This is a genomic window from Actinocorallia sp. A-T 12471, assembly GCF_033875155.1.
Classification (GTDB): Bacteria; Actinomycetota; Actinomycetes; order Streptosporangiales; family Streptosporangiaceae; genus Actinocorallia.
In genome coordinates, this window is the sequence record NZ_JAWZTE010000001.1 from 339,611 (window position 1) to 570,296 (window position 230,686).

Here is a 230,686-nt window from a genome sequence, read left to right on the forward strand (position 1 = left end):
CAATCGAGGAACCGGCGAGAATGGGATTCCATGAAGGGTGAGCGTGATTAGGTAGGAGAAGGCACCGTCCGGCTCGATACACGGCGGCCAGGAGACAAGTTCGGCTCCGTGGCTACCGGTCTGAGTCTCCAGGAACGACCATGATCGGCCGCTGCCTCCGACGAACGGTTCCTGGCAAGTGCCGATCAGACGGCCGCAGAGATCCGGCAACAACCTGTACAGACGGCGTTCCGGCAGGGCTGTACCGCCTCCACCGAGCTCCCGTCGGGTCAGATCCACGGGCTCGTGTATCCAATGCAGCGGGGACGATTTCAGCTCAGCGAGCGCGCATTTCTTGAGTGCTTCATCGCCGGAAAATCCCCGCAGCCAAACACCGATGAGGTCTCGGATCAGTGTGACGTCGACTGGGTGCTGACTGTAGAGCCAGGGCACGTCGTCGGCTACTGCGACTCGACTACCAGCGGTCAGCACGTCTGGCGCGGCCAGCGGGAGAAGCGCATTGAGTGAGCGGATCGGGAAGCTGTAAAACTCACCACGACGGTGCTCGGGAACGCCCGACCGATAGAAATCAGTCAGCACCTTCCGGAGCTGCGGCGGAAGGCGCAAGACATAGAAGTACGCCTTGGCCTCGGGGCGGACGGTGAAAGCGCCGAGTTCGATTGCGTTATAGGCCAATCAGAAGACCTCCCCACGATGATCTGGAACGGGCGTTGGTTCGGAATCAAGCAGAGCTTTCAGACCGTCGTAGAGCGGTCGGTAAAGCGCCTCAGCGAGATACTTGGAACCTGCGTCAACCGCCAGCCGATGCGCCGGAATCTTTCCTCGCCGCGCAGGTTCTCCGAAGTAGGGAGCGAGTACTTCCCTCATGCTGACGAGCAGACTCGTGGACGCTTGGTCACGCCCCGATCCCTCGGCGCGCTTGGGCGCGAAGGCAGCGTCTACGAAGTGAACTCGAGCGTCGACTCCGCCTCTCGTCAACCTTCCTATCACCTGCCAGAGCGTCACCATCAGGTCCCAAGTGAGGTACTCACGGTCGGCGGTGCTCAGCCCTCGCCAACTCATCGTCCGATTGGCCAACCTGTGCAACTCACCACGAGCGGTTTTGCGCCAGTCCAGGCCCGCCTGGTCGAGAGTCGGAGCCTTCACGACGCGAGTATCGAACTCACCACCCGACCGGATTTGGCGGGTCGTGTAGTCATTGAGGGCATGCACGAGGACGTCGATGCTTCCGGGTTGGGGGAAAGGCCGTGACAAAAAGTAGACAGCCCCGAATCCAGCCTTGTCTTGATCGTTTAGAATGTTGTGTCCGCGTTCGACGGAGAGCAGCGGAGCGACGAGAATCTTATAACCTGTGCTGGCAAACGACGAGACCTCGCCTCTGCGAAGCGTCGGTACCGCTTTCTCAGGATCGAGATCGAACAATGCTCCGTCTACCATAGGGTCGTAGTCGTCCGAGATGAGCAGGCACACCTCGCCCTTCCAGCTCTTGGACTCGTTGATCGTCACCGCAGCGACCGCCGCATCTCGATAGCTGCCGCTCAGCACAAGCAGCCTTCCCCGACCGATGGGGAGATCGTTGATCTCCGCTTGAAACTTGGAGAGCCCCCGATTGTGACCGGGATCTGGCTCGGACAGGCCCCTGGCCATTTTTCGAAGTATGTCGGTTCTGATATCGTCTCCGGCTCCCGAGAAATAGAGAGGTTTCTTCGGTGTATCACTGTCGGCACCGTCTACGCGGTCATAGATGAACGTTGTGTCCATGGAGATTTTCGGAAGCACTGAAGCCCGGCCCGCCTGCCCGGGGGCGGCGTGCAGAACGGCGGTGACCGGTTCTTCCAGGTGATAGCGGGTGGACGCACCTGCCCAGCTAGTGCCCGACATCAGCAGGACGTTGGGTCCGTGGCTGTCATCCACCGCATGTAGAGCAGGGAGCGCCCTGAGGAGCCGTCGGCCGAGCCCGGTATAGCGGATGAACCGGAGCTCCCCGGTCTTGTTGAATCCACGGTGCCCGTCGGGGACAAACTGGAACGCGAGGATGTCACCCATCGGTGATTCTGGGATCACTGCGGCGAAGTCGGCCGGAGAGCTGTGGTAGAGAGCATTGGCGGATGGGTCCAGGCTGAGCGCTGTCTCAATTCGCGGCCATAGGCTGGTGATAAGATTCAGTCGATCGTGCATGATGGCAAGAAGAATCGTGAACTCGAATCTGTGCCGTTCCAGTTCGACTTCTTGGCGGACGTTTTCTAGGGTTACCTCGTCGAGCCCGTTCTCCGGGTCCACGACCAGGGCGTCCGGGTCGCGGAAGCCCGCCAATGAGGCCAGCAGGTCTGCGACCTCACGACGGACCCGAGGGTTTCCCGGGCTATTGGTGACCAGCCGGCGGGCGAGTTCCGAAAGCCGCAGGGTCTCGGCCGCAGGGATGGGGTTCGTCAGCTCGGCTTCGTCAGTGTCACCGACTGGGTCGTCCCGGAAATCGTCGAGGATCTTCAACACGACATCCCTGCGCTTATCCCGGATCTTCTGCTCCTGCTTCGGATCCTGGTCGAGCCACTCAAGCAGTCGTGGCTGGGCGGGAATGTCGCGTTGCAGCCGTGTCGCCGGCCAGCGGCTGACCAGGCGTAGCTGCAACGACCACACGCTGAACAGGTCCGACCCGACCCACTCACGAAGGGATTCGTCCTCGACCAGCATCGCGTAGATCCTGTTCGCCGTCGTCGCGACCATGTCCAAGGCGCCCATCCACAGGCGAACGTAGGTGTTCTCCAGCTGGATCCGTCCTTGTCGCGCGAGTACAGCCAAGCTGTGCCGTGCGATGCCGTCGAGCCATGAGTCGTCCCCCCTCTTGTAGAGGGACGCCGCGGGCGCGAACACCCGATCTAGGCGGATCTGCACCTGGTCCGCTTCATCGACGATGATCAAATCGCTGTTGAGGCAGGCGGCCTCCAGATATCGGACTCGCTCCAGGTTCTGCTGCGCCGGTAGAGACGAGACCGCGAGGGCCTCGGGAGTGGCAATCCAAACAGTGGCGTCGGGCAACGATCGGGCGGCGTGATGGCGTGCGCAACTCCCCCACAGTGGGCAGGATCGTCGCCTTTGCTCCTCTCCGAGGAAAAGGTCTTCGCCCTCACCTTCGCCCGTTGGCTTGAGCGGTATCAACGAAGAGCAGGGTGCCTCCCGGAAGCGCAGAGCTAGATCGGCTTCCGCGCCTCTCAACGCACTGAGTGCACAGGCTGTGCTGAAGTACTCGAATCCAGCGTCATCATGTAGTAGCGGATTCGGCCAGCGGCTGCTCAACCGTCGATGGAGCCTGGTGATGTGCTTGTCCCGCTGCGATGCGCCGACGATGGGCACGGCCCGCAGCCTCGACCAGGACATGTACTCCGGATTCTCCTCCAGGTCAACCCGAGCGGCCTTTTCGCGAAGTCGGTTGAATCGTTCGGCGACCTTGAGAGCGTCTGCGACATCCCCGACTACGAGCACGGCGCGCTGATCGAGCATGGTCACGGCGTGTACCGCGATGATGTCCCGCAGTGTGCTCTTGCCCACGCCCGGTATACCGATGAGATTGAGCATCCGGTCGATAACGAGCCGATCCGCATCATGGAATTGCTCACCAGGCCCATCTGCCATCGAGAGTTGCATTCTGATGAAGCGTGTCTCCCAGTCGTCGAGGATCTTTGGGGAACCGGCATTGCTTCCTTCAGAGTCCAGCCAAGCCATCTGCCGGGCTGTGGAGCGAAGTGCCTCTACCGGCTCGTCGAAGGCGGATCTACGAGGGGAAGCTTTCAGACGCATTCGGGGCGGTGCGACGACCTGAAGGTCGTCTGGAATGACCACGTCCTCCCAGCCGAAACTCTGCCCTTTGAATCGGTGGGGACCGGCTTGCGCGGGTCGCAGTGAGCTCATGGTGAATGGCGGCATCGAGCTGATCAGATGGGTGTACAGGGTAGTTCTACCGGGCGCTTTGGCTGGGTTCAAGCGCACCGCCGGCTGCGTTAGATCGGGTGCATAGGAGAACTCACGGAACCGTGCGGGCAGTTTCAGATAGGCCTCAAGCGCGGATCTCCAGACCTCCCTGCGGTGCATCGAGGCAAGGTGATGGCGCGCGGCCCGGAGCAAACGATGCCTTGGCCCGTCGACCAGCCCCTTAGCCCTACCGAACGGATAGCCCCCGAAAAGTGTCCAGCCGTCGATCGGTCGAAGGCCGGGATCCACCAGACCCATGACATACATGCCGAGTTCGACCCGGTAGTCGAGCCCTTGCGCACAGAGCTCCCTGAACTCCTTGCTGCTCGACGCGGAGAGCGTCTCCAGGCCTTCTTCCAGATGTGCTCGCGTGTCACGCATTGGCTCTCCTCCACGACGCGATGCGCCGTGGCGCGACGAGCAGGTGGCGAATCGGACGTGTGACGTGGTGGAGGCCCTCGTCACGGTTCAGGATCCCGCCCGCCGCGATCCTGCCTTCCCCGGGACAGACCTCGACTTCGCATCGCCATCGGCCCTCGTCCGCGACCATCAGCAGTCCGCATACGCCGCATGTAGCGGCTCGGCCAGAGGAGTCGAAGTATCGGGATTGGACGTTGATGTAGACTATCCGCAGTAGTTCGTCTTGCAGCAGGAGCCCACCGACGGGCTGCAACTTCAACCTGGCTCTCCTGCTGGTCGTCAGGACAGGTTGCTCGATCATGGCGCCGAGAAACTCCCAGTACCCGTCCGCGACTTCGGCATCCCGATAGAAGTTCCGGATCTCCCTCATGATCAATCGCTCGACATCTTCACCACCCGCAGCCTCCCGCCCGGTCATGCCGGCTGCCAGCCGTACACAGACCTCGGACGGCGTGTCAGATCCCGGCGTCACCAGCCGGCCGGAGATCCATTCATCTCGGGGCAACCTCATGAAGGCCCAGTCCTTGAGATCCACATCTCGGCAGTAGGCCATGAGTTCTGGCAGGGATCGCGGAAACTGCTGCGCGGTACCACCACCCGGGTGCCGGATGGCACCGATCAGGGCGATCCGGTCCACCACCCGCTGCGCCAGTGTCGGGTAGGGCACCTCGAACGGCTTGTCCGACGGCCAGTCCGCGAGGGTTTGGACCGTGAGAGCGACCATGCGGAGGATGCGTAGCGATTCCTCCTCGTCGAACGCTCCACCGACCAGCTTGTCGAGGATGTTCGGTGAGCGGAAGAGGTCCTCGTCTTCTTGTTCGTTCATACCCGGGGAGCCTCTGTCTCCGCCACCGAGCACCAGCGCTGGTAACCGCATGACCGGCACACCTTCTCCGATGGTGTTGGCGTGTACTCGGTGTCGCTATGCCAAGGCCCGACAAGTCCGGCTATCACCTCCCGGGCCGCTGCGCGGATTCGTGCCGACCTCGGATCCAGAAGTCTGATGTCCGGCTCATCACTCCGGAGTACTTCCAACTCGATGAGCGATGAGGGCCCCAGCGGGATCTCTCCGAACTCGAAAAGCAGTACCGCAAGAGCTAGCTGTGGATACCGGGTCAGCAGCTGCTCTCCGCCGGAGCGGCCCACTTTGGTCGTCGTCTTGACCTCCCGATAGCACCAAGAGCCATTCCTGCGATAGAGCAGGTCCGCATCCGCGACGATGAGGACGTTGGCTCTGCGGTCTTCGATGACAAGTCTTTGCTCCGGCCTCGCCTTGTCGTCCGCGCCGAGGCCCGTGAGCGGGCAGACTTCCAGGTGCATGCGCAGCATGTCCCATGCGTTGCGGGAGTCAATCGCTGCCAGGTCCCACCTTTCCGAGGCCCAGGTGTTCGGATCGTCGGGCAGGTCGTCCTCCGTGCAGGGCCGAACGGGTGTGCGTTCGTGCATCCTCCGAAGCCAGTCGTGGACGGCCTTGCCTTGCCTGACAGCCTTGGGATTTTCCTGTGCGTCGTGGGAAGGGAGGCCTACCTGCCTAAAATGCGCTTTCGCTGGGCAGTCTGCGTGGTAGCGCCCAACGGTCACTGACCAACTCCGCCAGGCGAGCGGCTGCTCGACCCCCAGCACACCGGGCCGTCGGTGCAAGGCCCGGCAGCTAGGACGGATCTTGCACTCGTAGCAATCACGACCTGGTCGGCGCGAATCATCGGAGAGTATGTTGCGCAACGCGGGTGAACCGAGCTCTACGAAAAGCCTCTCCGCGACTGAGCGAGGCTCGTCGAAGACGGTCTCGGTGCGTCCATCGGCTGAGCCGACCTTGACAATTCGGACGCGATCGGGAGGCAATGTCGAGGGATACCGTGAGTCGGGCGGCAGCAAGGGGAAGATCTCTCCGGCCAGGTAGGATCCCCTCGACGCCGTGAATCTCAACCGATCGATCTCGGCGCCCGTTGCGAGTACGTACGCCATCACCGCGATCTCTTCGTCGGAAAGACGCTTGTCTTCGGCCCTCTTGACGACGGGCACTCTGAGCTCTCGAAAGATCCGTCCGCCACGCGAGTAGGCGTAGGGTCTGCCCCATACGCACAGTTCGAAGGGCCTAGCTGTGCCGTCGGCTGCCGGGTACTGGCGAACCCACGACGCGGTGGCGGAGAGCCCGGTGGCACCCACCAACCCCGGGTCGTTACTCAGGGCAGCCAGATAATTTTCCGCCGCCGTCCTGGTCCAGGCCATCAAGCCGGGGTGGACGGGAGAGATCCGGTTACCGCCGACTTCCCGCGGAGACTCGCCGAGTCCCGGCAGCAACGCACAGGCCTCATCGAGCGTCATCGTCGCTGGTTCGTCTTCCACCACATTAAGGACGGCCATCAAAGGAGCGACGATCACAGCCTCCAGCGAAGACGGTGCCTGCTTGTACTGCCGCGGCACCAGACGATCCGACTTCACGCGACGGTTGGTGGGGCAATGGTCTTCGCCCGGCCGCGCCGACGAACTGTACAGCCGCATCGACGCGCTATTCGCAAAATTGTTCGAAATGACGTCACCTTCCGTTCCCGCTCGCGGTGATTATGCAACTTCGGCTATAGACTTGTGAAGGGTAAGCCAAGGATCGCTATGGGAAGGTGGGATAAAATGGACGAATTGGGCATAGGGGACATGGTTGCAGGGCGCTACCGGATCGTCCGCTCCCTCAACTCGAGCGGCGGAATGGGCGTGGTCTGGCTGGCTGAGGAGAGGGCTCTCGCCCGGCGCGTCGCGATCAAGACCATGGCATCGGAGCAGGTGCTCACGAGCCGGGGTTGGAACTACGGGGCGTTGAAGGAGCGCTTCGAGCTTGAGTATCGTGCGACGGCGACCCTGGACCATCCAGCCCTGCCCGCCATCTACCATGCGGGTACACTGCCCGGCGGGCTCCCTTACTACGTCATGCAGCTCCTCGCTGGCAAGACTATCCATGAGCTACTCGAAAGGCGTGGCCCGACGTTCTTGATTAGCGAGGCAGCCTGTTTTGGTCTCCAGCTCTGCTCGGTACTCGCTGCCGCTCACGAGAGAGGTATTGTCCATCGGGATCTCAAGCCGGAGAACCTGATAGTCCTGAAGTCGGGGCTGCTGAAGATCATAGATTTCGGGATCGCCTACGTCGTCGACACCAATCGCAGGATAACGACGAGCCATAGTCCCGGGAGCACAGGCTTCATGGCACCAGAAGTTTATTCCGGGCGGAGCCCAGGTAGTCCTGCAGCAGATATCTACGCACTCGGAGCTCTCATATACATGCTCCTCGGGGGGCCGGTGTTCCGCGGTGACACCGCGACCATTGACCGCGCCCTGCTCACGGCTATTCCTGATCCGCTCTCGTCCAGAAACCCCCGCGTGCCTGCCGAGCTCGCGGAGCTGGTGGATCAAATGCTATTGCAGAACCCCGATGAGCGGCCGGCTGATGTCAGGGAGGTCGCGGCACGTCTGGCACCATGGATCCCTGCGGTCGACCGGCTTGAGTCGACGCCGACCGAGCATGATCTGACTCGCCCGTTCCGCACACCTTGCGCCCTGCCCATCGTAGAGGCTGGAAACCTGAAGCTGCCCCAGGTGCGGATTGAAACGCCCGAACTGACACCACGGCGCGTCTTCGCCGAGTTGACTGCTCTGGAACAGGAGTGGGAACAGGGCGATCGGTTGAAGGTCGTCGAGAAAATGGGCGACCTGTTGCGGCGGGTGAGGCGGCAGAATAATGATCTGGCCAACGAGCTATTGGACATTGGGCCGACTCACTGCCGATATCTGAAAGAGGTCGGACGCTACTCCGAGGCGCGTGCCGAGCTCGAATGGTTGCGGGATGCCTTCGGGCCAAAGCTTGGCTCGAGACATCCCGCGATACAGGAAATTATTCAGCAGATCGAAGCGCTACCTCCGGATCGCGATACCAACTCGACCTGAACTTTCTCGAGGCGGCCTCTTGGGATCGGTCGGACCAATCAACATCGTTCGTCTCCTCCGGGCGGGATCCCATCATCTGGCATCAACTCTATCATTTCTATGCGTCATTTTAGGAAGTATTATCGATCCTTCTGGCTATCTCGGCGGCTTCCCGGCGGGCTTCTGTCGCTCGGGCTGGTTCGCCTACGGCGATGAGGACCTCAGCCATGCTCAGAAGAGCCCGAGACGTGTTCACTTCGTGCCCTATTGACCGATAGAGAGTCAATGAGCGCTCGAAGTATTCGAGTGCTAGTGCATTATCTCCCATGTCGCGATAGATACAGGCGATGCTGTCGAGGTCGGCGGCATGGCTTGTATCCTCCTTCAACTCAGCATGGATCTGGGCAGCGGTCATGCAGTGCTCGAGGCCGTCCCGAAGCCGACCCAGGGAAGCCTCACTCCAGCCTAGTCCGTTCAAGGCGTCTGCCTTTTCGCCTTGTACTCCGCTCGAAGCGAATACTTCGACTGCGCTCCGGTAGTGTGCGATCGCCTGCTCGTGGTTTCCCGAGGTCGAGAGGATGACGGCGAGGACGTATTCACAGCGGGCTCGTTCCAGTTCTCGCGTCGGCTCCAAGTGGCGCAGCACTCGTTGTACAGCCTCGGCGCCCTCGCGATGGCGCCCGAGGCGGCGGAGGGTGACCGCACGGAGCCTCTCGAAATAGGGTCGGTTCTCCGCTCCTTCCAGCGCCGTCAGGAGCTGGTCCAGCATGTCGAGACATTTCTGGGAGCTACCTGTATGCCAGAGCCTCTCGATCAGGGCGTCAGCGATCGTGATTGCCTCGCTCAGAAGTCCGTTTTCCAAACCGTACTCGAATGCCGCCAGATATCTGGCGATATCGGCTGCCGTCCAGGATCTGGCCCTTTCCAGCTCGGGTGCACGGACCGCATAGTGGCGTAGCAGCCGGAGGTTCGCTTCGTTCATCAACGAGACGGTCCCGACGCTCGCGCTACCACGTTCAAGTGCGTATTCCCGCAGCAGGTCATGCATGGTGAAGCCATCGGCTCCCTCGGCCAGTAGTTGTCTCCGGGTGAGTTGCCGAAGGACTCGCTCCGCGCGTGGACGCTGTAGCAGAGCGCGGGCCCCGTCGATGCCGAGCGTAGGTCCAAGGGCCCCTCCACACAGGAGAAAAGCGTCCCGAAGATCTTCCGGTAGCGGGTCCACCGACCAGGAGAACACCTCAACCAGGCTGACCGAGAACTCTCCCAGCTCGAAGATGTCCAGCATGGCTGTACGGTCGTCGAGTTGTTCGGCGAAGAAGGACAGGGGTAGGCCCGGGGCTTCTCGCACACGGCCGCCGACCATGGCCACGGCAAGGGGAAGACCACCGCAAGTGCGCAAGATTTTCCTGAACGCCTCTCCTTCATGTGTGATCCGGCTGTCGTCGACGTAGGCGCGGAGCAGCTGCTCCGCTTGCGTTGAAGACAGATCCCCGAGGCGTAGGAACGCTATGTCCGCACGTGTGAGAAGCCCGCCGAAGTTGGATCTTCCCGTGATGATCACGACCGATTCGCCTCGGCGCGGGAGTAGGCCCTCGACGACCGCGTCATCAGCGTTGTCCAGGACGATAAGGAGCCGGCGGCTTTCGATCAACCGATGGTAACGGCTGATTCCGTCCGGACCGTTGTCGGGAGCCTTCAGCCGTTCAAGCAAGATTCCTGCGGCCTCATCGAGGGTCAGCGGTCGTCCAGGTCCGTACCCACCCAAGTTGATCAGTACCTGTCCGTCGGGAAAACGACTGGCCCAACGGTAGGCGAGTTCGGTTCCGAGTACTGTCTTGCCAGAGCCTGGGCCCCCGCTAATGATCAGATGCCGCGGGTTTTCCATATGTGGATCGGCTTCAAACCTTTCGAGGAATGGCTGCTTTCGGGCGGGAAGATCGAAGATGCCGTGAGCGGTGCACACCTTCCGTGTGTGTACCTTCAAGTAGTCCGTTGAAACCCAGCCTCGGCGCGCACTCAGCTCCACTCCCATTTTGAAGAGGGCCCCAAAGACCTTTCGGCCGCTCTGCACGTCGTCGTCCGGTGCCAGCAGTCCGTGGCAGCGTCGTAGATGAAGCCCGGCTGGGTCACTGAAGTCGAGCCTGGTGATCTGTAGAGAACGGAGTATCGCTCTGAACTCGGGCTCACGAATCTCCGTCCCGGTCGATCGACGCCATCGGGATGCGAGGGAATCCCGCAGGATGGTGAGTGCTCTGCGTTCGCGGTGATTGCCTGCAACTTGGTCCAAAGGATAGCCCTGCGGGTGGTCTCGGAGCCGTGCGAACATCGAGGAGAGCTGAAATGAAGCGCTTCCGCGCTCGTCGGTGAGGATCAGCAACCGGTCGCTTTTCTCACGCAGCTGACGAAATCCATCCGCCGTCGGGATTCCATGGATATAGGCCTCGACGACTTGGTCCAAGGCTTTGCCGAGATGCTGTGACGCTCTATCGAGCCGAGACAGCCCAGCCTTCGCCTGGATGAAGATGAATCCGCCATTTGAAAGCGAGATCCCAAGATCGTCCACCGCATATCCTACCTCGCTACCGACCGCCTCGATCTGGGCCTGTGGGTCAAGACCCAACGCTGGCACGAGGCCTGCTGTAGCGTGAGCAGCCCAGTAAGCGAACACTTGTGCCTGAAAGGCAATGCCCGCAGCCGCCCGGGAGCCCCCGCTGGAAGAGGCATTCCATGATTCTGGATGAGCCATAGCTCCTTTGTACCGGGGTGCTACGACATCTGAGCGGAAATCAGTGGTTCGACTACGGCAGGTGTTTCGTCCTCGAGGTCGATACGCTCCAGGGGGTGCGCGGGTGTGGGTCCTGGAACGGCGGCGCTGCCGATGTTGATCTCTCCGGCCTCTCCCGTTCATTCCGGGCGGGAGCTAAGGAAGGTTGGTCCTAGAGGTGGTGGGGGTTGCGGATGGCGAGGCCTAGGACGGCCTCGAAGCCGTGGGTTTGGGAGCCGAGGACTGGGCGGAGGTGTGGTGGTCAATCGCGAGTGAGGGAGGGAGCCGTGCTGGCTCGGACGTCGGACGGGTCGTCGGGAATTCGTTGGGGTCACAGAGTGCTCGGACGAGAGATGGGACGAGGTATGAGCGGGATGCTCGGATTTGGGGTGGGGTGTTGATGCGGCGGAAAGGGCGTGGTGCTCGATGGTCGCTGATGGTAGTCGGGGTGGTTTTGTCGGTGGTGGGGTGTTGGGTGGTGCCTGTTGATAGGACGCCGATGGCGGAGGATTACTTTCTGGTGCGGAACGGGTTGGATCGGGAAGTGATGGTCGTTGTGGAGTTGGGGGGGAAGGGCGGTCACGCGCGTTCCGGTCCAGGCGGGGCAGGGGGGTGGTTGTTCGGGATTTGTGAGGGGAAGTGGTCGTCGGTGGTGGATTCGGAGGGTGGGCGGGTGCTTGCGGTGATTGAAGGGCCGGTGTGTCCGGGGGACATGTGGGTTATCGGGGCGGATGGGTCCACTCGTCTGGAGAAGGCTCCGTAAGGGTGGGCGGAGGGTGGGGGACGGTGGCCGGGTTGGGTCAGGGGGTGGGGGTGGGGGGCTGGTGAGGGGGTGGGGTGGTGGGGGTGTACAGAAAAGGGGGGTTTGTTTGGGGGATTGGATGAGGAAGGGGTGGGGTGGGGGGTGCTTGGGTCTGGGGCATGAAGCGGAGAATTCTGGCAGGGGTCGTGGGGCTTGGGCTTGTGGGCGGGATGGGGGCGCCGGTTCTGGCGGATCCTGATCCTTTGCAGCAGGCGATTGATGTGGTTTCGGATGTTGAGTTGACGCCCGGTGATGCCGTCGCGCATCACGTGGGGGTGGTGGCCGGGGCGTGGCGGGCGGGAGGGGGTGAGGTGAGGGTTATGTCGGGGGATGGGGATGCGACTGTGGGGGACAGGTATACGCCTGTGCGGGATCCGGGGGATCACTTCCGGATCGGGAGTGTGAGCAAGATGTTGGTGGCGGCTGTGGTGTTGCAGTTGGCGGAGGAGGGGGTGATCAGTCCGTCGAGGCCCGCGGGGGTGGGGCAGCTTGACGCGCCGCTCAGTGAGACGGCGTTGCCGGACGGGATTCTGGAGAATCTCAAGAATTGGCTAGGGGTGCCCGCGGGTTATGACGAGGATCTGATCACCGTCGGGCAGCTGCTCCAGCACCGGAGCGGGGTGATGAACTGGGTGAACGACGTGTGGGTGCAGACGACGCGGATCGGGGGGCCCGCGGCGCTCACGTCGGGGAACCGGTACGGGACATGGACGATGGCGGACTTCCTCAAGGCGATCGAGGACGATCCGGCGGTCCCCCCGGGCGGCACGGTGTCGTACTCCAACACGAACTACCTGCTGCTCGGCCTGCTCATCGACAACACGGTCGGGCCCTACCAGCAGGAGATACAGGACCGGATTCTCACGCCGCTGGGAATGACCGAGACCTCGATCCCGACGGCCGCGCCGGTGACGAACACGCTGCCCGCACCGCACTCGAAGCACTTCGCGAACCTGTTCATCGGGAGCTCGACGGCGTCGACGTTCGGCATCCACGAGTACACGGACCTGAACCCGACGGTGATGGGCGCGGCGGGCGACGTCGTGTCGACCACGTCCGATCTGAACCGGTTCCTGACGGGCCTGCTTTCCGGCCAGCTGCTCGCCCCGGCGACGTTGGCGAAGATGAAGACGACGTCGCCGATTCCGACCCCGCCCGGAACTCCGGCACAGGGTGACATGGGCTTCGGCGTCCAGCGCCTGACCGTGGACTGCCCGAGCGGTCCCGACGTGCCGGTCTGGGGCCACCCGGGCGGCTGGCACGGTTCCCTGACCTGGGCCTACGCCTCCGAAGACGGCTCACACTCACTCGCCTACAACTTCAACATGGACTTCGCCGAGCAACTCACGAACCGCGACACGATCCTCAAGGCCGAGTTCTGCTGAGCGCCCGTTGCGGAGCAGACGCCGGCCCCGCGCCCACAACGACAAGTGGTCCGCGTGCGATGCGGCGTCTGAAGTGTTCAGTGGGTCAGGGTTGGGGGGGTGGTGTTGTTGGGGGCCGGGGGGGTGGGGAGGGACCAGGGGGAGGGGCGGTGGCGGAGTGGGCTGCGGAAGCGGAGGGCGGGGTGGGGGAGGGAGGTGCGGATGGTGGGGGTGAGGGTGAAGGCGGCCGAGGACGGCCAGTCCGCTGAGGCCGCCGCGATCCGGCGTTCCAGGAGGACGCTAGACGGGCGTACCCGCTTGTCGAGCCGGGGACGCGGCTGCCGCGTCACGGGGTCGGGGTCTACGAAGGTGAAGCCGATGCGGGTGTAGTAGGCGTGCAGGGCGGCGTTGTCGTTCCAGACGTCGATGCGGACGCACTCCGCGCCGTACTCGAGGCGGGCCCACTCGGTGGTCCAGTCGAGGAGGCGGACGCCGAGGGCGGAGCCGGCCTCGGAGCGGTCGACGGCGAGGCGGTGCAGGTAGAGGGCGGGGCGCAGGAGTTCGTGCGGCCGCCACAGTGACGGGTCGCCCCGGCTGGTCATCGACACGGTGCCGACGAGTTCGCCGCCCCGCTCGACGAGGAGGGTCCGGCCGTGGACGAGTCCGGCGCGGATGCGCGCGGCCCGCGCGGCGGCGTCCGGCCAGGGACGGGCCCATTGGTCGGTGCCTTTGGTGCGCAGCCAGCGGCCGGTGCGGTCGATGAGCCCGGTGATGGCCGCGACGTCGTGTTCGGTGGCCAGGCGGAGGGTCTTTGCGCTGCTCATGTCTCCGGGGGGACGGGCCCGTGCCCGGTCTCCGGCGTCTGCCGAACCTGCCGAAGGGGCGGGGCGAGGCGGATGGGGCGGAATGTCCGGTCACCGGGGAACTGTGACCCTGGGGAGCAGTGACGGCCCGCGCTGGAGGGAGGGGGCGCGTGCCCTGGCCGGACGCCTTCGGCCGCCGGGGACGATCACCGTTGTACGGGCTTGTCCTATTTTACCTCGCGATCACCGGGATGCCTGGGGTGCGCGGGGCGGAAAGCGGTCCGCGGCCCCTCCCGGCTCGACGGAACGGGGCCGCGGACGCGGTCGCGCGCATGCGGTTCAGTTGTTGAAGCCGGCCAGCTGGTAGAAGAGGCCGTCGTTGCCGTTGCCGATCTCGCGTGGCGCGAAGGGCGCCTCGGTCCTGCCGGTGGCGACGAGTTCGGCGAGGTGGTCGGGGTCGAGCAGGACCCCGCCGCCGAGGGCGACGCCGTCGGTGTACTCGGTGCGCAGGCCCTGCTCGCCGGAGACGTAGGTGCCGCGGGTCCAGCCGGTGTCCTCCGACCAGACGAGGGCGGTGCCGTCCGACAGGACGATGGTCGCGTCGACCGGGTTGAACGGGTCGAGCCAGGCCCGGTCGAGGGCGATGCCGCGCCGGTCGAGCGCGGTGACGCTGTGTGCGATGTACCCCCGGGTCGCGTGCACTTGCGGGTGCGGGTGGCGCAGCTCGGCGGCGATGCTGTTGTGCATGGAAATCCCTTCTCAAAGGTGCGTCGGATTATGGCAGAGCAGCGCCGCGCGGCTCAGGAGAATCGCGTGTCCGGGTCGGAGTCTTGTCCGGTTCGAGATGCTCGCAAGAAGTGGGTCAGTGGGCCGCGGCGCGGGGCCGTCCGATCATTCCTGGGGACGTTGGACGGGCTCCGGCCGCTTTTCGTCCGGCACGAAGGGATTCTGTAGCCGAGCGGGGGGAACATTTCCCACGTTATTGACGAGTACATGACTGTCGGCGCGATAGGTCGTCACCGTGACGCGGATCGGGACCGCGTTCTGCGTGTACCCCACCCGGTAGGTCTCCAGCACCCCGACCCTGCCGTCTTTGGGCAGTCCGAACAGGGCGATCTCGTCCCGGTCAGCGGCCCGCATGATGACGGTGTCCTGGTATCCGACCTCGTCGTATCCGACGGTGTCGCGCAGATACTGAATGACGCCGTCGGCCATGTCGACCGGCAGGCTGATCTCGTGCGCACCGGCCTCGATGAGCGAATAGGGATAATAGGAGATGCGCACGGCCCGGGTCTTGTTGTGCACCTGGAGTTCCTGCCGCCGGGCGATGATGAAACTTTCCGCCGCGATTCCGAGTGCGCTGGCGATTTTCGGCTCGGCCTGCAGCATCTGCACTTCGAGCCGGGAAAGTTGCACATCCTCCTCGGGGGAGAACTGGGCGTCGAGAATCTGGATGTAGGGGGCCTCTTCGCCGCCCGCGCGTCCGGTGGTCGGGTCCTTGGAAAGTGTCGTCACGCTGAGTGACATCTGTTGGGCGACGGTGGTGCTGCGGCCCTGGCTCGTCTCGACGAGGCCGCGGTTCAGCAGGGTGCGCAGCGCGTTCCTTACGGTGTTGCGCGAGACGTTGTACTCCTCGGACAGCTCGCTCTCGCTTTTGAGCTCGTCGCCCGGGCGCAGCGCCCCCGATCTGATCTGGTGCTCGAGGTCTCCTGCGATCTCCTCGTACTTCGCCATAGCTCTCCTGATGACCGGGAGGAATCCGAGTGAATCCGAGTGAACCAGAGTGGGCCGTGGGGGGCGATTTTCCAGCTCATTCCCAGGGAAACGCGTTTTGATGCCCCTTGGCGCGGTAATACCACTTATAGGTACAAGTCATAGTAGAGGGATCGGCCATCTTGGCGGGGCGATTCCGTCAAGGAAGGGGCAGCACATGATGATCATCGGAGGAGTGGTACTCGGCGTCGTCATCGTCACCGCACTGGTCACCGGGGTGCTCGTCGCGCCGCGCTCGCGGACCGCCGACCTGCGCAAGCCGCACCCGGGCCTGCGCACCCGCGTCGAGCGCGCCCTGTTCGCCCCCTACGTCAAGTAGGGCCCCACGATCCCCGCCGAGAAACGACAGGGGCTTTTTCGGCCGGGCGATAAGTGGCGACGTGTTGGTAATGCGCAACACCACCCGCTATCTGTGCGCGGCGGCCTATCTCGACGACGGTTTCCGTGACCGCGTCATCGCCGAGTACGTCGAGGACGAGCACAGGGCGGTCGCCCCCGGCGGCGGCTATGACCTGAGCGCGGTGGTCCGCCACTGCCTGCACGCCCGCAGGCTCGTCCTGTACCGCGACCTCGTCCTCATGGCGCTCATCGTGCTCGCGCTCGTCATCGCGCCGGCCGGGGCGCGGCCGGCGCTCGGGGTGCTGCTGTGGACGGGCGGTCTGCTGTGGGCGCGCGGGTGGACGTCGGCGGCGCGCGTCCTCACCTTCCTCTTCGTGCTCTGGCTGCTCTACATCATGCTGTCCGCGCTCGCCGCGCTGGTCTTCGGCTCGTTCACCATGTCGGCCGGGTGGGGGGTGCGCCTCGCGCTGGGGGTCGGGTTCCAGTTCTTCGGCTTCCTCGTCGTCGTCGTCGAGTGCGGGCACGTCGTGCTGGTCTACCGGCTGATGCGGCACACGCTGCACCCGCTGAGCGCGGTGCCGGCGCCGGCGTCGCCGAACCCGCGGCTCGACGGCGCGCTCGCGCGGCTGTCGGCGGCGCAGCGCGGGAACGTCAGCCTGTACAGCAGCCACCCGTTCCTCGGGTCGGGGACGCTCCGCAAGGAGTGGGCGATCGTGCTCGAACTCGACCGCAAGGCGCCCGACGCGCCGGACGGCGCGCCGAAGGTCGACGCCGCGCGGCTGCACGCGCGCGTGTGGCAGCGGATCGGCGAGATGAAGCACCCCGACGCCGACGATCCCGCCTCGCTCGCGCCGCACGAGAGCGTCGTCGGGCTGGAAGGCCCGCAGATGCACGTCGTGGCGAACGGGCGGCTCGCCCAGTACACGCGTCCGCTCGGGATCGACGGCCAGGTCGTCAGCGGGCATCCGCTCGTGGACTCCGCGGGGCTGCCCTACTCGCGCGCCACGCACGAGGCGGTCGAGGCGATCCTGACGCACCCGCAGGGCGCGTTGCGCTGTTACCAGCGGATCTCGGTCGACTCCCGGGGCCAGCTCGTGTGCGCGCGGGACGGCGCGGTGGTGAGCCCGCCGGAGGACCAGGACGTCGCCACGACCGCGTTCCTGCACGTCGCGGTCGAGGGCAGGATGCTGTACGCCCAGTTCGTCGCGACGGCGCACACCCCGGTCGCGCGCGAGTTCAAGATCGTCGACGCGCTCCCGTCGGTGGCCGACCGGTCGCTGGCCTGGCTCGCGCTGCGCACCCGCTGGCAGGAGATCCCGAAGACCGCCGCGCTGTGCTGGTCGCGGGCGTTCCGGACGCTGCTGCACATGGGCGTCGCCGCGCTGCGCGCCGACATGGCGCGGCCGCAGCACCTGACGACGTACGACTACGGCTACCGGATCTGCCCCCGGGAGCTCGCGGGTTCGGCGGGCTACGACACGTACATCCAGCTGCTGGACACCGACAAGTACATCCGGCTGATCGAGCGGCGGGTGAACGAGGCGATCCTCGACTACCTCTCGGACGAGTGCGGCATCGATGTGTCGGCCTACCGCGAGCAGATGACGGCGATCACCAACAACAGCGTCCGGATCACGGGGAGCACCATCACCGGGAGCCAGATCAACACCGGCGCGGGGGCCGTGCAGAACCAGACGAAGGTTTCTTGAGGGGAGATCCCATGCGTGATGACCACAGTGTGCATATTTCCGGTAGTTCGCTTTCCGGCGGGCAGATCAACACCGGCGACCACGTCACGATGAACCAGGCGGCGCAGGGCGCGTCGGCGGAGCTCGCGGGTGCGTTCGACCGGGTGGTCGAGCTGCTCGAGCGGTATGCGGCCGAGGTGCCGGAGGCGGCGCGGGCCCGTCGCGATCTGGGGGAGGTGCGCGAGGAGGCCGAGTCCGCCGACCCCGATGTGCCGCGTAGGGACGGCGCGTTGGCCAGGCTGACGCACCGGGTGGCGGCGGTGTCTCCGCTGCTCGCGGCGGTCGAGACGGTGCGCAACCTCCTGCCCTGACGCCCTCGGTAACGAAGGAATTGCATTGTGTGACCGATCTCGATTGGGGTATGGGGTGGTTCGGGGTGATTTCACGTGAAGGCTGTGACCTGGCAGGGGCGGCGTGACGTCAGGGTGGCGGAGGTCTCCGACCCGACGATCAAGGAACCGAACGACGTGGTCATCAAGGTGACCTCGACCGCGATCTGCGGCTCCGACCTGCATCTGTACGAGCTGTTCGGACCCTTCCTGGACGAGGGCGACATCCTCGGCCACGAGGCGATGGGGATCGTGGAGGAGGTCGGCGCGGACATCCGGCATCTGAAACCCGGCGACCGGGTGGTGATCCCGTTCAACATCTCCTGCGGCGCGTGCTTCATGTGCGACCGCGAGCTGTTCGCCCAGTGCGAGACGACCCAGGTGCGCGAGTACGGCTCGGGCGCGGCGCTGTTCGGCTACACCAAGCTGTACGGGCAGGTCCCCGGCGGGCAGGCGGAGTACCTGCGGGTGCCGCAGGCCCAGTTCGGCCCGGTCAAGGTGCCGCACGGCGGCCCGGACGAGCGGTTCCTGTACCTGTCCGACGTGCTGCCGACGGCCTGGCAGGCCGTCGAGTTCGCCGAGATCCCCGAGGGCGGCAGCGTCGCGATCCTCGGGCTCGGGCCGATCGGGCAGATGTGCGCGCGGATCGCCAAGCACCGGGGGTTCCGGCCGATCGGGATCGACCTGGTCGAGGACCGGCTTGAGGCGGCACGGCGGCACGGCGTCGAGGTCGTCGACGGCGCGGGCGACGTGCTCGAGGCGGTCCGCGACATGACCGACGGGCGCGGCCCCGACTCCGTCATCGACGCGGTCGGCATGGAGGCGCACGGCTCGTTCATCGGCTCGATGGCCCAGACCGTCACCGCGCACATGCCGGACAAACTGGCCGCCGCCGTCATGACGCGGGCGGGCCTGGACAGCCTCGCCGCCCTCCACCAGGCGGTCGACCTGGTCCAGCGCGGCGGCACGATCTCGGTCTCCGGTGTCTACGGCGGCATGGCCGACCCGATGCCCATGCTGCGCATGTTCGACAAGGCGGTCACCCTGCGCATGGGCCAGGCCAACGTCAAACGCTGGATCCCCGACCTGCTCCCACTCTGCCTTGACGACTCCGACCCGCTCGGCGTCCTGGACCTGGAAACCCACAGATTCCCACTGTCCCAGGCCCCCCTCGCCTACGACATCTTCCAAAAAAAGGACGACGGCGCAATCAAAATAGTCCTAGACCCTTCCACCTAACCCAAACCCACCAACCCAACCCCGCAGTCCCTCCGGGACTGCGGGGTTCTCCTCCACGCAACCACACCCAACGCACCCAGTCCCCACCGGGCCCTTCCCCGCGCCCCCGCCGGGCCCTTCCCCGGGCCCCCGCCGGGCCCTTCCCCGGGCCCCCGCTGGGCCCTTCCCCGGGCCCCCGCTGGGCCCTTCCCCGGGCCCCCGCTGGGCCCTTCCCCGGGCCCCCGCCGGGCCCTTCCCCGGGCCCCCGCTGGGCCCGTTCCTCGGGTCCCGTCGGGCCCTTCCGCGCAGGCCCTCTGGGCCTCTTCCCCGCAGTCCCGAAGGGACTGCGGGTGGTTGTGTCGGGTGGGGCGGGCGATGCCGCCGCAGAAGCCCCTTCCCCGCGGTCCCGCTGGGCCCCTTCCTCGGAGTCCCGTCGGGCTCGTTCCTCGCGGTCCCGTTCGGCCCCGTTCCTCGGGGTCCTGTCGGGCTCGTTCCTCGCGGTCCCGTTGGGCCCCCTTCCTTGGGGTCCTGTGGGGCTCGTTCCTCGGGGTCCCGTTGGGCCCCGTTCCTCGGGTCCCGTTGGGCTCGTTCCTTGGGGTGCCGGTGGGGCTCTAACCCCCGCAGTCCCTTCGGGACTGCGGGGGTTGGGGTTAGGGGGTTGGGGTTGTTAGGACTGTGGCGGCGGTTAGGGCGCAGAGGCCGGCCAGGGCGTAGGTGAAGCCGTAGGAGGTTGCGGTGATGAGGGCGCCGGCGATGCCGGGGGTGAGGGCTGCGATGAGGTTTTGGCCGGTGTTCTGGATGCCCATGACGCGGCCTGCCCAGGAGGGGCCGGCTAGTTCGGAGACCGCGGTGAAGGCCAGGCCGTTGCCGCTCATGGAGACGGCGGTGGCCAGGATGACCAGGGGGGCGCCCAGGGGGGTGGTGACGGCGGCGGCCAGGAGGAGCATCAGCGCGCCGTTGGCGACGGCGAGTTGGCGCATGGGGCCCAGGCGGCTGCCCGCCAGGTCTGACCAGCGGCCGCAGGCGAGGCGGCCGGCCGCGCCCATGATCTGGGCGGCCGCCACCAGGTATCCGGCGGTCGCCGGGTTCCAGTCGCGGGCCGCGATCAGGTAGGTCAGCGCGAACGCCGCGGTGGCGAACTGCGGGACGACCAGCAGCATGCTCGCGGCGTGCACCCGCCACAGCGCCCACGTCCGGTAGGGCGACCTGTCCCTAACCCCCGCGACGGGCTCGGGACGCGGCGGGTCGACCACCAGCAGCCCGACCACAAGCCCGACGCCCAGGCACAGCGCCGCCATCGCCAGCAGCGCCGCCCTGACCCCGGGGAAGACCGAGACCAGCACCCCGGCGAACGCCACGCCGAGCGGCAGCGCGGTCTGCCGCAGGCCCATCGCGACGCCGCGCTGTTCCTTGGGGAACCAGCCGAGCACCACGCGTCCGCTCGACGCGTTCACCGACGCCCCCGCCGCGCCCGCCGCCACCGCCAGGGCCCCCAGGACGACGGTGTCGTCGGCGAAGGCCGCGGCCAGCAGCAGGGTCCCGGTCAGGGCGAGCCCGGACGTCATGGCGAGCCGTTCGCCGAACCTGTCGGCGATCCACCCCCACAGGACGAGCGTGAACAGCATCCCGAGGCTCGGCGCGCCGACGAGGAGGCCGGCCTGGGCCAGGGAGAGGTCGAACTCGTCCTGGAAGGCGGGCAGCAGGAAGGGGAGGCCGTAGATGAAGACGCAGGCCGAGCCGTTGGCGGCCATGCCCAGGCTGAGCATGGCCCACCTGTGGGGACGCCGAGTGGGAGTGCGCATGACCGGCACGATAGCGCGTGTCTCATAAAACAAGACAGATCATCTTGAATAGTGAGATTAATCAAGGAGTCCGCTCGTCGGGACGCGGGTCCCCATAACGGCCACGGGCCCACGGCGCGAAGCCGTGGGCCCGTGGGCGTCTTCGGGTCAGAGGCGGTGCCCGGCCAGGGCCGGGTCACCCGCTCCGACTAGCGGCGCCACTTGCAGGTGTAGTACCACTTGTAGCCGTGGCGGTTGCGGTCGCGGTCGCGCCGGTCCCAGCGGTCGTTGTCGTCCCAGCGGTCACGGCGGTCGTCGTCGTTCCACCAGTTGTGGTGGTTGCGCCGCGGCTTCCACTCGCCCCAGCAGTGCTTGTAGCCGCCCCGGTTGTGGTGCTTCCAGTGGTGCCGCTTGGGTCGCCAGCCGGTGTACCCGGTGGCGACGGTCGCGGCCTCGGTGATGCTGGTGACACTGCTGACCGGCGCCGCCACCGGGGCCGCCGAGGCGACGCCCGTCAGGGTGGACAGGCCGACCGCCGCGGCACCCGCGGTGACCGCGAAGCTCTGCACGATACGGTTGATCTTCATCTTCCGTTCCCCCTCTGTCGCGTGTGTTTGGATCACGCGACCCGTCACTCAAAGTCGGTATTCCTGTGCGATCGGTGACCAAAACCCGATCAGGGGGATTTGACTGATCTTGGGGAAAACGAAGGGCCGGGTCCGTCGGAGACGGAACCCGGCCCGGGGCCTAGGGAACAGGCGCGTTGGGGATCAGAGGGTGCCCTTTTCGTAGAACTGCACCTTGACCCGCTTCTTCGCCTTCTTGTGCTTGGACTTGTGCGCCTTGTAGTAGTGCCTGTGGTGGTGCTTGCGGCAGGGCTTCTTGCTCTTGCCGTGGTAGTGCCAGACCTCGTCGTTGGCGAACGGGCTGGGCAGCCCGGGGAACTTCTTCCACCAGTTCTTGTGGTGGTCGCGGTCCCGGTCCCAGTCGCGGTCCCGGTCCCGGTCCCAGTCGTCCCGGTCCCAGTCGTCCCGGTCGCGGTCGCCCTCGCGGCTCAGGTCGAGGGCATTGCCGCCGGGGCAGTCCTCGGCGCGCAGGATTGTGCGGTTCGTCTCGAGCCCGTCGATGTAGTCGCGTTCCCCGCTGTCCAGCGGCTGCTGCCTGTGCAGCAGGTGGCTCGCGTACTCGACGGAGTCGTTGGCGACCCGGTAGAAGGTGTACGGCCGTGCAGGGTCGTCGCTGCGGTGGCAGATGCCGACCAGATCACCAGGGGCCTTGGCCGCCTGGACCGCACCCGGAGTCGCCGTCAGCGTGAGGGCCACCACACCGGTGGTCACCCCCAGGCCGCGCCACCATCGGCTCAGCTGCATATCTGCTTCCTCCCCCCGGCCGCAAGCTCATGATCTTGCGGCATTTCCTGGAACTCTAAGCAGCGGCCTGGGCGTGTTGACGGCGTGACACGCAGCGGCTCTATATCGAATGAAGCCTGAGAAGGCAAGAGATTCTTTCGGTTTGAGACCGGGTTTTTTGGGCCGCTGGGGGCGCACGGCCTTTCCGCGGGCTGTTGACCATGAGGGTCGGCTCTATTAGGTTAGCCTTACCTAAATAGAGGGGTCCGTGTGCTGAGCGAGCGTGTGCTGACCGAACCGGCCGCCGAGCCGTCGTGCGCCGGTGCGTCGGCGACGGACGGGCAGCTGCGGACGCGGCACGCGCTGAACGCGAGGCCCGCGTGCCCCGAACGCACACTCCACGACGTGTTCTTCGCGCACGCCCTGCGCGTCCCCTACGCGGCGGCGGTGCGCTGGGGCGACGCGGGAATCCTCAACTACGGCGAACTCGCCGTGCGCGCGCTTGCGCTCGCCGCCTCCCTCGCCGAACGCGGGGTGCGCGCGGGAGACCGCGTGTCGGTCGAACTGCCCAAGGGCCCCGACCAGGCCGTCGCGGTCCTCGGCGTCCTCGCCCTCGGCGCGGCGTACGTCCCGATCGGCGTACACCTGCCCGCGACGCGCCGACGAGCGCTGCGCGCCTCCCTCGGCGTCGTCTTCGCGGTCCAGCCCGGAACGCTGACCCCCGGAGGCCCCAGGAGGGGCGGTGCCGGGCTCTCAGAAACACAGCCGGACAGCCTGATGCGTCCGGTCCCGGTAACCCCCGGCGACGTGGCCTACGTGGCCTTCACCGCAGGACGCGGCGGCGCGCCGAAGCCCGTCGAGGTCGCGCACCGGGCCGCCGCGAACACGCTCGACGCCCTCGTGGAGCGCTACGCCCTCGACGACACCGACGTGACGTTCGGCGCGTCCCCCCTGGAATCCGATCTTTCGGTCTTCGACATGTTCGCCGCCTGGACCGTCGGCGGCTCGGTCGTGCTCCCCGAGGAGTCGGCCTCGGCGGCCGGGCACGCCGCGCTGGCCGAACGCTGGGCGGTGACCGTGCTGAACGGCGCGCCGCGCGTGCTCGACGGCCTGCTCGCGCAGCGCCGCCCCCTGCACCTGCTGCGGGTCGCGCTGCTCGCCAGGGCAGAGCCGTCCCGCCGCCTTCTCGCGACGGCCACCGCCCGCCTGCCGCACTGCCGTCTCGCACGGCTCGGCGGCGCGACCGAGACCGCCCTGTACGCGACGGTCAGCGAGCACCTCGGCGGCCCGGACGCCGTCCCGTACGGGGTGCCGTTGCGCGGCGCGGCGTGCCGGGTGGTCGACCGCTTCGACCGCGACGTCCCCGACGGCGTCGCGGGCGAGCTGTGGATCGGCGGCGCGTGCGTCGCCGAGGGCTACGCGGGCGATCCCGTCAGGACGGCGGCCGCCTTCACCGTCCGGGACGGCGTCCGCTGGCACCGCACAGGCGACCTCGCCCGCTACCGCCCCGGCGGCGCGCTGGAGTTCCTCGGCAGGGCCGACGCGGCGGCCCTGCGCACGGCCTGACGGCCCCACGATCACGGGGGAGGGTGTCCGACACGGAGGGACATCCTCCCCCGTTCTCCTCTATACGGACAGCAGCCGCCGCAGCCACGCGACCCGCGCCTCGCGGGCCTGCCGGGAGAGCACGGCCTTGGGGGCGACGAGGTCGAACCCGTGGAAGCCGCCGGGCCACACGTGCAGCTCGGCGCGGCCCCCGGCCTGCCAGATCCGCGACGCGTACGCGACGTCCTCGTCCCGGAACGTCTCGGCCGACCCCACGTCGATGAACGCCGGAGGCAGCCCGGAAAGGTCGGCAGCGCGGGCGGGCGCGGCATACGGCGAGACGTCGGGGCCGCCGCGCGCGTCGCCGAGCAGTGCGGTCCAGCCCGTCTCGTTCGAGGTGCGGTCCCAGACGCCGATCCCGTCCATCTGCGCGCCCGACACCGAGTCGTTGCGGTCGTCAAGCATCGGGCACATCAGCAGCTGCCCGAGGAGGGCCGGGCCGCCCCGGTCGCGGGCCAGCAGCGCGACGGCCGCGGCGAGCCCGCCGCCCGCGCTGGTCCCCGCGACGAGGACGCGCTCGGGGTCGACGCCAAGCTTCGCCGCGTTCTCGACGGCCCAGACCAGCCCCGCATAACAGTCCTCGACGGGCACGGGATGCGGGTTCTCCGGCGCGAGCCGGTAGTCGACGGAGACGACGACGAGGCCGAGGTCACGCCCCCACCGCAGCGGGTCGAGCACCCCGCCGCGCGCGTCCCCGGCGATCATGCCGCCGCCGTGGATGTAGTAGACGGCGGGCAGCGGCCCGCGCTCGGCGGCGTCGGCCGGCCTGCCGACGATCAGCGGGATCTCCCCGTGCGGCCCGGGGACGGTGATCTCCTCGACGGCCATCGTGCCGCGCAGCGTCAGGTCGAGGCCGGGCAGGGTCATCGTCCTGGCCGCGCGCAGGGTGGGGATGTCGGCGGGGGTGATCGTGGGGGAGACGACGGACGCGAGCTCTTCGAGCGCGGCACCGAGTTCGGGGTCGAAGGGGGGCGGTGTCTTCGTCATGGGGGTCATGCTCGCACGGCCCATCTCGGACCGATACCACGGAACGCTGCGTTCCTGATAACTCCGACACTTACCTCGGTGCGTAATCAGTCGGGCATTTTCCTTCGGTTCCGACAATCCCAGCGGCGGCGGACTGCCGTAGTCTCAACCAGCACTATCGGAGCAATTCCCCCCATTACTCCCGCTCATCGCGAGGTGACCGTTGGTGACCACCGCCGGCCCGTTCCTGGGCCGCACCCGGCAGTTGGTCCTGGACCTGTGGGAGATCTCCCGCCCCGGACTCTTCCTTGTCTCCCTCGTCCCCTACTACCTCGGCTACCTGCTGGCGGGGGAGAAGCTGATCGGGCCCGCGACGGGCCTCATCGGCCTCGTGGTGTGGGGGCCGCTGGTGTGGCTCGCGGTCCTGGCCATCAACGACGCCTACGACCTGCCCGGCGACCTGCTGAACCCGCGCAAGAACACCCCGCTCACCGCGGGACGGATCAGCGAGCGCGGCGCGAAGGTCGCCGCCTACTGCGCGGCCGCCCTCGCGCTCGCCCTGTCCTTCGCGGTGCGGCCGGAGATGGCGCTCGCGACGTTCGGGTTCCTCGCGTGCGGCTGGGTGTACAGCGTGCCGCCGCTGAAGTGGAAGAACCGCCCCGGCCTCGACGTGGTCTCCAACTGCATCCCGCTCGGCGTGTTCACCGTCCTGGGCGGCTGGGCGACGGTGAAGTCGTTCGAGGGCTTCCCGTGGATCGTCGCGGGCGTCGTCCTGCTCGTCGAGATCGCCCTGTACACGCCGACGATGATCCCGGACATCGACAGCGACCGGGCCAGCGGCTACACCACGATGGCCGTCAAGATCGGGGCGCGCAGGACCTACCTGCTCGGCTTCGTCTGCTGGACGGGGTTCTGGATCCTCACGACGGCCCTCGCCGCGGCGGGCGAGGTGTTCCCGTCGTGGATGGTGTGGTTCTGGGCGCCGTGCGCGCCGGTCTTCATCTGGCTGTACCACCACGGCCTCGCGCACGCCCGCGAGCCGAAGGACATCGGCAAGGGCATGCTGCGCGTCGGCAAGCTGTTCCTGATCCCCTGCGTGGTCTTCGTCCTCGGGTACGCAGGAATCGTCGGTTAGTGGGGGGTCCCGGCTAGCCCGGGACCTTCTTCGCGCCGATCGACTTCATCAGCTGCGGCCACAGGTCCTTGAGAATCCGTTTCCACGCGGGCCAGTTGTGGCGGCCGTCGCCGTACAGGTAGGCGGTGTGCGGGATCTTCAGCTCGCGCAGCCGCTTGCGGAACGCCTTGTTGGTGTCGCCGACGATCTTCTCGCCGCTCAGGCCCACGTCGAGCGGAGAGACCGGGGGGTCGCCGGGGCCGGGGCGTCCGGTGGTGCCGGAGGAGAAGTAGATCTTGGTGCCGCGCAGCCCGGGCGCGAGCTCGTACGGGTCGTTCCTCAGCCAGTTCTTGCGGTCGAGGACCGGGTCGCCGTACACGTCCCAGATGCTCTGGCCGTGCGAGCCGACGGCGAGCGCGGTCGAGACCGGGATGCCGGGGCCGGTCAGCCACAGCGGCGAGCTGAGCGCGGCGACGAACTTGTACATCTTCGGGTTCCGCGCCGCGTAACGCATCGCGCCCATGCCGCCCGCCGACACGCCGAGCGCCGACCTGCGGCCGTTCGTCCGGTAGTTGCGCTCGATCAGCTGGATGACGTCCTTCGTGTGGAACGTCTCCCAGCGCGGATTGCCCTTCTTGCCCCCGTTGAACCAGTTCGTATAGCTGCTCGACGCCGCCTCGGGCATGACGACGATCGCGTCATAGCCGGCCGACCACTGCTCGATCCTGGTCTGCCGCGACCACGACCGGTAGTCCTCGTCACCGCCCGAGTAGACGTAGAGCACGGGCCACTTGCGTGACGAGTTCTTGCGCCAGGACTTCGGCAGCAGCACCCGCACCTTGACGCGCCGGTCCAGATTCGGCGTGCTGACGGTCAGGTCGCGGCCGTACTTCCCGGCCTTGGCCACCTTGACGATCTTCGCGCCGCTGTCGGCGGGCCGCAGCGACGCGGGCGCGGCCACGGCCGGGACGGCCTCCGCGGACGAGCACAGCAGCGGCGCCGCGCACAGCACCGCGACCGCCGGGACGGCATGGGGGAGATGAGCCCTTCTCATGCCCCGCAGTGTGCTGCGTCCGAAACATCCGCGATACACAGTCCACTGAGTGAGACGCGGCCCCCATGCGCACCTGGCCGCACACCCGCACGTCAGGGCCCCGGCGATCGACGGCCGGAAAGTAACTGTTCAACAAATATTTCAGTACATGACGGGACGGAATCCGAGCTCCGCGGGCGCGAGGGAGTCGAGGATGCGGTCGAGGTGGACCAGGAGCTCGCCGTGCAGCGGCCAGTGGCCGGGGTCGTCGCGCAGCAGGCGGCCGAGGCGTTCGCGGTGCTGGCGTGCCTCCACGAGCAGCTCGTGGGTGGTCTGTCCGAGGCGGCGGCCCGACTCGGGGGAGGCGGCGGTGGCCGTCGCGGCGTACAGCGGGACGGCACGGGAAAGCGTGCGCAGGGTGAGGCCGAGCTCCTGGCGGACGTCGGTGGCCCACATGTCGGTGCCCAGGCCCCCCTCACCGTCGCGCAGGTAGAGGTAGGTGCGGTCGGCCATGCAGCGGGCGAGGCCGCGCGCCTTGATCGTCGCGGCCTCCAGCGTGCTCATCGCGGTGCGCAGGGCCGCCGACGGGCCGCCGATCCGGTAGGCGCGCGGGTTCAGCCGGGTGCTGTCGTCGGCCTCGCCGAGCCGCGCCCCGACCGTCCGCGCCTCCTCCGACAGCCGCGCGGCCTGCCCCTGCCAGCGTGTGGTGTGCGCGTGGTCGGGTTCCAGGTGCAGGTCGTCGGCGAGGTCCTCGAGGAACTGGCCCATGTCCATGGCGAGCTTGCGCAACGCGTCCTCGGCGGTCTTGACCTTCACCGGCGCGGTGAGCAGCGTGCTGATCAGCCCGACGCCCGCGCCGATCAGCGTCTCCACGACCCGGCCGAGCGCCGCGCTCTCGGTGCCGAGCTGGAGGATCAGCATCGCGCTGATCGGCACCTCGAGGATGTGGTCGCCGAGCTTGAACAGCCGCCCGACCAGCAGCGCGAGCGCGATCACCAGGCCGAGCGTCCACCAGTGGAACCCGAGCGGCCCGGCGATGACGACGGCGAGGATGACGCCCGTGGTGACGCTGGCGATCCGCTGGATCGAGCTGGTGAGCGTCTGGTAGAGCGTCACCTGGACGATCAGCAGCGCGGTCAGCGGCGCGAGCAGCGGCGGCGGGCCGCCGCGCAGCAGGTCCGCGACGAGGTAGGCCACCACGGCGGTGATCACCAGCCGGAAGGCCGTTGCGAGCGTCACCCTCTCTTGATAAGCGACACGGGGTCAACACCGGGTGCGGCCGCCGCAAACTCCGGCAAACTCCCCGCGCGCCGACGGGCGGGTCAGATCCAGCTGCCGAGCCACATCCGCAGGTGCCAGGCGTCGTACGGGATGTTCTGCGCGGTGAAGACCGGGTACATGAACCAGAAGTTCAGCAGGACGACCAGCAGGTACGCGCCCGCGACCACCGAACCGGCGATCCTGCGCGACCTGGGCGGCCCGTTCTCCGGCCCGATGATCAGCCCGAGCGTCATCACGATCGCCAGGATCAGGAACGGCAGGCCGGGCAGCGCGTAGAAGAAGAACATGGTCCGGTCGCCGAACGCCGACGGGAACCACGACAGCCAGCCCGCGCCGTACGCGAGCAGGATCGCCCCGGCCCGCCAGTCGCGCTGGGTCAGCCACAGCACGACCATGACGGCCAAGGCCGCGATGCCGATCCACCAGATCGCCGGGGTGCCGATGCCGAGGATCTCCCGGGAGCACTTCTCGGCCCCGCACCCTGGCATCTTGTCGTCGTAGAAGAAGGCGACGGGTTTGCGCAGGATCGGCCAGTCCCACGGCCACGACTGGTACGGGTGCGACGACGACAGGTTGTTGTGGAAGTTCAGGACCTCCTTGTGGTACCTGACCAGGTTCGGCAGGCCCTCGAACGGCCTGAGCCAGACGCTCGAGGCGACGTCGTCGCCCCGGCCCCACCCGCCCTTGGTCAGCAGCCAGCCCGACCACGTCGACACATACGCCACGACCGGCAGCACCATGAGCCCGGCGACCGTCGCGACGCCGTCGCGCAGGGCCGCGCCCGCGTACGGGAACTGGACGCCGGCCGCGCGGCGCGCGGTCATGTCCCAGATGAACACCAGCACGATGAACGCCACGAGGAACGGCGCGGCCGACCACTTGACGCCCGCGGCGAGCCCGAAGCAGAGCCCCGCCGCGTAACGCCAGGGGTGGCCGAGGAACGGGCCGGTGGAGAAGGACGCGTCGAAGTCGCGGTCTATCCGGTCGGCGAGGCGGCGGCGGGCGTGGTCGCGGTCGTTGACCAGGCAGGCGAACCCGGCGAGCACCCAGAACATGAGGAAGATGTCGAGCAGCGCGGTCCGGCTCGTCACCAGGTGCAGGCCGTCGAGGGCGAGCAGGAACCCCGCCGCGCAGCCGAGCAGGGTGTTGCCGGTCATCCGTCGCGCGACCCGGCACAGGATCAGCACCGACAGGGTGCCGATGAGCGCCGCGCTGAACCGCCAGCCGAACGGATCGGCCCCGAAGATCGCCTCGCCGACCGCGATCATCCACTTGCCGAGCGGCGGGTGCGCGATGAACGCGCCGCCGTCGGTGAGCATCGCGTGCGGGCTGCCCTCGAGGAACAGCTTGTCCGCGAGGTCCTCGGGCTCGCCGACGACCGAGTGCTCGTACCCGAACTGCCACAGCGACCAGGCGTCCTTGGCGTAGTACTTCTCGTCGAAGATGATCTCGTGCGGGACGCCGAGCCTGTTGAACCGGAGGAACCCCGCGAACGCCGTGACCAGCAGCGGGAGCAGCCACCCCCAGAGCCGGCTCCCGGGCAGCCCCGGCGCCAGCCGCTCGCGCAGCGTCGGCAGCTCGTCAACCGGCCGGGTCTGGGTGACAACCATTGCGCCATCGTAGGGCTCACCGCGTGCGGCGGGCATATGTTCCCCGGCCACTAGGATCGATGGCCCGGGGGGCCGCCCGGCGGGGGAAGCATCGGAGGACGGCACGTGACGGGCACGCTCATTCTCGCCGCAGCGCCCATCGGGCGGGCCGGCGACGCCTCACCGAGGTTCAGGGACGCGCTCGCCGCGGCCCCGATCGTCGCGGCCGAGGACACGAGGCGGCTGCGCAGGCTCGCCGCCGACCTCGACGTCACCGTCGCGGGCCGGATCGTCTCCTACTACGACCAGAACGAGCGGTCGCGCGCCGCCGAACTCCTCACCGACCTCCTCGACGGCTCCGACGTCCTCGTCGTCACCGACGCGGGGATGCCGGGCGTCTCCGACCCCGGCTACCGGCTCGTGGTCGAGGCGGTGGCCGCCGACGTCCCCGTGACGGTGCTGCCGGGCCCGTCGGCGGTCACGACCGCGCTCGTGCTGTCCGGTCTGCCGACCGACAGGTTCTGCTTCGAGGGGTTCCTCCCCCGCAAGCCGGGCGAGCGCGCGGCACGCCTCGCGGAGCTGGCGGACGAGCCGCGCACGATGGTGTTCTTCGAGGCTCCGCACCGGCTCGCCGCCGCCCTCGCCGCGCTGGCCGAGGCGTTCGGCGCGGACCGGCGCGCGGCGGTCTGCCGCGAGCTGACCAAGACCTACGAGGAGACCCGCAGAGGCGGCCTCGGCGAACTCGCCGGGTGGGCCGCCGACGGCGTCAAGGGCGAGATCACCGTCGTGGTCGCGGGCGCGCCGCCGCGCACGGTGCTCACCGACCCGGCCGAGCTCGCCGCGGCGGTCTTCGAGCGGGAGCGCGCGGGGGTGTCGCGCAGGGACGCGATCGGGGAGATCGCCAAGGAGAACGGCGTCCCCAAGAAGGTCGTCTACAACGCGGTGCTCGCGGCCAAGTGAGCGTCCCGCTCGATCGGCGCGGCTGAGCGCCTGCGGGCGAGCGCGTACCCGGCGGCGAGCGCGGCGACGGGCGTCGCGGTGACGACATAGCGGTGGTCGAAGTCGACGGTCAGCGGCGGAAACGCCAGCAGCAGCACCGCGACCGCCCACACCGGGCCCGGCGAACGCCGCCGCCGCACCGCGACGGCCAGGGGCACGAGGACGATGATCGCCAGCAGCGGCCCCCGGACGCTCACCGCCTTCTGGTAGCCCCGCGCGATCCCCGCCCACGGCTCCACGACCCGTGTCCCCTGCGCCGAACCCGGGTCATAGGCGGCGACGACGTCGCGCGGCGTCCCGCCCCCGAGCACGGGCCACGACGGGAACGCCTCGGCCTTCTCCGGAAAGTCGTACTTGCGAGCCGTGACGGGCGTCGGATGGTCGCCGTGATGCCACGCGAAGGTCCGGACGAACAGGTCATAAGAGATGGTCGTCACATAATCCCAGGGCTGGGCGGCGATCGTCTGGAGGGCGAACCGCTGCGCGTCGGCGTTGACCTCGGGGTCGAACGCCTCCCCGTAACGCCACCCGATCGGCGACTCGGGGGCCCACACCTGCGACGACGACGCCTTCCGCTCGCCCGGCTCACCCGCAGGGCACAGATACCTCAGCTCCGGCGAGATCCCCTCACACCTGGCGAAAGCGGCGGTGCGCCCCCACAGGAACACCCCGTCGGTCGCGGTCAGGGAGTACCTGCCGTTCTCGGCGTGGAACCAGACCGCGTACAGCCCGAGCGGCAACGCAGCGGTGACGGCCGCCGCCGCGACGACGCGCAGGCCGGGCCCGTCACGTCCGGTCCGCAGCCAGCGCACGGCGAGCCAGGCGAGCACGATCGCCAGGACGGGCAGCCCGATCGTCCGGGTCAGCGTCGCCGCCGCCAGCGCCAGCACGCCGACGACCGGCAGATACGGCCGCGCGTCCGGCCACAGCACGAGCACAAGCCCCGCGATGAGCAGGAACAGGAACAGCGTGTCGGAAAGGACGAGCGTCTCGAGCTCGATGACGTCGCCGTCGAGCAGCAGCGGCGCCGCCGCCGGCGCCGCGCCCCACCCGGGCAGCCCGCGCCGCACCAGCAGCGCGTACACCAGCGCGCCCGAGGCAAGCCCGAGCAGATGCTGGACGGCCACCGCCGCCGCGACCCCGCCGAACGGCTGCACGAGCCACAGGAACACCCCGTACCCCGCCGGACGGATCGGGTGCGCGAACGGGCCGAGCGCGAGCTGGACGTAGTCGAACGAGTCGTTGAACCACAGCCCCGGCCGGTACCCCGCCTGGGCGACCGCGCGGGCCAGCGCCCCGAGCGCGAACACCGCGAGGAACAGGCGATGACGCGGCACGCACCCCCTGACCAGCACAGACGCGTCGGCCACCGGCACCCCTCTGACAGCGGGCCTGAACACCCGTATTGTTGGCTACTTCTGTTCGCGCATTCGGTCACGGGGGCGACCGGCGCGCCGGACGTCGCGGTTCGGTCAAAGTCCCCGCCCCGGGACCGGACAACCGGCACCATAACTGACCTGGCCGCCTTCTACATCAGGAGCCGACATGGAGTTGTCCGTGGTCATGCCGTGCCTCAACGAGGCCGAGACCGTGGAGACATGCGTCCGCAAGGCAGTGGCCTTCCTCGAAGCGCACGGCATCGACGGCGAGGTCGTCGTCGCCGACAACGGGTCGACCGACGGCTCACAGGCGCTCGCCGAGGGCGCGGGGGCGCGGGTCGTGCCGGTCGCGCTCAAGGGCTACGGCAACGCGCTCATGGGTGGCATCCGCGCGGCCAAGGGCACCTACGTGATCATGGGCGACGCCGACGACTCCTACGACTTCACGGACCTGATGCCGTTCGTCACCGAGCTGCGCGACGGCGCTGACCTGGTGATGGGCAACAGGTTCGAGGGCGGGATCGCGCCGGGCGCGATGCCGCCGCTGCACCGCTACCTCGGCAACCCCGTCCTGTCGTTCGTCGGACGGCTGTTCTTCGGCTCCAAGATCGGCGACTTCCACTGCGGCCTGCGCGGTTTCCGCCGCGACACCGCGCTCGCGCTCGGCCTGCAGTCGTCGGGGATGGAGTTCGCCTCCGAGCTCGTCGTCAAGATGACGCTGAGCGAGGCCAAGATCACCGAGGTGCCGACCACGCTCGCCAAGGACGGCAGGTCGCGGCCCCCGCACCTCAACACCTGGCGCGACGGCTGGCGGCACCTGCGGTTCCTGCTGCTGTACAGCCCGCGCTGGCTGTTCCTCATCCCCGGCGTCGTGCTCATGGCGCTCGGCCTCGTCGCGGGCGTCGCGCTCGCGGTCACCCCGATCGACATCCGCGGCGTCGTGTTCGACGTCGACACCCTCGTCGGCGCGTCGGCGGCGGTCGTCATCGGGTTCCAGGCCGTGGTGTTCTCGCTGCTCACCAAGGCTTACGGCGTCACCGAAGGGTTCCTGCGGCCGGACAAGCGGGCGGCCTGGCTGCTGGAGAAGTGGAGCTTCGAGAAGGGGCTCATCAGCGGCGGCCTGCTCGCGCTCGCCGGGCTCGTCGGCGTCGGGTTCTCGGTGGTGCACTGGCACGGCGCGCAGTTCGGCGAGCTGAACGCGCGCGAGACGCTGCGCATGGTCGTGCCGTCGGCGACCGCGCTGATGATGAGCTGCCAGCTCATCCTCGGCACCGCGTTCCTGTCGATCCTCGGCATCCGCCGCTCCAGCCACCCGGGCACCGCCTCGCAGGCGCACGAACAGCTCACCCTCGCCGACGCCGTCGGCGGCGCGCAGGGCACCGCCGACGAGAAGGCCGAAGACGAGAACCTTCTGGACGCCGGGACCGTCGATGAGAACGTCGGCGAAGAGCGGTCGGTGCCGGAACAGACCCGCTAGCGGTCGGCGTACGACGGAACGACAGTGAAGGAGGGTGGGGCCGTGAGCCTACGCTCCGCGCTGTGGAGACGACACGCGCTGTCCGGACTAGCCGAACAATCCGGGCGATACGGGCGTTCCGTGCTGGCCCGGCTGCCCAGGCCGTCGCGCGCCGCGCTGCTGGCGTTCGCGGGCAGGCACCGGGTCCTGCTGGTCGCGCTGGCCGTCGCGGCGCTGCTGCGGCTTGTGACGATCCTCGGCTACCGCTGGGCCATCTGGTTCCCCGACTCCTACCCGTACGTCGAACTCGCCCTGAACCCGCGCCCCGACGTGGTGCGCACGTTCGGGTACCCGTTCCTGCTGTTCCTGCTGCGGCCGCTGCACAGCTTCGCCGTCGTCGTCACGGTCCAGCACCTGATGGGGCTGGCCACCGCCGTCATCCTCTACGGGCTGCTGCGCCGCCCGCACCTGTTCCGCTTCGGCAAGGCGCTGCCCGGCTGGGCGGCGACGCTCGCGGTCGCACCCGTGCTGTTCGACGGCAACCAGATCGAGCTCGAACACCTGCTGCTGTCCGACACCTATTTCCTGCTGCTGGTGTCCGGCGCGTTCGCGCTCGTGCTGTGGACGCCCAAACCGTCGCCGCGCAGGGTCGCCGCCGCCGGGCTGCTGCTCAGCATGGCCGCCATCACCCGCACGATCGGGCTGCCGCTGCTGATCATCGTGCTGGTGTTCCTGGCGATCCGCAGGGCGGGCTGGCGGACGGTCGTCGCCGGGGCCGTCACCGCGATCGTCCCCATCGCCGCCTACTGCACCTGGTACGCCTCGGCGAACGGCCAGTTCGCGCTCAGCGGCACCGACGGGGTCTTCCTGTACAGCAGGACGATGACGTTCGCCGACTGCGACAACTTCGGCGACCGGCTCCCGGTGAACGCCTACCCGCTGTGCGACAGCACGCCGCCCGAGCAGCGCAAAGCCTCGCACTTCTACGTGTGGGAGGAGAGCCAGATCTTCCGGTACCCCGGAGGCATCTTCGACCCCTACAAGAGCGAGCTCGCGCGCACCTTCGCCAAGGAGGCGATCCTCGCCCAGCCGGGCGACTACGTCGCGACGGTCCTCGAGGACTTCGGGCGGACGTTCCGGTGGGACCGTCCCGTCTATCCCGACCCGAAGACCTACAGCTACTACGTCTTCCCCACCGAGTCACAGGAGTACTGGCCCGGCCGGGACGCCTCGGTCTCCAGGTACGACGCGCAGGCCCAGGCCACCCACGTGGTCGAGCCCTTCGCGGGCTTCATGCGCGGCTACCAGAAGGTCGTGTACCTCCCGGGGACCCTGCTCGGGGTCATGCTGCTTGCCGGGCTCGCCGGGGTCGTCGCGTCATGGCGGCGCTTCGGCGGGTACGCGCTGCTGCCGTTCGGGTTCGCGATGGCGCTGCTGGTCATCCCGCCCGCGACAGTCCTGTTCGACTACCGGTACGTGCTGCCCGCCGTCCCGTTCGCGGCGATCGCCGCCGCGATGGCGCTGCGCGAGGCGCACACCCTCTACCGGTCGCGGCACCGGCCCGACAACCCGCCGCGCACCCCGGCCGGGACCGCGGCCGACGCCGAGGCGGCCCCCGCGCGGTCCTGACCGCCGACGCGCTTGCCAGGCTGTGGATAACCGATTCGGTGCCTGACGCCGGGGACCGTAGGCTTGGGGCATGTCCCGTCACATCCTCACCGCGCCGGCTTGGCCCTATGCCAACGGGCCTCGCCACATTGGGCACGTCTCCGGGTTCGCGCTGCCGTGCGACATGTTCAGCCGCTACCAGCGGATGATCGGGAACCAGGTGCTCATGGTGTCCGGCACGGACGAGCACGGGACCCCGATCCAGGTCCAGGCCGACAAGGAGGGCCTGAGCGCCCGCGAGCTCGCCGACCGCTACAACCGCGTGATCGTCGACGACCTCTACGGCCTCGGCATCGCCTACGACCTGTTCACCCGCACCTCGACGGAGAACCACTACGCCGTCGTCCAGGAGATCTTCAAGGGCCTGCACGACAACGGCTACATCTTCACCGAGACCACCATGGGCGCGATCTCCCCGTCCACCGGGCGCACCCTGCCCGACCGCTACATCGAGGGCACCTGCCCGATCTGCGGCTACGACGGCGCGCGCGGCGACCAGTGCGACAACTGCGGCAACCAGCTCGACCCGATCGACCTGATCGACCCCGTCAGCCGGATCAACGGCGAGACCCCGAAGTTCGTGGAGACCGAGCACTTCATGCTCGACCTGCCCGCCTTCACCGAGGTCCTGGGCCGCTGGCTGCGCGGCAAGGAGGGCCAGTGGCGGCCCAACGTGCTGCGCTTCTCCCTCAACCTGCTCGACGACCTCAAGCCGCGCGCGATCTCCCGCGACCTCGACTGGGGCGTCCCGATCCCGCTGGACGGCTGGCGCGACCAGCCGACCAAGCGCCTGTACGTCTGGTTCGACGCGGTCATCGGCTACTTCAGCGCGTCCGTCGAATGGGCCAGGCGGCTCGGCGAGCCCGAGCGCTGGCGCGAGTGGTGGCAGAACCCCGAAGCCCTGGGCTACTACTTCATGGGCAAGGACAACATCGTCTTCCACTCCGAGATCTGGCCCGCGATGCTGCTCGGCTACAGCGGCAAGGGCGACAAGGGCGGCGAGCCGGGCTCGCTCGGCGCGCTGAACCTGCCGTCCGAGGTCGTCTCCAGCGAGTACCTGACGATGGAGGGCAAGAAGTTCTCCTCCTCCCGCCAGGTCGTGATCTACGTCAGCGACTTCCTCGAGCGCTACGACGTCGACGCCCTGCGCTACTACATCGCCGTCGCCGGTCCCGAGACCCAGGACACCGACTTCACCTGGCAGCAGTTCGTCGACCGCAACAACGGCGAGCTGGTGGCCCAGTGGGGCAACCTGGTGAACCGGTCGGTGTCGATGGCGGCCAAGGAGTTCGGCCAGATCCCCGAGCCCAAGGACCTCACCGAGGCCGACGAGGCGGTGCTGAAGACCGCGCGGGACGCCTACGCGCGGGTCGGGGCCGAGCTCGGCCGCTCCCGCTTCAAGAACGCGATCACCGCCGCGTTCGACGTGGTGCGCGAGGCCAACAAGTACCTCGCCGACCAGGAGCCCTGGAAGATCAAGGACGACCCCGTCCGCAAGGGCACGATCCTGTACGTCGCGCTCCAGGTGGTCGCCGACGCCAAGACCCTGCTCACCCCGTTCCTGCCGAACAGCTCGCAGAAGGTGTTCGAGATGCTGGGCGGCGAGGGCGTCTGGTCGGGCATGCCGGAGATCCGCGAGGTGTCGGAGGAGACCCCGGCCGGGGAGCGCACCTACCCGGTGATCACCGGCGACTACTCCGTCGCGCGGGCCCGCTGGGCGCACCAGCCGATCGCGCCGGGCACCCCGCTCCAGCGGCCGGTCCCGCTGTTCCCCAAGCTCGACCAGAGCGTGGTGGCCGAGGAGCTGGCCCGTCTTGGCGAGTAGTAAACCCGCAGGGAGTAAACCCAGTAAGCCCGTTCCGCCGACGCCCCGGCTGCCCGTCGCGGTGTTCGACGACCACTGCCATCTGGACATGCTCGACATGTCCGTGGCCGAGGCCGTCGAGCGCGCGCGGGCGGTCGGGGTGACCCGGATCGTGACGATCGGCTGCGACCTGCCGTCGTCGGAGTGGGCGGCCAAGACCGCCGCCGAGCACCCCGACGTGTACGCGGGGGTCGCGATCCACCCCAACGACACCAAGGGCCTCACCGACGACGTGCTGGCCCGCATCGCGGAGCTGGCGGCCGAGCCGAAGGTCGTCGCGGTGGGGGAGACCGGCCTCGACTACTACCGCGACCACGCGACGCCCGACGAGCAGCTGCGCTCGTTCCGCGCGCACATCGCGATCGCCAAGGCGTCCGGCAAGGCCCTGATGATCCACGACCGCGACGCCCACGACGACGTCCTGCGCGTCCTCGACGAGGAGGGCGCGCCGGACAAGGTGGTCTTCCACTGTTTCTCCGGCGACGCGGAGATGGCCCGGGTCTGCTCGGACAAGGGCTATGTGATGAGCTTCGCCGGGAACGTCACGTTCAAGAACGCGCAGCCGCTGCGTGACGCCCTTGCCGTCGCGCCGCTCGACCTCGTCCTCGTCGAGACCGACGCGCCCTTCATGACGCCGGTCCCGCACCGGGGCAAGCCGAACGCCTCGCATCTGATCCCGCACACCGTCGAGGTCATGGCGGAGGTCAAGGGAGTGTCCGTCGCGGACCTGTGCGCGGCGATCGCGGCAACGGGCGGGCGAACCTACGGGTTCTGAGGAGTAAACCCCGCGCCCGTGGGGAACGTCCTTACTTACGAGTCACCGGTACGGGGGCGTTCATCCCCCGAGTCGCCCCCGTACCGGTTGACACGCCGCACACCGGGACGTTGCGTCGTCGCGGTGTGACTCTGCGTGTTCATCCTTGTAGGCTCCGGTTCTTGTGACCCGTAGTGCGAGGCACGCGGCCGGAAGACCTCCGTCCTTCGTCGTGCCACTCATAGCAACCGCGCTCCTGGTCGGCATCGCCGCCGGGGGCTGGAACCTGTTCTCCGAGGAACCGCAGCCCGCTCCGATCGCCCTCGCCGGCGACCGCGCCAAACTGCCTTCACAGAAGGACGTACGCTCACCTGACCTGCCGTCCGGCACCGGCGGGGGCGTCCCCGCGCTTCCGCGGTTCGACGCCCCGGTGCTGCCCCCGTCGATGGGGCTGCCGCCCGACGAGGCCGCCGCGAGCAGCGGCGTCGCCGACCCCGACCGGCTCGCCGAGGAGGCGCCCCGGCCGCAGCAGCCGGAGAAGCAGGACAACGCGGGCGGCGGACCGCTCGCCCTGCTGAACCTCCCCAAGCTGCTGCCCAAGGAGGCCACCCAGCTGAACCTACTGAACCTGCCCGTCGCCGACCTGAACTGGGGCGCGGTGGCCAGGTGCGAGTCGAACAACGACCCCGAGCTGATCACCACGAGCGGGCTGTACGGGCTGTACCAGTTCTCCCGCGAGGCGTGGGAGTCGGTCGGCGGCACAGGTCTGCCCGTCCACGCCTCCCCCGAGGAGCAGACGCGCCGCGCCCAGCTGCTCTACGAGAAGCAGAACGGCTGGAGCACGACCTGCGGCGACCTGCTGTTCGCCGCCAACTGACCCCCCGGGCCGCTCCGCCTTCCGGAGCGGCCCGGCCCCGCCGTCGTCAGCGGACGGCCGCGAGGTCGAGGAACAGATAGCCGTCACCGGTCGGCAGCACGACATACCGGTTGGCCCGGCCGCCCTCCCGCCCGTGGACGAGCTCGCCGGGCTTCGCCGCGAGATACCCGGTCTTCCCGGTCTCCAGATCCCGGATGGTCACCCGGCCGGAGGCATCGCTCCCCTGGAACAGGAACCTGTCGAGCGGCGGCTGCCACTCCGTATAGCGGTTGTAGTTCGGCCCGCCCAGCACCGTCGGCGTCGGCTGCGGCTCCGGCGACCCGTCCGGGTCGGGCGCCGGCACATCACCCTCCGACGCGCCCGACGGCGCGGGCTCGTCGCGCCCGGCCGGAGGCTCGTCACGGGGCTCGGGCGCGGGACCGTCCCCGGCAGGGGGCTCAGCTGCGGGGCCACCGCCCGGGTTCCCGGCGGCGGGCTCGGGGCTCCCGGACTCGGCGGGCCGGGCCGGAGAGTCAGCGGGTTCGGGGTTCCCGCGCTGGGAGTCGGCGGGCAGGGTCGGCGGGTCGGAAGGGTCGGGGTTCCCGGCCTGGGGCCTGGCCCGGTCGGCGGGGCCGGAGTTCCCGGCCTCGGCCTCCGCGGGGTCGTCGGGCCGCGCGGGCGGGTCGACGGGATCGGCGGGATCGTCGGGCCGGGTCGGCGGGGCCGAGGGGTCGTCGGGTTGGGTGGGCGCGGCCGAGGGGTCGGCCGGGCGGGTGGGCGGGGCAGAGGGGTTGCCGGGGTCGGGGGCGTCCTTGGGGGGACGGGGGCCGAGGAACATCGGGTTGGGGATGGTGACCGAGCCGTCGCGGCGGGCCAGGGAGTCCCTGCCGCTGCACCAGACGACGCCGCAGAACCAGGGGCCGTCCCCGGACGGGATCTTCGCCGCGCGGGTCTCGCCGGTCTCCACGTTGCGGATGTCCTCGAAGAACACGCCGGGCTTGCCGTCGTCGAACTCGGCGATCCAGGGCCACTCCACGATGCGGAAACCCTTGGGGGCGACCCTTGCCCTGTCGTCCTTGGCGTTGAGGGGCGCGGTGAAGACGCCCTCGGAGGAGTCCCAGTAGAGGCGGTCGCCGGTGATGCCCGCGCGGTAGCCGCCGCCGTCGTGGCCGCCGTCGGTGAGGACGAGACGCGAGCTGTCCTCACCGGTCGGGTCGGCGACGACGATCTCGACGCCCTTCTCGGTCATCGCATGCCAGACCAGGCGTTCCCCGGAGGATTCGGACCCCACGGCGAACTCCGGCTGTGCGGGACCCCAGCCCGCGCCGACGATCTCGACCGTCCGGCCCGTCTGCGGCTCGTAGACCGCGTACTTGGCCGGGCCTGACGGCCGTGCGTTCCAGAAGATCAGCAGCCGGGAGCCGTCGAGCACGCTGACGATCTGCCAGTCGGCGTCCGCGAGGCCCTGCGGCGGCACGGCCTTGACGTGCCGGGCCGCCTCCGGCCACAGCTTCTCGACCGGGAGGGGCTGGCCGTCGCCCGCCGAGACGGTCGGGCCGGTCTTGTCGAGGTCGGTCGGGTTGAGGACGCCCCAGCCGACGCCGCCCGCGAGCAGGACCGTCACGGCGGCGGCCGCGCCGACGCGGTTGCGCAGCCGGGCGCGGGCCTTGCGCGCGGCGGTGGCGGCGAGGCCGTGGACGGGCGGGGGCGCGTCGTCCGCCTTGGCCGAGAGCGTCCTGGCGAGTGCCCGCTCAAGGGGAGTGCTCATCGGGGGCTCCCTTCCAGGTGGTGATCGTAGCTTTCGCGCAGTTTGTCGAGCGCGCGGCTGGCCTGGCTGCGGACCGTGCCGCGCGAGATGCCGAGCCGCACGGCGATCTCCTCGTCCGACAGGGCCTCGTAGTACCGCAGGACGACCACGGTCCGCTGCCGGCGCGGCAGGGCCGTCAGGGCCTGCCAGAGGGCGTCGTCGGGCGGCAGGGGGTCGTGGTGCGCGGCGTCGGGGACGGCCGCGGTCAGCGTCTCGCGCCGGGTCCGCCGCCACGCCGACACATGCTGCCGCGCCATCGTCGTCCGGACATAGCCCTCGGGGTCGTCCTTGCGCACCACCCGCGGCCAAGCCGACCGCAGCCGCACCAGCGCCTCCTGCACAAGGTCGGCCGCATCATGCGGACTCCCCGTCAGCACATACCCGTACCGCAACAAAGCCGGCGCCCGAGACGCCACCCACCGCTCAAAGTCAACGGCCTCGCCCAACGCCTCGGCCTCCCGCCGAACACCACCGGATGGGGGATGATCCACCACACCTCTCCTTCCTCCAGATAGCCACACAACCCAGACGCCCCCACCCCCCCGCCCGTTGCACGCCCACCCCAACCCCCTCCCCGCAGTCCCGACGGGACTGCGGGAAGTACTTGAACGCAACCGGGCCTGCGGGCAGCGTCCCCCCTCACACTCCCGAAGCAACCGCGAGGCACGCCGAGCGCGAGGCTCACGCGAGCCTCCTTCCCCGCAGTCCCGAGCACCTGCTTCCCCGCAGCCCCGAGGGGACTGCGAGACGCGCCTGGCCGCGAGGGCGGGCAAGCCTCCTTCCTCGCAGTCCCGAGGGGGCTGCGGGGCGCGCCTGGCCGCGAGGGGCGGGTAAGCCTCCTTCCTCGTAGTCCCGAAGGGACTGCGAGGCGCGCTTGGGTGCGAGGGGCGGGTAAGCCTGCTTCCTCGTAGTCCCGAGGGGACTGCGAGGCGCGCTTGGGTGCGAGGGGCGGGCAAGGCTGCTTCCTCGCAGTCCCGAGGGGACTGCGAGATGTCCCTGGGCGCGAGGGGCGGGCAAGCCCTCCTTCCCGCAGTCCCGAAGGGACTGCGGGACGGGGTTGGGGGAGCGGGGGTGGGGTTGTTGCGTGGGACAATCGGGGGGTGGGGGTAGACGAGAGAGCGGGACAGGGTGCGGCGGCGGGCGACGCCGGGGACGCGGTGTTGCTGGGGGCGGCCGATGTTCGGGAGATCGCTGCGGCGCTTGATGTGCGGCCCACCAAGCAGCTCGGGCAGAACTTTGTGATCGACCCGGGGACAGTGCGGCGGATCGTGCGGGCGGCGGAGGTCGGGCCCGAGGACGTCGTTGTGGAGGTGGGCCCGGGGCTCGGCTCGCTCACCCTTGCGCTGCTGCCCGAGGTCGCCAGGGTCGTCGCGGTCGAGCTCGACCCGGTGCTCGCCGGGGCTCTGCCGGAGACCGTCAGGGCGCGCGCGCCGAAGCTCGCCGACCGCTTCGAGGTCGTGCACGGCGACGCGATGCGGATCACCGAGCTGCCCGGCCCGCCGCCCACCGCGCTGGTCGCGAACCTGCCCTACAACGTCGCCGTCCCCGTCGTGCTGCACCTGCTCGAACTGCTGCCGTCGCTGCGCAGGGGCCTGGTCATGGTCCAGGCCGAGGTGGGCGACCGCCTCTCGGCCGCGCCCGGCAGCCGCATCTACGGCGTGCCGTCGGTGAAGGCCGCCTGGTACGCCGAGGCGAGGCGGGCCGGGTCCGTCGGCAGGAACGTCTTCTGGCCCGCGCCCAACGTCGACTCCGCGCTCGTCTCATTCACCCGGCGCGAGCCGCCGCGCACCACGGCCACCCGCGAGCAGGTCTTCGCCGTCGTTGACGCCGCCTTCGCGCAGCGCCGCAAGACCCTGCGGGCCGCCCTCGCCGGTTGGGCGGGCTCGCCCGCGATGGCCGAGGCCGCCCTGCGCGCGGCGGGCGTCGATCCGACCGCGCGCGGCGAGATGCTCGACGTCGCCGCGTTCGCGCGCATCGCCGAGCACCGCATGGCCTGATCAGCCAGGGCCGCCCGCCCGATTCCCGACAAGTCCCCGTTCCACCGTCTGAACCGAGGCAGCCATGTCCGTCACCGTCCGGGTCCCCGCGAAAGTCAACCTGCAGCTCGGCGTCGGGCCGCTGCGCGACGACGGCTACCACGACCTGGTGAACGTCTTCCACGCCGTGTCGCTGTTCGACGAGGTCACCGTGACGCCGGGGCCGCTGGCCGTCACCGTCGAGGGGGCGTCGATCGAGGGGGTGCCCGCGGGTCCCGACAACCTCGCCGCCCGCGCCGCGCTGCTGCTCGCCGAGCATCTGGGTGTCCCGGCCGAGGCGTCGATCCACATCCGCAAGGAGATCCCGGTCGCGGGCGGCATGGCCGGCGGCAGCGCCGACGCGGCCGCCGCGCTGCTCGGCTGCGCGGAGCTGTGGAACCCGGGCCTGCCGCTGAAGACCCTGATGGACCTAGGCGGCCAGCTGGGCAGCGACGTGCCCTTCGCGCTGCTCGGCGGCACGGCGGTCGGCGTCGGACGGGGTGAGGTGCTGACCCCGCTGCCGACGTCCGGCGAGTTCCACTGGGTCTTCGCCCTCGCCGACGGCGGCCTGTCCACCCCGGCCGTCTACGCCGAGTGCGACAGGCTGCGCGCCGCCTACGAGCAGCACGCCGAGTGGCCGCACGAGTCGCCCGCGCTGCTCGCCGCGCTCGCCGAGGGCGACGCCAAGGCGCTCGGCGCGGCGCTCACCAACGACCTCCAGCCCGCCGCGCTGAGCCTGATGCCCGCGCTCCAGCGCACGATCTCGGCGGGCCGCGACTTCGGCGCGCTCGGCGCGCTCGTCTCGGGCTCAGGCCCGACCTGCGCGTTCCTGGCCTCCGACGCCGAGCACGCCGCCGACCTGGCCGCCGCCCTGCGCGGCGCGGGCGTCGCGCGCGCGGCGGTCCACGCGGCGGGCCCGGTCCCCGGCGCGACCGTTCTGTAGCCCGGACGCGCAAGGCCCCGAATCCGCCTAACCTGGGCGGACCGAAAGACGAACAGCCCGGCTGACGGGCCCACATGGAGACGGGCGGGCCGAAGGGTCCGCCGAGGGACGACGGTCTGAGTGAACCTGATCAATCTGGAGAACGTGAGCAAGTCCTACGGGCCCACGCCGCTGCTCGACGCGGTGTCCCTCGGGATCGAGTCGGGCTGGCGGATCGGGATCGTCGGCCGCAACGGCTACGGCAAGTCGACGCTCATGAACATCATGGCGCGGCGGGTCGAGGCCGACTCCGGGCGCGTCACGCACACCGGCGGCCTGCGCCTGGCGATGCTCGTCCAGCGTGACGAGTTCGGCAGGGACGCCACGGTCAGGTCGGTCGTGCTCGGCGAGCGTCCCGAGCACGAGTGGGCGGGCGACGCCGCGGTGCGCGACATCCTGTCCGGCCTGCTCACCGGCCTCGACCTCGACGCCCCCCTCGCGGGCATGTCCGGCGGGGAGAAGCGCAGGGTGTCCCTTGCGGCCCTGCTCGTCCCCGAGTCCGACGTGATCATGCTGGACGAGCCCACGAACCACCTCGACATCGAGGCGATCACCTGGCTGGCCCGGCATCTCAAGGGACGCCGTGAGGCCCTGGCCGTCGTCACGCACGACAGGTGGTTCCTTGACGAGGTCACCGACCGGACGTGGGAGGTCGTGGACGGCCGCGTCGAACGCTACGAAGGCGGATATTCCGCATATGTCCTGGCGAAGGCCGAGCGGGCGAGGGTCGCCGACGCCACCGAGGCCAAGCGCCAGAACCTCATGCGCAAGGAGCTCGCCTGGCTCCGCCGCGGCCCGCAGGCCCGCACGTCGAAGCCCAAGTTCCGGGTCGACGCCGCCCAGGCGCTGATCGCCGACGTGCCCCCGCTGCGCGACAAGGTCGAGCTGACCAAGTTCGCGACCGCGCGGCTCGGCAAGACCGTCTACGACGTCGAGGACGTGACCCTCGCGCTCGGCGGAAACCCCGTCTTCCAGCACATCACGTGGCGGCTCGGGCCTGGCGACCGGATCGGGCTCGTCGGCGTCAACGGCAGCGGCAAGACGAGCATGCTCAGGCTGCTCGCGGGCACCGTCCGGCCGGATTCGGGACGCGTCGTGCGCGGCAAGACCGTCGCGCTGGCGCACCTCTCGCAGGAGCTGGCCGAACTCGACCCGCAGCGCCGCGTTCTCGAGTCGGTCGAGGAGGTCGCGCGGCGGATCACCGTAGGCAAGCGCGAGTGGACCGCCTCGCAGCTGCTGGAAAGGCTCGGCTTCAAAGCCGACGCCCAGTGGAAGCCCGTCGGCGACCTGTCGGGAGGCGAGCGGCGCAGGCTGCAGATCCTGCGGCTGCTCATGGCCGAGCCCAACGTCATGCTCCTCGACGAGCCCACCAACGACCTCGACATCGAGACCCTCACCGAGGTCGAGGACATCCTCGACGGCTGGCCCGGCACCCTCGTGGTCGTCAGCCACGACAGGTACTTTCTCGAGCGCGTCACCGACACCGTCTACGCGCTGCTGGGCGACGGGACGGTCCGGATGCTGACCGGCGGCGTCGAGGAGTACCTGGCGAAGGTCGAGGCGGGCGGCGCGTCGGCGGTCCGGACGGCTTCCGCGGCCGAGGCCACGGCCGCCGCGCCCGCCAAGCCCGTCCAGCAGGCGAAGCTCGACTGGAAGACCCAGAAGGAGCTCGACCGGCTGGAGCGCCAGCTCGACAAGCTCACCAAGCGTGAAGCCGAGCTGCACGCCCAGATGGCCGACGCCGCCACCGACCACGCGCGGCTGCTCGACCTCGACGCCAAGCTCAAGGCGGTCCTCGGCGAGAAGGACGAGGTCGAGATGGCCTGGCTCGAACTCGCCGAGGGCTAGTCAGAGGTCGAAGGGGACGAGGAGGGTCCGCAGCAGGTCCGCGAGCTGCTTCTGTTCGGTGTCGCTGAGCGTGACGAGCAGCTCGCGTTCCCGGTCGATGAGGTCGGAGAAGGCCGCGTCGACCCGGGCCCTGCCCACGTCGGTGAGCCGCACCTGGACGCCGCGCTTGTCGGCCGGGTCCGGGTGCCGCTCGACGAGTCCGGCCGCGGTGAGCCTGTCGATCCGGTTCGTCATCGTGCCCGAGGTGACGAGGGTGGCGCGCAGCAGCTGGCCGGGGTTGAGCTGGTAGGGCGGCCCGGCGCGGCGCAGCGCGGTGAGCACGTCGAACTCCCACGACTCCATCTCGTGCGCGGCGAAGACCGCCCTGCGGGCACGGTCCAGATGCCGGGACAGGCGCGAGACCCTGCTCAGCACGTGCAATGGCTGGACGTCCAGTTCCGGGCGCTCGGTCCGCCAGGCGGAGACCAGCCGGTCCACCTCGTCCTCCATGGGTGAACCCTACCTGTGTCTCGACATCAAGACACAGGTCGGTCCTCGGTTACTCCGGGCGGCGGCCGTCACTCGACGGCGTCGAGGTCCTCGAGGAGCCGTTCCAGCCGCGCGGACGCGTCACGGGTGATCGAGTCGGCCGAGCCCCTGAGGTATCCGGCGGCGGCCATCGCCTCACGCATCGCCTCCTCCATCAGCCCGACCGCGAGCCCGAACGGGATCATCCGCTCGCCGTCCATCGACCCTCCTTCGGCCTGACACGGGGTCCTCATCCTCCCGTCGCGCAACCCCGCGTGTCAGCCATGTCGGAAAAAAGTCAAGGGGCTGTGTTTATTTGGGCCTGGCGGCCGTGCGCCTTGAAGCCCAGCGCTGTCCCTCCGGCCCTGGGGGCCTACGGGACAGCGCTGGGCGCGCACGGCCGCCAGGCCCGGTGTCTTCACTATCGGGATAGAAGACCGGCCCAGTGTTCCTTGTAACCCTCACGGGTGCCCTGGGCGCGGGCCCATAGCCCTCAAGGGTGCTCTGGGCGTGGGCCGGTAATCCTGGCGGGTGCTCTGGGCGTGGGCGCGTAGCCTTCACGGGTGCTCTGGGCGTGGGCCGGTAATCCTGGCGGGTGCTCTGGGCACGGGTCCGTAACCCTCACGGTTCTCGAGCGCGGGTCTGCGACCCGGCGGGTTCTCGAGCGCGGGTCCGTCGTGTGCCTCAGCCTCTTGACGTCGAGACAAACGTGTTGCCATTATGTATCTCGATGTCAAGACATGCGGTGCGAGCTGCGGCCGCGTCGTCCTGGCACATGACGACTTTTTTCCAACTGAAGACGAGGTGCCGCCCGCAGTGGGAGGAAAGCGGCTAAACGTTCCCCTGCGGTGCTGCCGACTCCCGTAGCGGGCGGCACCTGGCCCAAGAGGCGGCCCACCTCGCCGCCACCCACCCCGGCTCCGTACCAAGAACCGGGACCAAAGACCGGCGACCGCGCGAACACCCTCCCGCGGTCGCTGGTTTTTTGATGGGGGCCTGCCCCGCTCCTGATGGGGGCCTGCCCCGCGCCTAGGGAAGCCGCGCGGGGTTCACGAATGCTGGCCACGCCTTAAACCCCGATAGTGAAGACACCGGGCATGACGGCCGTGCGCGCCCGGTGCTGTCCCGTAGGCCCCCGGGGCCGGAGGGGCAGTGCCGGGCTTTATGACGCACGGCCGTCAGGCCCCAGAAAACTGGTGAATGCACGTTCACCCTGGGTGGCGGGTATTTTGCTGTCTGGAGTCTTTCGGGCTTACGGGACCGTAGGTTACGGTGGCGTAGATACGACTCGACCGCGACGAGAGAGACTACGTGACCGCTTCCCCGATCGCCGGTGCTGTGCCGCTGGGCGACCTGTCCGACAGCCGCAACGGCCGCAAGCACAAGATCCTCGTCGCGCTGTTCACCGGCGTGCCGTTCCTCGCCCTGCTGGCGGCGGTGCCGCTGGCGTGGGGCAGCTTCCTCGGCTGGACCGACGTCGTGATCGCCGCGGTCTTCTACTTCCTGTCGGCGGGCGGGATCACCGTGGGTTACCACAGGTACTTCACGCACGGCTCGTTCAAGGTCGGGCGGCCGATGCGGATCGCGCTGGCGATCTGCGGGGGACTGGCGATCGAGGGCCCGGTGCTCAACTGGGTCGCCGACCACCGCAGGCACCACAAGTTCTCCGACAAGGAGGGCGACCCGCACTCGCCGTGGAAGTACGGCGACAGCGCTGGCGCGCTCTTCAAGGGCCTCGTGTGGTCGCACTACGGCTGGCTGTACGCGAACAAGGCGACGAACGTCGACAAGTACGCCAAGGACCTCAAGGCCGACCGCGACCTGAACGCCATCCACAACGGGTTCGGCCTCATCGTCGCCGGGACCTTCCTCGTGCCCGCCATGATCGGCGGCCTGGTCACCTGGTCGTGGGCCGGGTTCTTCACCGCGCTGTTCTGGGCGGGGCTCGTCCGGGTCTGCCTTGTCCAGCACGTCACCTGGTCGATCAACTCGATCTGCCACACCTTCGGCGACACCCCCTTCGCCTCACGTGACCAGTCGCGCAATGTGTGGTGGCTGGCGATCCCGTCGCTGGGCGAGTCCTGGCACAACCTGCACCACGCGGACCCGACGGCGGCCCGCCACGGGGTCGGCAAGGGCCAGGTCGACATCAGCGCGCGGACCATCTGGATCTTCGAGAAGCTCGGTCTGGCCTGGGATGTGCGTTGGCCGACTTCCGAGCGGCTGGCGGCCAAGCGCGCCTAAGGTCTAAGGCCATGAGCGACTCCCGAAGACGACGCATGTCCGGCAGTGAGCGAAGGGAGCAGCTCCTCGGCATCGGGCGCGACCTCTTCGCCGTGCGCGGCTTCGACGGCACTTCGGTGGAGGAGATCGCGGCCAAGGCAGGCGTGTCCAAACCCGTCGTCTACGAGCATTTCGGCGGGAAGGAAGGGCTGTACGCCGTCGTCGTGGACCGCGAGATGGAACGTCTCGCGGTCCTGGTCACGGCGGCCCTGACGACCGAGGCCGGGTACCGCCGCAAGCTTGAGCTCGCCGCGCTCGCCCTGCTGGAGTACATCGAGGAGAGCACTGCCGGGTTCCGCATCCTCGTCCGCGACTCCCACGCCGCCTCGGGGACGGGCAGCTACGCGAGCCTGCTGTCGGAGATCGCGGGCGAGGTCGAGTACCTGCTCGGCCGTGAGTTCGACCACCACGGCCTCGACGAGAAGTCCGCGCCCATGTACGCGCAGATGCTCGTCGGGATGATCGCGCTCACCGGCCAGTGGTGGCTCGACAGCCGGCGGCCCCGTCGCGAGGACGTCGCCGCGCACGTGGTGAACCTCGCCTGGAACGGCCTTTCGCATCTCGAGGCCAAGCCGACGCTCGACCCGCGCCGCAGGGCCAAGGAGCGCGAGAAGGCCGAGCGCAGGCAGGAGAAGGACAGGGCGCGGGCCGAGAAGGCCATGGAACGCGCGCGCCGCAAGGCCGGGGCACTGGACGTCTACGTGGAGTCCACCCTGGAGGGCTGATCGAGGGCTGATCGCCGGGTTGATCGTCGGGCGCGGGATGATGGTCCGATGGCGGAGCGGCGCAAGCGGATGACCGGCAAGGAACGCCGGGAACAGCTCATCGAGATCGGCAGGGCCCTGTTCGCCGAACGCGGGTTCGACGGCACGGCCGTCGAGGAGATCGCCGCGAAGGCCGGGGTGTCGAAACCCGTCGTCTACGAGCATTTCGGCGGCAAAGAGGGCCTTTACGCGGTCGTCGTGGACCGGGAGATGACGCGGCTGCTCGGCCTGGTCACCCAGGGCATGTCCGACGGCGTCCACTACCGGGGCAAGCTCGAGGGCGCGGCCCTGGCCCTCCTTGAGTACATCGAGGAGAGCACCGACGGGTTCCGCATCCTCGTCCGCGACTCCCACGCCGCCTCGGGGACCGGCACCTTCGCCAGCCTGATCAGCGACATCGCCACCCACGTGGAGTACCTGCTCGCCGACGAGTTCGAGAAGCACGACAGGGACGGCCGCCTCGCCCCGATGTACGCCCAGATGCTCGTCGGCATGGTCGCGATGACCGGCCAGTGGTGGCTCGAGGTGCGCAAACCCCGCCGCGAGGAGGTCGCCGCGCACCTGGTGAACCTCGCGTGGAACGGCCTTTCCCATCTCGAGGACAAGCCGCGACTCCACCCCCGCTCCCGCCGCCGCTAAGGGGAGCGAAGCCAAGCCGCGGAAGGGAACACCCATAACGGAGATGAGGCGGCCGGGCGGGGACGGTATCGTGTGCGTCAGCCGCCTGTGCGGCGATCCGGCGTGGTGTAATCGGCAGCACTAGGGTTTTTGGTGCCCTCTGTTCAGGTTCGAGTCCTGGCGCCGGAGCCGGGTTCGGTGTGCCCTTGTGGGGCTGCCGGTGCGGGTGCTCCTCCGCCCGGGCGGTACTCTTTGTTCATGTCAGGTGGGTTACGCCCTGGCGACGCTTTCCCAACCGAGAAACGATCGGCCTGGGCGGCGTTCCGCCGCGACGACGTCCCGCTCAGTCCCGTCCGCGAAGCCCAGGAGCCACTCAGTGAGCCCGGCCGCAGTCATCGTCCTCGCCGCGGGCGAGGGCACCCGGATGAAGTCCCGTACCTCAAAGGTCCTCCACGAGATCGGCGGCAGGAGCATGCTCGGGCATGTCCTGGCCGCCTCCCAGACACTCCTTCCCGACCGGCTCGTCGTCGTGGTCGGGCACCGGCGCGAGCAGGTCATCGAGCACCTCGCGGTGATCGCGCCGGACGCCGTCCCGGTCGTCCAGGAGACCCAGGGCGGGACGGGTCACGCCGTCCGCACCGCGCTCGAGGCGAGCGGCCCGCTGGACGGCACGGTCGTGGTCACCAACGGGGACCATCCGCTGATCACCGGCGCGACCCTGCGGGGCCTGGTCGACGCGCACGAACGCGACGCCAACGCCGTCACCGTCATGACCACCGACGTCCCCGACCCCACCGGATACGGCCGCATCCTGCGCGGCCCCGACGGCGCGGTCACCGAGATCGTCGAGCACAAGGACGCCACCGACGCCCAGCGGGCCATCGCCGAGATCAACGTCGGCATGTACGCCTTCGACGGCGCGCTGCTCGCCGAGGCGCTGAAGCGGCTCACCACCGACAACGCCGGCGGCGAGGAGTACCTGACCGACGTCCTCGGCATCCTGCGCGGCGACGGGCACCGCGTCGGCGCCGCCAAGGTCGCCGACTGGGTCGAGACCCAGGGCGTCAACGACAGGGTCCAGCTCGCCGCCGCGCGCAGGCAGCTCAACGACCGCGTCCTCGACGGGCTCATGCGCGCCGGCGTCACCGTCGTCGACCCGCAGACCGTCTGGGTCGACGTGCAGGTACGTGTCGAAGCCGACGTCACCCTCCTTCCCAATGTCCAACTCCACGGCGGTACGGTGGTCCGCGCCGGAGCCCGCGTGGGCCCGGACACCACGCTGACCGACACCGTCGTCGGCGAGGACGCCCAGGTCAGCCGCACTGTCGCCGAGGGAGCCGAGATCGGCCCCGAGACGACGGTCGGACCGTACGCGTATCTCCGCCCCGGCACCCGGCTGGGCCGCAAGGCCAAGGCCGGGAGCTACGTGGAGATCAAGAACTCCGAGATCGGCGAGGGATCGAAGGTGCCGCACCTGACATACGTCGGGGACGCCACCATCGGCGAAGGGTCGAACATCGGGGCCGGCAGCGTCTTCGTCAACTACGACGGCGTCGCCAAACACCGCACCGTCGTGGGCGACCACGTCCGCGTCGGCAGCGACAACATGCTCGTGGCCCCCGTCACCATCGGGGACGGGAGCTACACAGCGGCCGGATCAGTGATCACCAAGGATGTACCGCCCGGGGCTATGGCCGTGGCCCGCGGGCAGCAGCGCAACGTTGAGGGCTGGGTCGAGCGCAGGCGCGCCGGGACTGCCGCCGCGGAAGCGGCGAAACGGGCGCGTGAGAACAACACCCAGGAGGGGGACAAGTGAGCGGGATCAAAACACAGTCCGAGAGGAAGCTGATGCTCTTCTCGGGCCGCGCCTATCCGGAGCTCGCCAAGGAGGTCGCCGACAACCTCGACTGCGAGCTCGTGCCGACGGCCGCCTACGACTTCGCCAACGGCGAGACGTTCGTGCGGTTCCTCGAGTCCGTGCGAGGCAGCGACGCGTTCGTGATCCAGAGCCACACGGCTCCGATCAACCAGTGGATCATGGAACAGCTGATCATGGTCGACGCGCTCAAGCGCGCGAGCGCCCGCCGCATCACCGTCGTCGCGCCGTTCTTCGGCTACGCGCGGCAGGACAAGAAGCACCGCGGCCGCGAACCGATCTCGGCGCGCCTCATGGCCGACCTGTTCAAGACCGCGGGCGCGGACCGGCTCATCACCGTCGACCTGCACACCGCGCAGATCCAGGGCTTCTTCGACGGGCCCGTCGACCACCTGTTCGCCCTTGAACTGCTGGCCGACCACGTCGCGAGCACCCTGGACACCTCGCAGGTGACTGTCGTCGCGCCCGACGCGGGCCGTGTCCGCGTCGCCGAGCGCTGGACCGACCGCCTCGGCTGCCCGCTGGCGATCATCCACAAGCGCCGCGACCCGCTCGTCGCCAACGAGGTCAAGGTCTTCGAGGTCGTCGGCCAGGTCGAGGGCCGCACCTGCGTCATCGTCGACGACATGATCGACACCGGCGGCACCATCGTCAAGGCCGCCGAGGCCCTGTTCGAGCAGGGCGCCGCCCGCGTCGTCGTCACCGCCACCCACGGCGTCCTGTCGGGCCCGGCCGTCGACCGCCTCAAGAACTCCCGCATCTCCGAGGTGGTCCTCACCAACACCCTCCCCATCACCCCCGAAAAGCAGTTCGACAAGCTGACGGTCCTGTCGATCGCCCCCCTCCTCGCCAGCGCCATCAACGAGGTCTTCCACGACGGCTCAGTGACTTCCTTGTTCGACGGAGAAGCGTGACTTTCGGGCCTGACGGCCGGGCGCTCTAGAGCCTCGGCACAGGAGAGGTCCGCGCCCAGGGCACCCGTGAGGGTTACAAGGAATGCTGGGCCGGGCTTCTCTCCCGATAGTGAAGACACCGGGCCTGGCGGCCGTGCGCGCCCAGCGCTGTCCCGTAGGCCCCCAGGGCCGGAGGGGCAGTGCTGGGCTTTAAGGCGCACGGCCGCCAGGCCCCAATAAACACAGCCCGGCAACGATGACCCGAACGAATCCCTCGGGGCCGTCGGGGCCCTGAGTACTGCTAGAATTTTTAGACCGTGTGCGCCTTCTGTTGCGCGGCATGCCCTGGATGGGGTGCTTGTGCCGGAGATGCGCCGAACGCCCTACGGAGGGCCGAGGTCTTACAAGCGTCAGTTCTTTCGAGTTCCTTCAAGGAGTTTCGCCGTGTCCGAGGTACGCATCGCCGCCGAGCCGCGCTCCGAGTTCGGTAAGGGTGCCGCCCGGCGCACCCGTCGCGCCGGGAAGGTGCCGGCTGTTCTTTACGGGCACGGCACTGACCCGCAGCACATCACGCTTCCGGGCCACGAGCTGATGCTCGCCCTGAAGACCCCGAACGTGCTGCTGCGCGTGTCGGGCCTGTCGGGCGACGACGAGCTCGCGCTGCCGAAGGACGTGCAGCGCGACCCGCTGAAGGGCTTCCTGGAGCACGTCGACCTGCTGCTGGTCAAGCGCGGCGAGAAGGTCACCGTCGACGTGCCGATCCTGCTCGTCGGCGAGGTCGTCGCGGGCGGGCAGCTCGCCCAGGAGCTCACCACGGTCTCCCTCGAGGCCGAGGCCACGCACATCCCGTCCGAGATCACCGTCGACCTGGCCACCCTGGCCGAGGGCACCTCGGTCCTGGTCAAGGACCTGTCCCTGCCGCGCGGCGCGACCGTCGCGGGCGACGAGGACGCCCTGGTCCTCCAGATCACCGGTGTCCAGGAGGTCCGGACCGAGACCGACGCGGAAGCCGCCGAGGCCGAGGCCGCCGCCGAAGCCGCCGCCGCCGAGGCCCCGGCCGCCGAGTAACACCCGGCCCCAAACTCACGAAGGCCCCGGACGCCCCCGCGTTCCGGGGCCTTCGCAAATGCAGGCCACAGACCCCACACGGCCACGCCTCACCTCCTGCACGGTCACCGGGAGAGGCCCACGCAAAGGGCACCCGAGAGGGTTGCAAGGAACACTGGGCCGGTCTTCTATCCCGATAGTGAAGACACCGGGCCTGGCGGCGGTGCGCGCCCAGCGCTGTCCCGTAGGCCCCCAGGGCCGGAGGGACAGTGCTGGGCTTCAAGGCGCACGGCCGCCAGGCCCAAATAAACACAGCGCGCGGCCGCCAGGCCCCAATAAACAGGAGGCACGGTGAGTGAGGAGACCTGGCTGATTGTCGGGCTTGGGAATCCTGGGCCGAAGTATGCGGCTACGCGGCACAATGCCGGGTTCATGGTGGTTGATCTGCTCGCTGAGCGGGTGGGTGGGAAGTTCAAGGCGCACAAATCGCGCTGTGACGTCGTTGAGGGCAGGCTTGCCGGGGTTCGGGCGGTGCTGGCGAAGCCCAGGTCGTACATGAACGAGTCAGGCGGGCCCGTGAAGGCGTTGCGGGACTTCTACAAGGTCCCTGACGCGCGGCTCCTCGTCGTCCATGACGAGCTCGACATCGACTTCGGCGCGGTCAGGTTGAAGCAGGGCGGCGGTGACAATGGTCACAACGGCCTGCGGTCGATCACCAGGTCGCTCGGGTCGAAGGAGTATCTGCGGCTGCGGTTCGGGGTGGGCCGTCCGCCGGGCCGGATGGACGCCGCCGCGTTCGTCCTGAAGGACTTCGCCGTGCCGGAGCGCAAGGAGCTCCCGTACTTCCTCGACCGGGCCGCCGACGCGGCCGAAGCCGTCCTCACTTCGGGTCTCGGCGCGGCGCAGAACACCTTCCACGCCCCCTGACCGGCCGGACACTCCCGGACAGACCCCCGTCAACCACCACATAGTCGGATTAACATCCGATTCTCATGTGCGGGTTGCCCTTTCCCGGCAACAAGATCAATTTAAGCGGGATACCCTGTTCCGATGACGGTAGATGACCACGACGTTGCCGAAGATCTCGCGACGCGGGCCGGTGAGGTGCTGCTCGCCCTGCGCGCGGAGAAGGGGTTCGCCGACGGTCCGGCCCTGAAGAAGGCCGGCGACCTCGGATCGCACGAGTTCCTGATGGCCGAACTCGCCGCCCTCCGCCCCGCCGACGCGGTGCTGAGCGAGGAGGGCAAGGACGACCACGCGCGGCTCGAGGCCGAGCGCGTCTGGATCGTCGACCCCCTCGACGGCACCCGCGAGTACAGCGAGGAGGGCCGTGCCGACTGGGCCGTCCACGTCGCGCTCTACGCCAAGGGCGCCCTCGCCGCCGGGGCCGTCGCGCTGCCCGCGCAGGGCCGCACCCTCAGCACCGTCCCCGGCTCACCCCTGCTGACGGAGATGTCCGCCCGTTTCGCCGCCCCGCCCGCCGACCTTTTGGAAAAGCGCGCGCCCATCCGGATCGTGGTGAGCCGGACGCGTCCGCCGCAGGTCGTCGCCCAGCTCCGCGAGCACCTGCACGCCGAGGGCTACGCCACCGAACTCGTGCCGATGGGCTCGGCCGGGGCGAAGATCGCCGCGGTCCTGCTCGGCGACGCCGACGTCTACGTGCACGCCGGCGGACAGTATGAGTGGGACAACGCCGCGCCGGCGGCCGTGGCGCTCGCCGCGGGCGCGCACGCCAGCCGGATCGACGGCGGTGAGCTGCGTTACAACGCGGAGGACCCCTACTTGCCGGATATCCTTGTGTGCCACCCCGCCCTCGCTGACTTGATCTTGGCTGGAGTCCGTTGACATGCAATACATGATGTCCCAGCTGGACGTCCTCGAAGCCGAGTCGATCCACATCATCCGGGAGGTGGCCGCGGAGTTCGAGCGCCCGGTCCTGCTGTTCTCGGGTGGTAAGGACAGCATCGTGATGCTGCGGCTCGCCGAGAAGGCGTTCGCGCCCGCTCCCATCCCGTTCCCCGTCATGCATGTGGACACCGGCCACAACTTCGACGAGGTCATCGCCTACCGCGACAAGCGCGTCGAGGAACTCGGGCTGCGCCTGATCGTCGCCTCCGTCCAGGATGCGATCGACAAGGGCCTCGTGGTCGAGCAGAAGGGCCGCCGCGCCTCGCGCAACCAGCTGCAGACCGTGCCGCTGCTCGCCGCGATCGAGGAGCACGAGTTCACCGCCGCGTTCGGCGGCGCGCGCCGCGACGAGGAGAAGGCCCGCGCCAAGGAGCGCGTCGTGTCCTTCCGCGACGAGTTCGGCCAGTGGGACCCCAAGAACCAGCGGCCCGAGCTGTGGAACCTGTACAACACCAAGATCCACAGGGGTGAGCACGTCCGCGTCTTCCCGCTGTCCAACTGGACAGAGCTGGACATCTGGGACTACATCCGGCGCGAGGGCATCGAGCTCCCGTCCATCTACTTCGCGCACACCCGCATGGTGTTCGAGCGCGACGGCATGCTGCTGGCCGACCTCCCGCCCGCCAACCGCGCCGAGGACGAGCCCGCGTTCGAGGCGATGGTCCGCTACCGCACGGTCGGCGACATCTCCTGCACCGGCGCGGTGAAGTCCGCCGCCGTGGAGCTCGACGAGGTGATCGAGGAGATCGCCGCCACCCGGGTGACCGAACGGGGCCAGACCCGCGCCGACGACCGCGCCTCCGAGGCCGCGATGGAAGACCGCAAGAAGGAAGGCTACTTCTAATGGGCGCCGCTCCCACCCAGCCCCGGATGGACATCCTGCGCTTCGCCACCGCGGGCTCCGTAGACGACGGCAAGTCCACGCTCATCGGCCGGCTGCTGTACGACTCGAAGTCGATCTTCGAGGACCAGCTCGAGGCCGTGGAGAAGACCAGCGCCGACCGCGGCGAGGAGTACACCAACCTCGCGCTGCTCACCGACGGCCTGCGCGCCGAGCGCGAGCAGGGCATCACCATCGACGTGGCCTACCGCTACTTCGCGACGCCGCGCCGCAAGTTCATCATCGCCGACACCCCCGGGCACATCCAGTACACCCGGAACATGGTGACGGGCGCGTCAACGGCCGACCTCGCGATCATCCTTGTCGACGCGCGCAAGGGCATCCTCGAGCAGTCCCGCCGCCACGCCTTCCTCACGACGCTGCTGCGGGTGCCGCACCTCGTCGTCGCGGTGAACAAGATGGACCTCGTGGACTACTCCCAGGAGGTCTTCAACTCCATCAAGGACGAGTTCACCGAGTTCGCCTCCAAGCTGCAGATCGGCGACCTGACCTTCATCCCGATCTCGGCGCTGAACGGCGACAACGTCGTCGAGCGGTCGGTGAACACCCCGTGGTACGACGGTTCGAGCCTGCTGCACCACCTCGAGCACGTGCACATCGCCTCCGACCGCAACCTCGTTGACGTGCGGTTCCCCGTCCAGTACGTCATCCGGCCGTACAAGTCGACCGACCCGGCGCTGCACGACTACCGCGGCTACGCGGGCCAGGTCGCGGGCGGCGTCCTCAAGCCGGGCGACGAGGTCATGCACCTCCCGTCGGGCCTGAGCACCCGCATCACGCACATCGAGGGCCCCAACGGACCCGTCAACGAGGCATACCCGCCCATGGCGGTCACCCTGCGCCTCGCCGACGAGATCGACATCTCGCGCGGCGACATGATCTGCCGCCCCAACAACCAGCCGAAGGTCGCCCAGGACCTCGACGCCCTGGTCTGCTGGATGAGCGAGGCCCGCAGCCTCACCCCGCGCAGCAAGCTCGTCCTCAAGCACACCACCCGCACCGCCCGCGCCATGGTGAAGGACCTCCACTACCAGCTGGACGTCAACACCCTGCACCGCAACGAGGACGCCACCGAACTCAAGCTCAACGAGATCGGCCGCATCACCCTCCGCGTCACCCAGCCCCTCTTCATCGACGACTACGGCCGCAACCGCCTCACCGGCGGCTTCATCCTCATAGACGAAGCCACCAACAGCACGGTCGCCGCAGGCATGATCACCGCCTGACCCCTCCCCCCAAGGCCCCGGGTTTTCGCATGTCACGCGAGATCCCGGGGCCTGGCCGTTTCTCCCGATTGATTGCCTTTGCGGCCTGGGATGCCCAGACTTGTCCCTGACGTCCGGGGGCCGCGTCGGCACAACGGGGACGGGCGCTACGAAACGGGCTGGTGCAGTGAGAAGCGGTCGTGTACGCGCGCTGCTGTGCGCATTTGCGGTGGTGGTCGCGGGACTGCCGGGACTGACGGGCGGCCCGACGCCGTCCGCCTCGGCCGACACCAGCCCCCCGCAGGGGGTCCCGGCGACGGTCAGCGCCGACCCGCTGCCGACCTGGCAGGTCAACGGGGTCGTGTGGGACCAGGTGCTGGTCGGGAACACCGTGTACGCGACCGGCGCGTTCTCCTCCGCGCGGCCGCCCGGGGTCGCCGTCGGTGGCGCGGGCCAGGTGACGCGGTCGAACATCCTCGCTTACGACATCACGACGGGCGTCGTCAGCTCGTCGTTCGTGCACAGCCTGAACGGCCAGGGCCTGCGCATGGCCAAGTCACCCGACGGCTCGCGCGTGTACGTCGCGGGCGACTTCACGAGCGTCGACGGGCAGCCGCGCCAGCACGTCGCGGCGTTCAACACCGCGACCGGCGCGCTCGACCCGGACTTCAAGCCGAACGTCAGCGCGCGGGTGCGCGGCCTGGCGGTCTCCCCGACGACCGTGTACGTCGGCGGGAACTTCTTCTCGGTGAACGGGCAGTCCAGGACCCGTCTCGCCGCGGTCTCGGCGACGACCGGGGCCAACCTTCCGTGGGCCCCGACCGTCAACGACGAGGTCTGGGCGATGGCGATCTCGCCGAGCTACAACCGGGTCATCGTCGGCGGCAGGTTCACCGAGCTCAACGGGGCCACCAGGATCGGCCAGGGCGCGGTGGACGCGTCGACCGGCGGGACCGCGCCGTGGAGCAGCACGCCGACCCCCGCGCCGTCCGGCGGAAACCGGTCCTACCCGACCGACCTGAAGGTCGCGGGCAACGTCGTCTACGGCGCGAACAACGGCGACGGCACCCACTGGTTCGACGGGACCTGGGCCGCCGACGTCGACACCGGCGACCTGATCTGGTTGAACAACTGCTACGGCGCGACCTACAGCGTCGCGCCGATCGGCCAGGTGCTGTACAGCGTCTCGCACGCGCACGAATGCCAGTCGGTAGGCGGGTTCCCCGAGGTGACCGCGCGCCGCGCGACAGCGACGACCACCTACGCGACCGGCATTGACACCAACCCGCCGAGCAACAACAGCCTCTACAGCGGACAGCCCGTCCCACGGCTGCTGCACTGGTTCCCGGCCCTCGGCATCGGCAACGTCACCGGGCAGTACCAGGCGGCGTGGAGCGTCGTTGGCAACTCCCAGTACATCGCCATGGCCGGGGAGTTCCCGACCGTCGACGGCCGCGCCCAGCAGGGGCTGATCCGGATGGGCGTCAGGTCGGTCGCCGACCTCAAGGTCGGGCCGCTCGCCGCGCCGCCCGCGTCCGCGCGGCCGGTCCCCGCCGGCGGCGTGCGCGTCACCTGGCCGGCGACGTGGGACATGGACAACGAACGGCTCACCTACGAGATCCTGCGCAACGGGACCGTCGTCGGGAGCTGGACTGGCCCGTCGAACTTCTGGACCACGCCCAACTACGGCTGGTTCGACGCCTCGGCCCCGGCGGGCACGCACACCTACCAGGTGCGGGTCGGCGATCCGGACGGCAACAAGAAGACGGGCACGGCCTCCGATCCCGTCGTCTCCCCGGGTCCGGCCGCGCCGAGCCCCTACCTCAACGTCGTCGTCGCCGACGGCGCACAGCACTTCTGGCGGATGGGCGAGACCGGGGGCACCACCGGCCACGACAAGTCGGGCGCGTACGGGCTCATCTACGAGAGCGGCGTGACGACCGGCGCGGCGGGAGCCGTCGCGGGGGACACCGCGGCGACCTTCAGCGGCACCGCCACCGGGCGTGCCGCCACCGGCCAGGTCGCGCCGCCGCGCGACTTCACCGTCGAGGCGTGGTTCAAGACGACGTCCACGACCGGCGGCAAGATCGTCGGATACGGCAACAGCGGGACCGGCAACAGCACGAGCTACGACCGGCACATCTACCTGACGAACGACGGGCGCGCGGTCTTCGGCGTCTTCCAGGGGACGCCGCGCACCCTCACCAGCGCGGCGGGGCTGAACAACGGCCAGTGGCACCACGTCGTCGGCACGCTCGACTACAACTCGGGGATGCGGTTCTACGTCGACGGGCAGCTCGTCGGCACCGACACCAACGCCCGCAGCGGGCAGCGCTTCAACGGGTACTGGCGGGTCGGCGGCGACACCGTCACCGGGTGGCCGTCCGCGCCGACCAGCGCCTACCTGAACGGCGTCATCGACGAGGTCGCCGTCTACCCGACCGCGCTGTCGGCCGCGCAGATCACCCAGCACCGGCAGGTCGCGCTGGGCGCGGCCCCCAACCAGCCGCCGACCGCGAACTTCACCTCCTCGTGCACGCTGCTGGTGTGCGCGTTCAACGGGACGGGCTCCACCGATCCCGACGGCACGGTGACCGCCTACGCCTGGGACTTCGGCGACGGCACGACGGCGTCCGGCGCGACCCCGTCGAAGACGTTCGCGGCGGCGGGGACCTACCAGGTGAAGCTCACCGTCACCGACAACGGCGGCGCGACCGGGACCCGCACCCAGCCGGTGACCGTCCAGTCGAGCACGGGCCCCGTCGCCCTCGCCCATGACCCGTTCACCAGGACCGTCTCCGGCGGCTGGGGCACCGCCCCCACCGGCGGCGCGTGGACCACCGTCGGCACCGCCGCCAACCTCTCGGTCGACGGCAGCACCGCCAAGATCACCTTCCCGGCGGGCAGCGCCGCCGCAGGCGCCTACCTCTCCTCCCTCTCCGCCCCCGCCACGAACTCCACAGTCCGCCTCTCCGTAGACAAGGTGACCACCGGCAACGGCGCCTACGCCTGGCTAATCGGCCGCCGCACCACGACCTCCCTCGACTACCGAGCCCGAGTCCGCTTCCTCCCCAACAACACAGTCGTCCTGGCCCTAAGCCGCACCGACGCCTCAAACGCCGAAACCCTCCTCGGCACCGAAATCACAGTCCCCTCCCTCACCTACACCCCAGGCAGCGTCATCCGCCTCCGCCTCCAAATAACCGGCACAAACCCCACAACACTCTCAGCCAAAGCCTGGCCCGACACCGCCACCGAACCCACAACCTGGCACCTCTCCACAACCGACTCCACAGCCGGCCTCCAAACAACGGGCGCGATCGGCCTACGCGGCATGCTCTCCGGCAGCGCCACCAACCCCCCCATAACCCTCACCTTGGACGACCTCACCACCACCCAGCCCTGACGCTCTCGGAGGGCCCACCCCGTCCCCGGACGGGGCGGGCCCTCCGGACGCCCCGGCCCCCGGAACGCGTCGTCGCTATACTTACGGCATGGCAGCTGCGTTTCCGGATCGGGCCCGGGAGGTCTCGGACCAGGTTCCCGACAGGAGCCCGCGGGCGATCCGTGCCGTCCTGCTGCCGGAGGAACGCGGCGACTTCGACCGCGAGTATCGCCAGGTCATGGCCGACGCGACGGAAGATCTCGACCTAGCCCCCGTGCTCGAGTTCATCGAACGCTGGTGGCGGGTCGCCGTCCTGTCCAGGGACCCCCAACGGCACCGGGCGGCCCTGGACGTCGTCGCCCGCCTCGACCGCGGCGACCCCGTCCCCACCCACTCGGCCCTCGACCTGATCAAAGCCCGCCTGACCACCGAGCGGTGACGTACACCGTCGAGGAGACCGACGCGGTCCTCGAAGCGCTCGCACACCTACCGATCAAGGCGCTTGAAGGCTACCTGGAACTGCGCACGACGCTGGAGCTCGCTCCCTGGGGCGGCAGCCCGTACAACCGGAGCAACGCGGCGGCCGCCAACTCCAGGACCATGGAGTTCGCCGACGGCAAGGGCTTCGTCTGGTACATCATCCTTGAGCATGCCGAAGATGCTCAGAGGCGCGTCGTCATCGTTGACCTCAACTGGCTCGACTGAACCGTCGCGACGCCTTGATGAGGGAGGGCGGGGAAGAGGTGAGCCCGCCTCCGGTGGGGGCGGGCTCGGCGGTGGAGCGGTTGGGCCGGGGTTAGGAGAGGGGGCCTACGGGTTTGGGGGTGGGGGGGATGCCTAGGGAGGTGGCGACTGTGGGGGGGAGGGGGATTGCGGTGTCGCGGGTGAGGGTGGGGGAGGGGGTTTTGGGGAGGGGGTTGGAGGGGGCGGAGCTGGTGAGTTCTTGGGCGGTGGTGGTGCGGAAGGGGGGGAGGGCGGTGAAGGTCGCGGGGTCGCCGGGGCCCCGGGACCAGACGATCAGCCAGGCGGGGGTGGCCGAGGTGCGGTAGTAGAGGTTGCCGTTGGAGGTGATGTTCATCTGGGCGGCGGAGCGGGTGTGGGTGTAGTCCTCGACGCAGAGGATGCAGTTGGCGGGGGCGGTGGGCGCGCCGAGGATGTTGTTGCCGATGCGGAGGTTGCCGGTCAGCCAGGTCATCGTGGGGTCGGGGAAGGGCTGGCGGGGGTCGTGGCCGGGGTCGGCCTTGTTGGCGCCGCTGCGCTTGTCCTGGACGATGTTGAGGGCGCGGCCGTTGCCGGTGATCGTGTTGTGCCAGACGTCGCCGCCCGACGAGTTGTTGATCTTGATCCCGTCGCCGCCGTTGCCGGTGATGCGGTTGTCGGCGAACAGGCCCTTGGCGGAGATCTCCCAGGAGATGCCGTGGTGCGCGTTGTTCTGGACGTCGGTGCCGGTCACGGAGGTGTCGTAGACGGACTCGTCAAGCCAGATGCCCTTGGACCGGTTGTTCGACGCGACGCTGTCGATGATCGCGACGCCCCGGCTGCGGGTCACCTTGATGCCGCCGGAGACCGGCGAGAAGTTGAACCGTTCGCTGTTGTTGTCCTCGGCGCGCACGGACAGCAGCTGGAGGTCGTCGGCGTAGTTGGCGTGGAAGCCGAGCATGCCCGCGCGCCGGACGGTCACCTTGCGGATCGTGACGTGCGGGGCGAGCGCGCTGACGCCGGTCGTGGCCGAGTCGTCCACCACGACGTTCTCGACGGTCGAGTCGCGCCCGGTCACCTTGACCGTGCCCATGTCGGGGACGGAGGTCGCGAACCGCCGCAGTCCGACGCCGCGCAGCACGGTCCCGGGCGCGGCGAGCACCGCGCCCTCGCCGAGCGCGGTCGCCCGCACCTGCTTGCCGTTCGGGTCGGTCCCGACGTGCAGGCGGCCCGCCGCGTAGTCGACGTAGAAGGTCCCGGCCTTGACCTCGGCGGCGGAGCCGACCTGGCGCAGCGCGGTCCCGTCGACGTACACCTGGTCGGGGTGGGCGGCGAGCGGGTGGTCCTTGCTGAGGAACTGCCAGGCGGCGGCGGTCCCGTCGGCCGCGCCCTTGGTGTAGCTGGGGCTGTGGTCGAACTTGGCGGTCCACCCGTCCTTGACCCAGGTCCCGCCGCTGGCCCGCCACCCGCTGACGGGCACCGACCCGTCGAGCCACACCGCCTCGCCCGGGTACGACTGGACGGTGAGCGTCTTGTTCGCCGGGACCCGCAGCGTCTCGGTGTAGACCCCGCCGCGCAGCACGACCGTCCCGCCGGTCGGCGCGAGCGCGACGGCCCGCGCCAGCGTCCGGACCGGCGCGTCGAGCTTCCCGGCCGCCGCGTCATCCCCGTTCGACGCCACCACGACGGCGTTCGCGGGCACCGCGTAAGACGTCGAGCCGACAGCCGCCGACCCCGCCTTGAGCGCCGGCCGCCCGGTCGAAGTCCCCGTCCCCGTCCCCGGACTCGGCGCGGTGGTCGTGGACGTGGCGGTAGGCGACGGCTTCACCGACGTGGTCGTCGGCGTAGGCGTAGGCGTCGCCTTGGGCTCCGTCGCGGTCGGCTTCGGGCTCGCGCTGACCACGATCGGCGGCTCGGGCACGACCGTGGTGTCCTCGGCCGTCCAGCCGTTCACCAGCACGGCCGATTTGTCGGTGCTGCGCGAAAGGTACGTCCACAGCCCGAGGTGGCCTTCTCCGCTGATCCGCTGCGCGCTCGCGTCGGTCGCGGTGTGCTGCCAGTTGCCGGGCGCGGTGACGCCGTCGAGCCATGCCTTCGCGCCGAGCGTGACCTTGTCGGTGCCGCTGACGCTCGCCGCGAACACGAGCCGCTTGTCCGGCGCGAGCCGCAGCGGGAGTTCGGTCTCCCCGCCGAGGAAGGTCTCGCCGCCGCCGTCGGCGCGCGAGAACGACAGCCGGACGGCCCCGCCCGGCATCACCCGGACCTTCGCCCGATATGCGCCCTTCGCCCCGGCCCGCAGCAGCGCCCCGACGTACACCGAGCCCGTCGCCGGGTTTGCCGGAATCCCGAAGGTGAGCCGCGTCTCGACGTCGGCGGCCGCCACCCCCGTCAGCCGCGAGGTCGTGGACGCCCCGGGCGACGGCAGCGCCAGCTTGCCCGTCCCGTTCGCGACGGACGCCCGCGCCGGGTCGCTCAGCGTGTACTTCCCGCCCTCTTCGGCCCCGCCCCACCCGTTCGCGACGGTCCGCTGGAAGGTGTCCGCGACGACCCTCGTCCCGCCGCCCGCCATGACGAAGTCGCCGACCGGCGTCTTCACCAGGACCGCCGCCCCGCCGACGGCGATCACCGCGAGGATCACGCTGGTCGTCATGCCGCGGCGGACCCGCCGCAGCCCGCGCCGTGCGGTGCGGCTGAGGCCCTTGCGCCCGCGTCGGCCGCCCGTGCCGTTCGGGTCGTCCTCCCACCACAGGGGGCCTTCGTACGGGGAACGGGAACTTCCGGGCTCGCGCGTCACCGGCATGAGGGTCACCTCGGGTCGGGGGCGAGGGAGAACACGGACATGTGCTCGTCCCATCCAGAACATCTGGCGTATACCGTATCGTTACGCCACACGCTCGCAAGCCCTCATGCCAAGGGAATCTCGTTTTTTATCGGGAAATCGGGTATTCGGCGCATTCACGGCTACTTTTTGAGTGAGCCGGACCACTCGGCCGTCTTCTGGTCGACGCCGAAATCAACGCGCAGCTTGACCTTTTCATAATGATCAACCGGGATCACAAAGGCATACGCCGCGGTCTTGTTCCCCTTGGGCGCGACTTCGCCGAAGAAGTCGTTCAGATCGGCGTAGTAGGTCGGGTCCGCTTCTTGATCTTTTCCGTAGAGCGCCTTCACGCGGGTGCCGTCGAGGTTGAGCGCCTTGTCAGATCCATTGTCAAAGCGGACCGTGAAGATCGTCAGCACCTGGCCCTTGATGCTGCCGGGGCCGTCGTCCTCGTTGGTCACCCGGCGCACTTCGGTGATCCGCACGCTGACGCCGTCGGCGAACTCCACCTTCTTGGTCAGCGCCGGCGCGGGCTTCAGCGGCGCGGCCGACGGCACCTCCACGACGGAGACGTCGGACGGCACCCCGGTGGGCGCGGGCGGGGGAGGGGCGGCAGGGGCCGCCGCCTTGTCCGACCCGCCCGAGCACCCCGCGAGCACCGCGACGGCGAGGGCAGCGCCCGCCAACGCGCGCGTCCCCCGGTATCGGAAGGTCATCCGTCTCTCCTGCCGGCTATGAGCGCCTGAAGCGCGGTGCTGGAAGTGTGCGCGGTGTACGGGAAGTACACGACGCGCACGCCCACCGCGCCGAGGTCGCGCTCCAACCTGTCCCCCTTGGGCGTGCCGCGCCAGTCGTCGCCCTTGAACAGGACGTCGAAGCCGAGCCGCCGCCACATCACGAACTTGTCGCTGGAGACGTCGACGACGACCTCGTCCACGCACGCGATGCTGCCGACGAGTTCCATCCGCTCGGACAACGGCATGGTAGGCCGCTTGCCCTTGGCCTCCAAAAGGACCTCGTCGGTGACGACCCCGGCGATCAGGTAGTCGCACCCCTCGGCGGCCCTGCGCAGGATGTTGAGGTGCCCGATGTGGAACAGGTCGAACGCGCCGGGCACGTACCCGACGACCCTGCCGGTCACGCCGCGACCCGCTCGACGGCCGCCCGGTCGAGCGCGGCGATCTCCCGGTACCACTTGACGAGCGCGGCGGCGAGGAACAGCGCGTTCCCCGCGAACAGCGCCCCGTAGACGGCCTCGAAGACGACGGGTGCGCCGAGCAGCAGGAACGCCACGCAGAGCAGCCCGTAGTCGGTCGGGATGACCAGCAGCGCCCGCAGCGGCGAGGCCGCGGCCGACGCGGTGGGCGCGGTGCCCGCCGCGCGTCTGAGCTGGTCGTTGAGGATCATCGCGAAGAACATGACGGCCGCGACGATGCCCCAGCCGAGCGGCACGAGCAGCCGCCAGTCCTGTTCTGGCTGCACGAACCTGAAGTAGCAGACGAGCACGGCGGCGTGCAGGCTGGAGATCTTGGCGGCGTCGATCATGTGGTCGAGCCACTCGCCGGACTTGGAGCCGCCGCCGCGCAGACGGGCGAGCTGGCCGTCGGCGGCGTCGAGCGCGTAGCCGAGCACGAGGCACAGGCTCACCGCGACGGCGCTCGGCCACGACGGCTCCACCAGCGCGATGATCGCGATTCCGGCGAAGGAGAACAGCCCGCTCACCGCCGTCACCTGGTTGGGCGTGCGGCCCAGGGTGAAGGCGGCGGCGGCGAACACCCTGCCGAGCGGCCGGTTGACGAAACGCGAGTAGGCGGGCGCGCCCTTTGCCGTCTTCTGTGCTCCGGCGAGGTCGCGCAACGCGGTGCGGAAGACGCTCATGCGGCGGGAGTCCTCCCCCGGTCCGCCGCGGGGGCGTCGTGGCGCAGGACGGTGCGCAGCTCGGCGCTCTCGGTCTCGCGCAGGCCCGACAGCCGCACGACGCGCACGGGGAGGTCGGGTTCCTCCTGGCCGTCGGCGAGCACCATCAGGTCGAAGCCGACGCTCGCGTGCGCCGGCTCAAGGTCCCAGCTGTCGAGCTCGCGCACCTCGTCGACGTATCTGACGTTGCGCAGGATCTCGGCCCGTTCCTCAAGCGGGACGAGGCAGTCGGCGAGCCCATCGCCGACGACGCCCACGACCAGCCGGTCGCAGTGCCTCCGGGCACCGCGCAGCAGGTCTAGATCACGAATAGAGAAGATGTCGAAAAGACCGGTCACGTAGCCGACCACCTCGGACAACGCTCACCCCTAGGGTCAGAACGGTGGCTTTGCCCCCGCCACCGTGTGAGCGGGATGGTAGCAGGCGGATGATGTCAAGATGAACATTGGGGATTGCGCCGGCATTAAGGACCTCTCAGGGCCCTTCCGGCCACACCCAGCACAGACCTCCAGCATGCCAGATCCCCAGCTTGTTCCGCCGATCTCCCAACATTGTTACGTTATGGTGACAGTGTGACGAATTCGACGTGAGTGACGCTTAATATCGCCCTCGCTTGTGTGGTTACGTGACTACGAGCGAGGGATGTGTAATGTGAAACGTTCTTTGGGACCGGGCACAACGTGGCGACGGGGCCAGGCCGCCGCGCTGGGGGTGGCCATGGCCCTCTACGGCCTCGTCGCGGTGGGCTCCGCGGCGTCGGCCGACACCGACCCGCCGTCCGGCACCCCCGCCACGATGGCGGCGGACCACCTGCCCACCTGGCAGGTCGACGGCGTCGTCTGGAGCGCCGTCACGGTCGGCAACACCGTTTACGCGACGGGCAACTTCGGCAAGGCGCGGCCGCCGGGCACGGCCGCGGGCGACCCCGCCGAGGTGACGCGGTCGAACCTCGTCGCGATCGACATCACCACCGGCGCGCTCGTCACGTCGTTCAACCACTCCCTCAACGCGCAGGGCCTGCGGATCACCGCGACGCCCGACGGCTCCCACGTGATCGTCGGCGGCAACTTCACGACGGTCGACGGCCAGCCGCGCAAGCACATCGCCGCGTTCGAGACGGCCACGGGGGCGCTCGACCCGACGTTCGCGCCGGAGGTGAGCGGCCCGGTCAAGGCGATCGCCGCCACCAACGACACGGTCTACTTCGGCGGCAACTTCTTCGCGATCATCGACCCGGTCGGCCCGGACGCGCGCGTCAGGCTCGCCGCCGCCGACCTCGCCACCGGCGCGCCCCTGGCCTGGGCCCCGACCGCCGACGACGGCGAGGTCACCGCGATGGCGGTCACCGAGGACGGCACGCGGGTGATCGTCGGAGGCAAGTTCCAGTCCCTGAACGGCGCGACCAAGGTCGGCGTCGGCGCGGTCAGCGCGGCCACCGGCGGTTCCGTCACGTGGACCAGCACGCCGACCCCGGCCCGCACCTCGACGTCGTGGTCGTACCCGACGGACTTCAAGATCCAGGACGGCGTCGTCTACGCGTCCAACGAGGGCAACGGCTGGCACTGGTTCGACGGCCGCTGGGCGGCCAACGCCGCGAACGGCGACCTGATCTGGCTGGACAACTGCTACGGCGCGACCTACGGCATCCACCCCAAGGGTGAGGTGATCTACAGCGTCGGCCACGCGCACGACTGCTCGATGCTCGGCGGCTTCCCCGAGACCGACCCGCAGACCTGGCAGCGCGCGCTCGCCGAGACGGCCTATCCGACCGGCACCGACCAGGGCGCGCCCAGCAACAACAGCACCTACAGCGGCCAGCCCACGCCGAGCCTGCTGCACTGGTACCCGCTGATCTCCCTCGGCACCTTCACCGGCCAGTACCAGGGCGCTTGGACGGTCACCGGCAACGACGACTACCTCGTCCTCGGCGGTGAGTTCCCGCGCGTCAACGGGGCAAACCAGCAGGGCCTGGTCCGCTTCACCACGCGCGCCAAGGCCAACAACAACCAGGGCCCGACCGCCGCGCCCGCCGCGCCGACCACCGTCGCGCTGCCCGGCGGACGCGTCTCGGTGCGCTGGCCGGCCACGTGGGACAGGGACAACGCGCGCCTGCGCTACGAGATCCTGCGCGACGGCGGCACCACGCCGATCGGCGTCGTCAACGCCGAGTCCAACTTCTGGACGCTGCCGACGCTGAACTTCATGGACCAGGGCCTCACCCCGAGCGCGAGCCACACCTACCGGATTCGGGTGGTCGACCCGCTCGGCAACACCGTCACCAGCGCGGCCTCCGCTGCGGTGACCGTCCAGGGCGGCACGATCTCCGGCTACGCCTCCGAGGTGCTGTCGGACGCGCCGTCGAACTACTGGCGGCTGGGCGAGGCGAGCGGCACCGCGGCCTACGACTGGACCGGCGGCAACGACCTCACCACGCAGGGCGGCGTCACCCGCAACGTCGCGGGCGCGCTGAGCGGCGACACCGACAAGGCGTCCTCGTTCAACGGCTCGTCCACCGGCTCGGCCTCCAGCGGCGCGGCCCCCAGGCCGGGCGACTTCACGGTCGAGGCGTGGGTGAAGACCAACTCGCTGCTCGGCGGCAAGATCGTCGGCTACGGCAACGCCGCCACCGGCACCAGCTCGAGCTACGACCGCCACCTGTACGTGGCCAACAACGGACGGATCGTGTTCGGCGTCTACCCGGGCGCGGTCAAGACGATCACCACGGCCGGCACCTACCGGGACAACCAGTGGCACCACGTGGTCGGCACGCTCAGCGCCACCGACGGCATGAAGCTCTACGTGGACGGCGTCCTGCGCGGCAGTGACCCGAACACCAAGTCCGCCGAGGCGTACAACGGCCGCTGGCGGGTCGGCGGCGACAACCTGAGCGGCTGGACCAACCAGCCGACGAGCAACTACCTGAACGGCTCGATCGACGACGTCGCGGTCTACCCGACGGCGCTGTCGGCGGCGCGGATCGCGCACCACTACGGGGTCGGCAGCGGCTCGGTGGCGGCGAACGTCCCGCCGACCGCCGACTTCTCCCGCACGTGCGCCTACCTCGAGTGCTCCTTCGACGCCTCGGCCTCGACGGACTCCGACGGCGCGATCGCGTCCCACGCGTGGGACTTCGGCGACGGACAGACGGGCACGGGCGTCACCCCGACCCACACCTACGCCGCCGCGGGCACCTACACGGTCCAGCTCACCGTCACCGACGATCTCGGCGCGACCGCGACCAAGATCTACTCGGTGAGCCCGATCTCGCCGACGCTCGGCACCGACACCTTCACCAGGACCGTCGGCAGCGGCTTCGGCACCGCCGACCTCGGCGGGGCGTGGACGGCGACGGGCACGGCCGCGCAGCTGTCGGTCAACGGCACGACCGGCCAGATCGCGCTGCCGACGCTGAGCGCGGGCCCCGGGGCCTACCTCAACGGGGTCTCCACCGACGACGCCGAGGTGTCGGCGACGATCGCGTCCGACAAGGTCGGCACCGGCAACGGCGTCTACTTCTGGCTCGCGGGCCGGCGGGTCGCCGGGGTCGGCGAGTACCGGGCGCGTGTCCGGCTCCGGCCGTCGGGCGTGGTGTCGCTGCAACTCAGCAAGACCGACGCGGCGAACGCCGAAACCGCGATCGGCAGTGAGGTGACGGTCTCCGGCCTGACCTACGCGCCGGGCACGGTGCTCAGGTTCAAGGTCCAGGTGACCGGGACCGCGCCGACGACCCTCCAGACGAAGGTCTGGGCGGACGGCTCGGCCGAGCCCGGATGGCTGCTGACCACGACGGACTCCAGCGCGGGGCTCCAGGTGGCCGGTTCCGTCGGGTTGCGCACGTTCCTGTCGGGTTCGACGACGAACGCGCCGATCACTCTGACCGTGGACGATTTCTCGGCGGTCCGCACCCAGTAGTGATCACAAGGCGGGGGGCGTTTCCGGAGTTCCGGAATGCCCCCCGCCGAAATGTCGGATTAACACCAAGTGCTTATTGAACAAAATCATTTAATCACCGGGAAAGGTAACTTTCCCACGTGATTGTGATACTTAATGTTCACGGGTGCTTCGCCGGGGGTTCAAGTTCTGGGGGTGTTTGTGTTGACCGCCGTTGGCCGTGTCGGCAGAACGGAAGGCGTGGGGGCGCTCACCGCGCGCGCCGACAGCTGGGTGATCCGCTATCTCGTCGCCGTCGCCGCAGTCGACTTCTTCTCCGTCACGACGGGCGCGGGGCTCGCCTTTCTGTGGCGATTCGCCGGGGAGACCGCGCCGTCCGTCAGCAAGTACGCGGTGTTCACCGCGCTGCTGCCGCTCGCGTGGCTCGCCGTGCTGAAGTTCTGCGGCGCTTACGAGCGCAGCCTCATCGGGGTGGGGCCCGAGGAGTTCCGCAGGGTGTTCCACGCCGGGTTCATCCTGATCTCGGCGATCGCGATCGTCTCCTACGGGCTGAAGGCCGACCTGGCCCGCAGCTACGTCGTCGTCTTCCTGCCGCTGGTCACGCTGCTCAACCTCGCCGCGCGCTACGGGCTGCGCAAGCGGCTGCACGCGCTGCGCGGCCAGGGCAGGTGCATGCGCAAGCTCATCGCGGTCGGGCACCGCGCGGGCGTGAGCGACCTGGTCGGCGAGCTCCAGCGCGCGCCCTACCACGGGCTCGAGGTCGTCGGCGCGTGCGTCCCGCAGGGCGCGGAGCCCGTCGGGGACATCCCGGTCTACGGGGGGTTCGGCGACGCCGCCATGGCGCTCGAACTCGCCGGGGCCGACGCCGTCGCGGTGCTGTCGTGCCCCGAGATGGACGGGGCGACCCTGCGCCGCCTGTCCTGGCAGCTTGAGGCCGCCGGGGCCGATCTCGTCGTCGCGCCAGCGCTGATGGACGTGGCCGGGCCGCGCATCAGCGTCCGGCCCGTCGCCGGGCTTCCCCTGCTGTACGTCGACCATCCCCGGCTCTCGGGCGGGCCCCGGATGATCAAGGCGGCGTTCGACTTCGGCTTCGCCGCGGTCGCGCTGCTGCTCGCGCTGCCCGTCATGCTCGTGATCGCCCTGCTCGTCGCCACGACGAGCAAGGGCGGCGCGCTGTTCCGGCAGAAGCGCGTCGGCAAGGACGGCAGGACCTTCACCGTCCTGAAGTTCCGGACCATGGTCGCCGACGCCGAGGCGCGCAAGGCCGAGCTGACGCCGCTGCACGAGGGCGGCCTGTTCAAGGTCAAGCGCGACCCCCGCATCACCCGCGTCGGCGGGTTCCTGCGCCGCTACTCCCTCGATGAGCTGCCGCAGCTGCTCAACGTGCTGCGCGGCGAGATGTCGCTGGTCGGGCCGCGCCCGCCGCTTCTGGAGGAGGTCGCCGGGTACGGTGACGGCGACGTGCGGCGCAGACTCGTGGTCAAGCCGGGCATGACCGGGCTCTGGCAGGTCAGCGGCAGGTCCGACCTCACCTGGGAGGAGTCGGTCCGCCTCGACCTCCGCTACGTCGACAACTGGTCCCTGGCGCTCGACCTGCAGATCATGTGGAAGACATGGTCGGCGGTCTTCAAGGGCGCAGGAGCCTACTGACGACCCGCGCCCGACGATGCGAAACGAGGACAAGATGTCCGAACCACGGCCGCTCAAGGCCCTCGTCCTGGCGGGCGGGGCGGGCTCGCGGCTGCGGCCGATCACCCACACGTCGGCCAAACAGCTCGTCCCCGTGGCCAACAAGCCAGTCCTGTTCTACGGGCTCGAGGCGATCGCCGCGTCGGGCATCCGCGAGGTCGGCATCGTCGTGGGCGACACCGCCGCCGAGATCCAGGCGGCCGTGGGCGACGGCTCGGGCTTCGGCCTCGACGTCACCTACCTGCGCCAGGACGCGCCGCGCGGCCTCGCCCACGCCGTCAAGATCGCCCGCGACTACCTGGGCGACGCCGACTTCGTCATGTACCTCGGCGACAACTTCATCGTCGGCGGCATCGACCCGATCGTGCGGCGGTTCAGGGCCCAGTCCCCGGCCGCGCAGATCATGCTGACCAGGGTGAGCGACCCGCGCGCGTTCGGCGTCGCGGTCCTCGACGGCGACGGCCGCGTCGTCAACCTCGAGGAGAAGCCCGCCGCGCCGAAAAGCGACCTCGCGCTCGTCGGCGTCTACCTGTTCGGCCCGCAGATCCACGACGCGGTCGCCGACCTGAAGCCGTCGTGGCGCGGCGAGCTAGAGATCACCGACGCGATCCAGTGGCTGATCGACCGCGGTCTGCCGGTGGAGTCCACGGTGATCAGCGGCTACTGGAAGGACACCGGCAACGTCACCGACATGCTTGAGGTCAACCGCCTCGTCCTGGAGACGGTCGAGCCGCGCCGCGACGGCACCGTCGAGGACTCCGAGCTCATCGGCCGCGTCGTCATCGAGGACGGCGCGGTCGTCCGCCGCTCCCGCATCGTGGGCCCGGCCGTGATCGGCGCGGACTCCGTGGTCGAGGACTCCTACGTGGGCCCCTTCACCTCGATAGACGCCCGCTGCACGATCCGCGACAGCGAGGTCGAGTACTCCATCATCCTCGCGGGGGCGTCCCTGTCCGGGGTGGGCCGCGTCGAATGCTCACTCATCGGCCGCGAGGCCGAGGTCACCCCCGCCCCCCGCGTCCCCCGAGCCCACCGCCTCATCCTGGGCGACCACAGTAAGGTGCAGATTTCTTCATGACACGGATTCTTGTGACCGGGGGGGCCGGGTTCATCGGGTCCCAGTACGTTCGGGCGCTCTGCTCCGGTGAGTACGGGTATGCGGCGGATGTCACCGTCCTTGACGCCCTCACCTATGCGGGGAATCTGGCGAATCTCGCGCCGGTCGAGGGGAAGTTCTCCTTCGTCAAGGGGGACATCCTGGATGAGGAGCTGCTGGGGGAGGTCGTGCCGGGACACGATCTCGTGGTGAACTTCGCCGCCGAGTCGCACGTGGACAGGTCGATCGCGGCGGCCGCGGAGTTCGTCAGGACGAACGTGCAGGGCGTGCAGACGCTGCTGCAGGCGTGCCTTGAGGCCGGGACGCCGAGGGTCGTGCAGGTGTCGACGGACGAGGTGTACGGGAGCGTCGCGGAGGGCTCGTGGGACGAGTCCGCGCCGCTCGAGCCGAACTCGCCGTATTCGGCGTCCAAGGCGGGCGGCGACCTCATCGCCCGTGCCTACGCCCGCACCCACGGGCTGCCGGTGAGCATCACCCGCTGCGGCAACAACTACGGGCCCTACCAGTTCCCGGAGAAGGTCATCCCGCTGTTCACCACGCGGCTCATGGACGGCAAGACCGTCCCGCTGTACGGGGACGGCGGCAACGTCCGCGACTGGGTCCACGTCGCCGACCACTGCCGTGGCATCGAGCTCGTCTCACGCGTCGGCGAGCCGGGCGAGGTCTACCACATCGCCGGAACCGCCGAGCTGACCAACCTTGAGCTGACCGAACACCTGCTGACGGCGTTCGACGCGGGCTGGGACCGGGTCGAGCGGGTGCCCGACCGCAAGGGCCACGACCGCCGCTACTCGCTGTCGGACGCGAAGCTGCGCGCCCTCGGCTACCGTCCCGAGGTCTCCTTCGCCGACGGCATCGCCGAGACCGTTGCGTTCTACCGCGACCGCCGCGACTGGTGGGAACCGCTGCTCACGCAGCCGTGACTGCCCCGTCGGCCTTGGCCGGGGCGGGCGCGGGGTCGGCCCGGCGCAGCAGGAACCACAGGACGACGGCCGAGGCGACGCCGCCCGCGCTCAGGCAGTAGGGCGCGGCGGCGGCCGCGCCGGGGTCGGCGAGCAGCAGCGCCCCAAGGACCGCGAGGCCAAGCGCCATCTCCACCCCCCGGATGACGAACACGAGCCGCGACTCCTTGCGCGCGGTCGCCAGGCTCGACAGCGGCAGCGTCCCGGCGAACACCACCGCGTACAGCGCCCAGCCCGCCAGCGCGGCGGTCTCCAGCGCGAACGCACCGCCGGTCAGCACCGGCCCGAGCGGCCCGGCCAGCGCCACACAGACCAGCGCGATCGCCCCGGTGATCCCGCCGAGGGTCAGGCTCGCCTTGACGGCCGCGCTCGCGGGCAGCGGCCTGCCCGAGCGCTGCGCCCTGGCGAAGTCCCCGAGGAAGAACCACCCCGCCCCGTTGGCGACGGTCTGCGCGGGCGCGAGCAGCAGCCGCGCGGCCTCGACCGCGCCGAGCGCCGCCCGCCCGGCCGTCACCGCGATCAGCGAGCGGGCCGCCAGCAGCGCCAGCGGCCGGATGCCCGCCTGCGCCGCCCGCCACCCGGAGAACCCGAGCACCTCACGGACTGCCGAGCCGCGCAGCGGCGCGAGCGCGTACTCCTCGCGCGGCTGCCGCAGCCTGGCCAGCACGACGGCGAACGCGGCCCCCGCGCACATGGCCCCGAACACAAGCCCCAGCGACGCCTCCACGCCCGCCAGCAGACACCCGCCGAGCACCCCGAGCGTGACGGCATACCCCGCCGCGTCATTGGCCGCGAGCCGCCAGAACTCCATCCGCGCGGTGAACACCCGCCGGCCCGTCTCGTTCAGCACCCACAGCACGGTGAGCAGCGTGAACACCGCGACGGCCCCGGCCGGCAGCAGCCACACCGCCACAAGCGCGGCCGCCAGCGCCCCGCCGCCGCAGGTGAGCAGCAGGCTCAGCAGCAGCGCGCCGCGCACCCTCGGCTCGAACCTGTCGAAGACGGTCAGCGCGTCGCCGACCCAGCTGGTCTGGACGCCGATCACCAGCACCAGGACCCCGTACAGCAGCGCGTAGGTGCCGTAGCCGTCCGCGCCGAGCAGCCGTGCCGCGACGGCCTGGACCACGAGGCTGCCCCCGGCCAGCGTGAACTGGACCGCGACCGCGCCCCCGGCGGTGACCCCCTTGCGCCAGAGCCGCCGGACGTTCACCGTTCTGGCTCGTCGAACTGGTACGGCCCCGAGCGCTCGGCGGCGATGTCGGCGTGCAGATCATGGGTGGTGCTGAGCGGCCCGCCGTGCCGGTAGTCCCCGGCGACCGGGTGTGACGGCCCCGACTGGTGCGGCAGCGGCGGCGCGGTCGCGGCCGCCGCCAGCGGGGAGCGCGGGTTCGGCGCGCGCCACGGCCGATCCTGCGGCTTGGCCCTGCGGAACTGGACGGGGTCGGTGGCCCGCAGGAACGACACGACGCACGCGAGCAGCAGCCCGAGGGCGAGGCCGATCAGCCCGTTGCGCGGCAGCTCGCTCGGGGCCCGCGCGTCGAGGTCTGCCTCGTCCACGAACTGGACGCCGTCGTCGGCCCGCGCCATCTCGGTGACCAGGGTCGACTCCTGGGTGCGCTGCTGCTGGAGCGTCACGTTCAGCGACTCGGCCTGCCGCCCCGACTGGCCCGGCAGCGCCGCGATCTGGTCGACGAGGTCGTCGATCGACGTGCGCAGCGCCTTGAGCTGCTTCTCCCGCTGCTTCTTGATCCCGTCGGCGGTCAGCTCGCGGTACGCCTGGATGACCCCGTTGACGATCTCGCCGCCCTCCCGCATCGAGGACGCCGTCACGCTCACCACGACCACGCCGCTGTCGGCCTTGGTCGACGCCGACACCGCCCCGCGCAGCATGGCGAGGGAGTGGTCGGGCCCGCCCTCGGCCGCGATGATCTCCGCGGCCCGCTGCAGCACCGGGCCGGACTTGGCGAACTCGGCGCGCTGCGCGGTGTAGGTGGCGTAGCTCGGCCCGGACACCACGCCCATCTGGAGCGAGTCCTTGTTGGTCGGGTCGGTGACCGCGAACCTGCCGGTGGCGGTCGCCCCGCCCAGCAGGAACTGGGTCGCGATCAGGGTGAGCGCCGCGGTCACCGCGATGATCACCAGCGACATGACCCGGTAGCGCCAGAGCGCCTCGACCAGGCTTGTCTCGGCGTGCGGGACCTGGGACAGGGGGGTCGGCTGGGGGCTTGCGCTCATCGGTGGGTCGTCCTTGCGGTCAGATGGTCCACGGCGGCCTTGATCTCTTCTCCGTAGCGTGCTCGGGTGAAGCGCAGTGCCGCGTCGGACCTGGCGTCAGCCGCAAGGGTAAGCGCCCTTTCCCAATCCATGAAGAGGCTTTCGACGCCGTCGGCGAGCGCGGCCGGGTCGTCGGGCCGGACCAGGACGCCGGTGACCCCATTGTCGATGATCTCGGTGAGGCCCTGGGTCGCCGCGGCCACCACCGGCCGTCCGGCGAGCATCGCCTCGACCGCGACGTTCCCGAAAGGCTCGGCCCGCGAGGGGACGAGCGCGATGTCGGCGTCGGCGAGCGCGTCCCAGACGTCGGCGCGGAACCCGGCGAACTCGGTCTCCGGACCGGCCTGCTCGCGCAGCTCACGCTCGTACCACTCGTATCCGGCGAAGACGTCGCCGACGAGGGTCAATCTCACATCGTGACCGCGCTCACGCAGCAGCCGCGCGGCCGCGACGGCCACGTCGGTGCCCTTGCGCGGCGACCACCGCCCGACGAGGACGAGCCGGACTGTCCCCTCAAGGACGCGGCGGGCGGGCGTCGGTTCTGGCGGCCCGGCGACCCCGTTGTAGACGACCTGGGCCCTGGGAAGCCCGAGCACCTCGGCGCTCGCCCGGCTGTTGACGAGGGTCAGCGCGGCGAGCCGCAGCGGCAGCGCGAGCGCGAACCTGATCGGCCGCGGGGCCTCCTCGGCCTCGTGCACATGGCACAGCGCGGGCACCCTCGCGAGTTTGGCCGCGACCAGCCAGAGCGGAATGGTGACGGTGCTCACATAAACTGCTTCGGCTTTGCTGTCGCGCAGCAGCCGCATGGCCGGACGCAACCCCCGCAATGCCGCCAAAGCAAGGCGGATCATACCTATTGGTGACAGAAAAGCTTTGCGCAGAACGGGCGTCGGCATGATCACGACTTCCGCGCCCGCGTCGGCGAGAACTGCGCGCAGTGGCCCGTCGGACGGAAGGGTGACCAGCACGCGACGGGTGGGCGACACGGCGCGGACCGACTCAAGCAACATCCTGTCCGACCCGTACAAATCGGGCGACGGATGCGCCACGACTACGGTCTTCTCCATCCTCGGTCACCCAATTTTCTGCTATACATTCCGATATATCTCACCGCCATCAAGATTATCGTCACCTTCAAGGGGGCCGGGTGCGTATCGCCATGATCGGCACACGGGGAGTTCCCGCGCGATACGGCGGATTCGAGACCGCGGTGGAGGAGATCGGCCGCAGGCTCGCCGCCGACGGCCACGGCGTCACCGTCTACACGCGGGGCGAGCCGCACCCCGAGCCGACCTACCTCGGCATGGACCTCGTGCACCTCCCGGCGATCCAGAAGAAGGTCGCCGAGACCCTGAGCCACACCGCCCTGTCGGTGCTGCACGCCGCGCGCCGCCGCCCGGACGTCGCCCTGGTCTTCAACGCGGCCAACGCGCCCCTGCTGCCGGTCCTGCGCGCCCTGCGCGTCCCGGTGGCCACCCACGTGGACGGCCTTGAGTGGCGGCGAGCCAAGTGGGAGGGCATGGGCCGCAGGTACTACAAGACCGTCGAGAAGCTCGCCGTCCGCTGGTCGGACGCGCTGATCGCCGACGCCACGGGCATCCAGGACTACTACCGGGAGACCTTCAACGCCTCCTCGGTCTTCATCCCCTACGGCGCGCCGATCCTGACCGGCCCCGACGCGGCCAAACTCGCCGAGGCCGGATACGAGGTCGGCGGCTACCACCTCGTCGTAGCGCGCTTCGAGCCGGAGAACCACCTCCACGTCAAGATCGAGGGCTACCGCGCGAGCCGGGCCGTCAAGCCCCTCGTCGTCGTCGGCTCCGCGCCCTACTCCGACGCCTACACCCAGCGCCTGCACGAGATCGCGGGCGACGACCCCCGCATCCGCTTCCTGGGCGGCGTCTGGGACCAGGACCTCCTCGACTCCCTGTACGCCGGGGCCCTCACCTACCTGCACGGCCACTCCGTCGGCGGCACCAACCCGTCCCTGCTGCGCGCGATGGGCGCGGCCGCGCCGGTCCTGGCCTGGGACGTGAACTTCAACCGCGAGGTCCTCGCCGACACCGGCCGCTTCTTCGACGGCCCCGCCGCGCTCGCCGCCCTGATCGAGGAGGCCGAGGCAGCGCCCGGCGAGGCCGCCGCCCGGGGCGTCGCCGCCCGCAAGCGCGCGTCCGAGCACTACGTGTGGGACGCCGTAGCCGCCGACTACGCCAGGCTGTGCGAGGATCTGGCGGCCCGCCGCCTCACCCGCCGCACCGTGCGCTCCTGACCGGCGCGACGCAGCCGTGAAGATCTTTCCGCGTCCCCTCGTCGTCACCGCGGCCGCGTGGTGGCCCGTGGTGCTCCCGCTGGCGCTCATGCTCGCCAGCGACTACAAGCTGCGCAGCCGCGCCCACGACCAGGCCATCGGCGGCAGCGCCGACCTGACCGTGCTCGTGGAGATCGGGATCTACGGCGCGGCGGCGCTGTTCATCTACTTCAGGTTCGGGATGCGCCCGCCCACCCGCTGGCGCGGCATCCAGCTGAGCGTCGCCTGGCTCTGGGTGCTCTACTCGGCGATGACCGCCCTGTGGTCGCCGTATCCGACGATGAGCGTCGTGCGCGCCACCCAGATGATCATCACCATGGCGGTGGTGCACGTCCTTGCCACCCGGGCGTCCACGATCGACTTCCACAGGTTCGCGCACGCCTTCGTGATCGTCGTGCTGCTGTCCGTCGGCATCGGGATCGTCCACCCGTTCCCGCGCACCAGCCTCACCCTCGACAGGTTCAACTGGCTGTACGTCCACCCGGTGATCGCCGGGGTCTACCTCGGCCTCGCCGTCCTGATCGTCACCGGCTTCATCGTCCGGCACGGGATGCGCGCCACCCGGCTGCCCGGCGGCCGGATGTGGCCCGGCTGGGCCTACGGCGGCCTGCTGATCGTCCTGGCGGGCGCGCTGGTCGCCACCGGGACGCGCGGCGCGGCGCTGGGCTGCGCGGTCGGCCTCGCGGTGCTGCTCGGCACGGTCAACGGACCGCGCGGCCGGGCCGACCTCGTCGTCGTCGGCTTCGCCGCGGTGGTCCTGGCGGCCCTGGCGTTCTCCGAGCCGATCCGCTCCTTCGCCGCGCGCGGCGAGAGCGCCGAGAAGCTCGCCACCCTCAACTCCCGCACCGACCTGTGGGAGCTCGCCTTCGCGGCCTTCGCCAAGGAACCGCTGTTCGGCCACGGCATGGGCGCGTCCCGCGGCCTGTTCCTGCGCGAGACCGGCCTCGGCGGCGGGCACAACGCGTTCGTCAACGCGATGGTCGACCTCGGGGCCGTCGGCCTCCTGCTGCTGTGCGGCCTGCTGCTCACCCTCGCGGTGTCCCTCGCCGGGATGATCCGCCACCAGTGGGTGCGCGCCGACGCCGGCCTCCTGCTGGCCATCGTCGTGTTCTTCGTCGTGGACGGGATGACCACCGAGGGGCTGGCGATGCCCGCCAACGTCTCGGGCGTCTGGCTCCTCGTCCTCGTCGCCTGGACCGCGGCGCTGCGCCGCCGCCTACTCGACAACGGAGCACCATGGAACCCCTCGGCATCGAAGGCGCCTACCTTCACACCCCCCGAATCCACGGCGACGACCGGGGCAGCTTCCTCGAGTGGTTCCGCGCCGACGGCCTGGTCACGGCCGCCGGACACCCGCTGAAGCTCGCCCAGGCCAACTGCTCGGTGTCGGCGCGCGGCGTCCTGCGCGGCGTCCACTTCGCCGACGTCCCGCCGGGCCAGGCCAAGTACGTCACCTGTGTGTCAGGGGCGATCCTCGACGTCGTCGTGGACCTGCGCGTCGGGTCGCCGACGTTCGGGGAGTGGGAGGCGGTCCGCCTTGACGACGCCGAGCGCCGCGCGCTGTACGTCGCCGAAGGGCTCGGCCACGCGTTCATGGCGCTGACCGAGGGCGCGACGGTCGTCTACCTGTGCTCGGAGTCCTACAACCCGGCGGCCGAGCACGAGATCCACCCGCTCGACCCCGACCTCGCGATCGCGTGGCCCGAGGGGATCACCCCGTCGCTGTCCCCGAAGGACGCCGCGGCCCCGAGCCTCAAGGAGGCCCGGGAGGCGGGCCGTCTGCCTTCGTATGCCGACTGCGTCGCGTACTACGAGGGGCTGCGGCTCAGCGCGTCGGAATGACGTCCTTGGCGAGGTGCTCGGCCAGCGCCTCGCGCCAGTCCCGCAGGGGTGCGAGCCCGGCCGCCGTCCAGGCGTCGTGCCCGAGGACGCTGTAGGCGGGCCGCCGCGCCGGACGCGGGAACGCCTCCGACGTCGTCGGCCGCACCCGCCCGGGGTCGAGGCCCAGCCCCTCGAACACCGCGCTGGCCAGCCCGTGCCAGGTCGTGCTCCCGGCGTTGGTGCCGTGGTAGACGCCCGAGGGGGCGGCGGACTCGCCGAGCCTGACCAGCAGTTCGGCGAGATCGGCGGTCCAGGTGGGCTGGCCGTGCTGGTCGGCGACCACGTCGACGGTGTCGCGCTCGGCCGCCAGCCGGGCCATGGTCGCCACGAAGTTCGGCCCGTGCGCCCCGTACAGCCACGCGGTCCTGACCACCCGCCCCCCGACGGCAAGGGCGGCCCGCTCCCCGGCGAGCTTCGTGCGCCCGTAGGCGTTGACGGGCCCGGTGGGCGCGTCCTCGCGGGCGGGGGAGGGGTCGTCGCCGGGCAGCACGTAGTCGGTGGAGATCTGGATCAGCGCCGCCCCCGCCTCGGCACAGGCCCTGGCCAGGCCCTCGACGGCGGTCCCGTTGATCGCGAGGGCCGCGTCCTCCGCGGTCTCGGCGGCGTCGACGGCGGTCCAGGCCGCGCAGTTCACCACGACGCCGTGCCCGCGCACCGCCTCGGCGACGGCCCCGGCGTCGGCGAGGTCGAGATCGGCGCGGGCGGCGGCGGTGACGGGCCTGCCGGTCTCGCGCAGCAGCGCGGTCAGATCCGTGCCGAGCATCCCCCCGGCCCCGGTCACCAGCCAACGCGTCATCGCCGTGCGCCCCCTTCAGCTCGCGGGGGAGTCCCCCCGGCTCTCATCCTGGGCCATCTCAAGCCCCGGCGCACACTGATCACAGACATACAGGACAGTCCCGTCGTCGAGCCTGCCGAGCGGCCTGCGCGGGCGCGGCCAGCGTTTGGCGCACGAGGCGCACGCGTCGCCGCGCCGTTGGGCGCGGCCCAGCCCGTCGGGGCTGAGGCGCTGCTCGGGTACCTGCTCGTCGGTCATGGGCTTCACGAGGGAGAGGCGGACGTCGTCCCCTCCATCGTCGCCGACGGACAAGATCCAGCAGGCTAACGGACGGTGATTTTCCCGTTGCGTGACCGCCGGATCGGCGAGCGGTCGGCTCCTAGCGTTCGGCGGCGGGCACCGGCGTCCGCTCGACGTCCGGAGCGGCGGTCTCGGCGGTGCGGCGGCGCACGGCGACGAAGATCCACGCGGCGACGGCGGCGACGACGAAGCCCGCGATGATCCAGGCGAGCGCCGTCACCGGGACCCCGAACATCTTCAGCGCGCTGGCCACCAGCACGACGACGAGCGCGCGCCGGATGAGGTCGCCCGGCGCGTGCGCGGAGATCCGCGCGCCCAGGTAGACCCCGGGGATCGACCCGACGAGCAGCGGCGCGGTGACCGCGAGCTGGAAGTCGCCGAACATGATGTGCCCGAGCGCCGCGGCGGCGACCAGCGGCACGGCCTGCACGAGGTCGGTCCCGACCAGCTGGTTGGCCTTCAGCATCGGGTACAGCGCGAGCAGCGCCACGATGATCAGCGAGCCGGACCCGACCGACGTGATCCCGACGACGACACCGCCGAGCGCCCCGACCAGAACCGTCGGCACGGGCCGCATCCGCAGCGGCGCGGCGGCCTGCGTCTCGACGGGCGCGCCCGCCTTCTTGTCGCGCATACCCTGGTAGAGCCGGTACACGATCCCGGAAGCCGCGATCAGCAGCGCGACGCCCATGGCGATCTCGATGAAGTGCTGGGTGGCCTCCCCGCTGCCCAGCGCGCGGGCGATGAGCACGCCGCAGAACGCGGCGGGCACCGACCCGAGGCACAGCCAGCCGACCAGCTTCAGATGGACGGTCCCGCGCCGCAGGTGCACCACGCTGCCGACCGGCTTCATCACCGCCGAGGCGACGAGGTCGCTGGAGACCGCGGTGAGCGGCGGGACACCGAAGAACGTGACGAGCATCGGCGTCATGAGCGCGCCGCCGCCCATGCCGGTCAGCCCCACGACGATCGCCACGAGGAACGATCCGACGGCCATCGTGACGTCAAAGTGCATCGGTATATCCCACGGAAATAATAGGAAATATTTCGTCATAAAGACTAGGGGCCGCCCTCGGGCGCGAGCAAGTCGCGAACCGTGGACGGCCCCTTACAGTACGTGCCTTTGACGTGCGGAAACGCGGTTGGGACGGCGGCGCGCCGGACCCGTCGGACGGCCGGTCAGGCGGGCTGTGGGCGCAGCCAGCCGCCCGCGACGAGATGCTTCAGCACCTCGTCGACACATTCGGAAACATGACGTCCCGTGGTGTCGATCACAAGTTCGGCGTCGCCGGGCGTCTCGTAGGGGTCGGAGATGCCGGTGAACTCGGGGATGAGGCCCGCCCGCGCCTTGGCGTACAGGCCCTTGCGGTCGCGCCGCTCGCACTCCTCAAGGGGGGTCGCGACGTGTACGAGCACGAAGTCGCCGACCGCCTCGACCATCCGGCGCACCTCGGCCCGCGTCGCCGCGTAGGGCGCGATCGGCGCGCAGATCGCCAGGCCGCCGTGCCGGGTGATCTCGGCCGCGACATAGCCGATCCGCCGGATGTTGAGGTCGCGGTCGGCCTTGGAGAACGTCAGCCCGGACGAGAGCATCTGCCGCACGACGTCGCCGTCGAGCAGCGAGACCGTCCGGTCGCCGCGCTCGATCAGCGCGTCGCCCAGCGCGCGCGCGACCGTCGACTTGCCCGACCCGGAAAGCCCGGTGAAGAACACCGTGACGCCGCGCTCATGCCTGGGCGGCCGCGCCTTGCGCAGCTCGGCCGCGACCGCACGCGGCGTGAACCACTCTGGGACCTCTTCCCCCCGGTCGAGCAGCGCACCGAGCTCCTCGGCGGTCAACTCAGCCCTGACGTGCTCCTCGGCCACCCGCGCGCGCGGCCGCCACACCTCAAGATCGGTGTCATACGCCCACGGCTCAGGCGCGACGAGCGTCAGCGGCACGTCCTCAAGCGGCAGATCCGTCAGCAGATGGGTGGCCCCGTACGCGGCGGCGACATGCGCGGCGAGCGCCTGGTCCCGCACCGCGTCGGCCCGCGGCGCGAGATTCACCGTGACGATCTCCGCCCCCTCCGGCAGCTCCCGCCGCACCGCAAGCAACGCCCTGACCAACTCCTGCTCATGCACCCCGGAAAGCAGCGCCAGCACGAGCACGGGCAGTCCGAGCTTCTCGGCGGCCTGCCTGATCTGCCCGAGCCGCGCCCGATGCAACGGCTCCCGCGTCGCCACCGCAAGCACAGCGGCCGCGTCCTCCCCCGCCGCAGGCGGCCGCCGCCGCAACCTGCGAAACGCCCCATAAGCCGACTCCCGCAACGCGGTAAGCGTCCCCGCAACCCTGAAGTGCCCATCCGGCACCGACGGATCACTCCAAGCCTCACTGACCTCGAGCACGGCAAGCGGCACAGTCTCCGGATCCTGCAACACGATCCGCTTCTCCCCGGCGACCCCCTCAGGCACCGTAAGCACCACCGCCGACGGCCAAGGCGTCCCATCCCGCAACCGCCCCCCCGCCTCGACCGCCGCCACATCCAACGCCCCAAGAAACCCCCTCAACGGCCGAAACGCCCCCGCCAACAGCTGCTCAAGATCAGCAAGCTCCGCGGCCGAGGGCGTAACCGAGACAACCCCGTGAAGTTCCTCAAACAGTCCATCGCTCACCCCCGCAAACTACCCCCCCACCCCACCCCCTTTCCTCGCAGTCCCTTCGGGACCGCGAGGAAAGCCCACAGCCCCCCGCGCGGCGGCCCCTCGCCCCCTCCCCAGCCAAGGGAACCGCCCGCCGCACCGCCTTAGCGGCCCCCACCCCACCGCCCACAGGGGCGGCTCCTCCCCGCGCGTCAGCGGGCCCCCGGCCGGCCGGCCGTTTTCGTGAGGGCGGGGTGGCTTCTCTTCGCGCAGTCCCGAAGGGACTGCGCGAAGAGAAGGGGTCAGATTATTCGGGCGAAGCGGTTTTCGGGTTTGCGGATGACGAGGGAGAGTTCGGCGTGGCCTGAGGTGAAGCGGCCGTGGGTGGCGATCGCGATGAGGCGGGCCAGGACGCGGGCCGGGGTGCTGGCCGGGACGCGGTGGACGTGGGCCTCGGCGATCACCAGGCCGCGCATCAGGCACCAGCTGCGGAACCCCGCCAACGAGCTGACCGGCTCGAAGACCGCGGCCGGGCTCTCCCGAGGCGTCTCGCCGCGTGACCCGGCGACGCCCAGCAGGCCAAGGGCCCGGCGCGGCAGCGCGCGCCTGAGCAGGCCCTGGGCGCTGTCGCGGTCGATGAAGCGGACCAGCAGCAGCCCGCCCGGCTTGAGCGCGGCGACCATCCGGTCCATGACGAGTTCGGCGTGCGCGATCCGCTCGATCAGCGCGTCGGCGTGCACCACGTCGAACGAGCGCGGCGGCAGCGGCGCGCGGCGCAGGTCGCCCAGGTGGTAGACGTCGAGGTCGGCGCGCGCCATCGTGCCGGTCCGCAGCGCGGGCGCGTCGACGTCGATGCCGGTGACGTGCCTGGCGATCCCATCGGGCAGCGCGAGCCCGGGGCCCCTGCCGCATCCGGCCTCCAGCACGTGGATCTTCGTCAGGCCCTTGTCGAGCGCGTGCAGTCTGACCCGCTCGGCGAACAGGTCGGCTTCGGGGGCCGGCCCGGGGCGATCGCCGCCCTGGAGTGCCTGTGTTCCTGACCCCTGGGAGGTCGGGCCCGAGCCCGACGTGTTCGCCACGCTGGCCTTCACAGATAGCTCGGTCATGCTTCCGCAGCGTAGCCATGGTCACGGGCGGCGTCCGGTATTCGGGCTTTCTCGCGGGAAACGTGTCCTCGCCTCCGGTTGGGGGGCGCTCGGCGCGTACCCTGGAACCTGCCCGGAGTCAACCGCCGACTTCGGGATCTTCGGGCTGCCCGCCTACCCCAAGGTCGATGATGTCTCTCTCGCCTCTGCTTGATCTTCTGCTCACCGATCCGCGGCTGCGCGCCGGGCTCGAGTCCGCGCGCCGCCCCCTGGTGGGCCCGCCCTCGCTGCGGCCGGTGCTGGCCGCCGCGCTGTCGCGCACCGCGGTCGACGGGGCCGCGGTCCTCGCCGTCACCGCGACGGGCCGGGAGGCCGAGGACCTCGCGTCGGCGCTGACGAGCCTGCTCGACCCGCTGTCCGTCGCGCACTTCCCGTCGTGGGAGACGCTGCCGCACGAGAAGCTGTCGCCGCGCAGCGACACCGTCGGCCAGCGCCTGGCGGTCCTGCGCCGCCTGGCCCACCCCGATCCCACCGACCCCGCGTCGGGCAAGCTGCGCGTCGTCGTCGCGCCGGTCCGCGCGGTCCTCCAGCCGATCGTCGCGGGCCTGGGCGACCTCGAGCCGGTCCGCCTGCGCCAGGGCGACGAGATCGACATGGACGACGTCGTCACCCGCCTCGTCACCGCCGGCTACGACCGCGTCGACCTCGTGGAGAAGCGCGGCGAGATCGCCGTGCGCGGCGGCATCCTCGACGTGTTCCCCGCCTCCGAGCAGCACCCGCTGCGCGTCGAGTTCTGGGGCGACCAGGTCGAGGAGATCCGCTACTTCAAGGCCGCCGACCAGCGCTCCCTGGAGATCGCCCAGGACGGCCTGTGGGCCCCGCCCTGCCGCGAGCTCCAGCTGACGCCCGAGGTACGCGAACGCGCCGCCGCCCTCGCGGTCGAGCACCCCGCGCTCGCCGACACCCTCACCCGGATGGCCGAGGGCGAGGCCGTCGAGGGCATGGAGGCGTTCTCGCCGGTCCTCGCGGGCGACATGGAGCTCCTCGTGGACCTGCTGCCCAAGGGCAGCCGGGTCCTGGTCTGCGACCCCGAGCGCATCCGTGGCCGCGCCGCCGACCTCGTCTCCACGAGCCAGGAGTTCCTTGAGGCGTCCTGGGTGAACGCGGCCGCGGGCGGCGAAGCTCCGATCGACCTCGGCGGAGCCGCCTACCGCACCCTCGAGGAGGTCCAGGACCGCGCCGCCGAACTCGACGTCCCGTGGTGGAGCACGAGCCCCCTCGCGGCGGGCGAGGACGACGTCGTCCTCGGCGCGCAGGCCGCCGACTCCTACCGGGGCGACCGCGAGAAGGTCGTCGCCGACGTGCGCGGCTGGCACGAGGCGGGCTGGCAGGTCGTCCTGACCAGCGAGGGCGCGGGCCCCGCCGAGCGTTACACCGAGGTCCTGAAGGACGCGGGCATCCCCGCCCAGCGCACCCGCGTGGAGGGCACGGTCTGGGTGACGACCGGCCGCCTCGAACACGGCTTCATCTGGGACGGCGAGGGCGTCAAACTCGTCGTCCTCACCGAGACCGACCTTTCCGGGCAGAAGTCCTCGACCAAGGACATGCGGCGGATGCCGTCGCGGCGGCGCGGCGGGATCGACCCGCTCCAGCTGTCGGCGGGCGACTACGTCGTGCACGAGCAGCACGGCGTCGGCAGGTACGTCGAGATGGTCTCCCGGACCGTCCAGGGCGCGACCCGCGAGTACCTGATCCTCGAGTACGCCAAGGGCGACCGCCTGTTCGTCCCGACCGACCAGCTCGAGGAGCTGACCCGCTACGTCGGCGGCGAGGCCCCGTCGCTGCACCGGCTGGGCGGCGCGGACTGGCAGAAGGCCAAGTCCAAGGCCAAGAAGGCGGTCAAGCAGATCGCGGGCGAGCTGATCCGCCTGTACTCCGCGCGCATGGCGAGCCCCGGGCACGCGTTCGGCCCCGACACCGTCTGGCAGCGCGAACTCGAGGACGCCTTCCCCTACGCCGAGACCCCCGACCAGCTAGCCGCGATAGACGAGGTCAAGGGCGACATGGAGAAGTCGGTCCCGATGGACCGGCTCATCTGCGGCGACGTCGGCTACGGCAAGACCGAGATCGCGGTCCGCGCGGCGTTCAAGGCGGTCCAGGACGGCAAGCAGGTCGCGGTCCTTGTCCCGACCACCCTGCTCGTCCAGCAGCACCTGTCGACGTTCTCGGAGCGTTTCAGCACCTTCCCCGTCGTGGTGAAGCCGATCTCGCGCTTCCAGTCCGACGCCGAGGTCGCCGAGACCCTGCGCGGCGTCGCCGACGGCACCGTCGACCTCGTGGTCGGCACGCACCGGCTGCTCAGCCCGTCGACAAGGTTCAAGAACCTCGGCCTGGTGATCATTGACGAGGAGCAGCGGTTCGGCGTCGAGCACAAGGAGGAGCTGAAGCGCCTGCGCACCCAGGTCGACGTGCTCGCCATGTCGGCCACCCCGATCCCGCGCACGCTGGAGATGGGCCTCACCGGCATCCGCGAGATGTCCACCATCCTCACCCCGCCCGAGGAGCGCCACCCGGTCCTGACGTTCGTCGGGCCCTATGACACCAAGCAGATCGGCGCGGCGATCCGGCGCGAGCTGCTGCGCGAGGGCCAGGTCTTCTTCGTGCACAACCGGGTGAAGTCGATCAACAAGGTCGCCGCGACGCTGAAGGAGCTCGTCCCCGAGGCGCGGGTCGCGACCGCGCACGGCCAGATGAACGAGCAGCAGCTGGAGAAGGTGATGGTCGACTTCTGGGAGAAGAACTACGACGTCCTGGTCGCCACCACCATTGTCGAGTCGGGCCTGGACATCCCCAACGCCAACACCCTCATCGTAGACAGGGCCGACACCTACGGCCTGTCCCAGCTGCACCAGCTGCGCGGCCGCGTAGGACGAGGCCGTGAGCGCGCTTACGCCTACTTCCTGTACCCGCCGGAGACCCCGCTCAGCGAGACCGCGCACGAGCGGCTGGCGACCATCGCCCAGCACACCGAGATCGGCGCGGGCATGTTCGTCGCGATGAAGGACCTGGAGATCCGGGGCGCGGGCAACATCCTCGGCGCGGAGCAGTCGGGCCATGTCGCGGGCGTCGGGTTCGACCTCTATGTCCGGATGGTCGGGGAGGCGGTCCGGGAGCTCAAGGACACCGGCGTCGAGGCCGCGCCGCAGCAGGAGACCAAGGTCGAGCTCCCCGTCGACGCGCACATCCCGCACGAGTACGTCCCCGGCGAACGGCTGCGTCTTGAGGCGTACCGCCGCATCGCGGGCATCACGTCGCCCGAGGAGATCCCCGAGGTCCTCGCCGAGCTGAAGGACCGCTTCGGCTCACCCCCGCTCGCCGTGCTCAACCTGCTCGAAGTCGCCAGGTTCCGGGCGAAGGCCCGCGACGCCGGCCTTACCGAAATCGTCCTGCAGGGCAACCATGTGCGGTTCGCGCGCGCGGGCCACGAGGGCGACATGCTGCCCGAGTCGCGGCTCCTGCGGATGCAGCGCCTGTACCCCAAGAGCCTCATGAAGCCGGGCCACCTGCTCATCCCCACCCCGAAGACAAGCCCGATCGGCGGACGCCCCCTGCGCGACGGCGACATGCTGCGCTGGGCGACCGACGTCGTGGACGCGCTCTTCCTGGAACAGATCACCCGTCAGTAAGGTAACCGGGTGATCAGAATGACGCTCGCCGTCGTGGCCCTCGTCCTGTCCGCCACGGCCTGCGGCGGCCAGGTGCGGATGGGCGCGGCGGCGACCTTCGCCGACGCCCCGCGTATCAGCCAGGACGACCTGGGTTCGGCCACCGAGGAATGGCAGAGCTTCTACGCGAGACACCCCCTCGACCGCAGCATCCTCCTGCTGCCGAAGGCCGACTCCCTCCAGGGCAGCATCCTCGCCGGCCTCATCGGCATGCGCGTCGCCGACCGCACCGCGCGCGAGCGCGGCATCGACGTCAGCGACGCCCAGGTCGACCAGTTCATCGCGGCGCTGACCGGCGGCGAGACCGCGCGGTTCGACCAGGTCGCGATGCGTTTCGGGGTGGCCCCGTCGCACAGCCGCCAGTTCGCCAGGACCCTGCTCATCACCGACCGCCTGTCGCAGGGCGCGCCCGACGAGGACGCCGCGGTCCGCCAGGTCGGCGACGCGTTCGCCGACACCGCGCGCGGCATGGGCATCAAGGTGAACCCGCGCTTCGGCGACGCCTACGCCTCCGGCGTCCGGCTCGGCATGCTCTACCCCTCGGTCCAGCACCTGTCGGAACCCGCGACGGACACGGGCCGATGAGCCTCGTCCTGCTCGCCACGACGCACCGGGTCGCGCCCGGCCTGCTGGCGTGGCGGGCGTGGGCGGTGGCCCGCGAGGGCCGCGTCCTGACGGGCACGGCCGACCACCCCCAGATCCCGTACCTGGGGTCGGCGGGGGTCGAGGTCGAGGCAGTCGAGCCCGACGCGCGTGCCGTGGTGGCGCTCGCCCGGCGCGAGGACGTCGTCTGGCTCGCCGCCCCCGACGGCGACGCGGACTTCGCGACGCGCGTCGGCGAACTCGTCGTGGCCGATCCGCTGGACGTCGAGGTCGTGCACGGCTCCTACGACCTGCCGGGCGCGCGGCTCCTCGACGTCGTGGAGGTGATGCGGCGGCTGCGCCGGGACTGCCCGTGGGACCGTCAGCAGACGCACGAGTCCCTTGTCCCGTACCTCATCGAGGAGACCTACGAGCTCGTTGACGCGATCGGCTCCGGCGACCCCGACGAGCTGCGCGAAGAACTCGGCGACGTCCTGTTCCAGGTGGCCTTCCACTCCGCCGTCGCCGCCGAACGCGAAGAAGGCTTCACGATCGACGACGTGGCCGCGGGGATCGTCGACAAGCTCGTCCGCCGCCACCCGCATGTCTTCGCCGACGTGCGCGTCGAGGGGGCCGAGGAGGTCGTCGCGAACTGGGACGAGATCAAGAAGGCCGAGAAGGCGGGCCGTCCGCTGCTCGGCGGCGTCCCCAGGTCGATGCCCGCGCTCGGCGAGGCCGACGACCTCGTCCGCAAGGCCCGCAAGGCAGGGGTTCCCGAGGCGTTGTTCGCGGGCTTCCAGGAGCGCGCGGAGGCCGCGCGGCGGGCCGAGGCGGAGCTGAAGGCGTGGTCTGGCGAGTTCCGGTCGCTCGTGGAGGCATGGGAAGCGCGCTCGCGGGGATGACCGGTACATGGTCTGGCCTCGGGGGGCTGCTGGTTTTGTGACGTACGTCCGGTCTATGGTGTCCGCCATGGACGCGGACGCCCGTGGGCGCGGGAAGGCCGGTGCCGCAAGGCGTCTGGCGGGTTACAGCGCGCTCGCGGGGCTGCTGAGCGCGCTGCTCGTGCTGCCGCTCGCCTGTGTGGCGGGCGTCGGCGCGCGCGACTCGGCCGAGTGGCTGCTCACCGAGCCCGTCGACCTCGGCGACCTGACGACCCCGCAGCGCTCCACCATCCTCGCCGCCGACGGCTCCCTCATCGCCACGTTCTTCCGGCAGAACCGGGTGGACGTGCCGCTGGCGAAGGTCGCCCCGGTCGTCGCCAAGGCGGTTGTGGCGATCGAGGACGCCCGCTTCTACGAGCACGGCGCGCTCGACCTCAAGGGCACCCTGCGCGCCCTGGCCGCCAACCTCGACGGCGCGGGCGGCTCGGCCCCGCAGGGCGGCTCCGGCATCACCCAGCAGTACGTGAAGAACCTGCTGTACGTGAACGCCGAGAACGACGAGCAGCGCAAGGAGGCCGTCGAGACCACCCCGGGCCGCAAGATCCGCGAGCTGCGGTACGCGATCGCCGTCGAGGAGCGGTTCTCCAAGGACGAGATCCTGGAGAAATACCTCAACGTCGCCTATTTCGGCGATGGCGCGCACGGCATCGAGGCCGCCGCCCGGCGGTACTTCTCGGTGCCCGCGTCCAAGCTGACGCTCGGGCAGGCCGCCACGCTCGCCGGGGCGCTCAAGAACGGCAACCAGTACAACCTGCGGCTCAACCCCGAGGGCGCGGTCAACCGCCGCGACACCGTCCTCGACCGGATGGCCGAGCTCGGCGTGATCGACGCCGCGACGGCGGCGTCGGAGAAGAACAAGCCGCTCAAGCTGAAGCTCACCGAGACCAAGAACGGCTGCACCGAGAGCAAGGCCGCGTTCTTCTGCGACTACGTCCAGCGCGAGATCCTCACCAACAAGATCTTCGGCAAGACCCCCGAGCAGCGCGAGCGGCTGCTGTGGATGGGCGGCCTGACGATCCGCACCACGCTCGACTGGAAGACCCAGAACGCCGCCCACAAGGCCCTGCTGCGCCACGTCCCGGCCAAGAACGACGCGGGCAAGGCCGCCGCCCAGGTGCTGATCCAGCCCGGCACCGGCGAGATCAAGGGCATGGACGTCGGCCGCGAGCTCGGCCCGAACGAGGAGCGCGGCAAGACCTGGATCAACTTCGCCGCCGACGCCGACCACGGCACAAGCATCGGCATGGCCGCCGGGTCGACGTTCAAGGCGTTCACCCTCGCCGCCGCGTTCGACGAGGGCATGGCGATCGGCGAGCGGATCACCGCGCCGCGCGGCTACGCCCCCACCGGCTTCAAGGACTGCAAGGGCAAGGACGTCAGCGACACCAAGGTCCTCACCAACTCCTCCGACGGCGAGGGCGGCAAGAGCTTCAGCCTGCTCACCGGCTCCTGGCACTCGGTGAACACCTTCTTCCTGCTGCTGGAAAAACGCGTCGGCCTGTGCGACACGGTGAAGATGGCCAAGAAGCTCGGCATCCGCCGCGCCGACGGCAAGCCCCTCCAGGAGTACGCGTCCTTCACCCTCGGCTTCAACGACGTCTCCCCGCTCCGCGTCGCCGCCGCCTACGCCGCCTTCGGCGCGCGCGGCAAGTACTGCGAGCCGATCGCCATCAAGCGCATCACCCGCTCGGACGGCAAGAGCATCCCCGTCCCCAAGGCGAACTGCGAGCAGGTCATCGACAAGGGCGTCGCCGACGCCGTCAACCACGTCCTGTCCGGCGTCCTCACCAAGGGCACGGCCCGCGGCCTCGCGATCGGCCGCCCGGCCGCAGGAAAAACCGGCACGGTCGACAACTACTCGGCGGCCTGGTTCGCGGGTTACACCCCCCAGCTGGCTTCCGCGGTCTGGGTGGGCGACCCGCGCGGCGGCTACAAGTACCCGATGACCAACATCTGCCTCCCCACCCACTGCGGCGGCCCCGTCTACGGCGCCTCGATCCCCGGCCCCATCTGGCGCGACACCATGTCCGAAGCCCTACGCGGCGTCGAGGCGGGCCGCTTCACCCGTCCCCCCTCCATGTTCTTCCGCAAGGGCTCCGGCGAAGACACCGTCAAAATGCCCGACCTCCGCGGCATCTCCCTCAACGCCGCCATCAGCCGCCTCTCCGCCATAGGCATCGACTTCAAAGTCGGCTCCCACGAATACAGCGACAAGTACAAAGAGGGCCAGATCATGGCCACCACCCCACCCCCCGGCACCCCCATCGACCCCGGCTCCACCTCCCTCACCGTCATCCTCACCATCTCCAAGGGCAAAGACCCCCACGCCCTCCCCACCTTCCCCGACCCCCCCACCGACCCCAACAACGACCCCTGGTCCGACACCCTCCCTTGGCAAACCCCCAACTAACCCCCCCGCCCCCACTCGCCTAACGGCAAACAGGACCTCCGAGCACCCCGCCTCCGGATTAGTCGCGGGTGGAATGAGAGGTTTGGGTTAACCGATGGCGGATGGGTGGTGAGTTGCCGGGCTGTAGTGGGTGATCTGCTGACGGCTGGGGGCCGGGGTGGGGATACTGGAACTTCTCGGGGATTCGCGGTGGTCTGTCGGAAAGGGGCGGCAGGTGGGTCCGGTGGCGCAGAGAGCTGCGGGTGCGGTCGGGACGGTCGCTGTCGCAGCCCTGGTGAATCTCGCGACGGGGATGATCACCGATCATCGTGCGGTCGTGTGGTGGGTGTCGGGGTTCGCGTTGATCGTTGTCGGGGTCATCGTGCAGTGGTGGTTGCCGGTCACCGCCGCAGCGGGTACGGGGACTCGGCAGACGGCCAAGGGGAATGTGGTGGGCGGGTCCCTCACGCAGACCGCTCGTGGGAATGCTGTGCAGGATGCTTCTGACAATCAGGTGACCGGCGACCTCAACCAGAATGGCTGATTCTTGGTTCAAGGGCCTCCGGCCTTTCGGCAGGAGATCCGACGGGGTGCCTGCGATCCGGCAGGAGGCCACTGACGTCAGGGTCGAGGGCGACCTGATCATGAACGCCCATGCCGGTGCCGATCCGGGGTTCCGGCTTGAGGAATTGGACTCCCGGCCCGAGCGGATTCCGCGGAATTTGGCGTCGCCGAGTCATCTGCTGAACACCCGCTTCGAAACCGTCGGTTTTGTCGGACGGGATGCTGACCTCGAAGCGTTGGGCACGTGGTTGGGCGGCGATGATCGTCTGTCGGTCCTGCTGTTGCATGGTCCGGGGGGCCAGGGCAAGACCCGCCTGACCACGAAGCTGGCCCGCGAGGCGCAGGCGGCCGGGTGGGGTGTGTGGCAGGCCCACACCATGGTGGACGCTCCGCCGCGACCGGTCTCCGCCGCCCAGCCGCTCACCACCCGTGGTGCTCGGGAAGGTCGGCTCGTGGTGGTCGACTATGCCGAGCGCTGGCCACGTGTCCTGCTGGACGACCTGCTGCGCGACGGGTTCCTGCATCAGTCGGCTCGGACCCGTGTCCTGCTGGTGGCCAGGCCGGCGGGTGAGTGGTGGTCGTCCCTGGCGGGTTCGCTCGGCAACGCTCGCGTCCCGACCGGTGCCCGGAGGCTTCAGCCGTTGGGCCTGGAGATCGACCGACGTGACCTGTTCCGGGACGCGCACGCGGCGTTCCATCAGATCCTCGCGCCCGACCTGCCCGTTCCCGAGGCCGAACCCCCGGCCGGGTTGGACAGCGACGCCCGGTTCGAGCAGGTCCTGGCCGTGCACATGGCGGCGCTCGCCGCGGCTCATGCCCACCTGTCCGGTCAACGACCGCCGACCACTCCGACGGCGATCTCCAGCTACCTCCTCGACCGTGAACAGGACCACTGGCGCAAACTCCTCACCACCGCCGATCCCCGCGAGCACACCGCCCCACGCACCACGCCGACGGTGATGAAACGCCTGGTGTTCACCGCGACGCTCACCGGTCCCCTCCCCTTGAGCCACTGCGGCGACGCACTGAGCCGTGCCGGTCTCAGCACCGGCCCGGCCCACACCACGCTCCTGCTCGACGACCACCACCTGTGCTACCCCCGCACCGACCTCCAGCGGTTCGAACCCCTCTACCCCGACCGGCTCGGCGAAGACCTCATCGCCCTCACCCTCCCCTCCGGCAAGGACCCGACCAACGACCACGACAGCGTCGTCGGCGACCCTTGGGCCCTCCAGGCCCTGATCACCGACCCCGACGGCCCCCCGGACGAGGCTTCTCGCCCCCACCTCCTCACCCCCACCAAGTCCGGCGATTCCGCCCAGCCGCCACCGTGGACAAACCGCACCCTCACCACCCTCATCAACGCCGCCGAACGCTGGCCCCACCTCCAACACCTCCTCAACCAAGCCCTCACCACCCACCCCCACCTCGCCCTCACCCTCAACGGCGCGGCACTCACCACCCTGGCCCACCTCCCCGACATCAACCCCGACCTCCTCACCACGATCCAACAACTCCTACCCCGCCGACACATCGACCTCGACCCCGGCCACGCCGCCATCACCACCCGCCTCACCCACCACCACCTCACCACCACCACCGACCCCGCCACCCACGCCTACTGGCACAACACCCACGCCATCCGCCTCTCCAACATCGGCAACCACCAACAAGCCCTCCACCACAGCCACCAAGCCCACACCACCTACCGTCACCTGGCCACGCTCAACCGGGACGCCCACCTGCCCAACCTGGCGACCTCGTTGAACAACTACGCCGCCCGGTTGGCGGAGACGGGACGTCGTGTGGAGGCTGTCCGGGTGTCTGAAGAAGCGGTCAGCCTGCGTCGTGAGTTGGTTGCTCTTAACCAGGACGCTTACCTACCCGACCTTGCAGGCTCGTTGAACAACCACGCCGCCCTGTTGGCGGAGACGGGACGTCGTGTGGAGGCTGTCCCGGTGTCTGAAGAAGCCGTCAGCCTCTACCGTAAGTTGGTTGCTCTTAACCGGGACGCTTACCTGCCCAACCTTGCAGGCTCGTTGAACAACCACGCCGCCCTGTTGGCGGCGACGGGACGTCGTGTGGAGGCTGTCCGGGTGTGTGAAGAAGCGGTCAGTCTGCGTCGTGAGTTGGTCGATCTCAACCGGGACGCTTACCTACCCGACTACGGGAAGAGCCTTGCCGTTAAGGTCTATGTGCTCATGCAGGATGCTCGGTTCGGTGAAGCGACCACGCCATTGGTGGAAGCGTTCGTGGCTGCGCAGGAGCTACCTGAATACGCTCAAGGCATCCTTGGTGTGGTCGTTGACCTTCTGCGTCGCTGCCATCATGAGGACCCTGCCGAAGTCAGTCGTGTGTTTCGTTCTCTGACCGGCCAGAGTGTTCCGGACTGGGTGAGAGTACCCCCGTCGGACGGCTGAGGCTTGATCGGGAAAGGCGATCGGGTACGCGCGCGGCGACCTGCGGTCCGGGATGTGTTTCCCGGCCGGCCCCAGCACGTCCCCCAGGCCCGCCGCCCCGTGCGGCAGCCTCGGGCGGACCCGCAGGGCCCTTCCGCGCCTAGCGGGCCACCCCGGAGGGCGCTTTCGCGCCCGGGGCCCCGGAGGGGGACTCTCGCGCCCGGAGGGCACGTCCGCGCCCAGCGGGGCACCCCCAGAGGGCACTTCCGCGTCCGGGGACTCCCGCGCCCAGCGGGGCACGTCCCCGGAGGGGCACCTTCGGGCCAGCGGGGCACCCCCGGAGGGGGAGTTTCGCGCCCGGGCCCCGGAGGGGTATCCGCCCGGAGGCCCTGCGAGCCGTTAGGCGAGTAGGGCCGGAGGTTGGGGTTTGGGGGTTGGGGGTTGGGGTTAGGTGGGGAGGTGGCCGTCTCGGAGGTCGGCGAGGGTTACTGAGTCGATGACGCTTAGGAGGGCTGTGTCGGCGGCTTCCCAGAGGAGGTCGAGGGTGCGGACCACGTCTTGGGCGGGGCCCGAGGTGGGGGGGTCGGCGCGGCGGCCGGCCGGTTTGCCGTCTATGGCGCGCAGGACCTGGCCGACGGTGATGGTCGCGGCGGGCCGGGACAGGCGGTAGCCGGGGTCCGGGAGGCGCTGGTTCAGGACGAGGTCGGCGCGCCTGAGGTCGCCGAGGATCGCCTGCAGGAACGTCAGCGGCAGGGCGTGCGACTCGGACAGGGCTGCCGCGGTGAGGGGGGCGGGCTCGGCGGAGGCAAGGGCCAGCAGGGCGCGGAGCGCGTACTCGACTCGGGCGGTGATCTGCACAGCTCCCCGATTATTTCGACTCTTTTAGTTGGGTAAAGGTGCCGAAAAGGGCCGCACCATGACGATGCGGCACCTTTACGGCTTATCTGTTCTTGTCGTCCATGCCCCAGCGGGTGCGGAGGGAGCGGTCCGCCAGCCCGAAGAGCTGGTCGACCACGATGCCGATGATCAGGATCAGGAACATGATCGAGATCATCGTCGCCGTCTGGTTCAGGTCACGGCTGAAGGTCAGCAGCGTGCCCACGGACTGCTTGCCGATGATCACCAGCAGCTCGCCCGCCATCAGGCTGCGCCAGGCGAACGCCCAGCCCTGCTTGAGGCCCGCGACGAACGACGGCAGCGACGCCGGGATGATCAGGTGCCGGTACCGGGCGAACCCCTTGAGGCCCATGACCTTGCCCGCGCGCAGCAGGATCGGCGGCGTGTAGTCGACGCCGGCGATCAGCCCGTTCGCGATCGACGGGGCCGCGCCCAGGATGACCACGAACAGGATCGCGCCCTCGCTGAGCTTGAACAGCAGGATCGCGAGCGGGAACCACGCGATCGACGGCATCGTCTGCAGCCCGGTGATCAGCGAGCCGAACGCCCGCCGCAGCACCCACGACTGCGAGACCAGCGCGCCGATCACGCCGCCGATGAGGACGGCGAGGGCGAACCCGATGAGCGCGCGCCGCATGGTCAGCGCGATCGCGTCCCAGGTCTTCGGCTCGTTCAGCGTCTCCCAGAACACCGGGAGCACGTCGCCGGGGCCGGGCAGCACCCACGGCGGACGCCAGCCGGACCACACGACGACCTGCCAGGCGACGAGCGAGATCAGGACGGCGCTGGCGATCGGCCACAGCGCCGACCAGAGCCGGGACAGGAAGCTCTGCTTGGCGCCCGTCGTCAGTTCGAGCGCGTCGAGGCCGGCGAGTTCGCGGTTGACGCCGGCGTCGGGCACGCCTTCGCTCTTCTGCTCAAGAACCATGGCGGCTGACCTCCTCCTTGAGCCGGTCGGTGATCTCGGCGGCGAGGGCGGAGACCTCGGGGGAGTCGATGCGGCGCGGCCGTTCGAACTCGACGGGGAACTCCTGGATGACCCGCCCGGGACGGCTGGACAGCAGGACGACGCGGTCGCCGAGCCGCACCGCCTCGCGGACGTTGTGCGTGACGAACAGCACGGTGAGGTTCCGCTCGCGCCAGATCCGCTCGAGCTCGTCGTGGAGCAGGTCGCGGGTCATCGCGTCGAGCGCGCCGAAGGGCTCGTCCATGAGCAGCAGCGTGGAGCGGCGGCCCTGGTAGGACTCGGTGAGGGCGAGCGCGCGGGCCAGCGCGACGCGCTGGCGCATGCCGCCGGAGAGCTGGTGCGGCCGCTTCTTCTCGAAGCCCTTGAGGTGCACCGACGCCAGCAGCTCCGACGCGCGCGGCCCGCGTTCCTTGCGGGGCAGTCCGCGCTGGCGCAGCGCGAGCTCGAGGTTGCCCGCGACGGTGAGCCACGGGAACAGGGCGGGCTCCTGGAACATCAGCGCGACGCGGGCGTTGCCGACGTCGATCGTCCCTGAGCTGACCTTGTCGAGGTCGGAGATGAGGTTGAGCAGGGTCGACTTGCCGCAGCCGGACGCGCCGAGCAGGCAGACGAACTCGCCGGGCGCGACGTCGAGGGAGACGTTGTCGAGCGCGAGCAGCGCGCTGCTCCCGGAACCGAATGCTTTGGACACACCGGCGAGCCGGACCGCGGCGGCGGTCCGGCTCTCGGCGGCCTCGGGGGCCTGGGTCATTGCGCGGAAACCTCCGGCTTACCGGCGGCCTTCAGGATCTCGTTGAGGTAGCCCAGGTCGTAGATCCCGTTCAGGTCGACGGGGTCGAGCAGGCCGATCGCCTCGGCGTTCTTCGCGCCGGTGAGCAGCGAGCTGGCGATGGGGTCGTTCGTGAAGTCGATCTCCTTGAAGGAGGCGTCCACGATCTCCTGCGCCAGCGGCTTGCCGGTCAGCTTCTCCAGCTGGGCGTTGGCCGCGGTCTTGGCCTCGTCGGTGTTCGACGCGATGAAGTCGCCCGACGCGACGGTCGCCTCGACCAGCTTCTTGACGAGGTCCGGGTGCTCCTTCGCGAACTCCTGGCGGACGATCAGGTGGGTGATGACGAACTTGCCGTCGGGCCACAGGTCCTTCTCGTCAAGGAGCTTCTTCGCGCCGCTCTCGAGGATCAGGCGGGAGGCGAAGGGCTCGGGCACCCAGGCGCCGTCGATCGTGCCCTGCTTGAAGGTGTCGATCGTCTGGGCGTTGGGCTGCGGGACGACCGACAGGTCGCCGGTGCCGTCCTGGTTGGCGGTCCAGCCGCGCTCCTTGGCCCAGGAGCGGATCGCCACGTCCTGGGTGTTGCCCAGCTGCGGGGTGGCGATCTTCTTGCCCTTGAGGTCGTCGAGGCTCTTGACCTTGTCGGGGTTCACGACGAGCGAGACGCCGCCCGACGCCGCACCCGCGACGATCTTGATGGCCTGGCCCTTGGACTGCGCCCAGGCGTTGATCGCCGGGTTCGGGCCGATGAAGGTGGCGTCGAGGCCCTCGGCGAACAGCGCCTCGATGGCCTCGGGGCCGGCGTTGAACGCCTTGGGGGACAGCGTGACGTCGGAGCCGAGCTTCTCGGCGAAGATGCCCTTCTCCAGGCCCACGAGCGCGGTGGCGTGCGTGATGTTGGGGAAGAAGCCCAGGTTGACGGTGACCTTGTCGCCGCCGTCACCGGAGCCGGAGTCGTCGCCGCATGCCGCGAGCACCGGAAGGCCGATCACCAGTGCCGCGGTCGCCGCGAGGGCTTTTCTCCTGCTGAGCTTCATCGCGCTCCACTCCATCTTTCCGACTGTCTAAGGGGGGATGAGTCGTGCTGTCGGCTTTGATATTTCCGACTGGTTTGATGCGAAAAGTAGACCAGGGCGAGCCCATCAAGTCAACCTGGTCGGTAGGAATAGTGGGCACGGATGGGTAACGGCCGCCGACGCCCCGGCGGCGAGCCTCGCGCGGACGGCGCGGGCGGCTTCGATAGGCTCTGGGGGCAACCCCCGTGAGCTGAACAAGGAGTGCCACGTGTCCGCGATCGAGGCCGTACACGCCCGGGAGATCCTCGACTCCCGCGGCAACCCCACCGTCGAGGTCGAGATCCTGCTCGAAGACGGCACCCAGGCGCAGGCGGCGGTCCCGTCCGGCGCGTCGACCGGCCAGTTCGAGGCGGTGGAGCTGCGCGACGGCGGCGACCGGTACCTCGGCAAGGGCGTCCGGCAGGCCGTCGCCGCCGTGAACGACACGATCGGCAAGGAGATCGTCGGATACGACGCCGACGACCAGCGCATCATCGACCAGGTCATGATCGACCTGGACGGCACCCCCAACAAGGCCAAGCTCGGCGCGAACGCCATCCTCGGCGTCAGCCTCGCGGTCGCCAAGGCCGCCGCGGACTCCGCCGAGCTGCCGCTGTTCCGCTACGTCGGCGGCCCGAACGCGCACGTGCTTCCGGTGCCGATGATGAACATCCTGAACGGCGGCGCGCACGCCGACACCAACGTCGACATCCAGGAGTTCATGATCGCCCCGCTGGGCGCTGGCACGTTCTCCGAGGGGCTGCGCTGGGGCGTCGAGGTCTACCACGCGCTCAAGGCGGTGCTGAAGGGCAAGGGCCTGAACACCGGCCTCGGCGACGAGGGCGGCTTCGCCCCCGACCTGCCCTCCAACCGCGAGGCGCTCGACCTCATCCTCGTCGCGATCGACAAGGCGGGCCTGACCCCCGGCCGTGACATCGCCCTCGCGCTCGACGTCGCCGCCACCGAGTTCCACTCCGACGGCGCCTACACCTTCGAGTCCGCGGCCAAGTCGGCCGACGAGATGGCCGCCTACTACGCCTCCCTCGTCGCGGACTACCCCCTGGTCTCCATCGAGGACCCGCTGGATGAGAACGACTGGGACGGCTGGAAGTCCCTCACCGACGCGATCGGGGCCAAGGTCCAGCTCGTCGGCGACGACCTCTTCGTCACCAACCCCGAGCGGCTGGCCCGCGGCGTCAACACCGGCACCGCCAACGCGCTGCTGGTGAAGGTCAACCAGATCGGCTCCCTCACCGAGACCCTCGACGCGGTCACCCTCGCCCAGACCAACGGCTTCAAGTGCATGATGAGCCACCGGTCCGGCGAGACCGAGGACACCACGATCGCCGATCTCGCCGTCGCCACGAACTGCGGCCAGATCAAGACCGGCGCGCCCGCCCGCAGCGACCGCGTCGCCAAGTACAACCAGCTTCTGCGCATCGAGGAGATCCTCGACGACGCCGCCCGCTACGCCGGCGCGGCGGCCTTCCCCCGGTTCGCCTGGGAGGGCTAGATCAGCCCGAGGAGCGGTGCGCGAGCCCCCCGCGAGAGCGCGGGGGGCCGCTCGCACCTGACCTCGCGCGCGGCGATCCTCGCTGTCGTGCTCTGCGCGATCGCGCTCAGCCTCGCCTACCCCGTCCGCGAGTACATCGCGCAGCGCAGCCAGATCTCGCAGCTCCAGCGCCGTGAGGCGGCCGCGCGGCAGGAGGTCGAGGACCTCACCTCCAAGAAGTCGCGTCTCGGCGACCCGGATTACATCAAGGGCGAGGCGCGCAGGCGGCTGCACTACTGCGACCCCGGCGAGCAGTGCTTCGTCGTCCTGGACGGGCAGGGCGGCGCGTCGCAGTACGGTGGGACGAAGCAGGAGCAGCGCAGGAAGCCGCCCTGGTACGAGACGCTGTGGGGGTCGGTGGAGGCCGCCGACGAGCGCCCCTGAACCCCCGACCGCAGGAAGGCCCGTAACAAGTGGAAGAGCGTGACGTCGCCGCAGTCCAGGCGCAGCTCGGCCGGGAGATCCGCGGCGCGGCCGAGGTCGCGCACCGGTGCCCGTGCGGCCTGCCGGACGTGATCGAGACCGCGCCCTACCTCGAGGACGGGTCCCCGTTCCCGACGCTGTACTACCTGACCTGTCCCAAGGCCGCCTCGGCCATCGGCAGGCTGGAGGAGCGCGGGGACATGCGCCGGATGCAGGAACGGCTCGCCGAGGACCCGGAACTGGCCGCCAGGTACGCCGCCGCGCACGAGGACTACAAGGCGCGCCGCGACAAGGCCGCTGAATCCGCGGGGATGCCGAAGCTGCCCGAGGGGATGCAGACCGCGGGCGGCATGCCCGAGCGCGTCAAGTGCCTGCACGCCCTGGTCGGGCACGAGCTCGCCGCCCCCGGAACGAACCCGTTCGGCCGGGAGGCACTGGACGAACTCCCCCAATGGTGGCGCTCGGGTCCGTGCGTCGATGTCATGATGGACGGCGAACGGCCCTAAAAGGGCGGTCAGGGCCGTGGGAGGGCGGGACATGACGCGGGTTGCCGCGATCGACTGCGGGACGAACTCGGTCCGGCTCCTCATCGCCGACGTCGGCGCTGAGTTGAAGGACGTCGAACGCGAGATGCGCATCGTGCGTCTCGGCCAGGGCGTCGACCGGACGGGCGAGCTCGCGCCCGAGGCGTTGGCGCGCACCTTCAAGGAGATGCGGGGTTACGCCGAGCTGATCGAGCGGCACGGGGCCGAGCGCGTCCGGGTCGTGGCGACCAGCGCCACCCGTGACGCGCGCAATCGCGCGGAGTTCGTCGCCGGGGTGAAGGAGATCTTCGGCGTCGAGCCCGAGGTCGTTTCCGGCGAGGAGGAGGCCCAGCTGTCCTTCACCGGCGCGACCCGCGATCTCGCGGTGCTGCGCCCGCTGCGCCCCTACCTCGTGGTGGACATCGGCGGCGGTTCCACCGAGTTCGTCGTCGGCTCAGGCGACGTCCGGGCCGCGATGTCGGTGGACATCGGCTGCGTCCGGATGACCGAGCGGCACTTCAAGGGCGCGAACCCGCCCTCGCCCGAGCAGATCGTCGGCGCGGTCGCCGACATCGACGCCCAGCTCGCGGCCGTGCGCGAGCGCGTCCCGGTGGCCGAGGCGCGCACGCTGGTCGGCCTCGCCGGCTCGGTGACCACGGTCTCGGCGATCAACCTGGGCCTCGAGGCTTACGACTCCGAGCGCATCCACCTGTCGCGGATCACCGCCGCGCAGGTCCACGACATCACCCGCCGCCTGCTGAAGATGACCCACGACGAGCGCGCCGCGATCGGCGTCATGCACCCCGGAAGGGTCGACGTGATCGGCGCGGGCGCGCTGATCCTCGACCGGATCATGCGGGAGTACAACTTCGGCGCGGCGGTCGTCAGCGAGCACGACATCCTCGACGGCATCGCCTGGAGCCTCGCCTGACCGGCGTGAACCCCCCGTTCGTCCCGCCCGGCACAGGCTGGCCGGAAGACCCCGCGACCCCCGCGACGCCCGTGGCCGCGACCGCCGCCGACGTCGTCACGCTGGCCGCCGAAGCCGACGACCACGCGGCGCTCGCCGCCCGGCAGTCGGTGTGCCGTGCCTGCCCCCGCCTCGTCGAGTGGCGTGAGCGGGTGGCCGTCGAGCGCCGTAAGTCCTTCCGCGACCAGACGTACTGGGGCCGCCCGGTCCCGTCGTGGGGCGCGGCCGACGCGCCGATCCTGCTGGTCGGCCTCGCGCCGGCCGCGCACGGCGGCAACCGGACCGGCCGGATCTTCACCGGCGACCGCTCGGGAGACTGGCTCTTCGCGTCCCTGCACCGCTGCGGCCTCGCCAACCAGGAGACCAGCGTCCACGCGGGCGACGGCCTGCGCCTCATCCACACCCGCGTCGTCGCGACGGTCCTGTGCGCGCCCCCGGACAACAAGCCGCTTCCGGTCGAACGCGACACATGCCGTCCGTGGGTGGTGCGCGAGCTCGAGCTGACGCGCCCGAAGGTGATCGTGGTGCTCGGCGGGTTCGCCTGGCAGGGCCTGTGGCCGTCGCTCGCCGCGGCAGGGCTGCCCGTCCCGAGGCCGAGGCCGCGTTTCGGACACGGCGTCGCGGCGAACGTGGGCGAAGTCACAGTGCTCGGCTGCTACCACCCCTCGCAGCAGAACACCTTCACCGGCCGGGTCACCGAGGAGATGCTCGACTCGGTGTTCACGCGGGCCAGGGCCCTCGCCGGGCTGTAGGCGTGACCAGGGGTTCGGGGAGTGGGACAGGACCGGGCTCAGCGGTGTCCGCTGAACGCCCCCGTCGGGCCCTGTCCCTTCCCCATGAGGTGAGATGCCCCGCAGGCACCATTGGTTTGCCGTTTCTGCGGATTTTTTCCCGTCCCGATCCGGCCGGGCGACGCGTGGCGCGTGGCACACCCGCGCGCGGGGGAGTGGGATAGGCCCGGCCCGTCGCGCCTAAGATCGGCGGTGCGGACGGCCCGAACACCGCAAGAGGGGACTGACGCATGGCGGACGGGATCGTGGGACGGCTCGAACCCCTGCTGCTGCGGCTGCTCGGCCCCGAACCCCCGGTCCGGGTCAGGGCGTGGGACGGCAGCGAGACCGGGCCGCCCGGCGCGCCCGCGTTCGTCATCCGGGACCGCAGGGCGCTGCGGCGGCTGCTGTGGAAGCCGGGCGAGGTCGGCCTCGTGCGCGCGTTCGTCGCCGGGGAGCTCGACATCGAGGGCGACGTCTACGCCGCGCTCGGCGCGCTGCAACGGGTCCTGCGCAGGGGTGACGAGCCCATCGCGCTCAGCGCCGACGACAAGCGCGAGATCGTCAGGACCGCGGTGATGCTCGGCGCGGTCGGCCCCGAGCCGAAGGCCCCGCCCGAGGAGGCGGGCGACGGCCTCATGGCCGAGACCCCCGCCGCCCTCTACGCCATGATGACCGGTGACGGCCACGGCACCGGCGTCGGCCGATGGGCCGAGGCCGAAAGCCTCAAGGCAGCCCAGGAGGCCGACGCCCGCGACATGCTCGCCCGACTCGCCCCCAAGCCGGGCGAATCGGTCCTTGAGCTGAACGCAGGTTTCGCCGCGTTCTCCCGGCTCCTCGCCGCCGAATGCCCGGGTGTTTCGGTCACCGCCGTCAGCCCTTTCCTCGCCGAGGCCCCGCCCGGCGTGACCCTGGAGACCGATCTTCCCGGCGGCGCGTTCGACGACCGCCGCTTCGACGCCGTCGTCTCGACCGCCGGGACCACCCAGATCCACCGGCTCGCCGAGCGCCTGGTCGGGGTGCTGCGGCCGGGCGGCAGGCTGCTGGCCCGCCAGACCGTCCACCGGCCCGACGCGCTGCCCAGGCCCTTCACCAGCGACTACGTCTACGGCAAGGAGGGCGACACGCCGACACTCGGCGAGTTCCTCACCCTCCTCGACGCCGTCGGCCTCGAGGTGCGCGGCCTGACGGCCCTGCGCGAGGACTACGCCCGCACCCTGCGCGGCTGGGCACGCGAACTCGCCTCGCCGGACACCGGTGCGGGCGGCCCCTTCGGGGAAGGGATCGCGGGCGAGGGCGTCGCCAGGGTCTGGTCGCTGCACCTGGCCACTACCGCGCTCGCGTGTGAGAACGGCAGAATCGGGGTGTACGAGGTGGAGGCGGTGCTCCGTTGATCCCCGTGCGCCTACCCCGCCTCAGGCGGAACCATATTCGGACACCATCCGTCTATGAGATGAAGAAGTACGACTGGAGGCAGTAATGGAGAGCAGGAACCCCGTGTTCCGCAAGGTAGGGGAGCAGGCACGGATGGGGTACACCCCCTCTCCCGCCGAACTCCAGGGCATGTACGACCAGCCGGCTTACGCGCCGCCCGCTGAGCGGACCATGACGATCGACGACGTCGTCGTCAAGGGCTTCGCCAGCCTTGGCGTCCTGGCCGCCGCCGGCACCGTCGCCTGGGTGCTGAACCTCGGCATGGGCATCGCGCTCATCTCGGTGCTCGTCGCGCTGGGCATCGGCCTGTACCTGAGCTTCAGCGGCAAGTCCAGCGGCCCGCTGACGCTGACGTACTCGGCGTTCTACGGCATCGCCGTCGGCACGATCAGCCACCTGTACAACTCGCTTTACAACGGCATCGTCTTCCAGGCGATCCTCGGCACCGCGCTGGCCTTCGCGGCGATGCTCGCGGTGTACTCGCTGCGCATCATCCGGGTGACGCCCAAGTTCACCCGCTACGTCGTGGCCGCCGGTTTCGCGCTGCTCGCGCTGATGGTGGTCAACCTCGTCGTCGGCATGTTCAACGACACCGGCATCGGCATCCGGGAGAACGGCCCGCTCGGCATCGCCTTCTCGGTGATCGCCATCCTGGTCGGCTGCTTCTTCCTGATGCTCGACTTCGACATGATCGAGCGCGGCGTCCAGGCGGGCGTCCCGGCGAAGTTCGCGTGGGCCTGCGCCTTCGCGCTGACCAGCACCCTGGTCTGGATCTACCTGGAGATCCTGCGCCTGCTGGCGATCCTGCAAGGCAACGACTGACCCTCAGTCCCCGCGCCCGTGTGAAGTCAGGGCGCGTCCGGCAGAGGAAGGGCCCCGGCGCACGTCGCGCCGGGGCCCTTCGCCGTTCCTATGCCAGGTTCAGGACCGGCCAGTGCGCGGCCTCCCGGCGCAGCCACCTGTCGTGCGTGGCGAGGACGACGGCCGCCGACGCCGTCTCAAGGGCGTGCAGCAGGTCGTCCACGAGCCGCGCTGACAGGTGGTTGGTCGGCTCATCGAGCAGCAGCGCGTGCGGCCGCGCGGCGAGCGCCAGGGCGAGGTCGAGCCGGCGGCGCTGCCCGGTCGACAGGTCGCGCACCGGACGGTCGAGGTCGCGGCGCTCGAGCAGCCCGAGCGACCCGGCCGCCACCGCGTCCCCCGCCGCGAGCCTCCCCGCCGAGACGAGCCCGGCAACATGCGCCTCGTACACCTCGGCCGCCCTACGCCGGTCGGCGCGCGGCGTCTCCTGCGCGAGCAGCCACACCCGCGCCCTACGCGCCACCCGCACCGACCCGGACGACGGTTCAACGACCCCCGCCAACGCCGCGAGAAGCGTCGACTTCCCCGACCCGTTCGGCCCGGTCAGCAGCAGCCGCGACCCGGACTCAAGGGTCAGCGAGACGGGCTCGGCGAGCCGCCCGTCCACCCTGACGCCCTCGGCCCGCACGAGCGCCACCCCGGGAAGCGCGGGAAGCGTGGGCACCCTGAGCCGCATCGGTGGTGCCGGGACGGGCACCGGATGCCGCTCAAGCTCCTCCTGCCGCCGATGCACGTTCCTCACCAGGCCGGGCGCGCGGGTGGCGCGCTGGTGCTTGCCGGTGCCCTTGTCCGGCCGCCACCCGGTCACCAGACGCGCCTGGGCGGCGGCGAGGTCGGCGGTGAGCCTCGCCCGTTCGGCCTTCTGCCGCTCGTGCTCGTCGGCCCACCTCGCCAGCGCCGCCTCACGGCCGGACAGGTAGCCCGCGTAACCGTCCCCGTAGACGGCGGGCTTTCCGTCCTGCGTGGGGTCGAGATCGAGGACATGCGTGACGACGTCGGCCAGCAGGGTCCGGTCATGCGAGACGATCACGACGCCGCCTTCGCGCTGCCGTAGCGCGGCCGTCAGGTGGTCGAGGGCTGCGGCGTCCAAGTGGTTCGTGGGCTCGTCAAGGAGCAGGAAGTCGTAGGGCGCGCCGAGCAAGCAGGCCAGACGAACCCGGTGTCTTCCGCCCACAGACAGCTCCGCAAGGGGCCGCGCCCGGTCGGTCTCCGCGCCGAGCGCGGCCAAGGCCACATCGACGCGCCGGTCGGCATCCCAGGCGTCGAGCGCTTCTGCGGCCTCAAGCGCGCGCTGGTAGGACTCGTCAGCCCCCGGCTTGCCTTCGGCCAGGGCCTCGGCCGCCTCATCGAGCGCGGTGAGCGCCGCGCGGGCGTCGGCGAGATGGACCGCGACGACGTCGCCGACGGTCACCGCGTCGATCTCCTGCTCGGCCGTCCCCAGCGTGCCGATCCTGCGGACCTCGCCCGCGTCGGGCGCGAGCGCCCCCGCGAGCACCTGCAAGAGGGTGGACTTGCCGCGACCGTTCTCGCCGACGACCCCCCAGCGGGAGCCGGGCGAGACAGTCAGGTCGACGCCGGTGAGGACGGGTCTGCCGCCCCGCGCGAGCCGTACCCCGGACGCGGTCAGCTGGGCGCGCGAGCGCGCGGGAAGGGTGATGACGTGCTGCATTGCTCTTCTTCCGAAAGAAAGCCGGTGAGGGACACGACGGCGTCCCCGCGGGCCCGTGACGGGCGGCGGGACGCGGACGGTCAGCTCACAGGAAGAAGAGGTACTGCATGCCTCGAACGTAGCAAACGCGGCGAGGCGGCCCCAACGGGTTTTCCCGCAGGGACCGCCTCGCCGAAGCGGAAACGCCTAGCTCAGCCGCTCGATGACCATCGCCATGCCCTGGCCGCCGCCGACGCACATGGTCTCCAGACCGAACTGCTTGTCGTGGAACTTCAGGCTGTTGATCAGCGTGCTGGTGATCCGCGCGCCCGTCATGCCGAACGGGTGGCCGACGGCGATCGCGCCGCCGTTGACGTTCAGCTTGTCGTAGTCCACGCCGAGCTCGTCGGCCGACGGCAGGACCTGCGCGGCGAACGCCTCGTTGATCTCCACGAGGTCGATGTCGTCGATGGTGAGGCCGGCGAGCGCGAGCGCCTTCTTGCTCGCCTCGATCGGGCCGAGGCCCATGATCTCCGGCGACAGCCCGCTGACGCCGGTGCTGACGATCCGCGCGAGCGGCGTGAGGCCGAGCTCGGCGGCCCTGGTGTCGCTCATGACGACGAGCGCGGCGGCCCCGTCGTTCAGCGGGCAGCAGTTGCCGGCGTTGACCGTGCCGTCGGGCCGGAACACCGGCTTGAGCTGCGAGACGGCCTCGTAGGTGGTGCCCGCGCGCGGCCCGTCGTCGGCCGACACGACGGTGCCGTCCGGCAGGGTGACCGGGGTGATGTCGGTCGCCCAGAAGCCGTTCGCGATGGCCTTCTCGGTGAGGTTCTGCGAGCGGACGCCGAACTCGTCCTGCCGCTGCCGGGACACGCCCTTCAGCCGCGCGACGTTCTCGGCGGTCTGGCCCATCGCGATGTAGATGTCGGGCAGCGTGCCCTCGGTGCGCGGGTCGGTCCAGTCCTTGCCGCCCTGCGCCAGGACCTCGGTGCGGGCCTCGGCGTCGGCGAACAGCGGGTTCGTGGTGCCGGTGGGCCCGTCGGACGAGCCGTACGCGAAACCGGAGACGTGCTCGACGCCCGCCGAGATGATCACGTCGGCCTCGCCCGCCTTGATCGCGTGCAGCGCCATCCGGGTGGTCTGCAGCGAGGACGAGCAGTAGCGGGTGATGGTCGCGCCGGGCACGGCGTCGAGGCCGAGCAGGACGGACACGACACGGCCCATGTTGTAGCCCTGACGGCCGCCGGGGAGGCCGCAGCCGAGCAGCAGGTCGTCGATGGTGTTGGGGTCGAGCTGCGGGACCTTGTCCAGCGCCGCCTTGACCATGGTGGCGGCGAGGTCGTCGGCGCGCAGGTCCTTCAGGGAGCCTTTGAACGCGCGTCCGATGGGGGATCGGGCGGTGGCGACGATGACAGCCTCGGGCATGATGCCTCTTCTCCTCAAGGACCGGGACGGGCGGGTTCCGCTTCGGGTGCGGAGTCCCACACCGTCCTAAGTTACCTACCCGTCAGTTCTATAGCCGTCTCCAGGCGCCGATCCAGAGAACGGTGTGCGGGTCAGAGCCCGTACATACCCGGAATTGTGCCCTCGCCGTCCTTGACGCCGTGCAGCGCCCCCTTCTCATCGCGCCAGACGCGCCATCCGTCCGTCGCGCCCGTGTACCAGGACGGGGGCGGCGTGCTCTGGTCGTCGGCCCGACGGCCTTCCGACAGCTCGTACGGGCACAGTGACGCCGTCGGGTAGAAGCCCTTGAGGCCGCCCTTCAGCTTCAGCTCGGCGGGGGTGACCGTGCAGAACGCCCACGTGCGCATCCCGTCGGCGGTGACCGCGCCGCCGCGCGTGAGCGAGTACGCGGTCCCCTGACGGCGTCCGGCGAGGAAGCCGACCGCGCCCAGGTCGTCGGAGAACGACAGCCACCACGGCGTGTCCTTAGGCAGCGCCGACGCAGGGACCACCGGCCCCTTCGCACCCGTCGCAGGATCGAGCCGCATGAAGCCCCCGTACGCCCCGCGCGGCCCCAGCTCACGCGCGACGAGCGCGACCCCAGGGTTCGCGCTCGGATGCACCCGCAGCAGCCCGGGACGCGACCACACCTTGCGCCCGTCCGCCAGCCGCACCGCGAAGAACCCGAAGGCGGTCAGCCGCCCACCCTTCTGGTCGGGCCCGACATACCCCAGCAGCGTTTCTTCCGTCGTGCCGGAGGCCCAGCCGCCGTCGAGGTCGGCGTCGGAGCCGACGGCGGCGGCCAGCGGGAACGTCCACTGCCGCGCGCCGGTCTCGGGCGCGTAAGAGGCGAGCGCGGGCTTCGGCGTCCTGCGCAGCAGCACGAGCCGCTCGTCGTCCGCGTGCTGCACCTCCGCGACCCCGCGCACCCCCCACACCCGTTCCCCGCTCGCCGCGTCGAGCACGCTGAAGACGGCGTCGCCGCGCCCCGCCCGCTCGGTGAGGCACACGCGCCCCCCACAGGCGACGGGCCCGTACGTGGTCGTGACGGCCCGCGTCCACCGCTCGACGCCGTCACGCGCCCCCCGCGCCACGAGTGCGCGCTTGCCCTCCCGCCGAGGCTCGACGGCCACGACAAGCCCGCCCACGACCGCAGGAGGCTGCACCCCCAGCGCGCTGGGCCGCCCCGCCATCGTCGCCCGCTCATCCCACAGCCGCGCCCCGCTCGCCACATCATGCACAACAGTCCGCAACATCCCCTTTTCCCCGACCGCGGTCGCCGCCGTGACGCCCCCACCCGTCATCGGCCGACTCACCACATTCACGGTGGTGTCCGACCACCGCGTCACCCGCGGAATATCCCCCCCGCCCCCCTTCTCCGCCGAACACCCCACCACAACCCCAGAAACCACAAGAAGCCCGCCCACCCCACCCCAAACCACCCGCCCAGAAACCCCACAAACCCTCCCAAACCCCCACCCACCCCGCCCAAGAGGCGCGCCCGGCCCCCGTTCGCGCTGCGACACCCCCGCCACGTGCTCAGCGTGCGCGGGAGGCGCGCCGGGGCGGCCGCGGTGCGGCACCTCCGCTGCCCGCTCGGCGGGCGCGGTGGGTGCGTCGGAGGCGCGGTCCTGGCGCGGGGCCTCCGGCGTTTCCTCGGGTCGGGCCGGGGGTTCTGTTGCGGTGGGTGTGGTGTTGGGTGCGGAGGGTGGTCGGGTGTGGGTGTGGGAGGCCATGGCCGGGTGCTCCGATAAGTGCGGGGCCCGAGCCGTGGCTCAGGCGATGCCGGGCGCTACCTCCGGCAGGCTCTGGCCGGAGGGGCGGGAACGATCGGGAGCCGTCCCCCTGCGGCGCAGCAGGGTCGCCCAGCGGGGCGCTCCCGTGCCGCGCGCGGCGACCTCGGTGCCCGGCCGCTCGGCGGCCGAGGCGGCGGCGAGGTAGATGGGCAGGACTCCCTCGGCGAAGCGGTCCTCGGGTTCGAGGTCCAGCGCCGCCATCACCGACGGTAGCAGGGCGGCGGCCGCCGCACCGTAACCTCGCGCGGACGGATGGTAGCGGTCGGCCGAGAAGAACTCGCCGGGCTCGATCGCGAAGTCGCGGCCGAGCAGCCCTCCGAGCGACACCGTCCGACCCCCCGCGCGCACCACGACCACGGTCTGCGCGGCCGCGAGCTGCCGACTCGTCCGCTGCGCTATCCAGCGCAGCGGCTGCATCAGCGGCTCCACCGACCCCAGGTCCGGGCACGTCCCCACGACGACCTGGGCCCCCGCCTCCACAAGCCGCGAAACGGCACGTTCCAGATACCTGACGGACTCCGCGGCCGGCACCCGCGCCGTCACATCGTTCGCCCCGATCATGATGACCGCTATATCCGGCTTCTCCGCGAGCGCCTGCGTCACCTGCTCCGCGAGCGCCTCCGACCGCGACCCCGACACCGCGACGTTGGTCAGCCGCACCGGCCGTCCCGCGCTCGCCGAGAGCCCCGACGCGATCAGCCCCGCCGCCGTCTCGTCCGGCGCGCCGACCCCGATCCCCGCGGCCGTCGAGTCGCCGAGCATCGTGAACGACAGCGCCTCTGCGGGCAGTCCCGCCCCGTAGACCCCGTCCGTGACCGGCGGCGGAGACCCCGCCGACCCCTGGATGATCTTCCTGGCCGCCTTGGCCTCGACCACGAGCAGCCCGAAGGTCAGCCCGCCGAGGACGGTGAGTCCACCGCCCCCGAATGCCGCCGCCGCGACGATGCGGCGGGCCGTCAGCGCCCTCAGCATGTGCTCGCTCACCCCTGACGAACTGCGTTAGTGTCGTTTTGGAATCTATCCGAGGCGTCCGGGGGCCGGAGGCGTTCTGGTGGCTCCACTGCCGGACGAAACAGTGTCGAACCGGTGAAAAACACTGAAGGTATTCCCACAAAACGGTCATTTCAGACATAGGGCGCGGGGTGGGCAAGGCCCCGGGGCACAGACAAGGACGTCACGTGCGGGTACACGACTCACTCGTAGAACTCATCGGCGACACCCCGCTCGTCCGGCTGCGCAACGTGACCGAGGGCGTTCCCGGGCTCGTCGCGGCGAAGGTCGAATACCTGAATCCCGGCGGCTCGGTGAAGGACAGGATCGCCGTCAAGATGATCGACGCGGCCGAGGCGTCGGGGGAGCTGCGGCCCGGCGGCGTCATCGTCGAGCCGACCTCGGGGAACACCGGCGTCGGCCTCGCGATCGTCGCGCAGGAGCGCGGCTACCGGTGCGTGTTCGTCGTGCCCGACAAGGTCGCCTCCGACAAGGTGAACGTGCTGCGCGCCTACGGCGCCGAGGTCGTCGTCTGCCCGACGGCGGTCTCGCCCGACCACCCCGACTCCTACTACTCCGTCTCCGACCGCCTCGCCGCCGAGATCCCCGGCGCGTGGAAGCCCGACCAGTACGCCAACCCCGGCAACCCCGCCTCCCACTACGCGTCCACCGGCCCCGAGATCTGGGCGCAGACCGACGGCCGCGTCACCCACTTCGTCGCCGGGATCGGCACCGGCGGCACGATCTCCGGCGCGGGCCGCTACCTCAAGGACGTGTCCGACGGCCGCGTCAGGGTCATCGGCGCGGACCCGGAGGGTTCGGTCTACTCGGGTGGCACCGGCCGTCCGTACCTCGTTGAGGGCGTCGGCGAGGACATCTGGCCCGAGACCTACGACCGCACGGTCTGCGACGAGATCATCGCCGTCTCCGACAAGGACAGCTTCGCCATGACCCGCCGCCTCGCCCGCGAGGAGGGCCTCCTTGTGGGCGGCTCCTGCGGCATGGCGGTCGTCGCCGCCCTGCGCGTCGCGGAGAAGGCCGGCCCCGACGCCGTCGTGGTCGTCCTGCTCCCGGACGGCGGCCGCGGCTACATGTCCAAGATCTTCAGCGACGAGTGGATGCGCGACTACGGCTTCCTCACCCCCGCGACGGGTGAGGCGACCGTCGGCGACGTCCTCGCCGAGAAGCCCGGCGAACTCCCCGAGTTCGTCCACGCGCACCCCCACGAGACAGTCCATTCCGTCATCGAGCTGATGCGCGAGTACGAGGTGTCGCACATTCCGGTCATGAAGGAGGAACCGCCCGTCATGGCCGCCGAGGTCGTCGGCTCCATCGGCGAGCGGGAACTCCTGTCGCTGCTCGTCGCGGGCAAGGCGCGCCCCGAGGACCCGCTGTCCCGCCACATGTCCGCGCCCCTGCCGACCCTCGGCTCCGGCGACTCGGTCTCCCGGGCCGTGGAGGTCCTGGAGCGCCACGGCGCGGCGGTCGTCCTTGTCGACGGCAAGCCCAAGGGCATGCTCACCCGCCAGGACCTCCTGACGCACCTGGCGTCCTGACCCGGCGCGCTCACCGGACCGTCGCGTACGTCCACTTGCCTGTGGGCGCGGGCCGCGTCCCGTACCTGCTCGACAGCGCCGCGACGATGTGCAGCCCGCGCCCGCACTCGTCCTCGAACGTGAGCGGCCGCGCGGCCGGGAGCGTCGCGGCCGCGTCCCACACCTCGACGGTGACCGGCCCGCTCCCGTCCCGCAGGAGCCGCAGGTGGAAGTGCGCCCCCGGGATGCCCGCGCTCGCCGTGACCGCGTTCGTCACCAGCTCCGACACCACGAGCGCGTGCCCGTCGCTCAGCTCGCCCGAGAGCCCGTGCCGCCCGAGCGCCGCCACCGCGGCCCTCCGCGCGACGGCCACGGCCGCAGGGGACGCCAGGAACTCGCCCTGGAAGAGGACGGACGGCGCGACCCTGGGCGGCACGGGCTTGGGCGGCACGGGCCTGGGCCGTCCCGGGGGTGGAACCTGCGGGGGGCCGGAAAGAGATCCCCCGGCATTGTCGAACGACATGACACACTCCGTTGCGAGTCGTTTCGGATTTCTGCCAACAAAGCCTGGGCCCTCGCAATACGCTCAGGGAGTCAGACGCACGGTTACTGCCCGAACACCCGTAGGGGGGTAGTGATATGTCCGAACTTTCCGAAATCTCCGAACTTTCGGAGGCCCCGCAGAGCCTGAACTCCCATTTCGCGGAGACTCTGCGCGTTCTCCGGGGTCTGAAGGGCGTCACCCAACTCGACACGGCCCGCGCCATCTTCGTGGCCCGCGAGACCTACACGGGCTGGGAAAACGAACGCGCCCTGCCCGATCCAGAGAACTGCACGGCTCTCGACGAGTTCTTCCGCACGAGCCCGATCATCAAGAACCTCCGGAACCAGTGCACCCGCGAACACCTCGCGAGCTGGTTCGACGCGTTCACCCTGGAAGAGTCCACGGCCCGGGAAATCCGCACCTACGAGCCCGCCTACATTCCCGGCGTGCTCCAGACCGAGGCATACATGCGCCTCATCGCGGGTCCCGGTTCGCTGGACGAGGAGAACATCCGCAAAAGGCTCGCCAGACCCGACATCCTCACCCGCTCGGAGAACCCGACCCACCTCTTCGCGGTCATCGACGAAGGAGCACTGATCCGCACGCGTCGCTACCCCGACGTCATGCGCGAACAACTCGCCCATCTCCTCGAAATGGGCGCTCTCCCCAACGTCCACATCCAGGTGACCCCCCTGGACGCCCCCTGGCACCGCGGACTCGACGGCGCGATGGTCATCCTCACCGCACCCGACCTGAAGCAGGTCGGCTGGGTGGAGGCACAGTTCGGCGGCCGCCTAATCCAAGATCGAAACGAGGTCTGGAACCTGGCGCTAGCATTTGATGAGATCAGGGGTGCAGCCCTAACCGAGGACGCCTCCCTGCTCCTCATACAACAGATCATGGAGACGATGCACGATGATCGACTGGCGTAAGAGCACCCACAGCCAGGGCAACAACAACACCAACTGCGTCGAACTCTCCACCAACACCCCCGACGCAACCCTCATCCAGGACTCCAAGAACCCCGGCTCCCACCTCTCCCTCAGCGCCCCTTCCCTCTCCTCCTTCCTCACCCGCATCAAGTCCGGCCACCTCGACTCCTAACCCCCCGGCCCCGCCCCGCGGGGCCCCACCGCTCCCCCCGGCCCCGCCCCGGCGGGGCCTCCGCGTTGGCTCACGGGAAGATGTTGCGGTGATGCTGTGGAAGCGGGTCGTGGGGCTGGTCGCGGTGGTGTGGGTGGCGGCGGGGGCCTGTTCGGCGCTGACCGGGGACGGCTCCGACAACGTCTTCGCGCGGGCGGCGGTTCCGGCGTCCGAAGCGCGCCTGGACGACGCGGTCCTCGCCTTCCACGTCGGTCCCGCGAACGACGAGATGTTCACCCCGCTGGGCCGAGTGCATAAACCAGGGTTCCTCGTACTGGTCGCCCAAGACGGCTCAATCCGCACAATCCGCACCGCCGCAATGGACCAGGCGACCCTCGCCTGGTCCTCCCACGGCCTCTACTTCTCCGACGAGAACACCGACTACGTTCTCGATCAGGACGGGTTGACCGGCTTCCGCAACCCGAAAGCGCCGGGGCAGAACCTCAATTTCGCCCTGCGCGACGGCGGCGCGATCGGCGTCTACAACAAGGGCGGCACCGAGGGCGGCTACCTCAACCAGGTCACCGTCACCACCGACACAGGCAGCCGCCTCTACGACGTCCAAGGCAACTACTTCAACGGCGCCGACTGCGACGGCCAGATCTTCGGCCTTTCCGGCGACCCCGGCTCCCATTTGAGTGCATCCGCGTCAATCCCGGGCATGTCCTCCAAAGCCGACCCCGGCGCTTCCCCCCAGATGCTCGCCCGCCTCTACCCGCCTTCCCCGACCGGCGCCGAAGAGCTCGTGGCCTGGCGACCATCCTTCGACGCCGTCGTAGTGCCAGGCCAACTCCCCTGTCACCGCGACAAAATAATCTTCCTCTCCTGGGACCGCGACGCCGACGGCAGCCAACACCCCCGGGTCGTCACCTGGAACACCCGCACCGGCCACTACCGCCACCGCCCCCTGACCTTCCCCGACAACACAAAGCTCAGCTTCGAGCCCTTCGGCCTCAGCTCCTACGGCCCCCACTCCCTACGCGACGACCACCTCGACTGGATCTACGCCGACGGCCGAGTCTTCTCCACCAACATCGCCACCGGCCGAACCACCGAACTCTTCACCACAAACCTCCCCCGCCAAATAGGCGGCACAACAAAGCCCTACTTCGCCTTCACCCCCACCAAGATCCACGCCCTGAACCAGCTCTACGAATCCCCAGGCGACCTCACCTACCTGACCTTCGACCGCACGACCGGCACCCCCACCACAACCCCCCTCCCCATCCCCAACACCAACCTCAACCGCTCCCACCTAAACCTCTGGCGCATAACCCCCCACCCCACCCCCTAACCCCCCACCCCCTCAGCTCGCCCCAAGGAACTCCACAAGCCTCCAAACCTCACTAAAGAGCTTCCCCCCGTGGCCGGGCCCCGGATCCAAGACGCGCGCCCGATCCATCGCCTTCGGGAGCCCGTCCTGAAAGTCCCGAAACTTCGTGTTGCCCTTATCCCAGGTCGGCATCAGGCTCTTGAGCTTCCTCTCGACCTCCCCGGCCGACTGGAAGATCCTCCGATGGTCCACCTGGTGCAGAAGCAGCCAGAAGTCGAAGCAGGGCGCGGACAGCGCGAGCCTGACGTCCCCCGCCGCTGCCATCGCGAGCATCTCGCGCGTCATCTCCCGATCGAGCTCGGTGTCGAGCACACACCAGACGGCGTCGTACTCATCTGGACCCTGCTTCAGCCGTACCGCTCTGGCGACCACGCTGCGGTGGTCGAGATCGCCGTAATGACGTACCTCGAGCACGATGCCGCGTCGCTTCAACCCGGTGAGGTAGCCCACTTCGGTCGGTCCCTCGCCGATGACGAGGAACCTGTCCTTCTCCTCGCGGGTGCCGTGCTTGCGACGCAGGTCGGTGGGTCTGCTGGCAGAGGGTCTGACGGGTCTGCCGTCAGGTTTGGGGGTCCGGGGGGACATCGTCGGCGACTCCGCGTTGCGCTAGGGCTGCCTGGATCAGTTCGTCGGTGACGTTCGGAACGGCACCGTACCGCCCCGCGAGGTAGCGCAGCTCCCGGTTCTCGCCTTTACGTGGTTTGAACTCGGTAAGCGAGAAAAGCTCGGTTCGCCCACAAGAATCCTTTTCGGTGAACCAGACCTGATCCCGCCGCAGCACTTCCTCGCCCTGAATGCGCCCGAGCAGCGCCGCGTCGTGCGTGCTGAAGATGAGCTGTGCCCGCCGGGGGTTCGTCTCGGGCCGCTGGAAAAGCCGGATGAGGTGGGCCGAGACATAGGGGTGCAGGCTCGCGTCGACCTCGTCAACGACGAGGGTCGCGCCCGCGCGCAGCGCGAGGAAGACCGGACGGCCGAGCGTGATGAGGGACTGGGTGCCCGCGGACTCGTCATCGATGGCGAGCGGGAAACTCCCGTGCTCGCCTCGATGCCAGAACCTGACGGTGCGCTCGCGGCGCGCGAAGCGACGCGCTGACTCACCCATGAGGGAGAGCCGGACGTCGAACTCCTCCTCCGTCTCCTCGATGACCTCGGCATCCTCGATCCCGGTGTCGGCGGCGCGGAGGAGACCGGTCAGCCACGTCAGATAGCTGCCGTCGGGATCGTCTGGAAGCGACCCGAGCCGACGCGGGGAGGAGGTGCCGTACCTACGGGACCTCACGCGGGTGAACCAGTCGTAGACCGGCCTGACCTGCGTCTGCTTCGAGCGGGCGGCGACGGAGAGAAACAGGACGTTGGATTCCACGATCTCCGCGACGTCGCGCATCGTCTTGGCGGTATGCGTCCCCCACTCGTAGGAGTCGAACGTCCTGTGGAAGATCGTGCGACGCTGCTTGTGGGGATAGCTGTACATCCACTCCTCGGCCACTCGCTCCCCGTCGACCGAGAAGCCGTACTCGTAGCGGATGCCTTTGTGCTCGAACAGGGAGTCCGGCGAATCCGTCGCGCCGAGAAGCAGGTCGACCACAAAGGAGGAGGGTTCCCGCGCGGAGGCCGGGTCGAGCGAGAACGGGTGCCGCGCGACGCCCGCACCTGGTTCGCTGTCCTGAAATGAGGCCCGGACCATGCGGGACATGTAGATGAGGGCTTCGAGCACGTTGGACTTGCCCGAGGCGTTGGGGCCGAAGATCCCTACGACGGGAACGGCCTCCCACTCCTGTGCTGAGTCGTCGCCCGGATAGACGGGGGTCAGCAGCAACTGGCCTTCGTCGTAAAGGGAACGGTGGTTGGCTGTGCGGAAACTCAGCAGCATCTGCCCTCCCATCCCTTCGTACGGCTAGACCTACCCAGTTCCGTGCGGAAATCCCGCACATTCACGGGGCGTGATCACTGTACGCGGCGCCCTCCCCGCGAGCGTGGGGACTCTCGATAACGATCGGGTTTTAGTGAGGGTGGGCGGCCCGCGTGGGCGGGCCGCCCGGGGGTCAGCTGCCGGTTAGTTCGGATTCGGTGGGGTGGGTGGGGGTGGGGGGAGTGGTGGGGGTGGGGGGTTCGTCGGCGTGGCCCGGCCACCATGCCTTGTGGCCGAGCAGGGCGGTGATGCCGGGGACGAGGAAGACCGACATGACGAAGGCGGCGAGGGTGATGCCGATGGCGACGCCGAAGCCCATCTGCTGCATCATCGCGACGGGGGCCAGGACCAGCGCCGCGAACGTGCCGGCGAGGATCAGGCCCGCGGCCATGACGGTCGGGCCGCCATGCTCGACGGCCAGGGAGGCCGCCTTCTTCGGCTCGTGGCCCTCGCGGGCCTCCTCACGCAGCCGGGCCGTCATGAGGATGTTGTAGTCGGTGCCGATCGCCAGGACGAACAGGTACAGGATGATCGGGAGCTGGAACGTCAGGCCCGGCTTGTCCAGGGCGAACTGGAACAGGTAGACCGACGCGCCGATCGTCGCGGCGAACCCGAGCAGCACCGCCGGCACCAGGTACAGCGGCGCGACGAGGCTGCGGAGCTGAAGCGCGAGGATCAACGCGATCAGCAGCGCCGCGACCGGCAGGATGACCGAAAGATCCCGGTTGTTCACGGAGTTGATGTCCGAGAACAGCGCGGTCTGCCCGCCGACGTAGGCCGTGACCCCGTCCGGCGTGATCTTGTGGACGGCCGGGCGCAGCTCGTCCTTCACCAGCGTGATCGCCTCGTTGGCCAGCGGGTTCTCCTGGAGCAGCAGGTCGACCCGCGCGATCGCCTGGCTCGACTGGCCGGGGATCGCTGGCTGCACCTGGCCGACGCCGGGCAGCGTCTTGGCCTTCTCACCGAACTCCGCGAGCTGCTGCTCGGTCAGCGCCGCGCCGCTCTCGCTCTTCAGGAACACCTGGACCGGCGTGGTCAGGCCGGGCGGGAAGCCCGTCTGCATGTCCTTGACGGCCTGGGCGGACTCGGTGTCCTGCGGGAAGCCCGCCTGGAAGTCGTAGTCGGCCTTGAACGACAGCGCGCCGAACGCGAGCCCGATGAGCACCCCGCCCGACACCAGCGCCGACAGCACGGGCCGTCCGCCGACGAGCGCGCCGAGCTTGCGCGCGGTGTTGCCCTCAGGCTGGCTCTTCCACGCCTTCGACGGCCAGAACACCGCGGTGCGCAGCAGCGAGACCAGCGCGGGGATGAGCGTCACACCGGCGAGCGCCATGGTGAGCACGGTGATCGCCAGGGCCGGGCCCCACGCGTTGAACGCCTTGAACTCCGCGAGCAGCAGCACGAGGAACGCGACGGCGACGGCCGCGGCCGCCGAGGCGATGACCTCGCCGACCCGCTCCACCGCGCTGATCATCGCGGTCTTCGGGTCCTCGCCCGCGCGCAGCCGCTCCCGGTACCTGAACATCAGGAACAGGTAGTAGTCCGCGCCGATGCCGAACAGCACGATGACGATGACGAGCGACAGCGACTGGTCGGCCGCGAAGTTCATCACCTTCGCCGCGATCGCGACGAGCCCCATCGCGACGGTCGAGGTGAACGAGATCACCACAAGTGGCAGGAAAGCCGCGAGTGGGGCGCGGAAGATGAGCAGGATGAGACCGATGATGAGGACGAAGGTCGCGACGCTCACGATCTGCGTGGAGCGTTCGAAGGAGTCCTCGTTGTCGGCGAACATGGCGACGTCGCCGCCGACCTTGGCCTCAAGGCCGGTGCCCTGGAGCTGTCCCGGCAGGGCCGCGCGGATGTCGCGGACCGCCTTGATCCAGTTCTCCTGGGCCTCCAGGCTCGTGCCGGTCATCGAGACCGAGACGACCTGGATGAGCTTGTTGGGGGAGACCGCCTGTGGGCCGGTGATGATGCCCGTGACGCTCTCCGGCTTGGGCAGCGCGCCCGCGACCTCGGTGACCTTGGTCACATCGGTCTCGCTGAGCGCCGCGCCGTCCGTCCGCTTGACGACGATCAGGGCGGAGGCGGCTTCCTGTTGCGGGAACGCCTCGGTGGCGACCTTCGCGGCCTGGACCGACTCATAGGACGACGGCAGGAACTCCGCCTGGTCGGCCTGGGTGTCCAATTTGGGGGCGAAAGCAATGATGAGCGCCGCGGTGACCAGCCATGCGGCGATAGTCCACCACGGATGTCTGACGACGACTTTCCCCAGACGTCCGAACATGATTACGGGGCCTCTCTCGTTCAAATGTCGCTCTGCTCGATCCCAAGCTAGCGGCGGGGGGTGAATTCACGAGGAAGTTATCCACAGGTTCGAATGCCCTGTGGACAACCGGGTCGGGCGCGGCCCGACCGTCAACCTGAGGTTGACGACACCCTATCCGCCGGGCGCGCGGCGACACAACGTACTCAGTGGTGAGATGCGCCGCCCTACCTTGGGCGGACCTCCACCTTCTGAAGGAGGAGGGGCCTTAGCCTTGCGGGCATGAACGCACGGGGAAACACAAGAGGCTTCGAGACGCTCGCGATCCACGCGGGGCAGGAGCCCGATCCGGTGACGGGCGCGGTCGTGCCGCCGATCCACCAGGTCTCGACCTTCAAGCAGGACGGGATCGGCGGCCTGCGCGGCGGCTATGAGTACAGCCGCAGCGCCAACCCCACCCGCACCGCGCTGGAAGAGTGCGTCGCCGCCCTCGAAGGCGGCGAACGCGGGCTGGCCTTCGCGTCGGGACTCGCGGCCGAGGACGCGTTCCTCCGCGCGGTGTGCCGTCCCGGCTCCCACGTCGTCATCCCCGGCGACGCGTACGGCGGCACGTACCGTCTGTTCGCCAAGGTCTACGCGGACTGGGGCGTGGAGTTCACGCCCGTCCCGCTGGGCGACCTCGCCGCGGTGCGCGCGGCGCTGCGTCCCGAGACCGTCGCGGTGTGGGCGGAGACGCCGACGAACCCGCTGCTCGCCGTCGCCGACATCGCCGCGCTCGCGGAGATCTCACACGCGGCGGGGGCGCTGCTCGTCGTGGACAACACGTTCGCCAGTCCCTACCTCCAGCAGCCGCTCGCGCTCGGGGCCGACGTCGTCGTCCACTCCACGACCAAGTACATGGGCGGGCACTCCGACGTCGTCGGCGGCGCGCTCGTCGCCGCGGACGAGGAACTCGGGGCGCGCCTGGCCTACCACCAGAACGCGATGGGGGCGGTCGCCGGGCCGTTCGACGCGTGGTTGACGCTGCGCGGCATCAAGACGCTCGGCGTCCGGATGGACCGGCACTGCGCGAACGCCGAGAAGGTCGTGGACCTCCTGACCCGGCACCCGAAGGTCTCCCAGGTCCTCTACCCCGGCCTGTCGTCGCACCCGGGCCACAAGGCCGCCGAGCGCCAGATGAAGGGTTACGGCGGCATGGTGTCCTTCCGCATGGGCACCGAGGCCGAGGCCGTCAAGGTCTGCGAGTCCACCGAGCTGTTCATCCTCGCCGAGTCCCTGGGCGGCGTCGAGTCCCTCATCGAACACCCGGCCCGCATGACCCACGCCTCAGCCGCCGGCTCCCCCCTGGAAGTCCCCGCCGACCTGATCCGCCTCTCCGTAGGCATCGAAGACCCCACCGACCTCCTAGCCGACCTGGAACAAGCCCTAACCTGACCCACCTTCTTCGCGCACAGCCCCGAAGGGACTGCGCGCGAAGGGGTTGTGGGCTGGGTGGGTTTCTTCCCGCAGTTCCGGAGGGACTGCGGGAAGAAATCTTTAGTCTGCGTTCCAGTAGGACTCGCCTTCAAACACCAGGGCGGCGGCGCCGACCAGGCCGGCGGTTTGGCCAAGGGCGGCGGGGACTACGCGGACGTGGCGGGCGAACTGCATGCGGGCGTGGGCGCGGAAGGTCTCTTCGAGGGGGTTGAACAGGAGGGGGCCGGCTTGGGCCAGGCCGCCGCCGATGGCGACGACGTCGAGGTCGCAGAGGTGGGTGGCGGAGGCGATGCCGATGCCGAGGGCGCGGCCGGCGCGGCGCATGGCGGCGACGGCGATGGGGTGGCCGCGGGCGGCGTCGGCGGCGAGGTCGCGGGCGCTGGCGATCTCCTGCTCGGCCCGCCACCCTTCGGCCTGCGCCCACGCGGCGAGTGCGGGGCCGCGTGCGATGGCCTCGAGGCAGCCGCGGCCGCCGCACGCGCAGGGCATGCCGCCGGGATCGACGACGATGTGCCCGATGTGTCCGGCGTTGCCGCTGGCCCCGTCGATGAGCCTGCCGCCGAGGATCAGTCCGCCGCCGACGCCGGTCGACACGACCATCCCCAGCACGTTGGACGAGCCCTTGCCCGCGCCGCGCCAGTGCTCGCCGACCGCGACCGCGACGGCGTCGTTGTGCACCCGCACCGGCAGTGACGGGTACCGCTCCTTGAGGCGCGCGCGCAGCGGGAAGTTCCGCCACCCGCGCATGTTGAGGGGGGAGACCTCGCCGGCCGGCCACTGCATCGGACCGCCGCAGCCGACGCCGACGCCGATGAGGTCTGATTCGGGGAGTTTGTCGAGGAGGGCCTCGACAAGGCGCCACAGGCCCTCGGCGTCGACCTTGGGGGTCTCTGCCCGCTCATAGGACTCGACCCGTCCTCCCGGGTCGACGATCCCCACGGCCATCTTGGTGCCACCGATGTCTATGGCTAGAACGCGCTCATCGCCCATGCGCTGTCCTTCCGGTTTGCCGTGCGTCACGGGCTCCGAAAGCGAGGATGGAGGCCGTGAAACCGTGCACGTGATTGCGGCCGGCGACCGGCCCTATCTCACCGTCGGCGAAGAATCCGCCGACGGACCCGAACCCGTCCAGGGCCCGGATGTCGTGGTCGGAACCTCCGAACATGGCCTTGCCGCGCCCGTTGCAGGAGAACAACAGGGCGCCTTCCACCGGGCCCACGTCGAACCCGCGGACGAGCTGGTCGAGGTTGCTGTCGGCGGCTCCCGCGTCGCGCACCTGGAACCGGACGGTCTGCCCGGTCTCCACCACGTCGCCGACGGCAAGGGCCCCGGTGTCGGGGTCGACGCCGACGACGCCGCGCACAAGGAAGTCGCCCTGTTCGTGCTCGTCGGCGTACTCGTCCATCGCGACGCCGATCAGCAGCCCTTCGGCGGCGAGTTCGCGTTCCGATCCGGTGAGTCCCGCGACGACCTCTTCGAGCTTGTCGAGCGCGGGTGATCCCGCGAGTTCGAAGAGGATGTTCTGTTCGGCGCTGGTGACGGTCATGAGCGGGCCGATCGGTCGCGCGCCCTGGCTGAGCAGGGTCGTCGCCGCCACCTGGCCCCCGATGACCACGCCGACGGCCCCGGATTCGATGATCTTGTCGTCCACGAAGAGCCGCGACTCGCCTTCGCCCCCTCCGGCGAGCCCGCCTACCAGCGGCAGCCCTGGGAGCACCTCCTCCGACCGCTCGACGAACGCGTCGACCGGGAAGGAGTGCGGGTCGGCGAGCAGGATTCCGACGACGTCGTCGGGGGCCGCCTCCGGCATCCCGACGACCACGAGACGGTCCTCGGCCCGCAGGGTCTCCAGTTCGAAGGGGGTCAGCCTCGCCCCGGGCAGGATCGCCGCCCAGGCGGCGACCGCCCCCACGTCGTCGGTGTCCTTCTGGCCGCGTTCGACGCCACGGCCGCCGCCGATGACGCCGTGCGCGCTGCACCCGAGGACCGTGCGGGCGTCGGTGACCGCCATGGCGTGGCGGGCCGCCCGTTCGATCTCCGCGGGATCCGATCCGCTGACGAAGACGCACAGCAGATCGGCCCGTCCGTCGAGGGAGCGGGTCGCCTGCCGGACGGCTTCCTCCGCCGCGGCGGCGAGGTCCAGCCCCGTCGCGAGTCCGTCCCCGAAACGAGTCATGCTTTCGATTCAACCGGGCCCCACGCCTTTTAGAAACCACTCCCATGTAAACAGTGCGGACGGGACATCGGGGACGTAGTCTCGTTTAGGTGTCTTCTCAACCGCGTGAGGCCGCTCTGGGCGCGCTACTCGACTCCGGACATGTTCACCGCTCGGTCAAGGCGGAGCTACGGACGAACCTCTTGTCACGATTGAAATCCGGGGAATCGCGTTTTCCGGGAATCGTCGGTTTCGATGAGACGGTGTTGCCGCATGTGGAACGGGCCCTGCTGGCCGGGCACGACCTCGTGCTCCTGGGGGAGCGCGGACAGGGCAAAACGCGATTGATCCGGACCATCTCCGGCCTCCTTGACGAATGGAGTCCTGCGGTCGAAGGGTGTGAGATCAACGACCATCCGTACGCGCCGGTGTGCTCCCGCTGCATCAGGCTTGCCGCTGAGGCGGGAAACGACATGCCCGTCGTGTGGCGGCACAGGGAAGAGAGATACGCCGAGAAACTGGCGACTCCCGACACTTCGGTGGGCGACCTCATCGGCGACGTCGACCCGATCAAGGTCGCGCAGGGCAGGACGCTCGGCGACCCCGAGACCGTCCACTACGGCCTCGTCCCCCGGACGAACCGGGGCGTCTTCGCCGTCAACGAGCTGCCCGACCTCGCCGAGCGCATCCAGGTCGCGCTGCTGAACGTGCTTGAGGAACGCGACGTCCAGATCCGCGGCTACAACCTGCGGCTCCCGCTCGACGTCCTGCTCATCGCGTCGGCCAACCCCGAGGACTACACGAACCGGGGAAGGATCATCACCCCGCTCAAGGACAGGTTCGGCGCGGAGATCCGCACCCACTACCCGCTGTCCCTGGACACCGAGATCGACCTGATCGAGCAGGAGGCCGAGCTCGTCGCCGAGACGCCGCGGCACCTGCTGGAGGTCATAGCGCGCTTCACCAGGTTCGTCCGGGAGTCCAAGGCCGTCGACGCGCGCTCCGGCGTGTCCGCGCGGTTCTCGATCGCCGCGGTCGAGACGGTCGCGGCCGGGGCGGCCAGGCGCGCCGCGATCACCGGCGAGGAGACCGCCGTCGCCCGCGTCGCCGACCTTCCCGCGACGGTCCCGAGCCTGATGGGCAAGGTCGAGTTCGAGGTCAGCGAGGAGGGCCGCGAGCAGGAGGTGCTGGAACACCTGCTGCGCCGCGCGGTCGCCGAGACGTTCCGGCGCAGGCTCGGCGGGGCCGACCTGAGCGGCCTGCTCGACCGGTTCGACGAGGGCGAGAGCGTCGAGGTCGGCGAGCTCGTCGCCGCCCCCGACCTGCTGACGCGGCTCGGCCCGGTGCGCGGCCTCGCCAAGATCATGTCCGCGCTCGACCTCGAAGGGGAGTCCCCGGGACAGGCCGCCGCGGCGATCGAGTTCGCCCTGGAGGGCCTCTACCTGACGCGCCGGCTGTCCAAGGACGTCTCCGGAGACGGCTCGACATACCGGCTGTAACACGACGGTCCCGCGCGAGGGACCCGAGGGGGAACGTGAGATACCGCTACGGCCCGTACCGTGAGGGCCCCGACCCGCTCGCCCCGCCCTTCGACGTCCGCGAGGCGCTCGACGCCGTCGGCGACGACGTCATGGAGGGCTCGAGCGTCGCCGACGCGCTCCGCCGCCTCCTGCGCAGGGGCGCGGGCGAGGGCAGACGCGGCCTTGACGACCTGCTCAGGCAGGTCCGCGAACGCCGCAGGGAACTGCGCGAACGCGGAAGGCTCGACGGCGTCCTCGAAGAGGCGAGGGCCCTGCTGGACACCGCCATCGGACAGGAACGCGCGGAGCTGTTCCCCGACCCGTCCGACGACGCCCGCCTGCGCGAGGCCGAACTCGACCAGACGCCGTCCGACACCGCCGCCGCCGTCCGCGCCCTGCGCGACTACGACTGGCGTTCCGACGCCGCCCGCCAGACCTTCCAGCGCCTCAAGGACATGCTCCGCGACGACGTGCTCGACGCCCAGTTCCAGGGCCTCAAGCAGGCACTCCAGGGCGGCGACCCGGCGCAGATGGAACGCGTCAAGGAGATGATGGCCGCGCTCAACGCGATGCTCGACGCCGACGCGCGCGGCGAGCACCGCCAGGAGGACTTCGCGGCTTTCATGGCGGATTTCGGGGAGTTCTTCCCCGACGACCCGCAGACCCTCGAAGAGCTCGTCGACTCCCTGGCAAGGCGCAGCGCCGCGCTGAACCGGCTGATGAACTCCCTCAGCCCCGAGCAGCGCGCCGAACTCGCCGGCCTGATGGCCGACGCCATGCGGGACGCGGGCCTCGCCGCCGAGATGGCGCGGCTCGGCGACGCGCTGCGCGGCCGCCGCCCCGACCTCGACTGGACCGGCGGCGAGCGCATGACCGGCGAAGACCCTTTGGGCCTCGGCGACGCCACGAGCGCGCTGGCCGACCTCGCCGACCTGGGTGAACTCGAATCCGCCCTGCGCCAGGACTACCCCGGCGCGAGCCTCACCGACGTGGATGAGGAGGCAGTCCGCCGCGCGCTGGGCCGCAACGCCGTGGACGACCTCGAAGCGCTGCGCAGGATCGAGAACGAACTCCAACGCCAGGGCTACGTCTCCCAGGACAAGGGCCGCCTCGAACTCACCCCCAAGGCCGTCCGCCGCCTCGGCGACACGGCCCTTCGCCGCGCCTTCGCCCAGCTGAGCGGCGGCCCGCGCGGCGACCACGCGCAGCGCGACGCGGGCCAGGCGGGCGAGTTGACGGGAACGTCGCGTCAGTGGCGGTTCGGCGACGAACAGCCCCTCGACGTCGTCAGGACCGTGACGAACGCGGTGCTGCGGAACCCGTCGCGGATCGCGCTGACCCCCGACGACTTCGAGGTCCACGAGACCGAGAACCGCACGGCCGCCGCGGTCTGCCTCCTTGTCGACCTGTCGTACTCGATGGTCCTGAACGGCACATGGGCCGCCGCGAAACAGACCGCGCTCGCCCTGCACACGCTGGTGACGTCGAAGTTCCCGCGCGACGCCGTCAAGATCGTCGGGTTCAGCAACTACGCCCGCCCGCTCACCCCCGAGCAGATGACCTCGCTGGACTGGGACATGGTCCAGGGCACCAACCTGCACCACGCGCTCATGCTCGCCGGACGCCACCTGGACGCCCACCCCGACTTCGAGCCGATGGTCATGATCGTCACCGACGGCGAGCCGACCGCGCACCTGCGTCCCGACGGCCGCTACCTCTTCGACTACCCGCCGTCCCCCGAGACCCTCGTCCTGACCTTCGCCGAGGTCGACAAGATGACGCGCAGGGGCGCGTCGCTCAACGTCTTCATGCTCGCCGACGAACCACGCCTCGTCGCCTTCGTCGACGAGATCGCCCACCGCAACGGCGGCCGCGTCTTCACCACCGACGCCGCCGACCTCTCGGTCAAGGTCGTCTCGGACTACCTGTCCACGAGATCCCCCCGCCCCCGCCGCTGACCCCCGCGCCGGGCCCCGGACGAGCACGGACCGGTGCGCGGGCGGCCCGACGAAGTCGGGCCCTTGAAAGCCCGCGCGCCGGGCCCAGACGAGCATGGACCGGCCCCGCAGGGCCGGTCCGCGCGGGTTCAGGACTTGCCGATGCCCGCGGCGACGCGGTCGCCGAGCGCCTTGTCGATGTTGCGCCAGTACGTCGCCGCACGGGCAAGGACGGGGTCGGAGACGCCGTTCTTCAGGTGGCCCACGATGTTGTCCACGAGCCGGGTGCGGGCGGCGTCGTCAAGGACGTCGTTGATGAGCGCGTGCGGCTGGACGAAGTCGTCGTCGTCGCGGTGCAGGGTCGACGCCTCGCGGACGAGCTCGGCGTTCTCCACCATCCAGCTCGCCAGCTCCTGGCCCGACTGGGCGGCGGCGTCCGGGCCGCCGTAGGAGTTCGGGTGGTAGGGCGCGGCGACGTTCGCCGGGAACTGCCGCATCGGCCCGTCCTTGGCGTACGACGCGACCTCGGCGTTGCGCGGCCGGTTGGGCGGCAGCTCGCTGTAGTTCGGCCCGATCCGGTACCGGTGCGTGTCGGGGTAGGAGAACAGCCGCCCGAGCAGCATCTTGTCCGGCGACGGCCCGATCCCCGACACGAGGTTCGACGGCTCGAACGCGGCCTGCTCGATGTGGATGTGGTAGTTCTCCGGCACCTCGTTGAGCGTCATCCTGCCGACCTCGATCAGCGGGTAGTCGCCGTGCGGCCAGACCTTGGTGAGGTCGAACGGGTTGAACCGGTAGGACGCGGCGTCCTCGAACTCCATGATCTGCATCTTCAGCGTCCACGTCGGGAAGTCCCGGCGCTTGATCGCGTCGTACAGGTCGCGGATGTTGTGGTCGGGGTCCTGGCCGGCCATCGCGTCGCCGTCGGCCTGGGTGTAGAACTCGTTGCCCTGGTCGGTGAGGAAGTGGTACTTCACCCAGAAGCGCTTGCCGGAGGCGTTGATCCACATGTAGGTGTGCGAGCTGAAACCGTCCATGTGCCGCCAGTCGCGCGGGATGCCGCGGTCGCCCATCAGCCAGGTGACCTGGTGGGACGACTCGGGCGACAGCGTCCAGTAGTCCCACTGCATGTCGTTGTCGCGCAGGTGTGTGACGGGGTGGCGCTTCTGCGAGCGGATGAAGTCCTGGAACTTCATCGGGTCGCGCATGAAGAACACCGGGGTGTTGTTGCCGACCATGTCGTAGTTGCCCTGCTGGGTGTAGAACTTCAGCGCGAAGCCGCGCGGGTCGCGCCAGGAGTCGGGGGTGCCGAGGTCGCCCGCGACGGTGGAGAACCTGGCGAGCATCGGCGTCTTGCGGCCGGGCTGGAACAGGTCGGCCCGGGTGAACTGGCTGACGTCCTGCGTCACCTCGAACACCCCGTACGCGCCGCCGCCCTTGGCGTGGACGACGCGTTCGGGAACCCGCTCCCGGTTGAACTGGGCCATCTTCTCGATGAGGTAGAAGTCCTGGAGCAGCAGCGGGCCGTCCCGGCCGACGCTGAGCGAGTTCTCGTCGCTGCCGACCGGAATGCCGGCGTTCGTGGTGGTCCTGTCCATGGGTGTGCTCTCCCCCGGTTCTTCGGTCTCTTGAGGTCGCTTGCCTGGTCTCGCCTAACTGGTTTTGGGGGAGGGGGGCTGCTCGGCGTCGGAGGCCATGTCCTGCGCCATCGCCTGTTCGGCTTCCTGGAGGGTCTCCTCGGGGGTGGCGTCGTGCATCTCGGCGTCGCGGTCGGTGTCCTCGTCCACGACGGTCACCGCGGCGCGCTCGGCGGGCTCGTCCTCGTCGCGGGGACGGCGGCGGCGCGGGGTGTCGCCGTTGATCTCCTCGAGGACGGGGTCGGGCACCTCGGCCGAGAGCTGGAGGTCAAGGGGTTCGCCCTCGCGCTGCTCGTCCTCGGTGGTGCCGTAGCGCTCGGCCGACGACCAGCGGTCGGGCGGGTCGATGCCGTCGTCGAGCGGGTCGGCGGTGATGTCGTCGCCCATCAGCGAGTACGCGGGGTCCTCGACGTCGAGCTGCTCGGACTTGTCGGGCAGGGGTTCGTCGAAGTCGACCTCGCGGTCGCCGGTCGCCGCCGCGTCGACATCTTCGGGCTCGATCTCATCGGGCTCTGGCGGTCCTCCCATCATCGCGCTCTCCCTCCGCTCGATTCGGGCTTCCACGGCTACCGTCGCCCCTTTTGAAGCCGACATAACCTGCAAAAACCTCAAGCAAGGGCAAAAGCAAAGGGATGTGGGGGAGGAGTTTGAGCCCCCTGGAGACTTCGGGTGATTCATGGGGGTACCGCTCACAACGGACCCTCAACGACCACCAGGAGCGGACACCTTGACCACCAAGCGAAGCAGCAGCGGCACGACGTCACGCAAGGGCAAGGGCGAGAGCCAGCCCTTCCCCGACTTCGACGGCCAGATCATCCAGGAGTTCGGCACGATCCGGATGTTCCCGCTCGGCCTGTCCGCCGACGCGCGGATGTACTCGTGCCAGCGGCTCAACCAGATCCTGGCCGACACCCAGATCCTCTACAACCTCTACAAGAAGGCGCACTGGCTCATGCGCGGGCCGACCTTCTACCAGCTCCACCTCCTGCTCGACGAGCACGCCAAGCAGCAGCGCAAGCTCGTGGACCTCGTCGCCGAACGCGTCCAGACCCTTGGCGGCGTGGCCGTCGGCGACCCCAGGCACGTCGCGGAGATCACCGTGATCCCTCGGCCCCCGGACGGCGTCGAGGAGGTCCCCGCGATGCTCACCCGGCTCATCGAGGCGCACGAGACGATCCTCGTCGCCGCCCGCGACGCGGCGGGCCGCACCCAGGAGATGGGCGACGACGGCACCAACGACATCCTCGTCTCCGACGTCATCCGCACCGGCGAACTCCAGACGTGGTTCCTCATCGAACACCTTGTGGACACCCCGCTCATCGAGTCGCCCCAGCACTTCCAGACGCACTGACGCGCACGGCAGAAAGCGCCCGCCGTCCCCGACGGGGGGCGCTTGGCCTGTTCGGGGGACGCACATCACCTTCAGCCGCCTGAGCGGGGGTTATCGTCGGTGCATGTCCACTGGTGACCGGCTGCTGCTGATCCTGCACATCGGGTTCGCGATCTTCACGCTGGGCCCGCTGACCGCCGCGACGATGTCGACGCCGCGCTACATCCGGGCGGGCAACACGACGGTCGTGCGCTTTTTGAACCGCACGACGCGCATCTACGCGCTCGGCGCGCTCGGCGTGTTCCTGTTCGGCCTGATCATGGCAAGGGGCAGGTTCGCCGAGGTGTGGCTGTCGGCGTCGATGACGCTGTTCATCGTCGCCTGGCTGCTGCTGCTCGTGGTCGAACGCGACCAGCGCAAGTCCCTGGCCTCCCTGACGGACGCGGGAGCCGGCGTCACCGCCCCGGGAGCCGAGAAGGCCGCGTCGGCCGAGCGCAGCGCGGGCAGGGTCGTGGACACCAAGGCCGAGCAGGGCCGCATCGCCGCGCTTTCCGGGATCATCGCGGTGATCTGGATCGTCATCCTCGTGCTGATGGTCTGGCAGTGACGTCCCGGGCCTGACGTGCCGTCCGTCCTGCGAGGATAAGGGGATGACCCAGCCCGTCACCGCCGACGACGTCCGCGCCGCGGCCGAGGCGCTCAAGCCCGTCCTGGTCCGCACGCCCCTGCTGCACTCCCGCGCCCTGTCGGAGGTGGTCGGCGGGCCCGTGTACCTCAAGTGCGAGAACGTGCAGCGGACCGGCTCCTACAAGATCCGCGGCGCGTTCACCAGGATCTCCCGGCTCAGCGAGGACGAGCGCGGCCGCGGCGTCGTCGCGGCGAGCGCGGGCAACCACGCCCAGGGGGTCGCGCTTGCGGCGTCGCTGCTCGGCTGCAAGGCGACGATCTTCATGCCGCAGGGCGCGCCGCTTCCGAAGGTCGAGGCGACCCGCGCGTACGGCTCGGACATCATCTTCGGCGGCGAGACCGTCGACGCGTGCCTGTCCAGCGCCCGCACCTACGCCGAGGAGCGCGGCGCGGTGTTCATCCACCCGTTCGACCACCCCGACATCGTCGCGGGCCAGGGCACGCTCGGCCTCGAACTGCTCGAGGAGTGCCCCGAGGCGCGCACCGTCGTCGCGGCGGTCGGCGGCGGCGGCCTCATCTCCGGCCTCGGCGTGTCGCTCAAGAGCAGCGGCTGGGACGGGACCCTGCTCGGCGTCCAGGCCAAGCGCGCGGCCGCCTTCCCCGCCTCCCTGGCCGCGGGACGCCCGGTCGCGGTCGCGCTCAGCCCGACCATGGCCGACGGCATCTCCGTCGGCCGCCCCGGCGACCTGACCTTCCAGCTGGTCTCCCAGCTCGTGGATTCGGTCGTCACGGTCTCCGAGGAGTCCCTGTCGCGGGCGATGCTGCTCAGCCTCGAGCGGGCCAAGCAGGTCGTGGAACCGGCCGGGGCGGCTTCTGTGGCGGCGATCCTTGAGCACACCTACGCGATGCGGCCCCCGGTCGTCGCGGTGCTGTCGGGCGGCAACATCGACCCGGTGCTGCTGGCCAAGGTCGTCCGGCACGGCCTGGTGACGGCCGGGCGCTACCTCGTCGTGCGGGTCAGGCTCACCGACCGGCCCGGCGCGCTCGTCAGCCTGCTGTCGGAGCTCGCCGAGGTCGGCGTGAACGTCCTCGACGTCACCCACGAGCGCGTCGCGGCGCGGCTGCACCTCGAGGACGCCGAAGTCGTGCTGCACCTGGAGACCAGGGGCCCCGAGCACACCCAGGAGGTCCTGACGCGCCTGCGCCGCCAGGCTTACACGGTGAAGTTCACCTGACCGTCACAGCTTGGGCTTGCCCGCCTTGTAGACCCACTTGTCGAACAGGCCGTCGAGCTGCTTGCCGGAGTACTTCTCGGCGAACGCCTGGAACCCCTTGGTGCTGACGGTCCCGCCCTCACGGTTGGCCAGCCACGACTTCAGCATCCCGAAGAACACCTTGTCGCCGAGCGCCACCCGCAGCCGGTGGACGGTCATCGCGCCGCGCTGGTAGATGAAGTTGTCGAAGATGTGGTCGCGGCCGGGCTCGGCCAGGACGCCCTTCCAGACGTCGGCGTTCGGGCCCGCGGAGTAGGCGAGCCTGAACAGCTCGGCGGCGGTCGCGCCGCCCGACTTCTCGCTCCACATCCACTCGGCGTAGGTGGCGAACCCCTCGTTCAGCCAGATGTCCTTCCACTTCGCCGGGGTGACGCTGTCGCCGAACCACTGGTGGGCGAGTTCGTGCACGATGAGGCCGTCGGGCGGGTTCTTGCCCTTGAGGTTCCAGTCGTGCACCGGACGGCCCTGCGTCTCCAGCGAGTACCCGACGTTGACCTCGTCCACGACGCCGCCGGTGGAGGTGAACGGGTACGCGCCGAACCTGCTCGACAGCCAGCGCACGACGGAACGCGTCTTCTTGTCGTACTTCTTCAGCTGCCCGGCCCCGGCCAGCTCGGAGTCGATCGCGGTGTAACTCGGCAGTCCGCCGGTGTTGGTGCGCAGCACCTTGTACTTGCCGATCGCGACCATGGACAGCTCGCTGGCCATCGGCTGCTTCATCCGCCACCGGTACACGGACTTGCCCTTGGCGGTCTTGCGGCCCAGGAAGTCGCCGTTCGCGATCGCGGTGAGGCCCTTGGGGACGGTGATCGTGAAGTCGTACGCGGCCTTGTCCTTCGGCGTGTCGTTCACCGGGAACCACGTCGCCGCGCCGAACGGCTGGTTCAGCGCCACCGCGCCGTCGCGGGTGGCGACCCAGCCCGACGTGCCGAGCGGGTCGTCGTTGATCTGCGCGGGCTTGCCGTCGTAGACCACCACGACGGTGAACTTCTTGCCGTTCGGGATGCCCTTGGCCGGGGTGATCACCAGCTCCTGCGCGCCCGCGCGCCGGAACTTGGCGGCCTTGCCGTCGACGGTCACCGAGCGGACCTGCAGGCCGCGCAGGTCGAGGTTGAAGCGGGACAGGTCGTGGGTGGCGCGGGCGGTGACCTTCACCCGTCCGGTGAGCAGGAGGGTGCCCGGGTCGTAGCCGAGCTTGATCCCGTAGTGGGTGACGTCGTATCCGCCGTTGCCCATGCCGGGGAAGTACTTCTCACCCGAGCCGGACGCGCCGGGCCTGAAGTCGGCCGCGCCCGCCGAAACGGGGACCAGGACGAGAGCGGCGCTGAGGGTCGCTGCTGCGAGCAGTCGGGGGGCGGCCATCCGGCATCTCCTGTCACCGGAGTCCCGAACGCGGGACTCGATCAGGTCACACCGTACCGTCCGGCGCTCACCACGAACCACGCTTCGGCTTGCCCTTGCGGTACAGCCACACGTCGAACAGCTTGTCCAGTTCCTTGCCCGAGATCCGCTCGGCGAGCGCGGTGAACTGCTCGGTCGTGCCGTGGCCCCCGGCCTGCTCGGCCGCCCACGTCTTGAGAATCCGGGAGAACTTCTTGTCCCCGACGCGCTTGCGCAGCACGTGCAGCGTCATCGCGCCGCGCACGTACACCGGGAAGCCGAACATCTGCTCGCGGCCCGGCGAGCCGGGCGGCGAGGCGAAGATCGGCGACGTGCCGGGCTGCCGGTAGTAGCTGTTGAACGTCTTGGCCGCGCTGTCCTTCTTGGAGACGTGCTCGCGCCACATCCACTCGGCGTAGGTCGCGAAGCCCTCGTTCAGCCAGATGTCCTTCCACTCGCGGACCGTGACGCTGTTGCCGAACCACTGGTGGGCCAGCTCGTGCACGATGAAATCGTCGTTCGGCACGAAACCGCCGTAAACCGGGCGATCCTGGGTCTCCAGGGCGTAGTCCAGCTTCGGATCGTCCACCACCGCGCCGGACGTGCGGAACGGATACGGCCCGAACGCCTTACGGCCCCAGCGCAGCGCCTTCACCGTCCTGCGGTGCACGTCGTCGAGGCTCTTCTTGAACTTCGGGTCGACCGCCGTGATGACCGTGATCTTGCCGACCCTGCCGTAGGTGATCTCGAACTTTCCGATGGCCACCGACGCCAGATACGACGCCATCGGAGCCGACTGCCGCCAGTGGTACGTCGTCAGGTTCCCGTGCGCCACCGGGGCGAGCGGCTCCCCGTTCGCCAGCGCCTTCAGCCGCTTGGGGACGGTGATCGCGAAGTCGTAGGTCGCCTTGTCGCTCGGATGGTCGTTCACCGGCATCCAGTTCGCCGCGCCGTCCGGCTCGGCGAGCACCACCGCGCCGTCGCGGCTGCGCACCCACCCGTACGTGCCGAGCGTCCCGTTCTTGCGCGCCTTCGGCCTGCCCGCGTACGACACGACCGCCTTGAACTCCGCACCCTCCACGAGCACCGACGCCGGGGTGATGACGAGCTCGTCGTCCTGCCTGGCGAACTCCGCGCGCCGGCCGTCGACGGTCACCGAGACGACCTCGGGGCCGCGGAAGTCGAGGTTGAACGAGCGCAGCGCCTGGGTGGCCCGCGCCGTCATCGTGACGGTCGCGGCGATCCTGTGGTCCTTCGGCGTGAACCGCAGCGCGACGTCGTAGTGCGTCGCGTTGTAGCCGCCGTTCCCGCTGTCGGGGAAGTAGGGGTCGCCGACGCCGGACGAGCCCGCGAGGTCGGCGGCCGAGGCCGTCGCCCCGGCCGTCATCGTCACGGCCAACGCCGCCGCCACCATCCCAGTCCGTAGAGCGCGCACGATCATCACACTGCGCGATCCGGCGGCCCCTCAGACGCGTCCGCCGCGATCTTTACCGGACGCCGACCGCCTTCTTGCCCCCTCTTGGGGACCTTTCCCTACAGGCTGGGACGTGTCGTGCCGTAAAGCCATGCGTTGAAGAAATCGGTGAGTTCGGTCCCCGAGACCTTCTCGGCGAGCTCCACGAAGTCGGTGGTCGTCGCGTTCTCGTGCCGGTGGTCGGCGGCCCACGAGCGCAGCGTCGCGAAGAACTTCTCGTCGCCGATCCGCTTGCGCAGCGCGTGCAGCGTCATCGCGCCGCGCTCGTAGACGCCGAACCCGTCGAACATGCGGTCACGGCCCGGGTCGCCCGTCGGGACCTGCCACGACGGGCTGTTCTCCGGCTCGTTGTAGCGCGCGTTGAAGAACTCCTCGGCGGTCATCCCGCCCTGCTTCTCGCTCCAGATCCACTCCGCGTAGCTGGCGAAGCCCTCGTTCAGCCAGATGTCCTGCCAGCGGGTGACGCCCACGCTGTCGCCGAACCACTGGTGGGCGAGCTCGTGCGCGATGATCGACTCGCCGGGGGCGAAGTCGCCGTAGATCGACCTCGTCTGCGTCTCGAGGGCGAACCCGACGGCCGCGTTGTCGATGACGCCGCCCGTCGAGCCGAACGGGTACGGGCCGAACAGCTCGGCCCAGTAGTCGGTGATCTCGGCCTTCATCTTGTAGAACTCGTCGACCGAGGGGGAGCGGACTGTGCTGTCCACCGCGACGAGGATCGGGATGCCGCCCTCGGTGACGCCCTCCTTCACCTTGAAGTTCCCGACCGAGATCATCGCCAGGTAGGGGGCCATCGGCTGGCCGACCTTCCACGTCACCGTGGAAAACCCGCCCTTGGTCGTGACCGCGCCGCGCTCGCCGTTGGAGATCGACGTCAGCTCCTTGGGCGCGGTCAGCGTGATGTCGAACGTCGCCTTGTCGCTCGGGTGGTCGTTGCCGGGGAACCAGGTGTGCGCGCCGCTCGGCTGGCACGCCGCCGAGACGCCGTCGGGGGTCTTGATCCAGCCGTACTGGCCGAGGATCGGGTCCTCGACCGCCTTGGGCGCGCCGGAGTAGGCGACCCGCACAGTGAAGTCGCGGCCTCCCGCGATCGTGGCGGCCGGGCTCACCGTGAGTTCGCTACCGGTCCTGCCGAACTCCGACTCCTTGCCGTCGACCTTCACCGACGACACCTCGAGGCCGGCGAGGTCGAGGTTGAACTCCACCATGTCCTGCGTCGCCCGCGCGCGGATCGTGGCGACGGCGTCGAGGGTCTTGGCGTGGTTGCCGGGATCGACCTTCAGGTCGAGGGCATAGTGCTGGACGTCGTAGCCGCCGTTGCCGTCGGTCGGGACGTACGGGTCGCCCACGCCGTCCTGCGTCGGCTGGAGCGGCACGAGGTGGGGGCCGTTCCCCGACGTCGGACGCGACGTCGGAGCCGCCGACCCGCTCGTCGGAGGGACCGGGGGCTCGGGGGCACGTCCGGGGAACTGGCAGGCCGTCGCCGCGGCGGCCAGGACGGTCAGCGTGACGAGGGCGGCGGCACGACGCGGCGCGGGAGGGATGGACACAGTGCCCAGCCTGCCCGGTAAAGGGCGGGCTGGGCAACCGATGCCGGTGATCTACGGTGATCAGTAGGGCTGCGCGGACGTGCCCGTCTGGTAGGGATCGGGGCCTGTCGCGTCAACGACGACGGTTTTTGCCGCTTTATCGTGCAGCGTCTGGTTCTTCGGGTTGGTGAAGATCCAGATCGCGTCGACGAGCACGCCGACACAGCAGATGTAGGCGAGGATCACGAACACCAGCGAGCGGACCGCGCCCTGGCTCGCGTCGATCGCGCCGCCGGTGTCCTCGCGCACGACCCGCGTCCCGAGGAGCTTCTTGCCGAGGGTCTGGCCGTGCCACTTGGTCGTCAGCAGCCAGAAGTACAGGAACGCCAGGACCGCGAGGGCGAGGCTCAGCAGGAACTGGCCTGGCGAGTAGGCGTCGTCGAGGTTGACGCTGCCGTCCGGATTGGTGAAGTCGGGACGGTTGACCGAGAACGGGATCGACAGGCAGCACGCCGCGAGCGTGAAGATCACGTAGTCGACGAGGATGCCGAGGAACCGCTTGCCCTTGCTCGCGATCATCGGGGCCGCGCCGTAGGGGCCGCCCGCGCCGAAGCCGCCGCCCGGAGGACCTCCGTAGCCGCCGTAAGGGTCCTGGCCGTAGCCGCCCTGGCCGTACTGGCCCGGCTGTCCGGGTTGTCCGGGCTGCCCGGGTTGGCCCGGCTGGCCGTAGCCGCCGTACTGGCCGGGCTCCTGGCCCTGCCCGTACTGGCCGTAGGCGCCGGGCTGCTGGCCGTACTGCTCCTGCCCATACTGCCCGGGTTGCCCGTACTGCCCGTACTGGCCGCCCTGCTGCGGCTGCTGGGCGTAGCCGCCGTACTGGCCGCCCGGTCCCTGGCCGAAGGGCTTGTCCGTCGGCGCGCCCGCAGAACCCTCGGACGATGCGCCGTACGGGCCGCCGCCCTGGTACGGGCCGGGCTGCTCGTTGCCGAACGACGGGCCGCCCTCGGGGCCGCTCCAGCCCTCCGATGCGCCCTCTCGCGGTTCCTCTGGCGGTTGCGTCATAACCGCAAGATCGCCTGCCGGGACGCGCCCGAACCGCGGCGCGTGCGGGCTTGGCCGTCATTTGGCCGACGCTTTGGCTCGCGGGGTCGGTGCGCGCGGACGCGTCAACCGGCCTGTGGGGGGATTCCGAAGGTCGTCAGCGCGACGAACGCGCCGACCGCCAGCGCGCCGAGCAGCCCCGCGTACCCCAGGACGAGCCCGAGAACGGCGAAGCGGCGGCCGGGCTCACCCGTCCTGCGGATGCGGTGCAGCGCAAGATGTCCGAGCAGCACCCCCGCCACACTCCCGACGGGCCAGCACAGCACCGCGCTGAGCACCGCGACCACCGCGAGCGGGACGGTCTGGGCGTCGGCGGGCACGGACCGCGGACCGGACGGACAGCCCGGCCCGCGCGACGGATGCGGCGACCCCATGCGGTGAGCATGGCCCCGCCCATGCCGGACCAACCTCAACAATCACCGCGGAACCCCCCAAAAGAGGGTGCGACGGGTCCCGGCGGCCGAACGCCCCGGGACCGTTCCGGATCAGGCTCCGACGTAGGGCACGGCGTCGATGATCTCGACGGTCATCGCGCGGCCGTTCGGGAGGGTGTAGGACGCCTTCTCGCCGATCTTCTTGCCGTTGATCGCGGAGCCGAGCGGGGACTTGGGGGAGTACACGTCGATCGGGGAGCCCTGCTCCTCGCGGGAGGCGAGCAGGAAGGTGACCTCCTCGTCGTCGCCCTCGAAGGAGACGGTCACGGTCATGCCCGGGGCGACCTCGCCCTCCGCGGCCACCGGAGCCTCGCCCACGCGGGCGTTGTCCAGGATCGCGCGGAGCTGGAGGATGCGGCCCTCCATCTTGCCCTGCTCCTCCTTGGCCGCGTGGTACCCGCCGTTCTCCTTGAGGTCGCCCTCCTCGCGGGCTGCCTCGATCTTCGCGGCGATCTCCTTGCGGCCAGGACCCGAGAGGTAGTCGAACTCGCCCTTGAGGCGGTCGTACGCCTCCTGGGTGAGCCAGGTGACGTTGGCTGAACGGGTCTCGGTCACGGGTACTCCTCATTGCACGCGATGTGGCCGGGGTGTCAACGAACCCCTGAAACGGGACTGCCGGGGGCCGTACGGAAACCTCAAGCCTATCCGGTCGATGAGAGTAAAGGTTCCCACCGGTTGCGATCCGCAACCTGCCAATCATTGGTCAGGAGGCGGCGCAGTCCAGGACATCGGCGGTGTGCGCCAGGTCGGTGGTCTTGAGCACGACGAGCTGGGTGGACGACGTCTTGCCCTTGGCCGCGGTGATCTGCTCGGAACCGACGACGAGCCCGTCGGCGCGCTGGGCGCGTGCGGTGCAGGTCACGGCGGCGTCGGCGGGCTTGAGGATCTGGACGGTCAGCCTGGTGGACTGCGCGCCCTCGACCTTGTAGGAGATGGTCTTGGCCGAGATGCCGCGGATGCCGTCGGCGCTGTCGCCCGCGTTCGACATGATGATGCCGAAGCCGAGGGCGCACGCCGCGCAGAACAGGCCGATCACGCCGTACCCGATGACGGTGCGGACTGAGCGTTCGGCCATGGGAATCCTCGCGGTTCTGTCGGCGTTGTTTGCAACAATCTTCAATAAAGCGCATCCGCCGGGTCGATCGGGCCACTGGCCACGACCCGGCCGCACCAGCATCTCACCAAGGATAGGGAGAGCCTTCAGTGGCCGAGACCTTGCGGCTCATGGCCGTGCACGCCCACCCCGACGACGAGTCGAGCAAGGGCGCCGCGACGATGGCCAGGTACGTGGCCGAAGGCGTGGAGGTCCTCGTCGTCACCTGCACCGGGGGCGAGCGCGGCGACATCCTGAACCCGGCGATGGACCGCCCGGAGGTCCTGGAGAACCTCCCGGCCGTCCGGCAGGCCGAGATGGAGGCCGCCCGCGAGATCCTCGGCGTCCGCCAGGAGTGGCTCGGGTTCGTCGACTCAGGGCTGCCCGAGGGCGACCCGCTGCCTCCGCTGCCCGAGGGCTGCTTCGCCCTCGTCCCGCTGGAGGAGGCCACCGCCCCGCTCGTCAGGCAGATCCGCGAGTTCCGGCCGCACGTGATCCTCACCTACGACGAGAACGGCGGCTACCCGCACCCCGACCACATCATGACCTACCGGATCTCGGCCGCGGCCTTCGACGCGGCGGGTGACCCAGACAGTTACCCCGAAGCGGGCGAGCCCTGGCAGCCGCTGAAGATGTATTACTTCGTCACATTCCACCGCGACCGCTTCCTCGCCATGCACGACATCCTGCTCAAGCACGGCAAGGAGTCCCCGTACATGGACTGGCTCGCCGAGCGCGGCGGCGGCCCCACCGAGCCGCGCTGGCCGGTCACCACGCGCGTCCCGTGCGGCGACTTCTTCGAGGTCCGCGACGCCGCGCTGATCGCGCACGCCACCCAGATCGACCCGAACAGCTTCTGGTTCGCCTGCCCGCCCGACCTCCAACGCGAGGCATGGCCGACCGAGGATTACCATCTGGCCAGGTCCCTGGTGGACACCGAACTGCCGGAGGACGACCTGTTCGCCGGAATCCGGGAGAAAGTGGGCACGTGATGATCTTGGCCGAGACGTTCGAGCTGAACGACGAAACCGTCTCGCCCGGTCTTGTCGGCACCCTGGTCTTCGCGGTGTTGATCGTCGCGACCGTGCTGCTCATCCGCTCGATGAACCGGCGGATGCGCAACATCGACCACCTGCCCCGCGAGGAGGACCTTCTCCAGGAGGAGTGGGAGGCCGCGCAGGCCGGCAAGGCTGAAGAGGCGGCCGGGGAGCGGTAAAGGATCGGGCACCGCCCGGTAGGTCGCGGGGCCGCGCGCCCCCGAGTCGGTTGCATGGCATGTCATGAAGCCGCTCGCAGTGATCGCCGGGACCGTGCTGCTTCTCGTCTCGGCCGGGTGCAAGCCCGTCATGGAGAACGCGGCGAACGTCGACGCCGAGCCGGGCCACGCCGCGGGCCGCCCGGCCGTCGACGCCGCCGCGCGCCAGCGCAAGCAGCCTCCGCTCGCCCAGTCCTACCCCGTGCCCAGGGCGTGGGGGCGTCCGCTGTTCACCGAGACCTTCTCCGGCGACCGCGTCGACCCCCGGCGCTGGGCCGTCTACGACACGCCGACGGGCGAGAACCCGCGAACCCGTCGCGCGGTGCGGGTCTCCGACGGCCAGCTCCACCTCACCGGCGCGAAGTACGACGGCAAGGTCCTGTCCGGCGGCATCGCCTCCCACGAGGCGTTCACCTACGGCCGCTTCGAGGTCCGCATGCGCGCCGACCGGGGCGCTGGCTTCGCCCCCGTCCTCCTCCTGTGGCCCACCGTCCAGGGCAAGCCCGAGTGGGCCGAGATCAACTTCGCCGAGATCCCCGACCCCACCCGCCTGTCCACCGGCCTGTTCACCCACAAGGGCAACCCGGAAAAGGTCGCCAGCCGCACCGTCTACCGCGACTTCACCGAATGGCACGTCTTCGCCCTCGAATGGCTCCCCACCCGCCTCACCTACTACATCGACGGCCGCCGCGTCTGGAACTACACGGGCCCCCTCATCCCCCAAAAAGCCGACATGCACCTGGCCCTCCAAAACGACGTCGTCTGCTACACCCGCATCCAATGCCGCACCCCCGCCACCCCCACCCGCGTAACCATGCACATCGACTGGGCCCGAGCCTGGAAAGTCCCCACCTGACACCCGCTGCGGAACCCGTCTTACGCGTCACCAGGTGGTCGTGCCGATGGTGGCGAGGAGCGTCAGTTTGGTGCTCGACTCGCTGCCGGGCTCCGCGGTGTACATGACGACGCGCAGGTCGCCCCGCTGGGTGGTCAGGATGTCGCAGTCGAGTTCGAGGCTGCCGACGTCGGGGTGGTCGATGGTCTTCAGCGCGGGACCGTGCTCGGCGATCTCGTGGCGCTGCCACAGAGCACTGAACCGCGCGCTTCTGGCGCTCAGCTTGTCGACAAGCTGGCGCAGCGAGTGGTCGTCGGGGTAGCGGCCGACGCTGCGCCGCAGGTCGGCGACCATCGAGGCGTCGAACGCCGTCGTCGCGGTCGATCTGCGGACCCGGCAGTCGGACGGGCCGACGAAGTGCAGCCACAGCACGTTGCGTTCGCCCTCGGGCAGCGAGGTCGGGTCGCCCATCAGCGCCGCCCACATCGGGTTCCACAGCAGGTGGGTCCACCCGGCGTCGAAGACCGCGACGGGCCGGTCGGCGCTGCGCTCCACGAGACGGCGGATGCTCGCCGGCACGAGCCGGTTGACGCGTCCGCCCCCGGTCGCGTGCCCGGCGAGCCGGAAAAGGTGCTCCTGCTCGGCGTCGGTCAGCCGGAGCGCGCGGGCGAGCGCCCCGCACACCTGCGCCGAGGGCGCGGACGCCCGCCCCTGCTCAAGCCGCACGCCATAGTCCACCGACACCCCGGCCAGCACCGCGAGTTCCTCGCGCCGCAGCCCGCTGGTCCGCCGCGCGCTGTTCGCCGGGAGGTCCGCCGCCTGCGGCGTCAGGCGCTCACGCCACGCCCGCAGCCCCGCCGCGAGCTCACCGGATGCGCTCATCCCCCCATGCTCGCAGCTCCGCGCACGTGCGTCCTGGGACCACCGGTACCACCCAGCGCGCGGCCCCCGCTCACATCCTCTTCAGAACAAGCGAGGCGGCGAAAAGAGCAGCCCCGAACGGAACCCCGACCTGCGCGACGGCAAGGACCAGATAATGGACCGTCGAGTACACGCCCTGCGGGACCGTATGCCCCGAGGCGGCGTCAACCCACCTCAACGCGTTGTCCCCGAACAGCGCGCTGAGGACCCCGACAAGGGCGAGCACATACGACGCACCCCGCGTCCGCCGCCCCACCGTCTCATTCGAAGCAGTCTCCGTCTCCAAGGTCTTCTCTACCTTTCCCCGCTGCTTCCCGGCCTCCGCTGAACCGATCACCCGACGATCTCCGACCCCTTCAGCACCAGCGCGTTGGTCCGTTCCGCGAAGATCTCGCACGTCCCCGTCGCGACGATCTCCTGCCCCACCTCGACACCCTCCAGCGCCCGGAACGACTCGGCCCGCCGATCGTCATAGGGCAGCACGATGTTCACCAGCAACGGCCCACCCGCCACATCCGACGCCTCAATCGTCGGCGTCCCGAACTCACTCGCCCCCGCACCCAACACAACCCCCCGAACCGTAACAACCCGCCCATAACACTCCGCCTCCCCCCGAGCCCGATCCCGCACGAACAACCCATGCAACTCCCGAACCGAAACCACCCCCACCACCCCACCCGACACAGGCACCCCCGTACTCGCCGACCCGGACACCCCGCCCGGCACACCCCCCCGAGGCACCCCACACCCCACCACAAGCACCAGAACCCCCAGGCCCACCAAAAGTCTCATCCTCATACCCCCACCTCTCCCCCCCACCCCCCCCACCCATCCAGAGACCCCACTTCCTAGTACCCCCAATACCACCCCACCCCACCCCCCACCCCCACCACACCTCTCCCACCCGGCCAGGAGGGATGCGCCGATTGCCATGCCGTCCACTGTTTCGTGCATGAGCCCCGGTCCCCGTTGAGGGACCGGGGCTTCGGGTGCTGGCCAGACAGCCAAAGCGAGCCAAACTCTTCGCTCGCGCCGTCCGCCGTCCGCCGTCCGCCGTCCGCCGTCCGCCGTACGCTTGGATGCGCTGTGATGCCATCGTCCTCGTCCTCTTCAGCTCAGGCCGCCCGGCAACGCCTGGGCGGCCGGCTTCGCGCGCTCCGTGAAGAGTCGGGGCGTAACGGGCTCGCGTTCGCGCGGGAGGCTGGCTGGAAAGACTCCACGAATGTAAGCCAGGTCGAACTCGGGAAGCGGGTCATCACCGCCGAGCACGTGAGGCTCTGGTGCCGAGTCTGCGGAGCGCCCGAAGGGATCAAGGAATCCCTGTTGGCAGAGCAGGCCAACGTGGCGAACATGTGGCTGACGTATGAACAGCTCAACCGGGGTGGTCTGAAGGCTGCTCAAGAATCGGTCCGGGAAAAGTACGAGCGTCTTAAGCTGCTTCGCGTCTATCAGTCGAAGTCCTTCCCCGGACTTCTTCAGGGGCGCGAGTATCTCCGTGAGATCCTGACCGGGGTATGGGATGAGCAAGCGGTAGAAGCCGACGACCGCGAGGCGGACATTGCGGCAGCCGTAGCCGAACGGATTGACCGGCAATCAGTTCTCAAGCGCCCCGGCAAACGGTTCGTGTTCCTCGTTGAGGAGATCGTTCTTCGGTACCGGACCATCACACCCGAGACTCACCGCGCCCAGTTGGCCCATCTCCTGGACGTGATGCGTCTTCCCTCGGTGTCTCTCGGGGTCATTCCGATGGAGGCGGACCGAAACGGGGCCCGCCCCCGAGAGACCTTCATCGTCACCGACGACCGTCTCGTGAACGTCGAGCTGGTCTCCGGCTACCTGTCGCTCACGGACCCCGCGGAGGTGGGGAAGTACCTGGCGGTATGGGAGACGCTGTTCGGTCTCGCCGTGCATGGCGATGCGTGCGCTGAGCTGATCGAGAAGGCCCTCACGACGCTTCGCTAGAGCTTGTGGTCGGCGTGCGGCGTCGCCCGCTCCCAGGCCATCTCAAAGGCTCCTACGACTTGCAGGACCCGGCGCGGGTCACTCACGAACTCGTACTCCTTCAGGCTCCGGCCATCCCCGGCGTTGTGGTGGAAGCGCACCAAGCGGTTGTCGAACATCCACAGGTCGGCGCCCGGAAGCAGCAGATCGTATGCGCGCTTGCGCGGCAGCCAGCGGACATCTTCGCCGGCCTCGATGTTCTGCGGCGTCAGAGCGTGCTCCCATTCGATATAGCGGGTCGCAGGCTGCGAGTAGATGCGGAGCCGCCGCATGACCACGCCACGCCCCACGGCCTCAGCCACGGTCGAGAGCCACGCTGACCGGTCGTAGGTGCCGGGCCCTCCTGCACAGAAGTCTTGGTAAGCGGGGTCGCTCTCGTCGTAGATGTCTCGCATCTCCAGGTGGACAGCAGAGCGCTTCGTGTTCGCCAGCAGATCTTTGAAGGTCGGCGCACCCGGACCCTGCAAGTCCATCGCATACGAACCGGCGAGCGCCTCGCTGATGATCGGGCGCATCCTGGCCGGGTGCCAGATGATCTCTTCGTCATCGCCGCGCGGTGTGTGCTCGGCGAACCACTTCACCACCTCGGGGTCGGTCACGATCCGCCCCTGGAAGAACACATCGCCAGTGATCGGGTCCACCGCGACAGCGGGGCATTCCTCGTCCGGAGTACCGGGGTCGATTCCAACGAAGTCCATGGTGCTGCGCCTCCGACTCGGCAGGTTTACGGACCCGATCGACTCTTGCCGTAGCGCTCCGCGCCGTCAAGGTCCCCTGACAGATAGTTGCTGCCAAACACAGCCAAACTCGTGGCTCCCGTCCGGGGCGGCCTCTTAGCGTCGAGGCATGAGTATTGACGCGCTCGGAGAGGAAGGGCGGCGCGTAGAGGAGACATCGGTCAAGTTCTCCCCGCTGTCCAGCCTGCATGAGACCTACTTCGAACTGCTTCGGATCGAGATCGTCAAGCATCCGCACATGGGGGCAGGCGTCGTCGCGCGAGAGGGACGGCGGGTCCTCTTCGTGGTCCACGGCGACACCGGCCAGCTCGCCGACATCGGCATCACCGTTAAGGGGGACGCCCACTGGTACACGTGGGCGTTGGAGCACGGAGACGGCCGCGCGATCGGCATGCCCGCCGATTCCGCCAACGTCGCGGCCACGATCGTTAAGGTGCTGTCGGAGGGGGGACGGCTCGCATGACGACGTCGGCCGACCTGATCGCGGCCGCGCGCCGCGAAACCGACGTCGTGCTGGAAGGCGATCCGCCTCTCGCCGCCTAGATTCCTCGCGGGTGAGAGGTCTGCTCCGCTTCGTGAGCTACTGCCGCGGTCTTCGGCAAGCCCTTCCTGTACGCCCAAGGTCGGACGCTTGGGGGTCATGAGGGATGGGCCGGAGGCCGCGGCCCCGCAGAACAGGTCCCGCCGCAGCTACGACCCCGAGTGCCAGATGTCGACGGCCGGGGGGCGTCCCGGCGTGGGCGGCGGAGCAGAACCGTCCGGCGCTGGCCGGGATGATCCGGGCGCTTCGCGGTTCTCGCTGGATCGATCAGCCCGACCGAACCGGCGTGGACTGTCTCTGGCTCGTGAGCGCATCACCTGACGAAGAACGCACGAGAATGGCAAGGTGATGCCATGGCCTACCTGATCGAGCCGGACGCCGACTTCTACGACTCATGGCTTGCGGCACAGCGTGAGCACGAGGAGGTGGACGGCCGCGCCGAGGCCGACGGCCTGTCGGTCGAAGACCTTGAAGTGGGCGGCAGTGAGAGCGTCGCCCGGTCCCTGCTGTCGAAGCGGGTGGTGCCCGGCATCGACCCCGGGCTGGTGGGCGAGTGGTGGTGGGTCGAGAAGACGAGCCGCGAACCGGACTGCTCCGAGCGCGTCGAGGGCTATGAGTACATCGGCCGCGTCACCCTTCAGCCGGAGCCCCGACCCGAGGACCGCCGTCTGGAAACGAGCGGTCGCGCCGGACGGCTCCACGTCGCGATCCGGCCCTCGCGCCGCCGCGAAGGACACGAAGCGGCGGTGCTCTCGGCGGCGCTCTGGCTCGCTGGAGGCCGGGGCTTTCCCGTCGTGCTCCTCACCTGCTCGGAGGAAGAAGCCGCAGCCTTCGGCCTCGTGCAGAGGGAAGACGTCTCGGTGGCCGAGCGTGCTTCCGGGAACCGCTACACCGTTCCGACGACGGTCGGCGCTCGGTAGGAGATGCCGGCCGCTCAGCCTACTGGTTCGGGGTGTGGGGTCGCCGGGTTGGTGTTGGGCGTTGTGAGAGGCTTGGGTGTATGAATCGGTTGGCTGGGGTGACTTCGCCTTATTTGTTGCAGCATGCGGGGAATCCGGTTGATTGGTGGCCGTGGGGGGAGGAGGCGTTCGCGGAGGCGCGGGGGCGGGGGGTGCCGGTTCTGTTGAGTGTTGGTTACGCTGCGTGTCATTGGTGCCATGTGATGGCGCATGAGAGTTTTGAGGATGTCGCGACCGCGGAGTTGATGAATGAGTCGTTTGTCTGTGTGAAGGTGGATCGGGAGGAGAGGCCCGATGTCGACGCGGTTTATATGGAGGCGGTGCAGGCGCTGACGGGGCAGGGCGGGTGGCCGATGACGGTGTTCATGACGCCGGACGGGCATCCGTTCTACTGCGGGACCTACTTTCCGCGGGAGCGGTTTCAGGGGTTGTTGCGGGCGGTGTCGACGGCCTGGCGGGAGCAGCGGGAGGAGCTCGTCGCGCAGGGGCGGCAGATCGTTGACGCGCTGGGCGGGCAGGAGTCCGGGCTGGCGGCAGCGGGCGCGCCCGATGACGCCGCCCTGGATCGGGCGGTGCAGGTGCTCGCGCGGGGGTTCGACGAGAAGTACGCAGGTTTCGGGCAGGCGCCGAAGTTCCCGCCGTCGATGGTGCTCGAGTTCCTGTTGCGGCGCGGGGACGCGGGGCGGATGGGTGCGCGGACGCTTGAGGCGATGGCGCGGGGCGGGATCTACGACCAGCTGGGCGGAGGGTTCGCGCGGTACAGCGTGGACGCCGCCTGGGTCGTGCCGCACTTCGAGAAGATGCTGTACGACAACGCGCTGCTCGCCCGGGTGTACGCGCACTGGTGGCGTAAGGACGGGGCTCCGCTGGCGCGCCGTGTCGCGTTGGAGACGTGCGACTGGATGCTGCGGGAGCTCGGGACGGACGAGGGCGGCCTCGCCTCGGCGTTGGACGCCGACAGTGAGGGCGTCGAAGGCAAGTTCTACGTCTGGACGCCCGCGCAGCTCGCCGAGGTGCTCGGCGAGGAGGACGGGGCGAGGGCGGCCCGCGCGTTCCGGGTGACCGAGCGGGGCACGTTCGAGCACGGCTCGTCCACGCTCCAGCTGGAAGGCGACCTGCCGGAGGACCTGCGGGAGCGGCTGTTCCAGGCGCGCGCCGAGCGGGTGCGTCCGGCCCGCGACGACAAGGTCGTCGCCGCGTGGAACGGTCTGGCGATCGCGGCCCTGGCGGAGTGCGGCGCGCTGTTCGACCGCCCCGACCTGATCGACGCCGCGCGCGGCATCGCCGACCTCATCGAGCGCCTGCACGTCGCCGACGGCCGCCTCCTGCGCACCTCGCGCGACGGCGTCGCCGGTGCCAACGCGGGCGTCCTGGAGGACTACGCCGACGTCGCCGAAGGTCTCCTCGCCCTCCACTCGGTGACGGGCGAGCCGGAGTACGTGACCCGCGCGGGCGTCCTGCTCGACGTCGTCCTCGACCGCTTCTCCGACGGCGAGGGCGGCTTCTACGACACCGCCGACGACGCCGAGGCCCTGTTCCGCCGCCCCAAGGACCCGACGGACAACGCGACCCCCTCGGGCCAGTCCGCCGCCGCAGGCGCACTCCTCACCTACGCGGCCCTCACCGGCTCGCAAAGACACCGCGACGCGGCCCTGGCCGCCCTCGCCCCCTCAACCGCCCTCGCCGACCGCCACGCGCGCTTCGCGGGCTGGGGCCTCGCCGTAGCGGCGGCAGCCGTACGCGGCCCCGTAGAAGTCGCCGTAGTAGGCGACCCCGACGACCGCCGTACCCGCGAGCTGCACCGGACCGCCCTGATGAGCACGTCCCCCGGCGCGGTAGTAACGGTCGGCCTACCGGGCCAACCCCTCGACGGCCCCGTCCCGCTCCTGGGCGGACGCGACCTCCTCGACGACGCCCCCGCCGCCTACGTGTGCCGTGACTTCGCCTGCCGGATGCCGGTGGGCACGTCGCGCGACCTCGCCAAGGAGATCGCCTCCTCCTGAACCCCGCCTGAACCCTGAACCCCGCCTGAACCCGGCGTGAAACGGACGGGGAATCCCGCGCGGACCGTTGGCTGCGGGACGCCTCTCGTTTAGTGTCGGATGCACCGTGTTGTCCAAGGGTTTCCCCTGGCGATACGGTGTTTCCGTCTAACCCCCGCAGGAATGAGACAGCGTGCGCAAGCCGGGCCCCAGGGCGGCGCCGATGGCCATCGGCGTGGCCATCGCCACGACCCTCGCCGCTAACGTCGCGGTGCTGGTCGAACAGGCGGTGCGGCCCGCCGAGACGACGACGACGGCGGTCGCGCCCGGCCAGCTCGTCGCCGCCGCGCACGGCGCGACGGCCGCACCCGTCGCACCCCTCGCCAAGCGGGTCGAGCCGCAGGTCATGGTGGTCGCCAAGGGCCGCGCCGCGCTCCCCGCCGACCTCGCCGCCAAGATCGCGAAGATCAAGGGCGTCACCGGCGTGCAGGCCGCCGACGGGGCACGCGCGAAACTCGCCGGCAAGGAGGTCGGCATCTTCGGCGTCGACCCCTCGGGTTTCCGCAACTTCACCCCCGCCCCCACGGCCAAGCACGACGGCCTGTGGCGCAACATCGCGGCCGGTGACGTCGCGGTGTCGTTCGTGCTCGGCAGCGACGGCGGCGTCGAGCTCGACAGCCGAGTCCCGGTCGCGGGCAAGGCCGAGATCGACAGGGTCCGGGTCGGCGCGGTCGCGACGATGGGCATCGGCGACATCGACGCCGTCGTGTCCAAGGCGACCGCGCGACGGCTCGGCATGGTCGCCGACAACGTCCTCATCGTCGCCGGGGCCGACAAGGACCGCGACGCCATCGCCAAGGCCGTCAAACGCGTCGTGAACGCCAAGACGGGCACGGTCCGCGCCCTGAACCCCGCCTTCGACTTCAAGGGCTCGGCCGAAGGCGGCGCGTACCTCTCCGCGCGCGAGATCAAGACCGCGATCGAGGCGGGCATGACCAAGCTCGGCATGCCGTACGTGTGGGGCGGCGAGTCCGACGCCGAGGGCGGCTACGACTGCTCCGGCCTGTTGCAGTGGGCGTTCGCGCAGGCGGGCGTCAGGCTGCCCAGGGTCGCCGAGGACCAGGCAAGGACGGGCCCGATCGTCCCGTTCGAGCAGGCGCGCGTCGGCGACCTGCTCATCTGGGCCAACGACCCCACCGCGCCCGGCCGGATCTCGCACATCGCGCTCTACCTGGGCGGCGACAAGATGCTCGTCGCGCCCCGCACCGGCGACGTCATCAAGATCCAGAAGGTCTACTTCAACGGGTTCCGCGGCGCGGTCCGGGTCAACCGCCAGGCGGCCGCCAGGGCCGCGGGCTGACCCCCGCCCATAACCCCGCGTGATTTCCGTCATGGAGGCGGGGTACCTGGTGGGCTATGGGGGCATTGCGGTGTGTTGACGGATCGGCACTGACGGTACGGCCGGTGCCCGCGCTCGACACCGGCGGACGGGCCTACGAGGTCGGCCTTGAGATCCGCCGTGACGGGCTGCCCTTCGGGGCCGTGGGGCCGGGCTGCGCCTACTTCCTCGGACGGGTCGCCGAACGCCTGCGCGCGGCCCGCGAGGCCGACCTGACGGCCTGGCCGGACCCCGACGGACGCCTCCCGCAGGGCCCCCTGTTCGCCTTCCGCCAGGAGGGCCGACGCGCGGGGCCGGGCGGCGAGCTGAGCTGTGAGGTGCGCGACTCACCGCAGTGGGTGCCCTGGGCGGACGGGCAGGGCAGGGGAGACTGGCGCGTGGTCCGCCGGGCCGTCGTGGAGGCGTGGGACGGCGCGGGCCGCGGCGTCAGGGCGGTGCTGACCTCGGCCGAGCTCACGGAGTTCGTCGGGACTGTGCTCGCCGAGGCCGGCCACGCCGGGCTCGAACCGATGCCGTCCGGGGCGGATCGTACGAACTTGGAGACATCATGTAATTAGCGGAGATAATGAGGCGCGGCCGTGACGGCCGAGTGAGGGGGAAGTCCGCGCGATGGCAATCCGACGGAACATGAAGGCGCGGATCAAGAGCAGCCGCTTCTACTGGGCCGTCCGCGACCTCGCCTACCGCCTCTACGAGGGACGGGTGGAAAAGCACCTGCCCCGCGACCAGGTGCCCCGCCACGTCGGGGTGATCCTTGACGGCAACCGGCGCTGGGCGCGCGAGATGGGCCTCGCGGACGTGAACTCCGGCCACCGGGTCGGCGCGGACAAGATCTCCGAGCTGCTGCGCTGGTCCACCGAGGCGGGCGTTGAAGTGGTCACCCTCTGGCTGCTGTCTACCGACAACCTGTCGCGGCCGGCCGTGGAGCTCGACCCGCTGCTGCGGATCATCGAGGAGACCGTCGAGGACCTCGTGGCGTCCGGATGGCACGTCCAGGCCGTGGGCGCGCTTGATCTACTGCCCGATAAGACCGCTCGTGTCCTTAAAAATGCAGGGGAATCCACATCCAACAGGGACGGTCTGATTGTGAACGTCGCCGTTGGGTATGGAGGTAGACGTGAGATCGCTGATGCGGTCCGCTCCCTGCTCCTCGAGGGGGCGGCTCAGGGCACCAGCATCGAGGAGCTGGCCGAGCGCCTCGATGTTGAGCACATCGCCGAGCATCTCTACACGCGCGGGCAGCCCGATCCCGATCTTGTCATCAGGACCTCGGGAGAGCAGCGGCTTTCCGGCTTCATGCTCTGGCAGAGCGCCCACTCGGAGTTCCACTTCTGCGAGGTCCACTGGCCGGACTTCCGCAAGGTCGACTTCCTGCGGGCGCTGCGTTCCTACGCCGCGCGGAACCGTCGCTACGGCACCTGATCGCCACGGTCTCCCCGACCTCTCACACGGGTTCGACCCGTGTGTTCACATCCCTGTCATGCTCCTGTCATGGCGGGGATGTTCGCTTTCAGGAGCCGAGGCAGCAAACCCCCAGGTAAGGGCGCTTCCCCAGCGTCCGAAGGAGAGCGAGTGGCCACACCCTCCACGCGTTCCGCATCCGTGCGGCGCACCTACGTCCTCGACACGAGCGTCCTCATCTCCGACCCGGCCGCGATAACGCGGTTCGCCGAGCATGAGGTCGTCATCCCGATCGTCGTGATCACCGAGCTGGAGGCCAAGCGGGACCACCCCGAACTCGGGTACTTCGCCCGCCAGGCGCTGCGCTCGCTCGACGATCTGCGGGTCGAACACGGCCGGCTGGACGACGAACTCCCGATAGGGGAGTTCGGCGGGACCCTGCGTGTGGAGCTCAACCACTCCGATCCGAGCGTGCTTCCGGACGGCTTCCGGCTGGGCGACAACGACACGAGGATCCTCTCCGTGGCCCGCTGGCTGTCCAAGGAGGGCAAGGACGTCGTCCTGGTCTCCAAGGACCTGCCGCTGCGCGTCAAGGCGTCCGCGGTCGGCCTGACGGCCGAGGAGTACCGGGCCGAGATGGTCGTGGAGACCGGCTGGACCGGGATGCGCGAGCTCGAGGTGGCCGCCGAGCAGGTGGACGAGCTGTTCGAGACCCAGCGCCTCGATCTTGAGGCGGCCCGCGAGCTGCCCGTGCACACGGGCCTGCGGCTGCTGTCGGCGCGCGGCTCGGCGCTCGGCAGGGTGCTGCCCGACAAGTCGGTGCGGCTGGTGCGCGGCGAGCGCGAGGCGTTCGGCCTGCGCGGCCGCTCGGCCGAGCAGCGCGTCGCCCTCGACCTGCTGCTCGACGAGGAGGTCGGCATCGTCTCGCTCGGCGGGCGTGCCGGAACGGGCAAGTCGGCGCTCGCCCTGTGCGCGGGCCTCGAGGCGGTCCTGGAACGCCGTCAGCACCGCAAGGTCGTCGTCTTCCGGCCGCTGTACGCGGTCGGCGGGCAGGAGCTCGGCTATCTGCCGGGCTCGGAGAACGACAAGATGTCGCCGTGGGCGCAGGCCGTCTACGACACGCTGTCGGCGGTCACGACTCCCGAGGTGATCGAGGAGGTGTTGGACCGCGGCATGCTCGAGGTCCTGCCGCTCACCCACATCCGGGGCCGCTCGCTGCACGACTCGTTCGTGATCGTGGATGAGGCGCAGTCGCTGGAGCGCGGCGTGCTGCTGACCGTTCTGTCCAGGATCGGGCAGAGCTCGCGTGTCGTGCTCACCCACGATGTGGCACAGCGTGACAACCTCCGGGTCGGCAGGCACGACGGCGTCGCGGCGGTCGTGGAGCGGCTCAAGGGCCACCCGCTGTTCGCGCACGTCACGCTGAGCAGGTCCGAGCGCTCGCCGATCGCGGCGCTGGTGACCGATCTGCTCAACGACATGGGCGCGTAACGCCCGTTATCTGATCACTGACCGCCCGTGCCTTGGCACGGGCGGTCACATTTCCGGGTGCGCGGCGTCACATTTCCGGGACCCGTGAGTCCAGTGTGACGACAATCACACAACCAACCCGCGTAACCCGGAATCCCAGCTCCACCGGCGTTTGCGGGGGCTTTCCGGCGTGTTGACCGCCGCCGGACCGGTTCCGAACATCTCGTTCCGCTTGCGGACCACCCCCGATCCTGCGGCAGGGTGTGTGCCGGAGCGCTTGGGCTCCGTATGACCGCCACTTGACCGCACGCTGGGGAAGGGAGCCCGACGGTGACGACGCAGACGCCTCCGACGGCCTGGGACCCCGCGGGCCCAGAAAGCCCGCACCCTGACGTGAAGGTGGCGGGTTCGCCGCTGACCGATCCCGACGGCGAACCCCTCGATCTCGTCATCCGCGACGACAAGGGCATCAAGGGCAAGCTGCTCTTTGTGGGCGGCGCCGTCGCCGCCCTCGTCGCGGTCGGCGTCGCCGCGTTCACCATCGTGGGCCTGGACGACGCCGACGGCTCCGCGAACGCCGCCGCCACCGTGGCGCCGGACGCGAACCAGCCGACTCCCGAGACGACGCCGCTGTCGGCCGAGGAGAAGAAGAAGGCGCTCAAGGACCGGGCCATCGCCGCGGCCGCCAACGACGCGGTCCCGTCGCTGAAGACGAAGACCGGCCCGACGCCCACGCCGTCCGCGACGGCTCCCACCGAGGTGAGCGGCGGAGCGGGGCCCGCGGTGTCCCCTGGCACCGCGCAGGCGATCGCCAAGGGCATGCTGAAGGGCTACGGCTGGGACCCCAAGACCCAGTTCGGCTGCCTGTACAACCTGTGGAACAAGGAGAGCGGCTGGCGGACCACCGCCGGCAGCGTCAACGGCCCGTACGGCATTCCGCAGGCCAACCCCGGCACCAAGATGGCCTCGGCGGGCCCGAAGTGGCAGACCGACGCCGCGACCCAGATCAAGTGGGGCTTCGGCTACATCAAGGGGCGCTACAGCACCCCGTGCGGCGCGTGGTCGCACTTCCTCGCCAACCACTGGTACTAGGCGCACGCCCCGGGCCGTCCTCCTGAGCGGGGACGCCGCCCGGCACTTCACAACCCCATAAGCGGCGGGCCCCCATGAGGCACGGACGCCTCTCCCGTCGCGCCCACCCCGGATGAGCGGACCCCTCGGTCCGCGCCCGCGCGCCCCCGTGCGCGCTTTTCCCGGAGCCCGGTTCGTCATCCGTTGACGGCTCTGCCCGGGGTGGTCTCCGCCTGCGATGCGACCGGCGTCCGGCTGACGAAAGGAAACCCTTATGTCCGGGCACACCTCCCCCCAGGCCCCCCAGAACGGTCATCGCGTTCACCGGGGTATCGTCCGCAAGATCGCGGTCGTTACGGCCTCCGGGCTGGTTTTCGGACTCGGCGCGGCGCTGCCCGCGCAGGCGGCGTCCACCCAGAAGGTCGTCACCGCACAGCAGACGGGCGCGGTGGCCGGCGCGGTGCAGGCCCCGGCCGTCAAGAAGAAGAAGCTCACGCGCAAGCAGCGCAACCAGGCCATCGCGAAGAAGCACGTGGCCAAGCGCGGCTGGTCCCGCGAGCAGTTCCGCTGCCTCGTCAAGCTGTGGAACAAGGAAAGCAACTGGAACCACCGCGCCTACAACCGCTCGTCGGGCGCGGGCGGCATCCCCCAGGCCCTGCCCGCCGCCAAGATGGCGTCGTCGGGCAAGGACTGGCGCACGAACCCCGAGACCCAGATCAAGTGGGGCCTCAAGTACATCAAGTCGCGCTACGGCAAGCCGTGCAGCGCGTGGGCGCACTCCGGCGCGACGGGCTGGTACTGACGCCGCGTAACGCGTCGCGGTACTGATCGCGGGGACGATCGGCTGCCCAACGGGGGGCTCCGGGCGGGTCAAGACCACGGGCCACGGGTCACGGCCGCGCCGCCGATCTGCCAAGCTCCTGTGCCGAAGCACCGCAGTCATGATCACTATGCGTGACGGGCGGTGATGGACACCTGCGTGTCACCTCACACGGTGGGCGGAGCACGGGCGAACCCCGTGCTCCGCAAGCGCCCCGGAGTCCTTAGCGGGTCTCGAACACGGCGTCCGGCAGTCCGCGTCAGCGGGCACGCCGTACGGGGCGGGAGCCGTTCGCGGTACGGCCGGTGCCGCGACCGAAGAAGGAACCGTTCGTGAACGAACGCACGCAGCAGTCCCACAGCCCCACCCGGTCGCGCGTACGCCGCGTGACCGTCACGCTCGCCGCGTCCGCGGCGCTGCTCGCGCCGGCCCTTCCCGCGGTCGCGGCCGAGGGCGCGCCGCGTCCGTCGGGATACCAGCGCGACGACGCCGACCGCCGCAAGGACCGGGCGGACGAGCCGCGCAGGGCGTCCGCGCACAAGCCCCGCCTCATCCAGGACGCCGAGCCCCAGAGCGGACCCCGCGTTACCAAGCCCCGTAACGCCGGTCCCCGAGCCGTCGGCTCCCCCAAGGACCACGACAGGCACATCTACGACTTCTACGACCACCAGCGCGACTTCTACGGCCGCGACGACTACGACAAGTACGACGACAAGTACGACCGCGACAAGCACGACGACTACGACGACTACGACCGCGACGACGACGGCTGGGGCGGCCCGCCCAGGGACCACGGCAAGCCGCCCGTGAAGGACCACGGCAAGGACCACGGCCGTGACCACGGCAAGAAGGACAAGGGCGACAAGCCGCGCTCCGGGAAGCCGCACGTGAAGAAGCCACGGCACAAGCACCACAAGCCGCGCAGGAAGCTCACCCGCGTCCAGCACAACAAGCTGCTCGGCTGGCGGATGGTCGACAGGTACGGGTGGAAGCGTGCGCGTCAGTGGCCGTGCCTGCGCAACCTGTGGGCCCGCGAGAGCGGCTGGAGCCACCGCGCCCACAACTCGGGCTCGGGCGCGCACGGCATCCCGCAGGCGCTGCCGGGCGGCAAGATGGCCTCGGCGGGCCGTGACTGGGCGACCAACCCGAAGACCCAGATCAAATGGGGCCTGCGCTACATCAAGTCGCGCTACGGCAGCCCCTGCGCCGCCTGGGCCCACTTCGGCGCACGCAACTGGTACTGAGCCACCGGTACTGAGCCACCGGTACTGAGCCGCCGGTACTGAGCACTGTGACGACCCCGGCCTGCGGGCCGGGGTCGCGCGCTATTTCCGGCCCGTCATGCGCAGGACGTCAAGTGCCTCGTCCAGCTGGTCGAGGGTGAGGTCGCCCGCCTCGACGTAACCGCGCTCAAGGACCACCTGCCGGATCGTCTTGCGCTCGGCGAGCGCCTGCTTGGCGACGACGGCCGCCTCCTCGTACCCGATGTACCGGTTCAGCGGCGTCACGATCGACGGGGAGCCCTCGGCGTACTCGGCGAGGCGTCCCACGTTCGCCTCGATCCCGCTGACGCACCGGTCGGCCAGCAGCCGGACGACGTTCGCGAGCAGCGAGATCGACTCGAGCAGGTTGCGGGCCAGCATCGGCAGCTGCACGTTCAGCTCGAACGAGCCCGACGCCCCGCCGAACGCGATCGCCGCGTCGTTCCCGACGACCTGCGCCGCGACCATCGCCACGGCCTCGGGCAGCACGGGGTTCACCTTGCCCGGCATGATCGACGACCCCGGCTGGAGGTCGGGAAGCCGGATCTCGGCGAGCCCCGCGCGCGGCCCCGACCCCATCCAGCGCAGATCGTTGGCGATCTTGGTGAGGCTCACCGCGACGGTGCGCAGCGCGCCGCTGGCCTCCACCACGGAGTCCTGCGCGCTCTGCGCCTCGAAGTGGTTGCGCGCCTCGCGGATCGGCAGCCCGGTCCGCTCGGCGAGCAGTTCGACGGCCCTGGCGGCGAACCCGTCGGGCGTGTTGATGCCGGTGCCGACCGCGGTGCCGCCCAGCGCGAGCTCGCCGAGCCGGGGGAGCGTCCCCTCGAGCCGCTCGATCCCATAGCGGACCTGCGCGGCATACCCGGCGAACTCCTGCCCGAGCGTGACGGGCGTCGCGTCCATCAGGTGGGTCCGGCCCGACTTGACGAGGTCGGCGAACTCCACGGCCTTGGCCTCGAGCGCGTCGGCGAGATGGGCCAGCGCGGGCGTCAGATCCGTCACGACGGCCTCGGTGGCCGCCAGGTGCAGGGAGGACGGGAAGACGTCGTTGGACGACTGTGAGGCGTTCACGTGGTCGTTGGGGTGGACGGGACGGCCCAGCCGCCCCTCGGCGAGCGTCGCGATGACCTCGTTGGCGTTCATGTTGGAGGAGGTGCCCGAGCCCGTCTGGTAGACGTCGACGGGGAACTCGGCGTCCCAGCGGCCCTCGGCGACCTCGTCGGCGGCCGCGGCGATCGCGTCGGCGACGTCGGCGGGCAGCACGCCGAGCTCGGCGTTCGCGCGCGCGGCGGCGGCCTTGATCAGCGCCAGCGCCCGGATGTGCGGCCCCGACAGGGGTCTTCCGGAGATCGGGAAGTTCTCCACCGCCCGCTGCGTCTGCGCCCGCCACTTGGCCTCAGCGGGAACCCTGACCTCGCCCATCGAATCGCGTTCAACGCGGAACTCGCCCATGTCGGGTCAGACGTCGCGGGGGCCCGGGTTATTCCGGGCGTCCCGCTTTCCCCGGAGGGCCGGGGTCAGCCCCGGTCGATGTCGACGTACGTCTGCTCGCCCTGCGCGGCAGGCTTGGCTTCGCCGTTCACGGTCACCTTGCAGACCTGGCCGTCGCTGACCGTGACGTCCATCGGGACCTTGTTCGAGCGGAACAGCTGGCCGTCGGGGATCGTGGTGTTCTGCACGTCGGCCGCCGCGCCGCCCACCCCGCCGCTCATGATCGTCAGCTTGCACGCGCCGCCCTCGGCCTTGACGACCAGGACGTCGGTGGTGGCGCTGACGCTCGTGCCGACGTCGCCGGTCGGGTCCGCGACGGACGGCCCCGCGGGCTCGTCGCCGCCGCTGAGGCCGATGATCACCGCGATCACGATGCCGACCGCGAGGACCCCGAGCCCGCCGAAGAGCAGCGGCCGCAGGTCGCCCTGACGGCTCTGCTTGGCCCGGTGCGCGCCGCTGCGGCGGCTCGGCAGCCCGGCCGACGACAGCGCGTTCACCATGCTCTCTCCCGGCGTCTGGCCCGCGCTGCGTTTGGGCGTCGCGGCGCGGTCGAGCCGTTCGGCGAGGCGGGCGTGTGTGAGCCTGCGGCGCGGGTTGCGCTGGAGCAGGCCGTTGATGATGGGCCCGAGTTCACCCGAACGCTGTGACGGGTTCGGGTCCTCGGTGAGGACTGCCGACAACGTCGCCATGACGCTTTCGTGGTCGAACGGCGGCCTGCCCTCGACAGCACAGTACAGGGTCGCGCCAAGTGACCACAGATCGGACTCCGGGGTAGCTTTCTCCCCGCGCGCCACTTCCGGCGCGACGTACGCGGGCGACCCTACGAACGTGCCCACCTTGGTGATGGTCGACGAGCCGTTGGTGATGGCGAGCCCGAAGTCGGTGAGCACGACCCGGCCGGGCGCGAGCAGCACGTTCGACGGCTTGATGTCGCGGTGCAGCACCCCAGACGCGTGCGCCTCGGCCAGCGCCGCGACGAGCTGACGGCCGATGCCCGCCGCCTCGTCGGGCCGCAGCGGACCGTGCTCCTTGATGTGCTGCTCGAGGGTGGGCGCCTCGATGAGCTCCATGACGATCCAGGGCCGCGCGTGCTCCTGGACGACGTCGTAGACCTCGATGATCGACTTGTGCCGGACGCGCGCTGGGGCCCTGGCCTCGCGCAGCGTCCGGCGGTAGAACACGACGCGGTCGGCGTCGTCGAGCTCCGCTGGGAAGCGGATCTCCTTGATGGCGACGTCGCGCTCTAGGAGCTCGTCGTGGGCTCGCCACACCGTGCCCATCGCCCCGTGTCCGAGAGCCTGGAGCAGGCGGTAGCGCTTCGCCAATACGAAGTCCACCGTCTCAGTCATGCCGGACAAGATACAGGAGCGTCGCGCTTGTCAGACACCGTATGCAATGTCCGTCGGGATCGGTTTCCACGGCCTCCGGACACGGGGACAAAGGCGGGTCAGCGGCGTCCGATGGTGAGGACGGGACCCGTGGTGTCGGCGAAGAAGTCCTCGCCCTTGTCGTCCACGACGATGAACGCGGGGAAGTCCTCGACCTCGATCTTCCACACCGCCTCCATGCCGAGCTCGGCGTACTCCAGCACCTCGACCTTGCGGATGCAGTCCTGCGCCAGCCGCGCGGCGGGGCCGCCGATCGAGCCGAGGTAGAAGCCGCCGTACTCCTTGCACGCGTTGGTGACCTGCTGCGACCGGTTGCCCTTGGCCAGCATGACCAGGGAGCCGCCCGCCGCCTGGAACTCCGCGACGTAGGAGTCCATCCGCCCGGCCGTCGTCGGGCCGAACGAGCCGGACGCGTAGCCCTCGGGCGTCTTGGCCGGGCCCGCGTAGTAGACGGCGTGGTCCTTCAGGTACTGCGGCATGCCCTCGCCCGCGTCGAGCCGCTCCTTGATCTTGGCGTGCGCGATGTCGCGCGCGACGACCAGCGGGCCGCTCAGCGACAGCCGGGTGCGGACGGGGTAGCGCGACAGCTCGGCCCGGATCTCGGCCATCGGACGGTTCAGGTCGATCCTGACGACCTCGTCGTCGAGGTGGTCGTCGGTGGTGTCGGGCAGGAAGCGGGCGGGGTCGGTCTCCAGCTTCTCAAGGAACACGCCCTCGGCGGTGATCTTCGCGACGGCCTGGCGGTCGGCCGAGCACGACACCGCGATCGCGACGGGGCACGACGCGCCGTGCCTGGGCAGCCGGATGACGCGTACGTCGTGGCAGAAGTACTTGCCGCCGAACTGCGCGCCGATGCCGAGCTTCTGCGTCAGCTCGAACACCTGCTGCTCGAGCTCCAGGTCACGGAAGCCGTGGCCGGTCGGCGAGCCCTCGGTGGGGATGTAGTCCAGGTAGTGGGCGCTGGCGTACTTGGCGGTCTTCAGCGCGTACTCCGCCGACGTCCCGCCGACCACGATCGCCAGGTGGTAGGGCGGGCAGGCCGCCGTGCCGAGGCTGCGGATCTTCTCCTCGAGGAACGCGAGCATCCGCTTGGGGTTCAGGACCGCCTTGGTCTCCTGGTACAGGAACGACTTGTTGGCGCTGCCGCCGCCCTTGGCCATGAACAGGAACTTGTACTCGTCGCCCGGCTCGGCGTACAGCTCGACCTGGGCGGGCAGGTTCGTGCCCGTGTTCTTCTCGTCCCACATCGTCAGCGGGGCCATCTGCGAGTAGCGCAGGTTGAGCCGCGTGTACGCGTCGTAGACGCCGTGTGAAAGGTGGGCGGCGTCCTCGCCGTCGGTGAGCACGTGCTGGCCGCGCTTGCCCATGACGATCGCGGTGCCGGTGTCCTGGCACATCGGCAGGACGCCGCCGGAGGCGATGCCCGCGTTCTTCAGCAGGTCGAGCGCGACAAAGCGGTCGTTGGGGGAGGACTCGGGGTCGTCGAGGATCCGGCGCAGCTGGGCGAGGTGCGCGGGCCGCAGCAGGTGCTGGATGTCGCGGATCGCGGTCTCCGCGAGCAGCCGCAGCGCCTCGGGCTCGACCTGCAGGAACGTGCGCCCCGCGGCCTCGATCGTGGACACGCCCTCGGTGGTCAGGAGCCGGTACTCCGTCTCGGTGTCCTTCCCCAGGGGAAGCAGCTCGGTGTGGACGAATTCCGCCATCTCATCCCTCGCACATCTCGTTCGGCAGGCCGTCTAAGGGTAAAGGGTCGCCCTGAGCGGATCGCCCCGCAGGTCACGCCCGCCGCGACGAGCAGGCAGCCGGTGACCTCGGCGGCCGTCGGCAGGCCGCGGCCGATGACGGCCGTGGCGGCCACCGCCGCGACCGCGATCAGCCCCCCGTAGGGCGCCGCCCTGTCGGCCCCCAGCCGGCCCAGCGCGCGGTACCAGAGCAGGAACGCCACGACGGTGATCACCAGGCCGATGTAGCCGAACGCGGCGGCCTCGGTGGGCGTGGGGAGCCGGAAGGACTCACCGGTGAGCAGGGCCGCGCCCGCGAGCAGCGGGACGGCGAGACCCACCGAGTAGGCCGACAGCCGTACCGCCCCCAGCCTTGGCAGCAGAGGGACGGCGAGGAGGGAGAACAGCGCCTCCCCGGCCAGGGCTCCGAGAGCGTAGGCGAGGCCGCGAAGATCACCCCCGCCGAACCCGCTGGCCAGCGCCGCCCCCGCGCTGACGGTCAGGGCCGCGAGGACGAGCCGCCTCGACGGCCTCCGCCCCTGCGCGAGCGGCCCGATGACGGAGATCACCACGGGCGAGCAGCCGAGGACCGCCCCTACCGTCGCGGGAGACGCCGTCTTGACCGCCTCGACAAGGCAGTAGTTGAACCCCGCGAGGCCCGAGGCGGCAAGCGCGAGCAGCAGCGCCCACTCCCGCGCCCCCTTGGGCGGCGTACCGGCGGCCCGTACGGCGAGCGGAAGCAGGACGGCCGCCGCGATCGCGTACCTGAGCGCCTGTCCTGTCAGGACGGGATACGCCGTGACGGTCGTGGAGACCGCCGCCATCGTCCCGACGAGCGCCATTCCCGTCGCGGCGGCCATGCCCGCGCCGACGTCCCCCGGTTCTCTCATGCGGGTGACGCTAGGGCGGAATTGGACCCAGAATGAGAGCCAATCAACAGCCGGGATTCAGGACCATTGGGGGCGCCGGGTGGGCGACCTGCACGTGGCGGTGGACCGGACGGCGGGCAGGCTCGCCGCGCAGCTCGCGGCGGGGCTGCGCGCGGCAGTCCGGGAGGGGCGGCTCGCGGGAGGGGCGCGGCTGCCCTCGTCACGCAGCCTGGCCGCCGACCTCGGGGTCTCCCGCGGCGTCGTGGTGGCCGCGTACGAACAGCTCGTGGCCGAAGGCTTCCTGCTGGCCCGTACCGGCGACGGCACCCGCGTCGCCCACGTCCCCGCAAGCCGCGCCACCCGGACACACGGCGACAACCAGCGCGTCACACCCGTCGAATACGACTTCCGCCCAGGACGGCCCGACCTCGCCCAGTTCCCCCGCGCACGCTGGGCAGCGGCCTACAAACACGCCCTGGACACAATGCAGCACGACGACTTCGCCTACCCCGACCCCGCAGGCGTCCCCCCACTACGCGAAGAACTCGCCGCATACCTCGGCCGCGTACGCGCCGCCGACACAAGCCCCGACCTGATCGTCATCACCAGCGGCGTAGCCCACGCCCTCTCCATAATCGCCCACCTCCTCACAGGAGAGGACCCGGGGTCAAGCTCGGGGGAGGAGCGCGTGGGCCCCCTCGCAGTGGCGAACCCGCAGCCAGGCCCGAGTGAGGAGCACGCGAGCTTCCTCGCAGGGGAGGACCCGGGGTCGGGCTCGGGTGGAGAGCGGGCGGGCCTGCTCGCGGTGGGGGACCCGGGGCCAGGTTCGGGTGAGGGGCGCACGAGCCTCCTCGCAGGGGAAGACCCGACGTTGGGGTCGGGTGGGGAGCCCACAAGCCCCCTTGCAGGGGAGGGCCGGGGGTCGGGTGAGGAGGGCGGGGGCCTGTTGGCGGTGGAGGATCCGACGTCGGAGCGGCAGATTCCGCTGCTTGAGGCGGCGGGGGCGCGGGTGGTGCGGATTCCGGTGGACGCGGAGGGCCTTGATGTCGCGGCCCTGGCCCGCTCGGGCGCGCGGGCCGTGCTCGTCACACCGGCGCATCAGTTCCCGACGGGCGTCGTGCTCTCCCCGGCGAGGCGCGCCGCGCTCGTCGACTGGGCGCGCCGCACCGGGGGAGTCATCGTCGAGGACGACTACGACGCCGAGTTCCGCTATGACCGCGAGCCCGTCGGCTGCGTCCAGGGCCTCGCGCCGGACCGCACAGTGCTGCTCGGCTCGCTCAGCAAGGCGCTCGCGCCGGGCCTGCGGCTCGGCTGGCTCGCCGCCCCCGCCCGCCTCGCCGAGGCCGCCGCGCGGCACCGCGCGCGCACCGACCTCGGCGCGCCGGTGGTCGAGCAGCACGCGCTGGCGCGCTTCCTCGCCTCGGGCGCGCACGACCACCAGGTGCGCAAGGTGCGCAGGGTCTACCGGGCCCGCCGCGACGCCCTCGTCGCGGCCCTGGCCCGCGCGCTGCCCGAAGCAAGGGTCGGCGGCGTCAGCGCGGGCCTGCACGTGTACGTCGAGATCCCCGGCCTGCCCGACGACGCCGAGACGCGCGCGGCCCATGCCGGCGTCGCCGTCCAGCGCTGCGGCCCAGGACTAGTCCTCGGCTACGGCGGCGTGTCCGAACGGCGTATCCCGGCAGGGATCTCCCGACTCGCCCGCGCGCTCACCCCTTAGGCGGCCGCGGGCTCGGCGGCTCCCGCCGTCGGCTTGGGCGCGAAAGACGGCGCGAGCAGCACGATCAGCAGGATCAGCCCGGCCGGGATGGTGAAGGCAAGCCGCAGGTTGCTAGCCCCGTCCGCGGGCGCGAACGCCCCGATGATCGCCGCGCCAAGGACGAACCCGACATAGTTGAACAGGTTGACCCGGGACACCGCGATGCCGAGCCCCGTCCCGTCCACCCGGTCGGCCGCCGAGAACGCGATCGGCGCGACGACACAGACCCCGAGCCCCATGACGGTCACCGCAGCGATCGCCACAAGCGCGCTAGGCGAGAGGATCACCCCGAGCATCCCAAGGAACCCGACGACGGCCCCGGCCCGCACGACGAGCACCGGCCCGAACCGCCGGACGCCGAAGTCCGCGATGCTCCGGCTGAGCACCATCGCCACCTGGTAGGCCACGTAGGCCAGCGGCGCGACGGTCGAGCTGGCGTCGAGCTCGTCCTCGAGGAACTTGGCGCTGTAGTTCGAGATCGCCGCGTCGGCGATGTAGAACGAGCCCATCGCGACCCCGACGAGCAGGATCGGCCGCCACGGCACCCGCTTGGCCGCCGCCTTGATCTCCTCGGCCGACGGCCCTCCGGCCTCCTCGGCGCGCTTGTAGAGGTACCGCCCGAGGAACAGCGCCCCGGCGATCCCGAGGGCGGAGGGGATCACGAACCCCTCGAACAGCGACAGGTCCCGGCTGTTGGCGAACGACGCCCACAGCCCGCCCGCGATGCCCGCGACGCTCCACACGGCGTAGAAGCCGGAGATGACGCTCCGCCCCTCGTGCCGTTCGACGGCGACGGCCTGCGCGTTCATGGACGCGTCTACAGCGCCCACGAAAAGGCCGAACAGCGCGACGGCCCCGTAGAGCGGCAGCAGTTCGCCCCCGGTAAGGCCGATCAGCACGGACGCCACACAGACGGCGGGTTGTGCGACGCGCAAGACGACCGCGCTGCCGTACCGGGCGAAGAGAAGTCCGGAAAGCGCGCTGCCCACCCCGGCGATGACCGGGACGAGCAGGAGGACGATGGCGAGGTCGGCGTCGCTGAGCCCGTGCGCGTCCTGGATCTGGGGGACCCGGGTGACGAGTGAGGCGAAGCACAGTCCTTGGATGGCGAAGGCGCCGAAGGTGGCGAGCCTTGCCTGGCGGTCCCGCATGGACGCCCCCCGAAAAGGTGAGAGAAGTTCGGGAAAGGCTAGGGATCGCCCGATTCCCGGTCAAGGGGGTCGACCGTAGCGGACCTGCGCCCATCGGGCAGCCGCACCCAGACCGTCTCACCCGGCACAAGGTCCTCGACCGAGCGCAGCACCTCGCTATCGGCCCCCTGGACGATCGCGTACCCACGGGCCAAGGTGGCGGCCGGAGACAGCGCGGTGAGGCGGGCGCGCGTATGCGTCAGCCTGTCCTCGGCCCGGTCGAGCGCCACCCCGAGCGCCCTGCGCGCCCTGTCACGCGCGGCCAGTACCTGCTCATGCTTGCGCTCGACCTCGCGCACCGGATCGGCAAGCGCCGGACGCGACCGCAGCGAGTTCAGCCAGGTCAGCTCGCGTTCGATCCGGCCGGTCACCGACCTGCGGCCCCGATCCCTGAGCTGCCTGACCGCCGCCAGCTGCTCGCGCACGTCCGGCACGACGCGCTTGGCGGCGTCGGTCGGGGTCGAGGCGCGGTGGTCGGCGACGAGGTCGAGCAGCGGCGCGTCCTGCTCGTGCCCGATCGCCGAGACGACGGGCGTGCGCGCCGCCGCGACCGCGCGGACCATGGTCTCGTCGGAGAACGGCAGCAGGTCCTCAAGCGACCCGCCGCCCCGCGTGATGATGATCACCTCGACCGACGGGTCCGCGTCCAGCCTGCGCAGCGCCTCGACCACCTCGCCGACCGCGTGTGAGCCCTGCACGGCCACCGGCTCGACCTTGAACGCCACGGCCGGCCAGCGCCTGCGCGCGTTCTCCAGCACGTCGCGCTCGGCCGCCGAGTCCCGCCCGCACACGAGCCCGATCGTGCCCGGCAGGAACGGCAGCGGCCGCTTGCGCTCGGGCCGGAACAGCCCCTCGGCCGCGAGCACGCGCTTGAGCTGTTCAAGCCGCGCGAGCAGCTCGCCGACGCCGACCGCGCGCACCTCGATCGCGGCGAGCGAGAACGTGCCGCGATTGACGTAGAAGTCCGGTTTGGCATGGATGACGACTCGGGCCCCGTCGACCACCGCCGGGTTGTCGAACACCCCGCGCGCCCCCACGACCCGCACCGAGATGTTCGCCGCCGGGTCGCGCAGCGTCAGGTAGACGGTGCCGCCGCGCCGGTTCAGCTCGGTGATCTGCCCCTCGACCCAGACGCGTCCGAGCCGTCCGATCCACCCGCCGACGGCGTTGAGCACCGTCCGCACGGGCACCGGGTTGTCCGCCGAGGTCTCCAGAGCCATAAGGGGAGCCTAGAGGGCGGCACCCCGTAGGCTTGCCGCATGGCGCAGGACGAGACGCTCTCGTATGAGAAGGCCCGCGACGAGCTCGCGGAGGTGGTGAAGCGCCTGGAGACCGGAGGGCTCACGCTCGAGGAGTCCCTGGTGCTGTGGGAGCGGGGGGAGAAGCTCGCTTCGGTGTGCGAGGAGTGGCTGGAAGGCGCCCGCGCGAGACTCGCGGCCGCGATGGCCCCGCAGTCCGACGAGGACGCCCCCTTCTAAGCCGGGTCCTAGCCTTCGCCGCCGATGGGCTGTGCCTTCAGCGCGTCCGCCAGGACGGTCAGCTCGGCGAACGACGCGGTGCCCGTCACCACGACGGTGCTCGCGGGCAGCCGCAGCACGAGCGAGCTCTGGTTCTTGTCCTTCTGGAAGTACTCGCCCCAGGACGAGCCGTCGATGACGCGCGACGCGGCGGGCGGCTCAGAACCCGACCTCGGCACGTTCGTCATCCGGCGTACGAAGCCCTTGTCTCCGTCCGGCCGCTCGTCGCTCTGCACGAGCGCCGCGTGCGCCCCGGACGGGGTCGCGAAGCCGAGGTGCCAGGTGAGCGCCGCGTCCTTCTCGCCGACCCCGGTGACCCGGCTCGCGTTCGCATACCAGCCAGAAGGCAGGTTCTCCGGTACGAAGACGGCGAAGTCGGCCGCGCGCGCGAAGCCCTTGGCGTCGAAGGAGTACTCGACGGTCTTGGGCTCGGCGTCGTCGACGCTGCCGGGCGTGAGCACCCACGCGGCCGCCGCGAAGGCGAAGCACGCCGCGATCGCGATCCAGAACTGGCCGGGACCAGACAGGTACCGCTTGAGGAAGCCCTCGGAGACGACCCTCGTCTCGGTGCGGGGCGCGCTCACTGCTCGCCCTTGATCGTGCCGAGGATCGCGATGATCGACGCCGACAGCCGGTCGGCCCGCTCCTTGTCGTCCACGAACGAGACCTCGGACACAGCGCCGAGCATCGCACCCGTCAGCACGATCGCGAGGGGCTCGTTGAAGCGGCTGTCTTCGGCCTGGAAGAGCGCGGCGTTGCGACGCGCCCACTTGCGCAGGCGTTCCCGCATGATCCTGTCGAATCCGGGAGGACCGTCGCCGGACAGGAACAACCGGGACAGCTCACGCTCCTCGACTGACCCCGCGAGGTAGGCCGCCGCGCCCGCGAGGAACAGCCGCTGCGGGTCGCGCTCGCCCTCGTCGCGGGCCTTGTAGATGGCCTCGCGGGTGCGGTCCTGCTGGCGGGCCTGGAACTCTTCGAACAGCGTGAGGTAGAGGTCGGCCTTGCCGTTGAAGTGGTGGTAGAGGCTGCCGACGCTGGCCCCGGCCTTGGCCACGATGTCGGTGACGGCGGCCTGCGCGAAGCCCTCCTGGGCGAACACCTCACGGGCGGCCCTGAGGAGGGCGCCCCGGGTGGCCTGGCCCCGCTCGGAGACCCTGGTGGAGGTCTCCTCGATCTCGCTGCTCATGGGCACTGAGATTACGCCACGCGAGCACGCCCCGGTTCTTGGGTCGGGGGCCTGGTCTGGTCCAATTTGTGAGAAGGGCTTGCGAAATCAGAGAATCACGGTGAACCCGTCTTCGACCGAAGGGTCCGCAATGTCTGAAACCTCACCTTTGGCCGCAGCGCCGGAGGCGCCCGACCGCAACCTCGCCCTTGAACTCGTCAGGGTCACCGAGGCCGCTGCGCTCGCCGCCGCGCGCTGGGTGGGCCGGGGCGACAAGCTGGGCGCCGACGGTGCCGCCGTCAACGCCATGCGTCAGCTGATCAACACAGTCTCCATGCAGGGGGTCGTGGTGATCGGCGAAGGGGAGAAGGACAACGCCCCGATGCTCTACAACGGCGAGGAGGTGGGCGACGGGACCGGCGCTGAGTGCGACGTGGCGGTCGACCCCATCGACGGCACCACGCTGAACGCGCTCGGCATGCCCAACGCGATCGCGGTGCTCGCGGTGGCCCCCCGGCACTCCATGTACGACCCCTCGGCCGTCTTCTACATGGAGAAGCTGGTCACCGGGGCCGAGGCCGCCGACGTCGTCGACATCGAACGGCCCGTAGGCGACAACATCCGCGCCGTGGCAAGGGCCAAGGGCTCGGCCCCTGAGGACGTCACCGTGGTGATCCTCGACCGGCCGCGCCACGAGTCGATCGTCAAGGAGATCCGGGAGGCCGGCGCGCGGATCAAGTTCATCCGCGACGGCGACGTGGCGGGCGCGATCATGGCCGCCCGCGCGGGCACCGGCGTCGACCTGCTGCTCGGCATCGGCGGCACCCCCGAGGGGATCATCGCCGCCTGCGCGATGAAGTGCCTCGGCGGCGTCATCCAGTCGCGGCTGTGGCCGCAGGACGAGGCCGAGCGGCAGAAGGCCATCGACGCGGGCCACGACCTCGGCCGCGTGCTCACCACCGACGACCTCGTCAGCTCCGACGACGTGTTCTTCGCCGCCACGGGCATCACCGACGGCGAACTCGTCAAGGGCGTCCGGTACGTCAAGGGCGTGGCGACCACCCACTCGCTGGTCATGCGCGGCCGCAGCGGCACCGTCAGGCGGGTCGACGGCGAACACCGCCTCAACAAGCTGCGCGCCTACTCGGCGATCAACTTCGACGCCCCCGCCTAGCCGTTCGGCCTTCCGGTCCAGAAGCGCCGCGAGCGCTTGGGCGGTTTGGGGGGCTTGGGGCGGATCACCTCGACGGAGCCGAGCAGAAGGGTCCCGGTCAGCTCGACGACCGGGGCCTCGCCGTCCGGGACGGCGGGCCAGGCGGGCACGGGCTCCTTCACCGACCCCGCCATCGACCGCCCGGTGAAGCGCACCACGACCTCGCCGGGCACGTGCAGCCGCACCCTGCCGAACAGCGAACTGAGATCGAGCACCACATGACGGTGCTGGAGGATCGCCTCACGAAGATCGATCTCGACCTTGCCGAACACGGCGGCGACCGGAACCCGCCCCGGCACCACCCACCGCCCCTCCTGCCGGTGCGACCCGAACAGCGCGACGACCTGCCCGGCCTCCACCTGGAACGGCTGCTTGTCCTCGGGCAACAGATCAAGCGTGAACACCGTCAGCTCCCCGAGCGTCCGCGCCGCGAACACGCCCTCAAGCCGCTCAGCGTGCTCCTCCGCCGTCAGCCTCCCGTCAACGACGGCCTCCCGCAGCACCTCCGCGACCCTGTCCCGGTCGGCATCAGAGGCCCTCAGATCACGAGCCGGCACATCAGAGTCCACCCCCCGACCCTAAGCCAAACCCCCCACCCCCAACACCCAAACCCACCCCCACCCACCCCCGAAAAGCACCCCTCCCAGTCCCAAACAACACCCCTCCACCCGCAGGGCCACGCGCCAGCCTGTGCGCCGCGCAGCGTGCCCACCGCGGCCACACACCCCCTCCACCCCGCACCCCCTCCAACCCTGCGCGAAGAAATACACCCCACAGCGCCACACGCCACCCCTCCACCCCGCAACCTGCCCACCGCGGCCACCCACCCCTCCACCCCGCAGTCCCTTCGGGACTGCGGGACGGGAAGTAGCCCACAGCGCCACGCGGCAGCCCCTTCACCCCGCGATCCCGAAGGGCTGTGCGGGAAGGGAAGCAGCCCGCAGGGTCGCGCGGCAGCCTCTTCACCCCGCGATCCCGAAGGGTTGTGCGGGAAGGGAAGTAGCCCGCAGGGCCGCGCGGCAGCCTCTGCGCGGCGCAGTCCGATGGGGACTGCGGGAAGGGAAGCGGCCCGCAGCGCCACGCGGCAGCCTGTGCGCCGCGCAGCGTGCCCACCGCGGTCGCGCGGCACCCCCTCCACCCCGCAGTCCCGAAGGGACTGCGGGACGGGAAGTAGCCCGCAGGGTTGCGCGGCGGTTTCTGCGCGGCGCAGCGTATTCGTCGCGGTCGCGTGCCAGCGCTTTTACCCCGCAGTCCCGAAGGGACTGCGGGAGGGGAAGTAGCCCGCAGGGTCGCGCGGCGGTCTCTGCGCGGCGCAGCGTGTTCGTCGTGGTCGCGCGCCAGCGCTTTTACCCCGCAGTCCCGAAGGGACTGCGGGGTAAATAAGGGGGGTGTTAGGGGCGGGTGGCTAGTTTGGCCAGGCGGTTCTCGTACATGCGGACGAGTTCCGGGCGGGCGGCGTGCGCTGCCTCGTACTCCAGCAGGACGGCCACCTCGGAGGCCGTCAGCTTGCGCAGGCGGGCGCGCAGCGACGCGTGCGTGAGGTCGTCGTAGTCGGGCACGGGAAGGTCAGCCACGGTCAGCGTGGCGACCTCGGCGATCGGGGCGCTCAGGCCCGCTGAGGGCTCGTCGGCGGCCGGTGTGACCTCGTCGAGCTCGACGGTCTCCGACGCGGGCCCGGCGGCGACGTTCGGCACCGGGTCGAGCTCCTCCTCCAGGACCTGCACCGGCGAGGCGGCTTCCACGGCCTCGGCGGGCTCGGCGGCCTTGGCGGCGGGCTTGCCGAGGGAGATCTCCGCCGGCGGCTTGGCCACCGGCGTCGGCGCCGACTCCTCGGCGGGCACCGGGGAGGGCTTGGGCACGACCAGTTCCAGGACCCTGCCTACGGGGGTGCCCTCCAGCTTGGAGGTCAGCTTCCCGGCGTCGGCGAGGAGCCTGTCGAGGACCGGACCGAAGTCACGCTCCCGCACGCTCCGGACGTCCTTGGTCACCCGGTCGGTGAGCAGAAGGGCGCGGCCCACGCCGAACATGGCGAGCCGTGCCGCGTGGATCGGCAGATCCCTGACCTGCTCGTTCAGGGTCTCCTGTACCTGCTTGCCGACTTCTCGCGGGTTACGCGACATCTTTCACTGCTCCCTGCTGATCCGAGAACACACCGTATAGGGCACTACGGGGGAAGTGTTCTTTCCAACTGTGCCGTAATCGTGGGTTTCCGGTCACCCCCCGTAAACGGAAATATCTCCGGGCGGTGCGTGCATTGGGTCACATGCCCGCACGGGTATCGGTGCCGGGGTCGCGGAACGTAAAGTGTGGGCATGACCGCTACGAGCACGCGTGAGACGAGCGAGCAGGGCAAGGCCAAGAGGGGCAAGGTGCTTCTGGCCAAGCCCCGCGGATACTGCGCCGGCGTCGATCGCGCCGTGCAGACGGTGGAGAAGGCGCTGGAGAAGTACGGCGCCCCTATTTACGTCCGTAAGCAGATCGTGCACAACAAGCACGTGGTCAAGACCCTCGAAGGACTCGGCGCGATATTCGTGGACGAGACCGACGACGTGCCAGAAGGCGCGATCGTGATCTTCTCCGCGCACGGCGTCGCCCCGGTCGTCCACGACCAGGCCGCCGAGCGCAACCTCAAGACGATCGACGCGACATGCCCGCTCGTCACCAAGGTCCACCGCGAGGCCGTCCGCTTCGCCAAGGACGATTACGACATCCTGCTCATCGGGCACCAGGGCCACCCCGAGGTGATCGGCACCTCCGGCGAGGCCCCCGCGCACATCCAGCTTGTCGACGGCCCCGCCGACGTCTCCAACGTCACGGTCCGTGACCCCGACAAGATCGTCTGGCTCTCCCAGACCACCCTGTCGGTGGACGAGACCAACGAAACCGTCGACGCGCTCCGTGAGCGGTTCCCGTCGCTGCAGAGCCCCCCGTCGGACGACATCTGCTACGCCACCCAGAACCGGCAGACCGCGATCCGTGAGATCGCCGCGCGCGCCGACCTGGTGATCGTGGTCGGATCGCGTAACTCCTCCAACTCCGTCCGGCTTGTCGAGGTCGCCAAGGACTACGGCGCGAAGGACGGCAAACTCGTCGACTACGCCGAGGAGATCGACCCCGCGTGGCTCGAGGGCGTCGAGACCGTCGGCGTCTCCAGCGGCGCGTCGGCCCCCGACATCCTTGTGCGCGGCGTCCTCGACCTCCTGGCGGCGCACGGTTTTGACGACGTCGAGGAGATCGAGTCCGTCCGCGAGCACATGGTCTTCGCGCTGCCGCACGAGCTGCGCAAGGACCTGCGCGCCTGACCTCACGTCCGCTCGTCCCATCGGACGGGGTCCTCCTCGGCGTAACGCTCCCGGGTGAGCCGGAAGCCGTCGGCCTTGAGCGTCAGCTCGCGCCACGCCGTCAGCAGGCCGCGGCGCACCGCGATCACCGCGACCGCGACCGTGCCCGCGAGCAGCCACGGCGCGCGCGTCACGAGGTCGAGCGGCAGCGCCACCAGCATGCTCTGGGTGAACGTGCGGTCGCCGAGCATCCCGACGGCGTTCGCGAACAGGGTCCCCAGCAGGTACAGCACGGGCGGGGCGACGACGAGGACGGGCAGGTCGTCGGGCCGCGTCGCCAGCGCCGCCAGCACACAGACCGCCACAAACGCGACACCGGGCAGCACCCACAGGTCCGCGAGCGCGCCAGCGAACGTCCCGGCGAACACCACCGCGACCGCGCCGCGCGCGGTCAGGCTGACCGTCGGACGCCGCCGCCTGCGCTGCGCGGTCCGCGCCGCGTCCGGCTTCTTCTTCCCGCCGGGCTTCTTCTTCTCCCGGGTCTCGGTGCTGCTCATCGGGCATCCTCCGGACGCGAACTGGCGTGGTGGACGGGATCGGGGACCTGCGGCACGGCGTCGGGCAGCAGCTCGGCGGCCGACAGCGCGCGGGGGGACTCCTCGACGGGACGCGGCCCGGCGAGGACGGCGTCGGTGACGCCGAGTTCGTTCAGCTTGCGTGCGGTGACCAGGACCCGGTTCTCCAGCGAGCCGACGGTCCGGTTGTAGGCGCGGACGGCCCCGGTGAGGCCGCGGCCGAGCTCGTCGAGGTGGCCGCCGAGGGTGCCGAGCCTGTCGTACAGCTCGCGGCCGAGGGCGAAGACCTGCCTCGCGTTGCGGGAGAGCGCGGCCTGCTGCCAGGTGTAGGCGGCGGTGCGGAGCATGCTGATCAGGGTCGTGGGGGTGGCGATGTGGACCCGTCGGGCCATCGCGTACTCCAGCAGCGAGGGGTCGCGCTCCAAGGCGGGCGCAAGGAACGCCTCTCCGGGGACGAACAAGACGACGAACTCAGGGGCCGGGGAGAAGGCTTGCCAGTACGTCTTGGCAGCCAGGCGGTCCACGTGGTCCCTAAGGTGCCGCGCGTGGGCGTCGAGACGGTTCTCCTTGCCTTCGGCGGCCTCAAGGTAGGCGGCCAGGGAGACCTTGGAGTCCACGACGATCGTCCTGCCCTCGGTCAGCTTGACCACGAGGTCCGGCCTGACGACGCCGTCGGCGGTCGCGGCCGACGCCTGCTCGGAGAAGTCGCAGTGCGGCGTCATCCCGGCCAGCTCCACGACCCTGCGCAACTGCAGCTCGCCCCAACGGCCGCGCGCTTCCGGACGCTGTAGCGCGCGCACGAGCGTGCGCGTCTCACCGCGCAGCTGCTCCGACGTCTGCCGCACGAAGTCCACCTGCTTGGCGAGCATCGCGTGCGACTCCCTGCGGCTCGCCTCAAGCTCGCCGAGCTGCTCCGACACCCGGCCCAGCGTCTCGCGCAGCGGGGCGACGAGATGCTCGACGGCCTGCTTACGCCGCTCAAGCTCGCCCGCCGCCTCCACGCCCGCAGCACGCAGCCGCGTATCGGCGAGCTCAAGGAACCGCTGATTGGAGGCGTCGAGCGCGCGCGCTGAAAGGGCCTCAAAACGCTCGACCATAGCCCGCTCGGCGTACGCGAGCTTGTCTTCTGCGGCCTTGGCGCGGGCGATGAGCGCGGCCTGGCGGGCGGTGGCGAGCGCGAAGCCCAACACGACGCCGATAAGCAGCCCGGCAAGGAGTCCCGCACTCATGACCTGATCGTTGCACGGACGCGGGCGAATCGTTCTCCACGGCGCGGCACGAGTTCGGTTGTGCGCCGTCCCCGAATCCGTCCGGAAGGTTGTCACGCGGCGGCTGCACCGTGAGAATCCGGACATGTCCTCCTTCCGGCATGACCTGTCCCTGCGCCCGGACGCGCCCCCGACCCGGCGCGCGCGGATCTTCAACACGATCATCCGCAACTCCGGGCGGCGGCTGTGGGCGTCGTCGGCCTCCACCGACGACGGGCTCGTCCGCTTCCGCAGGATCAACGCCGCGCTGCGCAGCAGGGCTCCCCGGGGCGTCAGGATCACGCCGCACGTGTTCGAGGACTTCTCCGCCGAGTGGGTACGCGCCGGCGAGACCGACGACGGCAAGGTCGTCCTGTATCTGCACGGAGGCGGGTACTTCTTCGGCAGCCCGATCATGTACCGGGGCCTTTCCTGGCGGCTCTCGGCGGCCACAAGGCGGCCCGTCCTGGTGCTCGACTACAGGCTGGCCCCAGAGAACACCCCGGCTGACGCGCTCGAAGACGCCGTCACCGCTTACGACTTCCTCCTGGCGATGGGTTACGCGGCCCAGGACGTCGTCGTAGGAGGGGACTCCGCAGGAGGGCACCTTGCGCTGTCCCTCCTGCACGCGCTCAAGCGGCGGGGGAGCGAGCTGCCCTCGGCCGTCGTGGCGATCTCGCCTTGGGCCGACCTGCTGTGCGCGTCGGACTCCCACACCGCCAACGCCGACGGCGACCACGTCATCCCAGCCGTCAAGCTCAAGTGGCTCGGAGAACAGTTCTGCAAGGCCGCCGCCGAAGGGGACCCGCTGTTCGACCCCGTGCACGGCGACTACAAGGGCTTCCCGCCCCTCATGCTGATCTCCAGCAGCACAGAGATCCTCCGTGACGACGCCCGTAACGTCGCCGCGAGGGCGGCCGCCGCAGGGGTCGAGGTCGTCCACCGCGAATGGAATGACCAGGCGCACGTCTTCCCCGTCTTCGCCGACTACGTCCCGGAAGGCAAGGCCGCCATAGCCGACATCGCCGAGTTCCTGCGCTCGCGCTGAGCACTAGACTCACCTGACGTGAGCCTTTCGATCGGGATCGTCGGACTGCCCAACGTCGGCAAGTCCACGCTGTTCAACGCCCTGACCAAGAACGACGCGCTGGCCGCGAACTATCCGTTCGCCACCATCGAGCCGAACGTGGGCGTCGTCGGCGTGCCCGACCCCAGGCTCGGCAAGCTCGCCGAGATCTTCGGCTCCGCCAAGATCCTCCCGGCGACGATCGAGTTCGTCGACATCGCCGGCATCGTCAAGGGCGCCTCCGAGGGGCAGGGGCTCGGTAACAAGTTCCTGGCCAACATCCGCGACACCGACGCGATCTGCCAGGTCATCCGGGCCTTCAACGACCCCGACGTCACCCACGTCGACGGTGACACCGACCCGCTGCGCGACATCGAGACGATCAACACCGAGCTGATCCTCGCCGACCTCCAGACCATCGAGCGGGCCCTGCCCCGGCTGGAGAAGGAGGTCAAGCTCAAGAAGGACAAGGACGCCCCGGCCGTCCTGGAAGCCGTCAAGGCCGCCGAGGCCAAGCTGAACGAGGGCGTCACCGTCTTCGCCGCGGGCCTCGACCGCGCCCTCCTGCGCGAGCTCCACCTCCTGACGGCCAAGCCCTTCCTGTACGTCTTCAACCTCGACGACGACGAACTCGGCGACGACGCCCTCAAGGCCAAGCTCCGCGACATGGTCGCCCCCGCCGAAGCGATCTTCCTCAGCGCCAAGATCGAGTCCGAGCTCATAGAACTCCCCGACGACGAGGCCCTCGAACTCCTCCAGTCCATGGGCCAGGAAGAGTCCGGCCTGGCCCAGCTCGTCCGCGTCGGCTTCGACACCCTGGGCCTCCAGACCTACCTCACGGCGGGCCCCAAAGAGGCCCGAGCCTGGACCATCAAGAAGGGCGCCACCGCCCCCGAAGCCGCCGGCGTCATCCACTCCGACTTCCAACGCGGCTTCATCAAGGCCGAAATCGTCTCCTTCGCCGACCTCGTCGCCGAAGGCTCCATCCCCGCCGCCCGCTCCGCCGGCAAAGCCCGCATGGAAGGCAAGGACTACACCATGCAAGACGGCGACGTAGTCGAATTCCGCTTCAACGTCTAGCGGTCGAACCGGACGCTTATAGCACCGCACGTCGCTAAGCGCAAAGCCCCAGCTCACAGCCCATGCGGCCCGGACACTCTTCGGAGTTGTCCGGGCCGTTTCGGTGTCTTTCGGGATGCCGTGCTGACTTGGTGCTGACCCGCCGGACGGCCCTCGGCGGCAATGAACGGTCGCGTGCGGCCCGCCGGATGCATCGCAACAAACCGCAACACCCTTGACGATCAACCGGCCCCAACAAGAGCCTGAAGGGGCGCAACAGGCTGCAACACTGAGACGGGAGCACGTCATGCGGATTACCTTGATCGGCAAGGACCCTGAGTCGAACCCGACCGGTTCGCCGACCATCTATCGGACGGACCGGGGGTCGTGGCTCGTGCAGGGTTGGGAGGTCACGGATGCCGACATCCTCGCCATGCTCAACATCCCCGAGGGCGAATCGGTCGTGGAGATCCCGGACCGGATGATCCAGTTCTTCAGGGCGTTCTTCGAGGAGGAGGCACGTGCGGCAGGTCGAGTCTGAGGAGTTCGAACGGCTGCTCACCGACTTCGAGCGGGAAGCCGTCCATCTGGAGACCCGAGACGCGTACGGGACGGCCGTGGAACTGCCGCACATGGCGAAGTGGGCGGCAGGCGAACCAGATGACCTGTCGTGGCTTCAGGGGTGGTGTGAGACGTTGCGGGAGCATGGGCGCGCCGGACGCTCTGTGCGGCGCGCTCGGATCGTCTCAGAGCCGCTCAGCGACTATCAGCGGTGGTCGCACAGCATCGCTCATCCGATGGTGGACGCGGGGGAAGACATCCGGTGGGTTCCCCGCCGTCTTGTGTCGGGTGTCGGCATCCCCGGCAACGACTTCTACCTCTTCGATGACCGCACGGCGGTCTTCCTCCACTACGCCGGAAGTGGTCTGTCCGTCGGCATGACGGCAACGGAAGACCCCCGAGCCATCGGCCTTTGCCGCACCGCCTTTGAGGCCGTCTGGGGCTTGGCCACCCCGCACCGTGACTACCGTCCCGTCTAGCTCGGCGAAGCAGGCGCGCGTTGCCCTCGGCGCGCGCCTGCGTGAGCTGCGCAAGGAAGCGGAGCTGTCCGGGCGAGAGTTGGCACGCCTGGTCGGCTTCCACTACTCGAAGGTGAGCAGGCTGGAGACCGGTTCGCAGTCCCCGACGGATCGGGACATCCGAGCCTGGTGTGTGGCTTGCGGGGCCGGAGATCAGGCACCGGACATCATCGCCACAGCCCGCGCGGTCGAATCGGCCTATGTCGAGTTCCGGCGGCAGACACGGGCGGGCATGAAACGGCTCATGACGTCCGCTGTTCCGCTCTACGAGCGGACCCAGCACTTCAGGATCTACGAGCACAACGTGATCCCCGGTCTCTTCCAGACTGCCGAGTACGCAAGCGCGATGCTGTCGTTCTGGATCGACTTCCTGGAGACGCCCAACGATTTGGAACAGGCGTTGCACGCGCGAATGGAGCGCCAGAAAGTCATCTACCAGGGTGGGAAGCGCTTCGCTGTACTGCTCGAAGAACAGGCCCTCCGGACGTGGTTCGGCACGGCGGAGGTGCAAGCCGGACAACTCGACCGGATGCTAGCCGTCATGGGCCTGCCCAGTGTCTCTCTCGGCATCATCCCGATGATGAGCGAACGAACCGCTGTCGGCTCGGCAGGCTTCTGGATCTTCGATGACTCCCTCGTCTGCCTGGAAACCCCGACCGCCTCAATCGAAGTGACGCGCCCTCAGGAGATCCGCCAATACGCCCGGATGTTCGACGTGCTGAAGACCTCTGCCGTCTACGGACGGGACGCCCGAGCGCTGATCACGAAGGCTCTCGACGAGCTTTAGCGCAACAACTCGCAACACGATGGACCGTGTCTATTTCGCGCTTTTAGCGTGCCCGTATGCGTGATGAGGAGCCGAGAGAGGCCACCGAACAGGAAGCGCCGACAGCACCGGTAGCCGAAAGGCTCGGGCGGGTTGTGACGGCAAGGCAACTGCTGAATCTGGCCGCAAGGGCTGGGGCCGTCGGGGAGCTGGAAGCGCTCGGCGGCTCGGCCGTTCGGGTTCGCCCGGTGAGCGATGTAGAGCTGTACGCGGACGGCTTTACCGTCGATCCAGCGAAACCTGCCCCCTTGGAGTATCAGGGCCCGCTTGAGAAGCCTCCGGCGGCTGTTGTTACCGGGGAGGTGGGGCGCATCGTCGGCGAACTGCTCGATATCGCGGACCAAGTCCGAATCTGCCCGCAATGCCCGACGGCAATCGGCGGGTTGTGCTTCGAACACTTCGGGACCGTTCGGGGCATCCTGCCGCCGGAGGTGAAGGGGTGAGCCTCTCTGATCAGCTCTGGAGTCTGGTTCTTCATCTCGTTGCCGGGGGCGGTGCGTGCGTTCTGGTCGGTCTGTTTGCCGGGCACATGGGCGCGTTGCGTGTCGTTCTGGGATGGGTTCGAGTGGCCCGCCGTTCCGTCTTCGGGGAACGTGGCTAGTGCGCTGGTACGTGGGCGGGGAGAGGCCCCCGCGTATCGAGCGCCCCACCGATGGCGTGGTCACCGATCCGGGCATGGCGCTCATGCTCATCCTCGACAGCATCCCGACAGCGCGTGACATCTGGGAAGGGCGAACAGAGCAGGCGAACGCACCGCTCACGCCGGATGAGGTGGAGCAGTTGAACGACTACATCGACCGTCGCGGCGGCATCGCCGCCGACATGAGAAGGAGACGTGCATGATAGTCCCTCCGGAGAACGCGCCGCCGCCGGAATTGCAGCGGTTCGGGGGCCTCGGATGCCGATTCGGTTCGGGCAGGAAGGCGCAGGGCCGCCCCGGCGGACCGCCCTGCGCCGACTGTGGCGGACAAGACCTATGAGCGGGTGTCGGTTTTGGAAGGCCGGGTGGGGCAGAACGGCGTCTTGTTGGGGGAGATCGCTGAGCGTTTGGCCCGTTTGGAAGCCATGTTGACGACGCCTGCGGTCCACGGTCCGGCTGTGAATCACAACGACCCCGCACACGTGATTGGGCTTGGCTGCCCCGCGAGTTGCATCACTCCGAAGTTCACCAACACACGCGTCCGGAACATTCTTGAGCAGGACCGAGAGCTTCGGCTGTCTCCGATATCGTCCGGGCCGTCCAAAGCTCGGCTCTCCTGACGGGAGCGGGTGGTTCTGGCCGAAACTGGGGTGCGGTCTCGCAGAAGGAAGCCGTCGAAGTGCTATGCGAATATCTGCTGCTCTCCGGCTCGGCCGAGAATTGACGTGAATGGCTAGCCGGCAAGTCATTGCATAGAAATGCAGAAAGCCCCGCACCGGATAGGTACGGGGCTTTAGTAAAGTTAAGTGGCCTTAACTACCTGGACCGATTCGGCTTCGGCGACCGAGGCACCGGCAACGCGCATGGTCAGCCTGAAGCCAACCTGATCAGAATCAAACCTGGCATCCTCTGAGATCCTAACCTGCGCATTCTTGCGAATTCCGACATTGATCCGAGAGCCATCGGCGACGATAGCGGTCTTGGCCGGAATGAAGCTGGTCGGAAGGATCGGCAGGCCCCAAGCGGTCGTCTTGGGGCTGTCGGTCGGGCTACCAGCCTGATACGTGCCAGTCCCGGAAGCCTTCTCCTTGCGCAGAGCGGCCGCAACGTCAGGGGCCGCCCAGATGACCGAGGGCACACCGTTCACCGCCTCAATCCGCGCCACAGCGTCCGCGAGGTCATCGAACGTGATGACCGTGGAACCGGCCGAAAGAGTGGTGGTGATGCCCTGGCCAAGAATGCCCTTGATCGGGTTGGTTCCAGAACCAGTGAAAGCGTCCTTATCGAACTTGAGGGAGGCGTCACGGAACATGTTGTCTCCGATGACGCGCCGCATGTCGATAGCGGAGTCCTCCAGAACTTCATTCGAAGCCCACTGGATCTCTCCAATTTTCTTAGGCTCGAACTTCACCGATCCCCAAACCATGTCCCCGGTCGGAATGGTCTGCCCCTCGGCGACATAATCGCCACCGGACGTACCGATCAGCTGGGGGACCTCGAAAAGGGCGGTTTCGAACGGGATCACGTTCGCGCCGGGAATGCCTCGGAGGAAGGTGGAACGCTGCTTGAGCGCGTCAATGTAGTGGCCCGCCATCGAAGACGGGACGGTGTAGCCACCGTCAGAGGGGACCCCTTCGGAGACCATCCGGTATTCGGTCAGGGACGGGATAAGTCCGCGCCACTCCCCGATGGGGCCGGGTTGTCCCTGCCGGGCAGAGCGCTGGAGTTCGGCCAGTTTAGCCCCATACACGGGGGCTTCAGCCTCACCCTTTGCGCGCTCGAAAGCACCCTGGGCCTGCTCGGACAGGTCGCGAATGTCCTCGGCGAGTTCGTAAACTCGCTTCACCGCCGACTCACTAGAAATATCGCGGTTCGCCGCAACGGACCAGAGTTCCGAGGAAAGGGTATCGCGCTGATTGAGGGCGGCGATTCCCTGCTGGGTATACATGCTGTCGCCAAACTTCTTGAATGCGTCCATCATCGCACGGGCGCCATCCTCGGCGGAAAGAGCGGTGTTGAGAACGTCCCGTCCTTCCGGGAGTCGAGGCTGAACGGCATTCACCAGGTCTAGGGTCCGCTTAGTCATACCCTTGGGTGCGCCGCTGATGACAGCAGCAATTTCTTTCTCGTTAAGGCCACGGTTACCATCAGCCTTGGCAGCATCGAAGATCTGTCGGATTTCAGGCTTCACTGACTTCTCCTAGCTAGGCGGCCTTAGCCGCTTTATCGTAGTTAAAATGGTCGCCAGCCTGGGTGAGTCGGCGCATTTCTGCGCGTGCTACGTAGGCCAAGCGCTGGCGGTTTACCCTTGCCGTCATGCGGCATTCATCACCGCAGTACTTCGGGGGTGCCCCCGGGCCGTAACTGTGGGGGAAGTTGCCCCCGCAGGTCCAGCAGGTCAGGTAGACGTGCATGGTTCTCCCTCTTCATCCACCCACTAAAGACCGGTTAGAGACCGGAATCCGTACCAGCTACCGCACTGGTTTTCGGTGCGGGTTGTGTCCCACCAGTTCGGGCTAACCTGCGCGCATTCAAGCGTGGATAAAGGCGCGGGTGTCGAAAAGAGGTCTCTCGAAGTTTCAGACCCGCCCTCCCCCTGCCGGGGGTCCGGGGCATGGGCCGTAGGCCGTCAGTGTCTTAGCGGCCGATACTGGGCCGCATGGATAGGGAATCGCGGCGTTGACGCCGCTCGCCTCCACAGGTGGATAGGCACGCCGGATAGGCGGGCCGCAACGGTCGATTAGCCCCATGGCCCATGTCGGCCCGAGGGGCTCTGAGAGCTTCCCTAAGGCCCGCTGGGATGGCGGGCCGTCTACTTGAGTGCGCTTGGAAGGCGCACGCCTGTAGGGGGTTGTCGGCGGCCGACACGGGGCCGCTTAAGCGGTAGCTAGCTATGAGATGCGCCCGGGCCAAGGGCGCATCTCCTTAAGGCGTAGCCGCTCCCTCGGCGGCTACGATTCCTGAGTCTCTTAAGGTAGAGCCCCGCTCGGCGGGGGTTCTCATCTGCCTTCGTCGGTGCTGCCCGGATGGGCAGTGCCTATGGGGTGCGAGAGTCCGCCGGTAGGGCGGAGCTCTCTGGCTCCCTCGGTCGTTCGGTGGAGGCAAGCCGTCCCAACGGAGGACGGCTCTTATCTAATCTAATTAATATGCGATCCTTGTGGGATCGCTAATGAGATTGTGTACGCCTGTGCGTACTACCCATATACGTCGGCGCGTACATCCCGGTACGCGTAGACGTACGCCCAAGGTCGCATGTCGGCCGGGGCCGAAGCCTCTTAGGGCTTTCCGGTGTAGGACCTATAAGCGGCCCGTGCGAGCTCGAATGGTAGGTCGGCCCAAGGCCACCCCTCGGGGCCATGGCCGCTGAGAAACCATGTCTTCTGTTCAAGGTTGAGCTCAACCTCTTCGAGGGGAATCACCGGAGCGGGCTCACCCGATGGCGGCATTTGAGACACCCTCTGCCGCTCTGCCGGACCGGGGACTTCCCAGGCATCGGATGCATCGTGTTCGGGGCTGAGGAGAGCTTTCACGGCCTTCTGGGCGTCGGCAGGTCGCCGATTCGCCCTGACGGCCTCCAAGATGTCCTCCGGCGCGGTCAGTTCGTAGATGACCACGCCCGCTGCCGTCCTGTTGCCCGTGTCGCGAAGGTAGCCGAGTTCGATGAGCTTGTTCTTGTGGGGGTGGACACTGTTCGGGCGGCGGAAGCCGATGCCCTCGGCGATCGTGGACAGCGAGGGGAAAACACCTGATCCGGTCTTGTAGTCCCCGAATCGCGCGAACGCGTCGGCGACCAGAAGGGTCGCATTGACGATCCGTGGATCATTGAAGGTGCAGCTTTTCCACGTGTCGTGATCGACGCGAATCGGGTCTCTCACGCGGCAGGCTGGATTTCGTACCACTCGTCAAGCTCGGAGCGGCGGATACGCAACTGTCCGCCGAGCTTGCGGAACGGGATGCCCTGCGCCCGCCAATGGTCGTACAGCCACGACCGTTTCAACGCGAAGTAGTCGGCGACCTCAGGAATCCCCATCAGGGGATCGGCCGTGGAACCATCTCTGTTGCGGTTCAAATGTTCCCCCTGTGGTGGTGGCGCGTGTTGCCTACGCGCCTATTCGGTCATGAAGTGTGGTCTTCTGTGTCGGCCTTCCCGTTTGGTCCGACACGTTGAAAAGTAGGGCAGCGGATGTTGTCGCGGCAAGGCGAGAGGCATTCCTTGCCGCAGTGGCCTAAGTCACCCCCCTCGTCTTTGCCCGTTTAAACGCCGAAAGTCGCCACGGCGCGGCACCGGGGGGTGTTGGTTTCTTGATCCGGGTTCTTACTCTTAGCGTCCGGAAAACCGGCGTCCGGTACACCGAATGCCGGAATCCCGGCATTCGGTGCGACCAGGGCCGTAGTGACACCGACACGCGGCGGCCACCTGGTGTCGTGTGTGCTAGGGTCTCGGCTCATGGAAGAGATCACGCAGGCCGACGCCACGGCGTACGGCCTTGAACTACCCGACGGGTGGACGCTGTGGAAGCGCGTCCCGATGGGCTCTGACCTGGTCGAATGGCTGCTCATCGGCGTCTACACGGTTCTCGGGTGGCGGGTCGAAATCGTCGCCGACCTGAGCGCCCCCTACACGGGGCCGAGTGCCGTCAACGTGACCCCCGGCGATGGGGACGCCGAGTCGGACGGCGTCACCCTTGACGTCTTGCGGGCCGTCCCGTTGGGCGACGCCCGAAAGGTTCTGTCGGAATGGTCGGCTAGAGTCATCGCGGCAGTCACGCCCGAACGGGGCCCGCTGCCCCTTCCCGAAAGCGTCACGACGCCCCACGACTACGCGGTAGTTGCCGCCGCGTACGTGGCTCTCGTCAACGCCGGGGAACGTCGGCCCATTCACAGGATGGCCGAATCCTCCGGGGCATCACGCAACACGATCAGCGCCCGTGTCCGGCGCGCCCGTGACCGGCAATACATCGTTCAGACCGGAACCGGGGCGAAGCTGCGCGCTGAACTGTCCGCCCGGGCAATCGAAATCCTCAACGAACAGGAGAAGTGAGTGGCTAGCGTCCTGAAGAAGTGCGAGTGCCCCGAGCCGAAGTTCAAGTGCGGGCACCCGTGGACCGTCCGCTACCGCGAGCCCGGCGGTAGGGCGGCCTCGCAGAGGGAGAAGTCGTTCCGGTTGAAGAAGGAGGCCGACTTCTTCGCGAACAAGGTCGAGAGCGACAAGAACGCCGGGGTCTTCATCGACCCGGAGCGGGGCAAGATCCCGGTGAAGGTGTGGGCCTACACGTGGTTGGACGGGCACGCGGTCGCCGAGCAGACCCGGCGGAACTACGTCGGGTTCATCGAGAACCACCTGATTCCGCAGATGGGCCGGAAGACGATCGCGGCCGTCACGGCCACGGACGTCCGCACTCTTCAGCGGAAGATGCGGGATGGCGGCCTTGCGGCCTCGACCGTGAACGACCGGATCAACATCCTCCGCACGATGTTGAACTTCGCTGCCAAGGACAAGCGGATTGCGGAGAGCCCGTGCGCTGTGGTCAAGCCTCTCAAGGCGACCACTGCGGCCGTGGACGAGGACAAGATCCCCACCCTTGCCGAGGTCAACGCGATCCGCGCGGCGATCTCTCCGCAGTACCGGTTGACGATTGACTTGATGGCGGGCGCTGGGCTCCGCATCAGCGAAGCCTTGGCGTTCGCGGATGACAGCCGTCGGGATGGGTTCCTTCGCATCAAGCGGCAGGTGAGTTCGAAGTCCACCGCCGGTAGCAGCAAGACCCGGTTCGCCCCGTTGAAGCACCGTGTCGAAGGGGAGTACCGGGACGTCCCGACCGCCCTGTTCTTGGACGAGGAGATCGACGCCCACCTTGAAGAGTGGGGGACGAAGGAAGTGGACGGCCTGAACGTCTTCTTCTCCCCGCGTGAGCGCGGCAAGGGGTTGATGCCTACGGCGACGTCGTACGGCTACCACTTCAGGAAGGCTGTGGAGAAGGCTGGGCTTGAGGGCAAGGGGTACACCCCTCACAGCCTCCGGCACTTCTTCGCCTCGACGGCGCTGGGCAACGGTGTGCCGATCCTCGAAGTGTCCCGGTGGCTGGGGCACCGGTCGATCAAGACGACTGCCGACATCTACGGGCACCTCACCCCCGAGGCCCCCGACCGCTTCCGGAAGATCATGCAGGGCGTGTTCCGCCCCGCCCCCGCGCTGACCCTCGCGGCCTGACGGCTGCGCGTGCTGACTTTGTGCTGACGTGCTGACTATGAACAGCTTGAAAACCGGTTCTGACCAGGGAAGGAGCAAAACTGTTGGATGTTCCGCTTCAACGTCTAACAGCTGAACCAACCGCTGCCGAACACGCAGGTCAGAAGGGGTCGAGCCCACCCGGGCTCGACCCCTTCGTCGCACCCGTGCTGGATCGGTGCTGGGTGAGCGTCCCCCGGAACACTCCTCGCGGACCGCGATCGCCCCATCGAGCCGGGACGCGCTCGACACCCCACCACACAAGGCTCGCCCCCTCAGCTGTTCCGTCCACGTGAGTGCGTCGCCAAAGCGACACCCTCCTTCCTCGCAGTCCCGAAGGGACTGCGAGGGCGGTCTCGGGGTACTCGGGTTCTCCGCAGTCCCGAAGGGACTGCGGAGAACCCAGGGGTGTGCGGGGACGTAGTCGGTTTCTCGCGGGTCCGGAGGGGCGGGGAGCTTCGAGAGTGGGCGGGGCGTGGTCGTCTTTCCCGCAGTCCCTAAGGGACTGCGGGTGGGGTTAGGGGGTTGTGGCGGTCAGGGGAGGTTGGCGGAGGGTGGAGCGGGTGATGAGGAGGGGGGTGGCGAGGGCCACGGTGAGGGTGAGGAAGACGGTGAGGGCGGGGATCGTGGGGGAGAAGTCGGGGAGCCAGCTGTCGGTGCGGGCGTAGGAGTAGGGGAGGACGGTAGCGGCGGCGGCGAGCAGGCCGAGGAGGGTTCCGGCGAGGGCGAGGGCTGAGGATTCGAGGGCGACCATGGCCAGGATCTGGCCGGGGGTGGCCCCGGCGAGGCGGAGCTGGGCGAACTCGCGGCGGCGGGCCGCGGTGGAGGTGGCGAGGGTGTTGACGAGCAGAATGCACAGGAAGGCGGCGACCATGCCGGTGATGACGTAGTTCAGCGTCCTGACGAGTTCCGTGCCCTCCTCGGGCAGCATGCCCTGCGACGCGGTCGCGTCGACCTCCTGGAGGGCGAGGGTGCCGACGGCCATGCCGAGGAACAGCACCACGGGCGCGAGCGCCGAGGACAGGTGTCCTGTGCGCGCCCGTAGGTTGCCGCGCGCCAGCGTCGCCGCCGCGCCCGAGCCGGGCACGCGCAGGCCGCGCACGAGCACCGGGGCGAAGCAGGCGAGCGCGACGGCCGCCAGGATGTCGATGTAGCCCGCGAGCGCCTGCGCCTCGAGCCCGAGGTCGGGCCCGACCACGACAGTCAGCGCGAACAGCACGGCGGCTCCGGCGAGCAGGAGCACGCCGCACACCGCGCGGCGGGCCGTGAGCCGTGCCGTGGGGGCCGCGGCCTCCGTCATGGACTCCACGACACGTACGCGGGCCGCCCTGCGCGCGGCGATGAACGCGGCGCCCGCGGCCGACAGGACGGTGATGCCGAAGCCCTGCCCGAGCGCGGTGGCCCCGAAGACATGCGTCACGTCCGGCGTCACCTGTCCGCTGTCCTGGACGAGGCCGAGCACGGTCCGTCCCCCGAAGACGCCGACGGGGATCGCCAGCGCGGCCGCGACGACCGCGAGGAGCAGCACCTCGGCGAGGATCATCCGGGTGAGCTGGCGCGGCGTCGCCCCCGCGCTCTTCAACAGCGCGACCTCACGGGCCCGCTGCCGGATCCCAAGGGTCGTCGTCGTGACGGCGGCGAAGCCGACGAGCAGAAGGCTCCACCCGCCGACGACCCCGCCCATGATCGTGAGCGTCTCGGCGCTCGCCGCGTCGAGACCCGGCGTGAGGCCGGTGTCGAGCAGCGAGCCGAACGACATGACGAGCGCGGCCCCGAGGAACAGCGCGAGGAACACCGCGACGAACGCGGCGGTGCGATGGCGCAGTGAGGAAAGGGCGAGACGGACCATCACTCGCTCACCGCCCGTCCCGCGCGCGCGACGTCGTCGCCGAGCCTGGTGAGCCGCTCCGCGACGGCGTCAGGCGTCGGGTCTGCCATGCGGCCGACGATCGCGCCGTCGGCGAGGAACACCACCGAGTCGGCGTAGGCGGCCGCCACAGGGTCGTGCGTCACCATGACGACGGTCCGCCCGTAAACGCGCACGGCCTGCTGGAGGAGGTTCAGCACCTCGCGCGCGCCGCGCGTGTCGAGCGCGCCGGTGGGCTCGTCGGCGAAGACGACGGACGGCTCGGTCACCAGCGCGCGGGCGATGGCCGTGCGCTGCTGCTGGCCGCCGGACAGAGCGGGCGGACGGTGGCCGATCCTGTCGCCGAGTCCGACTTTGGTGAGGATGTCCCTCGCCCGCGCCTCGTCGGGGCGTTTCCCGGCAAGGCGCAGTGGGAGCGTCACGTTGTCCAGGACGGTCAGTGACGGCAGCAGATTGAACTGCTGGAAGACGAAGCCGATGTGCTCGCGGCGGAACACGGTGAGCTCGGTCTCGTCGCCCGTCATCTCCCGGCCCGCGACGAACACGCGCCCCGCCGTCGGACTGTCGAGTCCCGCCGCGCACTGGAGAAGCGTGGACTTCCCCGATCCGGACGGGCCCATGACGGCCGTGAACGTCCCGGAGGGGAGGGTCAGTGAGACGTCGGAGAGGGCGACGACGCCGGTCGCCGCGTCGCCGTGTACCTTGCGCAGCCCTTCGAGCCGCAGGATGTCCTGAGTCATGACGGCAGCGTCGTCGCCGCCGCTGACCGTGCGCTGACGGCGGGCTGACCGTGGTCCTTCGGGGTCGGTCAGCCCGCCGTGCTCGGCGACCCTCCGGGGTGGAGAAGGGCCGTCGCGGGAAGGGGGCCTTCGTGGAGCGGGGACTCCTTGGGACGCGACACTAGGGCGTCGGTTCGCGTTTACCAACAAGTCACGTAATCACGGTCACATCATGCCTGGACGACCATCCGATAACGCATCCGTCACTTCGGTTTTTCTTTGGGAACCTCACCGGCGGCTCACGGGCGGAAAACGGCGGCGTCGCGGGAATTGCACGACCGTCTCGCGCGCGGGAGCGGCCGCGGCGACGGGCGTCTGGGAGTTGTCCACAGGGCGTTCCGCGCGGTGACGGAAAGTGTGTGAGGGTGGAGGCGACGACGCGGATCAAGACCGGGTCGGCATGAGATGTGGAGGTTTGTCGTGGTCGGGTGGGGTCGGAGTGAGATGTGGGGCGTAGTGCGACATGCTAAGCGCGCGCCGAGACTGGGCATTCTGAGCTGTAGCTGGAACAATTCCCACGCGTGGCTAGGCTTGGGGCCACGAGAACACTGGGAGCGCGCCGATCGGGGGTCAGGCGCATTAGGCGGAGGCGTGCATGGCTCGCAAGTCGGCTGTCGAGGACGAGCCCGAAGTCGGCTCTGCCGCGCTCGACGAAGCCTGGGACGAGCCGCGTCGGCGCGCGAAGAGGTCGTGGAGCGGCGGGGGCGGACGCTGGTGGATCTGGATCGGACGCGCGCTGCTGTGGGCGTTCGTCCTGGTCGTCGTCGTCAACGGCATCCGCGCGCCCTTCGAGCGCTTCACCGCGGACACCCCCGCGGTGTTCGACTCCGGCAAGGGCAACGAACCGGGCTTCCCGGTCGCGGCTGCCTCGTCCTTCGCGCTCCAGTTCGCCGAGGTCTACCTGAACTACGACGCGGCGGCGACCGGAACCCGTCAAGACCGGCTCGCGCGCTTCCTCCCGGAGGGGGCGGACGCGCAGTTCGGCTGGAACGGGCTCGGCCAGCTGTCGGCCGCACAGCTCCAGGTGTACGAGGTGCAGGTGCGCGACGTCCACCGGGCGACCGTCGAGGTGATCGCGCGGCTCGGCACACGCTGGATCCGCCTCGCCGTGCCCGTCTACAGCGACGCCGGCCGCTTCGTGGTGTCCGAGCAGCCCGCGCTGCTGGAGGCCCCGGCCAAGGCGCAGCTGCCGGCGAACCCCGGCTACGAGCACGACACCGAACTGGAAGCCAAGCTGCAGAACGACCTCACAGGGTTCTTCCAGGCTTACGCGCAGAGCGACCCGGTCAACCTGCGGCGGTACACCGTCGGCAGCGACATCACCGGACTCGACTCCGCGGTCACGTTCGGCGCCATCGTCGAGGTCGACGCCCCCGTCGGCGACGCCGACGAACGCGTCGTCACCGCGACAGTCCAGTGGCGGGTGCCGCCCACGGAGGCCAGGGGCGAAGAAGGGCTGCTGCCCCAGACCTACGAGCTGACCGTGGTGAAGGGCGACGGAGACCAGTGGAACGTACGCTCGATCCGCGGCGCCGTGCAGGCCGGGTCCTAGAAATGAGGTTGTAGTGCTGTTCCACCATCTGGCGGCGGCTCTCCCCTGGGAGACGCTGGCAGCGCCCGAAGACGGGCTGAACACCGAGGATCTGGCCACCTGGCTGCGGAACCTCTTCGGTCCGCTGTTCCTGGTGATCGTCTCGATCGTCGCGCTGTTCTTCCTGTTCACCAGGGAGATCACCAGATTCGCGCAGTTCATCATGTTGGCGATCGGCATCGGAATCATCTTCTATGTGCCGAACATCATCGAGGTGACGGCCAAGGCCATAGCCACGGCCCTGGGCGTCGATCTGAACTAGGGAGGTAACTCCAGAACCGCCGGGCGGCCGATCAGCGAGGGGAGCGGCGCATGGATCTGCCCACGTACACCAACGTCTGGAGCATCGAGAAGCGGCTGTACAAGCTGTACGACCTGCGGCTGCCGATGCCGCTGCCGCTGGTCACCATCGGCGTGTACGCGGGATCGTTCCTGCCGTGGATCGTCCTGCTCCAGCTGCTGAACGTGCCGTTCGGCGCGCCCTGGCACGTGCTGTACCTGGTGCCGCCCGGCCTCGTCGCGTGGTTGGCGACCCGTCCCGTCATCGAGGGCAAGCGGCTGAACGAGCTGCTGCAGTCGCAGCTGCGTTACCTGTCGGAGCCGCGCACGTGGTGCCGTCTCACGCCGCTGCGCGAACCGCAGCGGGTCGTCGTCGTCGCCCGGGTCTGGCGCTCCCCGGACCAGGCCGCGCCCGCCCTCGAACGCGTCATGGCACGGCGTCCGTCCCCGGCTGCCCAGCCCGCCCCCGCTAAGCCCACGGCCCCGACGAGGCCCGCGGCGCCCCAGCCCCTCGCCGAGTACGCCGCCGAACACGCCCCCGACTTCGCCGCCGCCCACCAGGACGCCGTGGCCCGCATGCAGGCCCAAATGTCCGCCCAACACCTCCCCACCCCAGCCCGCCCCCCCACCACCGAACCCGGCCCCACCCCCGAACCCGGCCCCACCCCCGAACCCGGCCGTGTCCCCGCCAGGCCCGCCGCGCGCCTCGCCGAGTCCGAGCCTGGTTCCGCTAGGCTTCCCGCCCGGCTGTCCGACACCGCGTCGGACTCCGGAGCAAGGCCCGCGGCCCGCTTCGCGGAACCCGGTGCCACGCACGTCGCAGGTGTTGGCCGGTTCGAGGGGGCCGGGGATGGTGCCGGGGGTGAGGAGCGCGGCGCGGGTGTGCCGGAGCCCGAGTCCGGTGCCGCTGCCGAAGACGCTCGCGCGGTCCGCCGTCCGCGTCCGACGGCTCCCACTCCGCGCCAGGAGTGGGTACGCCCGACCCCGCCTCCCCACGAGCGCGCCTCCGAGGCCCCGGCTCCCGAGCGCGCCCGCGTGGTCCCCGGTCAGGTCGTGGCCCGCCGCGACGACGCCACGCCCGTCCCGGCTCCCCGCCCCGCGACCCCGCACTCCGCCGCCGCCATCCCGCCGCCCCGCCCCGCCCAGGCCCCCGGCCCGATCGCGTCCCAGGGCACCCCGCCCACGCCGCCCCGCCGCCCCACCTACCCCGAGGCCCCCCAGCGGCCCGCCTCCGACGCTCCCGTCCCGCCGCGCTTCACCACGCCCGGCCGCGATCGCGCCGCCGAGCCCACGACCCCCGGCACCCCGCCGCTCCCTCAGCAGGAAACCATTACAGATCGGCCGCCACGCCCCGGCACTCCGCAGCCCCCCCTGCGCGAGGACGTGGCCGAGCCCACCCCTGCCTCCGGAGCCCCCCGCCCGACTCCGTCCACCTGGACGGATGTCGAGGCCGCAGCCGCCCGCAACCGCCCGATCCCGCCCGACTCCGAAGCCACCTGGACCCGAGCAGCCGACTACCCGCCGAACCCCCCCAAATCAGACGCCACCCACCCTCAACCCGCCGAGCCGGACATCACCAGCACCGACCACCCCGAACAGACCGTCGCGACCACGCCGAGCCCCGAGCCGGGCACCGCAGGCCCCGATCACACGGAGCCGGACGCCGTGACGTCTGAGCACCCGGAGCCGGGTGCCGTGGAGGCGGAGCGGGCCGCGCGGGCAGTCGCGGGTGCGCCAAGCCTTGAGTCGGGCGTCGCGAACACTGACCGTGCTGAGCCGGGCAGTGCGGGCGCCGACCGTGCTGGGCCGGGTGCCGTGGAGGCGGAGCGGGCCGCGCGGGCAGTCGCGGGTGCGCCAAGCCTTGAGTCGGGCGTCGCGAACACTGACCGTGCTGAGCCGGGCAGTGCGGGCGCCGACCGTGCTGAGCCGGGTGCGGTGGACGCTGAGTACCCCGAGCTGGGGGTCGCGGGTGTGACGCGTTCTGAGCCGGGTGATGTGAAGGGTGATCGCGCTGAGTCGGGGGCGTCGGATGCGCGGCGTTCTGAGCTGGGTGGCGGGGACGCCGGGCGTGACGGGCAGGGTGTTGGGGACGTGGAGCGGTTTGAGGCGGAAGGTGTGGGTGTGGAGCGGTTTGAGGTGGGTGGTGTGGGTGCTGTTTGGCCTGGGGAGGGTGTTGCGGATGGCGAGCGGCCTGGGGTGGGGTCTGTGGAGTCGGAGCGTGGGGTGGGCTTCGCGGGTGTCGAGCGCGCTGACTTGGGCGTTGAGGGTGCTGAGAACGCTGACCTGAGTGTCGAGGGGTCGGACGTTGTGGGTGTGGGGCTTGCTGAGGGAGGTTCTGTGGATGTGGGGCGGGTTGTGCCGGGGTCCGCGCGTGTTGAGCGCGGTGAGTCGGGTGTCGCGGGGGCGGGTGTTGAGGGTGGGCGTCGGGAGGGTGAGGAGCGGGTGTCGGTGGAGTGGTCGGGCGCGGGGTGGAGGGGCAGGGTGCGGGATGAGGGTGCGGGGGGCGATGAGGGCTTTGGCGATGAGGGGGAATTGGGTTCTGGGGTTGAGGTGACTGGTGTGGGTGGGCCCGTGCCGGGTGGGGGTGCGCCGACGACTGTGCCGGATATTCCGCAGGTTCCCGCTGCGTTTGGTGCTGCGGCTGTTCGGCCGCAGGAGGTCCCGGTTGCTGAGGAGCTGACGAGTGGTGCCGGGGCGCAGGAACGTGTGCGTCCGGGTGGTACGCCTCATGAGGGCACTGCTGTAGCCGGGCTGCCGGAGGTTCCTGCTGGGCAGCAGGCGGCTGACCGTGTGGAGCGGGCTACGCCGACGGCCGGGCGGGCGGAAGAGGGTGCGGCTGTGCCCGAGACGGGCGGGGGCTCGGGTGCGGGTCGGCCTGCGGTCGGCGGGGTCGAGGACGCCGTGCGGTCGGGGGGCGCGCAGGCGGGTGGGGGTGCGGGGCGGCCTGTGGTCGAGGGTGGCGAGGACGGTGCTGCCGTGCAGGCCGGTGGGGGTGCGGGTGTACCCGGGAGGGTGCGGGGGGCGGATTCTGTGGCTAATCGGACGGATCACCAGGTGTGGCCGCCGGTGCCCGCGCCGGGCAGGGCGGTGCCGGTCGCGCCCGCTACGGCGCCGGATATCCCTGTTGTGGGGGCGGACGGGGTCGCGGGGTGGCCGGGCAACGAGGCTGCCGGGGTCCGGGACGGCGGTCGGCCCGGAAGCGCTGCCGCCGCGTCTGGCGCGGAGACCGAGGACGCGGGGGCTGCCGCTTGGCGTGCCGCTATGGCGGCCCCGGGGGACGCGCGAGGGAATGAGTCCGTGCGCTCCGAGCGTGGCAGTGCGGCCGAGGACGCCGGACGGCCTGGACCCGACGGCTCCGGCGCGGGCCGTCCCGCGCGCGACGGCTCGGAGGACACGCGTCGGCCTGAGCATGCCGGGAGCGGGGCGTCTGGCGCGGGCCGGCAGGGGCGTGACGGCGGTGCCGAGGGCGCGCGTTGGCCTGGGCGCGATGAGGCCGGGGTCGGGGTGCCCGGCGCTGGGCAGTGGGGCGGTGACGGCGGGGCTGAGGACGTGCGTCGGCCTGGGCGTGACGGTGCCGGGGTCGGTGCGGAGGGTGCGGGGCGTGACGGTGCGGGTTGGCCCGCGCGTGACAGTGTGGAGGACGTGCGTCGGCCTGGGCGTGCCGGGGCCCCTGAGGAGGGGGCGGGGCGTGACGGCGGTGCTGAGGGCGCGCGTTGGCCTGGGCGTGGTGTTGGTGAGGCTGGGGCTGGTCAGGCTGGGGATGGGCGGGGTTGGGGTGGGGGGGAGGGGAGGGCTTATGGGCCGTTGCCGTTTGCGGACTCCATTGGGGGAGAGGCCGGGGCGGAAGGGGAGGGCTTGGGCTCGGAGGGGCCAGGGGAGCGGCCCGGGAGTTTTGGGGAGAGGGTTGTGCGGCCTCGGATTACGGCTGTTGAGGGAAATCTGGGCTTCGGGTCGGGGAGCGGGGGCGATCGGTCGGTGTGGCCGGGTGAGCTGCCCGAGCCCGTCCAGGGCAGGGCGGTGAAGCCGGAGCCGCCGCGGGTGATGCCGCCGGAGCGGCCGGCCGAGCCGCCGCGCGAGGTGCGGTCCTCGCCCGCCTCGCCGGTGCGGCCGCGGCCCGCGCCGACGCCGGTGCCGGGCCCGAGGCAGCCCGACCGCGCGCTCGCGATCACCCCGCCCGACCAGCACGCCGAGGAGCAGTCAACGGGCGGGCTCCGCCGGCTGTTCGGCCGGGGCAACCCCGTCGACCAGGACTACGTCGAGCGGTTGCAGCGCCCGTTCCAGGGCACCCGCCGCATCGTCGTGCTCGGCTGCACGGGCGGTGCGGGCCAGACCGTCACGGGGCTGATGATCGGCCACACGTTCGCGCAGTACTGCGGCGAGCCGATCGTCGCGCTCGACGTCAACCCGGGCCCCGGCGCGCTCGCCCGCCGCACCCGCATCGACACCGACGAGACCCTGACGTCCCTGATCGCGGCGGCCGACCAGATCGGCAGCCTCGGCGCGATCCGCCGCTACACCAGCCGCGCCAAGTCCGGCCTCGACGTGATCGCGCCCGGCAAGTACCCCGTCACGGCCCTCGACGACCGCGACTACGCCGAGGCGATCCGCACCCTCGACCGCTTCTACAGCGTCACGATGGTCGACGCCGCCGCCGGCGCGGTCAGCCGGGTCCTGCCGTTCGCCGACCAGCTCGTCCTCGTCGCCCCGGCCAGTTCCGACGCGCCGCGCGCGGTGTCGATGACGTTCGAGTGGCTCGACGGGCACGGCTACGGCGATCTGCGGCAGCGCGCGGTGACCGTCATCAACGGGGTGAGCCGCCGCAGCCAGGCCGACGTGGAGCAGGCCGAGCAGGTCGCCAGGGGCCAGTGCCGCGCGCTGGTGCGCATCCCCTGGGACGACCACCTCAGCCTCGACCGCGCCCCCCGCAACGAGCTGAAGGCGCTGCGCCCGCCGACCCGCCGCGCCTACCTGGCGCTGACGGCGGTCGTCGCGGGCGGTTTCTCGGTCCTGCCCGAGCGCTACCACGACAGGTACAGCGAGCCCTACCCCGACCCGTACGGCGACCCGCCGCACGACGACCCCTACCGCGACGACCCCTACAGCGACAAAGAGAGGGCGCAGTGAGCCGGACGAAGACGAGCCGTCTGGCCGTCCGCTACTTCGACGACAGGATCCTGCTGGCCGACCAGGCCGCCTGGGCCTACTTCCGGCTGCCGACCTTCAGCTACGAGTTCACGACGAACGAGGAGCGCGAGGCGCTGGCGACCAACATCACGATCGCGCTCGCCGCGATCCGGATGCAGGACGCCGAGGTCCACCTGCGGATCGCGCACCGCACCTACCCGGCGGCGGAGTGGGCGCTGAAGCTCGACAAGACGAGTGACGGCGGCCCCGGCTGGCGCTCGTACCTGGAGGAGATGTACGGGCACGTGTGGGCCAAGGACTTCTGGTCCAAGGAGGTCTACCTCGGCGTCCGGCTGGGGCGGCGCGGCGCGCAGCTCCAGGGCTCCCTCGGCACCCTGCTCGGCTTCTACCGCAGGTCGGAGAAGACCCTCGGCCTCACCGACGACGCGATCGACGAGCGCGAGATCAAGCGCTGGACCGAGCAGGCCGAGCGGCTCGGCCGCGCGCTGGGCGGCGGCGCGCTGCGCGCCAGGCACGCCACCTCGCGCGAGGTCGCCTGGCTGTTCCAGCACGCGGTGACGGGCGCGCTGGCCGACCCGCCGCCGTCGGCGGTGCCCAAGCGCCGCTGGGGCGCGGGCGAGATCGAGGCGCTGATCGAGGGCGCGATCCACAACGGCAGGTCGCATCTGCGGATGGAGCAGCCGGGCGGCGAGTCCTTCACGGCCTACCTGTCGTTCGCGCGCTTCCCCGACCTGATGCCGTTCCCCGACGGCGAGCCGTGGCTGCACTACTGCGACTCGCTGTCCTTCCCGGTCGAGATCAGCTCGCGGATGCGGCTGATCCCCCCGGCGATGGCGTCCAAGGACGTCTCGCGCAAGCTCGCGCACGCCCGCGACATGGACGCCCACATCCGCGAGGCCGGGGCCGAGGCCCCGATCGCGCTCGCCGAGCAGATCGACGCCGCCCGCATGCTCGAGCACGGCATCACCAAGGAGCGGCTCCCGTTCGTCTACGGGTGGCACCGGCTCGTCCTCACCGCGCCGACCGAGGAGCTGCTGGTGCAGCGGGTCGACGCCGTCGTCGAGCACTACCGCGACATCGGGATCGACGTCGTCAACTCCACCGGCGACCAGTTCTCGCTGTTCAACGAGTCGCTGCCGGGCGACAGGCTGCGCCTCAACGCCTACGCGCAGCGCCAGCCGCTGCGCACGATCGCGGGCGGCATGCCGGTCGCGACGGTCGACCTCGGCGACCGCACCGACGAGAACGGCGGCGGCTGGACCGGCCCGTACGTCGGCGAGACGCTGGGCCGCGCGCGCAGCATCGTGCACTTCGACCCGCTGGTCGCCGCGGCCCGCAACCGTCCGACGGCCGTCGCCATCACCGGCGAGCCGGGCGGCGGCAAGACCACGCTGGCGCTGCTGCTGCTCTACCAGATGGCGCTGCGCGGCGTCACGATCGCCGCGATCGACCCCAAGGGCGACGCGGAGGCCCTTGTGGAGCTGCTGAAGGCCCGCGGCCGCAAGGCCCGCATCCTGCCCCTGGGTTCGGCGGCTCCCGGCCTCCTCGACCCGTTCAGCTTCGGCGACGACCTCGCCGCGATGCGCACGATGGCCACCGAGACGCTCAGGCTGCTGCTGCCGCGCATGTCCGAGGAGCGCGAGTCGGCGATGATCCAGGCGGTCGGCGCGGTCGCGAACGCCGAGCAGCCTTCGCTCGGCAAGGTCGTCGACTACCTCGAGGCCGCCGATGACCCCGCGTCCAAGAACCTCGGCGCGGTGCTGCGCTCGATGTCGGAAATGCGGCTTGCGTCCCTGTGCTTCGACCCGTCAGGCGGCGACCGTATAGACACCGCCGGATGGACCACAGTGTTCACCCTCGGGGGCCTCACGCTCCCCGACGTCACCATCGGACGCGAGGACTACTCCTACGAGCAGCGTCTCTCCGTCGCTCTCATGTACCTCGTGTCCCAGTTCGCCCGCAGACTCATGCACGGCCTGGACAGACGCCTGCCCAAAGCCATCTTCCTGGACGAGGCTTGGGCCATCACATCGACACCTGAAGGCGCCAAACTGGTGCCGGAAGTGTCGCGCATGGGCCGCTCCCGCAACACTGCGTTGATCTTGGTTTCCCAGAACGCCGGAGACCTGTTGAATGAGCAGGTGACGAACTGTCTCTCGTCGGTGTTCTCGTTCAGGTCAAGCGAACGGGTGGAGGTCGGGCACGTGATGTCACTGCTCGGCGTTGAGGCGTCCGAGGAGCACATGGCGGTGCTGCGCAACCTCGGCAACGGCGAGTGCGTTTTCCGGGATCTGGACGGCCGGGCGGGCCGGATCGGCGTGGATCTGATCTCCGAGGAACTCCAGCGCTGGCTCGACACCAACCCGACCCGGCAGAAGCCGGTGCTGTCCAAGGCGGGGGCGATATCGGCGGGGGCCGACTCAGAGGAGAACACGGGATGAGGCTCCGCCGTCGCGGAAACGCACGCCGCAGGTCACTGTGGCTGCTGCTCTGCATGGCCCTGTTCCTGTTGTGCACCCCCGCGGCGAACGCTGCTCCGACGCCGCCATGGAGCACCAACCCCAATGACGCCTGCGCACCGGCCACGTCGCCCGCGCCCGAGGCATACCTGTCCGGCAGCGACGGTCTCATCAAGCCCCCCGACTACCCCAACGAGCAGCTGAAGGCGACCGCCGCAGAGCAGCTCACCTACTACGACCGTTACGGCACCGCGGGCCAGACCTGGTACGCGGTCGACATGGGGTGCGGCGACGCGATGTCGCTGATGGGCAACTCCGTGGCGAACACCGTGTTCACCCTGGTCCGCGCGATCGACCGCACGACCATCAGCGTCTACCAGTCGGCGGCGTCGGAGTCGCTGCTCGCCTGGCTGAAGAACACCGTCGACGACGTCATCACCGGCATGGGCGAGACCTTCAACGCCCGCTACTGGACCCCCGTGGTGATCCTCGCGGCGATCACGCTCGCGTGGTGGGGCCTGGTCCGCAAGCGCACGTCCAAGGTGGCCGAGGGCACCATCTGGATGGTCGCGGCGATGGTCGGCCTGATGTGGCTGATCGCGCGTCCGGGCGACTTCACGACGCTCGGCACGACGGTCTCCAACGCCACCAGCGCGGCGTTCAACGCGGCGCTTCCGCAGAGCAACGCGGGCACGACGTGCATCCCGACCCCCGAGGGCAAGCCGACGGTCGACTACGCCGAGCTCGACGCCACCACCCGCAACGCCAACGGCCTGTGGGTGGCGCTGGTGTGCAAGCCGTGGCTGATGGGCGAGTTCGGCACGACCGACCCCGAGGCCGAGGTCGTCAAGAAGCACGCGGACAAGCTCCTGTACGCGCAGGCGGTGGACCTCCCGGAGACGTACGGCACGGCGACGCCGGACTTCGGCGACAAGGCCGACGCCTACAAGGAGGTCGCCAAGGACATCAAGGAGAACTACGCGGGCGTCTACCCGGTCTTCCAGGGCAAGCAGTGGACGTCGCGGCTCGCCGTCGCGTTCGGCGCGCTGTTCGCGGCGCTGGTGGCGGGCCTGCTGATCCTGGTGATCTCGGTGACGCTGATCATCGTGAAGATCGCGTTCCTGCTGCTGCTGGTGGCGGGCCCGATCTTCCTGGGGATCGGCATCCATCCGGGGATCGGCCGGGTGATCGCGGTGCGCTGGCTCGAGCTGCTGCTGTCGATGCTGCTCAAACAGGCGGCCCTCATCGGCGTGCTCGCGTTGTTGCTGTGGGCTTACGGGCTGATCCTCGGCGAGGGCCTGCCATGGGGCCTGCAGATCATGCTGCTCGCCCTGGTGACGGGCGCGGCGTTCATCTACCGCAAACCGTTCCAGCATCTGTTCGCGTCGGTCGGGTACTCGGCGGTGTCGCGCAACAGGTCGCAGGAGGAGCTGGAGAAGTCGATCCTCACCGTCCGCAAGAACACGCTGTCGGTGGCGCAGGGCGCCGCCGCGCCGGGCTCGGCGCTGTCGCGGCTCGTGCGGCGTGAGGGCGGCGCGCCCGCGCTGGCGATCGGCGGCGAGGACGGCGGCGGCGCCTCCGGCGGTGGCACGCTCACCAAGTCGCGGGTCGCCGACGGCGGCTCCGGCCGCGCGGCCGACACCGCGCCCCCGCTCAACCTGCCGACGCGCAGGGGCGGCGCGGCGGCGGCGTCCGGCGGCGGTGGCGGTGGCGGAGCTGCGGTCTCCGGCGGCGGAGGCGGCGGTGCGGTCCCGTCCGGCAGGGGAAGGGGCGGCGGCGGGTCCGGTGGCAGGCCGCCCAAGCCCGCGCCGCGCAAGCTCGCGACCGCGCCCAAGCGGCCCGAGCCGGGCACGTCACGGCCGGTCTCCTGGGGCGACAGGGGCGAGCGGGCGCGCCCGCCCGCGCCGCGGCAGGGCGACGTGCCAGCGCCGCGCAGCCCCGGCATCAGGCCGTCGACCCCCGCCCCCGAGGCCCCGCGCGACCAGGCGCCCCCGCTGTGGGCGCGCAGGGTGGCCGACACCGAGCCGCCCGCGCCGTTCTGGCTGAAGCCCTCCGAGCCCTCCGACGACTGACGTGCCATGGATCTGAGCGACGACCGCCAGCGCCGTCTCCTGTTCGCCGGGATCGCGGCGGCGCTGGTGCTGCTCGGCCTCTGGCTGGCGTGGCCGCGCCCCGACACCTCCCCGACGGGCGCGGCGACCCCGTCCGCGACGGCCACCGCCACGCCCCCGCCCGCCCCCGTGACGCCCCCGCCGGGCATCGCGGGCGAGGTCGACCCGAACGCGTTCGACGTCTACCGGCTGCTGCCGTTCGGCCGTAAGGACTTCGCGACGGCCGCGACCACCGCGCAGCGTTTCGTGAGCGCTTACGGCACCTACCGGTTCGACGAGGAGCCGCAGACCTACCTCGACAGGCTGCGCCCGTTCGTCGTCGACCCCGTCTACGCCGACCTGCGCGCCGCCGCCTCCAGCGCGGGCGTGCTCGAGGAGCGCCGCCAAGCCCAGACCGTCGCGGCGGGCAGCGCCTCCCTCGACGCCATCAGGACGTTCGGCACCACGTCGGTGACGTTCCTGGTGACCGGCATCCAGGACGTCGACTCGACGGCGGGCAAGCGCTCGGAGTCCAAGTCGTGGGCGGTCACCGTCCAGAACGAGGGGGGCTCCTGGCGGGTCCACTCGTTCTCCCCGGCCGACGTGGGACAGGCGGGTGAAGCACAGTGAGGCGCAGGCTCATCGCACTCGGCGCGGTCGGCGTGTTCGGCGCGATGTTCTTCGCGCTGCTCGTGGTGCCGACCTTCTTCGGCGCGACGCAGTTCCTGTTCGGCGGTGGCGGCGGCAACGGCAACTGCGTCGACACCGCCAACGCGGCGAACCAGCCGACGGAGGCCGAGGCCGCCCAGGGCATCCCCGCCGACTACCTCGCCCTGTACAAGGCGGCGGGCGAGGAGTACGGCATCCCGTGGAACGTGCTGGCGGGCGTCGGCAGGGTCGAGACCATCCACGGCACCCTGAAGGGCGACGGCGTCCTCAGCGGCGAGAACTACGCGGGCGCGGGCGGCCCGATGCAGTTCCTCCAGGCCACCTGGAACGCGTTCGGCGTCGACGGCGACGGCGACGGCGACAAGGACAGGTACGACCCGCGTGACGCCATCCCCGGCGCGGCCGCGTACCTGAAGCACAACAAGGCCCCGGAGAAGATCCGCACAGCCCTGTTCATGTACAACCACAGCTGGGACTACGTGGACCTCGTCCTCGAGTGGGCCGACAAGTACGCGTCCGGCGACTTCCAGGTCGTGCAGAACGCGGCCCTGCCGGACTGCAAGGACACCGAGGGCCTGCCCGCCTACGCCGACGACCTCGTCAAGACGATCATCGACTTCGCGCTCGCCCAGCGCGGCAAGCCCTACATCTGGGGCGGCACCGGCCCCGACGGCTACGACTGCTCGGGCCTGCTCCAGATGGCCTACAAGGAGGCCGGCCTGACGATCCCGCGCGTCACGTTCGACCAGTGGCCGTTCGGCAAGCGGATCAAGGACGGCGAGGAGCAGCCCGGCGACCTCGCGTTCTTCTCCTCGGGCCCGAACAACGCGCCGGGACGGCCCGGCCACGTCGGCATGGTGATCGGCGAGAACAAGATGATCGTCGCGCGCTGCGCCAAGTGCGATCCGGCGATCGGCGTGTTCCCGTACCGGATCAGGACGCTCGTCGGGTTCACCCGTCCGATGGCCAACCCCGCGGTGATCGCGCAGATCGAGGCGCTCGGCTAGGGGCGGCCCGCCGCGGACCGGGTTGCCCGGCGGGCTCTGGCAGACTGGGCGGGTGCTGTCCGATGACCTTTTCCACCCGCTCGACCTTGACGACGCGCTCGAGGAGGCGGCCGAGGTCGGCGGCCGCGAGGCGGTGGTCGACCTGCTGCTGCGCGCGCTCGACGATCCGCGCGCCAAGGGCGACGAGGCGCTGCCTGAGTACCTCGACGAGCTGATCGACCAGCTCACCGCGCTCAAGCGGTACGAGGAGGCGATCGCGGCGGCCTACCGGCTGATCGAGGTGGACGAGGCGGCGCGCCTCGAGGAGCTCGGCGCGATCGCGCACCTGCACGCGCTGAACGGCGACGCCGAGACCGCGCGTGATCTGCTCGTGCGACTGCGCGGCGAGGTCGAGCCGCTCGAAGGGCTGATGAACACCCTCGTGCTCGCCAACGACCTCGGCGACCAGGAGACCGCGGTCCGCTGGCTCGCCGAGGACCTGCGCCGGGCCGTGGTGGAGGGCTGGGACCCCGATCTCGTGCTCGTGCTGCGCGGCCACTTCCGGCGGCTCGGCGGGTCAGACGCCAAGCTCGAGTCGGTTGTCGGGGCGTATCTGCCGCAGACCGAGCCGGAGATCCCCGGCAAGCGGCTGCCGACCGGCCCGCGTTACGTCCATCCGGGCGCGGACCGGCTGGAGATCGAGCGCGGGATGCGCGCCGACCTGTCCGCGCGCATCGTGACGCCAGAGGGCGCGCTGATCCCGTGGCCGCCGGAGCGGAACGACGCGTGCTGGTGCGGGTCGGGCGCGAAGTACAAGAAGTGCTGCGGGCGGCCCGCCGTGTGAGGGAGGTTTCCTTGTTCGGTTCAGACGGTTCAGACGGTTCGGTCGGTCGAGTGGCGGGCGCGGGCGTGCCCGTCGTGGTGGGCGCGGCGATCATCGAGGGCGGACGGCTGCTCGCGGCGCAGCGGGCCGCCCCGTCGTCGCTGGCCGGGGGCTGGGAGCTGCCCGGGGGCAAGGTCGATCCCGGCGAGTCCGACGAGGCGGCCCTGATCCGCGAGTGCCGTGAGGAGCTCGCGGTGACCGTCAAGCTGCTCGACAGGATCGGCGGCGACTGGCCGATCGGCGAGGCCGGGGTCCTGCGGGTGTGGACGGCCCGCCTGATCGCGGGCCGTCCCGTGGCGCTCGAGCACTCGGCGCTGCGCTGGCTGGGCGCGGACGAGCTCGATTCCGTCGCCTGGCTGCCCGGCGACCTTCCGGTGGTCGACGCCGTCCGCCCGCGCCTGCTGCGCGACCGCTAGATCCGGACCGCCCCGTTGTAGTCGCGCCGGTCGGCCAGTGGTGTGATTTTCACGACATCTCCGGACGACGGCGCCTGCACGAACTTGCCCTCGCCGATGTAGATCCCGACATGGCTGCGGCTCGCGTTGAAGAAGACGAGGTCGCCGGGCCGCAGCGCCGACCTGGCGACCTTCGTCCCCCGGTCCCACAGCGCCCCGGTGTAGTGCGGCAGGCCGGGCTTCCCGGCCTGCGCGAACGCCCAGACGACGAGGCCCGAGCAGTCGAACGCGTCGGGCCCGGCGGCCGCCCAGACGTAGGGGTCGCCGAGTTGGTCGAGCGCCGCGCGGGTGGCCACCGCCGCGGTCCCGCCGCCCCACACGGTGACGCCCTGGTAGGTGTAGGCGTCGCGCAGGTCGGCCTTGACCTGGGTGATCCTCGCGGCGGTGACGGCCCGGGCGTCCCGGATCCGCTCGACCTTGTCGACGGTCTCCTGGAGCCGCGCGCGGGCGGTCTCGGCCGCCGCGTCGGCGTCGGCGGCGGCCTGCGCGGCGGCGTCCCTGCGGGTCTCCAGGTCGTCGGAGGGTGATCCGGCGATGCGCAGGAACGCGGCCTGGAGCAGGTTGACGGGCGGGGGAACGGCGGCGACCTGGTCGACGAGGTCGCGGTGGGCGGCCCGGCGCAGGTCGGCCTCGGCGGCCGCCGCGAACGCGGCGTTCTGCGCGGCGAGCAGTGCCTTCTGGTCGGCGGCTATCTCCTTGTCCAGGTCCCTGACCTGGCCTTCGAGTCCGTCAAGGCGCTGCTGGAGCCGGTCGGGGTCGGGCTTGGGCGCGGCCCCGGCGGGCGGCGCGAGCAGGGGGGAGGCCGCGCCGGCGAGCACGACGGCGGCAAGGGTGAAACGGACGCCCTTCAACGGGGGTCTCTCCTCTCGACGGCCTACCGGGTTAGCTGACGGGTTCGGGCGGGAGGACGCCCTACCGCTGGGGGAGCGGATTCACCCCGGGGGAAACACATGGGTCCCCGGCTCCCCGCGAGGCGCGGGGACTCGGCACGCGCCGCAGCCTACGAAAGACGTCAAATCATGACAAATAACCCAAAAGAGACGGTCAAGGCCGGGGGTGGGGAGGGCGGCCAGCGTGGCACCGGCGGGAAGCCACTAGAATCGTGGGGTACAGCTATCTGCCGCCGCCGGCTCGTGAGTCATCCGATCTTCTTCCACGCGGCGAATCCGACACGAAACCGAGCGTGCCTTCATGCCCATCGCCACCCGTGATGACCTGCGCAACGTAGCCATCGTCGCCCATGTCGACCACGGAAAGACCACGCTGGTCGACGCCATGCTCTGGCAGTCCGGCGCCTTCCGCGACAACCAGTCCGTCGACGAACGGGTCATGGACTCCAACGACCTCGAGCGGGAGAAGGGCATCACGATCCTGGCGAAGAACACCGCGGTCCGCCACGGTGACCTTCTGCTGAACATCATCGACACCCCCGGCCACGCCGACTTCGGCGGCGAGGTCGAGCGCGGCCTGTCCATGGTGGACGGCGTCGTCCTGCTCGTGGACGCCTCCGAGGGCCCGCTCCCGCAGACCAGGTTCGTGCTCCGCAAGGCGCTGTCGGCCAAGATGCCGGTCATCCTCGTCATCAACAAGGTCGACCGGCCCGACGCCAGGATCGCCGAGGTCATCGACGAGGTCTACGAGCTGTTCATGGACCTCGACGCGACCGAGGAGCAGATCGACTTCCCGATCGTCTACGCCTCAGGCCGCGCCGGACGCGCCAGCCTCACCAAGCCAGGCAACGGCGAGATGCCCGACAACGAGGACCTCGAGCCGCTGTTCCAGGTCATCCGCGAGACGATCCCCGCCCCCGCCTTCGACCCCGACGCGCCCTTCCAGGCCCACGTCACCAACCTCGACGCGTCAAGCTACCTCGGCCGTATCGCGCTGTGCCGGGTGCACAACGGCACGATCAAGAAGGGCCAGCAGGTCGCCTGGTGCAAGGCCGACGGCACGGTCGAGCGGGTGAAGATCTCCGAGCTCCTGATGACCGAGGCGCTGGAGCGCAAGCCCGCCGAGTCCGCGGGCCCCGGCGACATCATTGCCATCGCCGGCATCTCCGACATCATGATCGGCGAGACCCTCGCCGACCCCGAGGACCCGCGCCCGCTGCCGCTCATCACCGTCGACGAGCCCGCGATCTCGATGCTGCTCGGCACCAACACCGGCCCGCTGTCCGGCCGCGAGAAGGGCACCAAGGTCACCGCCCGCCTCGTCAAGGACCGCCTCGACCGCGAGCTCATCGGCAACGTGTCACTGCGCGTGCTGCCCACCGACCGCCCCGACGCCTGGGAGGTCCAGGGCCGCGGCGAGCTCGCGCTGGCTATCCTCGTGGAGACCATGCGGCGTGAGGGCTACGAGCTGACCCTCGGCAAGCCCCGCGTCGTCACCCGCCAGGTCGACGGCAAGCTGCACGAGCCCGTCGAGCGCCTGACCGTCGACATCCCCGAGGAGTACCTCGGCGCGGTCACCCAGCTCCTTGCCGTCCGCAAGGGCCGCATGGAGCACATGACCAACCACGGCACCGGCTGGATCCGGATGGAGTTCCTGGTCCCCGCGCGCGGCCTCATCGGCTTCCGCACCGAGTTCCTCACCGAGACCCGCGGCACCGGCATCGCCCACCAGGTCTTCGAGAAGTACGAGCCCTGGTTCGGCGAGCTGCGCACCCGTCCGACGGGCTCGCTCGTCTCCGACCGCGCCGGCGTCGCCACCACGTACGCGATGTTCAACCTCCAGGAGCGCGGCACCCTGTTCGTCGACCCCGCGCAGGAGGTCTACGAGGGCATGATCATCGGCGAGAACTCGCGCGCCGACGACATGAGCGTGAACATCACCAAGGAGAAGCAGAAGACCAACATCCGCTCCTCCACGGCCGAGGAGTTCGACCGCCTCGTCCCGCCGAAGAAGCTCTCCATGGAAGCCGCCCTGGAGTTCATCCGCGACGACGAGTGCGTCGAGATCACCCCCACCGCCGTCCGCCTCCGCAAGGTCGTCCTCGACACCAAGGACCGCGAACGCCAGGCCGCCCGCGCCAAGCGCGCCTAGCACTACCGGGGGGTAGTCCCCCACGCAACAAAGGGCCCGGTGACCTGCGAAAACCCGGGCCCTTTTTGCTGATTCCGCCTACCCTTGAGTGACGGGTTCCCTACGCTGAGACCGGAGCTGAACGTGCAGGGAAAGGTGCGGAAAGTGACAAAAGTCGTTGTGAAGGATTACCCCCTCGTTCTGCCCGACACGCCGTACAACCTCTGGGTCAGCGGGGCACTGGACGACTACCTCCACCCCCCCGAGGACTTCCGGGTCGAGATCATCAACGGGGAGATCGTCTTGTCGCCTGCTCCGGCAGTCCGTCACAACAGGATCGTGCAGTCGATCACCTACCAGTTCAACGCCGCGCACTTCCAGGACCCGGACTTCCCCTGGACCGTGGACAGCGGCAGCGCGGTGAACCTGGTGGGCGTCGGGGACGGGTACGTCCCCGACCTGATCGTGGTCGAGAACCAGGTCTGCGCGGAGGCCGAGGCGGCGGACGTCGGGGTCTGGGTGGCCGACCAGATCGAGATGGCGGTGGAGGTGACCTCCAAGGGGAACCCGCGCGCTGACCGGCCCACTCGTGCGGGAGAGCCGCGGATGAAGTGGTCCGGATACGCGCGGGCGGAGATCCCCTACTACCTTCTGGTGGACAGGGACCCGAAGATCGCGCGCGTCACGCTGTTCTCGGTGCCGGACGCCAACGTCGGGGCCTACCTCCAGGAGGAGTCGTGGGACCTGGGCAAGCCGGTGACGCTTCCGGAGCACCTCGGTGTCACGCTCGCCACGGACACCTGGCGTACGTGGGGTCCGGACGGCGTCGAAGAACGATGACGCTGTAGTCGGGGAGACGATCGAGGCCCGCTCCGGAGTTCGGGGCGGGCCTCAGTCGTGTTCGGGGCGCTACAGGAGGGGTTTGCCCTTGGTGTCCACCTTGACGGACTTGGAGTAGGTGCGGAAGGTGTCCGGGGAGCCGTCGAAGACGACCTGGAACTTGGCGTCGCACCAGGTTTTGGCCTTGAGGGTGAAGGTGCCCTTTTTGGAGGTCTTGCCGGAGACGGCGCTGTACCAGGCGTCGCCCTTGAGGCACTTGAAGATGACGGTGACCTTGCGGCCCGCGTAGGGGACCGGCTTCTTCTTGTGCTTGGCGTTGAGGCGCTTGAGGGTGCCCGTCACGGTGATCTTCTTGCCGACCTTGATCTTGCGCGGGGAGATCTTGAGGCCGGTGATGGAGGTCTTCCAGCGCCATGCCTTGACGACCTTGGTGGTGGCCGGGGCGTAGACCTTGGTGCCGGGGAAGTGCATCCGCCACCAGCCGGGCGTGGCCTGCTGGAACGACGCGCGCAGCCTGCCCTCGTGGTCGGGGCGCAGCGTCTGGACGGTCCGCCACGCCTTGTTGTCCGGGGAGAACTGGAGCAGGACGGAGTCGGGGCCGTTCGGGTCGCGGTCGGAGCCGAGCTTGAAGCGGGCCGCGGCGGTGACCTGGCGGCGCGCGTCGTGCTTGACCGAGAAGTCGAACAGCAGCGCCTTGGCCAGCACCCGCACCCCGACCGGGCGGCTGAAGTACTGCTCGCCGGGCGCGAGCGTGAACACCGCCTCCCACGTGGTGGTGAGGTTCGGTGTGGCGACCTTGCTGAACGCGCCCTTGGCGTCGGTCGTGGCGGTGAGCGGCTCGCTGCTGCCGTAGACGTCCTGGATGACGATCTCGCGGTCGGTCAGCGGGACCGTGGCGCCCTCGGCGGTCTTGCCGCGCAGGGTGCCCGACAGCGTCACCGGGGAGCCGGTGGCGACGGTTCCGGCGTCGGCCGCCAGGGTGACGGCGGCCGAGACCACGGGCGGGTCATCCGCCCGCGCCGACGCCTGGGCCGGGGACAGCACCGCGGCCACGACGGCCAGGGCGGTGAGGATACTGCGACGCACGACGATCTCGCCTCCACTCACGATGGCGTGATCGTACAAAAGACGTGTGACATTTTGATCTAAACGAATGACCGGTTATGTGTCCGCGATCATCGGCCGCCCCGGAACGCGGGCGCAAAGGCCCGTGTTCCGGGGGGTGACACGCCTCAGGTCAGGTGGACGGTGCCGGTGACGTCGGCGGCGAGCCGCAGCGAGTCGCCGTCCTGCAGGAACGCCTCGACGCCCGGCGACAGCCGCTCGCCGTTGACGAACGTGCCGTTGGTCGAGCGCTCGTCGCGCACCTTGGCGACGCCGGACGGGTCGAGCCAGACCGTCGCGTGCTTGCGCGAGACGTTGTCGTACTGGGTGAAGGTCGACGCGGCGGGCGACTGCCCGGCGTCGCGGCCCAGGATGAGCTGCTGGCCCATGGTGACCTTCAGCTCGCCCGTCGGGAACGCCAGGCGCAGGGTCGGGCCGCCGCCCGGCCGCAGCGGCTTCAGGCAGACGTTGCACTGGGTCGCGGCGGGGTTGACCAGCACGCTCTCGCAGTGCGGGCACATCGCCGCGGTGCTGTCGCCGCCGCCGGGGCCCTGCCGGTGCTCCGGCGGGACGAGCGTGCCGTCCCTGGCGGGCGGCGGGTCGAGTGGGCTCCGCCGCTGCCCGTACGGGTCCTGGGGCTGCCCGTAGCCCTGCTGAGGCTGGCCGTACGGGTCCTGCCCCTGCGGCTGCCCGTAGCCGCCCTGGGGCTGTCCGTACGGCTCCTGGCCCAGCGGCTGCTGGCCGTAGCCGCCGCCCTGCTGCGGCTGGCCGTACTGGTCCTGTCCCTGCTGGCCGTAGCCGCCCTGCGGAGGCTGCTGCCCGTAGCCGCCTCCTTGGGGCTGTGCGTAAGGGTCCTGGCCCTGGGGCTGTGCGTACGGGTCCTGCCCTGGGGGCTGCTGACCGTACCCGCCGCCCTGCGCCGGAGGCTGCTGCCCGTAGCCGCCGCCCTGGGGCTGCGCGTAGGGGTCCTGTCCCTGCGGACCGCCGTACCCGCCGCCCTGCGCGGGAGGCTGCTGCCCGTAGCCGCCTCCCTGCTGGGGCTGACCGTACGGGTCCTGCGCCGGAGGCTGCTGACCGTATCCGCCGCCGCCCTGCGCGGGGGGCTGCTGCCCGTAGCCGCCGCCCTGGGGCTGTGCGTAAGGGTCCTGGCCCTGAGGCTGCGCGTACGGGTCCTGGCCTTGGGGCTGCCCGTAGCCCTGCTGAGGCTGGCCGTAAGGGTCCTGGGTGCCGTACTGGCCGCCCTGGGGCTGCCCGTAGCCCTGCTGCGGCTGTGACTGCGGGTACGGGTCCTGCGCCGGAGGCTGCTGACCGTATCCGCCGCCCTGGGGGGGCTGGCCGTAGGCGTCCTGGCCCTGCGGCTGCCCGTACGGGTCCTGCCCCTGGGGCTGCCCGTAGCCCGGCTGAGGCGGCTGACCGTAGGAGTCGGCGGGCTGCTGCGGACGACGACGCCTTCCGCGGGTGAGGTTGTTCCCGCACGTCAGGCAGATCAGATCGCCCGGGTTGTGCGGGGTCTGGCAGACCTCGCAGGTCAGAGTCTCCATGACGCCTCCCCGGCTCGTACCCCGGCCCCGTCCAGCACCGCGCTCAGACGATCCATGTCGCCTCGGCGCGGGATGCCGATGTAATACACCCGCCGTCCTTCCGCACCGTCTTCGACGCACACCTGCATGCGCCGCACGTCGTGTCCCTCGTGTTCGTACCGTTTCCTGCCGAGGGCAGTCAGCGGGACGAGCGTCTGGTTCGCCGACCCCCGCAGCGGGGAGCCGTCGTCGAGCCGTTCCACATATGGCCCTGCCACGACAGCGTCGCACAGGTCCAGGATGTTCCGCGACTCCGGGTCGCGGGACAACCGTGAGCTTACATATCCGGAATAAAGGAGGATGTCGAACTCTCGTGAGCCACGCCACACATGGATGCCCCGCAGGAGCGCGGCGAGGGCTTCCGGCTGCTGGAAGGGCTCACCGCCGGAGATCGTGACGCCGTCGACGGGCGGGAGCCCGGCGAGCCAGTCGAGCACGGCCGAGACCGGCAGGACGCGGCCCGCGTCGGCCGGCCAGGTGTCGGTGGACAGGCAGCCGTGGCAGGCGAGCGTGCAGCCCTGGAACCAGATCCCGGCCCGGGTGCCCGGGCCGAGCGCCGTCACCGGGTGGTGGACCTTGGCGAGCCGGATCTGGACGTCGCCGTCCGCCCGCGCGGCCCCGCCCCGCGGGTCGTTTTCTGGGCCGCTCATGCGCTGCCGCTCACTGCGCGGTCCCCGGCTCTTCGGCCGCGTCGCTCTCGACGGCCTTCTCGGCTGCGGCGCTCTCGGCTGCGTTCGTCTCGGCAGCGTTGGTTTCGGCGGAGCCGGTCACGTCGAGCCTGGCGATGCTGCCCTCGCGCTTGATCCCGGTGACGGTGATCCGCTCGCCCGGCGAGAGTTCGCGCTCGAACAGCGCGCGCGCGAGCGGGTTGACGAAGTGGGCCTCAAGGGCCATCCCGATCCCGCGCCCGCCCTTGTCGAGCTCGGCCGTGCACCACTCGCGCAGCGTGCCGAGCACGTCGGACTTCACCGCGAGCGACACCCTGTGCTCCTCGGTGACGCGGCGGCAGATGTTCTCCAGCTGCAGGTCGAAGATCTTCGACGCCGCCTCCGCCCCGATGAAGTTGAACACGATGACGTTGTCGCCGAGCCGGTTCAGCAGTTCCGGCCGGTTCAGGACCGTCGTGAAGTGGTCGGAGATCGCCGCCTTGATCCGGTGTTCGATCTCGGCGTAACCGAGGCCGGGGATCACCTTGGACGACCCGAGGTTGGAGGTGAAGATCAGGATCGACTCGGAGAAGTGGACGGTGTGGCCGCGTCCGTCGGTGAGGCGGCCGTCCTCGAGGATCTGGAGGAACTTGTCGAGGATGCGCGGGTGCGCCTTCTCGATCTCGTCGAAGAGGATCACCCGGAACGGGTCCTCCCGGACGGCGTTGGTGAGCTCGCCGCCCGCCTCGTGGCCGACGTAGCCGGGCGGGGAGCCGATCAGCCGGTCGCCGGCCTGCTCCGCGGAGAACTCCGACATGTCGAACCGCAGGTAGGCCGAGTCGTCGCCGAACACCAGCGACGTGATCGCCTTGGCCAGCTCGGTCTTGCCGGTGCCGGTCGGCCCGGCGAAGAACAGCACGCCGCGCGGCCGCGAGCCGGACTTGGTGGCCTGCGCGCCCGACAGGCCGAGGACCGCGCGCTTGAGGATGTCGAGGGTCTTGGTGACGGCCTGGGGCTGCCCGAGCACCCGTTCGGGCACCCGTCGCTCGCCGTCAAGGACGCGCTTGCGCAGGTGGCCGCGCGACCAGGGGTTGTCCAGGACGCCGAGCTTGTAGGTGCGCACCGCGTCCGGCAGCCCGTACAGGTCGACGTTCTGTTCCTTGGCCAGCCGGGTGATCTCGATCATCGACTGGAGGGTGAGGCCGTCGGCCTGCTCGGCGAACGCGTCGCAGGCGTCGGCGGCGGCCTGGTCCTCCGACGGGTCCGCGGCGAAGGCCCGCGCGAGAAGCCGGGCGGTCTGCTGCCGGTCGCCCAGGTGCGGCCGGGGGAGCGCGATCTCGCGGATCGCGTCGTTGCCGCCGACCAGCCACGACGGCAGGTCACCGGGACGCTCGGCGAGCCAGATGATCGGGTTGTAGAACGGCTTGGGCCGGATGCCAGGCACCCGGACCGGACGCGCGGTGCGCGCGAGCTTCTCGCAGAAGCGGAAGAAGTCGCGCTCGGCGGGTTGCAGGTCGGTGGGCGAGGAGGCGATCCGCGACGCGCCCTCGATGAGGAACGCCGCGCGCACCTGCTCGGTGGGCCTGGCCAGCGCCGCGAGGTGCTTGGTGAGCCCTTCGAGCGACGGCTTGGCGTCCCACTTGCCGAGCAGCTTGGCGGCGGCCGCCGCGGCATCCTCGTCGTCGGGGTGGACGCGCAGGCCGTCGACGGGGTCGTAGCTGATCAGGCAGGAGACGCCGCTGGGCTGCAGGGCCTCCCACAGCAGCTCGCGCAGTGGCAGCAGGGCTATTTCCCCACCGCCGTTGGGAAACAGGAAACTGTCGTAGAGGTTGCCCGACAGGACGTACTGCGAGTGCACCGACAGTGTGGCGTCGAGTTCGCGGATGAAGGGCGGCCACCCCATGAGGCGTCCGCCGAGTGTCGGCTGCTCAGTACTCAAGTCGGCGTTCCTTCGGCTTGTGCTGCTTGCGTCGGGCCTGCTGCGTCGATTCTTCCGTGACGGGCAGCTCCTCGGCACCCGGCTCCAGACGCCAGGTCACGGCCATGCCCATGCCCTCCGAGGCGAGCCGCTGCTTGGCCCGCTCGAACTCCGCACACCACTGGCGTTCGCGTTCGGCGTCGCGCCTGCGGTCGTCCTCGCTCTCCAGGGGACGGGTGCGCAGCATCTTCGCGCGCAGGGTGCCGTCCTCGATCCGCATCCTGACGGCCTGGTCGGGCCACTCGCCCCGGGTGAGGACGAGGTTGCCGTCCACTGCGGTGCGGGTCTCGAAGCCGGTGTCCACCTGGTAGCCGAGGTCTTCGAACGCCCGCGTGACGCTCTCCAGGATGTAGCGCCTCTCCGCCTCGGCCTGCGCGAGGCGTTCTTGCTCCTCAGCCCACAGCTTCAAGCGCGCGCGCTCTTCGCGCGTCCTGCGGTTGGCGTCTTGAATGCGGAGCCTTACCTCGTTGAGCAGCGTCTCGGCTTCCCCGTCGGAGGAAGCCCCCGCGACGCGTTCGGCGGCCTCACGCACCCGTGCGCGGTCGGCGGCGGAGGCGTCGGGGAGCAGACGGGTGAGGACGCGCGCCAGCTCCGGCGCGCGGTCGCGCGGCGCGGCCGCCCGGGCCTCGGCGGCCTGGGCGTCGAGCAGCCGGGCGGTGACGAGTTCGGCGAGCCGCGCGGACAGCGCGTGTTCCGCCTCGTCAAGGGCCGCGTCGACCTCCGCGCACCACGCGACGAGCTCGTCATGGGGGACGCCGGCGAGGTCGAGTTCCTCGGGCACCGGCAGGGACACCTGCCCCGGGTGCTCGCTCGCGGCGGCGTACACGGTGTCGCGCAGCGCCCGGACGCGCGCGTTGCGGTCGACCGCCTCGCGCAGCGCGCGCTCGTACCGTTCGAGTTCGGCGAGCGCCTCGGCCCGCGCGCCGGCCTTCTTCTCGGCGAGCGCGGCGAACATGGCCGCGCCGTGCGCGGCGGCCCCCGCGCCCGCGCCGAGGAGGCGGTTCGCGCCGAGGCTCGCGATGACCGCCGCGTCGAGCGCGATCTCGGCCTCCACGCCAGTGCTCATCTGCCGACCTCTCCCTCGGACCGACCCGTGCGGGCCGTCCGGTCAGTCTCCTATGACTTCCGCGCGGCGCGCTGAGTTCGCCGTCCGCCACCGGTGAACGCGCATTCCGCCGCCGACGGCGTGCGCGACGACGCCGACGGCCATCGCGAGCATCCACAGCAGCCAGGCCAGCGCGCTGAGCGCCGACAGCAGGAGCAGCGCCATGAGCAGCGGGATCGTCGCGGCGAGGAGCGCGAGCCCGCAGCCGCGCGCGCCGGTGCGCTGCGCGGTCGACGACATCGCGCGCGACGTCTTGGACAGCCCGCCCCCGGCGATCCTGGAGAGCTTCGCTGCGGTCGCCCAAGGCCCGTCGGCGAGGTAGTCGCCGCCCTGCCGGGACGCCACGACGACCTCGACGGCGAGCGAGACGAGCCAGGCCGCGACCGACGCGATGACGAGCAGGCCGAGCGGCACGGGGGTCTTCTGCACGGTGCCCGCCGCCTGCACCCGCTCGGGCTCGCCGCCGAACAGCGCGGCGATCGCGAAGCTCCCGGCGAGCCACAGGGCGAGCAGCGGCAGCGACCACAGGACAGCGCGCAGCCTTGCGCGGCCCGCTCCGGCCTTGCGCGCGCTCTCCTTCTGCTCCCACAGGGCGCGTCGCCCCTCGGCGCGGTAGGCGTCCTCGGCCTCCTGCCGGCCGGGGAGCGGCGGAGCGACCCGCGTCTGCGGCGGGACCTGCGGCGTCGGCGGGACCGGCGCGGCGCGTTCGTCGGCGACGTCGGGGGCGCCGCCGCGCAGCCAGGCGGAGATCTCGGCGTACCCCCAGCGGTGCCTCGGGTCGCGGGTCAGCAGGCCACGGCACAGCAGCCGCAGGTGCGGGTCCTGGACGTCGTCGTTGGCGATCGGCCTGGTCGCCAGATGATCGACCACGACCGTCTCGCTCATCCCGTCGAACGGGGCCCTGCCGGTGATGATCTCGCGCGCGATCATGCCGAGCGACCACCAGTCGCGCGCGGGCGAGACCTGCCCGGACAGCGACTCGGGCGCGGCGTAGGCGAGCGTCCGCGACGACGACGCGAACACCACGCTCTGCTCGAGCACCCGGCTCAGCCCGAAGTCGGTGATGACGAGGTCCGCGCCGCGCACGAGCACGTTCTCCGGCTTCAGGTCGCGGTGCACGATGCCCGCGTCGTGCAGCGTCTTCAGCCCTTCGGCGAGCTGCCCGACGACGGCCGTCGGATCGACCTGGCGGCCGCGCGCGAGCGTCCGCAGGTTGCCTTCCGGCAGGTACTCCATGACCTCGTAGTCGCGCCCGTCGGCGTGCCCGGTCTCCAGCACCCGCACGACGTGCTTCGACCGCAGCCTGGGCAGCTGCTCCCACACCGCGGGGTCCGCCCGGTACCCGCGCCGGTAGATCTTGACGACGTAGCGCGCGGTCCCCTCACGCACCAGCAGCAGATCCGATTCGGCCCCCTGCACGGGAAGCTCGTCCTCGACCTCGAACCGTCCGGCGAGCACCCCCGGCAGCCGCACCAGCGGCCCACCGCCCGTCGGCCCCGAGCCCGCCGCGTCACGGCTCGTGACCCCCGGATCCCGTCGCGTCCACTGCGGGTCATCCACCCCGCGAGCCTACCGCGCCCCCTCCCCCCACCCCCAGCGCCAAACCCCTCCCTCCCGCCCCCCGCCCTCCCAACCCCCCACCACAAAGCCTTGCCACCTCAGCCTCCGCACTCTCGAGCCCCACGGCCTCATCGCACATTGGGCTCCGCGCTGCGGCAACCGCGCCCCGGAGGGACCGGGTGCGGCCCGTACCCGCGACGGCGTCGGGGCCCGCGAAGCCCTGTCGCTTCAGGCTTCGCGGCGGCCACCGCGCTCCCGAGCCTCCGGGCCGTGTTGCGCATCGGGCTTCGCGGCAGCCGTGTCCCGGCGGGGTGAGGGGGTGTTGGTTGGGTGGGGTCCGTGTTTGCGGCGGTGTTGTTGGGGGCCCGCGAAGCCCCGTCGCTTCGGGCTTTGTGGGGCGGGGGGATTGTCGGGAATTGCGGGTGGGTGGGGAGGGGCGGGAATAGGGTGAAGGCGGGCATCCCGGAGGGTGAGACGCGGTGGCGTTCACCGCGCGGGCGTCAGGGAGTACATCGGCCGGGGGTGGTCTTGATGGCACGCCGTCTGCGCGGTCGGCGCGTATGAGGGTGCTCTATGTGAGCCCGTACGGGGGTGCGGGCGAGGTCGCCGGGCACACCGCGGCACAGGCCGTCGCGCGGTACACGGGGGTGTTGGCGCGGGCGGTCGGCAGGCTCGGGCACCGGACGGCGGTGCTGGCCGCGCGCGAGCCGGTGGGGGAGCGGCCCGCCGAGGTCGTGGGGGTGCTCGGCCAGGACGTGCTCACCGGTTTCCGGCCCGACCTCGTGCACGTCCAGTTCACCGCGGGCGCGTACGCCGGACGGGTCCGGGTGCTGCTGCGGCTGCTCGACGCGCTCGCCGCCCAGCGCGTCCCCGTCGTGGTGACGCTGCACGGCGTCGGCCGCGACCTCGGGCTGCTGCGCTGGGCGGGCCGCGCCGTGTACCGCAAGGTGGTCGCGCGCTGCGGCACGGTCGTCGTCCACTCCCGTGACGCCGCCGCCACGCTCGCCGGCGTCGGCGCGCAAGGCCGCGTCGCCGTCGTCCCGCACTTCTGCACCCCGCCCGCGCGCGCACGGCTGTCGCCCGAGGCGCTGCGCGCCGAGCGCGGGTTCGGCGCCGACCCGATCCTGCTCGCCTTCGGCTTCATCCACCCCGACAAGGGCCTCGACGACCTCGTGCGCGCCGTCGCCCTGCTCGGCGGCGAAGCAAGGCTCGTCGTCGCGGGCGGCGTGCGCCGCCGCTCGGGCCTCGCGCGCCTCGCCGAACCGCGCGACCGCCGCTACCTGCGCCGCGTACGCGCGCTCGTAGCGCGCGAACGCCTGACCGACCGCGTGCTGTTCACCGGCTATGTCCCCGACGACGAGGTCGCCGCCTGGTTCGCCGCCGCCGACGCCGTCGTCCTGCCCTACCGCAGGGCGGTACGCACCGGCGTCGCGCACCTCGCCCTCGCCACCCACCGGCCTGTCGTCGCCACGACAGTCGGGGCGCTGCCCGAGCTGTTCGAGCGCTGGACCGTCCCGCCCGGCGAGCCCGCTGCGCTCGCCGAGACGGTCAACGGCCTGCTGTACTCGCCGGGCGTCCCGCTGCCCGAGCTCGGCCCCGGTCCCGACGAGGTCGCCGCGCGCACCGAGACCCTCTACGAGTCGGTGCTCCGCCCGGGTGAGGAACCTCTTGCCAGAAGGTGAGGAGAAACGCAACGAAGTCGACCGAACGCGCCCGGTGCCCATAGGATGCCGCATCTATGAGTGACGAGGGCACCGCCCACCACGGGCACAGCGCGAGCGGCAGTCCGCACCGGCCGAACTACGACGCGACCCTTGAACTGATCCGCTGCACCGCTCCGGGCTGCGGCTTCCTCGGCGGACGCGTCGCCTTCGGCGAGCACCTCGCCGCCCTCGGCCTGTGCCCGGACTGCTGGGGCGTCGGCGTGATCAAGATCCGCAAGCTGGTCAGCTACGACCACGACTGCGCCACCTGCGGCGGCACCGGCCTGCGCGCCAAGACCCGCAGGAAGCGCCTGTCCCGCCGCGCCTAGCCCTGCGGCCCGGTGTTCCGCCTGATCTTCTGCAGCTCCTCGGTGATCTTGAACTGATTGATCACGAACTCGAGCGCGAGCCTCACGCACACCACCTGGAAGATCCAGAAGATCGGCGTGACGATGATCGCCGTGATGAACGGCCACGCGGGGGCGTCCTCATACGGGTTGCTGCCGCCGAGCCCCCAGATGAACAGGAAGAGCAGGATGCTGAACAGCGTGATCACGGCGAGCGACAGCAGGTAGAAGCCCCGGATGAGCATCGGGGTCACCATCGCGTCGAACCTTGTGTCGAGCAGCGCCCCGAAGAACCCCTTGCGCCGCACCGGCCGAGGACCTGTCGGGTGCTGTCCGGACTGCTGGGGGTCGCCCTGCGGGGGCTGGCCCTGCCACTGGGACGGGACGGGCCGCTGCGGCGGCGCGGAGGCGGGCGGCTGGTCGGGGCGGTAGCCGTACTGGTTGGGGTTGAAACGCGGCTGCTCCGGCGGGGTAGTCACCGTTCCAGCTTAGGCCGCGCCGCCTTCCCGGCGCGGTATCCGCGACGGCCTCGCCGCCCCGCGTCGCCGTGCCGGATGAGGGCCGGTATTAGGTGCCCGGACGAATAGGGGCCCGGCGGATGTCCGGAAACAATGCCGGGGTGCTTCGCTGTCCATAGCCCACGGCTATCGAAGTGGGCCGGAGGATATGTGATGAGCATCACATTGCCTCGACCTGTTGTTAACTGTGTCACATTTGTGAACAGCAGGCGTAGGGTCGCCATCCTGCACCCAGAGGAGGCGGCGATGGCCACGGTCGAGGCGCCCGCGAAGACGCGCGCGCGGATCAAGGAACGTACGTTCCGCACGGACAACTGGCGCAAGTATCCGGTACTGACCTTTGTCTTCTTCACGGCATGGGTGGCCTACGCCACGGTCCGGGCGATGTGGGGCAGTGCCTTCTTCGTCCCGGAGTACCACTATCTGACCCCGTTCTACTCGCCATGCTTCAACGACGCGTGCGCGAGCGTCACCCTTGACGGGCACACCGGCAGCGCCGCGCTGTTCGGCACGTTCATCCCGGCGAACGCGCCGTTCTTCATCCCCTACGCGCTGCTGTCGCTGCCGTTCCTGCTGCTGTTCCGGCTGACCTGCTACTACTACCGCAAGGCTTACTACCGGGCCTTCTGGCTCTCCCCGCAGGCGTGCGCGGTCCGTGAGCCGCACGCCAAGTACTCGGGTGAGACGCGGTTCCCGCTCATCGGCCAGAACCTGCACAGGTACTTCTGGATCGCGGCGATGATCATCTCGCTGATCAACACCTATGACGCGTTCCTCGCCTTCCACGGCAAGGACGGCGGGTTCGGGATCGGGCTCGGCACGCTCATCCTCTGGGCGAACGTGATCCTGCTGTGGCTGTACACGCTGTCGTGCCACTCGTGCAGGCACGTGACGGGCGGACGGCTGAAGAACTTCTCCAAGAACCCGGTCCGCTACAAGCTGTGGACCTGGGTGTCGGCGATCAACACGCGGCACGGCACGTTCGCGCTGATCACGCTGGGCTCCCTCGTCGTCGCTGACTTCTACGTGATGCTCGTGGCCAGCGACACCATCAACGACTTCCGCTTCTTCAACTGAAGGCCCTCATGACTGAACTCGAACGACACTCCTACGACGTCGTCGTCATCGGAGCGGGCGGCGCGGGACTGCGCGCGGCGATCGAGGCACGGCTGCGCGGCAAGAAGGTCGCGGTCATCTCCAAGTCGCTGTTCGGCAAGGCGCACACCGTCATGGCCGAGGGCGGCGCGGCGGCCGCGATGGGCAACGTCAACAGCAACGACAACTGGCAGGTCCACTTCCGCGACACGATGCGCGGCGGCAAGTTCCTGAACAGCTGGCGGATGGCCGAGCTGCACGCCAAGGAGGCGCCCGAGCGCGTCTGGGAGCTCGAGGCGTGGGGCGCGCTGTTCGACCGCACCAAGGACGGCAGGATCTCCCAGCGCAACTTCGGCGGCCACTCCTACCCGCGTCTCGCGCACGTCGGCGACCGGACGGGCCTCGAGCTCATCCGCACCACGCAGCAGAAGATCGTCTCCCTCCAGCAGGAGGACCACGCCGAGTTCGGCGATTACGAGGCGCGCATCAAGGTGTGGGCCGAGACGACGGTGACGCGGCTGCTGAAGAACGGCGACCGGATCTGCGGCGCGTTCGCCTACGTCCGGGAGACCGGCAAGTTCGTGGTGTTCGAGGCCCCGGCCGTCGTGCTGGCGACCGGCGGCATCGGCAAGGCGTTCAAGGTGACGTCGAACTCCTGGGAGTACACCGGCGACGGCCACGCGCTCGCGCTGCTGGCCGGGGCGAACCTGCTGAACATGGAGTTCATCCAGTTCCACCCGACGGGCATGGTCTGGCCGCCGTCGGTGAAGGGCATCCTCGTCACCGAGTCGGTGCGCGGCGACGGCGGCGTCCTCACCAACTCCGAGGGCAAGCGGTTCATGTTCGACTACATCCCCGACGTCTTCAAGGAGCAGTACGCGACGACGCCGGAGGAGGCCGACCGCTGGTACACCGACGCCGACAACAACCGGCGTCCCCCCGAGCTGCTGCCCCGCGACGAGGTCGCCCGCGCGATCAACTCCGAGGTGAAGGCCGGCAGGGGCAGCCCCCAGGGCGGCGTCTTCCTCGACGTGTCGTCCCGGATGCCCGCCGAGGAGATCATCCGGCGGCTCCCGTCGATGCACCACCAGTTCAAGGAGCTGGCGGACGTCGACATCACCAAGGAGCCGATGCAGGTCGGCCCGACCTGCCACTACGTGATGGGCGGCGTCGAGGTCGACCCGGACACCGGCGCGGCCGCGGTGCCCGGCCTGTTCGCGGCGGGCGAGTGCTCGGGCGGCATGCACGGCTCGAACCGGCTCGGCGGCAACTCCCTCACCGACCTGCTGGTGTTCGGCAAGCGCGCGGGCGACGGCGCCGTCGACTACCTCGAGGGTCTCGCCGAGATCCCCGGGGTGCCCGAGGAGGAGGTCGCGGCAGCCGAGGCCGAGGCGCTCGCGCCGTTCGCCCGTCCCGAGGGCGAGAACCCCTACGCGGTCCACGCCGACCTCCAGGCGACGATGAACGAGCTCGTCGGCATCATCAGGACCGCGAGTGAGCTCGAAGCCGCCCTCGAGGCGCTGGTGAAGCTGCGCGACCGCGTCGCCGACGTCGGCGTCAAGGACGCGGGCCCCGGCGGGCGCGGCTACCACCCCGGCTGGCACCTGGCGCTCGACCTGCGCAACATGCTGCTGGTGTCGGAGTGCGTCGCCAAGGCCGCGCTGGAGCGCGAGGAGTCGCGCGGCGGCCACACCCGCGAGGACTTCCCCGGCATGTCCGCCGAGTGGCGCAAGGTCAACCTCGTCTGCTCCCTGACCGACGACGGCGCGGTCGGCCTGCTGAAGCAGCCGCTCACGCCGATGCGCGAGGACCTGCTTGAGCTCTTCGAGACCTCAGAACTGAAGAAGTACCTCACCGAAGAGGAGCTGCCGTAATGGGTTACCTGGCCAAGTTCCGCGTCTGGCGCGGAGACAGCGGGCAAGGGGCGCTTGAGGACTTCGAGGTCGAGGTGAACGAGGGCGAGGTCGTCCTCGACGTCATCCACCGGCTCCAGGCGACGCAGACCCCCGACCTCGCCGTCCGGTGGAACTGCAAGGCGGGCAAGTGCGGCTCGTGCTCGGCGGAGATCAACGGCAAGCCGCGCCTGCTGTGCATGACCCGGATGTCGACCTTCACCGAGGACGAGGTCGTGACGGTCACCCCCGTCCGCACGTTCCCGGTGATCCGCGACCTCGTCACCGACGTGTCCTTCAACTACGCGAAGGCGCGGGAGGTCCCGTCCTTCGACGGCGGCGACGTCAAGCCTGGCGAGTTCCGGATGAAGCAGATCGACGTGGAGCGCTCGCAGGAGTTCCGCAAGTGCATCGAGTGCTTCCTGTGCCAGAACGTCTGCCACGTGATCCGCGACCACGAGGAGAACGAGGCGGCCTACGCCGGCCCGCGCTTCCTCATGCGGGTGGCCGAGCTCGAGATGCACCCCGCCGACGTGCTCGACCGCCGTGAGATCGCCCAGGACGACTTCGGCCTCGGCCTGTGCAACATCACCAAGTGCTGCACCGAGGTGTGCCCCGAGCACATCAAGATCACCGACAACGCCCTGATCCCCATGAAGGAGCGCGTCGTCGGCCGCAAGTACGACCCCCTGGTCTGGCTCGGCAGCAAGCTGGGCATCGTCCGCAAGGGCGAGGACACCCCTCCGGCCTGACCCCCGCACGCGAAAGGGCCCCCGGCGCGAACGCCGGGGGCCCTTCGCGGTGTCGGGGAGGCTCAGCGGCCCGCGAGCGACAGCGTGATGACGATGTTCGAGAGCTTGCCGGGGGTGCGCTTGCCCTTGGCGTCCTGCAGCAGGGCGTCGAGGGTCCAGGCGACCTTCTTGTCCTGGGCGGTGGGCTTGGCGGCCGGACGGGCGGCGGCCGGGTCGGCGGCCGCGGGGGTCTCGCCGGTCGGGAGCGGACCGCCGATGATCTCCTCGATCACCCGGGTCGCGATCACCTGGAGCTGGGCGAAGATCTCGTTCAGCTGCTCGGGCGGCAGCGCGAAGACGGCCTCGACGAGCAGGAACAGCCGCGTGAAGTCACCGGCGAGGATCTCGCGGGCGATCGTGGAGATCTCCTCGGGGAAGACCGCCAGGACCTCCTCGATGATGGCGTTGACGTCCGGCGCGGCCGCGGGCGCGGACACCGGGACCTGCGGCGCCGCGTGGACCGGCGTGATGGCGGTCAGCGCGGGCGCGATGGCCAGCGCCGCGGTCGCCGCGAGAAGCGCGGGCTTGCGAACGTTCACAGGGGGGCTCCTCGTGCGGATGGGGGGGAAGAGAGAGCCCGCTAAGACTAGTGACGGAATCCGATAACGATCAATACCTGTCCGCTAACGGTCCATGTGTGACGGAAACCGACGAAAGGGCGCTCGACGGTCTCCCGTCGAGCGCCCTTCCGCGGGGTGCTTCTTCTCCGGTGGGGACTACTTGCCGGACGCGCTCAGCCAGTCGCGGTTCATCCGGCCGATGAACTCCTGCGGGATGCCCTTCGGGCACGCGATGGTGCACTCGCCGGTGTTGGTGCAGCCGCCGAAGTCGAGGTCCTCGTGCGCCTGGACCATGTTCAGCACGCGGCTGTCGCGCTCGGGCTGGCCCTGCGGGAGCAGGCCGAGGTGCGCGACCTTCGCCGACAGGAACAGCGTGCCGGAGCCGTTCGGGCACGCCGCGACGCACGCGCCGCAGCCGATGCACTCGGCGGCGACGAACGCCTTGTCGGCGTCGACCTTCGGCACCGGGGTGGCGTGCGCGTCGGGCGCGGTGCCGGTCGGCGCGGAGATGTAGCCGCCGGCGGCGATGACCTTGTCGAACGCGCTGCGGTCCACGACGAGATCCTTGACGACCGGGAACGCCTTGGCCCGCCACGGCTCGACGTCGATCGTCTCGCCGTCCTTGAACTTGCGCATGTGCAGCTGGCAGGTCGTGGTGTTGCGCTCGGGGCCGTGCGGCTGGCCGTTGATGACCAGGGAGCACATGCCGCAGATGCCCTCGCGGCAGTCGTGGTCGAACGCGATCGGCTCCTCGCCCTCCAGGGCGAGGCGCTCGTTGAGCACGTCGAGCATCTCGAGGAACGACGCGTCCTCGGAGATGTCGTCGATGTCGTAGGTGACCATCTGGCCCTTGTCAGCCGCGTTCTTCTGACGCCAGATGCGGAGCTTCAGCTTCATGGGTTTCGCGCCTCTTACTTGTAAGAGCGGGTGCTCGGCTTGACGTACTCGAAGACGAGGTCCTCCTTGTGGAGGACGGGCTTGTCGCCGCCCGTCCACTCCCACGCCGCGGCGTAGGAGAAGTTCTCGTCGTCGCGCTTGGCCTCGCCGTCCTCGTCCTGCGACTCGGCCCTGAAGTGGCCGCCGCAGGACTCGGTGCGGTGCAGCGCGTCGATGCACATGAGCTCGCCGAGCTCAAGGAAGTCGGCCACGCGCCCGGCCTTCTCCAGTGACTGGTTGAGGTCGTCGCCCGAGCCGGGGACCGTGACGTTCTGCCAGAAGTCCTCGCGCAGCGCCCGGATCATCCCGATCGCCTTGCGCAGGCCCTCGTCGGTCCGCTCCATGCCGCAGTACTCCCACATGATGTGGCCGAGTTCGCGGTGGTAGGAGTCGACGGTCCGCTCGCCCTTGATGGACAGGAGCTTCTCGACCTGGGCGTTGACGCCGTCGACGGCCGCCTGGACCGTCGCGTCGGGCACTGCCGTCGCCGGGTTCTTGGCAAGGTACTCGCCGACCGTCTGCGGGATGACGAAGTAGCCGTCGGCCAGGCCCTGCATCAGCGCGGACGCGCCGAGGCGGTTCGCGCCGTGGTCGGAGAAGTTCGCCTCGCCGAGCACGAACAGGCCAGGGACGGTGGACTCGAGGTCGTAGTCGACCCAGAGGCCGCCCATCGTGTAGTGCACGGCGGGGTAGATGCGCATCGGCTGCTCGTACGGGTTCTCGCCCGTGATGCGCTCGTACATCTGGAAGAGGTTGTCGTACTTGGCTTCGACGGCCTTGCGGCCGAGCCGCTCGATCGCGTCGGAGAAGTCGAGGTAGACGCCGAGCCCGCCGGGGCCGACGCCGCGTCCCTCGTCGCAGACGTTCTTGGCGGCGCGCGAGGCGATGTCGCGCGGCACGAGGTTGCCGAACGCCGGGTAGATGCGCTCCAGGTAGTAGTCGCGCTCGTCCTCGGGGATGTCGCTCGGCCTGCGGCTGTCGCCGGCCTCCTTGGGCACCCACACGCGGCCGTCGTTGCGCAGCGACTCCGACATCAGGGTCAGCTTCGACTGGTGGTCGCCGGAGACCGGGATGCAGGTCGGGTGGATCTGGGTGTAGCACGGGTTGGCGAAGTACGCGCCGTGCTTGTGCGCCCGCCAGGCGGCGGTGACGTTGGAGCCCATGGCGTTCGTCGACAGGAAGTAGACGTTGCCGTAGCCGCCGGTCGCCAGGATGACGACGTCGGCGGTGTAGGACTTGATCTCGCCGTTCATCAGGTCGCGGACGACGACGCCGCGCGCCTTGCCCTCGTGCATGATCAGGTCGAGCATCTCGTGCCGCGCGTGCAGCTCGACGTTGCCCGCGTCGACCTGCCGCATCAGCGCCTGGTAGGCGCCCAGCAGGAGCTGCTGGCCCGTCTGGCCGCGCGCGTAGAACGTGCGGGAGACCTGCGCGCCGCCGAAGGAGCGGTTGTCGAGCAGGCCGCCGTACTCGCGGGCGAACGGGACGCCCTGGGCGACGCACTGGTCGATGATCTGGGTGGAGATCTCCGCCAGGCGGTGCACGTTCGACTCGCGGGCGCGGAAGTCGCCGCCCTTGACGGTGTCGTAGAACAGCCGGTGCACCGAGTCGCCGTCGTTGCGGTAGTTCTTTGCGGCGTTGATGCCGCCCTGCGCGGCGATGGAGTGCGCGCGCCGGGGGGAGTCCTGGAAGCAGAACTGGATGACCTTGTAGCCGAGCTCGCCCAGGGTCGCGCCCGCCGAGCCGCCCGCCAGGCCGGTGCCGACGATGATGACGGTCTTCTTGCGCTTGTTGGCCGGGTTGACCAGCTTCACGTCGAACTTGCGCTGGGTCCAGCGCTCCTCGACCGGCGCGGCGGCCGGGGCCTTGGTGTCGGCGATGGGCTCGCCGGAGCTGTAGAACTCTGTCGCGTCGCTCATTAGTCGACCACCCCCAGGGTCACGGAAATCGGAACGATCAGGAAGCCGATGCTGAGCAGGACGGCGAAGCCCGTCGCGACGACGTTGAGCGTCCTGTCGTGCTTGGGGTTCTTCGCGCCGAGGGTCTGCACCGCGCTGACCAGGCCGTGGCGCAGGTGGAAGCCCAGCATGATCATGGAGACGACGTAGAAGATCGTCACCCACCAGCGGTCGGGGGCGAACCCGGCGACCACGTTCTGGTACGCCTCGCCGTGGACGCCGTGGGGGTTCGCGACGCCGACGGTCAGGTCGAGGATGTGCCAGATGATGAAGAGCAGGATGATCACGCCGCCCCAGCGCATGGTGCGCGCGGCGTAGGAGCCGTTCACCTTCGGGCGGTGCTGGTACTTCACCGGCCGCGCGCGCTTGGCGCGGGCGGTGAGTTCGGCGGCCGCCCCGAAGTGCATCACGACGACGACGACAAGCCCCACGCGCATGATCCACAGGAACCACTCGTGGTGGAGTGCCGGTTCCCCGATCGTGCGCAGCCAGGCGGCGTAACCGTTGAATTCCTCGAGCCCGAAGAAGATCTTCAGGTTTCCGACCATATGTCCAATGAGAAAGAGGACCATGAGCGCGCCTGTGACGGCCATGATCGCTTTTTTGCCTACCGTTGACCGGTAGAGAGCGGGGATCGACGCAATAGCCACGGTCCGGAACCGTACAAATGCGACAACGGTTCGTCCAAGTCATCGAATGTCTGGTTTCCATAGCCTGAGGCTATGGTCCCTTGCCCAACGGGCCTTGTCGCTCTCGTGATCTTCCGGGCGGTGACCGAACTCACAAGGTCACGGGGAACCTTTTGATCGCTCTACGAAGCGTAGTACTACAGGCGATAGTGGTCAACGTCGGGCCAGGTTGAGCACCTCGTCGACGCTCCACTGGTCGTCGGCGTGCGCCCCGATCCTGGCCGCGAGGACGGTTCCGTCCGGCGCGATCAGGAAGTCGCCGGGCAGCCCGAGCCGTCCGCCGGTGGGCTTGAGCTTCGGCGCGTACGCCCGGCCGCGCAGCGCCCTGGGCAGCTCGACCGCGAGCGACCTGATGACGCTCGGCCACACGCGCGGGTCGAGCAGCGCCCGCGGCGCGCTCTCCACGCCGAACTCAACGTACAGCCGCCGCGCCGGATCGGCCACGACGGCGAACGGCAGCTCCTTCACGTGCTTGCGCAGCTCGTCGGCCGGCGCGTGGAACACCGCGACCTCGGTGATCCCGGCCGCCTGGATCTCGGGGTACCGGACGGCCACGGAACGCAGGTGCACGTTGCAGATCGGGCATCCGGCGAACCTGCGGAACTGCAGGTGGACGAGGTGTTCGGGGTCGGGGACGGACACGGGCCCGCCCATCACGGTGTCCAGCGCGCGCGGGGCGATGCGGCTCTGCTCGGTGACGGTCGTGACGGCCTCCTGTAAGCGTATGGGGTACGCCTAACAGCATAAGCGTATGCCCTACGCTGTCAAGGGTGCCGAGACCCAGATCACTCACGCCCGACCGGATCGCCGAGGCCGCCCTCGCCGTCATCGACGCCGACGGGCTCGCCGCGCTCAGCATGAAGGCCGTCGCCGCACGGCTCGGCATGGGGACGATGTCGCTGTACCGCTATGTCGCCGACCGGGCGGAGCTCGAGGAACTCGTCGTGGAGCGGGTCCTGGCCGACGTGAGCACCGGGGACGCCGAGGGCACCTGGCGGGAGCGGGTCATGACGCTGGCCGAGCGGGTGCGCGCGGCCGTCGGGCGGCATCCGAACGCGCTGCCGCTCATCGCCGCGCACCGGGACGGCTCGCCGTCGCTGGCCCGCTGGACCGAGGCGGTCCTGGTGGTGCTCACCGGGGCCGGGTTCGCCGGGCGGGAAAGGGTGGTGGCGCTCCGCGCGCTGGTCGCCCACCTGCTCGGCGCGGTCGAGCTCGAGCACCGGGGCCCGCTGGGCGGCCGCAGCACCCGGCGCATGACGGAGCTCGCCGCGTTCCCGCTACTGGCCGAGACCGCCCGCGACGCGCTCGCGCTGCCGCCCGACGAGGAGTTCCGGCGCGGCCTCGACCTGCTCCTCGACGGTCTGGAGGGGGCGTCCCGGCGCTGAGCGGCGGCCGGGACGCCGGGTCTCACTTCGCGGGCAGCGACTCCTTGAGGAACGCGACCTGGAGGTGGAGCAGGTTCTCCGCGACGATCTCCTGCGGCGTCATGTGGGTGACCCCCGACAGCGGCAGCACGGTGTGCGGGCGGCCCGCCGCCAGCAGCGCGCTGGACAGCCGCAGGGTGTGCGCGGCGACCACGTTGTCGTCGGCGAGGCCGTGGATGATCATCAGCGGCCGGCTCAGCGCGGGCGCGTCGTCGATGAGGGAGTTCGCCTTGTAGACATCCGGCTCCTCGCCGGGGTCGCCCAGGTAGCGCTCGGTGTAGTGGGTGTCGTACAGGCTCCAGTCGGTGACCGGCGCGCCCGCGACGGCGGCGTGGAACACCTCGGGACGGCGCAGCACCGCGAGCGCGGCGAGGAACCCGCCGAACGACCAGCCACGGATCGCGACCCTGTCGAGGTCGAGCGGGTACCGCTCGGCGGCCGCGTGCAGCGCGGAGATCTGGTCTTCCAGGACGACGTCGCAGAAGTCGCCCTGGATGGTCCGCTCCCAGACCGGGCCGCGCCCGGGCGTGCCCCGGTTGTCGGCGACGATCACCGCGAAGCCCTGGTCGGCGAGGTACTGCGCCTCGCAGAACGCGCGGCCCGCCGCAAGGACGCGCTGGGCCCCCGGACCGCCGTACGGGTCCATGAGGACGGGCAGCCGCTCCCCGGACGCCGGGTCGAACCCGCTCGGCAGCAGCACGGCGGTCCGGATCTCACGGTCGCCCGCGGGGAAGATCTCGACCTTGGGGGTGATCACCGGGATCTCGGCGTGGTTGGCGATCTCGACGTCCGAGCCGTGCACCCAGGTCCGCGACCGCGTCGAGTCGAGCGTCGTGCCGGACAGCACGACGACGCCGCCCGCGCGGACCGCGGAGAACACCCCGCGCCCCTCGGTGAGCTGCCGCAGCCCCTCGGGGGAGTGCTCCCAGACGTGGACCTCGGTCGGCTCCTCCGACGCGGTGAACAGCACGGATTCGCCGGAGACGTCGAGGATCGTCCGAACCTGGAGCCCGGACGGCGTCACCGGCTCCCCGCCGACGGTCAGCCGTCGCGTGTTGTCGTCGTCTATCGTCCAGACCAGCGCGCCCGAGCCGGTGCGGGCCGGGACGCCGCCGACGATCTCCAGCCAGGCCGCGTCGTGCGCGTTCTGCACCACGGCGGTCTGGCCGTTCAGCACGTCAACGCTGAGCACCCGCAGCGTCCGCTGGTCGCGGGTCTGCACCACGATCAGCGGCCCGCGCGCGTCCCACGAGACCGTGACGAGGTAGGGGTACATCCCTCGGTCCCAGTCGACCGTCGCCTTGGCCTCGCCCTCGGCCCCGACGATCACCAGCGACACGATCGCGTTCGGCGTCCCGGCCGCCGGGTAGGCGACGACCTGGGCGGGCCGCTCGGGATGCGCGGGGTCCGCGATGTGCCAGCGGTGCACCGGCGTCTCGTCCACTCGCGCGACGAGCAGCGCGTCGCCCTTCGGCGACCACCAGAAGCCGCGCATCCTGCCCATCTCCTCGGCCGCGATGAACTCCGCGAGCCCGTAGGAGACCTGCTCGCTCTCCGAGCGGGCCACGACGGTGTCCGCGCCGGTGGCCACGTCGATGACGTGCAGCGACCTGCCCGACACATACGCGACGCGCCCGCCGCGCGGGTCGAGCCGCGGCCCGAACACCGGCGCGACGGCCGGGAGCTGCTTCACCGCCCCGGTCGCGAGGTCGCAGGTGAACAGCTGGCCGCCGAGCGTGAACGCGGCGATCCTCGCGTTGTCGTCGGTGCTGTAGGAGACGATGCCGCCCGCCGACTCGCGCGCCCGCTCGCGCCGCGCCCGCTCCTCGGCGGGAAGGTCGCTCTCGTCTATGTCGAGCTGCACGGGGTCGGCCAGCAGCCGCTCTTCCCCGGTGGCCGGATCGAGCCGCCACAGCCGGGTGACGGGGTCGGTGCCGTCCTTGCTCCGCAGGAAGACCACCGAGGAGCCGTCCGGCGAGACAGTCACGCCGCGGGGCGCTCCGAGGGTGAACCTGCGGGTCCTGGCGCTCTGGCGCGGGAAGCTCGTCGTCATGGACCAAGCCTAAGCCGCGCGGTCGCGGCGGCCGATCCGACCTGCGCCCGGGCGCGCGGAGGGCGGCGGGCCAACGGCGGCGGGGGGCGCGTGGGGAACAATGGCCGGTGTGCAGTTGCAGCAGCTGGCCTACTTCGTCGCGGTGGCGGAGATCCGCCACTTCACGCAGGCGGCCGAGTCGCTCGGCATCGCCCAGCCTTCGCTGTCCAAGCAGATCCGGGCACTGGAGAAGGAACTGGGCGCGCCGCTGTTCAGCAGGGCGCGCGGCAACATCACCCTGACCCCCGCCGGAGACGTGCTCCTTCCGCTGGCCAAACGCATTCTCGCCGACGTCGACACCGCGCGCCTCGAGGTGCGCGAACTCGCCGGGCTCGTGCGCGGACGGGTGCGGCTCGGCGCGACCCCGTCGCTGTGCGCGGGCCTGCTCGCCGACGCGCTGCGCCGCTTCCACGACGCCTACCCGGGCATCGACCTCACCGTCGAGGAGGGCGGCTCCCGCGACCTCGTCCGCGACCTCACGCGCGGCTCGCTCGACCTCGCGATGGTGATCCTGCCCCTTGCCGACGACACGCCGCTGGTGACGACGCCGATACTGCGCGAGCACCTTGTGGTGGCGATGCCGTCGGAGCAGCGGCCGCGCAGATCACCGATGACGGTCGAGGACCTGCAGGGGCGCGACCTCGTCATGTTCCGGGTGGGCTACGACCTGCGCGACTCGACAATCGCCGCGTGCCGTCAGGCGGGGTTCGAGCCCAGGTACGCGGTCGAGGGCGGCGAGATGGACGCCGTCCTCAGGTTCGTGGAGGCGGGGCTGGGGATCGCCGTGGTGCCGTCGATGGTGCTGGCGGGCCGGCCGGGGCTGCGCGGGGTGCCGCTGTCGCCGGGCGAGAACGGCACGGTCGGCGACCGTCCTGGGCTCGAGCGCACGATCGCGATCGCGCACCGCAAGGACGTCGCGCCCACCCACGCCGCGCGCGCGTTCCGCGAGACGCTCGAGGGCTATCTCACCGACGCGGCCCGCGAAGGGTCGCTGCCGCCCGGCGTCCGCCATCTGACGTGATCACCCGCCGAAGTGGCGATCACCGGTTCCACGTCTCCCACAGGGCCGCGTAGGACCCGCCACGGCCGACGAGCTCGTCGTGTGTGCCGAGTTCGGTGATCTTCCCGTTCTCGACCACGGCGACCCTGTCCGCGTCGTGCGCGGTGTGCAGCCGGTGCGCGATCGCCACGACGGTCCTGCCGTGCAGCACCGCGCCCAGCGAGCGTTCCAGGCTGCGCGCGGTGCGCGGGTCGATCAGCGAGGTCGCCTCGTCGAGGACGAGGGTGTGCGGGTCGGCGAGGACAAGCCGGGCGAGCGCGAGCCGCTGCGCCTCGGCCGGGGTGAGCGCGCTGCCGCCCGACCCGACGACGGTGTCGAGGCCGGGGCCGGTCCAGCCGACGGCGTCGAGCGCGGCGCGCAGCTCGTCGTCGGGTGCCTCGCGGACGAGCGCGAGGTTGTCGCGCAGGGTCGCGTGGAACACGTGGTGCTCCTGGGTGACCAGCGCGATCCTGTGCCGCAGGCCGTCGAGGGGGAGGTCGGTGAGCGGGACCGAGCCGAGCGTCACCGCGCCGGTGCGGGGTCCGTCGATGCCCGCGAGCAGCCGCCCGAGCGTCGACTTGCCGGCCCCGGACGGCCCGACGACGGCGAGGCGCTCGCCGGGCACGAGGTCGAGGTCGACCCCGTGCAGCACGTCGCGCTCGGCATACGCGTAACGCACGTCCCGCGCCGCCAGATCCACGCCCGACGGGTCCGCGCCGGTGGGGGAGCGGTCGGGCGGCACCTCGGCCACGCCGAGCAGCCGGGCCAGGGACGCGCCGCCGAGCTGGAGGTCGTCGAGCTGGGTGAGCATGATGTTCAGCGGATACCCGAGCTGCTGCACGTACAGGGTCGCCGCGGTCACCTGGGCGAGCGAGACGTGCCCGTTCAGATAAAGGAGGCCGCCGAGCAGCAGGGTGCCGACGACCGGGAGCACGTAGCTCAGTTCAAGGGCCGGGTACCAGCGGGTGCGCAGGCCGAGCGAGTATTTCTCGGCCGTCCAGCTCGCGCGGATGCGCGCGTCGGTGAGGTCGCGGCGCTGCCCGTCGCGGCCGAACGCGGCGACGGTGCGCGCGCCGGTGACCGTCTCGGAGAACGCGTCGAGCAGCTCCGCCCACCGCTCGTCCTCGGTGAGGTAGGCGTTGAGCGCGCGGCGCAGGTACCAGCGGGTCGACAGCAGCAGCAGCGGCGTCACCGCGAGCGTCGGCAGCAGCAGGAGCGGCGAGGTCAGCGCGATCGCGACCGCGGTGAACAGCACGGTGACGCCGGAGATCAGCACATGCGGGACGGCGTCGCGGACCGCCTCCTCGAGCAGGTCGACGTCACGTGAGGCGCGGGTGAGCAGGTCGCCGGTGCCCGCGCGCTCGACCGTCGCCAGCGGCAGCCGCAGCGCCTGCCCGACGAACTCCTCGCGCAGGTCGGCGAGCACCCGCTCGCCGAGCGCCGCCGAAGCCGCGAACGCCGCGCGGGTGAGCAGCGCCTGGAGCACGGTGAACGCGGCGATCGACGCGGCCAGCACGTCGATCCTGCGGCCCGGGTCCTGCACGAGCTGGGCGAACAGCCACGGCACCGCGAGGCCGGAGACCGTCGCGAGCACCTGGAGCGCCACGACGCCCGCGAGCGCGCGCGGATAGCGCAGCACAAGCCGTCGGGCGTATGCCTTGGCCTGCGCCGCCGTCGCGATGGGCAGTTTCACGCCGCGCGCCCCCTCACTTGATCTCCCTGGTGACCTC

At 70.0% G+C, this 230,686-nt stretch carries 198 protein-coding genes, 1 tRNA gene, 5 pseudogenes and 1 riboswitch (2 of these 205 cut by a window edge); of the genes and pseudogenes, 110 read left to right on the plus strand and 94 right to left on the minus strand.

Going from position 1 to position 230,686, the window contains the following annotated elements; translation table 11 throughout:
- The 4 genes in view from R9X44_RS01660 to R9X44_RS01675 are tightly spaced (each overlapping or abutting the next) and all read right to left on the minus strand, a layout consistent with a single transcriptional unit that may run on beyond the window.
- A protein-coding gene (locus R9X44_RS01660; RefSeq protein WP_319812118.1) for a pPIWI_RE module domain-containing protein crosses the window boundary here: on the minus strand, positions 1 to 675 show its beginning. The gene continues 2,016 nt to the left of window position 1, outside the view; the window shows 675 of its 2,691 coding nt (coding positions 1-675); its start codon is at positions 673 to 675; the stop codon falls past the left edge of the window.
- The gene (locus R9X44_RS01665; RefSeq protein WP_319812119.1) at positions 676 to 4,347 is read right to left on the minus strand and encodes a hypothetical protein; all 3,672 of its coding nucleotides are present in this window, start codon (positions 4,345 to 4,347) and stop codon (positions 676 to 678) included.
- The gene (locus tag R9X44_RS01670) at positions 4,340 to 5,212 is read right to left on the minus strand and encodes a hypothetical protein (RefSeq protein ID WP_319812120.1); all 873 of its coding nucleotides are present in this window, start codon (positions 5,210 to 5,212) and stop codon (positions 4,340 to 4,342) included. The genes R9X44_RS01665 and R9X44_RS01670 overlap by 8 nt, the downstream gene beginning before the upstream one ends.
- The gene (locus R9X44_RS01675; RefSeq protein ID WP_319812121.1) at positions 5,209 to 6,810 is read right to left on the minus strand and encodes a PD-(D/E)XK nuclease family protein; all 1,602 of its coding nucleotides are present in this window, start codon (positions 6,808 to 6,810) and stop codon (positions 5,209 to 5,211) included. Before R9X44_RS01675 ends, R9X44_RS01670 begins: the two co-directional genes overlap by 4 nt.
- A 204-nt stretch (positions 6,811 to 7,014) precedes the next feature.
- Between R9X44_RS01675 and R9X44_RS01680 the strand changes: the two genes are divergently transcribed.
- Positions 7,015 to 8,319: a serine/threonine-protein kinase gene (locus R9X44_RS01680; RefSeq protein ID WP_319812122.1), complete on the plus strand. Its 1,305-nt coding sequence runs from the start codon at positions 7,015 to 7,017 to the stop codon at positions 8,317 to 8,319.
- A gap of 109 nt (positions 8,320 to 8,428) precedes the next feature.
- On the opposite strand, the gene R9X44_RS01685 is transcribed toward R9X44_RS01680, so the two are convergent.
- A complete protein-coding gene (locus tag R9X44_RS01685) occupies positions 8,429 to 10,861 on the minus strand; it encodes a tetratricopeptide repeat protein (RefSeq protein ID WP_319812123.1) in 2,433 nt (810 codons plus the stop codon).
- A gap of 1,323 nt (positions 10,862 to 12,184) precedes the next feature.
- Here R9X44_RS01685 and R9X44_RS01690 point away from each other — a divergent pair.
- Positions 12,185 to 13,249 (plus strand): serine hydrolase domain-containing protein, encoded by a 1,065-nt coding sequence (locus tag R9X44_RS01690; RefSeq protein ID WP_413774904.1) that lies wholly within the window; start codon positions 12,185 to 12,187, stop codon positions 13,247 to 13,249.
- A gap of 77 nt (positions 13,250 to 13,326) precedes the next feature.
- Here the strand turns inward: R9X44_RS01690 and R9X44_RS01695 are convergent, their stop codons facing one another.
- The 3 genes from R9X44_RS01695 to R9X44_RS01705 form a co-directional block, all read right to left on the minus strand.
- Positions 13,327 to 14,052 carry a GNAT family N-acetyltransferase gene (locus tag R9X44_RS01695; protein ID WP_319812124.1) on the minus strand — a complete coding sequence of 242 codons (726 nt, stop codon included), beginning with the start codon at positions 14,050 to 14,052 and terminating at the stop codon, positions 13,327 to 13,329.
- A 318-nt stretch (positions 14,053 to 14,370) separates the two neighbouring features.
- Positions 14,371 to 14,778, minus strand: coding sequence for a DUF6292 family protein (locus tag R9X44_RS01700; RefSeq protein ID WP_319812125.1), 408 nt, complete (start codon positions 14,776 to 14,778; stop codon positions 14,371 to 14,373).
- 144 nt (positions 14,779 to 14,922) lie between these two features.
- Complete coding sequence (locus R9X44_RS01705; protein ID WP_319812126.1) at positions 14,923 to 15,765, minus strand: GntR family transcriptional regulator; 843 nt, start codon at positions 15,763 to 15,765, stop codon at positions 14,923 to 14,925.
- A gap of 196 nt (positions 15,766 to 15,961) precedes the next feature.
- Here R9X44_RS01705 and R9X44_RS01710 point away from each other — a divergent pair, with 196 nt between their 5' ends.
- The 4 genes from R9X44_RS01710 (at position 15,962) to R9X44_RS01725 (ending at position 19,459) form a co-directional block, all read left to right on the plus strand.
- Positions 15,962 to 16,123 carry a hypothetical protein gene (locus tag R9X44_RS01710; RefSeq protein ID WP_319812127.1) on the plus strand — a complete coding sequence of 54 codons (162 nt, stop codon included), beginning with the start codon at positions 15,962 to 15,964 and terminating at the stop codon, positions 16,121 to 16,123.
- A gap of 70 nt (positions 16,124 to 16,193) precedes the next feature.
- On the plus strand, positions 16,194 to 17,852 hold the full coding sequence (locus R9X44_RS01715; RefSeq protein WP_319812128.1) for a hypothetical protein: 1,659 nt from the start codon (positions 16,194 to 16,196) through the stop codon (positions 17,850 to 17,852).
- A gap of 11 nt (positions 17,853 to 17,863) precedes the next feature.
- Positions 17,864 to 18,202, plus strand: coding sequence for a DUF5955 family protein (locus tag R9X44_RS01720; RefSeq protein WP_319812129.1), 339 nt, complete (start codon positions 17,864 to 17,866; stop codon positions 18,200 to 18,202).
- A 75-nt stretch (positions 18,203 to 18,277) separates the two neighbouring features.
- Positions 18,278 to 19,459, plus strand: a complete 1,182-nt coding sequence (locus R9X44_RS01725) for a zinc-dependent alcohol dehydrogenase (protein ID WP_319812130.1) — start codon at positions 18,278 to 18,280, stop codon at positions 19,457 to 19,459.
- A 629-nt stretch (positions 19,460 to 20,088) separates the two neighbouring features.
- Here the strand turns inward: R9X44_RS01725 and R9X44_RS01730 are convergent.
- From R9X44_RS01730 to R9X44_RS01740, 3 genes are all read right to left on the minus strand, one after another.
- The gene (locus R9X44_RS01730; RefSeq protein WP_319812131.1) at positions 20,089 to 21,240 is read right to left on the minus strand and encodes an MFS transporter; all 1,152 of its coding nucleotides are present in this window, start codon (positions 21,238 to 21,240) and stop codon (positions 20,089 to 20,091) included.
- A 188-nt stretch (positions 21,241 to 21,428) separates the two neighbouring features.
- Positions 21,429 to 21,806, minus strand: coding sequence for a hypothetical protein (locus R9X44_RS01735; protein WP_319812132.1), 378 nt, complete (start codon positions 21,804 to 21,806; stop codon positions 21,429 to 21,431).
- Between the two features lie 183 nt (positions 21,807 to 21,989).
- Complete coding sequence (locus tag R9X44_RS01740; RefSeq protein WP_319812133.1) at positions 21,990 to 22,589, minus strand: hypothetical protein; 600 nt, start codon at positions 22,587 to 22,589, stop codon at positions 21,990 to 21,992.
- Between the two features lie 249 nt (positions 22,590 to 22,838).
- On the opposite strand from R9X44_RS01740, the gene R9X44_RS01745 reads away from it, so the two are divergent.
- Entirely contained in the window at positions 22,839 to 24,134 is a 1,296-nt protein-coding gene (locus R9X44_RS01745; RefSeq protein WP_319812134.1) for an AMP-binding protein, read from the plus strand.
- 60 nt (positions 24,135 to 24,194) lie between these two features.
- Here R9X44_RS01745 and R9X44_RS01750 read toward each other — a convergent pair whose 3' ends face one another.
- Positions 24,195 to 25,160, minus strand: a complete 966-nt coding sequence (locus R9X44_RS01750) for an alpha/beta hydrolase (protein WP_319812135.1) — start codon at positions 25,158 to 25,160, stop codon at positions 24,195 to 24,197.
- A 205-nt stretch (positions 25,161 to 25,365) separates the two neighbouring features.
- Between R9X44_RS01750 and R9X44_RS01755 the strand changes: the two genes are divergently transcribed.
- Complete coding sequence (locus tag R9X44_RS01755; RefSeq protein WP_319812136.1) at positions 25,366 to 26,274, plus strand: UbiA family prenyltransferase; 909 nt, start codon at positions 25,366 to 25,368, stop codon at positions 26,272 to 26,274.
- A 13-nt stretch (positions 26,275 to 26,287) separates the two neighbouring features.
- Here R9X44_RS01755 and R9X44_RS01760 read toward each other — a convergent pair whose 3' ends face one another.
- The 3 genes from R9X44_RS01760 to R9X44_RS01770 form a co-directional block, all read right to left on the minus strand.
- On the minus strand, positions 26,288 to 27,307 hold the full coding sequence (locus R9X44_RS01760) for an alpha/beta hydrolase family protein (RefSeq protein WP_319812137.1): 1,020 nt from the start codon (positions 27,305 to 27,307) through the stop codon (positions 26,288 to 26,290).
- Between the two features lie 141 nt (positions 27,308 to 27,448).
- Complete coding sequence (locus R9X44_RS01765) at positions 27,449 to 28,525, minus strand: FUSC family protein (RefSeq protein ID WP_319812138.1); 1,077 nt, start codon at positions 28,523 to 28,525, stop codon at positions 27,449 to 27,451.
- A gap of 83 nt (positions 28,526 to 28,608) precedes the next feature.
- Positions 28,609 to 30,177 (minus strand): dolichyl-phosphate-mannose--protein mannosyltransferase, encoded by a 1,569-nt coding sequence (locus tag R9X44_RS01770; protein WP_319812139.1) that lies wholly within the window; start codon positions 30,175 to 30,177, stop codon positions 28,609 to 28,611.
- A gap of 105 nt (positions 30,178 to 30,282) precedes the next feature.
- Here R9X44_RS01770 and rsmI point away from each other — a divergent pair, with 105 nt between their 5' ends.
- Complete coding sequence (rsmI, locus tag R9X44_RS01775; protein ID WP_319812140.1) at positions 30,283 to 31,116, plus strand: 16S rRNA (cytidine(1402)-2'-O)-methyltransferase; 834 nt, start codon at positions 30,283 to 30,285, stop codon at positions 31,114 to 31,116.
- Here rsmI and R9X44_RS01780 read toward each other — a convergent pair.
- Entirely contained in the window at positions 31,089 to 32,525 is a 1,437-nt protein-coding gene (locus tag R9X44_RS01780) for a hypothetical protein (RefSeq protein ID WP_319812141.1), read from the minus strand. The two genes, rsmI and R9X44_RS01780, sit on opposite strands and share 28 nt — an antisense overlap.
- A 175-nt stretch (positions 32,526 to 32,700) precedes the next feature.
- Between R9X44_RS01780 and R9X44_RS01785 the strand changes: the two genes are divergently transcribed.
- The 5 genes from R9X44_RS01785 (at position 32,701) to R9X44_RS01805 (ending at position 39,153) form a co-directional block, all read left to right on the plus strand.
- Complete coding sequence (locus R9X44_RS01785) at positions 32,701 to 34,011, plus strand: glycosyltransferase family 2 protein (protein WP_319812142.1); 1,311 nt, start codon at positions 32,701 to 32,703, stop codon at positions 34,009 to 34,011.
- 42 nt (positions 34,012 to 34,053) lie between these two features.
- On the plus strand, positions 34,054 to 35,619 hold the full coding sequence (locus tag R9X44_RS01790) for a hypothetical protein (protein WP_319812143.1): 1,566 nt from the start codon (positions 34,054 to 34,056) through the stop codon (positions 35,617 to 35,619).
- Between the two features lie 70 nt (positions 35,620 to 35,689).
- Complete coding sequence (metG, locus tag R9X44_RS01795) at positions 35,690 to 37,483, plus strand: methionine--tRNA ligase (protein WP_319812144.1); 1,794 nt, start codon at positions 35,690 to 35,692, stop codon at positions 37,481 to 37,483.
- On the plus strand, positions 37,473 to 38,297 hold the full coding sequence (locus R9X44_RS01800) for a TatD family hydrolase (RefSeq protein WP_319812145.1): 825 nt from the start codon (positions 37,473 to 37,475) through the stop codon (positions 38,295 to 38,297). The genes metG and R9X44_RS01800 overlap by 11 nt, the downstream gene beginning before the upstream one ends.
- Positions 38,298 to 38,508: 211 nt before the next feature.
- Positions 38,509 to 39,153: a transglycosylase family protein gene (locus R9X44_RS01805; protein ID WP_319812146.1), complete on the plus strand. Its 645-nt coding sequence runs from the start codon at positions 38,509 to 38,511 to the stop codon at positions 39,151 to 39,153.
- A gap of 46 nt (positions 39,154 to 39,199) precedes the next feature.
- Here the strand turns inward: R9X44_RS01805 and R9X44_RS01810 are convergent, their stop codons facing one another.
- Both R9X44_RS01810 and R9X44_RS01815 read right to left on the minus strand, forming a co-directional pair.
- Entirely contained in the window at positions 39,200 to 40,900 is a 1,701-nt protein-coding gene (locus tag R9X44_RS01810; protein ID WP_319812147.1) for a hypothetical protein, read from the minus strand.
- On the minus strand, positions 40,897 to 41,460 hold the full coding sequence (locus R9X44_RS01815) for a SigE family RNA polymerase sigma factor (protein WP_413774892.1): 564 nt from the start codon (positions 41,458 to 41,460) through the stop codon (positions 40,897 to 40,899). The genes R9X44_RS01810 and R9X44_RS01815 overlap by 4 nt, the downstream gene beginning before the upstream one ends.
- Positions 41,461 to 42,039: 579 nt before the next feature.
- Here R9X44_RS01815 and rsmA point away from each other — a divergent pair.
- The 5 genes and pseudogenes from rsmA to R9X44_RS35655 all read left to right on the plus strand — a co-directional run.
- Positions 42,040 to 42,936, plus strand: a complete 897-nt coding sequence (gene rsmA / locus R9X44_RS01820) for a 16S rRNA (adenine(1518)-N(6)/adenine(1519)-N(6))-dimethyltransferase RsmA (RefSeq protein WP_319812149.1) — start codon at positions 42,040 to 42,042, stop codon at positions 42,934 to 42,936.
- Between the two features lie 64 nt (positions 42,937 to 43,000).
- Positions 43,001 to 43,897: a 4-(cytidine 5'-diphospho)-2-C-methyl-D-erythritol kinase gene (locus R9X44_RS01825; RefSeq protein WP_319812150.1), complete on the plus strand. Its 897-nt coding sequence runs from the start codon at positions 43,001 to 43,003 to the stop codon at positions 43,895 to 43,897.
- A gap of 183 nt (positions 43,898 to 44,080) precedes the next feature.
- Positions 44,081 to 44,746 (plus strand): annotated as a pseudogene (locus R9X44_RS35645) (ATP-binding cassette domain-containing protein); the annotation flags it as partial.
- Between the two features lie 174 nt (positions 44,747 to 44,920).
- Positions 44,921 to 45,298 (plus strand): annotated as a pseudogene (locus R9X44_RS35650) (ATP-binding cassette domain-containing protein); the annotation flags it as partial.
- A 291-nt stretch (positions 45,299 to 45,589) separates the two neighbouring features.
- Positions 45,590 to 45,784: pseudogene (locus tag R9X44_RS35655) on the plus strand (ABC transporter ATP-binding protein); the annotation flags it as partial.
- Here the strand turns inward: R9X44_RS35655 and R9X44_RS01835 are convergent.
- Together R9X44_RS01835 and R9X44_RS01840 are read right to left on the minus strand one after the other, a co-directional pair.
- On the minus strand, positions 45,785 to 46,273 hold the full coding sequence (locus R9X44_RS01835) for a MarR family winged helix-turn-helix transcriptional regulator (RefSeq protein WP_319812152.1): 489 nt from the start codon (positions 46,271 to 46,273) through the stop codon (positions 45,785 to 45,787).
- A gap of 68 nt (positions 46,274 to 46,341) precedes the next feature.
- Positions 46,342 to 46,512 (minus strand): hypothetical protein, encoded by a 171-nt coding sequence (locus tag R9X44_RS01840; protein WP_319812153.1) that lies wholly within the window; start codon positions 46,510 to 46,512, stop codon positions 46,342 to 46,344.
- A 1,090-nt stretch (positions 46,513 to 47,602) separates the two neighbouring features.
- Between R9X44_RS01840 and R9X44_RS01845 the strand changes: the two genes are divergently transcribed.
- The 14 genes from R9X44_RS01845 to R9X44_RS01910 all read left to right on the plus strand — a co-directional run bounded on the left by R9X44_RS01845 (position 47,603) and on the right by R9X44_RS01910 (position 61,876).
- The gene (locus R9X44_RS01845) at positions 47,603 to 48,535 is read left to right on the plus strand and encodes an acyl-CoA desaturase (protein ID WP_413774893.1); all 933 of its coding nucleotides are present in this window, start codon (positions 47,603 to 47,605) and stop codon (positions 48,533 to 48,535) included.
- An 11-nt stretch (positions 48,536 to 48,546) separates the two neighbouring features.
- Positions 48,547 to 49,299, plus strand: coding sequence for a TetR/AcrR family transcriptional regulator (locus R9X44_RS01850; RefSeq protein ID WP_319812154.1), 753 nt, complete (start codon positions 48,547 to 48,549; stop codon positions 49,297 to 49,299).
- Positions 49,300 to 49,347: 48 nt separating this feature from the next.
- On the plus strand, positions 49,348 to 49,977 hold the full coding sequence (locus R9X44_RS01855) for a TetR/AcrR family transcriptional regulator (RefSeq protein ID WP_319812155.1): 630 nt from the start codon (positions 49,348 to 49,350) through the stop codon (positions 49,975 to 49,977).
- Between the two features lie 96 nt (positions 49,978 to 50,073).
- A tRNA-Gln gene (locus R9X44_RS01860) sits at positions 50,074 to 50,145 on the plus strand.
- A 187-nt stretch (positions 50,146 to 50,332) separates the two neighbouring features.
- Positions 50,333 to 51,772 (plus strand): bifunctional UDP-N-acetylglucosamine diphosphorylase/glucosamine-1-phosphate N-acetyltransferase GlmU, encoded by a 1,440-nt coding sequence (gene glmU, locus R9X44_RS01865; RefSeq protein ID WP_319812156.1) that lies wholly within the window; start codon positions 50,333 to 50,335, stop codon positions 51,770 to 51,772.
- Positions 51,769 to 52,746 (plus strand): ribose-phosphate diphosphokinase, encoded by a 978-nt coding sequence (locus R9X44_RS01870; protein WP_319812157.1) that lies wholly within the window; start codon positions 51,769 to 51,771, stop codon positions 52,744 to 52,746. Before glmU ends, R9X44_RS01870 begins: the two co-directional genes overlap by 4 nt.
- Before the next feature lie 423 nt (positions 52,747 to 53,169).
- Positions 53,170 to 53,793, plus strand: a complete 624-nt coding sequence (locus R9X44_RS01875) for a 50S ribosomal protein L25/general stress protein Ctc (protein WP_319812158.1) — start codon at positions 53,170 to 53,172, stop codon at positions 53,791 to 53,793.
- A gap of 330 nt (positions 53,794 to 54,123) precedes the next feature.
- Positions 54,124 to 54,699, plus strand: a complete 576-nt coding sequence (gene pth / locus R9X44_RS01880) for an aminoacyl-tRNA hydrolase (RefSeq protein WP_319812159.1) — start codon at positions 54,124 to 54,126, stop codon at positions 54,697 to 54,699.
- Positions 54,700 to 54,822: 123 nt separating this feature from the next.
- On the plus strand, positions 54,823 to 55,617 hold the full coding sequence (locus tag R9X44_RS01885; protein WP_319812160.1) for an inositol monophosphatase family protein: 795 nt from the start codon (positions 54,823 to 54,825) through the stop codon (positions 55,615 to 55,617).
- A 1-nt stretch (position 55,618) separates the two neighbouring features.
- Positions 55,619 to 56,524: a sulfate adenylyltransferase subunit CysD gene (cysD, locus tag R9X44_RS01890; protein WP_319812161.1), complete on the plus strand. Its 906-nt coding sequence runs from the start codon at positions 55,619 to 55,621 to the stop codon at positions 56,522 to 56,524.
- 26 nt (positions 56,525 to 56,550) lie between these two features.
- A complete protein-coding gene (locus R9X44_RS01895) occupies positions 56,551 to 57,807 on the plus strand; it encodes a sulfate adenylyltransferase subunit 1 (protein ID WP_319812777.1) in 1,257 nt (418 codons plus the stop codon).
- A 166-nt stretch (positions 57,808 to 57,973) separates the two neighbouring features.
- Positions 57,974 to 61,192 (plus strand): LamG-like jellyroll fold domain-containing protein, encoded by a 3,219-nt coding sequence (locus R9X44_RS01900; RefSeq protein WP_319812162.1) that lies wholly within the window; start codon positions 57,974 to 57,976, stop codon positions 61,190 to 61,192.
- A gap of 88 nt (positions 61,193 to 61,280) precedes the next feature.
- Positions 61,281 to 61,610, plus strand: coding sequence for a DUF6247 family protein (locus tag R9X44_RS01905; RefSeq protein ID WP_319812163.1), 330 nt, complete (start codon positions 61,281 to 61,283; stop codon positions 61,608 to 61,610).
- Positions 61,607 to 61,876 carry a hypothetical protein gene (locus R9X44_RS01910; protein ID WP_319812164.1) on the plus strand — a complete coding sequence of 90 codons (270 nt, stop codon included), beginning with the start codon at positions 61,607 to 61,609 and terminating at the stop codon, positions 61,874 to 61,876. The genes R9X44_RS01905 and R9X44_RS01910 overlap by 4 nt, the downstream gene beginning before the upstream one ends.
- Before the next feature lie 91 nt (positions 61,877 to 61,967).
- On the opposite strand, the gene R9X44_RS01915 is transcribed toward R9X44_RS01910, so the two are convergent.
- From R9X44_RS01915 to R9X44_RS01935, 5 genes are all read right to left on the minus strand, one after another.
- Complete coding sequence (locus tag R9X44_RS01915) at positions 61,968 to 64,670, minus strand: right-handed parallel beta-helix repeat-containing protein (protein WP_319812165.1); 2,703 nt, start codon at positions 64,668 to 64,670, stop codon at positions 61,968 to 61,970.
- Between the two features lie 161 nt (positions 64,671 to 64,831).
- On the minus strand, positions 64,832 to 65,407 hold the full coding sequence (locus R9X44_RS01920) for a hypothetical protein (protein WP_319812166.1): 576 nt from the start codon (positions 65,405 to 65,407) through the stop codon (positions 64,832 to 64,834).
- Positions 65,404 to 65,832: an adenylyltransferase/cytidyltransferase family protein gene (locus tag R9X44_RS01925; protein ID WP_319812167.1), complete on the minus strand. Its 429-nt coding sequence runs from the start codon at positions 65,830 to 65,832 to the stop codon at positions 65,404 to 65,406. The genes R9X44_RS01920 and R9X44_RS01925 overlap by 4 nt, the downstream gene beginning before the upstream one ends.
- On the minus strand, positions 65,829 to 66,569 hold the full coding sequence (locus R9X44_RS01930; protein ID WP_319812168.1) for a CDP-alcohol phosphatidyltransferase family protein: 741 nt from the start codon (positions 66,567 to 66,569) through the stop codon (positions 65,829 to 65,831). The genes R9X44_RS01925 and R9X44_RS01930 overlap by 4 nt, the downstream gene beginning before the upstream one ends.
- Positions 66,566 to 66,958 (minus strand): hypothetical protein, encoded by a 393-nt coding sequence (locus tag R9X44_RS01935; protein ID WP_319812778.1) that lies wholly within the window; start codon positions 66,956 to 66,958, stop codon positions 66,566 to 66,568. The genes R9X44_RS01930 and R9X44_RS01935 overlap by 4 nt, the downstream gene beginning before the upstream one ends.
- Before the next feature lie 301 nt (positions 66,959 to 67,259).
- On the opposite strand from R9X44_RS01935, the gene R9X44_RS01940 reads away from it, so the two are divergent.
- The 4 genes from R9X44_RS01940 (at position 67,260) to rfbB (ending at position 74,228) form a co-directional block, all read left to right on the plus strand.
- A complete protein-coding gene (locus R9X44_RS01940) occupies positions 67,260 to 70,520 on the plus strand; it encodes a LamG-like jellyroll fold domain-containing protein (protein WP_319812169.1) in 3,261 nt (1,086 codons plus the stop codon).
- A gap of 219 nt (positions 70,521 to 70,739) precedes the next feature.
- Positions 70,740 to 72,149 carry a sugar transferase gene (locus R9X44_RS01945; protein WP_319812170.1) on the plus strand — a complete coding sequence of 470 codons (1,410 nt, stop codon included), beginning with the start codon at positions 70,740 to 70,742 and terminating at the stop codon, positions 72,147 to 72,149.
- Positions 72,150 to 72,183: 34 nt separating this feature from the next.
- Positions 72,184 to 73,266: a glucose-1-phosphate thymidylyltransferase gene (locus R9X44_RS01950; RefSeq protein WP_319812171.1), complete on the plus strand. Its 1,083-nt coding sequence runs from the start codon at positions 72,184 to 72,186 to the stop codon at positions 73,264 to 73,266.
- The gene (rfbB, locus tag R9X44_RS01955) at positions 73,263 to 74,228 is read left to right on the plus strand and encodes a dTDP-glucose 4,6-dehydratase (protein WP_319812172.1); all 966 of its coding nucleotides are present in this window, start codon (positions 73,263 to 73,265) and stop codon (positions 74,226 to 74,228) included. Before R9X44_RS01950 ends, rfbB begins: the two co-directional genes overlap by 4 nt.
- Here the strand turns inward: rfbB and R9X44_RS01960 are convergent.
- Genes R9X44_RS01960 through R9X44_RS01970 form a run of 3 tightly spaced genes read right to left on the minus strand, consistent with a single transcriptional unit; the run spans position 74,215 to position 77,608 of the window.
- Positions 74,215 to 75,477, minus strand: coding sequence for a hypothetical protein (locus tag R9X44_RS01960; RefSeq protein WP_319812173.1), 1,263 nt, complete (start codon positions 75,475 to 75,477; stop codon positions 74,215 to 74,217). The genes rfbB and R9X44_RS01960 overlap by 14 nt on opposite strands.
- Positions 75,474 to 76,502: a hypothetical protein gene (locus R9X44_RS01965; RefSeq protein WP_319812174.1), complete on the minus strand. Its 1,029-nt coding sequence runs from the start codon at positions 76,500 to 76,502 to the stop codon at positions 75,474 to 75,476. The genes R9X44_RS01960 and R9X44_RS01965 overlap by 4 nt, the downstream gene beginning before the upstream one ends.
- Complete coding sequence (locus R9X44_RS01970; RefSeq protein WP_319812175.1) at positions 76,499 to 77,608, minus strand: glycosyltransferase family 4 protein; 1,110 nt, start codon at positions 77,606 to 77,608, stop codon at positions 76,499 to 76,501. The genes R9X44_RS01965 and R9X44_RS01970 overlap by 4 nt, the downstream gene beginning before the upstream one ends.
- An 80-nt stretch (positions 77,609 to 77,688) precedes the next feature.
- Here R9X44_RS01970 and R9X44_RS01975 point away from each other — a divergent pair, with 80 nt between their 5' ends.
- The 3 genes from R9X44_RS01975 to R9X44_RS01985 are packed head-to-tail and all read left to right on the plus strand — an operon-like array spanning position 77,689 to position 80,691.
- Entirely contained in the window at positions 77,689 to 78,810 is a 1,122-nt protein-coding gene (locus tag R9X44_RS01975) for a DUF1972 domain-containing protein (RefSeq protein WP_319812176.1), read from the plus strand.
- Between the two features lie 16 nt (positions 78,811 to 78,826).
- The gene (locus R9X44_RS01980; protein WP_319812177.1) at positions 78,827 to 80,209 is read left to right on the plus strand and encodes an O-antigen ligase family protein; all 1,383 of its coding nucleotides are present in this window, start codon (positions 78,827 to 78,829) and stop codon (positions 80,207 to 80,209) included.
- Complete coding sequence (locus R9X44_RS01985) at positions 80,131 to 80,691, plus strand: dTDP-4-dehydrorhamnose 3,5-epimerase (RefSeq protein ID WP_319812779.1); 561 nt, start codon at positions 80,131 to 80,133, stop codon at positions 80,689 to 80,691. The genes R9X44_RS01980 and R9X44_RS01985 overlap by 79 nt, the downstream gene beginning before the upstream one ends.
- Here R9X44_RS01985 and rfbD read toward each other — a convergent pair.
- The 5 genes from rfbD to R9X44_RS02010 all read right to left on the minus strand — a co-directional run bounded on the left by rfbD (position 80,675) and on the right by R9X44_RS02010 (position 85,533).
- A complete protein-coding gene (gene rfbD, locus R9X44_RS01990; RefSeq protein ID WP_319812178.1) occupies positions 80,675 to 81,526 on the minus strand; it encodes a dTDP-4-dehydrorhamnose reductase in 852 nt (283 codons plus the stop codon). The two genes, R9X44_RS01985 and rfbD, sit on opposite strands and share 17 nt — an antisense overlap.
- A 15-nt stretch (positions 81,527 to 81,541) precedes the next feature.
- Positions 81,542 to 81,817 (minus strand): hypothetical protein, encoded by a 276-nt coding sequence (locus tag R9X44_RS01995; RefSeq protein ID WP_319812179.1) that lies wholly within the window; start codon positions 81,815 to 81,817, stop codon positions 81,542 to 81,544.
- A 67-nt stretch (positions 81,818 to 81,884) separates the two neighbouring features.
- Entirely contained in the window at positions 81,885 to 82,820 is a 936-nt protein-coding gene (locus R9X44_RS02000) for a sulfite exporter TauE/SafE family protein (RefSeq protein WP_319812180.1), read from the minus strand.
- Between the two features lie 164 nt (positions 82,821 to 82,984).
- Complete coding sequence (gene cysC / locus R9X44_RS02005; RefSeq protein ID WP_319812181.1) at positions 82,985 to 84,460, minus strand: adenylyl-sulfate kinase; 1,476 nt, start codon at positions 84,458 to 84,460, stop codon at positions 82,985 to 82,987.
- A gap of 269 nt (positions 84,461 to 84,729) precedes the next feature.
- The gene (locus tag R9X44_RS02010) at positions 84,730 to 85,533 is read right to left on the minus strand and encodes a class I SAM-dependent methyltransferase (protein ID WP_319812182.1); all 804 of its coding nucleotides are present in this window, start codon (positions 85,531 to 85,533) and stop codon (positions 84,730 to 84,732) included.
- Between the two features lie 170 nt (positions 85,534 to 85,703).
- On the opposite strand from R9X44_RS02010, the gene mfd reads away from it, so the two are divergent.
- From mfd to R9X44_RS02040, 6 genes are all read left to right on the plus strand, one after another.
- Positions 85,704 to 89,198 carry a transcription-repair coupling factor gene (gene mfd, locus R9X44_RS02015; protein ID WP_319812780.1) on the plus strand — a complete coding sequence of 1,165 codons (3,495 nt, stop codon included), beginning with the start codon at positions 85,704 to 85,706 and terminating at the stop codon, positions 89,196 to 89,198.
- 9 nt (positions 89,199 to 89,207) lie between these two features.
- Positions 89,208 to 89,822: a hypothetical protein gene (locus tag R9X44_RS02020; RefSeq protein ID WP_319812183.1), complete on the plus strand. Its 615-nt coding sequence runs from the start codon at positions 89,208 to 89,210 to the stop codon at positions 89,820 to 89,822.
- Positions 89,819 to 90,721 (plus strand): MazG family protein, encoded by a 903-nt coding sequence (locus R9X44_RS02025; RefSeq protein WP_319812184.1) that lies wholly within the window; start codon positions 89,819 to 89,821, stop codon positions 90,719 to 90,721. The genes R9X44_RS02020 and R9X44_RS02025 overlap by 4 nt, the downstream gene beginning before the upstream one ends.
- Positions 90,722 to 90,788: 67 nt before the next feature.
- Positions 90,789 to 93,170, plus strand: a complete 2,382-nt coding sequence (locus R9X44_RS02030; protein ID WP_319812185.1) for a transglycosylase domain-containing protein — start codon at positions 90,789 to 90,791, stop codon at positions 93,168 to 93,170.
- 223 nt (positions 93,171 to 93,393) lie between these two features.
- The gene (locus R9X44_RS02035) at positions 93,394 to 93,693 is read left to right on the plus strand and encodes a hypothetical protein (protein WP_319812186.1); all 300 of its coding nucleotides are present in this window, start codon (positions 93,394 to 93,396) and stop codon (positions 93,691 to 93,693) included.
- A gap of 46 nt (positions 93,694 to 93,739) precedes the next feature.
- The gene (locus R9X44_RS02040; RefSeq protein ID WP_319812187.1) at positions 93,740 to 96,133 is read left to right on the plus strand and encodes a tetratricopeptide repeat protein; all 2,394 of its coding nucleotides are present in this window, start codon (positions 93,740 to 93,742) and stop codon (positions 96,131 to 96,133) included.
- A gap of 426 nt (positions 96,134 to 96,559) precedes the next feature.
- Here the strand turns inward: R9X44_RS02040 and R9X44_RS02045 are convergent, their stop codons facing one another.
- From R9X44_RS02045 to R9X44_RS02060, 4 genes are all read right to left on the minus strand, one after another.
- Positions 96,560 to 96,970, minus strand: coding sequence for an Rrf2 family transcriptional regulator (locus R9X44_RS02045; RefSeq protein ID WP_319812188.1), 411 nt, complete (start codon positions 96,968 to 96,970; stop codon positions 96,560 to 96,562).
- An 82-nt stretch (positions 96,971 to 97,052) separates the two neighbouring features.
- A complete protein-coding gene (locus R9X44_RS02050; protein ID WP_319812189.1) occupies positions 97,053 to 97,937 on the minus strand; it encodes an ABC transporter permease in 885 nt (294 codons plus the stop codon).
- Positions 97,927 to 98,727, minus strand: coding sequence for an ABC transporter ATP-binding protein (locus R9X44_RS02055; RefSeq protein WP_319812190.1), 801 nt, complete (start codon positions 98,725 to 98,727; stop codon positions 97,927 to 97,929). The genes R9X44_RS02050 and R9X44_RS02055 overlap by 11 nt, the downstream gene beginning before the upstream one ends.
- Positions 98,724 to 99,794: an ABC transporter substrate-binding protein gene (locus R9X44_RS02060; RefSeq protein ID WP_319812191.1), complete on the minus strand. Its 1,071-nt coding sequence runs from the start codon at positions 99,792 to 99,794 to the stop codon at positions 98,724 to 98,726. The genes R9X44_RS02055 and R9X44_RS02060 overlap by 4 nt, the downstream gene beginning before the upstream one ends.
- 232 nt (positions 99,795 to 100,026) lie before the next feature.
- Between R9X44_RS02060 and eno the strand changes: the two genes are divergently transcribed.
- From eno to R9X44_RS02095, 7 genes are all read left to right on the plus strand, one after another.
- The gene (gene eno, locus R9X44_RS02065) at positions 100,027 to 101,310 is read left to right on the plus strand and encodes a phosphopyruvate hydratase (RefSeq protein ID WP_319812192.1); all 1,284 of its coding nucleotides are present in this window, start codon (positions 100,027 to 100,029) and stop codon (positions 101,308 to 101,310) included.
- An 87-nt stretch (positions 101,311 to 101,397) separates the two neighbouring features.
- Positions 101,398 to 101,733 (plus strand): septum formation initiator family protein, encoded by a 336-nt coding sequence (locus R9X44_RS02070; protein WP_319812193.1) that lies wholly within the window; start codon positions 101,398 to 101,400, stop codon positions 101,731 to 101,733.
- Between the two features lie 29 nt (positions 101,734 to 101,762).
- A complete protein-coding gene (locus R9X44_RS02075) occupies positions 101,763 to 102,278 on the plus strand; it encodes a DUF501 domain-containing protein (RefSeq protein WP_319812194.1) in 516 nt (171 codons plus the stop codon).
- Between the two features lie 31 nt (positions 102,279 to 102,309).
- Positions 102,310 to 103,227, plus strand: coding sequence for a Ppx/GppA phosphatase family protein (locus tag R9X44_RS02080; protein WP_319812195.1), 918 nt, complete (start codon positions 102,310 to 102,312; stop codon positions 103,225 to 103,227).
- Entirely contained in the window at positions 103,224 to 104,018 is a 795-nt protein-coding gene (locus R9X44_RS02085; protein ID WP_319812781.1) for a uracil-DNA glycosylase, read from the plus strand. Before R9X44_RS02080 ends, R9X44_RS02085 begins: the two co-directional genes overlap by 4 nt.
- Before the next feature lie 269 nt (positions 104,019 to 104,287).
- Positions 104,288 to 105,430 (plus strand): class I SAM-dependent methyltransferase, encoded by a 1,143-nt coding sequence (locus R9X44_RS02090; protein WP_319812196.1) that lies wholly within the window; start codon positions 104,288 to 104,290, stop codon positions 105,428 to 105,430.
- A gap of 85 nt (positions 105,431 to 105,515) precedes the next feature.
- Positions 105,516 to 106,292, plus strand: coding sequence for a Bax inhibitor-1/YccA family protein (locus R9X44_RS02095; RefSeq protein WP_319812197.1), 777 nt, complete (start codon positions 105,516 to 105,518; stop codon positions 106,290 to 106,292).
- An 88-nt stretch (positions 106,293 to 106,380) separates the two neighbouring features.
- Here R9X44_RS02095 and R9X44_RS02100 read toward each other — a convergent pair whose 3' ends face one another.
- The 4 genes from R9X44_RS02100 to R9X44_RS02115 form a co-directional block, all read right to left on the minus strand.
- Positions 106,381 to 107,997 (minus strand): ATP-binding cassette domain-containing protein, encoded by a 1,617-nt coding sequence (locus R9X44_RS02100; protein ID WP_319812198.1) that lies wholly within the window; start codon positions 107,995 to 107,997, stop codon positions 106,381 to 106,383.
- Between the two features lie 186 nt (positions 107,998 to 108,183).
- A complete protein-coding gene (locus R9X44_RS02105; protein WP_319812199.1) occupies positions 108,184 to 109,401 on the minus strand; it encodes an acetyl-CoA C-acetyltransferase in 1,218 nt (405 codons plus the stop codon).
- Between the two features lie 131 nt (positions 109,402 to 109,532).
- Entirely contained in the window at positions 109,533 to 110,675 is a 1,143-nt protein-coding gene (locus R9X44_RS02110; protein WP_319812200.1) for a PQQ-binding-like beta-propeller repeat protein, read from the minus strand.
- 519 nt (positions 110,676 to 111,194) lie between these two features.
- Entirely contained in the window at positions 111,195 to 112,199 is a 1,005-nt protein-coding gene (locus R9X44_RS02115; RefSeq protein ID WP_319812201.1) for an SGNH/GDSL hydrolase family protein, read from the minus strand.
- Positions 112,200 to 112,393: 194 nt separating this feature from the next.
- Here R9X44_RS02115 and R9X44_RS02120 point away from each other — a divergent pair, with 194 nt between their 5' ends.
- A complete protein-coding gene (locus R9X44_RS02120) occupies positions 112,394 to 113,761 on the plus strand; it encodes a cystathionine beta-synthase (protein WP_319812202.1) in 1,368 nt (455 codons plus the stop codon).
- 10 nt (positions 113,762 to 113,771) lie between these two features.
- Here the strand turns inward: R9X44_RS02120 and R9X44_RS02125 are convergent, their stop codons facing one another.
- Positions 113,772 to 114,263 (minus strand): ATP-binding protein, encoded by a 492-nt coding sequence (locus tag R9X44_RS02125; protein WP_319812203.1) that lies wholly within the window; start codon positions 114,261 to 114,263, stop codon positions 113,772 to 113,774.
- Positions 114,264 to 114,379: 116 nt separating this feature from the next.
- Here R9X44_RS02125 and R9X44_RS02130 point away from each other — a divergent pair, with 116 nt between their 5' ends.
- The 3 genes from R9X44_RS02130 (at position 114,380) to R9X44_RS02140 (ending at position 116,721) form a co-directional block, all read left to right on the plus strand.
- On the plus strand, positions 114,380 to 115,216 hold the full coding sequence (locus R9X44_RS02130) for a helix-turn-helix transcriptional regulator (protein ID WP_319812204.1): 837 nt from the start codon (positions 114,380 to 114,382) through the stop codon (positions 115,214 to 115,216).
- Positions 115,200 to 115,388, plus strand: coding sequence for a DUF397 domain-containing protein (locus tag R9X44_RS02135; protein ID WP_319812205.1), 189 nt, complete (start codon positions 115,200 to 115,202; stop codon positions 115,386 to 115,388). The genes R9X44_RS02130 and R9X44_RS02135 overlap by 17 nt, the downstream gene beginning before the upstream one ends.
- Positions 115,389 to 115,476: 88 nt before the next feature.
- The gene (locus R9X44_RS02140; RefSeq protein WP_319812206.1) at positions 115,477 to 116,721 is read left to right on the plus strand and encodes a hypothetical protein; all 1,245 of its coding nucleotides are present in this window, start codon (positions 115,477 to 115,479) and stop codon (positions 116,719 to 116,721) included.
- A gap of 12 nt (positions 116,722 to 116,733) precedes the next feature.
- Here the strand turns inward: R9X44_RS02140 and R9X44_RS02145 are convergent, their stop codons facing one another.
- The 3 genes from R9X44_RS02145 to R9X44_RS02155 all read right to left on the minus strand — a co-directional run bounded on the left by R9X44_RS02145 (position 116,734) and on the right by R9X44_RS02155 (position 120,959).
- Positions 116,734 to 117,345, minus strand: a complete 612-nt coding sequence (locus R9X44_RS02145; protein ID WP_319812207.1) for an RloB family protein — start codon at positions 117,343 to 117,345, stop codon at positions 116,734 to 116,736.
- On the minus strand, positions 117,320 to 118,630 hold the full coding sequence (locus tag R9X44_RS02150; protein WP_319812208.1) for an ATP-binding protein: 1,311 nt from the start codon (positions 118,628 to 118,630) through the stop codon (positions 117,320 to 117,322). Before R9X44_RS02150 ends, R9X44_RS02145 begins: the two co-directional genes overlap by 26 nt.
- Positions 118,631 to 118,802: 172 nt before the next feature.
- On the minus strand, positions 118,803 to 120,959 hold the full coding sequence (locus tag R9X44_RS02155) for an MMPL family transporter (RefSeq protein WP_319812209.1): 2,157 nt from the start codon (positions 120,957 to 120,959) through the stop codon (positions 118,803 to 118,805).
- Positions 120,960 to 121,220: 261 nt separating this feature from the next.
- Between R9X44_RS02155 and R9X44_RS02160 the strand changes: the two genes are divergently transcribed.
- Positions 121,221 to 122,372 (plus strand): cystathionine gamma-synthase, encoded by a 1,152-nt coding sequence (locus R9X44_RS02160; protein WP_319812210.1) that lies wholly within the window; start codon positions 121,221 to 121,223, stop codon positions 122,370 to 122,372.
- A gap of 102 nt (positions 122,373 to 122,474) precedes the next feature.
- On the opposite strand, the gene R9X44_RS02165 is transcribed toward R9X44_RS02160, so the two are convergent.
- Together R9X44_RS02165 and R9X44_RS02170 are read right to left on the minus strand one after the other, a co-directional pair.
- Positions 122,475 to 123,404 carry an ROK family protein gene (locus R9X44_RS02165; protein ID WP_319812211.1) on the minus strand — a complete coding sequence of 310 codons (930 nt, stop codon included), beginning with the start codon at positions 123,402 to 123,404 and terminating at the stop codon, positions 122,475 to 122,477.
- Positions 123,394 to 124,590, minus strand: coding sequence for an FIST N-terminal domain-containing protein (locus tag R9X44_RS02170; RefSeq protein ID WP_319812212.1), 1,197 nt, complete (start codon positions 124,588 to 124,590; stop codon positions 123,394 to 123,396). Before R9X44_RS02170 ends, R9X44_RS02165 begins: the two co-directional genes overlap by 11 nt.
- An 89-nt stretch (positions 124,591 to 124,679) precedes the next feature.
- Here R9X44_RS02170 and R9X44_RS02175 point away from each other — a divergent pair, with 89 nt between their 5' ends.
- Both R9X44_RS02175 and R9X44_RS02180 read left to right on the plus strand, forming a co-directional pair.
- Complete coding sequence (locus R9X44_RS02175; RefSeq protein ID WP_319812213.1) at positions 124,680 to 126,068, plus strand: sigma 54-interacting transcriptional regulator; 1,389 nt, start codon at positions 124,680 to 124,682, stop codon at positions 126,066 to 126,068.
- Positions 126,069 to 126,103: 35 nt separating this feature from the next.
- Complete coding sequence (locus R9X44_RS02180; protein WP_319812214.1) at positions 126,104 to 128,047, plus strand: hypothetical protein; 1,944 nt, start codon at positions 126,104 to 126,106, stop codon at positions 128,045 to 128,047.
- A 128-nt stretch (positions 128,048 to 128,175) separates the two neighbouring features.
- On the opposite strand, the gene R9X44_RS02185 is transcribed toward R9X44_RS02180, so the two are convergent.
- Entirely contained in the window at positions 128,176 to 129,624 is a 1,449-nt protein-coding gene (locus R9X44_RS02185) for a catalase (RefSeq protein ID WP_319812215.1), read from the minus strand.
- 54 nt (positions 129,625 to 129,678) lie between these two features.
- Positions 129,679 to 130,194, minus strand: a complete 516-nt coding sequence (locus R9X44_RS02190) for a hypothetical protein (protein WP_319812216.1) — start codon at positions 130,192 to 130,194, stop codon at positions 129,679 to 129,681.
- 196 nt (positions 130,195 to 130,390) lie between these two features.
- On the opposite strand from R9X44_RS02190, the gene R9X44_RS02195 reads away from it, so the two are divergent.
- The 3 genes from R9X44_RS02195 to ilvA all read left to right on the plus strand — a co-directional run bounded on the left by R9X44_RS02195 (position 130,391) and on the right by ilvA (position 132,855).
- A complete protein-coding gene (locus tag R9X44_RS02195) occupies positions 130,391 to 131,014 on the plus strand; it encodes a DNA starvation/stationary phase protection protein (protein WP_319812217.1) in 624 nt (207 codons plus the stop codon).
- Between the two features lie 103 nt (positions 131,015 to 131,117).
- Entirely contained in the window at positions 131,118 to 131,600 is a 483-nt protein-coding gene (locus R9X44_RS02200; RefSeq protein ID WP_319812218.1) for a hypothetical protein, read from the plus strand.
- Positions 131,601 to 131,643: 43 nt separating this feature from the next.
- The gene (gene ilvA, locus R9X44_RS02205; protein WP_319812219.1) at positions 131,644 to 132,855 is read left to right on the plus strand and encodes a threonine ammonia-lyase; all 1,212 of its coding nucleotides are present in this window, start codon (positions 131,644 to 131,646) and stop codon (positions 132,853 to 132,855) included.
- Between the two features lie 3 nt (positions 132,856 to 132,858).
- Here the strand turns inward: ilvA and R9X44_RS02210 are convergent, their stop codons facing one another.
- From R9X44_RS02210 to R9X44_RS02240, 7 genes are all read right to left on the minus strand, one after another.
- Positions 132,859 to 134,256: a M1 family metallopeptidase gene (locus R9X44_RS02210; protein WP_319812220.1), complete on the minus strand. Its 1,398-nt coding sequence runs from the start codon at positions 134,254 to 134,256 to the stop codon at positions 132,859 to 132,861.
- 67 nt (positions 134,257 to 134,323) lie between these two features.
- Positions 134,324 to 135,715 (minus strand): M1 family metallopeptidase, encoded by a 1,392-nt coding sequence (locus R9X44_RS02215; RefSeq protein WP_319812221.1) that lies wholly within the window; start codon positions 135,713 to 135,715, stop codon positions 134,324 to 134,326.
- A gap of 92 nt (positions 135,716 to 135,807) precedes the next feature.
- Complete coding sequence (locus R9X44_RS02220) at positions 135,808 to 137,298, minus strand: M1 family metallopeptidase (protein ID WP_319812222.1); 1,491 nt, start codon at positions 137,296 to 137,298, stop codon at positions 135,808 to 135,810.
- Between the two features lie 60 nt (positions 137,299 to 137,358).
- Positions 137,359 to 138,339 (minus strand): RDD family protein, encoded by a 981-nt coding sequence (locus tag R9X44_RS02225; protein WP_319812223.1) that lies wholly within the window; start codon positions 138,337 to 138,339, stop codon positions 137,359 to 137,361.
- Positions 138,340 to 138,443: 104 nt separating this feature from the next.
- On the minus strand, positions 138,444 to 138,752 hold the full coding sequence (locus R9X44_RS02230) for a DUF4190 domain-containing protein (protein WP_319812224.1): 309 nt from the start codon (positions 138,750 to 138,752) through the stop codon (positions 138,444 to 138,446).
- A 111-nt stretch (positions 138,753 to 138,863) separates the two neighbouring features.
- Positions 138,864 to 139,367, minus strand: coding sequence for a transcription elongation factor GreA (greA, locus tag R9X44_RS02235; RefSeq protein WP_319812225.1), 504 nt, complete (start codon positions 139,365 to 139,367; stop codon positions 138,864 to 138,866).
- A 148-nt stretch (positions 139,368 to 139,515) separates the two neighbouring features.
- Positions 139,516 to 139,887: a DUF4307 domain-containing protein gene (locus tag R9X44_RS02240; protein ID WP_319812226.1), complete on the minus strand. Its 372-nt coding sequence runs from the start codon at positions 139,885 to 139,887 to the stop codon at positions 139,516 to 139,518.
- A 128-nt stretch (positions 139,888 to 140,015) separates the two neighbouring features.
- Here R9X44_RS02240 and mca point away from each other — a divergent pair, with 128 nt between their 5' ends.
- The 3 genes from mca (at position 140,016) to R9X44_RS02255 (ending at position 142,016) form a co-directional block, all read left to right on the plus strand.
- The gene (mca, locus tag R9X44_RS02245; RefSeq protein WP_319812227.1) at positions 140,016 to 140,897 is read left to right on the plus strand and encodes a mycothiol conjugate amidase Mca; all 882 of its coding nucleotides are present in this window, start codon (positions 140,016 to 140,018) and stop codon (positions 140,895 to 140,897) included.
- Positions 140,894 to 141,121: a hypothetical protein gene (locus R9X44_RS02250; RefSeq protein WP_413774894.1), complete on the plus strand. Its 228-nt coding sequence runs from the start codon at positions 140,894 to 140,896 to the stop codon at positions 141,119 to 141,121. The genes mca and R9X44_RS02250 overlap by 4 nt, the downstream gene beginning before the upstream one ends.
- Before the next feature lie 64 nt (positions 141,122 to 141,185).
- Positions 141,186 to 142,016 (plus strand): glycoside hydrolase family 16 protein, encoded by an 831-nt coding sequence (locus R9X44_RS02255; protein WP_319812228.1) that lies wholly within the window; start codon positions 141,186 to 141,188, stop codon positions 142,014 to 142,016.
- 27 nt (positions 142,017 to 142,043) lie between these two features.
- Here the strand turns inward: R9X44_RS02255 and R9X44_RS02260 are convergent, their stop codons facing one another.
- The 3 genes from R9X44_RS02260 to R9X44_RS02270 all read right to left on the minus strand — a co-directional run bounded on the left by R9X44_RS02260 (position 142,044) and on the right by R9X44_RS02270 (position 143,414).
- Positions 142,044 to 142,877 (minus strand): helix-turn-helix transcriptional regulator, encoded by an 834-nt coding sequence (locus R9X44_RS02260; protein ID WP_319812229.1) that lies wholly within the window; start codon positions 142,875 to 142,877, stop codon positions 142,044 to 142,046.
- Positions 142,878 to 142,947: 70 nt separating this feature from the next.
- Complete coding sequence (locus tag R9X44_RS02265) at positions 142,948 to 143,172, minus strand: hypothetical protein (protein WP_319812230.1); 225 nt, start codon at positions 143,170 to 143,172, stop codon at positions 142,948 to 142,950.
- 77 nt (positions 143,173 to 143,249) lie between these two features.
- Entirely contained in the window at positions 143,250 to 143,414 is a 165-nt protein-coding gene (locus R9X44_RS02270) for a hypothetical protein (protein ID WP_319812231.1), read from the minus strand.
- 591 nt (positions 143,415 to 144,005) lie between these two features.
- Between R9X44_RS02270 and R9X44_RS35660 the strand changes: the two are divergent.
- A pseudogene (locus R9X44_RS35660) lies at positions 144,006 to 144,209 on the plus strand (helix-turn-helix domain-containing protein); the annotation flags it as partial.
- A gap of 30 nt (positions 144,210 to 144,239) precedes the next feature.
- Positions 144,240 to 144,878 carry a DUF5753 domain-containing protein gene (locus R9X44_RS02275; RefSeq protein ID WP_319812232.1) on the plus strand — a complete coding sequence of 213 codons (639 nt, stop codon included), beginning with the start codon at positions 144,240 to 144,242 and terminating at the stop codon, positions 144,876 to 144,878.
- Here the strand turns inward: R9X44_RS02275 and R9X44_RS02280 are convergent.
- A complete protein-coding gene (locus R9X44_RS02280) occupies positions 144,875 to 145,615 on the minus strand; it encodes a DUF6879 family protein (protein ID WP_319812233.1) in 741 nt (246 codons plus the stop codon). The two genes, R9X44_RS02275 and R9X44_RS02280, sit on opposite strands and share 4 nt — an antisense overlap.
- A gap of 148 nt (positions 145,616 to 145,763) precedes the next feature.
- Between R9X44_RS02280 and R9X44_RS02285 the strand changes: the two genes are divergently transcribed.
- The 10 genes from R9X44_RS02285 to R9X44_RS02330 all read left to right on the plus strand — a co-directional run bounded on the left by R9X44_RS02285 (position 145,764) and on the right by R9X44_RS02330 (position 156,541).
- Complete coding sequence (locus R9X44_RS02285; RefSeq protein WP_319812234.1) at positions 145,764 to 146,117, plus strand: hypothetical protein; 354 nt, start codon at positions 145,764 to 145,766, stop codon at positions 146,115 to 146,117.
- A gap of 431 nt (positions 146,118 to 146,548) precedes the next feature.
- Complete coding sequence (locus R9X44_RS02290) at positions 146,549 to 147,115, plus strand: hypothetical protein (protein WP_319812235.1); 567 nt, start codon at positions 146,549 to 146,551, stop codon at positions 147,113 to 147,115.
- An 80-nt stretch (positions 147,116 to 147,195) separates the two neighbouring features.
- Positions 147,196 to 149,157 carry a thioredoxin domain-containing protein gene (locus R9X44_RS02295; RefSeq protein ID WP_319812236.1) on the plus strand — a complete coding sequence of 654 codons (1,962 nt, stop codon included), beginning with the start codon at positions 147,196 to 147,198 and terminating at the stop codon, positions 149,155 to 149,157.
- Positions 149,158 to 149,329: 172 nt separating this feature from the next.
- Positions 149,330 to 150,496, plus strand: a complete 1,167-nt coding sequence (locus R9X44_RS02300; RefSeq protein WP_319812237.1) for a C40 family peptidase — start codon at positions 149,330 to 149,332, stop codon at positions 150,494 to 150,496.
- A 104-nt stretch (positions 150,497 to 150,600) separates the two neighbouring features.
- Entirely contained in the window at positions 150,601 to 151,092 is a 492-nt protein-coding gene (locus R9X44_RS02305) for a hypothetical protein (protein WP_319812238.1), read from the plus strand.
- Between the two features lie 52 nt (positions 151,093 to 151,144).
- Complete coding sequence (locus R9X44_RS02310) at positions 151,145 to 151,957, plus strand: isoprenyl transferase (protein ID WP_319812239.1); 813 nt, start codon at positions 151,145 to 151,147, stop codon at positions 151,955 to 151,957.
- Positions 151,958 to 152,107: 150 nt separating this feature from the next.
- Positions 152,108 to 153,427: a PhoH family protein gene (locus R9X44_RS02315; RefSeq protein WP_319812240.1), complete on the plus strand. Its 1,320-nt coding sequence runs from the start codon at positions 152,108 to 152,110 to the stop codon at positions 153,425 to 153,427.
- 309 nt (positions 153,428 to 153,736) lie between these two features.
- Complete coding sequence (locus R9X44_RS02320; RefSeq protein ID WP_319812241.1) at positions 153,737 to 154,498, plus strand: lytic transglycosylase domain-containing protein; 762 nt, start codon at positions 153,737 to 153,739, stop codon at positions 154,496 to 154,498.
- Positions 154,499 to 154,751: 253 nt separating this feature from the next.
- Positions 154,752 to 155,279 carry a transglycosylase SLT domain-containing protein gene (locus R9X44_RS02325; RefSeq protein ID WP_319812242.1) on the plus strand — a complete coding sequence of 176 codons (528 nt, stop codon included), beginning with the start codon at positions 154,752 to 154,754 and terminating at the stop codon, positions 155,277 to 155,279.
- Between the two features lie 350 nt (positions 155,280 to 155,629).
- Positions 155,630 to 156,541, plus strand: a complete 912-nt coding sequence (locus R9X44_RS02330) for a hypothetical protein (protein ID WP_319812243.1) — start codon at positions 155,630 to 155,632, stop codon at positions 156,539 to 156,541.
- An 81-nt stretch (positions 156,542 to 156,622) separates the two neighbouring features.
- Here the strand turns inward: R9X44_RS02330 and R9X44_RS02335 are convergent, their stop codons facing one another.
- From R9X44_RS02335 to R9X44_RS02350, 4 genes are all read right to left on the minus strand, one after another.
- On the minus strand, positions 156,623 to 158,011 hold the full coding sequence (locus R9X44_RS02335; RefSeq protein WP_319812244.1) for a class II fumarate hydratase: 1,389 nt from the start codon (positions 158,009 to 158,011) through the stop codon (positions 156,623 to 156,625).
- A gap of 65 nt (positions 158,012 to 158,076) precedes the next feature.
- Positions 158,077 to 159,399, minus strand: coding sequence for a serine/threonine-protein kinase (locus R9X44_RS02340; RefSeq protein ID WP_319812245.1), 1,323 nt, complete (start codon positions 159,397 to 159,399; stop codon positions 158,077 to 158,079).
- 98 nt (positions 159,400 to 159,497) lie between these two features.
- Positions 159,498 to 161,141: a fumarate hydratase gene (locus R9X44_RS02345; RefSeq protein ID WP_319812246.1), complete on the minus strand. Its 1,644-nt coding sequence runs from the start codon at positions 161,139 to 161,141 to the stop codon at positions 159,498 to 159,500.
- Positions 161,072 to 162,049, minus strand: a complete 978-nt coding sequence (locus R9X44_RS02350; protein WP_319812247.1) for a DMT family transporter — start codon at positions 162,047 to 162,049, stop codon at positions 161,072 to 161,074. Before R9X44_RS02350 ends, R9X44_RS02345 begins: the two co-directional genes overlap by 70 nt.
- Before the next feature lie 79 nt (positions 162,050 to 162,128).
- Between R9X44_RS02350 and R9X44_RS02355 the strand changes: the two genes are divergently transcribed.
- Entirely contained in the window at positions 162,129 to 163,745 is a 1,617-nt protein-coding gene (locus tag R9X44_RS02355) for a PLP-dependent aminotransferase family protein (protein WP_319812248.1), read from the plus strand.
- Here R9X44_RS02355 and R9X44_RS02360 read toward each other — a convergent pair.
- Entirely contained in the window at positions 163,742 to 164,935 is a 1,194-nt protein-coding gene (locus R9X44_RS02360; protein ID WP_319812249.1) for an MFS transporter, read from the minus strand. The genes R9X44_RS02355 and R9X44_RS02360 overlap by 4 nt on opposite strands.
- Positions 164,936 to 164,973: 38 nt before the next feature.
- A complete protein-coding gene (xseA, locus tag R9X44_RS02365; RefSeq protein WP_319812250.1) occupies positions 164,974 to 166,194 on the minus strand; it encodes an exodeoxyribonuclease VII large subunit in 1,221 nt (406 codons plus the stop codon).
- A 39-nt stretch (positions 166,195 to 166,233) separates the two neighbouring features.
- On the opposite strand from xseA, the gene R9X44_RS02370 reads away from it, so the two are divergent.
- Complete coding sequence (locus R9X44_RS02370; protein WP_319812251.1) at positions 166,234 to 166,452, plus strand: exodeoxyribonuclease VII small subunit; 219 nt, start codon at positions 166,234 to 166,236, stop codon at positions 166,450 to 166,452.
- Between the two features lie 8 nt (positions 166,453 to 166,460).
- On the opposite strand, the gene R9X44_RS02375 is transcribed toward R9X44_RS02370, so the two are convergent.
- Both R9X44_RS02375 and R9X44_RS02380 read right to left on the minus strand, forming a co-directional pair.
- Positions 166,461 to 167,075: a DUF4245 domain-containing protein gene (locus tag R9X44_RS02375; protein WP_319812252.1), complete on the minus strand. Its 615-nt coding sequence runs from the start codon at positions 167,073 to 167,075 to the stop codon at positions 166,461 to 166,463.
- Positions 167,072 to 167,680: a TetR/AcrR family transcriptional regulator gene (locus tag R9X44_RS02380; protein ID WP_319812253.1), complete on the minus strand. Its 609-nt coding sequence runs from the start codon at positions 167,678 to 167,680 to the stop codon at positions 167,072 to 167,074. Before R9X44_RS02380 ends, R9X44_RS02375 begins: the two co-directional genes overlap by 4 nt.
- A gap of 130 nt (positions 167,681 to 167,810) precedes the next feature.
- Here R9X44_RS02380 and glpX point away from each other — a divergent pair, with 130 nt between their 5' ends.
- Positions 167,811 to 168,833 (plus strand): class II fructose-bisphosphatase, encoded by a 1,023-nt coding sequence (gene glpX, locus R9X44_RS02385; protein ID WP_319812254.1) that lies wholly within the window; start codon positions 167,811 to 167,813, stop codon positions 168,831 to 168,833.
- Here the strand turns inward: glpX and R9X44_RS02390 are convergent.
- Together R9X44_RS02390 and R9X44_RS02395 are read right to left on the minus strand one after the other, a co-directional pair.
- Positions 168,830 to 169,441, minus strand: coding sequence for a DUF1707 domain-containing protein (locus R9X44_RS02390; protein ID WP_319812255.1), 612 nt, complete (start codon positions 169,439 to 169,441; stop codon positions 168,830 to 168,832). The two genes, glpX and R9X44_RS02390, sit on opposite strands and share 4 nt — an antisense overlap.
- An 822-nt stretch (positions 169,442 to 170,263) precedes the next feature.
- On the minus strand, positions 170,264 to 170,992 hold the full coding sequence (locus R9X44_RS02395; protein ID WP_319812256.1) for a hypothetical protein: 729 nt from the start codon (positions 170,990 to 170,992) through the stop codon (positions 170,264 to 170,266).
- Between the two features lie 192 nt (positions 170,993 to 171,184).
- Between R9X44_RS02395 and R9X44_RS02400 the strand changes: the two genes are divergently transcribed.
- Positions 171,185 to 172,174: a 4-hydroxy-3-methylbut-2-enyl diphosphate reductase gene (locus tag R9X44_RS02400; RefSeq protein WP_319812257.1), complete on the plus strand. Its 990-nt coding sequence runs from the start codon at positions 171,185 to 171,187 to the stop codon at positions 172,172 to 172,174.
- Between the two features lie 2 nt (positions 172,175 to 172,176).
- Here R9X44_RS02400 and R9X44_RS02405 read toward each other — a convergent pair whose 3' ends face one another.
- Positions 172,177 to 172,710, minus strand: a complete 534-nt coding sequence (locus R9X44_RS02405) for a DUF6542 domain-containing protein (protein ID WP_319812258.1) — start codon at positions 172,708 to 172,710, stop codon at positions 172,177 to 172,179.
- The gene (locus tag R9X44_RS02410; RefSeq protein ID WP_319812259.1) at positions 172,707 to 173,957 is read right to left on the minus strand and encodes a DNA recombination protein RmuC; all 1,251 of its coding nucleotides are present in this window, start codon (positions 173,955 to 173,957) and stop codon (positions 172,707 to 172,709) included. The genes R9X44_RS02405 and R9X44_RS02410 overlap by 4 nt, the downstream gene beginning before the upstream one ends.
- 124 nt (positions 173,958 to 174,081) lie before the next feature.
- Between R9X44_RS02410 and R9X44_RS02415 the strand changes: the two genes are divergently transcribed.
- From R9X44_RS02415 to R9X44_RS02445, 7 genes are all read left to right on the plus strand, one after another.
- Positions 174,082 to 175,023, plus strand: a complete 942-nt coding sequence (locus R9X44_RS02415; protein WP_319812260.1) for an alpha/beta hydrolase — start codon at positions 174,082 to 174,084, stop codon at positions 175,021 to 175,023.
- Positions 175,024 to 175,041: 18 nt separating this feature from the next.
- Complete coding sequence (gene ychF / locus R9X44_RS02420) at positions 175,042 to 176,121, plus strand: redox-regulated ATPase YchF (RefSeq protein WP_319812261.1); 1,080 nt, start codon at positions 175,042 to 175,044, stop codon at positions 176,119 to 176,121.
- Positions 176,122 to 176,407: 286 nt separating this feature from the next.
- Positions 176,408 to 176,641 (plus strand): hypothetical protein, encoded by a 234-nt coding sequence (locus R9X44_RS02425; protein ID WP_319812262.1) that lies wholly within the window; start codon positions 176,408 to 176,410, stop codon positions 176,639 to 176,641.
- Entirely contained in the window at positions 176,622 to 177,140 is a 519-nt protein-coding gene (locus R9X44_RS02430) for a DUF6879 family protein (protein WP_319812263.1), read from the plus strand. The genes R9X44_RS02425 and R9X44_RS02430 overlap by 20 nt, the downstream gene beginning before the upstream one ends.
- Positions 177,121 to 177,966, plus strand: coding sequence for a helix-turn-helix transcriptional regulator (locus R9X44_RS02435; protein WP_319812264.1), 846 nt, complete (start codon positions 177,121 to 177,123; stop codon positions 177,964 to 177,966). Before R9X44_RS02430 ends, R9X44_RS02435 begins: the two co-directional genes overlap by 20 nt.
- Before the next feature lie 56 nt (positions 177,967 to 178,022).
- Positions 178,023 to 178,448, plus strand: coding sequence for a hypothetical protein (locus R9X44_RS02440; RefSeq protein WP_319812265.1), 426 nt, complete (start codon positions 178,023 to 178,025; stop codon positions 178,446 to 178,448).
- Positions 178,449 to 178,680: 232 nt separating this feature from the next.
- Positions 178,681 to 178,848, plus strand: a complete 168-nt coding sequence (locus R9X44_RS02445; protein ID WP_319812266.1) for a hypothetical protein — start codon at positions 178,681 to 178,683, stop codon at positions 178,846 to 178,848.
- 599 nt (positions 178,849 to 179,447) lie between these two features.
- Here R9X44_RS02445 and R9X44_RS02450 read toward each other — a convergent pair.
- From R9X44_RS02450 to R9X44_RS02460, 3 genes are all read right to left on the minus strand, one after another.
- Entirely contained in the window at positions 179,448 to 180,836 is a 1,389-nt protein-coding gene (locus R9X44_RS02450) for a phage major capsid protein (RefSeq protein ID WP_319812267.1), read from the minus strand.
- Between the two features lie 1,084 nt (positions 180,837 to 181,920).
- Positions 181,921 to 182,520 (minus strand): hypothetical protein, encoded by a 600-nt coding sequence (locus tag R9X44_RS02455; protein WP_319812268.1) that lies wholly within the window; start codon positions 182,518 to 182,520, stop codon positions 181,921 to 181,923.
- Entirely contained in the window at positions 182,517 to 182,675 is a 159-nt protein-coding gene (locus tag R9X44_RS02460) for a helix-turn-helix domain-containing protein (protein ID WP_319812269.1), read from the minus strand. The genes R9X44_RS02455 and R9X44_RS02460 overlap by 4 nt, the downstream gene beginning before the upstream one ends.
- Before the next feature lie 417 nt (positions 182,676 to 183,092).
- Between R9X44_RS02460 and R9X44_RS02465 the strand changes: the two genes are divergently transcribed.
- Both R9X44_RS02465 and R9X44_RS02470 read left to right on the plus strand, forming a co-directional pair.
- Positions 183,093 to 183,686 carry a hypothetical protein gene (locus R9X44_RS02465; protein ID WP_319812270.1) on the plus strand — a complete coding sequence of 198 codons (594 nt, stop codon included), beginning with the start codon at positions 183,093 to 183,095 and terminating at the stop codon, positions 183,684 to 183,686.
- A complete protein-coding gene (locus R9X44_RS02470; RefSeq protein ID WP_319812271.1) occupies positions 183,687 to 184,856 on the plus strand; it encodes a tyrosine-type recombinase/integrase in 1,170 nt (389 codons plus the stop codon).
- Positions 184,857 to 185,391: 535 nt separating this feature from the next.
- On the opposite strand, the gene R9X44_RS02475 is transcribed toward R9X44_RS02470, so the two are convergent.
- Together R9X44_RS02475 and R9X44_RS02480 are read right to left on the minus strand one after the other, a co-directional pair.
- A complete protein-coding gene (locus tag R9X44_RS02475; protein WP_319812272.1) occupies positions 185,392 to 186,723 on the minus strand; it encodes an FtsX-like permease family protein in 1,332 nt (443 codons plus the stop codon).
- Positions 186,723 to 187,481: an ABC transporter ATP-binding protein gene (locus R9X44_RS02480; RefSeq protein WP_319812273.1), complete on the minus strand. Its 759-nt coding sequence runs from the start codon at positions 187,479 to 187,481 to the stop codon at positions 186,723 to 186,725. Before R9X44_RS02480 ends, R9X44_RS02475 begins: the two co-directional genes overlap by 1 nt.
- Positions 187,482 to 188,115: 634 nt before the next feature.
- Here R9X44_RS02480 and R9X44_RS02485 point away from each other — a divergent pair.
- The 3 genes and pseudogenes from R9X44_RS02485 to R9X44_RS35665 all read left to right on the plus strand — a co-directional run.
- A complete protein-coding gene (locus tag R9X44_RS02485; RefSeq protein ID WP_319812274.1) occupies positions 188,116 to 189,072 on the plus strand; it encodes a conjugal transfer protein in 957 nt (318 codons plus the stop codon).
- 16 nt (positions 189,073 to 189,088) lie between these two features.
- Positions 189,089 to 189,373 carry a hypothetical protein gene (locus tag R9X44_RS02490; RefSeq protein WP_319812783.1) on the plus strand — a complete coding sequence of 95 codons (285 nt, stop codon included), beginning with the start codon at positions 189,089 to 189,091 and terminating at the stop codon, positions 189,371 to 189,373.
- A gap of 50 nt (positions 189,374 to 189,423) precedes the next feature.
- A pseudogene (locus tag R9X44_RS35665) lies at positions 189,424 to 189,669 on the plus strand (conjugal transfer protein); the annotation flags it as partial.
- Between the two features lie 1,257 nt (positions 189,670 to 190,926).
- On the opposite strand, the gene R9X44_RS02500 reads toward R9X44_RS35665, so the two are convergent.
- Entirely contained in the window at positions 190,927 to 192,441 is a 1,515-nt protein-coding gene (locus R9X44_RS02500; protein ID WP_319812276.1) for a hypothetical protein, read from the minus strand.
- A gap of 924 nt (positions 192,442 to 193,365) precedes the next feature.
- Between R9X44_RS02500 and R9X44_RS02505 the strand changes: the two genes are divergently transcribed.
- From R9X44_RS02505 to R9X44_RS02535, 7 genes are read left to right on the plus strand one after another with little or no spacing between them, the layout of a single operon-like run.
- Positions 193,366 to 194,514, plus strand: a complete 1,149-nt coding sequence (locus R9X44_RS02505) for a hypothetical protein (protein ID WP_319812277.1) — start codon at positions 193,366 to 193,368, stop codon at positions 194,512 to 194,514.
- Positions 194,511 to 196,976 carry an ATP-binding protein gene (locus R9X44_RS02510; protein WP_319812278.1) on the plus strand — a complete coding sequence of 822 codons (2,466 nt, stop codon included), beginning with the start codon at positions 194,511 to 194,513 and terminating at the stop codon, positions 196,974 to 196,976. Before R9X44_RS02505 ends, R9X44_RS02510 begins: the two co-directional genes overlap by 4 nt.
- Positions 196,973 to 199,066, plus strand: a complete 2,094-nt coding sequence (locus R9X44_RS02515) for a type IV secretion system protein (RefSeq protein WP_319812279.1) — start codon at positions 196,973 to 196,975, stop codon at positions 199,064 to 199,066. Before R9X44_RS02510 ends, R9X44_RS02515 begins: the two co-directional genes overlap by 4 nt.
- A gap of 6 nt (positions 199,067 to 199,072) precedes the next feature.
- Positions 199,073 to 199,714: a hypothetical protein gene (locus R9X44_RS02520; RefSeq protein ID WP_319812280.1), complete on the plus strand. Its 642-nt coding sequence runs from the start codon at positions 199,073 to 199,075 to the stop codon at positions 199,712 to 199,714.
- Positions 199,711 to 200,760, plus strand: coding sequence for a bifunctional lytic transglycosylase/C40 family peptidase (locus R9X44_RS02525; RefSeq protein ID WP_319812281.1), 1,050 nt, complete (start codon positions 199,711 to 199,713; stop codon positions 200,758 to 200,760). Before R9X44_RS02520 ends, R9X44_RS02525 begins: the two co-directional genes overlap by 4 nt.
- Before the next feature lie 52 nt (positions 200,761 to 200,812).
- Positions 200,813 to 201,583: an SEC-C domain-containing protein gene (locus R9X44_RS02530; RefSeq protein ID WP_319812282.1), complete on the plus strand. Its 771-nt coding sequence runs from the start codon at positions 200,813 to 200,815 to the stop codon at positions 201,581 to 201,583.
- A 50-nt stretch (positions 201,584 to 201,633) separates the two neighbouring features.
- Positions 201,634 to 202,038 (plus strand): (deoxy)nucleoside triphosphate pyrophosphohydrolase, encoded by a 405-nt coding sequence (locus tag R9X44_RS02535; protein ID WP_319812283.1) that lies wholly within the window; start codon positions 201,634 to 201,636, stop codon positions 202,036 to 202,038.
- On the opposite strand, the gene R9X44_RS02540 is transcribed toward R9X44_RS02535, so the two are convergent.
- The gene (locus R9X44_RS02540) at positions 202,035 to 202,928 is read right to left on the minus strand and encodes a C40 family peptidase (RefSeq protein WP_319812284.1); all 894 of its coding nucleotides are present in this window, start codon (positions 202,926 to 202,928) and stop codon (positions 202,035 to 202,037) included. The genes R9X44_RS02535 and R9X44_RS02540 overlap by 4 nt on opposite strands.
- Before the next feature lie 5 nt (positions 202,929 to 202,933).
- A riboswitch (cyclic di-AMP (ydaO/yuaA leader) is annotated at positions 202,934 to 203,076 on the minus strand.
- Between the two features lie 192 nt (positions 203,077 to 203,268).
- On the opposite strand from R9X44_RS02540, the gene typA reads away from it, so the two are divergent.
- Complete coding sequence (gene typA / locus R9X44_RS02545) at positions 203,269 to 205,119, plus strand: translational GTPase TypA (RefSeq protein ID WP_319812285.1); 1,851 nt, start codon at positions 203,269 to 203,271, stop codon at positions 205,117 to 205,119.
- A gap of 159 nt (positions 205,120 to 205,278) precedes the next feature.
- Positions 205,279 to 205,938: a Uma2 family endonuclease gene (locus tag R9X44_RS02550; RefSeq protein ID WP_319812286.1), complete on the plus strand. Its 660-nt coding sequence runs from the start codon at positions 205,279 to 205,281 to the stop codon at positions 205,936 to 205,938.
- 69 nt (positions 205,939 to 206,007) lie between these two features.
- On the opposite strand, the gene R9X44_RS02555 is transcribed toward R9X44_RS02550, so the two are convergent.
- The 6 genes from R9X44_RS02555 to R9X44_RS02580 all read right to left on the minus strand — a co-directional run bounded on the left by R9X44_RS02555 (position 206,008) and on the right by R9X44_RS02580 (position 213,912).
- Positions 206,008 to 207,045 (minus strand): hypothetical protein, encoded by a 1,038-nt coding sequence (locus tag R9X44_RS02555; protein ID WP_319812287.1) that lies wholly within the window; start codon positions 207,043 to 207,045, stop codon positions 206,008 to 206,010.
- Between the two features lie 125 nt (positions 207,046 to 207,170).
- On the minus strand, positions 207,171 to 208,583 hold the full coding sequence (locus R9X44_RS02560; protein ID WP_319812288.1) for an FHA domain-containing protein: 1,413 nt from the start codon (positions 208,581 to 208,583) through the stop codon (positions 207,171 to 207,173).
- The gene (locus tag R9X44_RS02565) at positions 208,571 to 209,272 is read right to left on the minus strand and encodes a 4Fe-4S single cluster domain-containing protein (RefSeq protein WP_319812289.1); all 702 of its coding nucleotides are present in this window, start codon (positions 209,270 to 209,272) and stop codon (positions 208,571 to 208,573) included. Before R9X44_RS02565 ends, R9X44_RS02560 begins: the two co-directional genes overlap by 13 nt.
- 10 nt (positions 209,273 to 209,282) lie before the next feature.
- Positions 209,283 to 211,208: an AAA family ATPase gene (locus tag R9X44_RS02570; protein ID WP_319812290.1), complete on the minus strand. Its 1,926-nt coding sequence runs from the start codon at positions 211,206 to 211,208 to the stop codon at positions 209,283 to 209,285.
- Complete coding sequence (locus R9X44_RS02575) at positions 211,198 to 212,313, minus strand: response regulator receiver protein (RefSeq protein WP_319812291.1); 1,116 nt, start codon at positions 212,311 to 212,313, stop codon at positions 211,198 to 211,200. The genes R9X44_RS02570 and R9X44_RS02575 overlap by 11 nt, the downstream gene beginning before the upstream one ends.
- Before the next feature lie 42 nt (positions 212,314 to 212,355).
- A complete protein-coding gene (locus tag R9X44_RS02580) occupies positions 212,356 to 213,912 on the minus strand; it encodes a serine/threonine-protein kinase (protein ID WP_319812292.1) in 1,557 nt (518 codons plus the stop codon).
- Between the two features lie 575 nt (positions 213,913 to 214,487).
- On the opposite strand from R9X44_RS02580, the gene R9X44_RS02585 reads away from it, so the two are divergent.
- Positions 214,488 to 215,594 carry a glycosyltransferase gene (locus R9X44_RS02585; RefSeq protein ID WP_319812293.1) on the plus strand — a complete coding sequence of 369 codons (1,107 nt, stop codon included), beginning with the start codon at positions 214,488 to 214,490 and terminating at the stop codon, positions 215,592 to 215,594.
- A 56-nt stretch (positions 215,595 to 215,650) separates the two neighbouring features.
- Positions 215,651 to 215,944, plus strand: coding sequence for a hypothetical protein (locus R9X44_RS02590; protein WP_319812294.1), 294 nt, complete (start codon positions 215,651 to 215,653; stop codon positions 215,942 to 215,944).
- Here the strand turns inward: R9X44_RS02590 and R9X44_RS02595 are convergent.
- Positions 215,941 to 216,441 carry a DUF4282 domain-containing protein gene (locus R9X44_RS02595; RefSeq protein ID WP_319812295.1) on the minus strand — a complete coding sequence of 167 codons (501 nt, stop codon included), beginning with the start codon at positions 216,439 to 216,441 and terminating at the stop codon, positions 215,941 to 215,943. The genes R9X44_RS02590 and R9X44_RS02595 overlap by 4 nt on opposite strands.
- Before the next feature lie 285 nt (positions 216,442 to 216,726).
- Between R9X44_RS02595 and R9X44_RS02600 the strand changes: the two genes are divergently transcribed.
- Genes R9X44_RS02600 through R9X44_RS02610 form a run of 3 tightly spaced genes read left to right on the plus strand, consistent with a single transcriptional unit; the run spans position 216,727 to position 220,219 of the window.
- A complete protein-coding gene (locus R9X44_RS02600) occupies positions 216,727 to 217,557 on the plus strand; it encodes a hypothetical protein (protein WP_319812296.1) in 831 nt (276 codons plus the stop codon).
- 8 nt (positions 217,558 to 217,565) lie between these two features.
- Positions 217,566 to 219,449: a fumarate reductase/succinate dehydrogenase flavoprotein subunit gene (locus tag R9X44_RS02605; RefSeq protein WP_319812297.1), complete on the plus strand. Its 1,884-nt coding sequence runs from the start codon at positions 217,566 to 217,568 to the stop codon at positions 219,447 to 219,449.
- The gene (locus R9X44_RS02610; protein ID WP_319812298.1) at positions 219,449 to 220,219 is read left to right on the plus strand and encodes a succinate dehydrogenase/fumarate reductase iron-sulfur subunit; all 771 of its coding nucleotides are present in this window, start codon (positions 219,449 to 219,451) and stop codon (positions 220,217 to 220,219) included. The genes R9X44_RS02605 and R9X44_RS02610 overlap by 1 nt, the downstream gene beginning before the upstream one ends.
- A 62-nt stretch (positions 220,220 to 220,281) precedes the next feature.
- Here the strand turns inward: R9X44_RS02610 and R9X44_RS02615 are convergent, their stop codons facing one another.
- The 5 genes from R9X44_RS02615 to R9X44_RS02635 form a co-directional block, all read right to left on the minus strand.
- Positions 220,282 to 220,797: a hypothetical protein gene (locus R9X44_RS02615; protein WP_319812299.1), complete on the minus strand. Its 516-nt coding sequence runs from the start codon at positions 220,795 to 220,797 to the stop codon at positions 220,282 to 220,284.
- A 177-nt stretch (positions 220,798 to 220,974) separates the two neighbouring features.
- A complete protein-coding gene (locus tag R9X44_RS02620; protein WP_319812300.1) occupies positions 220,975 to 221,715 on the minus strand; it encodes a succinate dehydrogenase/fumarate reductase iron-sulfur subunit in 741 nt (246 codons plus the stop codon).
- A 14-nt stretch (positions 221,716 to 221,729) separates the two neighbouring features.
- Positions 221,730 to 223,673 (minus strand): fumarate reductase/succinate dehydrogenase flavoprotein subunit, encoded by a 1,944-nt coding sequence (locus R9X44_RS02625; protein ID WP_319812301.1) that lies wholly within the window; start codon positions 223,671 to 223,673, stop codon positions 221,730 to 221,732.
- On the minus strand, positions 223,673 to 224,362 hold the full coding sequence (locus tag R9X44_RS02630) for a succinate dehydrogenase cytochrome b subunit (protein WP_319812302.1): 690 nt from the start codon (positions 224,360 to 224,362) through the stop codon (positions 223,673 to 223,675). Before R9X44_RS02630 ends, R9X44_RS02625 begins: the two co-directional genes overlap by 1 nt.
- A 192-nt stretch (positions 224,363 to 224,554) precedes the next feature.
- Positions 224,555 to 225,055 carry a peroxiredoxin-like family protein gene (locus R9X44_RS02635; protein WP_319812303.1) on the minus strand — a complete coding sequence of 167 codons (501 nt, stop codon included), beginning with the start codon at positions 225,053 to 225,055 and terminating at the stop codon, positions 224,555 to 224,557.
- Positions 225,056 to 225,171: 116 nt separating this feature from the next.
- On the opposite strand from R9X44_RS02635, the gene R9X44_RS02640 reads away from it, so the two are divergent.
- Positions 225,172 to 225,786 (plus strand): TetR/AcrR family transcriptional regulator, encoded by a 615-nt coding sequence (locus R9X44_RS02640; protein WP_319812304.1) that lies wholly within the window; start codon positions 225,172 to 225,174, stop codon positions 225,784 to 225,786.
- 22 nt (positions 225,787 to 225,808) lie between these two features.
- Here the strand turns inward: R9X44_RS02640 and R9X44_RS02645 are convergent, their stop codons facing one another.
- The gene (locus R9X44_RS02645) at positions 225,809 to 227,878 is read right to left on the minus strand and encodes an alpha/beta fold hydrolase (RefSeq protein WP_319812305.1); all 2,070 of its coding nucleotides are present in this window, start codon (positions 227,876 to 227,878) and stop codon (positions 225,809 to 225,811) included.
- A gap of 109 nt (positions 227,879 to 227,987) precedes the next feature.
- Between R9X44_RS02645 and R9X44_RS02650 the strand changes: the two genes are divergently transcribed.
- Positions 227,988 to 228,938, plus strand: coding sequence for a LysR family transcriptional regulator (locus R9X44_RS02650; RefSeq protein WP_319812306.1), 951 nt, complete (start codon positions 227,988 to 227,990; stop codon positions 228,936 to 228,938).
- 19 nt (positions 228,939 to 228,957) lie between these two features.
- Here R9X44_RS02650 and R9X44_RS02655 read toward each other — a convergent pair whose 3' ends face one another.
- Both R9X44_RS02655 and R9X44_RS02660 read right to left on the minus strand, forming a co-directional pair.
- Positions 228,958 to 230,649 carry an ABC transporter ATP-binding protein gene (locus R9X44_RS02655; protein WP_319812307.1) on the minus strand — a complete coding sequence of 564 codons (1,692 nt, stop codon included), beginning with the start codon at positions 230,647 to 230,649 and terminating at the stop codon, positions 228,958 to 228,960.
- A 13-nt stretch (positions 230,650 to 230,662) separates the two neighbouring features.
- Positions 230,663 to 230,686, minus strand: partial view of an ABC transporter ATP-binding protein gene (locus R9X44_RS02660; RefSeq protein WP_319812308.1) — the 3' end only. It continues 1,656 nt past the right edge of the window; 24 of the gene's 1,680 nt are visible here — the last part of the coding sequence; its start codon lies off the right edge, out of view; the stop codon is at positions 230,663 to 230,665.

Excerpts from the sequence above, each read along its gene's own strand:
- cysD (WP_319812161.1), top strand. The coding sequence starts at position 55,619 with ATGCAATACATGATGTCCCAGCTGGACGTCCTCGAAGCCGAGTCGATC.
- R9X44_RS01740 (WP_319812133.1), bottom strand. The coding sequence starts at position 22,589 with ATGCAGCTGAGCCGATGGTGGCGCGGCCTGGGGGTGACCACCGGTGTG.
- R9X44_RS02460 (WP_319812269.1), bottom strand. The coding sequence starts at position 182,675 with ATGGGGATTCCTGAGGTCGCCGACTACTTCGCGTTGAAACGGTCGTGG.
- R9X44_RS02645 (WP_319812305.1), bottom strand. The coding sequence starts at position 227,878 with ATGACGACGAGCTTCCCGCGCCAGAGCGCCAGGACCCGCAGGTTCACC.
- R9X44_RS02095 (WP_319812197.1), top strand. The coding sequence starts at position 105,516 with ATGGAGAGCAGGAACCCCGTGTTCCGCAAGGTAGGGGAGCAGGCACGG.
- R9X44_RS01850 (WP_319812154.1), top strand. The coding sequence starts at position 48,547 with ATGAGCGACTCCCGAAGACGACGCATGTCCGGCAGTGAGCGAAGGGAG.
- R9X44_RS01715 (WP_319812128.1), top strand. The coding sequence starts at position 16,194 with ATGCGCAACACCACCCGCTATCTGTGCGCGGCGGCCTATCTCGACGAC.
- rfbD (WP_319812178.1), bottom strand. The coding sequence starts at position 81,526 with ATGACGCGTTGGCTGGTGACCGGGGCCGGGGGGATGCTCGGCACGGAT.
- R9X44_RS02445 (WP_319812266.1), top strand. The coding sequence starts at position 178,681 with ATGGCGCTCATGCTCATCCTCGACAGCATCCCGACAGCGCGTGACATC.
- R9X44_RS02520 (WP_319812280.1), top strand. The coding sequence starts at position 199,073 with ATGGATCTGAGCGACGACCGCCAGCGCCGTCTCCTGTTCGCCGGGATC.
- R9X44_RS02285 (WP_319812234.1), top strand. The coding sequence starts at position 145,764 with ATGAGTATTGACGCGCTCGGAGAGGAAGGGCGGCGCGTAGAGGAGACA.
- R9X44_RS01680 (WP_319812122.1), top strand. The coding sequence starts at position 7,015 with ATGGACGAATTGGGCATAGGGGACATGGTTGCAGGGCGCTACCGGATC.
- R9X44_RS02185 (WP_319812215.1), bottom strand. The coding sequence starts at position 129,624 with ATGGACAGGACCACCACGAACGCCGGCATTCCGGTCGGCAGCGACGAG.
- glpX (WP_319812254.1), top strand. The coding sequence starts at position 167,811 with ATGTCTGAAACCTCACCTTTGGCCGCAGCGCCGGAGGCGCCCGACCGC.
- R9X44_RS01895 (WP_319812777.1), top strand. The coding sequence starts at position 56,551 with ATGGACATCCTGCGCTTCGCCACCGCGGGCTCCGTAGACGACGGCAAG.
- R9X44_RS02425 (WP_319812262.1), top strand. The coding sequence starts at position 176,408 with ATGCGGATTACCTTGATCGGCAAGGACCCTGAGTCGAACCCGACCGGT.
- R9X44_RS02010 (WP_319812182.1), bottom strand. The coding sequence starts at position 85,533 with ATGACCGAGCTATCTGTGAAGGCCAGCGTGGCGAACACGTCGGGCTCG.
- R9X44_RS02125 (WP_319812203.1), bottom strand. The coding sequence starts at position 114,263 with ATGTCGTTCGACAATGCCGGGGGATCTCTTTCCGGCCCCCCGCAGGTT.
- R9X44_RS01855 (WP_319812155.1), top strand. The coding sequence starts at position 49,348 with ATGGCGGAGCGGCGCAAGCGGATGACCGGCAAGGAACGCCGGGAACAG.
- R9X44_RS02360 (WP_319812249.1), bottom strand. The coding sequence starts at position 164,935 with ATGCGGGACCGCCAGGCAAGGCTCGCCACCTTCGGCGCCTTCGCCATC.
- R9X44_RS02055 (WP_319812190.1), bottom strand. The coding sequence starts at position 98,727 with ATGACCCAGGCCCCCGAGGCCGCCGAGAGCCGGACCGCCGCCGCGGTC.
- R9X44_RS02295 (WP_319812236.1), top strand. The coding sequence starts at position 147,196 with ATGAATCGGTTGGCTGGGGTGACTTCGCCTTATTTGTTGCAGCATGCG.
- R9X44_RS02160 (WP_319812210.1), top strand. The coding sequence starts at position 121,221 with ATGAACGCACGGGGAAACACAAGAGGCTTCGAGACGCTCGCGATCCAC.
- R9X44_RS02310 (WP_319812239.1), top strand. The coding sequence starts at position 151,145 with ATGGCAATCCGACGGAACATGAAGGCGCGGATCAAGAGCAGCCGCTTC.
- R9X44_RS02145 (WP_319812207.1), bottom strand. The coding sequence starts at position 117,345 with ATGTCCCCCCGGACCCCCAAACCTGACGGCAGACCCGTCAGACCCTCT.
- R9X44_RS02325 (WP_319812242.1), top strand. The coding sequence starts at position 154,752 with ATGTCCGGGCACACCTCCCCCCAGGCCCCCCAGAACGGTCATCGCGTT.
- R9X44_RS02030 (WP_319812185.1), top strand. The coding sequence starts at position 90,789 with ATGGACGCGGACGCCCGTGGGCGCGGGAAGGCCGGTGCCGCAAGGCGT.
- R9X44_RS02635 (WP_319812303.1), bottom strand. The coding sequence starts at position 225,055 with ATGGGCGGGCCCGTGTCCGTCCCCGACCCCGAACACCTCGTCCACCTG.
- R9X44_RS02415 (WP_319812260.1), top strand. The coding sequence starts at position 174,082 with ATGTCCTCCTTCCGGCATGACCTGTCCCTGCGCCCGGACGCGCCCCCG.
- R9X44_RS02480 (WP_319812273.1), bottom strand. The coding sequence starts at position 187,481 with ATGACTCAGGACATCCTGCGGCTCGAAGGGCTGCGCAAGGTACACGGC.
- R9X44_RS02210 (WP_319812220.1), bottom strand. The coding sequence starts at position 134,256 with ATGGCCGCCCCCCGACTGCTCGCAGCAGCGACCCTCAGCGCCGCTCTC.
- R9X44_RS01735 (WP_319812132.1), bottom strand. The coding sequence starts at position 21,806 with ATGAAGATCAACCGTATCGTGCAGAGCTTCGCGGTCACCGCGGGTGCC.
- R9X44_RS02565 (WP_319812289.1), bottom strand. The coding sequence starts at position 209,272 with ATGAGCGGCCCAGAAAACGACCCGCGGGGCGGGGCCGCGCGGGCGGAC.
- R9X44_RS02560 (WP_319812288.1), bottom strand. The coding sequence starts at position 208,583 with ATGGAGACTCTGACCTGCGAGGTCTGCCAGACCCCGCACAACCCGGGC.
- R9X44_RS01705 (WP_319812126.1), bottom strand. The coding sequence starts at position 15,765 with ATGGCGAAGTACGAGGAGATCGCAGGAGACCTCGAGCACCAGATCAGA.
- R9X44_RS01750 (WP_319812135.1), bottom strand. The coding sequence starts at position 25,160 with ATGACGAAGACACCGCCCCCCTTCGACCCCGAACTCGGTGCCGCGCTC.
- metG (WP_319812144.1), top strand. The coding sequence starts at position 35,690 with ATGTCCCGTCACATCCTCACCGCGCCGGCTTGGCCCTATGCCAACGGG.
- R9X44_RS02605 (WP_319812297.1), top strand. The coding sequence starts at position 217,566 with ATGACTGAACTCGAACGACACTCCTACGACGTCGTCGTCATCGGAGCG.
- R9X44_RS01970 (WP_319812175.1), bottom strand. The coding sequence starts at position 77,608 with ATGGAGAAGACCGTAGTCGTGGCGCATCCGTCGCCCGATTTGTACGGG.
- R9X44_RS02380 (WP_319812253.1), bottom strand. The coding sequence starts at position 167,680 with ATGAGCAGCGAGATCGAGGAGACCTCCACCAGGGTCTCCGAGCGGGGC.
- R9X44_RS01915 (WP_319812165.1), bottom strand. The coding sequence starts at position 64,670 with ATGCCGGTGACGCGCGAGCCCGGAAGTTCCCGTTCCCCGTACGAAGGC.
- R9X44_RS02000 (WP_319812180.1), bottom strand. The coding sequence starts at position 82,820 with ATGCACTTTGACGTCACGATGGCCGTCGGATCGTTCCTCGTGGCGATC.
- R9X44_RS01885 (WP_319812160.1), top strand. The coding sequence starts at position 54,823 with ATGACGGTAGATGACCACGACGTTGCCGAAGATCTCGCGACGCGGGCC.
- R9X44_RS01905 (WP_319812163.1), top strand. The coding sequence starts at position 61,281 with ATGGCAGCTGCGTTTCCGGATCGGGCCCGGGAGGTCTCGGACCAGGTT.
- R9X44_RS01710 (WP_319812127.1), top strand. The coding sequence starts at position 15,962 with ATGATGATCATCGGAGGAGTGGTACTCGGCGTCGTCATCGTCACCGCA.
- R9X44_RS02025 (WP_319812184.1), top strand. The coding sequence starts at position 89,819 with ATGAGCCTCGTCCTGCTCGCCACGACGCACCGGGTCGCGCCCGGCCTG.
- R9X44_RS02485 (WP_319812274.1), top strand. The coding sequence starts at position 188,116 with ATGGCTCGCAAGTCGGCTGTCGAGGACGAGCCCGAAGTCGGCTCTGCC.
- rfbB (WP_319812172.1), top strand. The coding sequence starts at position 73,263 with ATGACACGGATTCTTGTGACCGGGGGGGCCGGGTTCATCGGGTCCCAG.
- R9X44_RS01700 (WP_319812125.1), bottom strand. The coding sequence starts at position 14,778 with ATGCACAACAGCATCGCCGCCGAGCTGCGCCACCCGCACCCGCAAGTG.
- R9X44_RS02400 (WP_319812257.1), top strand. The coding sequence starts at position 171,185 with ATGACCGCTACGAGCACGCGTGAGACGAGCGAGCAGGGCAAGGCCAAG.
- R9X44_RS01730 (WP_319812131.1), bottom strand. The coding sequence starts at position 21,240 with ATGCGCACTCCCACTCGGCGTCCCCACAGGTGGGCCATGCTCAGCCTG.
- R9X44_RS01760 (WP_319812137.1), bottom strand. The coding sequence starts at position 27,307 with ATGAGAAGGGCTCATCTCCCCCATGCCGTCCCGGCGGTCGCGGTGCTG.
- R9X44_RS02165 (WP_319812211.1), bottom strand. The coding sequence starts at position 123,404 with ATGGGCGATGAGCGCGTTCTAGCCATAGACATCGGTGGCACCAAGATG.
- R9X44_RS02465 (WP_319812270.1), top strand. The coding sequence starts at position 183,093 with ATGGAAGAGATCACGCAGGCCGACGCCACGGCGTACGGCCTTGAACTA.
- R9X44_RS02410 (WP_319812259.1), bottom strand. The coding sequence starts at position 173,957 with ATGAGTGCGGGACTCCTTGCCGGGCTGCTTATCGGCGTCGTGTTGGGC.
- R9X44_RS02230 (WP_319812224.1), bottom strand. The coding sequence starts at position 138,752 with ATGGGGTCGCCGCATCCGTCGCGCGGGCCGGGCTGTCCGTCCGGTCCG.
- R9X44_RS01930 (WP_319812168.1), bottom strand. The coding sequence starts at position 66,569 with ATGAGCGTCTTCCGCACCGCGTTGCGCGACCTCGCCGGAGCACAGAAG.
- R9X44_RS02240 (WP_319812226.1), bottom strand. The coding sequence starts at position 139,887 with ATGGCCGAACGCTCAGTCCGCACCGTCATCGGGTACGGCGTGATCGGC.
- R9X44_RS02290 (WP_319812235.1), top strand. The coding sequence starts at position 146,549 with ATGGCCTACCTGATCGAGCCGGACGCCGACTTCTACGACTCATGGCTT.
- mfd (WP_319812780.1), top strand. The coding sequence starts at position 85,704 with ATGTCTCTCTCGCCTCTGCTTGATCTTCTGCTCACCGATCCGCGGCTG.
- R9X44_RS01965 (WP_319812174.1), bottom strand. The coding sequence starts at position 76,502 with ATGAGCGCAAGCCCCCAGCCGACCCCCCTGTCCCAGGTCCCGCACGCC.
- R9X44_RS02405 (WP_319812258.1), bottom strand. The coding sequence starts at position 172,710 with ATGAGCAGCACCGAGACCCGGGAGAAGAAGAAGCCCGGCGGGAAGAAG.
- R9X44_RS01810 (WP_319812147.1), bottom strand. The coding sequence starts at position 40,900 with ATGAGCACTCCCCTTGAGCGGGCACTCGCCAGGACGCTCTCGGCCAAG.
- R9X44_RS02060 (WP_319812191.1), bottom strand. The coding sequence starts at position 99,794 with ATGGAGTGGAGCGCGATGAAGCTCAGCAGGAGAAAAGCCCTCGCGGCG.
- R9X44_RS01690 (WP_413774904.1), top strand. The coding sequence starts at position 12,185 with ATGTCGGGGGATGGGGATGCGACTGTGGGGGACAGGTATACGCCTGTG.
- R9X44_RS02625 (WP_319812301.1), bottom strand. The coding sequence starts at position 223,673 with ATGAGCGACGCGACAGAGTTCTACAGCTCCGGCGAGCCCATCGCCGAC.
- R9X44_RS01785 (WP_319812142.1), top strand. The coding sequence starts at position 32,701 with ATGGAGTTGTCCGTGGTCATGCCGTGCCTCAACGAGGCCGAGACCGTG.
- R9X44_RS02370 (WP_319812251.1), top strand. The coding sequence starts at position 166,234 with ATGGCGCAGGACGAGACGCTCTCGTATGAGAAGGCCCGCGACGAGCTC.
- R9X44_RS02080 (WP_319812195.1), top strand. The coding sequence starts at position 102,310 with ATGACGCGGGTTGCCGCGATCGACTGCGGGACGAACTCGGTCCGGCTC.
- R9X44_RS02440 (WP_319812265.1), top strand. The coding sequence starts at position 178,023 with ATGCGTGATGAGGAGCCGAGAGAGGCCACCGAACAGGAAGCGCCGACA.
- R9X44_RS02200 (WP_319812218.1), top strand. The coding sequence starts at position 131,118 with ATGTCCACTGGTGACCGGCTGCTGCTGATCCTGCACATCGGGTTCGCG.
- R9X44_RS02050 (WP_319812189.1), bottom strand. The coding sequence starts at position 97,937 with ATGGTTCTTGAGCAGAAGAGCGAAGGCGTGCCCGACGCCGGCGTCAAC.
- R9X44_RS02280 (WP_319812233.1), bottom strand. The coding sequence starts at position 145,615 with ATGGACTTCGTTGGAATCGACCCCGGTACTCCGGACGAGGAATGCCCC.
- R9X44_RS02575 (WP_319812291.1), bottom strand. The coding sequence starts at position 212,313 with ATGAGCACTGGCGTGGAGGCCGAGATCGCGCTCGACGCGGCGGTCATC.
- R9X44_RS02345 (WP_319812246.1), bottom strand. The coding sequence starts at position 161,141 with ATGGCGGAATTCGTCCACACCGAGCTGCTTCCCCTGGGGAAGGACACC.
- R9X44_RS02620 (WP_319812300.1), bottom strand. The coding sequence starts at position 221,715 with ATGAAGCTGAAGCTCCGCATCTGGCGTCAGAAGAACGCGGCTGACAAG.
- R9X44_RS02350 (WP_319812247.1), bottom strand. The coding sequence starts at position 162,049 with ATGAGAGAACCGGGGGACGTCGGCGCGGGCATGGCCGCCGCGACGGGA.
- R9X44_RS01665 (WP_319812119.1), bottom strand. The coding sequence starts at position 4,347 with ATGCGTGACACGCGAGCACATCTGGAAGAAGGCCTGGAGACGCTCTCC.
- R9X44_RS01920 (WP_319812166.1), bottom strand. The coding sequence starts at position 65,407 with ATGACCTTCCGATACCGGGGGACGCGCGCGTTGGCGGGCGCTGCCCTC.
- R9X44_RS02130 (WP_319812204.1), top strand. The coding sequence starts at position 114,380 with ATGTCCGAACTTTCCGAAATCTCCGAACTTTCGGAGGCCCCGCAGAGC.
- R9X44_RS02105 (WP_319812199.1), bottom strand. The coding sequence starts at position 109,401 with ATGCCCGAGGCTGTCATCGTCGCCACCGCCCGATCCCCCATCGGACGC.
- R9X44_RS01825 (WP_319812150.1), top strand. The coding sequence starts at position 43,001 with ATGTCCGTCACCGTCCGGGTCCCCGCGAAAGTCAACCTGCAGCTCGGC.
- R9X44_RS02225 (WP_319812223.1), bottom strand. The coding sequence starts at position 138,339 with ATGACGCAACCGCCAGAGGAACCGCGAGAGGGCGCATCGGAGGGCTGG.
- ilvA (WP_319812219.1), top strand. The coding sequence starts at position 131,644 with ATGACCCAGCCCGTCACCGCCGACGACGTCCGCGCCGCGGCCGAGGCG.
- R9X44_RS02255 (WP_319812228.1), top strand. The coding sequence starts at position 141,186 with ATGAAGCCGCTCGCAGTGATCGCCGGGACCGTGCTGCTTCTCGTCTCG.
- R9X44_RS02170 (WP_319812212.1), bottom strand. The coding sequence starts at position 124,590 with ATGACTCGTTTCGGGGACGGACTCGCGACGGGGCTGGACCTCGCCGCC.
- R9X44_RS02340 (WP_319812245.1), bottom strand. The coding sequence starts at position 159,399 with ATGACTGAGACGGTGGACTTCGTATTGGCGAAGCGCTACCGCCTGCTC.
- R9X44_RS01950 (WP_319812171.1), top strand. The coding sequence starts at position 72,184 with ATGTCCGAACCACGGCCGCTCAAGGCCCTCGTCCTGGCGGGCGGGGCG.
- xseA (WP_319812250.1), bottom strand. The coding sequence starts at position 166,194 with ATGGCTCTGGAGACCTCGGCGGACAACCCGGTGCCCGTGCGGACGGTG.
- R9X44_RS02515 (WP_319812279.1), top strand. The coding sequence starts at position 196,973 with ATGAGGCTCCGCCGTCGCGGAAACGCACGCCGCAGGTCACTGTGGCTG.
- R9X44_RS01670 (WP_319812120.1), bottom strand. The coding sequence starts at position 5,212 with ATGAACGAACAAGAAGACGAGGACCTCTTCCGCTCACCGAACATCCTC.
- R9X44_RS02260 (WP_319812229.1), bottom strand. The coding sequence starts at position 142,877 with ATGAGCGCATCCGGTGAGCTCGCGGCGGGGCTGCGGGCGTGGCGTGAG.
- R9X44_RS02610 (WP_319812298.1), top strand. The coding sequence starts at position 219,449 with ATGGGTTACCTGGCCAAGTTCCGCGTCTGGCGCGGAGACAGCGGGCAA.
- R9X44_RS02110 (WP_319812200.1), bottom strand. The coding sequence starts at position 110,675 with ATGTTGCGGACTGTTGTGCATGATGTGGCGAGCGGGGCGCGGCTGTGG.
- R9X44_RS02600 (WP_319812296.1), top strand. The coding sequence starts at position 216,727 with ATGGCCACGGTCGAGGCGCCCGCGAAGACGCGCGCGCGGATCAAGGAA.
- R9X44_RS01695 (WP_319812124.1), bottom strand. The coding sequence starts at position 14,052 with ATGAGCAGCGCAAAGACCCTCCGCCTGGCCACCGAACACGACGTCGCG.
- R9X44_RS02190 (WP_319812216.1), bottom strand. The coding sequence starts at position 130,194 with ATGATGGGAGGACCGCCAGAGCCCGATGAGATCGAGCCCGAAGATGTC.
- R9X44_RS01720 (WP_319812129.1), top strand. The coding sequence starts at position 17,864 with ATGCGTGATGACCACAGTGTGCATATTTCCGGTAGTTCGCTTTCCGGC.
- R9X44_RS02090 (WP_319812196.1), top strand. The coding sequence starts at position 104,288 with ATGGCGGACGGGATCGTGGGACGGCTCGAACCCCTGCTGCTGCGGCTG.
- R9X44_RS01840 (WP_319812153.1), bottom strand. The coding sequence starts at position 46,512 with ATGGACGGCGAGCGGATGATCCCGTTCGGGCTCGCGGTCGGGCTGATG.
- R9X44_RS02395 (WP_319812256.1), bottom strand. The coding sequence starts at position 170,992 with ATGTCGCGTAACCCGCGAGAAGTCGGCAAGCAGGTACAGGAGACCCTG.
- R9X44_RS02215 (WP_319812221.1), bottom strand. The coding sequence starts at position 135,715 with ATGATCGTGCGCGCTCTACGGACTGGGATGGTGGCGGCGGCGTTGGCC.
- R9X44_RS02155 (WP_319812209.1), bottom strand. The coding sequence starts at position 120,959 with ATGTTCGGACGTCTGGGGAAAGTCGTCGTCAGACATCCGTGGTGGACT.
- R9X44_RS01770 (WP_319812139.1), bottom strand. The coding sequence starts at position 30,177 with ATGGTTGTCACCCAGACCCGGCCGGTTGACGAGCTGCCGACGCTGCGC.
- R9X44_RS02475 (WP_319812272.1), bottom strand. The coding sequence starts at position 186,723 with ATGGTCCGTCTCGCCCTTTCCTCACTGCGCCATCGCACCGCCGCGTTC.
- R9X44_RS01835 (WP_319812152.1), bottom strand. The coding sequence starts at position 46,273 with ATGGAGGACGAGGTGGACCGGCTGGTCTCCGCCTGGCGGACCGAGCGC.
- typA (WP_319812285.1), top strand. The coding sequence starts at position 203,269 with ATGCCCATCGCCACCCGTGATGACCTGCGCAACGTAGCCATCGTCGCC.
- R9X44_RS02590 (WP_319812294.1), top strand. The coding sequence starts at position 215,651 with ATGAGTGACGAGGGCACCGCCCACCACGGGCACAGCGCGAGCGGCAGT.
- R9X44_RS02335 (WP_319812244.1), bottom strand. The coding sequence starts at position 158,011 with ATGGGCGAGTTCCGCGTTGAACGCGATTCGATGGGCGAGGTCAGGGTT.
- R9X44_RS02135 (WP_319812205.1), top strand. The coding sequence starts at position 115,200 with ATGATCGACTGGCGTAAGAGCACCCACAGCCAGGGCAACAACAACACC.
- R9X44_RS02150 (WP_319812208.1), bottom strand. The coding sequence starts at position 118,630 with ATGCTGCTGAGTTTCCGCACAGCCAACCACCGTTCCCTTTACGACGAA.
- R9X44_RS02100 (WP_319812198.1), bottom strand. The coding sequence starts at position 107,997 with ATGCAGCACGTCATCACCCTTCCCGCGCGCTCGCGCGCCCAGCTGACC.